199 protein-coding genes and 1 tRNA gene (1 of these 200 running past the window's edge) are annotated in these 230686 nt (G+C 65.8%); 80 read left to right on the forward strand and 120 right to left on the reverse strand.

All coding sequences use genetic code 11. The features are described 5' to 3' along the window. The 6 genes from hisS to ndk form a co-directional block, all read right to left on the reverse strand. Window positions 1-897, reverse strand: partial view of a histidine--tRNA ligase gene (gene hisS / locus ACEN9Q_RS17150; protein WP_495625408.1) — the 5' portion only. Its footprint begins 450 nt before the window's first position; the window shows 897 of its 1347 coding nt (coding positions 1-897); it begins with the start codon at window positions 895-897; its stop codon lies beyond the left edge, outside the window. A 120-nt stretch (window positions 898-1017) separates the two neighbouring features. Beyond that, on the reverse strand, window positions 1018-2298 hold the full coding sequence (ispG, locus tag ACEN9Q_RS17155) for a flavodoxin-dependent (E)-4-hydroxy-3-methylbut-2-enyl-diphosphate synthase (RefSeq protein WP_056441769.1): 1281 nt from the start codon (window positions 2296-2298) through the stop codon (window positions 1018-1020). 28 nt (window positions 2299-2326) lie between these two features. Then, on the reverse strand, window positions 2327-3349 hold the full coding sequence (locus ACEN9Q_RS17160; protein ID WP_495625409.1) for a RodZ domain-containing protein: 1023 nt from the start codon (window positions 3347-3349) through the stop codon (window positions 2327-2329). A 10-nt stretch (window positions 3350-3359) separates the two neighbouring features. Continuing rightward, complete coding sequence (gene pilW, locus ACEN9Q_RS17165; protein ID WP_056441763.1) at window positions 3360-4172, reverse strand: type IV pilus biogenesis/stability protein PilW; 813 nt, start codon at window positions 4170-4172, stop codon at window positions 3360-3362. Further along, entirely contained in the window at window positions 4172-5344 is a 1173-nt protein-coding gene (rlmN, locus tag ACEN9Q_RS17170; RefSeq protein WP_495628964.1) for a dual-specificity RNA methyltransferase RlmN, read from the reverse strand. Before rlmN ends, pilW begins: the two co-directional genes overlap by 1 nt. A 117-nt stretch (window positions 5345-5461) precedes the next feature. Continuing rightward, window positions 5462-5887: a nucleoside-diphosphate kinase gene (gene ndk / locus ACEN9Q_RS17175; protein WP_047824070.1), complete on the reverse strand. Its 426-nt coding sequence runs from the start codon at window positions 5885-5887 to the stop codon at window positions 5462-5464. A 257-nt stretch (window positions 5888-6144) separates the two neighbouring features. Here ndk and ACEN9Q_RS17180 point away from each other — a divergent pair, with 257 nt between their 5' ends. The 4 genes from ACEN9Q_RS17180 (at window position 6145) to ACEN9Q_RS17195 (ending at window position 12335) form a co-directional block, all read left to right on the forward strand. Next, complete coding sequence (locus tag ACEN9Q_RS17180; protein WP_495625410.1) at window positions 6145-6828, forward strand: Bax inhibitor-1/YccA family protein; 684 nt, start codon at window positions 6145-6147, stop codon at window positions 6826-6828. Between the two features lie 59 nt (window positions 6829-6887). After that, entirely contained in the window at window positions 6888-7226 is a 339-nt protein-coding gene (locus ACEN9Q_RS17185) for a hypothetical protein (RefSeq protein WP_056441754.1), read from the forward strand. 89 nt (window positions 7227-7315) lie between these two features. Then, a complete protein-coding gene (locus tag ACEN9Q_RS17190) occupies window positions 7316-9319 on the forward strand; it encodes a TonB-dependent receptor (protein WP_056441751.1) in 2004 nt (667 codons plus the stop codon). 367 nt (window positions 9320-9686) lie between these two features. Next, the gene (locus ACEN9Q_RS17195) at window positions 9687-12335 is read left to right on the forward strand and encodes a hybrid sensor histidine kinase/response regulator (RefSeq protein ID WP_495625411.1); all 2649 of its coding nucleotides are present in this window, start codon (window positions 9687-9689) and stop codon (window positions 12333-12335) included. Window positions 12336-12464: 129 nt separating this feature from the next. Here the strand turns inward: ACEN9Q_RS17195 and rlmD are convergent, their stop codons facing one another. The 9 genes from rlmD to ACEN9Q_RS17240 form a co-directional block, all read right to left on the reverse strand. Beyond that, on the reverse strand, window positions 12465-13865 hold the full coding sequence (rlmD, locus tag ACEN9Q_RS17200; protein ID WP_495625412.1) for a 23S rRNA (uracil(1939)-C(5))-methyltransferase RlmD: 1401 nt from the start codon (window positions 13863-13865) through the stop codon (window positions 12465-12467). Window positions 13866-14058: 193 nt separating this feature from the next. After that, complete coding sequence (rpoS, locus tag ACEN9Q_RS17205) at window positions 14059-15069, reverse strand: RNA polymerase sigma factor RpoS (protein ID WP_056441739.1); 1011 nt, start codon at window positions 15067-15069, stop codon at window positions 14059-14061. A 9-nt stretch (window positions 15070-15078) separates the two neighbouring features. Next, complete coding sequence (locus tag ACEN9Q_RS17210; RefSeq protein ID WP_495625413.1) at window positions 15079-15975, reverse strand: peptidoglycan DD-metalloendopeptidase family protein; 897 nt, start codon at window positions 15973-15975, stop codon at window positions 15079-15081. A gap of 33 nt (window positions 15976-16008) precedes the next feature. Continuing rightward, window positions 16009-16860, reverse strand: a complete 852-nt coding sequence (locus tag ACEN9Q_RS17215) for a protein-L-isoaspartate(D-aspartate) O-methyltransferase (protein ID WP_056441733.1) — start codon at window positions 16858-16860, stop codon at window positions 16009-16011. Further along, window positions 16857-17594, reverse strand: a complete 738-nt coding sequence (gene surE, locus ACEN9Q_RS17220; protein ID WP_495625414.1) for a 5'/3'-nucleotidase SurE — start codon at window positions 17592-17594, stop codon at window positions 16857-16859. The genes ACEN9Q_RS17215 and surE overlap by 4 nt, the downstream gene beginning before the upstream one ends. Before the next feature lie 83 nt (window positions 17595-17677). After that, complete coding sequence (locus ACEN9Q_RS17225) at window positions 17678-19189, reverse strand: hypothetical protein (RefSeq protein ID WP_495625415.1); 1512 nt, start codon at window positions 19187-19189, stop codon at window positions 17678-17680. An 8-nt stretch (window positions 19190-19197) separates the two neighbouring features. Beyond that, window positions 19198-19806, reverse strand: a complete 609-nt coding sequence (locus ACEN9Q_RS17230; protein ID WP_056441720.1) for a toll/interleukin-1 receptor domain-containing protein — start codon at window positions 19804-19806, stop codon at window positions 19198-19200. A 376-nt stretch (window positions 19807-20182) separates the two neighbouring features. Continuing rightward, the gene (gene yoaA / locus ACEN9Q_RS17235; RefSeq protein ID WP_082547959.1) at window positions 20183-22231 is read right to left on the reverse strand and encodes a DNA repair helicase YoaA; all 2049 of its coding nucleotides are present in this window, start codon (window positions 22229-22231) and stop codon (window positions 20183-20185) included. A gap of 35 nt (window positions 22232-22266) precedes the next feature. After that, entirely contained in the window at window positions 22267-22467 is a 201-nt protein-coding gene (locus tag ACEN9Q_RS17240; RefSeq protein ID WP_056442276.1) for a YdcH family protein, read from the reverse strand. Between the two features lie 176 nt (window positions 22468-22643). On the opposite strand from ACEN9Q_RS17240, the gene ACEN9Q_RS17245 reads away from it, so the two are divergent. Then, the gene (locus ACEN9Q_RS17245; protein ID WP_495625416.1) at window positions 22644-23414 is read left to right on the forward strand and encodes a PP2C family protein-serine/threonine phosphatase; all 771 of its coding nucleotides are present in this window, start codon (window positions 22644-22646) and stop codon (window positions 23412-23414) included. An 85-nt stretch (window positions 23415-23499) separates the two neighbouring features. On the opposite strand, the gene ACEN9Q_RS17250 is transcribed toward ACEN9Q_RS17245, so the two are convergent. From ACEN9Q_RS17250 to ACEN9Q_RS17280, 7 genes are all read right to left on the reverse strand, one after another. Then, the gene (locus tag ACEN9Q_RS17250) at window positions 23500-24471 is read right to left on the reverse strand and encodes an IS110 family RNA-guided transposase (protein ID WP_495625417.1); all 972 of its coding nucleotides are present in this window, start codon (window positions 24469-24471) and stop codon (window positions 23500-23502) included. Window positions 24472-24816: 345 nt separating this feature from the next. Then, a complete protein-coding gene (locus ACEN9Q_RS17255) occupies window positions 24817-25494 on the reverse strand; it encodes a hypothetical protein (RefSeq protein ID WP_495625418.1) in 678 nt (225 codons plus the stop codon). Window positions 25495-25512: 18 nt separating this feature from the next. After that, the gene (gene zapE, locus ACEN9Q_RS17260) at window positions 25513-26610 is read right to left on the reverse strand and encodes a cell division protein ZapE (RefSeq protein ID WP_056441709.1); all 1098 of its coding nucleotides are present in this window, start codon (window positions 26608-26610) and stop codon (window positions 25513-25515) included. Window positions 26611-26732: 122 nt separating this feature from the next. Beyond that, entirely contained in the window at window positions 26733-28166 is a 1434-nt protein-coding gene (gene lpdA, locus ACEN9Q_RS17265; RefSeq protein WP_056441707.1) for a dihydrolipoyl dehydrogenase, read from the reverse strand. Between the two features lie 202 nt (window positions 28167-28368). Continuing rightward, window positions 28369-28707 (reverse strand): PspC domain-containing protein, encoded by a 339-nt coding sequence (locus ACEN9Q_RS17270; protein ID WP_056441704.1) that lies wholly within the window; start codon window positions 28705-28707, stop codon window positions 28369-28371. Between the two features lie 69 nt (window positions 28708-28776). Next, window positions 28777-30033: a 2-oxoglutarate dehydrogenase complex dihydrolipoyllysine-residue succinyltransferase gene (odhB, locus tag ACEN9Q_RS17275; protein ID WP_495625419.1), complete on the reverse strand. Its 1257-nt coding sequence runs from the start codon at window positions 30031-30033 to the stop codon at window positions 28777-28779. A gap of 84 nt (window positions 30034-30117) precedes the next feature. Beyond that, entirely contained in the window at window positions 30118-32973 is a 2856-nt protein-coding gene (locus ACEN9Q_RS17280; protein WP_495625420.1) for a 2-oxoglutarate dehydrogenase E1 component, read from the reverse strand. Between the two features lie 300 nt (window positions 32974-33273). On the opposite strand from ACEN9Q_RS17280, the gene ACEN9Q_RS17285 reads away from it, so the two are divergent. The 5 genes from ACEN9Q_RS17285 to ACEN9Q_RS17305 are packed head-to-tail and all read left to right on the forward strand — an operon-like array spanning window position 33274 to window position 37634. Continuing rightward, complete coding sequence (locus tag ACEN9Q_RS17285; protein ID WP_495625421.1) at window positions 33274-33924, forward strand: PepSY-associated TM helix domain-containing protein; 651 nt, start codon at window positions 33274-33276, stop codon at window positions 33922-33924. Between the two features lie 20 nt (window positions 33925-33944). Next, window positions 33945-34457, forward strand: a complete 513-nt coding sequence (locus tag ACEN9Q_RS17290) for a DUF2271 domain-containing protein (protein ID WP_056441691.1) — start codon at window positions 33945-33947, stop codon at window positions 34455-34457. A gap of 10 nt (window positions 34458-34467) precedes the next feature. Beyond that, window positions 34468-35280, forward strand: coding sequence for a DUF4198 domain-containing protein (locus tag ACEN9Q_RS17295; RefSeq protein ID WP_495625422.1), 813 nt, complete (start codon window positions 34468-34470; stop codon window positions 35278-35280). Window positions 35281-35286: 6 nt separating this feature from the next. Continuing rightward, window positions 35287-36288: an FAD:protein FMN transferase gene (locus ACEN9Q_RS17300; protein ID WP_495625423.1), complete on the forward strand. Its 1002-nt coding sequence runs from the start codon at window positions 35287-35289 to the stop codon at window positions 36286-36288. Next, a complete protein-coding gene (locus tag ACEN9Q_RS17305; RefSeq protein ID WP_495625424.1) occupies window positions 36285-37634 on the forward strand; it encodes a sulfite reductase subunit alpha in 1350 nt (449 codons plus the stop codon). Before ACEN9Q_RS17300 ends, ACEN9Q_RS17305 begins: the two co-directional genes overlap by 4 nt. A 190-nt stretch (window positions 37635-37824) precedes the next feature. On the opposite strand, the gene ACEN9Q_RS17310 is transcribed toward ACEN9Q_RS17305, so the two are convergent. Continuing rightward, window positions 37825-39210 (reverse strand): carboxylesterase/lipase family protein, encoded by a 1386-nt coding sequence (locus ACEN9Q_RS17310; RefSeq protein ID WP_495625425.1) that lies wholly within the window; start codon window positions 39208-39210, stop codon window positions 37825-37827. Window positions 39211-39650: 440 nt separating this feature from the next. Between ACEN9Q_RS17310 and ACEN9Q_RS17315 the strand changes: the two genes are divergently transcribed. Then, window positions 39651-41063, forward strand: a complete 1413-nt coding sequence (locus ACEN9Q_RS17315; protein ID WP_495625426.1) for an OmpP1/FadL family transporter — start codon at window positions 39651-39653, stop codon at window positions 41061-41063. 108 nt (window positions 41064-41171) lie between these two features. Here ACEN9Q_RS17315 and ACEN9Q_RS17320 read toward each other — a convergent pair whose 3' ends face one another. Beyond that, on the reverse strand, window positions 41172-42611 hold the full coding sequence (locus tag ACEN9Q_RS17320; protein WP_157201875.1) for a methyl-accepting chemotaxis protein: 1440 nt from the start codon (window positions 42609-42611) through the stop codon (window positions 41172-41174). 200 nt (window positions 42612-42811) lie between these two features. Here ACEN9Q_RS17320 and ACEN9Q_RS17325 point away from each other — a divergent pair, with 200 nt between their 5' ends. From ACEN9Q_RS17325 to ACEN9Q_RS17340, 4 genes are all read left to right on the forward strand, one after another. Continuing rightward, window positions 42812-44368 (forward strand): ATP-binding protein, encoded by a 1557-nt coding sequence (locus tag ACEN9Q_RS17325; protein ID WP_495625427.1) that lies wholly within the window; start codon window positions 42812-42814, stop codon window positions 44366-44368. Beyond that, complete coding sequence (locus ACEN9Q_RS17330; RefSeq protein WP_495625428.1) at window positions 44365-45042, forward strand: response regulator; 678 nt, start codon at window positions 44365-44367, stop codon at window positions 45040-45042. Before ACEN9Q_RS17325 ends, ACEN9Q_RS17330 begins: the two co-directional genes overlap by 4 nt. A gap of 86 nt (window positions 45043-45128) precedes the next feature. Continuing rightward, complete coding sequence (locus ACEN9Q_RS17335; RefSeq protein WP_495625429.1) at window positions 45129-45599, forward strand: hypothetical protein; 471 nt, start codon at window positions 45129-45131, stop codon at window positions 45597-45599. Window positions 45600-45727: 128 nt separating this feature from the next. Then, the gene (locus tag ACEN9Q_RS17340; RefSeq protein ID WP_056441664.1) at window positions 45728-45916 is read left to right on the forward strand and encodes an oxidoreductase-like domain-containing protein; all 189 of its coding nucleotides are present in this window, start codon (window positions 45728-45730) and stop codon (window positions 45914-45916) included. 233 nt (window positions 45917-46149) lie between these two features. On the opposite strand, the gene ACEN9Q_RS17345 is transcribed toward ACEN9Q_RS17340, so the two are convergent. Then, on the reverse strand, window positions 46150-47082 hold the full coding sequence (locus ACEN9Q_RS17345; protein WP_056441661.1) for a LysR family transcriptional regulator: 933 nt from the start codon (window positions 47080-47082) through the stop codon (window positions 46150-46152). Between the two features lie 82 nt (window positions 47083-47164). Between ACEN9Q_RS17345 and ACEN9Q_RS17350 the strand changes: the two genes are divergently transcribed. The 4 genes from ACEN9Q_RS17350 (at window position 47165) to ACEN9Q_RS17365 (ending at window position 49881) form a co-directional block, all read left to right on the forward strand. Continuing rightward, complete coding sequence (locus ACEN9Q_RS17350) at window positions 47165-48175, forward strand: zinc-binding alcohol dehydrogenase family protein (RefSeq protein ID WP_495625430.1); 1011 nt, start codon at window positions 47165-47167, stop codon at window positions 48173-48175. Window positions 48176-48234: 59 nt separating this feature from the next. Beyond that, window positions 48235-48678 (forward strand): GlcG/HbpS family heme-binding protein, encoded by a 444-nt coding sequence (locus ACEN9Q_RS17355; RefSeq protein ID WP_495625431.1) that lies wholly within the window; start codon window positions 48235-48237, stop codon window positions 48676-48678. Beyond that, complete coding sequence (locus ACEN9Q_RS17360) at window positions 48675-49124, forward strand: nuclear transport factor 2 family protein (RefSeq protein WP_056441653.1); 450 nt, start codon at window positions 48675-48677, stop codon at window positions 49122-49124. Before ACEN9Q_RS17355 ends, ACEN9Q_RS17360 begins: the two co-directional genes overlap by 4 nt. A gap of 256 nt (window positions 49125-49380) precedes the next feature. After that, window positions 49381-49881, forward strand: a complete 501-nt coding sequence (locus ACEN9Q_RS17365; RefSeq protein ID WP_495628965.1) for an arsinothricin resistance N-acetyltransferase ArsN1 family B — start codon at window positions 49381-49383, stop codon at window positions 49879-49881. A 732-nt stretch (window positions 49882-50613) separates the two neighbouring features. Here the strand turns inward: ACEN9Q_RS17365 and ACEN9Q_RS17370 are convergent. The 4 genes from ACEN9Q_RS17370 to ACEN9Q_RS17385 all read right to left on the reverse strand — a co-directional run bounded on the left by ACEN9Q_RS17370 (window position 50614) and on the right by ACEN9Q_RS17385 (window position 54280). After that, complete coding sequence (locus ACEN9Q_RS17370) at window positions 50614-50973, reverse strand: hypothetical protein (protein ID WP_495625432.1); 360 nt, start codon at window positions 50971-50973, stop codon at window positions 50614-50616. 237 nt (window positions 50974-51210) lie between these two features. Continuing rightward, on the reverse strand, window positions 51211-53223 hold the full coding sequence (locus tag ACEN9Q_RS17375; protein WP_495625433.1) for an AIPR family protein: 2013 nt from the start codon (window positions 53221-53223) through the stop codon (window positions 51211-51213). Between the two features lie 153 nt (window positions 53224-53376). Beyond that, window positions 53377-53835 (reverse strand): hypothetical protein, encoded by a 459-nt coding sequence (locus tag ACEN9Q_RS17380; RefSeq protein WP_495625434.1) that lies wholly within the window; start codon window positions 53833-53835, stop codon window positions 53377-53379. 193 nt (window positions 53836-54028) lie between these two features. Continuing rightward, window positions 54029-54280, reverse strand: coding sequence for a hypothetical protein (locus ACEN9Q_RS17385; protein ID WP_495625435.1), 252 nt, complete (start codon window positions 54278-54280; stop codon window positions 54029-54031). Window positions 54281-54519: 239 nt separating this feature from the next. On the opposite strand from ACEN9Q_RS17385, the gene ACEN9Q_RS17390 reads away from it, so the two are divergent. Genes ACEN9Q_RS17390 through arsH form a run of 4 tightly spaced genes read left to right on the forward strand, consistent with a single transcriptional unit; the run spans window position 54520 to window position 57346 of the window. Further along, window positions 54520-54831 carry an ArsR/SmtB family transcription factor gene (locus ACEN9Q_RS17390; protein ID WP_495625436.1) on the forward strand — a complete coding sequence of 104 codons (312 nt, stop codon included), beginning with the start codon at window positions 54520-54522 and terminating at the stop codon, window positions 54829-54831. Window positions 54832-54850: 19 nt separating this feature from the next. Beyond that, window positions 54851-55330 carry an arsenate reductase ArsC gene (locus tag ACEN9Q_RS17395; RefSeq protein ID WP_495625437.1) on the forward strand — a complete coding sequence of 160 codons (480 nt, stop codon included), beginning with the start codon at window positions 54851-54853 and terminating at the stop codon, window positions 55328-55330. Beyond that, complete coding sequence (locus ACEN9Q_RS17400; protein WP_495625438.1) at window positions 55330-56610, forward strand: arsenic transporter; 1281 nt, start codon at window positions 55330-55332, stop codon at window positions 56608-56610. The genes ACEN9Q_RS17395 and ACEN9Q_RS17400 overlap by 1 nt, the downstream gene beginning before the upstream one ends. A gap of 19 nt (window positions 56611-56629) precedes the next feature. Beyond that, window positions 56630-57346, forward strand: a complete 717-nt coding sequence (gene arsH / locus ACEN9Q_RS17405; RefSeq protein WP_495625439.1) for an arsenical resistance protein ArsH — start codon at window positions 56630-56632, stop codon at window positions 57344-57346. 10 nt (window positions 57347-57356) lie between these two features. On the opposite strand, the gene ACEN9Q_RS17410 is transcribed toward arsH, so the two are convergent. Further along, entirely contained in the window at window positions 57357-58328 is a 972-nt protein-coding gene (locus ACEN9Q_RS17410; protein WP_157201873.1) for a hypothetical protein, read from the reverse strand. A gap of 172 nt (window positions 58329-58500) precedes the next feature. Here ACEN9Q_RS17410 and ACEN9Q_RS17415 point away from each other — a divergent pair, with 172 nt between their 5' ends. Continuing rightward, window positions 58501-59094, forward strand: coding sequence for a CHRD domain-containing protein (locus ACEN9Q_RS17415; RefSeq protein WP_495625440.1), 594 nt, complete (start codon window positions 58501-58503; stop codon window positions 59092-59094). A gap of 146 nt (window positions 59095-59240) precedes the next feature. Here the strand turns inward: ACEN9Q_RS17415 and gluQRS are convergent, their stop codons facing one another. From gluQRS to ACEN9Q_RS17430, 3 genes are read right to left on the reverse strand one after another with little or no spacing between them, the layout of a single operon-like run. Then, window positions 59241-60134, reverse strand: a complete 894-nt coding sequence (gene gluQRS / locus ACEN9Q_RS17420; protein ID WP_495625441.1) for a tRNA glutamyl-Q(34) synthetase GluQRS — start codon at window positions 60132-60134, stop codon at window positions 59241-59243. Window positions 60135-60146: 12 nt separating this feature from the next. Continuing rightward, window positions 60147-62165 carry a putative bifunctional diguanylate cyclase/phosphodiesterase gene (locus tag ACEN9Q_RS17425; RefSeq protein ID WP_495625442.1) on the reverse strand — a complete coding sequence of 673 codons (2019 nt, stop codon included), beginning with the start codon at window positions 62163-62165 and terminating at the stop codon, window positions 60147-60149. Further along, the gene (locus ACEN9Q_RS17430; protein ID WP_229412693.1) at window positions 62162-62713 is read right to left on the reverse strand and encodes a heme NO-binding domain-containing protein; all 552 of its coding nucleotides are present in this window, start codon (window positions 62711-62713) and stop codon (window positions 62162-62164) included. The genes ACEN9Q_RS17425 and ACEN9Q_RS17430 overlap by 4 nt, the downstream gene beginning before the upstream one ends. 231 nt (window positions 62714-62944) lie before the next feature. Between ACEN9Q_RS17430 and ACEN9Q_RS17435 the strand changes: the two genes are divergently transcribed. From ACEN9Q_RS17435 to ACEN9Q_RS17455, 5 genes are read left to right on the forward strand one after another with little or no spacing between them, the layout of a single operon-like run. After that, complete coding sequence (locus ACEN9Q_RS17435) at window positions 62945-64795, forward strand: IucA/IucC family protein (RefSeq protein ID WP_495625443.1); 1851 nt, start codon at window positions 62945-62947, stop codon at window positions 64793-64795. Then, on the forward strand, window positions 64792-65991 hold the full coding sequence (locus tag ACEN9Q_RS17440; RefSeq protein ID WP_495625444.1) for an MFS transporter: 1200 nt from the start codon (window positions 64792-64794) through the stop codon (window positions 65989-65991). The genes ACEN9Q_RS17435 and ACEN9Q_RS17440 overlap by 4 nt, the downstream gene beginning before the upstream one ends. After that, window positions 65988-68096: a TonB-dependent receptor gene (locus ACEN9Q_RS17445; RefSeq protein WP_495625445.1), complete on the forward strand. Its 2109-nt coding sequence runs from the start codon at window positions 65988-65990 to the stop codon at window positions 68094-68096. The genes ACEN9Q_RS17440 and ACEN9Q_RS17445 overlap by 4 nt, the downstream gene beginning before the upstream one ends. A gap of 25 nt (window positions 68097-68121) precedes the next feature. Beyond that, window positions 68122-69276, forward strand: a complete 1155-nt coding sequence (locus ACEN9Q_RS17450) for a PepSY-associated TM helix domain-containing protein (protein ID WP_495625446.1) — start codon at window positions 68122-68124, stop codon at window positions 69274-69276. Window positions 69277-69306: 30 nt separating this feature from the next. Then, window positions 69307-70008: an SOS response-associated peptidase gene (locus ACEN9Q_RS17455; RefSeq protein ID WP_495625447.1), complete on the forward strand. Its 702-nt coding sequence runs from the start codon at window positions 69307-69309 to the stop codon at window positions 70006-70008. Here ACEN9Q_RS17455 and ACEN9Q_RS17460 read toward each other — a convergent pair. Then, window positions 70000-70494, reverse strand: coding sequence for a nuclear transport factor 2 family protein (locus tag ACEN9Q_RS17460; protein WP_495625448.1), 495 nt, complete (start codon window positions 70492-70494; stop codon window positions 70000-70002). The genes ACEN9Q_RS17455 and ACEN9Q_RS17460 overlap by 9 nt on opposite strands. A gap of 90 nt (window positions 70495-70584) precedes the next feature. Between ACEN9Q_RS17460 and ACEN9Q_RS17465 the strand changes: the two genes are divergently transcribed. Further along, entirely contained in the window at window positions 70585-70941 is a 357-nt protein-coding gene (locus ACEN9Q_RS17465; protein WP_495625449.1) for a hypothetical protein, read from the forward strand. 11 nt (window positions 70942-70952) lie between these two features. Here ACEN9Q_RS17465 and ACEN9Q_RS17470 read toward each other — a convergent pair whose 3' ends face one another. Next, window positions 70953-71516, reverse strand: a complete 564-nt coding sequence (locus ACEN9Q_RS17470; RefSeq protein ID WP_495625450.1) for an isochorismatase family protein — start codon at window positions 71514-71516, stop codon at window positions 70953-70955. A gap of 128 nt (window positions 71517-71644) precedes the next feature. Here ACEN9Q_RS17470 and ACEN9Q_RS17475 point away from each other — a divergent pair, with 128 nt between their 5' ends. Further along, window positions 71645-72244 (forward strand): TetR/AcrR family transcriptional regulator, encoded by a 600-nt coding sequence (locus ACEN9Q_RS17475; RefSeq protein WP_495625451.1) that lies wholly within the window; start codon window positions 71645-71647, stop codon window positions 72242-72244. Here ACEN9Q_RS17475 and ACEN9Q_RS17480 read toward each other — a convergent pair whose 3' ends face one another. After that, entirely contained in the window at window positions 72245-73222 is a 978-nt protein-coding gene (locus tag ACEN9Q_RS17480) for a hypothetical protein (RefSeq protein WP_495625452.1), read from the reverse strand. Between the two features lie 137 nt (window positions 73223-73359). Here ACEN9Q_RS17480 and ACEN9Q_RS17485 point away from each other — a divergent pair, with 137 nt between their 5' ends. Then, complete coding sequence (locus ACEN9Q_RS17485) at window positions 73360-73611, forward strand: DUF3297 family protein (RefSeq protein ID WP_056442269.1); 252 nt, start codon at window positions 73360-73362, stop codon at window positions 73609-73611. Window positions 73612-73881: 270 nt separating this feature from the next. Here the strand turns inward: ACEN9Q_RS17485 and ACEN9Q_RS17490 are convergent, their stop codons facing one another. Continuing rightward, on the reverse strand, window positions 73882-74067 hold the full coding sequence (locus tag ACEN9Q_RS17490) for a hypothetical protein (RefSeq protein WP_495625453.1): 186 nt from the start codon (window positions 74065-74067) through the stop codon (window positions 73882-73884). 288 nt (window positions 74068-74355) lie between these two features. Here ACEN9Q_RS17490 and ACEN9Q_RS17495 point away from each other — a divergent pair, with 288 nt between their 5' ends. The 9 genes from ACEN9Q_RS17495 to ACEN9Q_RS17535 all read left to right on the forward strand — a co-directional run bounded on the left by ACEN9Q_RS17495 (window position 74356) and on the right by ACEN9Q_RS17535 (window position 85364). After that, complete coding sequence (locus ACEN9Q_RS17495) at window positions 74356-75390, forward strand: IS630 family transposase (protein WP_495625454.1); 1035 nt, start codon at window positions 74356-74358, stop codon at window positions 75388-75390. 148 nt (window positions 75391-75538) lie between these two features. Then, window positions 75539-76522, forward strand: a complete 984-nt coding sequence (locus ACEN9Q_RS17500; RefSeq protein ID WP_495625455.1) for a glycosyltransferase family protein — start codon at window positions 75539-75541, stop codon at window positions 76520-76522. A gap of 221 nt (window positions 76523-76743) precedes the next feature. Further along, window positions 76744-78948: a peptidase domain-containing ABC transporter gene (locus ACEN9Q_RS17505; protein ID WP_495625456.1), complete on the forward strand. Its 2205-nt coding sequence runs from the start codon at window positions 76744-76746 to the stop codon at window positions 78946-78948. Beyond that, window positions 78948-80303 carry an HlyD family type I secretion periplasmic adaptor subunit gene (locus ACEN9Q_RS17510; protein ID WP_495625457.1) on the forward strand — a complete coding sequence of 452 codons (1356 nt, stop codon included), beginning with the start codon at window positions 78948-78950 and terminating at the stop codon, window positions 80301-80303. Before ACEN9Q_RS17505 ends, ACEN9Q_RS17510 begins: the two co-directional genes overlap by 1 nt. 64 nt (window positions 80304-80367) lie before the next feature. Next, complete coding sequence (locus tag ACEN9Q_RS17515) at window positions 80368-80787, forward strand: PM0630 family protein (protein ID WP_495625458.1); 420 nt, start codon at window positions 80368-80370, stop codon at window positions 80785-80787. Between the two features lie 25 nt (window positions 80788-80812). After that, on the forward strand, window positions 80813-81241 hold the full coding sequence (locus ACEN9Q_RS17520) for a hypothetical protein (RefSeq protein WP_495625459.1): 429 nt from the start codon (window positions 80813-80815) through the stop codon (window positions 81239-81241). Window positions 81242-81337: 96 nt separating this feature from the next. After that, complete coding sequence (locus ACEN9Q_RS17525) at window positions 81338-81919, forward strand: hypothetical protein (RefSeq protein WP_495625460.1); 582 nt, start codon at window positions 81338-81340, stop codon at window positions 81917-81919. Between the two features lie 193 nt (window positions 81920-82112). Continuing rightward, window positions 82113-83390 (forward strand): TolC family protein, encoded by a 1278-nt coding sequence (locus ACEN9Q_RS17530; protein WP_495625461.1) that lies wholly within the window; start codon window positions 82113-82115, stop codon window positions 83388-83390. Between the two features lie 132 nt (window positions 83391-83522). Next, window positions 83523-85364: a hypothetical protein gene (locus ACEN9Q_RS17535; RefSeq protein ID WP_495625462.1), complete on the forward strand. Its 1842-nt coding sequence runs from the start codon at window positions 83523-83525 to the stop codon at window positions 85362-85364. A gap of 901 nt (window positions 85365-86265) precedes the next feature. On the opposite strand, the gene gltA is transcribed toward ACEN9Q_RS17535, so the two are convergent. The 7 genes from gltA to ACEN9Q_RS17570 all read right to left on the reverse strand — a co-directional run bounded on the left by gltA (window position 86266) and on the right by ACEN9Q_RS17570 (window position 92505). Then, window positions 86266-87567, reverse strand: a complete 1302-nt coding sequence (gltA, locus tag ACEN9Q_RS17540; protein ID WP_495625463.1) for a citrate synthase — start codon at window positions 87565-87567, stop codon at window positions 86266-86268. An 85-nt stretch (window positions 87568-87652) separates the two neighbouring features. Next, a complete protein-coding gene (locus ACEN9Q_RS17545; RefSeq protein WP_047823985.1) occupies window positions 87653-87919 on the reverse strand; it encodes an FAD assembly factor SdhE in 267 nt (88 codons plus the stop codon). A gap of 284 nt (window positions 87920-88203) precedes the next feature. Further along, window positions 88204-88914, reverse strand: coding sequence for a succinate dehydrogenase iron-sulfur subunit (locus ACEN9Q_RS17550; protein ID WP_495625464.1), 711 nt, complete (start codon window positions 88912-88914; stop codon window positions 88204-88206). Between the two features lie 12 nt (window positions 88915-88926). Then, complete coding sequence (gene sdhA / locus ACEN9Q_RS17555) at window positions 88927-90705, reverse strand: succinate dehydrogenase flavoprotein subunit (protein WP_495625465.1); 1779 nt, start codon at window positions 90703-90705, stop codon at window positions 88927-88929. Window positions 90706-90707: 2 nt separating this feature from the next. Next, window positions 90708-91076 (reverse strand): succinate dehydrogenase, hydrophobic membrane anchor protein, encoded by a 369-nt coding sequence (gene sdhD / locus ACEN9Q_RS17560; RefSeq protein WP_322404968.1) that lies wholly within the window; start codon window positions 91074-91076, stop codon window positions 90708-90710. 5 nt (window positions 91077-91081) lie between these two features. Beyond that, window positions 91082-91504, reverse strand: coding sequence for a succinate dehydrogenase, cytochrome b556 subunit (gene sdhC, locus ACEN9Q_RS17565; protein WP_495625466.1), 423 nt, complete (start codon window positions 91502-91504; stop codon window positions 91082-91084). Window positions 91505-91707: 203 nt separating this feature from the next. Further along, window positions 91708-92505 (reverse strand): GntR family transcriptional regulator, encoded by a 798-nt coding sequence (locus tag ACEN9Q_RS17570; protein ID WP_495625467.1) that lies wholly within the window; start codon window positions 92503-92505, stop codon window positions 91708-91710. A gap of 262 nt (window positions 92506-92767) precedes the next feature. Between ACEN9Q_RS17570 and ACEN9Q_RS17575 the strand changes: the two genes are divergently transcribed. From ACEN9Q_RS17575 to acnA, 4 genes are all read left to right on the forward strand, one after another. Further along, window positions 92768-93754 (forward strand): malate dehydrogenase, encoded by a 987-nt coding sequence (locus ACEN9Q_RS17575; protein WP_495625468.1) that lies wholly within the window; start codon window positions 92768-92770, stop codon window positions 93752-93754. A gap of 139 nt (window positions 93755-93893) precedes the next feature. Then, on the forward strand, window positions 93894-94883 hold the full coding sequence (locus tag ACEN9Q_RS17580; RefSeq protein WP_495625469.1) for an HpcH/HpaI aldolase/citrate lyase family protein: 990 nt from the start codon (window positions 93894-93896) through the stop codon (window positions 94881-94883). Continuing rightward, complete coding sequence (locus tag ACEN9Q_RS17585) at window positions 94883-95398, forward strand: hypothetical protein (protein WP_495625470.1); 516 nt, start codon at window positions 94883-94885, stop codon at window positions 95396-95398. The genes ACEN9Q_RS17580 and ACEN9Q_RS17585 overlap by 1 nt, the downstream gene beginning before the upstream one ends. A gap of 111 nt (window positions 95399-95509) precedes the next feature. Further along, complete coding sequence (acnA, locus tag ACEN9Q_RS17590) at window positions 95510-98218, forward strand: aconitate hydratase AcnA (protein ID WP_495625471.1); 2709 nt, start codon at window positions 95510-95512, stop codon at window positions 98216-98218. Window positions 98219-98374: 156 nt separating this feature from the next. Here acnA and ACEN9Q_RS17595 read toward each other — a convergent pair whose 3' ends face one another. After that, on the reverse strand, window positions 98375-99052 hold the full coding sequence (locus tag ACEN9Q_RS17595) for a Fe2+-dependent dioxygenase (RefSeq protein WP_495625472.1): 678 nt from the start codon (window positions 99050-99052) through the stop codon (window positions 98375-98377). A gap of 14 nt (window positions 99053-99066) precedes the next feature. Beyond that, window positions 99067-101367, reverse strand: a complete 2301-nt coding sequence (locus tag ACEN9Q_RS17600; protein WP_495625473.1) for a TonB-dependent receptor — start codon at window positions 101365-101367, stop codon at window positions 99067-99069. Window positions 101368-101645: 278 nt separating this feature from the next. Between ACEN9Q_RS17600 and ACEN9Q_RS17605 the strand changes: the two genes are divergently transcribed. From ACEN9Q_RS17605 to ACEN9Q_RS17615, 3 genes are all read left to right on the forward strand, one after another. Further along, complete coding sequence (locus ACEN9Q_RS17605) at window positions 101646-102899, forward strand: DUF2863 family protein (RefSeq protein WP_056440288.1); 1254 nt, start codon at window positions 101646-101648, stop codon at window positions 102897-102899. A gap of 205 nt (window positions 102900-103104) precedes the next feature. Beyond that, entirely contained in the window at window positions 103105-103977 is an 873-nt protein-coding gene (locus ACEN9Q_RS17610) for an alpha/beta hydrolase family protein (protein WP_495625474.1), read from the forward strand. Then, entirely contained in the window at window positions 103974-104423 is a 450-nt protein-coding gene (locus ACEN9Q_RS17615) for a MarR family winged helix-turn-helix transcriptional regulator (protein ID WP_495625475.1), read from the forward strand. Before ACEN9Q_RS17610 ends, ACEN9Q_RS17615 begins: the two co-directional genes overlap by 4 nt. Window positions 104424-104437: 14 nt before the next feature. On the opposite strand, the gene ACEN9Q_RS17620 is transcribed toward ACEN9Q_RS17615, so the two are convergent. From ACEN9Q_RS17620 to ACEN9Q_RS17645, 6 genes are all read right to left on the reverse strand, one after another. Then, window positions 104438-106489 (reverse strand): GGDEF domain-containing protein, encoded by a 2052-nt coding sequence (locus tag ACEN9Q_RS17620; protein ID WP_495625476.1) that lies wholly within the window; start codon window positions 106487-106489, stop codon window positions 104438-104440. Between the two features lie 109 nt (window positions 106490-106598). Then, window positions 106599-108308, reverse strand: coding sequence for an FAD-dependent oxidoreductase (locus ACEN9Q_RS17625; protein WP_056440295.1), 1710 nt, complete (start codon window positions 108306-108308; stop codon window positions 106599-106601). A gap of 95 nt (window positions 108309-108403) precedes the next feature. Then, complete coding sequence (locus ACEN9Q_RS17630; RefSeq protein WP_495625477.1) at window positions 108404-108880, reverse strand: CYTH domain-containing protein; 477 nt, start codon at window positions 108878-108880, stop codon at window positions 108404-108406. Window positions 108881-108891: 11 nt separating this feature from the next. Beyond that, complete coding sequence (locus ACEN9Q_RS17635; RefSeq protein ID WP_056440299.1) at window positions 108892-110016, reverse strand: M14 family metallopeptidase; 1125 nt, start codon at window positions 110014-110016, stop codon at window positions 108892-108894. 89 nt (window positions 110017-110105) lie between these two features. Then, window positions 110106-110507 carry a hypothetical protein gene (locus tag ACEN9Q_RS17640; RefSeq protein ID WP_229412657.1) on the reverse strand — a complete coding sequence of 134 codons (402 nt, stop codon included), beginning with the start codon at window positions 110505-110507 and terminating at the stop codon, window positions 110106-110108. A 170-nt stretch (window positions 110508-110677) separates the two neighbouring features. Next, window positions 110678-110917: a KGG domain-containing protein gene (locus ACEN9Q_RS17645; protein ID WP_056440301.1), complete on the reverse strand. Its 240-nt coding sequence runs from the start codon at window positions 110915-110917 to the stop codon at window positions 110678-110680. Between the two features lie 292 nt (window positions 110918-111209). Here ACEN9Q_RS17645 and ACEN9Q_RS17650 point away from each other — a divergent pair, with 292 nt between their 5' ends. From ACEN9Q_RS17650 to ACEN9Q_RS17660, 3 genes are all read left to right on the forward strand, one after another. Further along, window positions 111210-112055: a hypothetical protein gene (locus tag ACEN9Q_RS17650; RefSeq protein WP_495625478.1), complete on the forward strand. Its 846-nt coding sequence runs from the start codon at window positions 111210-111212 to the stop codon at window positions 112053-112055. Window positions 112056-112265: 210 nt separating this feature from the next. Next, a complete protein-coding gene (locus ACEN9Q_RS17655; RefSeq protein ID WP_495625479.1) occupies window positions 112266-112829 on the forward strand; it encodes a D-glycero-alpha-D-manno-heptose-1,7-bisphosphate 7-phosphatase in 564 nt (187 codons plus the stop codon). Beyond that, on the forward strand, window positions 112826-113959 hold the full coding sequence (locus ACEN9Q_RS17660; RefSeq protein ID WP_495625480.1) for a glycosyltransferase family 9 protein: 1134 nt from the start codon (window positions 112826-112828) through the stop codon (window positions 113957-113959). Before ACEN9Q_RS17655 ends, ACEN9Q_RS17660 begins: the two co-directional genes overlap by 4 nt. A gap of 40 nt (window positions 113960-113999) precedes the next feature. On the opposite strand, the gene ftsH is transcribed toward ACEN9Q_RS17660, so the two are convergent. The 15 genes from ftsH to ACEN9Q_RS17735 all read right to left on the reverse strand — a co-directional run bounded on the left by ftsH (window position 114000) and on the right by ACEN9Q_RS17735 (window position 130849). Beyond that, complete coding sequence (ftsH, locus tag ACEN9Q_RS17665) at window positions 114000-115910, reverse strand: ATP-dependent zinc metalloprotease FtsH (protein ID WP_495628966.1); 1911 nt, start codon at window positions 115908-115910, stop codon at window positions 114000-114002. 108 nt (window positions 115911-116018) lie between these two features. Further along, the gene (locus ACEN9Q_RS17670) at window positions 116019-116573 is read right to left on the reverse strand and encodes a lysis system i-spanin subunit Rz (protein ID WP_495625481.1); all 555 of its coding nucleotides are present in this window, start codon (window positions 116571-116573) and stop codon (window positions 116019-116021) included. After that, a complete protein-coding gene (locus tag ACEN9Q_RS17675) occupies window positions 116570-117049 on the reverse strand; it encodes a lysozyme (RefSeq protein WP_495625482.1) in 480 nt (159 codons plus the stop codon). Before ACEN9Q_RS17675 ends, ACEN9Q_RS17670 begins: the two co-directional genes overlap by 4 nt. Beyond that, on the reverse strand, window positions 117046-117273 hold the full coding sequence (locus tag ACEN9Q_RS17680; protein WP_495625483.1) for a phage holin family protein: 228 nt from the start codon (window positions 117271-117273) through the stop codon (window positions 117046-117048). The genes ACEN9Q_RS17675 and ACEN9Q_RS17680 overlap by 4 nt, the downstream gene beginning before the upstream one ends. 67 nt (window positions 117274-117340) lie before the next feature. Continuing rightward, entirely contained in the window at window positions 117341-120199 is a 2859-nt protein-coding gene (locus ACEN9Q_RS17685; protein ID WP_495625484.1) for a LamG-like jellyroll fold domain-containing protein, read from the reverse strand. Beyond that, on the reverse strand, window positions 120199-121032 hold the full coding sequence (locus ACEN9Q_RS17690; protein WP_495625485.1) for a hypothetical protein: 834 nt from the start codon (window positions 121030-121032) through the stop codon (window positions 120199-120201). Before ACEN9Q_RS17690 ends, ACEN9Q_RS17685 begins: the two co-directional genes overlap by 1 nt. 6 nt (window positions 121033-121038) lie before the next feature. Next, the gene (locus ACEN9Q_RS17695; RefSeq protein WP_495625486.1) at window positions 121039-122814 is read right to left on the reverse strand and encodes a hypothetical protein; all 1776 of its coding nucleotides are present in this window, start codon (window positions 122812-122814) and stop codon (window positions 121039-121041) included. 8 nt (window positions 122815-122822) lie between these two features. Further along, complete coding sequence (locus tag ACEN9Q_RS17700) at window positions 122823-124292, reverse strand: hypothetical protein (RefSeq protein ID WP_495625487.1); 1470 nt, start codon at window positions 124290-124292, stop codon at window positions 122823-122825. Then, window positions 124289-127024, reverse strand: a complete 2736-nt coding sequence (locus ACEN9Q_RS17705) for a DUF4214 domain-containing protein (RefSeq protein WP_495625488.1) — start codon at window positions 127022-127024, stop codon at window positions 124289-124291. Before ACEN9Q_RS17705 ends, ACEN9Q_RS17700 begins: the two co-directional genes overlap by 4 nt. Window positions 127025-127075: 51 nt before the next feature. Continuing rightward, the gene (locus ACEN9Q_RS17710; protein WP_495625489.1) at window positions 127076-127480 is read right to left on the reverse strand and encodes a phage tail assembly chaperone; all 405 of its coding nucleotides are present in this window, start codon (window positions 127478-127480) and stop codon (window positions 127076-127078) included. After that, window positions 127408-127851, reverse strand: coding sequence for a hypothetical protein (locus ACEN9Q_RS17715; RefSeq protein ID WP_157201818.1), 444 nt, complete (start codon window positions 127849-127851; stop codon window positions 127408-127410). The genes ACEN9Q_RS17710 and ACEN9Q_RS17715 overlap by 73 nt, the downstream gene beginning before the upstream one ends. 90 nt (window positions 127852-127941) lie before the next feature. Further along, entirely contained in the window at window positions 127942-129153 is a 1212-nt protein-coding gene (locus ACEN9Q_RS17720) for a phage tail tube protein (protein WP_056440330.1), read from the reverse strand. Between the two features lie 70 nt (window positions 129154-129223). Further along, window positions 129224-129622: a hypothetical protein gene (locus tag ACEN9Q_RS17725; protein ID WP_495625490.1), complete on the reverse strand. Its 399-nt coding sequence runs from the start codon at window positions 129620-129622 to the stop codon at window positions 129224-129226. 230 nt (window positions 129623-129852) lie between these two features. After that, the gene (locus ACEN9Q_RS17730; RefSeq protein ID WP_495625491.1) at window positions 129853-130395 is read right to left on the reverse strand and encodes a DnaJ-like cysteine-rich domain-containing protein; all 543 of its coding nucleotides are present in this window, start codon (window positions 130393-130395) and stop codon (window positions 129853-129855) included. Window positions 130396-130465: 70 nt separating this feature from the next. After that, window positions 130466-130849, reverse strand: coding sequence for a DprA-like winged helix domain-containing protein (locus ACEN9Q_RS17735; protein ID WP_495625492.1), 384 nt, complete (start codon window positions 130847-130849; stop codon window positions 130466-130468). Window positions 130850-130947: 98 nt separating this feature from the next. Here ACEN9Q_RS17735 and ACEN9Q_RS17740 point away from each other — a divergent pair, with 98 nt between their 5' ends. The 4 genes from ACEN9Q_RS17740 (at window position 130948) to ACEN9Q_RS17755 (ending at window position 135944) form a co-directional block, all read left to right on the forward strand. Beyond that, window positions 130948-131658, forward strand: a complete 711-nt coding sequence (locus ACEN9Q_RS17740; RefSeq protein WP_056440337.1) for a S24 family peptidase — start codon at window positions 130948-130950, stop codon at window positions 131656-131658. After that, a complete protein-coding gene (locus ACEN9Q_RS17745) occupies window positions 131655-131945 on the forward strand; it encodes a hypothetical protein (protein WP_056440339.1) in 291 nt (96 codons plus the stop codon). The genes ACEN9Q_RS17740 and ACEN9Q_RS17745 overlap by 4 nt, the downstream gene beginning before the upstream one ends. A gap of 205 nt (window positions 131946-132150) precedes the next feature. Continuing rightward, entirely contained in the window at window positions 132151-133410 is a 1260-nt protein-coding gene (locus ACEN9Q_RS17750; protein WP_495625493.1) for a glycoside hydrolase family 88 protein, read from the forward strand. A gap of 17 nt (window positions 133411-133427) precedes the next feature. Continuing rightward, on the forward strand, window positions 133428-135944 hold the full coding sequence (locus tag ACEN9Q_RS17755; RefSeq protein ID WP_495625494.1) for a TonB-dependent receptor: 2517 nt from the start codon (window positions 133428-133430) through the stop codon (window positions 135942-135944). 70 nt (window positions 135945-136014) lie between these two features. Here the strand turns inward: ACEN9Q_RS17755 and ACEN9Q_RS17760 are convergent, their stop codons facing one another. Further along, entirely contained in the window at window positions 136015-136839 is an 825-nt protein-coding gene (locus ACEN9Q_RS17760; RefSeq protein ID WP_495625495.1) for an NAD-dependent epimerase/dehydratase family protein, read from the reverse strand. Between the two features lie 199 nt (window positions 136840-137038). On the opposite strand from ACEN9Q_RS17760, the gene ACEN9Q_RS17765 reads away from it, so the two are divergent. Both ACEN9Q_RS17765 and ACEN9Q_RS17770 read left to right on the forward strand, forming a co-directional pair. Beyond that, entirely contained in the window at window positions 137039-138034 is a 996-nt protein-coding gene (locus ACEN9Q_RS17765) for a LacI family DNA-binding transcriptional regulator (protein ID WP_056440345.1), read from the forward strand. Window positions 138035-138107: 73 nt separating this feature from the next. Continuing rightward, window positions 138108-139955, forward strand: coding sequence for a hypothetical protein (locus ACEN9Q_RS17770; RefSeq protein WP_495625496.1), 1848 nt, complete (start codon window positions 138108-138110; stop codon window positions 139953-139955). A 9-nt stretch (window positions 139956-139964) separates the two neighbouring features. Here ACEN9Q_RS17770 and ppc read toward each other — a convergent pair whose 3' ends face one another. Then, the gene (ppc, locus tag ACEN9Q_RS17775) at window positions 139965-142712 is read right to left on the reverse strand and encodes a phosphoenolpyruvate carboxylase (RefSeq protein ID WP_495625497.1); all 2748 of its coding nucleotides are present in this window, start codon (window positions 142710-142712) and stop codon (window positions 139965-139967) included. A gap of 229 nt (window positions 142713-142941) precedes the next feature. Beyond that, window positions 142942-143793: a LysR family transcriptional regulator gene (locus ACEN9Q_RS17780; RefSeq protein WP_495625498.1), complete on the reverse strand. Its 852-nt coding sequence runs from the start codon at window positions 143791-143793 to the stop codon at window positions 142942-142944. Window positions 143794-143887: 94 nt separating this feature from the next. Here ACEN9Q_RS17780 and ACEN9Q_RS17785 point away from each other — a divergent pair, with 94 nt between their 5' ends. Then, window positions 143888-144361 carry a lipocalin-like domain-containing protein gene (locus ACEN9Q_RS17785; RefSeq protein ID WP_495625499.1) on the forward strand — a complete coding sequence of 158 codons (474 nt, stop codon included), beginning with the start codon at window positions 143888-143890 and terminating at the stop codon, window positions 144359-144361. Between the two features lie 8 nt (window positions 144362-144369). On the opposite strand, the gene ACEN9Q_RS17790 is transcribed toward ACEN9Q_RS17785, so the two are convergent. The 9 genes from ACEN9Q_RS17790 to ACEN9Q_RS17830 all read right to left on the reverse strand — a co-directional run bounded on the left by ACEN9Q_RS17790 (window position 144370) and on the right by ACEN9Q_RS17830 (window position 155255). Next, window positions 144370-145650 carry a GGDEF domain-containing protein gene (locus ACEN9Q_RS17790; RefSeq protein WP_495625500.1) on the reverse strand — a complete coding sequence of 427 codons (1281 nt, stop codon included), beginning with the start codon at window positions 145648-145650 and terminating at the stop codon, window positions 144370-144372. Window positions 145651-145795: 145 nt separating this feature from the next. Further along, a tRNA-Pro gene (locus ACEN9Q_RS17795) sits at window positions 145796-145872 on the reverse strand. Window positions 145873-145944: 72 nt separating this feature from the next. Beyond that, window positions 145945-147840, reverse strand: coding sequence for an MFS transporter (locus ACEN9Q_RS17800; RefSeq protein ID WP_495625501.1), 1896 nt, complete (start codon window positions 147838-147840; stop codon window positions 145945-145947). Between the two features lie 166 nt (window positions 147841-148006). Further along, a complete protein-coding gene (locus ACEN9Q_RS17805; RefSeq protein WP_495625502.1) occupies window positions 148007-149059 on the reverse strand; it encodes an AbrB family transcriptional regulator in 1053 nt (350 codons plus the stop codon). A gap of 17 nt (window positions 149060-149076) precedes the next feature. Continuing rightward, the gene (locus ACEN9Q_RS17810; protein ID WP_495625503.1) at window positions 149077-150150 is read right to left on the reverse strand and encodes an ABC transporter ATP-binding protein; all 1074 of its coding nucleotides are present in this window, start codon (window positions 150148-150150) and stop codon (window positions 149077-149079) included. 33 nt (window positions 150151-150183) lie between these two features. Beyond that, a complete protein-coding gene (locus tag ACEN9Q_RS17815) occupies window positions 150184-151983 on the reverse strand; it encodes an ABC transporter permease (protein ID WP_157201831.1) in 1800 nt (599 codons plus the stop codon). A gap of 92 nt (window positions 151984-152075) precedes the next feature. Further along, complete coding sequence (locus ACEN9Q_RS17820) at window positions 152076-153176, reverse strand: ABC transporter substrate-binding protein (protein ID WP_495625504.1); 1101 nt, start codon at window positions 153174-153176, stop codon at window positions 152076-152078. A gap of 51 nt (window positions 153177-153227) precedes the next feature. Next, window positions 153228-154175 carry a tripartite tricarboxylate transporter substrate binding protein gene (locus ACEN9Q_RS17825; RefSeq protein ID WP_056440365.1) on the reverse strand — a complete coding sequence of 316 codons (948 nt, stop codon included), beginning with the start codon at window positions 154173-154175 and terminating at the stop codon, window positions 153228-153230. Between the two features lie 24 nt (window positions 154176-154199). After that, the gene (locus ACEN9Q_RS17830; RefSeq protein ID WP_056440368.1) at window positions 154200-155255 is read right to left on the reverse strand and encodes a porin; all 1056 of its coding nucleotides are present in this window, start codon (window positions 155253-155255) and stop codon (window positions 154200-154202) included. A gap of 187 nt (window positions 155256-155442) precedes the next feature. Between ACEN9Q_RS17830 and ACEN9Q_RS17835 the strand changes: the two genes are divergently transcribed. The 3 genes from ACEN9Q_RS17835 (at window position 155443) to ACEN9Q_RS17845 (ending at window position 158110) form a co-directional block, all read left to right on the forward strand. Beyond that, window positions 155443-156141: a response regulator gene (locus ACEN9Q_RS17835; protein ID WP_056440369.1), complete on the forward strand. Its 699-nt coding sequence runs from the start codon at window positions 155443-155445 to the stop codon at window positions 156139-156141. Window positions 156142-156149: 8 nt separating this feature from the next. Beyond that, window positions 156150-157649 (forward strand): sensor histidine kinase, encoded by a 1500-nt coding sequence (locus ACEN9Q_RS17840; RefSeq protein WP_056440373.1) that lies wholly within the window; start codon window positions 156150-156152, stop codon window positions 157647-157649. Between the two features lie 227 nt (window positions 157650-157876). Further along, window positions 157877-158110 (forward strand): hypothetical protein, encoded by a 234-nt coding sequence (locus tag ACEN9Q_RS17845; protein WP_157201819.1) that lies wholly within the window; start codon window positions 157877-157879, stop codon window positions 158108-158110. Between the two features lie 4 nt (window positions 158111-158114). Here ACEN9Q_RS17845 and ACEN9Q_RS17850 read toward each other — a convergent pair whose 3' ends face one another. The 4 genes from ACEN9Q_RS17850 to ACEN9Q_RS17865 are packed head-to-tail and all read right to left on the reverse strand — an operon-like array spanning window position 158115 to window position 163697. Further along, on the reverse strand, window positions 158115-159467 hold the full coding sequence (locus tag ACEN9Q_RS17850; RefSeq protein WP_495625505.1) for a sigma-54-dependent transcriptional regulator: 1353 nt from the start codon (window positions 159465-159467) through the stop codon (window positions 158115-158117). Between the two features lie 11 nt (window positions 159468-159478). Then, a complete protein-coding gene (locus ACEN9Q_RS17855) occupies window positions 159479-161347 on the reverse strand; it encodes a sensor histidine kinase (protein WP_495625506.1) in 1869 nt (622 codons plus the stop codon). A 29-nt stretch (window positions 161348-161376) separates the two neighbouring features. After that, window positions 161377-162372, reverse strand: coding sequence for a porin (locus ACEN9Q_RS17860; protein ID WP_495625507.1), 996 nt, complete (start codon window positions 162370-162372; stop codon window positions 161377-161379). 38 nt (window positions 162373-162410) lie between these two features. After that, window positions 162411-163697, reverse strand: a complete 1287-nt coding sequence (locus ACEN9Q_RS17865; protein ID WP_495625508.1) for a dicarboxylate/amino acid:cation symporter — start codon at window positions 163695-163697, stop codon at window positions 162411-162413. 308 nt (window positions 163698-164005) lie between these two features. On the opposite strand from ACEN9Q_RS17865, the gene ACEN9Q_RS17870 reads away from it, so the two are divergent. From ACEN9Q_RS17870 to ACEN9Q_RS17880, 3 genes are all read left to right on the forward strand, one after another. Beyond that, window positions 164006-164932 (forward strand): LysR substrate-binding domain-containing protein, encoded by a 927-nt coding sequence (locus ACEN9Q_RS17870; protein WP_495625509.1) that lies wholly within the window; start codon window positions 164006-164008, stop codon window positions 164930-164932. Between the two features lie 164 nt (window positions 164933-165096). Next, window positions 165097-166380: a Glu/Leu/Phe/Val family dehydrogenase gene (locus ACEN9Q_RS17875; RefSeq protein ID WP_056440383.1), complete on the forward strand. Its 1284-nt coding sequence runs from the start codon at window positions 165097-165099 to the stop codon at window positions 166378-166380. 154 nt (window positions 166381-166534) lie between these two features. Next, window positions 166535-166747: a hypothetical protein gene (locus ACEN9Q_RS17880; RefSeq protein WP_495625510.1), complete on the forward strand. Its 213-nt coding sequence runs from the start codon at window positions 166535-166537 to the stop codon at window positions 166745-166747. A gap of 105 nt (window positions 166748-166852) precedes the next feature. Here ACEN9Q_RS17880 and ACEN9Q_RS17885 read toward each other — a convergent pair whose 3' ends face one another. Next, entirely contained in the window at window positions 166853-167143 is a 291-nt protein-coding gene (locus ACEN9Q_RS17885; RefSeq protein WP_495628967.1) for an antibiotic biosynthesis monooxygenase family protein, read from the reverse strand. Window positions 167144-167259: 116 nt separating this feature from the next. Then, window positions 167260-167649, reverse strand: coding sequence for a hypothetical protein (locus ACEN9Q_RS17890; protein ID WP_495625511.1), 390 nt, complete (start codon window positions 167647-167649; stop codon window positions 167260-167262). Between the two features lie 219 nt (window positions 167650-167868). Here ACEN9Q_RS17890 and ACEN9Q_RS17895 point away from each other — a divergent pair, with 219 nt between their 5' ends. Beyond that, complete coding sequence (locus tag ACEN9Q_RS17895) at window positions 167869-168753, forward strand: TraB/GumN family protein (protein ID WP_495625512.1); 885 nt, start codon at window positions 167869-167871, stop codon at window positions 168751-168753. Window positions 168754-168840: 87 nt separating this feature from the next. On the opposite strand, the gene ACEN9Q_RS17900 is transcribed toward ACEN9Q_RS17895, so the two are convergent. Both ACEN9Q_RS17900 and ACEN9Q_RS17905 read right to left on the reverse strand, forming a co-directional pair. Next, on the reverse strand, window positions 168841-170160 hold the full coding sequence (locus tag ACEN9Q_RS17900) for a homoserine dehydrogenase (protein WP_495625513.1): 1320 nt from the start codon (window positions 170158-170160) through the stop codon (window positions 168841-168843). Between the two features lie 29 nt (window positions 170161-170189). Then, a complete protein-coding gene (locus ACEN9Q_RS17905; protein WP_495625514.1) occupies window positions 170190-171416 on the reverse strand; it encodes a pyridoxal phosphate-dependent aminotransferase in 1227 nt (408 codons plus the stop codon). A 190-nt stretch (window positions 171417-171606) separates the two neighbouring features. Here ACEN9Q_RS17905 and ACEN9Q_RS17910 point away from each other — a divergent pair, with 190 nt between their 5' ends. From ACEN9Q_RS17910 to ACEN9Q_RS17955, 10 genes are all read left to right on the forward strand, one after another. Continuing rightward, on the forward strand, window positions 171607-172002 hold the full coding sequence (locus ACEN9Q_RS17910) for an Mth938-like domain-containing protein (protein WP_495625515.1): 396 nt from the start codon (window positions 171607-171609) through the stop codon (window positions 172000-172002). After that, window positions 171999-173666, forward strand: a complete 1668-nt coding sequence (locus ACEN9Q_RS17915) for a glycosyltransferase family 39 protein (protein ID WP_495625516.1) — start codon at window positions 171999-172001, stop codon at window positions 173664-173666. The genes ACEN9Q_RS17910 and ACEN9Q_RS17915 overlap by 4 nt, the downstream gene beginning before the upstream one ends. A 9-nt stretch (window positions 173667-173675) precedes the next feature. After that, on the forward strand, window positions 173676-174050 hold the full coding sequence (locus tag ACEN9Q_RS17920) for an EamA family transporter (RefSeq protein WP_322405087.1): 375 nt from the start codon (window positions 173676-173678) through the stop codon (window positions 174048-174050). A gap of 122 nt (window positions 174051-174172) precedes the next feature. Then, complete coding sequence (locus ACEN9Q_RS17925; protein ID WP_056440411.1) at window positions 174173-175312, forward strand: DegT/DnrJ/EryC1/StrS family aminotransferase; 1140 nt, start codon at window positions 174173-174175, stop codon at window positions 175310-175312. Between the two features lie 11 nt (window positions 175313-175323). Next, window positions 175324-176307 carry a glycosyltransferase gene (locus tag ACEN9Q_RS17930; protein ID WP_056440413.1) on the forward strand — a complete coding sequence of 328 codons (984 nt, stop codon included), beginning with the start codon at window positions 175324-175326 and terminating at the stop codon, window positions 176305-176307. 140 nt (window positions 176308-176447) lie between these two features. Next, complete coding sequence (locus ACEN9Q_RS17935; protein ID WP_495625517.1) at window positions 176448-177365, forward strand: formyltransferase; 918 nt, start codon at window positions 176448-176450, stop codon at window positions 177363-177365. Further along, on the forward strand, window positions 177362-178402 hold the full coding sequence (locus tag ACEN9Q_RS17940) for a bifunctional UDP-4-keto-pentose/UDP-xylose synthase (protein WP_495625518.1): 1041 nt from the start codon (window positions 177362-177364) through the stop codon (window positions 178400-178402). The genes ACEN9Q_RS17935 and ACEN9Q_RS17940 overlap by 4 nt, the downstream gene beginning before the upstream one ends. 12 nt (window positions 178403-178414) lie before the next feature. Next, complete coding sequence (locus ACEN9Q_RS17945) at window positions 178415-179362, forward strand: polysaccharide deacetylase family protein (protein WP_495625519.1); 948 nt, start codon at window positions 178415-178417, stop codon at window positions 179360-179362. A 106-nt stretch (window positions 179363-179468) separates the two neighbouring features. Continuing rightward, a complete protein-coding gene (locus ACEN9Q_RS17950; protein ID WP_495628968.1) occupies window positions 179469-179915 on the forward strand; it encodes a peroxiredoxin in 447 nt (148 codons plus the stop codon). Between the two features lie 221 nt (window positions 179916-180136). Then, a complete protein-coding gene (locus tag ACEN9Q_RS17955; RefSeq protein ID WP_056440423.1) occupies window positions 180137-181969 on the forward strand; it encodes a PhoH family protein in 1833 nt (610 codons plus the stop codon). A gap of 280 nt (window positions 181970-182249) precedes the next feature. On the opposite strand, the gene ACEN9Q_RS17960 is transcribed toward ACEN9Q_RS17955, so the two are convergent. The 5 genes from ACEN9Q_RS17960 to ACEN9Q_RS17980 form a co-directional block, all read right to left on the reverse strand. Beyond that, on the reverse strand, window positions 182250-183050 hold the full coding sequence (locus tag ACEN9Q_RS17960; protein WP_495625520.1) for a FecR family protein: 801 nt from the start codon (window positions 183048-183050) through the stop codon (window positions 182250-182252). After that, entirely contained in the window at window positions 183016-187269 is a 4254-nt protein-coding gene (locus tag ACEN9Q_RS17965) for a two-partner secretion domain-containing protein (RefSeq protein WP_495625521.1), read from the reverse strand. The genes ACEN9Q_RS17960 and ACEN9Q_RS17965 overlap by 35 nt, the downstream gene beginning before the upstream one ends. 10 nt (window positions 187270-187279) lie before the next feature. Then, window positions 187280-188854: a ShlB/FhaC/HecB family hemolysin secretion/activation protein gene (locus ACEN9Q_RS17970; protein ID WP_495625522.1), complete on the reverse strand. Its 1575-nt coding sequence runs from the start codon at window positions 188852-188854 to the stop codon at window positions 187280-187282. 208 nt (window positions 188855-189062) lie between these two features. Beyond that, entirely contained in the window at window positions 189063-191285 is a 2223-nt protein-coding gene (locus ACEN9Q_RS17975) for a CHASE2 domain-containing protein (RefSeq protein ID WP_495628969.1), read from the reverse strand. Window positions 191286-191287: 2 nt separating this feature from the next. Continuing rightward, window positions 191288-192919, reverse strand: coding sequence for an HD domain-containing phosphohydrolase (locus ACEN9Q_RS17980; protein ID WP_495625523.1), 1632 nt, complete (start codon window positions 192917-192919; stop codon window positions 191288-191290). A gap of 237 nt (window positions 192920-193156) precedes the next feature. On the opposite strand from ACEN9Q_RS17980, the gene ACEN9Q_RS17985 reads away from it, so the two are divergent. Genes ACEN9Q_RS17985 through ACEN9Q_RS17995 form a run of 3 tightly spaced genes read left to right on the forward strand, consistent with a single transcriptional unit; the run spans window position 193157 to window position 196718 of the window. Next, complete coding sequence (locus tag ACEN9Q_RS17985) at window positions 193157-194062, forward strand: MBL fold metallo-hydrolase (protein ID WP_495625524.1); 906 nt, start codon at window positions 193157-193159, stop codon at window positions 194060-194062. Continuing rightward, complete coding sequence (locus ACEN9Q_RS17990; RefSeq protein ID WP_056440431.1) at window positions 194059-196440, forward strand: GspE/PulE family protein; 2382 nt, start codon at window positions 194059-194061, stop codon at window positions 196438-196440. Before ACEN9Q_RS17985 ends, ACEN9Q_RS17990 begins: the two co-directional genes overlap by 4 nt. A gap of 35 nt (window positions 196441-196475) precedes the next feature. Continuing rightward, window positions 196476-196718, forward strand: a complete 243-nt coding sequence (locus ACEN9Q_RS17995) for a hypothetical protein (RefSeq protein WP_495625525.1) — start codon at window positions 196476-196478, stop codon at window positions 196716-196718. Between the two features lie 165 nt (window positions 196719-196883). Here ACEN9Q_RS17995 and pulA read toward each other — a convergent pair whose 3' ends face one another. The 8 genes from pulA to rpsF form a co-directional block, all read right to left on the reverse strand. Further along, window positions 196884-199994 (reverse strand): pullulanase-type alpha-1,6-glucosidase, encoded by a 3111-nt coding sequence (pulA, locus tag ACEN9Q_RS18000; protein WP_495625526.1) that lies wholly within the window; start codon window positions 199992-199994, stop codon window positions 196884-196886. A 269-nt stretch (window positions 199995-200263) separates the two neighbouring features. Next, window positions 200264-201274, reverse strand: coding sequence for an inorganic phosphate transporter (locus ACEN9Q_RS18005; protein WP_056440439.1), 1011 nt, complete (start codon window positions 201272-201274; stop codon window positions 200264-200266). A 22-nt stretch (window positions 201275-201296) separates the two neighbouring features. Beyond that, a complete protein-coding gene (locus ACEN9Q_RS18010; protein WP_056440441.1) occupies window positions 201297-201923 on the reverse strand; it encodes a DUF47 domain-containing protein in 627 nt (208 codons plus the stop codon). A gap of 211 nt (window positions 201924-202134) precedes the next feature. Then, entirely contained in the window at window positions 202135-203520 is a 1386-nt protein-coding gene (locus ACEN9Q_RS18015; RefSeq protein ID WP_056440572.1) for a replicative DNA helicase, read from the reverse strand. Window positions 203521-203628: 108 nt separating this feature from the next. Beyond that, window positions 203629-204081 carry a 50S ribosomal protein L9 gene (gene rplI / locus ACEN9Q_RS18020; RefSeq protein WP_056136742.1) on the reverse strand — a complete coding sequence of 151 codons (453 nt, stop codon included), beginning with the start codon at window positions 204079-204081 and terminating at the stop codon, window positions 203629-203631. A 46-nt stretch (window positions 204082-204127) separates the two neighbouring features. Beyond that, window positions 204128-204418 carry a 30S ribosomal protein S18 gene (gene rpsR / locus ACEN9Q_RS18025; RefSeq protein WP_020656854.1) on the reverse strand — a complete coding sequence of 97 codons (291 nt, stop codon included), beginning with the start codon at window positions 204416-204418 and terminating at the stop codon, window positions 204128-204130. A gap of 44 nt (window positions 204419-204462) precedes the next feature. After that, window positions 204463-204756, reverse strand: a complete 294-nt coding sequence (priB, locus tag ACEN9Q_RS18030) for a primosomal replication protein N (RefSeq protein WP_056440443.1) — start codon at window positions 204754-204756, stop codon at window positions 204463-204465. A 26-nt stretch (window positions 204757-204782) separates the two neighbouring features. Continuing rightward, complete coding sequence (gene rpsF, locus ACEN9Q_RS18035) at window positions 204783-205169, reverse strand: 30S ribosomal protein S6 (protein ID WP_056440445.1); 387 nt, start codon at window positions 205167-205169, stop codon at window positions 204783-204785. 312 nt (window positions 205170-205481) lie between these two features. Here rpsF and lexA point away from each other — a divergent pair, with 312 nt between their 5' ends. Both lexA and ACEN9Q_RS18045 read left to right on the forward strand, forming a co-directional pair. After that, window positions 205482-206138, forward strand: a complete 657-nt coding sequence (gene lexA, locus ACEN9Q_RS18040; RefSeq protein WP_495625527.1) for a transcriptional repressor LexA — start codon at window positions 205482-205484, stop codon at window positions 206136-206138. A gap of 145 nt (window positions 206139-206283) precedes the next feature. Next, complete coding sequence (locus ACEN9Q_RS18045; protein ID WP_495625528.1) at window positions 206284-208347, forward strand: M13 family metallopeptidase; 2064 nt, start codon at window positions 206284-206286, stop codon at window positions 208345-208347. A gap of 42 nt (window positions 208348-208389) precedes the next feature. On the opposite strand, the gene ACEN9Q_RS18050 is transcribed toward ACEN9Q_RS18045, so the two are convergent. The 20 genes from ACEN9Q_RS18050 to ACEN9Q_RS18145 form a co-directional block, all read right to left on the reverse strand. Beyond that, complete coding sequence (locus ACEN9Q_RS18050; protein WP_495625529.1) at window positions 208390-209199, reverse strand: tetratricopeptide repeat protein; 810 nt, start codon at window positions 209197-209199, stop codon at window positions 208390-208392. A 118-nt stretch (window positions 209200-209317) separates the two neighbouring features. Then, entirely contained in the window at window positions 209318-210559 is a 1242-nt protein-coding gene (locus tag ACEN9Q_RS18055) for a cystathionine gamma-synthase family protein (protein WP_495625530.1), read from the reverse strand. A gap of 53 nt (window positions 210560-210612) precedes the next feature. Further along, a complete protein-coding gene (purF, locus tag ACEN9Q_RS18060; protein WP_056440453.1) occupies window positions 210613-212136 on the reverse strand; it encodes an amidophosphoribosyltransferase in 1524 nt (507 codons plus the stop codon). Between the two features lie 29 nt (window positions 212137-212165). Continuing rightward, a complete protein-coding gene (locus ACEN9Q_RS18065) occupies window positions 212166-212654 on the reverse strand; it encodes a CvpA family protein (RefSeq protein WP_056440455.1) in 489 nt (162 codons plus the stop codon). 44 nt (window positions 212655-212698) lie between these two features. Then, a complete protein-coding gene (locus ACEN9Q_RS18070; protein WP_495625531.1) occupies window positions 212699-213691 on the reverse strand; it encodes an SPOR domain-containing protein in 993 nt (330 codons plus the stop codon). 11 nt (window positions 213692-213702) lie between these two features. Then, entirely contained in the window at window positions 213703-215001 is a 1299-nt protein-coding gene (gene folC, locus ACEN9Q_RS18075) for a bifunctional tetrahydrofolate synthase/dihydrofolate synthase (protein WP_495625532.1), read from the reverse strand. A gap of 192 nt (window positions 215002-215193) precedes the next feature. After that, the gene (locus ACEN9Q_RS18080; protein WP_056440461.1) at window positions 215194-215475 is read right to left on the reverse strand and encodes a hypothetical protein; all 282 of its coding nucleotides are present in this window, start codon (window positions 215473-215475) and stop codon (window positions 215194-215196) included. Window positions 215476-215657: 182 nt separating this feature from the next. Next, window positions 215658-216458, reverse strand: a complete 801-nt coding sequence (trpA, locus tag ACEN9Q_RS18085; RefSeq protein ID WP_495625533.1) for a tryptophan synthase subunit alpha — start codon at window positions 216456-216458, stop codon at window positions 215658-215660. Between the two features lie 41 nt (window positions 216459-216499). After that, entirely contained in the window at window positions 216500-217756 is a 1257-nt protein-coding gene (gene trpB, locus ACEN9Q_RS18090) for a tryptophan synthase subunit beta (protein WP_056440469.1), read from the reverse strand. After that, entirely contained in the window at window positions 217737-218432 is a 696-nt protein-coding gene (locus ACEN9Q_RS18095) for a phosphoribosylanthranilate isomerase (RefSeq protein WP_495625534.1), read from the reverse strand. Before ACEN9Q_RS18095 ends, trpB begins: the two co-directional genes overlap by 20 nt. Window positions 218433-218589: 157 nt before the next feature. Beyond that, window positions 218590-219390 (reverse strand): tRNA pseudouridine(38-40) synthase TruA, encoded by an 801-nt coding sequence (gene truA / locus ACEN9Q_RS18100; RefSeq protein WP_495625535.1) that lies wholly within the window; start codon window positions 219388-219390, stop codon window positions 218590-218592. Window positions 219391-219401: 11 nt separating this feature from the next. Beyond that, window positions 219402-221771, reverse strand: coding sequence for a motility hub landmark protein FimV (locus ACEN9Q_RS18105; protein ID WP_495625536.1), 2370 nt, complete (start codon window positions 221769-221771; stop codon window positions 219402-219404). Beyond that, window positions 221756-222460, reverse strand: a complete 705-nt coding sequence (locus ACEN9Q_RS18110; protein ID WP_495625537.1) for a type IV pilus assembly protein FimV — start codon at window positions 222458-222460, stop codon at window positions 221756-221758. The genes ACEN9Q_RS18105 and ACEN9Q_RS18110 overlap by 16 nt, the downstream gene beginning before the upstream one ends. A gap of 347 nt (window positions 222461-222807) precedes the next feature. After that, window positions 222808-223932 (reverse strand): aspartate-semialdehyde dehydrogenase, encoded by a 1125-nt coding sequence (asd, locus tag ACEN9Q_RS18115; protein WP_056440475.1) that lies wholly within the window; start codon window positions 223930-223932, stop codon window positions 222808-222810. 47 nt (window positions 223933-223979) lie between these two features. Then, window positions 223980-225050: a 3-isopropylmalate dehydrogenase gene (gene leuB / locus ACEN9Q_RS18120; RefSeq protein ID WP_056440477.1), complete on the reverse strand. Its 1071-nt coding sequence runs from the start codon at window positions 225048-225050 to the stop codon at window positions 223980-223982. Window positions 225051-225065: 15 nt separating this feature from the next. Then, window positions 225066-225713: a 3-isopropylmalate dehydratase small subunit gene (leuD, locus tag ACEN9Q_RS18125; RefSeq protein WP_056440480.1), complete on the reverse strand. Its 648-nt coding sequence runs from the start codon at window positions 225711-225713 to the stop codon at window positions 225066-225068. 11 nt (window positions 225714-225724) lie between these two features. Then, window positions 225725-225847 carry a lipoprotein gene (locus tag ACEN9Q_RS18130; protein WP_082547895.1) on the reverse strand — a complete coding sequence of 41 codons (123 nt, stop codon included), beginning with the start codon at window positions 225845-225847 and terminating at the stop codon, window positions 225725-225727. Between the two features lie 90 nt (window positions 225848-225937). Continuing rightward, window positions 225938-227338, reverse strand: coding sequence for a 3-isopropylmalate dehydratase large subunit (gene leuC, locus ACEN9Q_RS18135; RefSeq protein ID WP_495625538.1), 1401 nt, complete (start codon window positions 227336-227338; stop codon window positions 225938-225940). A 238-nt stretch (window positions 227339-227576) separates the two neighbouring features. Next, window positions 227577-229478 (reverse strand): chemotaxis protein CheA, encoded by a 1902-nt coding sequence (locus ACEN9Q_RS18140; RefSeq protein ID WP_495625539.1) that lies wholly within the window; start codon window positions 229476-229478, stop codon window positions 227577-227579. Continuing rightward, window positions 229478-230350 carry a protein phosphatase CheZ gene (locus tag ACEN9Q_RS18145; protein WP_495625540.1) on the reverse strand — a complete coding sequence of 291 codons (873 nt, stop codon included), beginning with the start codon at window positions 230348-230350 and terminating at the stop codon, window positions 229478-229480. Before ACEN9Q_RS18145 ends, ACEN9Q_RS18140 begins: the two co-directional genes overlap by 1 nt. Window positions 230351-230686: the final 336 nt, after the last annotated feature.

A 230686-nucleotide genomic window follows, 5' to 3' on the forward strand; every position in this document is an offset into this window, starting at 1 on the left:
GCCGAACGTCTCGATCAGCGGATCGTAGCGGCCGCCGGCGCAGACGGTGCCCTGCGCGCCCAGCAGGTCGGTGACCCACTCGAACACGGTGCGGTTGTAATAATCGAGGCCGCGCACGAGGCGCGGATTGACCGTGTACTGGACGTTGTTGGCGTCCAGGATCTGCTTCAGGCCCTCGAAGTGCGCGAGCGATTCGCCGCCCAGGTAGTCGAGCAGCTTGGGCGCGGCGTTGACCAGGTCCTGCATGGCCGGGTTCTTCGTGTCCAGGATGCGCAGCGGGTTCGCGTGCAGGCGGCGCTGCGCTTCGGCGTCGAGCACGTCGATGTTCGCTTCGAAGTAGGCGATCAGGTCGGCGCGGTGGCGCTGGCGCTCCTCGGCGTTGCCGATCGAGTTCAGTTCCAGGCGGATGTCATCCAGGCCCAGGTCGTCCCACAAACGGCGGCACAGCATGATCAGCTCGGCGTCGATGTCCGGACCGGAAAAGCCGATGGCTTCCGCGCCGAACTGGAAGAACTGGCGGTAGCGGCCGCGCTGCGGACGCTCGTGGCGGAACATCGGGCCCTTGTACCACAGGCGCTTGGGGCCGTCGTAGGCAAGGTTGTGCTCGATGACGGCGCGCACGACGCCGGCCGTGCCTTCCGGACGCAAGGTCAGCAGGTCGCCGTTCATCGAATCGGTGAAGGAATACATTTCCTTTTCGACGATGTCGGTGACGGCGCCGATGGCGCGCGCGAACAGGCCCGTTTCCTCGACGATGGGCGTGACGATCTTCTGGTAGCCGTAGCTCTTGAGCACGGATTCCGCGGTGTTTTCGAACAATTCCCACAGCGGCGCGTCGGCCGGGAGGATGTCGTTCATGCCTTTGATGGCGACAATCTTTTCTTTTTTATCGGACATTTCTATTTCTTCCTTCGCACCGCTCAAAAACCGTCGTTCCCGCGCAGGCGGGAACCCAAGTTCTGCGTGCGTCACGATAGCGCGTGCAAACTTGGGTCCCTGCCTGCGCAGGGACGACGATTATGCAGTCTCAGCCTGCTTCGAATAATTCTTCTGTACGTAATCGAGCACGATCGTCTTGAATTCATCCACGATCCGCTCGCCCCGCAGTGTAGCGACCTTTTGCCCATCCACAAAGACCGGCGCCGCCGGCGATTCGCCGGTGCCCGGCAGCGAGATGCCGATGTTCGCGTGCTTCGATTCGCCCGGACCGTTCACGATGCAGCCCATCACGGCCACGTTCATCGCTTCCACGCCCGGATAGGTCTTCTTCCATTCCGGCATCTGCTCGCGCAGGAAGGTCTGGATGTTGTCGGCCAGTTCCTGGAACACGGTCGACGTCGTGCGGCCGCAGCCCGGGCAGGCGATCACCATCGGGGTAAATTTACGCAAGCCCATCGTCTGCAGGATTTCCTGGCCGACGACGACTTCCTTCGTGCGGTCCCCGCCCGGTTCCGGCGTCAGCGAGATGCGGATCGTGTCGCCGATGCCTTCCTGCAGCAGCACGGACAAGGCCGCGGTCGACGCGACGATGCCCTTGCTGCCCATGCCCGCTTCCGTCAGGCCCAGGTGCAGCGCGTAGTCGCAGCGGCGGCCCAGTTCGCGGTAGACGGCGATCAGGTCCTGCACGCCGGACACCTTGCACGACAGGACGATCTGCTCGCGCCGCATACCAAGCTCCTCGGCGCGCTGCGCGTTCTCGATCGCCGACGTGATCAGGGCTTCGTACATGACGGACTGCGCGCTCCACGGCTGCGCGCGCGCGGCGTTCTCGTCCATGATGCGCGCCAGCAGCGCCTGGTCCAGGCTGCCCCAGTTGACGCCGATGCGCACCGGCTTGTCGTACCGGATCGCGGTTTCGATCATCTGGGCGAACTGGGTGTCGCGCTTGGCGCCCTGCCCCACGTTGCCCGGGTTGATGCGGTATTTCGACAGCGCCTGCGCGCACTCCGGATAATCGCGCAGCAGCAGGTGGCCGTTGTAGTGGAAGTCGCCGACGAGGGGGACGTCGACGTCCATCCGGTCGAGCTGTTCGCGGATCGCCGGCACGGCGGCCGCGGCTTCCGGCGTGTTCACGGTGATGCGCACGATCTCGGAACCGGCGCGCGCCAGTTCCTTGACCTGGATGGCGGTGCCGATCGCGTCGGCCGTATCCGTGTTCGTCATCGACTGCACGACGACGGGGGCGTCCCCGCCGACCATCACCTTGCGTGCGCCGTGCTGCACGAGCACGCCGCGGCTGGCGCGGCGCGGCAGCGGGCCGGAACCGATCGGCGCGTTGGCGTTGTTCGAAAAAGTCATCTCTATGTGTTCCGTTTATTGCACGCTTTTACTGGAGATTCACGCGCGACAGCGTCTTGCCCGGCACCGGCGGCAGCGCGACGGCGCCGCCGCGCAGCGTGGCCGTGACACCGGCCGGATTGCCGACCGTCATGCGCACCGGCTGCTCGACGTTGACGGTCTCGGTGCTGCCGGCCTTGACGAGGCGCGACAGCAGCGGCGCGCCGCCCTTGGCCGGCCGTACTTCGATCCACGAGTCCTGGCTGACGTTCAGTACGAGCGCGTTGGCGCCCGCCGGGGCGGCGGCCGGCGCGGCCTGTGCGGTCGTCGCGGCCGGCGCTGCCGGTGCGGCGGCCGGCGTGGCAGGTGCCGCGGGGACGGTCGCCGGCGGCGCGCCCGTCGCGGTCGTGCCCGGCACGTTGACGACGGCGCCCGGCGCGGCATTGTTTGCGGCCGTGGCAGGCGGCGCGGATGCGGCGGCGCCCGGCACGGAAATCAGCGGTACGGCCGGATTCTGCAGGGGCTCGACGGCGTTGCCGTTGGCGGTCTCGGCGACACCGTGCGCCGCCGGCGCCGTCACGCTCGTCGCGGCCATTTCGCCACGCGGGGCGCCCGGGATGAGGCCGAAGTGCCACGCGGCGGCGGCCGCCACGACGACCACGACCGCGCCCGCGATCCAGCCCAGCGGCAGGTTCGAACGTTTGCCGTGGCTCGGGAACTTGGACTCGGAGAACGAGGCCGGGGTCGGACGCCGGTTCGCCGTGACGGCGCTCGTGTCGGGCGCGGGCTCGGTCTCCATCGCGATCTGTGCCACGAGCGGCGCCGGATCGACCTTCACCAGCTTGGCATAGGCCCGCACGAAGCCGCGGGTCACGGCGGGGCTGGGCAGCGCGGCGTAATCGCCCGCTTCCAGTGCGATGACCTGGCGCACGGCCAGTTTCAACTGGTCGGCCACCTGTTCGACGGACCACCCCAGCGCCTCGCGCTGCGCGGCCAGGGCCTGGCCCGGGACGCCGCGCACGGGCGGTTGGTTGTCGGGCGTCGCCGGCTGATCTGCACGCTCGGAACTCATTGTCGTTGTCTCACTCACTAAATGCACCGCGCTCGAACGCCGCATACTCGGGCGAACCGGGGAAGCGCTTGCGCAGCTGCGCCGCCAGCGACGCTTCCGTGTCCCGGTCGCCGAGCATGTGCTTGACCCGGATGGCCAGCCACAGCACGTCGGCCGGCAGCACGTCGAGCTTCGCTGTCTCCGTCAGGCGGTTAATGAAAAACCCGGCGCGGGAATAATCGCGCCGCTCGAAATACACCCGTGCCAGTCCGGCGCTCGTGGCCGGCAGGTCGGGATCGTAACGCAAGGCGTCGAGCAGATAGCGCTCGGCCGCGTCGACATTCTTCATCTTCAGGCTGCAATTGCCCGCGTTGACCATGGCTTTGACCGGCGACACGTAGTTCGGATTCTTCAGCGCCGTTTCGAAATAGCCCATCGCCTCGCGCGGCTTGCCGCCGGCTTCGCACAGGAACAGCCCGTAATTGTTGGACAGGTCCGGATTGCCGGGCGCCAGGCGCAGCGCATGCCGGTAATTCTCGTCGGCGAGGACGTTCTCGCCCATCGCCGTGTAGATCAGGGCGCGCACGCCGTATGCATCGGCGGCGTCCGGATTGGCGGCGATGGCCCGCTTCACCTCGTCCAGCGCGACGTCGTACTTGCGTTCCTGGTAATAGCCCACCGCCAGTTGCAGGCGGATCTGGGCGCGTTTTTCCGCGGCCGTCTGGTCGGACAGCGTCTTGAGCTCGTGCGTATCGCCCGCCAGGCCGTCGTTATTGCCGGCGCAGGCCGACAACAGCAGCGGGAAGGCGAGCGCGCAGGCCAGGCGTCCGGACAGCCGCGGCATCAGGACGCGATCTCCACGATCTTGCCGAAGTCCGGGCCGAATTTTTGCTGGTATTCGGCCATCTTGCTCATGCGCTCGTTCACGCGGGTACGGTCCTTGACCTCGCCCGCCAGCTGGCCGCAGGCGGCGTCGATGTCGTCGCCGCGCGTCTTGCGGATCGTGGTGACGAGGCCGGCATCCATCAGCACCTGGGCGAACGCCTTGATGCGCGGGTTCTTCGAGCGCACGAGGCCGGATTCCGGGAAAGGATTGAACGGAATCAGGTTGAACTTGCACGACACGCCCACCACCGGGTCGTTGACGAGGGCGACGAGTTCGCGCGCATGCTCGTCGGTATCGTTGACGCCGTCCAGCATGCAGTATTCGAACGTGATGAAGTCGCGCGGGGCGAATTCGAGGTAGCGCCGGCACGCGGCCATCAGCTCGCGCAGCGGGTATTTCTTGTTCAGCGGGACGAGCATGTCGCGCAGCGGATCGTTCGAGCCGTGCAGCGACACGGCCAGCGCCACCGCGCATTCCTGGCTCAGCTTGTCCATGTTCGGCACCACGCCCGACGTCGACACGGTCACGCGGCGGCGCGACAGGCCGTAGGCGTTATCGTCCAGCATCAGCTTCAGCGCGGTGACGGTCGGGTCGAAGTTCAGCAGCGGCTCGCCCATGCCCATCATGACGACGTTCGTGATCTGGCGCTCGCCCTTCGGACCCGGCTCGATGCCTTTCGTGCGGCGCAGTTCGAACTCGGCCATCCACAACTGGCCGATGATCTCGGCGACCGAGAGATTCCGGTTGAAGCCCTGCTTGCCCGTCGAGCAGAAGCGGCAGTTGACGGCACAGCCGGCCTGCGTGGAAATGCACAGCGTGCCGCGTGTCTCTTCCGGGATGAACACGGTTTCGACGGCGTTGCCGTTGCCCACGTCGACCAGCCATTTGCGCGTGCCGTCGCTCGACGTGTGGTCGCTGATGATGGCGGGCGAGCGCACTTCGGCGCGCGTCTTGAGCTTTTCGCGCAGCGATTTCGCCAGGTCCGTCATGTCGTCGAAGTCGGCGACGCCGAACTGGTGGATCCAGCGCTGCAGCTGTTTGGCGCGGAAGGGCTTCTCCCCCAACTCGGCGCAGTAGGCGACGAGCTGCGCGGGATCGAAGTCCAGCAAGTTGGTGAGAGTTGCCATGATTGAATCCTGTGCCTTCAAAATAAGTTCCGCCCGCCGGGCTCCGGGAGCGTGGGCGAGCGGGATACTGCGATGTTAAGCCAGCTTGCGCCGCTCAACGAAAAAAATTTGCTACGAAGATTAACGCGAGTAGACGTTCAGTGCCGGGAAGTAGTAAGCGATCTCGACAGCTGCGGTCTCGGCAGCGTCCGAACCGTGCACGGCGTTGGCGTCGATCGAGTCGGCGAAGTCGGCGCGGATGGTGCCCTTGTCGGCCTTCTTCGGATCGGTTGCGCCCATCAGTTCGCGGTTCTTGGCAATCGCGCCTTCGCCTTCCAGCACCTGGATCATGACCGGGCCCGAGATCATGAAGTCGACCAGATCCTTGAAGAACGGACGCTCTTTGTGGACAGCGTAGAAACCTTCGGCTTCGGCGCGCGACAGCTGGGCCATACGGGCAGCGACGATCTTCAGGCCTGCGCCTTCGAAACGGCTGTAGATTTGGCCGATCACGTTTTTAGCGACTGCGTCAGGTTTGATGATCGACAGGGTGCGTTCGATTGCCATTTAAAAACTCCAATAAAAAGAAAGGTTTAAATCGAGATTTGGGAACTCAATCAACCTTCTATTTTACCATACATCCTTCATGCTACCGATATTGCGCCGCGCCGACGCCGGATGTTAGAGTGTCATCGATAGACCTCGTCCATTCGGGCGCCGCTTATGCAAGGCTTAAATCTTGCGTTTCCGGCACACCCACCCCTGTTGACGGCGGGACCAGACCCCATATGGGGAGCAAAGCGATTTCTTCCAACGGAGGCATTATGATTCCCAGCCTGCAAAAAACCTACGACGTCCCGGCCACCCGCGCCACGCGTCACCGCGTCCTGCGCAATACTTATTGGCTGCTGGCCCTGTCCATGGTCCCGACCGTGTTCGGCGCTTACATCGGCCTGCAGATGGCCCTGCCGATCTTTGCCGGCGGCATGGGCGTGCTGCTGTTCCTCGCCATCGCGTTCGGCTTCATCTTCGCGATCGAGAAGACCAAGAACTCGGCGGCCGGCGTACCGATCCTGCTCGCCTTCACGTTCTTCATGGGCCTGTGGCTGACCCCGCTGCTGCGCTACACGCTGCACTTTTCCAACGGCGGCACCCTGATCATGACCGCGTTCGCCGGCACCGCGGTCGTGTTCGCGACGATGGCGACCATCGCCACCGTCTCGAAGCGCGATTTCTCGGGCATGGGCAGCTGGCTGTTCGCGGGCGCCGTCGTCGTGATCCTGGCGGGCCTGGCCAACATCTTCCTGCAACTGCCGGCGCTGATGCTGGTCGTGGCGGCGATGGCGATGGTGATCTTCTCGGCCCTCATCCTGTTCGACGTGAACCGCATCGTCAACGGCGGCGAAACCAACTACATCAGCGCGACGCTGCGCATCTACCTGGACATCTACAACGTGTTCACCAGCATGCTGCAACTGCTGGGCATCGGCTTCGGCAACCGCGACTGATCTTTACGCATCGATAACGAGCCGGCCCGCGGGCCGGCTTTTTTTCGTACAATACCCGCATGTCCCGTAGCCTGGTCCACGTACTGCTGTCGCTGTTGCTGCTCGTTTCGCAGCAGCTGTCGCTCGGCCACGGCTATACGCACTGGGCCGAGATCGACGAGACGCTCGTCCGGCAGGCCGCGGCCGGCGACGGCGGCGGCAAGCTGCCCAAGCCGGGCTTGCACGACCTGTGCGGCCAGTGCGCGGCCAGTGCCCAGATCGCCTTTGCGCTGCCCACCACGCTGCGCCGGTTCGTTCCGGCCAGACTCGCCTACGCCGCCCCGGTCGTACCGGCCACCCCGGGCATCTGCCTGCTCACGGCCTGCCCGTTCCAGTCGCGCGCCCCGCCTCAAGCCTGATAACGCATCCATTGTTTGTTGTTCCGCACCGCCCGGCACGTCCCGGCGGTGCGGGCCGTTATCCATCCGCTTGAGGTTTTAAAAAGATCATGAAAATCGAACGTACGCTGCTCGCCAGCGCGCTGCTGCTCGCCTTCCACCCGGCCGTCCGCGCGGCCGACGACCAACAGACCATCAACGAAGGCAAGATCCAGCAGGTCGTCGTCACGGCCAGCCCGCTGCGCAACGGCGAAGGCGACCAGATCCTGACGCCGGCCAAGGTGCTCGCCGGCGACGAACTGCGCGACAAGGTCGGCAGCTCGCTGGGCGAAACGCTGCAGAACGAACTGGGCGTATCGGCCTCCGCGTTCGGGGCCGGCGCGTCGCGCCCCATCATCCGCGGCATGGAAGGGTCGCGCGTGAAGATGCTGGAAAACGGCATGGCGACGTCGGACGTGTCCGGCCTGTCGAACGACCACGCCGTCGCGTCCGAAGGCGCCGTGGCGCGCCAGATCGAGATCCTGCGCGGCCCCGCCGCCCTGCTGTACGGCTCGGGCGCCATCGGCGGCCTCGTCAACGTCGTCAACGAACGCATCCCGACGGCGCTGGAACCCAGGCTCACGGGCCAGGTCGAGACGCGGCTCAGCACCGTCGACGACGGCAAGGACATGTCCGGCACGCTGGACGGCGCCGTCGGCAAGCTCGGCCTTCACCTCGACGGCAATATGCGCAACACGGACGATTACCAGATCCCCGACCTGCGCGTCGTGAACGACCCGGCCTCGCGCATGAACCGCCTGCCGAATTCCGACACGAAGGAACGCAACATCGGCGTCGGCGGTTCGTACATCGACGACTGGGGCTATGCGGGCCTGTCGGCGTCGCACCTGACGAATTTCTACGGCATCCCGACGAACGAAGGCTCGCACATCAGCCAGCGCCAGAACCGCTACGACTTCGACAGCATCGTCAAGAACCCGCTCGACGGCCTCGAAAGCGCACGCGTCAAGGCAGGCTATACCGATTACCACCACACCGAACTGGACGACGGCGTCCCGGCCACGCTGTTCTCGAACAAATCGTTCGAGTCGCGCATCGAGCTCACGCACAAGCCGCTGACGAGCCTCGGCCTGCACGGCACGTTCGGCATGCAGACCGAAAACACGCACTTCTCGGCGCTGAGCGCGCAGGGCGGCCCGGACACCGTGCCCGTCACGCACTCGACGACGCAGGCCGCCTTCGTCGTCGAGGAATGGAAGCAGGGCCCGCTGCGCTGGAACGCCGGCCTGCGCTACGAAAACGTCGACCGCAAGCCGGTCTCCAACCGCGAGCGCAGCTTCGACCTGCAATCCGGGTCGATCGGCGCGCAGTGGCCGTTCACGAAGAACTATGCGTTCGGCACGACCCTGTCGTACGCCCAGCGCGCGCCCGCGACGGAAGAACTGTATTCGGGCGGTCCGCACGACGCCACGCTCACGTTCGACGTCGGCAATCCGGACCTGCACAAGGAAATCTCGCGCAACCTCGAACTGTCGCTGGCGAGGACGAGCGGCCTCCTGCGCTGGCGTGTGAACGCCTATCGCAACAACGTCAACAACTTCATCTACGGCCACATGACGGATGCGATGTTCGACGAGGACGGCAACCCGGGCGGCGGCTTCCGCCAGCGCCTGTTCCAGCAGGCCAAGGCCCACGTCCAGGGTGCGGAAGCGGAGATGACGTGGAACCAGATCGGCATGGGCTGGAACGGCCGCGTGTTCACGGACACCTCGCGCGGCTACCTCGACGATGCCGGCAACCTGCCGCTGCAGCCGGCCGACCGCGTCGGCGCCGCCGTCGGCTACCGCCAGCCGAACTGGCGTGCCGGCCTCGACTGGACGCACGCCCGCGGCCAGGAACGCCTCGCCGCGTTCGAATCGACGCCGACGTCGTCATATAACCAGGTCGACGCCAATCTGTCGTACACGCAAAAGCTCCAGAACATGGACCTGACGTACTTCCTCACGGCGAAGAACCTGCTGAACGAAGACATCCGCCTGTCGACGTCGCTGCTCAAGGACATCGCGCCGCTGCCGGGGCGGAACATCACGTTCGGCGTGCGCGCCAAGTTTTAATGGACGCGATCGGTTGAGACACGTCGGGCGGGCACCCCGTGCCCGCCCGACGATTCTGCCCTACGATTCTAATCTTGCTCCGCCTCGAGCCCACCAATCCGCGTGGGCACTGGGTGCCCACCCGCCCATCAGAATACGTATGGACGTCCCGTGCGCCACGCGTGCGGGACCTTCGCTATATTCTTGCCAGTGAACTCAATCCAATTGGCATAAGTACGAATTTGCCGCCCAAATGGTCCCGTGGAGACATTTTGTTCTCCAGATGCCAATGGACCTTCTCGCGCGGAAAATGTATTTTTTTTCACGGCCGTTACAGCTTATGCATTTGCGCATAGAATGACCGCTTTCGGACTCGGAAGCGATCGGCATGGAAGCAGCAACGCGCGACTTTCATCTCCTCGGCAGTACCGGTGCGGTCCGCGCCGGTTACCACGTCCATGACTGGTCAGGCTCGCCGCTCGGCCCGCCGGACGGATGGAGTCCCGCATTGCGCAATGCGGCCAGCCTGATCCTCGAATCCGAATTCCCCATGTACCTCGCCTGGGGCCCGCACCTGGCGCTGCTGTACAACGCCGCCTTCATTCCCCTCCTCGACAGCACCCACCCGGCCGTGCTCGGCCGCCCGCTGGCACAGGTCTGGCCCGACCGCTGGCCCGGCCTGAAACCGCTCGTCGAACGGGCGCTCGCCGGCCATGCCACGTACGGCGAGGACGTGCCCAGCCCCATTGACCGCAACGGCAAGCCGTACAACGCGTGGTTCACGCTGGCGTATTCGCCGCTGCGCGACGACAGCGGCACCGTGCGCGGCGTGCTGTGCGTGACGAGCGAAACGACCCAGCGCGTGCAACTCGAACGGCGCCACGCCGTGCAGCTGCAGGTGGTGGACAGCCTGCGCCGCATGCACCACCCGTCCGACATCATCGAGTGCTCGTGCACCCTGCTCGGCAATCACCTGGAACTGGAGCGCGCCTGCTACGTCGAAACGGACGAAGCCGACGGCAGCTTCGAGGTGATGCACGACTGGGCCCGCGACACGCGCGCCCCGCTCATCGGACGGCGCGCCCGCCTCGACGATTTCGGCCCACAGGCGCTGGCCCTGCTGCGCACGGGCTCGCCGCTGGCCGTGCGCGACGCCACCGCCGACCCGCGCCTGCCGGCGCGCGGCGAGCACTATGCGGCGGCCGGCGCGCGCGCGATCCTCGTCGTGCCCAAGGTCAGGCGCGACCAGCTCGTGGCGGCCCTGGTCGGCTATTCGGCCCTGCCGCGCGACTGGGACGAGGAAACGCAGCGGCTCGCCGCCGACATCGCCGAACGCAGCTGGGAAGCGCTGGACCGCGTGCGCGCCGAGCAGGCCCTGCGCGATGCCGTGGCGCGCCAGACGACGCTGCTCGACATGAACGAGTTCCGGCTCGAAGTGTCCGACCTGCTGCGCCGCCTGAACGACCCGTCCCAGATCTTCGTGCAGACGGGTGCCATGCTGGGCCGCTTCCTGCAGGCCAGCCGCGTGCTGTACGCCGACTACGACGCCGACAAGCAGCTCGTGACCTTCCATTCGAACTACACGGACGGCATCGTCGCCGAACTGAACGGCACGTTTCCCGCCGCCCTGTTCGGCGCGTCGAACTTCGGCTCGCTGGCCCAGGGCACGTGGGTGTCCAGCGACCTGCAGCGCGATCCGCGCACGAGCGGCCCCGACGTCTGGCCGAACTACGCCGCGCTGCAGATCCGCTCGAGCGTCATCGTGCCGCTGAACCGCAACGGCGCGCTGACGTCCTGCCTGTTCATCAACGACAACCTGCCGCGCGTGTGGAGCGCCGACATCGTGCGCCTGATCGAGGACGTCGCCGAGCGCGCCTGGAGCGCCGTCGAACGCGTGCGCGCCGAAGATGCCCTGCGCCTGGCCGACCGCCGCAAGGACGAATTCCTCGCGATGCTGGCGCACGAGCTGCGCAATCCGCTGGCCCCGATCTCGGCCGCCGCCCAGCTGCTGAACATGGGCCCGCCGGACGCCGCGCGCGTGGAGCGCACGAGCGCCATCATCGCGCGCCAGGTGGCGCACATGACGGGCCTGATCGACGACCTGCTGGACGTCTCGCGCGTCACGCGCGGCCTCGTCGTGCTCGGCCGCGACGAGGTCGACCTGCGACGCGTGATCGGCGACGCCGTCGAACAGGTGCGCCCGCTGATCGAGGCGCGCCGCCACCAGCTGGCGCTGCACCTGGCGCCGGAGGCGGCCATCGTCGAGGGCGACCCCAAGCGCCTCGTGCAAGTGGTCGCCAATCTGCTGAACAACGCCGCCAAGTACACGCACGAGGGCGGCGAGCTGTCGGTCTGGATGGGCATCACGCCCGAGCAGGTGCTCGTGAGCGTGTCCGACAACGGCATCGGCATCTCGGCCGAGCTGCTGCCGACCGTGTTCGACCTGTTCTCGCAGGCCGAGCGCACGCCGGACCGCTCGCAGGGCGGCCTGGGCCTCGGTCTCGCCCTCGTGAAAAGTCTCGTGGAGCTGCACGGCGGGATGGTGACGGCCGCGAGCAAGGGCCGCAACCTGGGCAGCGAATTCACGATCCGGCTGCCGCGCCTGCGCGACGCGGCGACGCCGTCCGGCGACGCGTCCACGTCCGGCGCGCACGCCCCCGGCACGGCCAGGGGCCTGTCGCTGATGCTGGTGGACGACAACGTCGACGCCGCCATGACCCTGGGCCTGCTGCTGGAATCCGGCGGCCACCGCGTGACGGTAATGCACCACCCGGCCGAGGCGCTGGAGCAGGCCGCGCAGGCGCGCTACGACGCCTTCCTGCTCGACATCGGCCTGCCCGGCATGAACGGCTACGAACTGGCCCGCCGCCTGCGCAAGCTGCCCGCCTGCGCGGAAGCGACGCTCGTCGCGATCACCGGGTACGGCCAGCAGTCGGACCAGGCGAGCGCGGCATATGCCGGGTTCGACAGTTACTTCGTCAAGCCGGTGGACCCCGAAGGATTGTTCGCGCTGCTCGACCGGGTGACTGCGCGGTAGGGTGGGCACCCAGTGCCCACGCGCGGCGTTCGCGTCTGCGCGGCGTGTGCGTCTGCGCGGCGTTACGCGTGGGCGGGGGCCGCCCACCCTACCTCGACCGGTCGTGGCACGCCGTGCCCACGCCACGCATCACGCGTCGTTCGACGTTTGCGTCTCCGCCGGCGCCGCGAATTCGCGCGGCTGGAAATCGTCGAGGCGCTCGAACACGGCGATCGATTCCACGTGCGACGTGTGCGGGAACATGTTCGCCACGCCTGCCTTCTTGAGCACGTAACCGGCGCGGTGCGTGAGGATGCCGGCATCGCGCGCCAGCGTAGACGGGCTGCACGACACGTACACGATCCGCTGGGGCATGAGATCCGGGTTCGTCAGGCGCAGCTCCGCCAGCGCGATGGTCAACGCGACGGCGCCGTCGCGCGGCGGATCGACCAGCATGCGGTCGAATTTTCCGAGCGCGACCAGGTCGTCCTTCGTCACCTCGAACAGGTTGCGCGTGTAGAACGTCGTCTTGTCGGCCAGGCCGTTGGCGCGGGCGTTTTCCAGCGCGCGCGTCGTCAGCGCCGTGCTGCCTTCGATGCCGACGACCTCGCGCGCCTGCGTGGCGAGCGGCAGGGTGAAGTTGCCGAGGCCGCAGAACAGGTCGGCCACGCGGTCGGTCTTCTGCACGTCCAGCAAGGTCAATGCCTTGTGCACGAGCAGGCGGTTGATCTGGTGGTTGACCTGGGTGAAGTCGGTCGGCTTGAACGGCATCCTGATGCCGAATTCCGGCAGCGTGTAGTACAGCTCCTTGCCGAGGGGGTAGTACGGCGCCGCGGTGTCCGGGCCTTTCGGCTGCAGCCACCACTGGATGTTCCACTGGTCCGCGAACGCTTTCACGAGCGTCTCGTCGGCGGGCGAGAGCGGCGCCATGATGCGCAGCACGAGCACGGTGGTCTCTTCGCCGACGGCGACCTCGATCTGCGGCATCTGCTGGTAGATCGACAGCGCGCCGACCAGCTCGCGCAGCGGCACGAGCATCGCGGACAGGTGGTCCGGCAGGATCTCGCAGCTCGTCATGTCGGCCACGTACGACGAATGGCGCTCGTGGAAACCGACCAGCACCGTGTTCTTCTTGGCCACGTGGCGGACCGACAGGCGGGCGCGGTAGCGGTAGTCCCACGTGGGGCCGTACATCGGCCGCATGATGTTCTCGGCCTTCGTCTTCCCGATGTGCCACAGGTTGTCTTCGAGGACGCGCTGCTTCATCGCGACCTGGGCCGACGGCTCCAGGTGCTGCATCGAGCAGCCGCCGCAATGCCAGAAGTGCGGGCACTTGGGCTCCACGCGCATCGACGACGCTTTCTGCAGCGTGACCATGCGGCCCGATTCCCAGTTCTTCTTCTTGCGCAGGGTCTCGAAGCTGACGCGCTCGCCCGGCAGCGCGCCTTCGACGAAGATCACCTTGCCCGGCGAGCCGTCCTCGTTCTCCAGGTGGCCGACGCCGCGCGCGTCCATGTCGAGGGATTTGATGTTGATGAAGGTTTCTTGCATGGTTGAAGACGATGAGAACTAGGACAGGTAGCAAGCACGTCGTCCCCGCGGAGGCGGGGACCCAGGTTCGGTGCGTAGCCGAAACATGCGTCAGTATTGGTCAACGAAATTAGGTTCCCGCCTGCGCGGAAACGACGGTGTGCATGCGTCACGTACACCAAGGAAAAACTGGCCCATTCCGGCCAGCCGGGCATCATAGCAAGGAATCGCGGACGACGCCACGGGCGGCCATCGCCCGTTTCAGTTTGACGAGGGCTTCCTGCTGGATCTGGCGCACGCGCTCGCGCGTCACGCCCATCTCCTCGGCCAGCGTTTCCAGCGTGGCCGGGTCGTCGTTGTCGAGGCCGAAGCGGCGCATCACGACGAGACGCTGCTTGTCCGGCAGCTTCTGCAGCCAGTCGCGCACGAGCACCGTCATCTCGTGCTGTTCCGCGTGGGCGTCCGGGCTGACGTCGCCTTCGTCCGGCAGCATGTCCATCAGGCTGCTTTGCGGATCGTTGTCGAGCGGCGCGTCGAGCGACGTGGCGTGTTCGGACAGCGCGAGGATGTCCTGCACTTCCTCCACGGGCCGGCCGACGAGGCTGGCGATGTCTTCCGCGCTGGCTTCCTTACCGTCGTGGTGCTGGGCTTCCAGGTGATACTTCGCGCGCAGCACCTGGTTCAGCTCGCGCACCATGTGCACGGGCAGGCGCACGGTGCGGGCCTGGTTCATGATCGCGCGCTCGATGCTCTGGCGGATCCACCACGTCGCGTACGTCGAAAAGCGGAAGCCGCGCTCCGGCTCGAACTTGTCGATCGCGCGCATCAGGCCGATATTGCCTTCCTCGATGAGGTCGAGCAGCACGACGCCGCGGTTGATGTAGTGCTTGGCGATGGAGACGACGAGCCGCAGGTTATGCTCGATCATCTTCTGACGCGCATTGAAGTCGCCGGCCTTGGCCAGCGTGGCGTACTGCACTTCCTGCTCGGCGCTGAGCAACGGCTTGGCGCCGATCCGGTTCAGGTAGTGCTGGGTGGTGTCGGTCGAGAGCTCGGCCTGCAGCACGCTCTTGAGCTCATCGACGGTATCGACCGCCGCCACGGCCGCCTCCGGCAGCAGCTCGGCACGGTCGGCGCCGTCCGCCCCGAACTCGCCGTCGTCCAGCGGCTCATCCGGATTATCGTCCGGTGCGTCGTGGTCCAGCGGATCGGTCGGCAGCGTCATCGGCTCTCTCTAGCGACTGGGCAGGAACTTGGCCGGGTCGACCGGCTTGCCCTGCTGGCGTATCTCGAAATGCAGTTTGACCGCGTCGGAATCGGAATCGCCCATTTCCGCGATCGGCTGGCCCTTGGTCACGTTCTGACCTTCCTTGACCAGGATGGTGCGGTTATGCGCGTAGGCCGACAGCAGGCTGTTGCTGTGCTTAACAATCACGAGATTACCATATCCGCGAATGCCGCTGCCCGCATACATCACCTTCCCGGAACCGGCCGCCATCACCTGCTGGCCCATCTTGCCGGCGATGTCGATGCCCTTGTTCTTGCCTTCGTCGAACGTGGCGATGATCTTGCCGTCGGACGGCCACATCCAGCTCAGTTTCTCGTCGTCGCTGGCGGTGACGGTGCTGCCCGCCGTGACGCCGGACGAGATCACCTTTTCCGCCTTTGGATTCTCTTCCTTGGCCAGGTTCGATTCGCTGTACGGCTTCTTGGCGCCGTTCGGCTCCGTCTTCCTGGGCACCGGGGCCGGCTTTTCCGCGCCCGGCATGGCGATGGGCGACGTCACGACGGCACCGGCGCTGCGTTCGGGCTGCGCCACCTTCAGTACCTGTCCGACCTTGATGTCGTCCGGATCGGCGAGGTTGTTCCAGGCGACGAGGTCACGGTAATTCTGGCCGTGGTCGAGGGCGATGCGCAGCAGGGTGTCGCCGCGGCGCACGGTATAGGTGCCGCGCGCGTCCGGTTTATTGTCCTCGGCGGCCGGCGTCGGCGCCGGTTGCGGGCGCGGACGGAAGCTGGAAGCGGTCGGGGCCGGACGGTCGATCACGGGGGCTACGCGGGTCTCGGTGCTGCAGGCGGACAGGATGCCGAGACTGAGGGTCAACAGGGCTAAGCGGGGTGTGGGTTTCATTCTCTCTTTAATTCTTTTACAACATTCTGGCATTCAAGCGATGCCTGGCCTCAGCGGCACGAAATGGCAGGCTTCCAGCGTTTCGCTGGTCCATTCCGCCTTGCCGGTACGAGTAATGCGCTGCAGGTGCTGGACCTGAGCACCGACGGGCGCCACCAGTCGGGCGCCGATGGCCAGCTGTTCGAGCAGTGCGCGCGGCACCTCGAGACCGGCCGCCGCCAGGATGATGCCGTCGAACGGGGCCACCTGCGGGAGCCCTAGCATACCATCTCCGTACTGCAAGCGCAGATTGGCGATGCGCAACGGGCGCAGGTTGGCCTTCGCCAGCTCGTGCAACGGCTTGATGCGCTCGATCGAATACACCTCCTGCGCCACGAACGACAGCACGGCGGCCTGGTAGCCGCAGCCCGTGCCGATCTCGAGCACGCGGCGCAGCGGGCCGCTTCCCTTGAGCAGCTCGATCATACGCGCCACGATATAGGGTTGCGAAATCGTCTGGTTATGGCCGATCGGCAGCGAGATGTCGACGTACGCCTGCGCCAGCATGCCCGGTTCGACGAACATATGGCGCGGCACGATTTCCAGCGCCGCCAGCACCTGCGCATCCTTGACGCCCTGGCGCGCGGTCCTGGCCGCCATCGCGCGGCGCGGCGCTTCCGTGGCGGCCAGGTCCGACCGCACCACCGTCTGCTGCGGCTGCACCGAGGCCGGCTTGGCCGTGCCCGGGACGCCGGGCGCGGCGCCGGCGCGGTGCTGGTTGTTTTCGCGCGCGTTCTGGGTCGCCGTCTGCGGCGTGGCGACCGGCGCCGGCGCAGCGGGCTTTCGCGTGCTCCCGCCCGTCACGGACGAGAGCGGCAGAGGAAACTGGCTGCGCTTTTCGCTCATCCGAGCCCTCGCCGCAGCAAATCGAGCTGGTCGCGGTGCGTGAGGTCGACCTGGAGCGGGGTCACCGACACGCAACCCTGGCTCGTCGCATGAAAATCCGTGCCCTCGCCCGCGTCGCGGCAGGCGCCGGGCGCCCCGATCCAGAAGATCTCGCGCCCGCGCGGGTCCTGGCCGCGGATGACGGGCTCGGACTGGTGACGCCGGCCGAGGCGGGTCGGCGTGAGCGGCCCCATCTGGTCGTACGGCACGTTCGGGATATTCACGTTCAGCAGGAACGGCGACTCGAGCAGCTCGAAACGGCGCAGCACGATGTCGCGCGCCACCCGCGCGGCCGATTCGACCTCGGCCCAGCCCCCGTGCACCTGGGAAAAGGCGATGGCCGGGATGCCAAACAGATACGCTTCCGTCGCCGCCGCCACCGTACCCGAGTACAAGGTGTCGTCGCCCATGTTCTGGCCATTGTTGATGCCGGAAACCACCAGGTCGGGGCGTGTGTCCAACAGCCCCGTCAATGCGATGTGCACGCAGTCGGTCGGGGTGCCGTTGACAAAATAGAAACCATTGGCAGCCTTAGCCACCGACAGCGGGCGGTCCAGCGACAACGAGTTGGACGCGCCCGAGCGATTGCTGTCGGGCGCGACCACCACGATGTCGGCGACCTGTGCCAACGCATCGGCCAGGGCGTTGATGCCGGGAGCGAGATAACCGTCGTCGTTACTGATAAGGATACGCATGCACCGATTTTACCTGAAGCAACGGCAAGATCGACCTATCGGGTGGCACATTTATTGGCCTCCCGAGCGACGCCGGCGCCGCCTCAGCCCGCCACGAGCGGACGCCCTGCCGCCGCCTGGATCAGGGCGCCTTCGAGCGACGACACCTCGTCCAGCGTGAAGGCCAGCAGCGCGTCCTTGTCGCCTTCCTGCAGGTAGACCTGCTTGATCATCGCGGCCCCGCGCCGTCGTAGCGGATGCGCCACACTCGGCCGCAGGATCGTCGAGCGCAGGCTGTCCGCCAGCGCGCGCGCCTCGTGCGGGCTGCGGGCGTCGATCAATTCCTGCAGGCGCGACAGCTTGTCGTCCAGCGCATCGGGCGGCGGTTCGCCGGGGCGGCGCGACGCCGCGTGGCCGCGCTTGCCCTCCTCCATCGCGTGCAGGCCCTGCTCCAGCGCGACCACGTGCTGCTCGATGCGGCGCGCCGCTTCCAGTTCGCTCTGTTGCCCCAAATACAATTGGGCCAGGCGGGCCAGTTCACGCACGAGCGCGGGCGCCTGCGGATCGGCCGCGCGTTCGCCCAGCGCCTCCACGGCCTGCACGAGCCGCACCTCGGGCAGCGGACGCCACGGGAAATGGCCGGGTGCCAGCCATTCGAGCAGGGTGTCGACGGCGCGTTGCGGCCCGCACCGGTCGCGCTCGCCGGCAGGCATCCGGCCGCCCGCCGGCGGCATGCCGACGATGGCGGCCTGCGGCAGTTGCACTTCGTCGAGGTAGCTGTCGAGCGCGACGCTGGACAGGCCATAGCACTCGGCCAGCATCCGCTCCAGCCTGGCCTGGTAACCCGGCTGGCCGCGCTGGGCGTCGCCGAAGCGCCAGCGCAGCCGCGCATCCGCCGCGCCGTCGACGGGGCAAGGCAGCGGATAGACGAGCAGCGGACGCTGCTCGTCCTCGTGGCTGCAGCGGTAGTCGAGGGCGCGCGCGACGACGCCCTGCAGGCCGTCCAGGCTGCGCGCGTCGGGCGTGAACAGGCCGACGATCTTGTCCGGCAACAGCGCCGTGCAGACGCTGGCCGCCGCCGAGCGGCCGCTGCGGCAATCGATCAGGACGTGGGCGAAGCGCCGCGCCACATGGGCCGCGAACGTGCGGAACAGGGCCGGACAGGCGCAGAACAGCGCGTCCCAGTCGAGGCGGTCGACGCGCTCGCCGTAACTGTCGTCGAAGCGGCCGGCGCGCATCAGGTACAGCGGGCGGCTGTCGTCGACGCGCACGATGTAGTCGTCCCAGTCGAGCGTGTCGAGCACGCGCCCGGCCAGGGCGTCGGCGTCGTCGCTCGATGTGTTGCCGTGCAATTGTTCGCCGCAAGCTTCAAACAGTTCGAGCAGACCGCCGCCGCCCTGGCCCTCGTCCGCGCAGGGAAAATAGTGGTGGAGGCCTGGCGCTTCCAGGTCCCAGTCGATCATCAGCACCGGTGTCTTCGCATGCGCGCGCCCGGCGAGCAGCCAGGCGGCATGGGCCAGCGCGAGGCTGCGCACGGGTGCGCTGTCGTAGGAGTAGAACGTCGTCACCTCGCCGGCCTGCCCGGCCGGTACTGCGGTGATGCGGTTGGTTTCCATAAGGCTCCTCATTTTTTGGGGAAGGTTGGATCCGGTAACTCACGCCATGCGGGTGGGACAGCGGGAAGTACGAATTGGTTGCAGTCATGCGCCGGCGGCGTGGTCTTTTTCTGGTACTGGTAATGGGTAACGATGCGCCGGACCATCTTGTCGATGTCCGGCAGGAAATCTGGATTCGATTTGAGATCGGCCGTGGCCATCGTGAAGCGCGAGAAATCGACGTAGAACGTGGATTCGCTGATCTGCGGCGGCAGCCGGTCGGGGTGCTGGGTCATGATGACGGGAATGATCAGCTGGCTCGGCAGCGTGTACCACGTGCTGCGCTCGGCCTCGATCAGGCGCATCGCGGCGTACTCGCGGCGCGTGTAGGCGTGGGCTTCGTATTTGGGCGTGTAGATCAGCACCATGCACGCGCTTTCGCACAGCGCGCGGGCGATCTTGCGATCGAGGTCGTCGCCACCGCCCAGTTGTTCGGTGTCGACGAACAGTTCGTCTTCGTTGTCGAAATACGGTTCGAGGTAACAGCGCAGTGCATCGGCCAGCGTGGCCTTGAAGCGCTGCATCAGCTCATGCCGCCCATGGGCATAGCTGAAAAAGCAGCCGTAACGAATCGCCATTGCTCCCCCTTGTAGGTCTGCCACCGGCCGGGCCTACGAGACTCTAAACAAGTCACCCATCCTGCATGTTGTGGGAGCACAAGCGGAGGGCGCGGAGACGCGCAGCGTCTCGCGGGGCGAGCCAAAAGGTAGCGTGTGACGGCGCGGAGAAGCGGCGGGTCGGAGCCCGGTGTTGCTTTTAAAAGGGCTCTGACCCCGGTTCTCAGAGGCAGCGTCCGCGTGGGCTCGGGGAGCCCACCCTACGGCCCGGTTCTCGGAGGTAGGGTGGGCACCCGGTGCCCACGCGCATCAAACGAATTGGTAGGAAGTAGGGTGGGCACCCCGTGCCCACGCGCATCAACCGGATTGGCAGCGTGAGCACCCGTGCCCACGCGCATCATTCCGGTTCCGGTTTCGGCTGCTTGAAGAAGTCGATGACGTCCGCCTGCACCCGCGTGCGGCGGAATGGCGGCAGGCTCTGCCAGATGCGGCGGCCGTAGGGCTTGCTGATCACGCGCGGGTCGCACAGCATCAGCACGCCGCGGTCATCGACGTCGCGGATCAGGCGGCCGGCGCCCTGCTTGAGGTTGATGATGGCTTCCGGCAGGGTGTGGTGCACGAAGCCGTTCATGCCCTTCTTTTCCATCACTTCGATGCGGGCGGCCAGCACCGGATCGTCGGGCGGGGCGAACGGCAGCTTGTCGATGATGACGAGCGACAGCGCCTCGCCGCGCACGTCGACGCCTTCCCAGAAACTCTGGCTGCCCACGAGCACGGCATTGCCGGCGTTGCGGAACGAGTCCAGCAGTTCCGTGCGGCCCCGTTCGCCCTGCACGAACAGGGGGAAGTCGAGGCCGCGCGCGGCAAAATCGGCGCGCAGGCGCTCGGCGACGCGGTTGACGGCGCGCAGCGTCGTGCACAGGAAGAAGCAGCGGCCGCCGGCGGCCTCGATCACGGGCAGCGCCATGTCGACGACGGCGTCCGTGTAGCCGAAGGTGTTCGGTTCCGGCAGCCCGGTCGGCACGTACAGGATGCCCTGTTCCTGGTAGTTGAACGGGCTGGGCCAGCTCTGCGCCGGCTCGCCCGTCATGCCGAGCTGTGCCGAGAAATGCTTGAAGTCGTTTTTTACCGCCAGGGTCGCGGAGGTGAAAATCCAGCTGCGCGGCGTGCTGGCGCGCTGGCCGGCGAAGATCGGCGCGATCGACAGCGGCGTCTTGTGCAGTTGCAGCGCCGACGAGAACGCCTCGACCCACAGCACGGCCTCGTCGCCCTCGACTTCCTTGCCCTTCTTCGGATCGGACTTCCACGCCTTGTACTGCTCGAGGATCTCGACCGCGCGCACGCGGCATTGTTCGATCGTCTCGGCGCGCTCGGCCTGGGCTTCGAGCACGTCGATCATGCCTTCCAGTTCTTCCTTCAGTTTTTCGAGTGCCGGGAAGAATTCCGAGCTGGGCGGAATCTGCGGCAGCGACAGGCGCGTGCTGCCCTCCGGGAACGTGAGGCGCAGGTCGCGCGCGGCCTTTTCGACGACGGTCACGACCTTGGCCCAGTCGACCCCGCCGCGCGCATGCGCGAGGCCTTCGGCCAGCACGTCGCGGCACAGTTCGAGCACCTGGCCCGTGGAGATGGTCGTGCCGAAGAAGAGGGTCGCGACTTCCGGCAGCTGATGCGCCTCGTCGAAGATGATCGTATTGGCCGACGGCAGCAGCTCGGCCATGCCGCCTTCCTTCAGCGCCACGTCGGCGAAGAACAGGTGGTGGTTGACGACGACGACGTCGGCCTGCTGCGCTTCGCGGCGCGCCTTCATCACGAAGCAGTCCTGGTAATACTGGCACTCCTGGCCCACGCAGTTCTCGCGCGTGGACGTGACGAGGTTCCACACGGACGCCGTTTCCGGGACCTTGGTCAACTCGGCCTTGTCGCCCGACTGGCTCATCTTGATGAAGCGCGAGATTTCGCGCAGGTGGCCGACGTCGTCGCGCGACGTCAGGCGCCCGTTCGAGAGCGTGCGTTCCAGGTGGTAATGGCAGATGTAGTTCGAGCGGCCTTTCAGCAGCGCCACCGAGACCGGGGCGCGCAGCGCGGCGCGCACGGTCGGGATATCGCGCGAAAACAACTGGTCCTGCAGGTTCTTGGTGCCGGTCGAGACGATCGTCTTGCCGCCCCACAGCAGCGCGGGGACGAGGTAGGCGAACGTCTTGCCCGTGCCCGTGCCGGCCTCGGCGATGAGCGTGCCTTGCGCACTGATCGCGTGCGCGATCGCCTTCGCCATCTCGGTCTGCGACTGGCGCGGCTTGAACGTGCCGACGGCGGGCGCGAGCGGGCCGCCCGCACCGAAGATACGGTCGACTTCGGCGTCGTACTTACCGGTGGGTTCGGGGGTCGCCGGCGCAGCGTCGGGGTCGGGGCCGGCGTCGGCGCCAGGCAGGGGAAGATGATCGGTCAAGGTGGACGGCTTCAAACGGAATACTTACGCCGGAGTCAGGCAGGAACATCGGGCACCAACTGCATTTTCAGCAGTGTGATGTGATCCTTCAACTGCAGCTTGCGCTTCTTCAGACGACGCAGCTGCAACTGATCGGAGTGGCCGTCGCGGGTCAGCATTTCTATGACGGCGTCGAGGTCGCGATGTTCCACGTCGAGTTCGATGATACGGCGGTGGATCTCCTGGACGTCGATCATGTTAGGCATTTCCGAACTTTAAGCGTAAAGGGGTGGGAAGGCGCATGCCCGCTGGCTCGGGGCGGCGCTATTCGTCGTTACGGCTTGCAACTCCAGTGCAAACCGGTGCATAGTTTAAACTACACCGCCGTTGCCGCCAACAAAGTCCGGCATCACGGCATCGGAAAGCCACGTTTATGACCTCATACAAGTTAGAAGCGGGAACCGCGCAGCACATCGGTAACCGCCCGCAGCAGAACGACCGGGTCGCGCTCATGACCGGCGCCCGCGCGCCCGGCTACGTGCTGGCGGTGCTGTCCGACGGCGTCGCCGGCGCGGCCGGCGCGGACCAGGTCATGCACACCGCCAGGCAGGTATTCGACGAATTCAAGCCGGGCGACCGGCCCACCGTGGAGCGCCTGCAGCAACTGCTGCGCGACATCGTGCAGGAAACCCACCTCGTCATCAACATGAACGCGGTCACGACCCAGGTCCAGGCCCCCGCCAGCTTCGTCGGCCTCGTGCTCACGCCGCACGGGGATGCCGTCTGGACGCATGTGGGCGATTCGCGCCTGTATTACTTTCACGAAGGCAAGTGCTTGGCGCGAACGAACGATGCGGCGTACATCGAGCACCTCGTGTCGACCGACCGCGTCCCGCCCGAGGCGGCGAAGAACCACCGCAAGTCCAAGCTGCTGCTGAATTTGCTGGGCAATAATCGCAAGGAGCCGTTCATGGCGTTCGGCGAACGCAGCGGCCTGGCGGCAGGCGATACCTTCCTGCTCTGCTCGGATGGCCTGTGGCATTTCTTCACGGACGCCGAACTGGGCGGCGCGCTGGCCAAGGCCAGTCCGCGCCAGGCGTCCGAGATGCTGATCAGCAAGGCGGGCGAGCGTTCCCACGGCAAGGGCGGGAACTGCAGCATGGCGATCGTCAAGCTCGTCAAACCGGTGCTGGAGCGGCCCTGATCGACGGATCGATCGGCACGTATCGCCGCGTGGGCGGCGCCTGCGGTATCGGATCGGCCGTAGATACCGTCTTGTGCGTCAAGCTTCACATGGCGTAATTCGGGTCATATGGCCTGCCTGAGTGCACAACACCAAAGCACAGGTGGGCCAGCTTGCGCATGCAGGCACCGATGACGGCCATCTTGGTCTTGCCTTTGGCGAGCAAACGGTCGCTGAAGGATTTGATGTGAGGGTTCCAGCGGCGGGCCACCACGGCTGGCATGTAAAGCAGCTTGCGCAGGTGCGATGGGCCAGCCTTGGATAGGCGAGGACGTTTATGCACCGACGAACCTGAGTCCCACTGTACCGGCACCAGGCCAAGATAAGCGGCCAGTTGCTCGGCAGTGTCGAAGGTTTTAGCGGCAAACAGCGCGGTCAGGTTACTCGAGACACGCTCGCCCACGCCAGGAATCGTCTCCAGCAGATCCTGCTTGTTGCGCAAATCAGGATCGTTGTCGATATGCTCTTCGATCATCTGTTCCAGACGCTTGAGCTCAGCCTGCAAAAACCTGAGCGACTGCATGATCGACTGCTTGACCTCGTCCGGTGATACACCGAAATCGATGGCCTCCTGACGGTTTTGTTCGCGCTGCAAATCATCGGCAATAGCGTCACGGCGCGTCAGCAGGGCTTTCAGGTGACGCGCAGATTTCGACGGCGGTTGCCAAGCTACGGGTTTCAATGTCTCGCCGTAGCGCGCCAGTACGGTACTGTCGGCTTTATCGGTCTTGTTCTTGACGCCCAGTCCTTGGGCAAACTGCCGCAGCTGGGCCGGATTAGCCAGTGACAGTTTCAAGCCCGCATCGGTCAGCGCCAGCGCGGCCGGTTCGTGATACACACCGGTCGGCTCCATGATCACATGCGCATCAGGCGCTTTGTTTGTGGCCAGCCATTCAATCAGTTCTTCGAATCCAGCCTTTGTGTTGGATAACGATTTGGACTTCAACTTGCCGTTCTTAGTATCGAGCAGCATGCAGTCCAGTTTTTTCTTCGAAACGTCTACGCCAAGATAAAACATTTGATCTTCCTTGTGTTCTTGATTTTCCCTATCCACTCCACACTCGCCTTGTACATGCAGGGTCAGAGCCCTCGGATACCGTCCAGTGTTCAGTCATGGGGTGGGGAGAGGTGAAGGGCCTAATCTACTCCACAAGGTCAACGCCTTCAGGGTGGGCACAAGCTGGTCTTCACCTCAGTTAGTGGTAGCTAATCACCAACACGCTCAAGATACAAGGGTGGGCGGCCTCCGCCCACGCGTGACGCCAACGAACCGCATACGTCACGCGTGACGCCAACCAGCCGCATACGTCACACGTGGCGCCAACGACCCGCATACGTCACGCGTGGGCACGGGGTGCCCACCCTACTTCGCCTCCTTGGCTTCCTTGGCGGCCTTCGCGGCCCGCTCCGCCTTGCGCTCGGCGACCTTGCGCTGGCGTTCCGCCGATTCGGCCTTGCGCGCTTCGAATTCGCGCACGTTCTGCGCGCGCTTGCCGGCATCGGCCGCTTCGGCCTGGCGCGCGGCGCGCAGGTGGGCGTCGCGCTCGGCCACGCGGCCCGGCACCGTAGGTTTACGCGGCGGCGGCACCGGCGCCGCTGCCGGCGTGGGCGCCGCGGGTTCGGCGGCCAGGCGCGCTTCCTGTTCCTGGAAGCGGCGCTCCGCTTCGGCCAGGTTGCGGTCGCGCTCGACGACGACGGCCTCGCGCTTGAAGCGGTCGGCCTGCACTTCGATCGCGCGCTGCGCCGCGAGGGCGCTGCGGCGGCGTTCCTTGGCCTCGTCGAGGCAGCTGTTCACGAAAAACTTGTCGTAGCAGACGCGTTCGCGCTCGGCGAAACGGGCCTCGATCGCGGCACGCTCGCGCGCCACCGCGGCCAGTTGCTGGTCGGCCTGGGCAACGGAGGTCACGGGCGGCGGCGGCACCTCGCGCGGCACCACGTCCGGGCTCGCGCACGCCGCCAGCAATACGGCGGACAGCGCGGCGGACAGCGCGGCGGCGAGCGCGCGCTGGCTGCGGGTGTCTGTTACGAAATCAGCTTTCATTCGGTTCCTTTGATCGTGTCAGGCCAGCGCATCCGCCGCGCCACGGCGCTCGGCCAGCATGTATTCGCGCGACTGCATCTCAATGATACGCGACACGGTGCGGTGGAACTCGTTCGACATCGCGCCCTCCGTGTACAGCTGCTCGGGCTCGACCTCGGCCGACATGATCAGCTTGATCTTGTGGTCGTAGAACACGTCGATCAGCCACGTGAAGCGGCGCGCCTCGGACGACATCGCGGCCGACATGCGCGGCACGCCGGACAGGATCACGGTGTGGAACTGGCTCGATAATTCGAGGTAGTCGTTCTGCGAGCGCGGGCCGCCGCACAAGGTCGCGAAGTCGAACCAGATCACGCCGCCCGCGCGCCGCAGCGCCCGTATTTCGCGCTGCTCGATGTGCACGCGCGGGTCTTCGTCGGCGGTGTCGGCGACCTTCGCATAGGTCTCGCGCAACGCGTGGTCGGCGCTCGCGCCCAGCGGCGTGTAATAGGCCTGCACCTGTTCCAGCGCGCGGTGGCGGTAGTCGATGCCGGCGTCGACGTTCATCACGTCCAGCTTGTCCTTGAGGAGCGCGATCGTCGGCAGCATGCGGTCGCGGTGCAGGCCGTCCGGGTACAGCCTGTCCGGATCGTAGTTCGACGTCATCACGAACGACACGCCGTGGGAGAACAGCGCGGACAGCAGGTTGTACATGATCATCGCGTCGGCGACGTCGCTGACGTGGAATTCGTCGAAGCAGATCAGGCGGTATTTCTTGGCGATGCGGCGCGCGACCTCGAGCAGCGGGTCCTCCATGCCCCTGAGCTCATCGAGCTGGCGGTGCACGGCGCGCATGAATTCGTGGAAGTGCAGGCGCGTCTTGCGTACGACCGGCACGACCGAGTAGAAGCTGTCCATGAGGAAGGACTTGCCGCGCCCCACGCCGCCCCACATGTAGACGCCTTGCGGGACGTCGGGACGGTTGATCAGGCGCTTGAACGCGGACGAGCGCTGCGACTTGTATCCGACCCAGTCGTCGTAGGCCGCCTGCAGGCGGTCGACGGCGCGCTGCTGCGCGGGATCGGACTTGAATCCGCGCTCGGTCAGCGCGTGCTGGTAGTACTCTTGGACGTTCATGGAAAGCTTGCCGTGAAAACGTAGGGTGGGCACACCGTGCCCACGCGGATGCCGGCATGACGCGCACGTCCGCGTGGGCACAGGGTGCCCACCCTACCGGGCCGCAGCCCGTCATACAGGTTTTAGAAGTTCAGCGAACGCTTGTCGACGGCGAGCGCGGCTTCCTTGGTCGCTTCGGACAGCGACGGGTGGGCGTGGCAGATGCGGGCGATGTCTTCCGACGAGGCGCGGAATTCCATCGCGACGACGGCTTCCGAGATCAGCTCCGACGCGACCGGGCCCACGATGTGGACGCCCAGGATTTCGTCGGTCGTCGCGTCGGCCAGGAATTTCACCATGCCCGACGTGTCGCCCAGCGCGCGCGCACGGCCGTTGGCCATGAACGGGAACGTGCCGGCTTTATAGGCGACGCCTTCCTTCTTGAGCTGCTGCTCGGTCTTGCCGACCCACGCGATTTCCGGCGAGGTGTAGATGACCCACGGGATCGTGTTGAAGTTGACATGGCCATGCTGGCCGGCGATGCGCTCGGCGACCGCGACGCCCTCTTCTTCCGCCTTGTGCGCCAGCATCGGGCCGCGCACGACGTCGCCCACCGCCCAGATGCCCGGGACATTGGTGCGGCATTCGTCGTCGACGGCGACGAAGCCGCGCTCGTCCAGCTGCACGCCGACGGTCTCGATGCCGAGGCCGTTGGTGTTCGGCACGCGGCCGATCGAGACGATCAGGCGGTCGAACGTTTCGCTCTTCGCGGCGCCCGACGCATCGGCGTATTCCACGGTGACGTTGTTGGCGCCCTTGGTGACGCTGTTGATCTTCACGCCCAGCTGGATGTCCAGGCCCTGCTTGGTGAACAGCTTGTGCGCTTCCTTGGCGATCTGCTCGTCGACCGCGCCCAGGAACGTCGGCAGGCCTTCCAGCACGGTGACCTTGGCGCCCAGGCGGCGCCACACGGAGCCCATCTCAAGGCCGATCACGCCGGCGCCGATCACGCCCAGCTTGGCCGGGACGGCATCGACGGTCAGCGCGCCGGTGTTCGACAGGACGATTTTCTCGTCGAAGGCGGCGCCCGGCAGTTCGCGGGCGTTGGAGCCGGTGGCGATGATGACGTTCTTCGCGCTGAGCGAATCGGTGGTGGTGCCCGACACGTTGACCGTGTAGCCGTCGCCGGCCTTGCCGGCGAGCGTGCCGCGGCCGTGGAAGAAGGTGACCTTGTTTTTCTTGAACAGGTACACGATGCCGTCGTTGTTGGCCTTGACGACGCCATCCTTACGCTTGAGCATCTGGCCCAGGTTCAGCGAGAGGCCGGCGACGTCGATGCCGTGCTCGGCGAACGCGTGGCCGGCGTGCTCGAAGTGTTCCGACGATTGCAGCAGCGCCTTCGACGGGATGCAGCCGACGTTGGTGCAGGTGCCGCCCAGTGCCGGGCCGCCCTTGGCGTTCTGCCATTCGTCGATGCAGGCGGTCTTGAAGCCAAGCTGCGCAGCGCGGATCGCGGCCACATAGCCGCCAGGGCCGCCGCCGATCACGACGACGTCGAATTGTTTTTCAGTGCTCATCTAACGTTTTCCTTTTTGTTCCCGAGGTGCCGGACAACACCGGTTGCCAGGCACTCGACCTCCGTCGTCCCCGCGCAGGCGGGGACCCAATGTATGCCGAACGAAGCCGCAACTGTTTGCGGTTCCGATCACTGAACCTGGGTTCCCGCCTGCGCGGGAACGACGTTGATCCGGGTTTCGTATTCGTTCTTCGCCCGAAGACTCACTCTTCGGGTACGAAAATCCACAACAACAGGTAAATCACGAACCCGAACCCGAACGTGATGGTGAACAGCGTGAACACGAGCCGCCACACCCACGCGTCGACGCCCGACACGCGGGCGAGGCCGCCGCACACACCGCCCAGCCAGCGGTCGGTGCGCGAGCGGCGCAAGGTGTTCAGCTCGGCCGCGAAGGTGCCGTCGGCACTCGTGGTCTTGTTCAGGTTCACCGTCGACGAAGACGACAACACCTTCGCCTTCGCCTGTTCGAATTCGGCGTCGCTGAGGGCGCCGGCCTGGTGCAACTCGTGCAGACGCTTGATTTCATCGGAGATCATGATCGTTCCCTTCCATCAGACTACGCACGAGCGCGCCGGGCGGCGCGCCCATCCCTCGGCAAATTCGCGTGATTACAGGTCGAGCAGCAGGCGGGCCGGATCTTCCAGCGCATCCTTCATCGCGACCAGGCCCAGGACGGCTTCGCGGCCGTCGATGATGCGGTGGTCGTACGACATGGCCAGGTAGTTCATCGGACGGATGACGATCTGGCCGTTCTCGACGACGGCGCGGTCCTTGGTCGCGTGCACGCCCAGGATCGCCGACTGCGGCGGGTTGATGATCGGGGTCGACAGCATCGAGCCGAACGTGCCGCCGTTCGAGATCGAGAACGTACCGCCGGTCAGGTCTTCCAGTGTCAGCTTGCCGTCCTTGGCTTTCTGGCCGAATTCGCCGATCTTCTTCTCGATGTCGGCGATCGACATCTGGTCGGCGTTGCGCAGGATCGGCACCACCAGGCCGCGCGGCGAACCGACGGCGATGCCGATGTCGAAGTAGCCGTGATAGATGATGTCGTTGCCGTCGACCGATGCGTTCAGGATCGGGTACCTCTTCAGCGCGGCGACGGCGGCCTTGACGAAGAACGACATGAAGCCCAGCTTGACGCCGTGTTCCTTCTCGAACTTGTCCTTGTACTTGGCGCGCATTTCCATGACCGGCGCCATGTTGACTTCGTTGAACGTCGTCAGGATGGCGTTGGTCGACTGCGATTGCAGCAGGCGCTCGGCGATACGGGCGCGCAGGCGGCTCATCGGCACGCGCTCTTCCGGACGGTCGCCCAGGTTGACGCTCGGCGCCGCCACTTGCGGCAGGGCTGCCTTCGGTGCTTGCGCTGCCAGCGGTGCCGGCGCAGCGACTGCCGGTTTGTTGGCGACGGCGGCCAGGGCGTCTCCCTTGGTCACGCGGCCGTCACGGCCGGTGCCCGTCGCGTCGGCGGCGGTCAGGTTGTTGTCGGCCAGGATCTTGGCGGCGGCCGGCATGGCGACGTCGCCTTTCGAGCCGGATGCGGCGGCGGCCGGTGCGGCAGGGGCGGCTTCCGCGGCCGCTGCCGGAGCGGTGGTCACCTGCAGCGGGCTGACGCCTGCCGAGGCTTCGGTATCGATGACGGCGATGACTTCACCGGCAACGACGGTGCTGCCGTCGTTCTTGATGATTTGCACGATCACGCCGGCAGCCGGTGCCGGCAGTTCCAGGACCACCTTGTCGGTCTCGATGTCGATCATGTTTTCGTCGCGCGAGACGGCTTCGCCGACTTTCTTGTGCCACGACAGCAGGGTCGCCTCGGCGACCGATTCCGACAATTGGGGGACCTTGACTTCGATTTGTGCCATTTAAAAAACTCCGTTTTTGTATTCTGTGCAAAGACCCCGCGCCGCGGGCGCGGGGTCGTCTGAGCGCTGTCGTCTGAGCGCTGCTTACTTGGTGAGGACGAACCCTTTCAACTTCGAGAACGCGGTGTCCAGCAGTTCCTTCTGCTGCGCCACGTGCTTGTCGGTGTAGCCGACGGCCGGGGACGCGGAAGCCGGACGGCCGGCGTACGCCAGGCGCTGGCCGGTTTCCATGCTTTCGAACACGTTGTGCTGGATCTGGAACCAAGGGCCCTGGTTCTGCGGTTCGTCCTGTGCCCACACCACTTCGGTCGCGTTCGGGAATTTCTTCAGCTCGGCGCTGAACGCCTTGTGCGGGAACGGGTACAGCTGCTCGATGCGGATGATGGCGGTGTCCGTCGTGCCGCGGGTCTTGCGTGCATTGACCAGGTCATAGTACACCTTGCCCGAGCACGCGATCACGCGCTTGACCTTGTTGGCATCGATCTTGTCGTCCAGTTCGCCGATGACAGTCTGGAAGCCGCCCTTGGCCAGGTCGGTCAGCGGCGAGCCGGCGTCCTTGTTACGCAGCAGCGACTTCGGCGTGAAGATGACGAGCGGCTTGCGGAACTGGCGCACCATCTGGCGGCGCAGCAGGTGGAAGATCTGCGCGGCCGTGGTCGGCTGCACGACTTGCATGTTGTGGTCGGCGGACAGCTGCAGGAAGCGCTCGATGCGGGCCGACGAGTGCTCCGGACCCTGGCCTTCGTAGCCGTGCGGCAGCATCATGACGAGACCCGAGGCGCGGCCCCACTTCACTTCGCCCGAGGCGATGAACTGGTCGATGACGACCTGCGCACCGTTCACGAAGTCGCCGAACTGGCCTTCCCAGATCGTCAGCGTGTTCGGCTCGGCGGTCGAATAGCCGTATTCGAAGCCCAGCACCGCTTCTTCCGACAGCACGGAGTCGATGACGGTGAAGTTGGCCTGGTTTTCCGACACGTTCGCCAGCGGCAGGTAGATGCCCTGGTCCCAGCGCTCGCGGTTCTGGTCGTGCAGCACGGCGTGGCGGTGCACGAAGGTGCCGCGGCCGGCATCCTGGCCCGACAGGCGCACGGCGTAGCCCGAGGCCAGCAGCGACGCGTAGGCCAGGTGTTCGCCCATGCCCCAGTCCAGGTTCACTTCGCCCTTGCCCATGTTGGCGCGGTCGCCCAGGACTTTCTCGACGAGCGAGTGCAGCTTGAAGTTTTCCGGCACGGTCGTGATGCGCTGGGCCAGGCGTTTCAGCTCGGTCAGCGGCACGGCGGTGTCGGCGGCGTCCGTCCACTTCTTGTTCAGGAACGGTGCCCAGTCGACGGCGTACTTGTTCTTGAAGTCGGTCAGGACCGGATCGACGGTGTGCTTGCCGGCGTCCATCGCGTTGCGATAGTCGGCGACCAGCTGGTCGCCACCCTCGGCGGCGATGGTGCCCTGCGCGGAAAGCTTGTCCGCGTACATCTTGCGGGTGCCCGGGTGCTTGGCGATCTTCTTGTACATCAGCGGCTGGGTCAGGGCCGGGGTGTCCTGCTCGTTGTGGCCCAGCTTGCGGTAGCAGATGATGTCGACGACGACGTCCTTGTGGAACTCGGTGCGGTAGTCCATCGCGATCTGCGAGGCCAGCACGACGGCTTCCGGATCGTCCGCGTTCACGTGCAGGACCGGCGCCTCGATCATCTTGACGACGTCGGTGCAGTACAGCGTCGAGCGCGCGTCGCGCGGGTCGGACGTGGTGAAGCCGATCTGGTTGTTGATGACGAGGTGGACCGTGCCGCCCGTGCCGTAGCCGCGGGTCTGCGCCAGGTTCAGCGTCTCCATGACGACGCCCTGGCCGGCGAAGGCCGCGTCGCCGTGCACGAGGATCGGCAGGACTTCCTTGCCGAGGCGGTCGCCGCGGCGCTCCATGCGCGCCTTGACCGAACCCTCGACGACCGGGTTGACGATTTCCAGGTGCGACGGGTTGAACGCCAGCGACAGGTGGACCGGGCCGCCCGGGGTCGAGATGTCGCTCGAGAAGCCCTGGTGGTATTTCACGTCGCCCGACGGCAGGTCGTCGGCGTGCTTGCCTTCGAACTCCTCGAACAGCTCGGACGGTGCCTTGCCCAGCGTGTTGACCAGGACGTTCAGGCGGCCGCGGTGGGCCATGCCGATGACGATTTCCTGCACGCCGTGCTCGCCGGCGCGGCGGATCACTTCGTCCATCGAGGCGATGAACGATTCGCCGCCTTCCAGCGAGAAGCGCTTGGCGCCGACGTACTTGGTGTGGAGGTAGCGCTCCAGGCCTTCGGCCGCGGTCAGGCGCTCGAGGATGTGCTTTTTCTTTTCAGCGGTGAAGGTCGGGGTCGAACGGATCGACTCGAGCTTCTCCTGCAGCCAGCGCTTCTCGGTCGGATCGCTGACGTACATGAATTCCGCGCCGATGGAACGGCAGTAGGTGTCGCGCAACATGTTCAGCAGGTCGCGCAGCGAGGCGGTTTCCTGGCCGAAGTAGGTGTTGCTGATGTTGAACTTGGTGTCCAGGTCGGCTTCGGTGAAACCGTAGAACGACGGTTCCAGTTCCGGGATCGGCGGACGTTCCTGGCGCTGCAGCGGGTCCAGGTTGGCCCAGCGCGAGCCGAGGTAGCGGTAGGCGGCGATCAGCTGGGTCACGGCGACGCGCTTGCGGCCGAGCTCCGCGTCCGGCGAGGCGGTCACGGTGCGGATCGGGCCCTGCTTGGCGCGTTCGGCGAACGAAGCGATCACGGACGAGTGATCCACGTCCGGCTTGGCGGTACCGTCGACGGCGGGCATGTGCTGCATCGCGTCGAAATAAGCGCGCCAGTTGTCGGGCACGGAGCCCGGATTGTTCAGGTACGCTTCGTACAACTCTTCCACGTACGGCGCATTACCGCCGAACAGGTACGAGTTGGCGTTATATTGTTGCATCATTCTTGCTCACCTTTCTTCGCGCTTCGCGATTTTAGGGCGGGTTAATCTAACCTTCCGCGACACGGCCTGACCGGTTAGCGGATCGCACTTACTACATCAAGTTGTGGGGGAAGGACTCTTCAGGCAAATCAAAAACTGGCCGACCTGCCCATTTTGCGCACAGTATTGTAACGCAAGGACAGGCGTGCCGCCGACCTCGCAACGACATTTTATTCATTTCAAAATACTTTTTTTCAGCTTGTCAACAAGTTCATGAACTGCCGGGTTGACCATCTAAATGATAATCGTTATCATTTATGGATGCACCCGACCGGCTCCACCTCCCCACCGCAGACGACCGCCCGCCGCGCCCTCTTCCTGCGCCAGTTGCATCAATGGCACTGGATCAGTTCCGCGCTGTGCCTGATGGCCATGCTGCTGTTCGCCGTCACTGGCTTCACGCTGAACCACGCGTCGCAGATCGAAGCGAAACCCGTCGTCACGCGCCAGAAAGCGGTCCTGCCGCCGCCGCTGCGCGCGCAGATCGGCGAATTCGCCGCCGGCCACGCGGACGCCAACGTGCCGCTGCCGGCGCCGCTGGCCGACTGGGCCGAGCAGACCTTCCCCGTGCAGGTCCGCGGCGTGCGCGCCGAATGGAGCGAGGAAGACGCCTACGTCGCCCTGCCCCGCCCCGGCGGCGATGCCTGGCTGCGCATCGGCGTCGACGGCAATGCCGAATACGAAAAGACGGACCGCGGCTGGATCTCGTGGCTGAACGACATGCACAAGGGCCGCAACGCCGGCGCCGCGTGGGGCTGGTTCATCGACATCTTCGCGCTCGCCTGCGTCGTCTTCTGCGTCACCGGTTTCCTGATCCTGAAATACCACGCGGCCAACCGGCCGTCGACGTGGCCCGTGATCGGCCTCGGCATCGTGCTGCCGATCGTCCTGGCCCTGCTGTTCGTCCATTAATCCATACACCGAAAACCGCCATGAAACTGTCCCACTCCCTCGCCCTGACCCTGCCGCTCGCATCCAGCTGGGCGATGGGCGCCGACCTCACCGTCAAGTTCGAACTGCCGCAACTGAACGTGGCCGAATACCACAAGCCGTATGTCGCGGTCTGGATCGAGCGCCCGGACCAGAGCGTCGCCACCACGCTGGCCGTGCTGTACGACGTCAGGAAGCGCGACAACGGCGGCACCAAGTGGGTCAAGGACCTGCGCACGTGGTGGAGAAAGGCCGGCCGCGACGTCACGCTGCCGCTGGACGGCGTGAGCGGCGCGACCCGCGCGGCCGGCGTCCAGACGCTGACCTTCCCGGCCGCGCGCGCGGGCCTGGACAAGCTCCCCGCCGGCGACTACAAGCTCGTGATCGAAGCGGCGCGCGAAGCGGGCGGCCGCGAACTCGTGCGCGTGCCGTTCCACTGGGCGCCGAAATCGAACGTGGCCGCCGCCTTCGCGGGCAAGGAAGAACTGGGCGCCGTGTCGCTCGCCATCCAGTAAGGAGACCCGCATGCACATCAAGCAAATCGCCATCGCCCTGGCCCTCGCCGGCGCCGCCTGCGCCGCGCAGGCCCACCGTCCGTGGCTGATCCCGAATACGGGTCTCATCGAATCCGACCGCGGCGAAGCGTGGGCGACCATCGACGCCGCCATCTCGGAAGGCCTGTTCGAGACCGACTTCATGCCGCAGAAGCTGGACGGCCTCACCGTCACCGACCCGGACGGCGCCACCGCCCCCGCCCCGGCGGCCACCGTCGGCAAGCACCGCGCCACGGTCGACATCCGCCTGCCGAAGGACGGCACCTACCGCATGACGCTGGCCGCCGTAAACGTGATGGGATCGTACAAGCTGAATGGCGAAATGAAGCGCTTCCGCGCCGCCGAGCAGGCCGTCGGCAACGAGATCCCGGCCGGCGCCACCGACGTGCGCCGCATGACGATGGTGCAGCGCCAGGACACGTTCGTCACGCTGAACAAGCCGACGCCGGGCGCGCTCAAGGCCACGGGAGCGGGCCTGGAAATGGTCGCGCTGACGAATCCGACGGAATTGCGCGCCGGCGAAAAGGCGACGTTCCGCTTCCAGCTGGACGGCAAGCCGCTCGCCAACTTCCCGTTCAGCCTGATCCCGGGCGGCGTGAAATACCGCGGCACCCTGAATGAGGTGCGCTTGAGCACCGGCGCCAACGGCGAAGCGAGCTTCACGCTGCCGGCGCCGAACATGTACTGGCTCAGCGCATCCTATCCCGCCAACGCGCCGCGCGGCATGGATGGCCCGGCGAAGCGCTACAGCTACTCGGCCACGTTCGAGATCCTGCCGGAGTAAGCACGCTTGCCTGACCGCGCCGTCCTCATCCCCCTCGACCCGGACCCGGCCGCGCCGCCGCCGGGCTGCGCCGTGCACACCTTCGGCGGCGCGACCATGGGCACGACCTGGTCGGCGCGCGTCGCTGCGGACGGCATCGAAGATCTGCAGCCCGCGCTGCAGGCCGAACTGGATGCGATCGTCGCGCAGATGAGCCACTGGGACCACGACTCGCTGCTGTCCCGCTACAACCGCGCGCCGGCCGGGACGTGGGTCGACCTGCCCGCGCAGTTCTTCGACGTGATGGATTACGCGCTGTGGGCGATGGCGGCGAGCGGCGGCGCCTGCGATCCGGCCCTGGGCGCCCTCGTCGGCCTGTGGGGCTTCGGCCCCGCGCGGCGCTACGACCACGCCGGCTTCTACGCGCCGGATGCGCAGGCCATCGCGCGCGCGCAGGCGCAGCGCGCGGCCGCGCGCGTGGAACTCGACCGCACGCGCCGGCGCCTGTTGCAGCCGGGCGGCGCGGTGCTCGACCTGTCGTGCGTCGCCAAGGGATACGCCGTCGATCGTCTCGCGCGGTGCCTGGAAAGCCGCGGCCTGCATCACTACGTCGTCGAGGTGGGCGGCGAATTGCGCGGCGCGGGCGTCAAGCCGGACGGGCAGCCGTGGTGGGTGGAGATCGAGGCGGTTCCGGACGGCGCCGCGCCGCAGGCCGTCGTCGCGCTGCACGGATTATCGGTCGCCACGTCGGGCGACTACCGCCAGTATTTCACGCAGGGCCCGCGGCGCGTCTCGCACACGCTGGACCCGCGCACGGGCTGGCCCATCGCCAACGGCGTCGCGGCGGTGACGGTGCTGGCGCCCACCTGCATGGCGGCCGATGCGCTGTCGACGGTCCTCACCGTGCTCGGCCCCGTGGACGGCCTCGCGTTCGCCGCACGGCACGCGCTGGCCGCGCGCTTCCTCGTCCGGCGCGACGGCGCGCTGGACGAGATCCATACGCCGGCCTGGAAGGCGCTGCTGCAATGACGGCGCTGCTGACGACGGAACCGCTGCGCCTGGGCGGCGCGCTGCTGCTGTCCGGCGGCTGGCTCGCGCTGACCTTCAACATGTGGCGCGCGCACCGCAACGGCGCTGCCGTCGATACGCGGGACGCCGACTGGCTCGTCGTCCACGCCAGCCAGACCGGCAGTGCCGAGCATCTCGCGCGGCGCAGCGCCGAGCTGCTGGCGACGGGCGGACTCGCGGCGCGCGCCGTCTGCATCTCCGCGCTCGACCGCGCGCGGCTGGCCTCGGCCACCCGCATCCTGTTCGTCGCCAGCACCTACGGCGAAGGCGACGCGCCCGACACGGCCGCACGCTTCGCCGGCCTGCTGGCGACGTCCGGCGTCGACCTCGCCCACCTGCACTACGCCGTGCTCGCGCTGGGCGACAAGAACTACGCCAATTACTGCGGCTTCGGCCGCGCACTGGACGCGTGGCTCGCGCAGCAGGGCGCGACGCGGCTGTTCGGGCGCATCGACGTCGACCGCGGCGACGCGCACGCGCTGGCCGAATGGCAGCACCACGTGGGGCGCCTGGCCGGCACGATCGACGCGCCCGACTGGGACGCGCCGGCCTATGGCGACTGGCGCATCGTGGCGCGCACGCTGGAGAATCCCGGCAGCGCCGGCGCGCCGTTGTACCGGATCGCGCTGCGTCCTGCCGAGGGCCCGCTGCCCGCCTGGGAAGCGGGCGATCTCGCCCAGGTCGGCCCGCCGGACGATCCCGATCACCCGCGCGAATACTCGATCGCGTCCGTGCCGGACGAAGGCCGGCTGGAACTGCTCGTGCGCCTGCAGCGGCGCGAGGACGGCAGCCTGGGGTCGGCGTCCGGCTGGCTGTGCGCACGGGCCGGCGACACGGACCTCGTGCACCTGCGCCTGCGCGCGCACGAGCGCTTCCGCCTCGGCGCCAATGCCGGACGGCCCTTGATCGCCATCGGCAACGGCAGCGGCCTCGCCGGCCTGCGCGGCCTGCTCAAGGCGCGCATTTGCGCGGGCCGGCACGACAACTGGCTGCTGTTCGGCGAGCGCAACCAGATCCACGATTTCCTGCTGCGCGACGAATTGCAGGACTGGCGCGACAGCGGCCGGCTGGCGCACCTGGACCTCGCCTTCTCGCGCGACCAGGCCGCGCGCCGCTACGTGCAGGACGTGCTGCGCGACGAAGCGGCGCGCCTGCGCGAGTGGGTGGAGCGCGGCGCCGCCATCTACGTGTGCGGCAGCCTGCAGGGCATGGCCGGCGGTGTGCACGAGGCGCTGCAGGCGATCCTCGGCGCGCCGCTGCTCGACGCATTGGCGAGCGAAGGCCGCTACCGGCGCGACGTCTACTAGGCCCGCCGCGTGGGCACAGGGGTGCCCACCCTACGTATCCGGCCAACGAAAGGCCAGCGGCATCAATTCTTACGTCGTTCCCGCGGAGGCGGGAACCCAAGTTTGAGAGGCCGCCCGCGCAAGTTGGGGCCCCGCCAGCAGGTAGGGTGGGCACCCCGTGCCCACGCGCGACGTGCGCGATGCGCGGGCCTCAGTGCCCGGCCGCCACCGTCGTGGCGTCGATCTCCGGCCCCCACGGATCGCGCAGCGCGACCGGCTTGCCGTCCGTCGCGAACTCCATGATGACGTCCTTGTCGCCCGCATAGCGCGGCCACGCCGGCAGCCTGCGGCCGTTCGGATCGCCCTTCTTCGCGAAGTTCACGAGGTAGGCGCTCATCGCGCGGCCCATCGCGACGTCCTTCTTCGTCGCCTGGTCGCCGTACTTGACGTCCACCGTCGCGAAGAAATACGGGATGTCGCTCGCGTGCTGCGCGCCGGGCTTGCCGATGCTGTCGGCCACGTACGAAAAGCGGTAGGCGTAGACGGGCACGCCCTGCGCGGCGAGACGCCCCGCCAGGCTGCGCGCGCCGGCCACCATGAAGCCGGTCCTGCCGCCGATGTCGGCACTGGTCGCGCCGATCATCACCGGCACCTTCGCGAAGCGGCCGGACGCGAACGCGGCGAGCGCATCGACGGCCACCTTGCCGTCCACGAACGGACCGACGTACGTGGACGGATTCTGCGGCGCGCGGTTGGCCAGGTTCATGCCGTCGACGACCTGCCCGGCCGGCAGCGCGCGCAGTTTGTCGAGCGCGTGCGGATCGTCGGCCGCGATGCCCTTCGCCGCCGCGAAGTTCACGCCCGCCTGTTCGACGGCCGCGAGCCCCGGATCGGCCGACTTGCCGTCGCCGCCGGACAGCACCACGGCCTTCGCGAACAGGCCCTGCGCCAGCGGCGACGTCAGCAGCGCATTGACGGACATGCCGCCGGCCGATTCGCCGATGATCGTCACGTTGGCCGCATCGCCGCCGAACGCCGCCACGTTGCGCTTGACCCACTGCAGCGCCGCCAGCTGGTCCATGTAGCCGTAATTGCCGAGCGGTTCGCCATGGTCCTGCTGCGTCAGCTGCGGATGGGCGAAGAAGCCGAAGCGGCCCAGCCGGTAATTGAAGCTGACCAGCACCACGCCCTGCTTCGCCAGCGCCGCGCCGGCATACGTCGGCGGCGACGAACCGCCGTTGACGAAGCCGCCGCCGTAGATCCACACGATCACGGGCAGTTTCTTGGCCGCCCGCGCCGCCGCGGGACGCCACACGTTCACGTACAGGCAGTCCTCGGCGGGCGGCGTGCCGAGCGGCGCGGCGTCGCTGGGGAAAGGCAGTTGCATGCAGTCGTTGCCGTATTCGGTGGCCGCGCGCACCCCGGACCACGCGGCGGCCGGCTGCGGCGCGCGCCAGCGCAGGCCGCCGACGGGCGGTGCGGCGAACGGGATGCCCTTCCAGCTGGCCACGCCGTTTGCGACGGCCCCTTGCACCTTGCCCGTGTCGGTGGCAACGACCGGACCGCCGTGCGCGCCGGCCGGCGCCATGGCGCACATCGAAGTTACCGCTAACATCAAAAGGGAAAGCGCGCTTGGACGGTGCATGGAACTGTCTCCTTGGTCTGGGTATGGAATGCGCTCCGGGGCGGGCGCGCTCCGATCCTAATGAGGGGATGACGGTTCGTCAATGAGCACATGTAATAGTTATCGTGAAGGAAACAGGATGCGCGCATGCGTGTCCATCGTTCCGCCCACCCGACCATGCTCAACCGCGTATTGACTGTCCTGCTGCTCGCTGCGACGCTCACCGCGGCCGCGCCCGATTCGGACGGGCCCGCCCTAGATTTGCGCCTGCTGAATCGTTAAAAAACGACGACGTGTCTTTCACACAACACAAATAGAACGGTCGTGCGAAATAGTGTATGCTTCGGCACCCGCCGACCTCGGCCTTTCCGGTCCGAGGGGCGGGCTACGAATCAATACTTGGAGTGAGACCGATGAACCAGAAACACCTGACCCTGCTCGTCGCCCTGGCCCTGGGCACGTCGCTCGACGCGACCGCTTCCGGCTACCGCTTCGGCTCGCAGAGCGTGTCCGCCCAGGGCACGGCGGACGCCAACGGCGCCGAAGCGGCCGACGCTTCGACCATCTTCGCCAACCCGGCCGGCCTGTCGCGCCTGGAAGGCCGCCAGATCGTGGGCGGCATCACGGCCGTCGTGCCGCATTCGACCTTCCAGGACGCCGGTTCGACCCGCTTCACGCACACGCCCACGGGCGGCCCGACGTCGCAGGACGATTACGCGCCGAGCGTCGTCGCCGGCCCGTCGCTGTACTACAGCCAGAAGATCGACGGCCAGTGGACGGCCGGCCTGGGCGTGTTCGTCCCGTACGGCACCAAGCTGGATTACGACAACAACTGGTCGGGGCGCTACTCGCTCACCAACATCAAGCTGGAATCCGTGAACATCAACCCGTCGGTGGCGTTCAAGCTGTCGGAGCAGCACAGCTTCGGATTCGGCATCGACATCGAATACATGAAGGCGCGCCTGGGCCAGGCCGTCGACGTGCCGGGTTCCATCGCCGCCGCGCAGGCCGCGGGCAGCGGCGCCGCGCTGGTGCGCCAGATCGTCACCCTGGGCGGCAACCCGGCCGCGCTGGCAACCGCGGGCGACGCGCACGCGGGCGTGGAGGGCAAGGACTGGGGCTATGGCTTCAACCTGGGCTACCTGTACTCGCCGACGCCGGACACGCGCTTCGGCATCGCCTACCGCTCGTCGATCAAGCATGAACTGAAGGGCGGCGCGGTGTGGGACTTCTCGACCGTCACGAGCGACGCCGTCGTCAACAAGGTACTGCAGGGCGCGTCGCACCACGTCAATTCGGCGTCGCGCGTGGACGTGACCACGCCGGAGACGCTGTCGCTGAACGCCTTCCACCAGTTCGATCCGAAATGGGCCGGCATGGCCGACGTGACCTGGACGCGCCACTCGCGCATGGACGACATCAACATCCAGTTCGTCGGCGCCGGCGTGGGCGACCTGGTGATCCGCCAGCAGTGGAAGAACACCGTGCGCGTGGCCTTCGGCGCGAATTACCAGCTCAACGACGCGACGGTCCTGCGCGCGGGCATCGCGCACGACGACTCGCCGGTGCAAGGCGACACGCTGCGCCACGCCGCCCTGCCCGACGCCGACCGCCTGCAACTGTCGTTCGGTGCGAACTGGAAGCTGACCCCGGCCTCGTCGCTGGACCTGGCCTACAGCTGGCTGCATTTCAGCGACGCGAGCGGCAACTACACGAACAACTGCAACCCGGTGATGGCGACCTGCACCGGCAACGGCGAGACGACCCGCGGGACGTGGAAGACCCGCATGCAGTTGATTGGCCTGGCGTACAACTACAAGTTCTGATGTGCATGGTGGGCTCGGGGAGCCCACCCTACGGCAACCGGATCCTTCCGCTGGCCCGCGCATCAACCGAATCGGTAGGGTGGGCACCCCGTGCCCACGCGCGCAACGTCACAACTTCGCGGAATCGAACCCCACCCGCACCGCGCCCCAGTGCCGGCCGCCGATGTCGAGCGGCATCGACAGGTCGTTGATCACCTCCCCCGTATCGCGCAGATAGGTCTGGAACAGGAACGGCTTGCGATTGGCCGCCAGCTTCGCCCCGACCGGGTCGTCGAAGATGCGCTTGTTGCGGCAGTAGACGAGATCGTGCTCGCGGCGCCCCGTCGGCGCCTGCGAGAACTTGCCGTTGTGGGCCGGCGCATAGCCGCGCGTGTCGACCGCCAGCGCGTACGCGCAGCCCGGCAGGCCGGCCAGCACGCGGTCGTACAGCGCCTGCAGGTCGGCTTCCACGGTACGGTCGTACCCTGTCGTGAAGCGCGGCGGGTCGGAACCTTCGATCGGCCGGTACGCCTGGTCGAAGATGTCGACGCCGCGCGCCAGATGGCCCGCGAGGCAGCGGCCGACGGCGTCGCGCAGCTGCGTCGTGGCCTCGACGAGGCCGTCGAACGGCGTGCCGCCCGTGCGGAACTCGGCCAGCGCGCCCTGCATCTCCTCGGTGGTCGCGCGCACCTCGTCGACGCGGCGCGACGCGTCGGCCATCGCCTTGCCCGTCTCGGACGCATTCGTCGCCATGTCACCCACCTGGCGGCCGATCGACTGGCTCACGCTGTCCAGCGACTGCATCGCCACGGCCATCTCGTTGACGGTACCCGTCATGCGCTCGAAGTCGGCGACGAAGGTCTTGAAGTGGCCGGCCGCCAGCCCGACCTCGCGTGCGGACACGTTCACGCCGTCCAGGATGTCCTGCGTGGCGCCGGTGGTCGATTCGACCAGCGTGCGCATCTCGCTGTTGACGCCCGCGATCTTGGACGTCTCCTCGTTGACCAGCTGCGACAGGCGCCGCACCTCGGCCGCCACGACGGCGAAGCCGCGGCCGGCCTCGCCCGCGCGCGCCGCCTCGATCGCCGCGTTGATGGCCAGCAGGTTGGTCTGGTTGGCGATGCGCTGGATGATGCCGCCGAATTCGCTGATCGAGCGCGCGTGGCGATCGAGCTCGCCGACCGTGCGCGCGAAGCCGTCCACCTTGTCCTCGATGGCGCGCATGCGCGCTTCCAGGTGCATCAGTTCATCCATCGACGCGCGCGCCACGGCCAGGTTGCGGTCCGCGGTGCCGGCGATGTCGTCGGTGCCGGCCTTGACGCTGGCCGACAGCGCCGTCACGTCGCGCGCCGACGCCGCCAGCGCGCGCGCGGCCGCGTACTGCTGGCGCGCCTTGTCGAGCGACTGGTCGACCTCCTTGCGCAGGCGTGCCGCGTTGATCGCGGTGCGGATGCTGCCGTCGCGCGCATTCAGCACGAGGCTGCGCACGCGCGCCGTCATGCCGGACCGTCCGGCCGGCGCGAACGCCGACGCGGACGGCACCAGCGTCGTCTTCAACCAATTCAACATACCTGTCTCCCGGTGGTCGGCTCATTAGTTCGGCGGCCGATTTTATTTGAGGAAAATATAACTGCATTCTGGATACATGTCATCATTCGGCAAAAATCAATACCCTGTCTAGCCAAATCGGGTAGGCGCCGGCAACACGTCGTATTTACCACACGAATTATCCTAGAATGGCCCGTCGCCACTTTCCACGTGCTCCCGCCTTGAAGTTCTCGATCGGCCACCGCCTGTTCGCATCCGTCCTGCTGGCGATCCTCGCCGTGGCGGCTGCCGCCGTGTTCCTGTTGCGCCAGAACGTACTGGCCGGCTTCGGCGACTACGCCGTCGGCATCGAACTGGACCGCCTGGAAGAACTGTCGACCGCGCTCACGCGCCAGTACCGGGCCGGCGGCGGCTGGGATTTCATTCCCGCCGAGGCCCGCCAGGACTGGATCGCGCAGGAGCTCGCGCGCCTGCAGCGCGCGCGCGAGGTTGGCGCGCCGGCCATGCCGGCGGCGCCCGCGGCACCCGTTGCGGCGGAGGCGCCCGTACCGCCCGTGCCGCCCGTGCCGCCTATGCCGCCGGCACCGCCGCTGCCGCCGCTGCCCGGCCCGGATGTGCCGGACGCTCCCGCCGCGCCGGCACCGCCGGCCGGGCCAGTGCACGACCCCGACCCCGGCCCGCTGCCGCTGGCACGCCGCATCACCCTGCTCGACGCGCACGGCGCCTGGCTCGCGGGCCGCCGCCCGGGTGCCGCGGCCACGCTGGCCCGGCGCGCGCTCGACGTCGACGGCCGCACGGTCGGCTACCTGGCCGTCGCCCGCGGCGCCCGGCCCAGCGACGCGCTGGCCTACGCCTTCCTGCAGCAGCTCACCAGCAGCCTGTGGCAGATCGTGGCGCTCGCCGTCCTGCTGAGCGCCGTCGCCGCCGTGCTGCTGGCGCGCCACTTCCGCCGCCCGATCCGGCAACTGGCCGCGGGCAGCCGGGCGCTGTCCGACGGCCATTTCGACCTGCGCCTGGACGCGCGCCGCAGCGACGAACTGGGCGACCTGGCGCGCCATTTCAACGCGCTCGCGGCCCGGCTGGCCGGCGCGGAAGCCGCGCGCCGCCAATGGGTCGCGGACACGTCGCACGAACTGCGCACGCCGCTGGCCGTGCTGCGCGCCCAGCTGGAAGCGCTGCAGGACGGCGTGCGCGGCGCCACGCCGGACACGTGGGACGCCATGCTGCGCCAGGTGCTCGCGCTGAATAAACTGATCGACGAGTTGTACGCGTTGGCGCGCGCCGACGTCTGCGCGCTCGATTGCAAGCCGGTAGCGCTCGACCTGTGGGCGCTCGCCCGCGACCAGGCGCACGGGTTCGAGACGCGGCTCGCGCTGGCCGGTCTCGCGCTGGAACTGGGCCCCGAGCCGGCGACGGCAACCGTGTACGCGGACCCCGACCGCATGCGCCAGGTGCTCGACAACCTGTTCGAGAACAGCCTGCGCTACACGGCGCCGGGCGGCCGCGTCCATCTGCACGCGCACGCGGACGGCGGCCGCATCCGCCTGCACCTGGACGACAGCGCGCCGGGCGTGCCGGACGACGCGCTCGCGCGCCTGTCCGAACGTTTTTATCGTGTCGACGCGTCGCGCAGCCGCGCCCACGGCGGCGCCGGCATCGGGCTCGCGCTGTGCCGGCGCCTGCTCGACGCCCAGGACGGCACGCTCGCCTTCGCGCATGCGCCGCTCGGCGGCCTGCGCGCCACCATCACCTTGCCGCTCGCGGGAGACGCCGCATGACCGCACGCATCGCCATCGTCGAGGACGAGCCGGAACTGGCGGCACTGGTCGCCGACTACGCGCGCGCGGCCGGCTACACGGCCGCCGTATTCGCCGACGGGGCCGTCGCGCTGGACGCCATCCGGCGCGATCCGCCCGCACTGCTCGTGCTCGACCTGATGCTGCCCGGCCTCGACGGCCTGTCCCTGTGCCGCGCACTGCGCGCGGAGGCGGACCCGGTGCTGGCCGCGCTGCCCGTCGTGATGGTGACGGCGCGCGTGGAAGAAATCGACCGCCTGCTGGGCCTCGACGCCGGCGCCGACGACTACCTGTGCAAGCCCTTCAGCCCGCGCGAACTCGTCGCGCGCATCAAGGCGATCCTGCGCCGCGCGGGACAACCGATCCCGGTCATCGCGATCGACACGGCCGCGCGCCGCATCGCCGTCCACGGCAAGACGCTCGACCTGACGCCGACCGAATACGGCATCCTGGCCGCGCTGGCGCGCCGTCCCGGCCACGTGTTCTCGCGCGCCCAGCTGCTCGACGTGGCGCGCGAAGGCAACGCGAGCCTCGACGTGACGGACCGCGCCATCGACAGCCACGTCAAGAACCTCAGGAAAAAACTGGACGCAGCGCTGCCCGGCGTGGACGCCATCCATTCGATCTACGGGCTCGGTTACCGTTTCGATCCCTGATCCGCGCATCTTCATTTTTTCTCCACAATCCGGATGCACGATGCACGCATGGCCCGCCGCGCCGCGCGGGCCGCGACAAGGAGAACATGATGAAAGCTGCCACCCTCGCCCTCCCCGTCCTGCTGGGCGCCGCCACGCTGCCCGCGCTGGCGCAGACGACGACGGACGAGCATGACCAGGATGCCCATGTGTACGTGAACATCCACTGCAAGACCGACACCGGCAAGTGCAAGGCGCCGCCCGCCCCCCCTGCTCCGCCGGTCCCGCCCGCGCCGCCGGCGCCTCCCGTGCCGCCTTCGCCCGACGCGCCCGCGGCCGGTGCCCCGCCCGCCCTGCCCGCCATTCCGGCCGTGCCCGCGGTGCCGCCCGTCCCGGCGCCGCCGCCGCCGCCCAGGCTGCCGCCGGTCCCGGCCGGGGCCCACGCGGCCTGCGCGGCCAGGCCCACCGGCAGCACGCTCACGTGGGACCTGGGCGGCGGCGAAATCATGCAGGGCGTCTGCGCCAGGCGGCACGGCAAGATGGTGTTCGTGCTGCGCAGTTACGAGCTGAACGGCTGACGCCGGGGCGGCCGCGCCTCGACTTTCGCGGCACGATTGGGTATGCTGCGCCGCATGTCCCTCTCGTGCCACCCAGGCCCACTGCCGCGCGAGAAAATCCTGGCCATCATCGACACCGACAACACACCGTGAGCATCCCCGATCCCGACCCGCGCCCGCAGCCGCCCATCGAACCCGCGCTGGAGGATTGCTGCGGCTCGGGCTGTCCGAACTGTATCTTCGACGTGTACCAGATGCTGCTCGCGAACTACAAGGAGGCGCTGGCGGCATGGGAGGTGCGGCATCCGGAGGCGGTGGAGAAGCCGGGACAGGAATGACGGGCGCCTCGTTGGCGCCCGTTCGACCGTTGACTCCTGCCAAATCGCCATAAACCGGGCTCTGTCAACATGCCTCGTTAGTCAACGACGGCGGCATCATGGCAATCGACGCATACCTGCAAATCGACGGCGTCAAGGGCGAGTCCACTGACGACAAACACAAGGGCTCGCCTGCCAGTTCTTTGTCGATGTCCACACTTCAATAAGCGCTGGCGCGGTGCCGGGCGCCTTCTTCAGCGCTCCGTGTTTGACAGCCGGCGTTCAGCAAAGCGGCCAGCGATGAAGTCCACCAGCGCGCGAACGCGATTGGGGACGAAGCGTCCGCTAGGCAGGATTGCGTGCAAGGGATACGGATCTGTCCCCCATTCGGCCAGCAGCCGCACCAGGGCGCCGCTTTGCAGATCACGCCGCTGCTCGATCTCGGTCATGAAGATGATTCCGGCTCCCGCAACGGCCCATTGGCGTGCCATCGAGGCGTCATCCACGACCCGGTCGCCGCTGACCCTGACCGTGGTCCACTGGTCGTTCTGACCGAAGCGCCATGAGTTGAACGTGCGCCCGGCGCGCATGAATGCGATGCAGTTGTGGTCCACCAGGTCTGTAGGTGTAAGTGGCGTGCCGTGACGACGCAAGTAGTCGGGGGAAGCGCTGAGAACGGGGTGCGCCAGCGACAATTGACGGGCCACGAGGCGAGAGTCGCTCAACTCCCCGTACCGAATCGCGAAGTCTATCTCGTCTCGCAGCACGTCGAGCAAGCGGTCGCCAACATTGAGCGTCAGCTTCACCCCGGGGTGAAGGTGCAGGAATTCATCAAACATCGGCATCAGTACGGTCCGGGCGAGGTCCGACGGTGCCGAAACACGTACCGTGCCCACCAGCGCGCCGCGTTCGGCATCGAGCTGGGACTCCCCCTCCGCCAACAGCTCGAACGCGCGCTGGGCATACTCCAGCAGGATTTGACCTGGCGGCGTGAGCCGCATTGCACGCGTCGAGCGCTCGAAGAGCCGCGTCCCCAACTGAGTCTCAAGTCGCTTCAGCGTTGCGCTGGCCGCCGCCGGCGTGATGCCGAGTGCCCGCGCAGCCGCGGTCAACGACCCGCCGCTGACCGTGTACAGCAACACCTGGAGGTCGCCTATATTTTCAATCCTGGTTTGAAAGTGATGCATTAGAAGGGCCTCTTATCAAGCGCAGCTATTTTACCTATATTACCTTCCATCGACATCACTTAAGCCAAGAAAGGAAAGTGCCATGAAAGCTGTTGCTTATCAAAAGAACTTGCCCATCAATGCGCCAAAGGCGCTCGAGGACGTGGAACTGCCCGCTCCGGTGCCCGGTGCGCGTGACCTGCTGGTGCGCGTGCACGCGGTCTCGGTCAATCCGGTCGACACCAAGGTGCGCGCCGCCAGCGCGCCGGCCGCCGGCGAACGCAAGGTGCTCGGCTGGGACGCCGTCGGCGTCGTCGAGGCCATCGGCGCGCAGGCCACCGGCTTCGCGGTCGGTGACCGCGTCTGGTACGCCGGTTCGATCAGGCGCCCGGGCGCCAACAGCGAGCTGCATGCGGTGGACGCGCGCATCGTCTCCAGGGCGCCCAAGTCGCTTTCGGATGCGCAAGCCGCGGCGTTGCCGCTGACGGCCATCACCGCGTGGGAGCTGCTGTTCGACCGGCTGCGCATTGCCCAGGGCGGTGGCGAAGGCCAGACGCTGCTGGTCGTGGGCGGCGCCGGCGGCGTGGGCTCGATCCTGATCCAGCTGGCCCGGCAGCTGACCAAGCTGCGCGTGATTGCCACGGCGTCGCGTCCGGAGTCGCGTGAATGGTGCCTGGAGCTGGGTGCGCACGCGGTCATCGATCACGCCACGCCGCTGTCGCAGGCGCTGCGCTCGGCCGGCATCGAGCAAGTGGACTACGTGGCCTCGCTCACGCAGACCGGCACGCACTACCAGGAGATCATCCAGAGCCTGAAGCCACAAGGCGCGCTGGCCGTCATCGATGACATGGAAGGGTTGGACCCGATCGCGCTCAAGAACAAGTCGTTGTCGCTGCACTGGGAGCTGATGTTCACGCGCTCGATGTTCGAGACGCCTGACATGCACGAGCAAGGCATTCTGCTGGGGCGCGTGGCTGAGCTCGTCGACGCCGGCCGCGTCAGGACGACCGCCAACGCCGTCTTCGGCCGCATCAACGCCGAAAACCTGACCCGTGCCCATGCGCTGATCGAAAGCGGCAAGGCCGTGGGCAAGATCGTGCTTGAAGGCTTTTGATTTCGGACGCACCGCATACCAGCACTCAAACGCATAACTTCATTTCAAAGGAACTCATCATGTCTCAACACCACGCTACCCAAGTCCAGACCAAGGCTTCCATCACGCGCGACAGCGCGCTGGCGCTGGCCGTCGCCGCGCGCGACGCGGCCACCAAGACCGGCCTGAATCTGGCCATTGCGATCACCGACGAAGGCGGCCACCTGATCGCCTTCGAGCGTGCCGACGCGACGCCGTTCCTGGCCGCCGAAGTGGCCGTCAACAAGGCTTGGACTGCCGCCTCCTTCGGTCTGGACACAATGATCTGGAACCAGGTCGTCGCTCAGCCGGCCACGGCGCCGCTGGCCAACCATCCGCGTGTCATGCCGGTGGGTGGCGGCGTTCCCATCGTGGTGGGCGGTCGTGTGGTCGGTGGCATCGGCATCTCTGGCGGCAATGCCCAGCAAGACCACGACGTGGCTGTCGCTGCGCTCACGGCCGCTGGCTTCGAGGTGGCCAAATGAGCGCAACCATCGCGCGGCGCGCCGCCGGCGTCGTGCTGACCGCGGCGGCACTGGCGGCCTCGACGGCGGGCAGGGCGGCCACTCATCTCGACGTTGCTTCCGCCACCGTCGACTTATATGCGCGCATGACTGCGCGGGACCTGGCTGGCGTCCTGCGCTACATCCCTGCGGCCGGATTCACCGAGATCGACCCGTCGGCACCTTCGGTTCACGTCCTGAAGCCCGCGGCGTTCGAGGCGCTGTTCAATTCGGATGCGGTCATCAAGCTACGCGCCGAAGACGTGAACGTGCAACGCTTCGGAAGCACTGCGGTCGTAACGGGCGTACGTCTTGGCTCGGTCGGCCCGAAGGACAAGCCGTCCAATGAGCTGCGGGCGCCGTTCACGATGGTTTGGACCAGCGACAACGGTAGCTGGCACCTGCGACACATCCAGCTGTCTTACTGAGACCGTGGGCGAGGTGGCAACACAGTGCCAAGCAGTCGCCCGATTTTTGCCGTCAAAGGTGAATTGACCATATGGCAGGGGTTGGGCGACGAAGCGCCTGGAACGGCAGATGAGGTCGAGGTGCATTTGAACGATGTCGCGCAGTGGAGGCAACGCTGGAACAGGCCTGGCCTGGCCGGAATCAAGACACACCGCGATCTTGACAACCGCCCGCCCGCGCCCCACCATCGTCGACGCCACCTCTTCGCCGCTTCCCATGCCGACCACCCACATCCGCCCCGCCACGCCCCTTGATGCCGCACGCATCTGCGCCATCTACAACCACTACGTCACGACGACGACCATCAGCTTCGAGGAAGAGCCGGTCGCCGAACCGGACATGGCGCAGCGCATCGCCGACGTCGGCGCGGCCGGCCTGCCGTGGCTCGTGCTGGAAGTCGACGGCGCGCTGGCCGGCTATGCCTATGCCACCAAATGGCGCGTGCGGCCCGCGTACCGGCACGCCGTCGAGAGCACGGTCTATCTCGACGGCGCCTGGGCCGGGCGCGGTTTCGGGCGCATGCTGTACGGCGCCCTGCTCGATGCCTTGCGCGCGCGCGAGCTGCACGTCGTCATCGGCGGCATCGCGCTGCCGAACGATGCCAGCGCCGGGCTGCACGAGGCGCTTGGCTTCCGCAAGGTCGCGCACTTCTCGGAAGTCGGCAAGAAGTTCGGGAGATGGGTCGACGTGGGCTACTGGGAACGCAAGCTCGCCTGACAATCCTTCGAACCAGAACTGTCGGATGACGCAGTAAGTGAAAAGGCGGGTACTAATTGCAAAGGCCTTTTTCACTATCTCTGTCATCTCGGGCATAGCGAGGTGACCAACAAATTGAAAATTTCCGGCTGATGCGCCTTAAATACTGAAAAATTCCGATGGCTTGGCGGGACGTATCGACAGGCTTCTAACGACCGGACGTAGCCGTTGTCGTCAAACGGTTTTGACTTCAAAAACCCGCACACGCAATCGGCGGCGTATCAACGCGATCAAGCGTCATCGGCGCTTGTGATGGAGTCAGATTTACTCGTTCAATGCATGTGTACGGCAACAAGTTTTGCCGTGTTTTTACGCATGTGATGGCCGGAGCTGAGCTGTGTGGATCACATGCGAAGCCATTGCTTTCAAGTTTTCCGGTCGCTAACGACATCTCCATGCCAGGTTGTACGAGGGCGCGCACATCGTTTGCAAATCGCTCGTTGTTCACGGTATAGCAGCCGGAGAGAAACAGTAAGGATCCACCTATTAAAGCTAGTCTCTTCATATTTTCCCAGTCATAGATCGCTCAGGCCAAAGGCCGGTTGTGACCGAACTCGGCCGTTCAGCTCAGCATAGCAGGTTGCTGAAGCGAAAAAGTCACGAACGGTCACGACCGGCCGGAACCGACCCGGAGCGGCCCTTGACTCCGCTTCAAGCTGGCCGAGTTTACAGCTTTGACTACTGCCAGAACTTTCATGTACGTTTAACCTTCGGGGTTGCGACAGACGTTTCACTCGCCGTGGAGTCAGGCACATACTCGAAATTGACGTTGAACTTCCAGTCGTTGCTTTCCTGAAAAAACGACAAGGTCGCCTGAGCCCACTTATCACCCTGATTGGCCATCCGGACATACAACTCGTCGATGAGGTCTCTCAAACTTTCACTAATCGAGGCTAGACCAGGCTGCTCACCATTCTTCAATTTATAGTTGATCTTCACGCCGTCGCAGTCGATTGTTAGCGTACCTTTCGTCCATTCCTGCGGAGTGCATGCGATCGCTTCTCGCAGCAGTCGCAATAAAACGTCACTGTACTGATCAAGCTTATTGGTCATGTTGATTCTAGGTGTAATGAAAATATGGAAGAACCGCTATTGGCCGAACCCGGCCGTTCGCGATGCTCAGTGTACGGTCCGTATTACTCTGCTGGAAAATTGCAGTTTTGATGGCGGCACTCAAACTAGTCATCTTGTCAAGGCGAGCCGGACGGCCAAAAACACTTACCTAATGTACGTACACGGTCGACGGATAAATCAGTTTTGAAGCATGATGTTGCGGACACCGAGATTCCGCTACCGAAGCTCTAAGGTATCGGGATCCACTCGTTCCGGATCAAAACAGATCACATTTCCATCTGCGTCATAAACTACGCCATCTTTCTGCCTGTGGACGTCCCCGTCCTCGATCAACTGGGCCACCGCCGCGAAGTATGTCGGTAAATCGCATCCGACTTCGGAAGCTATCCTCCGATGGAGTCCTGGCTTCCACGGTTGCGGCGGCAGGGCGGCTTTGATTCGTGCGATCAGCTCGCCTGAGGGCGGGGAAGTTGGGGAAGGCGAAGGTCTTCGACTCTCTCCGGTAGGCAACGGCTCAAAGGTTGTCTTGTGCAAACACATCAAGTTTGCTACGCCATGAGTTCTCGCACTAACTTCACAAGCTCGGAGAACTGCCCTCAGAGAAGTCCAGGCTCCGCGCGTGTCTGAGGGAACAATTGCACACAACTGCGTCCAGACACGCTCGATCTCAGCCGGCGTGACGATACTAAGATCGAGCTTTGCTAAATCATTGGCACTAAAGTTAAATCTGCGGAAATGCTGAGATAGAAGAATGAACGCCGTGATATAGCGCCACCCCTTTAGGAACCGATCAGCGCCCTTTCCGAGCGGCCTTAAATGCTCTAGCTGATCGTCCACGCGCTTTAATACCTGAACGATCTTTGGCCACACTTCAAGCGTGACGTTTTCGTTAAACACCCTCTCGTAGGTGGTAGCCGCACGCATAAACTTTGATCGAAGCGAAGCAGCCTGATGAGGCTCTTTCAAGATCAACGCCATGTAGCCGGCCGCCGCGTAAAGAGGAGTTACCAGCTCAGCGGTTGCGTGGCCTTGATTCGCATAGAAGTTCTTTCGCCTCTCATAATAGAGCCCATGCCGCAGCATCGTGTCCTCGATATCACGCTGAATCTTGTCAGTAGCGTGCAACGATGCGAGCTCGACGTCGGTTTGATTGTTCGTAGCCCGTATAATCGCGTCGCGAATATTCTCGTCTTTAGTCACAATGACTTTTACGAGAACACAACGATCGTCTGATGCCTCAGTACGTGATTCGAAGTGACGAAAAATTGATTCAGTCGTTTGTAGGCCGTTTACGATTTGAACATCGCTGGCCTGGATAGACTTGCCAGTTATAGCCGCGGAGGTAGCTAATATCGTCACGCCGTTGTTTAGCCACCAAAAGTCAGGGGAATCCTCTGCTCTAAGGGTCGATCGGATATCTTCGTTAACACGATTCATACCCATAAAATCGCGCACGTTCGATTCGAACAGATAGCGTCGAAGCTTCCCGTCGTTACTGATGAATTTGTAGTAATCTGAGAGGCGAACTAACACAACATACCGTTCCCCCTTCGCGAGCGCTTCGACAAACGGTAGCTCCAACGTATAGTTGGGCATGATCCGATGCAGCTCAACAAGTTCGGTGCTGCCGATAAATTTGAATTTCGCACTACAGGAACCAAAGCTGTTCTTAACAATTGCTTCCACCTGCCGTCCACGGGCTTCGACCTCGTCTCCGATCTCGCTAGTATCTCCTCGCGACGCGTAGAAAATTTCAACTTTAAAGTGTGACAACCGCGGCGACATTTTACGGTATGCGTACTTTAAATTGTTGCGCATCTTCAACAACAACGGAGAGTATGCTCCGGTCAACTGCGTATCGTCGAGCGAAAAATCGAGTATCTCTGTCAGCGTAGCGATCAGAGCATCTAAGGTCGCTTGTTTGAATGTATCGTGATGCTTGCAAGTTACGAAAACAACCTTCAGTTCTGAGCTCGTTCTAGGCCAGGTGAAAGACTCTGGATCCTGAAGCATGTGTCCATTAACTAGAACAAAGAAGCCGTCAATGCCTCCGTCCTGTCTCCCATCGATCCAGCCGTACAGTATTTCATCGGTTGAAAAATCGTCGTCCTTGGTGATCTGTTCTAGAGCTAGATACTCGAATGCTTCGTCACGTTTCTCAGACGGCAGCTTTAAATGCACCCTGTCATCAATAATACCACCCAACAGCAAACGATCATTTTTTGCCATCTCGACCTCACGTATTTATTTCCGTATAGCATAACATCGTTACTGGCAAGTGATTAGCCATCAGTCCGAGGTGATGTCTTGTCAACGCGCGGGAACGATTCCTGGCCGATTGCGGTTCTTCTAGCGTGTCTGCTTCCGCCCCGGAGCGGACGGTCACGCAGGCCCATTGGACTCTTGGGTCATCTCATCAGTGCTACTGCGAATACCTACTTTCTGGCATATCCACCAGTAAGCAAGCCCACCGGCGAGTCCAGACCCAAGATAGTTCAACGAATCATACAGACCGGATTGCGCCCAACGGACGGATGTGAATGGCTTGGCAAGCTCGATCCAGAGAGGTATGGCGCAGATAAAGCCGGTTATTCCAAACTGCCACCAACGCGTTAGACGCAACTTCCAGAACAAAAACGCAAGCGGCAAGCCAAAGATGAGCGCGGCCATTATCGCAAGTGGGAAACCGATAAACCAAACCAGCGGTAACGCGCACCAAGTTCCTGTTCCATGCGCAAGCCCGACGCCGCAAGTGGTAGAGGTGGCTACAGCCACGCCGCCAATGGCGGCGACTCCAAGCATCGACATAGTACGGAGCACTGACTTGACGGTTGGATGCACTGTTTCTCCATTATGCAGTGGCGCTCTCCGAACAGAGATAACGCGAACGGCTGCTTCTGGCCGATCTCGGCCGTTCAGGTGAGCATAGCAGGTTGCCTGAGCGAAAAAGTCACGCACGGTCACGACCGGCAAGAAGCGACCCATTGCAGACGTTGCCACCTGATCTGCAGCTTTCGTTTAGCCAAGGTGGCGACTACTGACCGGTCAACAATTCTTTGACACGCTCAAGCTCATAACGAAGGGCCGCTAGGTCAGCCGCGTCAGAATTTTCCTCACCAGTTCGGTCAGCGATGTATTCCGCGCGCTTGATAGCAAAGCGAATTCGTTCGAAGACTTCGTCCAGCCGTTCGGGTAGCGGATTGAGCCATCCCAGCTGCTTTTCGAACAAGGCAGCTCCGTCATCGCTGAGAGCTCGAATAGCCGCAATAGTCGAGATGGATTTCATGGATTTTGAAGCCTTTTCGTGCGTTGGTCACTAAGGAGATGAACGTCCGCTTTTGGCCGCAAGCGGCCTTTCGTCGAGTGTACGCAGGCATTGCACTTGTCGCAACAAAACCTCTCACCAAGCCGATTGTTCATTAACTCCGTCAACAGTTTTTCACTAACTTGGCACATTTTTCATTTTTCGTGTCACCCGACAGAACATGCTTGTTTGCGCACCAACATTTCGACTATACTGGAAATATGGAAAACAAAGATGCCATCACGGCGCTCGCCGCGCTCGCCCAGGAATCGCGGCTGGCCACCTACCGCCTGCTCGTGCAGGCCGGCCCGGACGGACTCGCCGCAAGCAGGATCGCGGAAACGCTCGGCCTGCCCGCCTCCTCGCTGTCGTTCCACCTCAAGGAGCTGACGCACGCGAACCTCGTCGTGCCGCGCCAGGAAGGCCGCTTCGTCATCTACGCCGCGCGCTTCGACACGATGAACGACCTGGTCGGATTCCTCACCGAAAACTGCTGCGGCGGCCGACCCTGCGGCCCCGCGTGCGGCGCCTGAACCCGCCATTCACCCATTCATGAACGTACTCTTTCTCTGCACCGGCAACTCCTGCCGCTCCCTGATCAGCGAAGCCGTCTTCAACCACCTGGCGCCCGCCGGCTGGCATGCCATCAGCGCCGGCAGCCGGCCCACCGGCAAGCTGAACGAACGCGCGCTCGCGCTGCTGGCCGCCAAGGGCGTGCCGACCGGCGGCTATTTCAGCAAGTCGTGGGACGGCCTGCCCGTGACGCCGGACATCGTCGTCACCGTGTGCGCCAGCGCCGCCGGCGAGACGTGCCCGGCCTACCTCGGCCCCGTGCTGCGCACGCACTGGGGCGTCGACGATCCGAGCCACGTGACCGGCACCGAACAAGAGATCGACGCCGCGTTCGAGCTGGCCTACGCGATCCTGCGCGCGCGCATCGAAGCGTTCCTGGCATTGCCGCTCGACCGCCTCGCAGCGGACCGCGCCGCGTTCAAGGCGGCGCTCGACCGCATCGGCGGCATCGACGCGTGATGCTGCCGGCCTTCCTCATCTTCCTCGGCACGCTGGTCCTCGTGATCTGGCAGCCGCGCGGCCTCGGCATCGGCTGGAGCGCCGCCGCCGGCGCCGCCGTCGCCCTGCTCGCGGGCGTGATCCATGCCGCCGACATTCCCGTCGTCTGGCACATCGTCTGGAACGCCACCGACGCGTTCGTCGCCATCATCGTCATCAGCCTGCTGCTCGACCGCGCCGGCTTCTTCGAGTGGGCCGCGCTGCACGTCGCGCGCTGGGGCGGCGGCAACGGCCGCCGCCTGTTCGTGCTGCTGGTGCTGCTCGGCGCGGCCGTCGCGGCGCTGTTCGCGAACGACGGCGCGGCCCTGATCCTCACGCCGATCGTGATCGCGATGCTGGCCGCGCTGCGCTTCCCGCCGCGCGCCACGCTCGCCTGCGTGATGGCGGCCGGCTTCATCGCCGACACGTCCAGCCTGCCGCTGGTGGTGTCGAACCTCGTCAACATCGTGTCCGCCGATTATTTCGGCATCGGCTTCGCGCGCTATGCGGCCGTGATGGTGCCGGTGGACCTCGTCGCGGTGGCGGCGACGCTCGCCGCGCTCGTCGCGTTCTACGGCCGCGACCTGCCGGCGACCTACGATCTCGCCCAGCTCAAACGCCCGCGGGACGCCATCCGCGACCGCGCGACGTTCATCGCCGGCTGGTACGTGCTGGCGCTGCTGCTGGCCGGTTTCTTCTGGCTCGAACGCGCGGGCGTGCCGATCAGCGCGGTCGCCGCGATGGGCGCCGTCGTGCTGCTGGCCGTCGCGGCGCGCGGCCACGTCATTTCCACGCGCGCCGTGCTGAAGGGCGCGCCGTGGCAGGTCGTCGTGTTCTCGCTCGGGATGTACCTCGTGGTCTACGGCTTGCGCAACGCCGGCCTCACCGACTACCTGACGGCGCTGCTGGCGCGCAGCGCGGCGCACGGCACCTGGGGCGCGGCGCTGGGCACGGGGTTCACGACCGCGCTGCTGTCGTCGGTCATGAACAACATGCCGACGGTGCTGGTCGGCGCGCTCGCGATCGACGCCGTCCCGGCCAGCGGCGCCGTGCACGAGGCGATGGTGTACGCCAACGTGATCGGCTGCGACCTCGGCCCCAAGATCACGCCGATCGGCAGCCTGGCCACCCTGCTCTGGCTGCACGTGCTGGCGGACAAGGGCATCCGCATCTCCTGGGGCCAGTACTTCCGCACCGGCGTCGTGCTGACCCTGCCGATCCTGCTCCTGACCCTGGCCGCGCTGGCGCTGCGGCTGTCCTGACGCATGCAACGAGACGACCATGAACAAACTTCCCGACCTGCCCAACATCGATCCGGAACGCCTCGACCTGCCCACCGCCGCGAAGCTGGAACCGGCCGGCGGCCTCGATCATCCGCCGCGCATCCTGATGCTGTACGGCTCGCTGCGCGAACGCTCGTTCAGCCGCTTCCTGACCTTCGAGGCGGCGCGCATCCTCGAACACTTCGGCGCCGAGGTGAAGATCTTCGATCCGGCCGAACTGCCGATGGCCGGCAGCGTGCCCGAGACGCATCCGAAAGTGGTCGAGCTGCGCGCGCTGTCCCTGTGGTCCGAGGGCCAGGTGTGGTGCAGTCCGGAGCGCCACGGCGCGGTCACGGCCGTCATGAAGAACCAGATCGACTGGATCCCGCTGGACCAGGGCGGCGTGCGCCCCAGCCAGGGACGGACGCTCGCGGTGATGCAGGTCTGCGGCGGCTCGCAGTCGTTCAACGTGGTCAACACGCTGCGCCTGCTGGGGCGCTGGATGCGCATGTTCACGATCCCGAACCAGTCGTCGGTGCCGATGGCGTACAAGGAATTCGACGACGCCGGCCGCATGCGCCCGTCCGCGTACTACGACCGCGTCGTCGACGTGATGGAAGAATTATTCAAGTTCACGCTGCTCACGCGCGGCCGCACGGATTACCTGATCGACCGTTACAGCGAACGCAGCGAACGCGCGCGCAAGGCGATCGACCGGCAGATCGTCAAGCTGTAGCGCGCGCCGCTCAGAACACGACGCCGGCGCCGAGCAGGAACACGTCCGAGTCGCGGTGGTAGTCGGTGATCACCCGGTTCCACGTCAGTTGCGCGCGCCAGGTGTCGCTGATGCGGTAGCGCATGCCGATCGACGCCAGCCCGGTCAGGCGCGTGACGCGCTCGGCTTCGGCGTCGGTGCGGTCGAGCTGGTCGCGCACGCCGTAGGCGCCGAAGCCCATCTCCAGCACGGTGCGTTCCGTGAACGGGCGCAGCAGCCAGATCTGGCTCGAGACCCCGATGCGCTCGGCCACGCCCACCTTGCCCTCGTCCATCAGGATGACGCTCCATTCGACGTTCGGGTTGACCGTGCGGCGGTACTCGACGGCGGCCGCCGTCGCCTTTTCCGATTTAAAGCTGTTCACGATGGAGCGGCCGCCCAGCAGCATGATCGTCTCGTCGCCCTTGTCGGCGTTTTCCTTGCGCTCCCAGTTCGGCACGGTGCCCAGCTCGTAGCCCATGCCGACCATCAGCTGGGTGGTGTCGCGGTCGGGGATGCCGTGCGTATGCGACAGCCGGGCCTCCACGTACGCATGCGAATGCAGGTGGTAGATCGCATCCACGCTCATCAGCTCACCCCAGCCGTGCTCGTTGCGGTAATCGCTCAGCGAGCCGTTGCCCGTCGTCGTGTCGAAATAATAGTAGGGGCCGAAGCCGGCGCCGAACGACCAGCCGCGCTGCGGCACGCGGGTATGCAGCCACGCCTGGGCGCCGAGGCCGTCGCGGTGGTGCAGCCTGGGGTGGCCTTCGTTCAGGTAGTCGGCGCTCAGCGCAAAGTATGGCGTCAGGCGCTGGGTGTAGCCGACGTTGACGGCGAACGAGGCGTCGCCGTGGTCCTTGTCGACACGCATCGCGCCGGCCAGCAGGGAGGCGTCCTGCGCCTGGGACGCGCCGGCGGCGGCCAGCAGCAAGGCGGAACAGAGGAGTCGCTTGGGGAGTCGCATGGTCGTGTCGGGTTGTTTTTTTGCGATTGTGCCAAGGTTTCCGATTTTCAGTCGCTCGAAAGCACTATCTCAGCCGTACCGTGTGCGAAGACGCAAGCCAGCGGTGCTAGGTTTTGGACAGCACCCCAGGACGGGGTGCGCCGCAGGACCCTTGTTCAACAGGAGGTAATCCATGAAACGTGTTCTGTCCGTCCTCGCAATGGCGGCGGCATCGGCCGCCATCGCCCTGCCCGCCGGCGCCGCGCCGAACGACCCGACCTACCGGGCCGTCGCCAGCGGGGCGCTGGAAAGTCCGCCCAACGCCTCGCCCGGCTCCAGCCTCGTGACGATCGACCTGAACGGCAAGCAAATGCTCGTCGACATGCCGTTCCGCGACCTGGACGGCACCACCACCGCGGCGCACGTCCATTGCTGCACCAGCTCGGCCTTCACGGGCACGGCGCCGGTGGCGGTGCCGTTCCAGGACTTTCCCCTGGACGTCCACGCAGGCACCTACAGCAATGCCATCGCGCTCGGTGACGAAGCGTCCTACGATCCCGCCTTCGTGAAGGCGCACGGCGGCACGGTCCAGGGCGCCGCATCGGCCCTCGTCGACGGCATCGACGCCAACGAAGCCTACGTCAACATCCACACGACCGCGTATCCGAACGGGGAGATCCGCGGCTGGCTGGTGGCCGCGCCCGTGCCGGAGACGGCCGAGTGGGCGATGCTGGCGGTGGGCCTGGCCGGGTTGATGTGGATGAGCCGGAGGCGGCCGGCGGTGTGACCGGCCGCCCGCGTTTTCGTAGGGTGGGCGGTCCTCCGCCCACGCGGCGATACCTGACGGTTTCGTGTTCGTGCACGAACCGGCTGGCGCCAGCTATCGTCGCGTGGGCACGTTTCATTTGAGGCCCCCGGCCTCAAATGCCCACCCTACAAATTCAATGCGGCCCAGGCCGGAACGGCGATTCGCCAGAATGCCGCCAACGATTCCACGTTCCCCACATCCAGCCCGAGAAACCCCGCCGCCTGCCGCAGCGCCGCCACCGCGGCACCTTCATCGCCCGGCCGCACGGCCAGCGCGCCCGTCTGCTTGGACAGCTTGTCGCCATCGGCATTGCGCACGACCGGCACGTGCAGATAGCGCGGCGTGGGCACGTCCAACAGCCGCTGCAGGAAGATCTGGCGCGGCGTGGAATCGAGCAGGTCGGCGCCGCGCACGACGTCCGTCACGCCCTGCTCGGCATCGTCGACGACGACGGCCAGCTGGTACGCCCAGTAACCGTCGGCCCGCTTCAGCACGAAGTCGCCCGACTCGCTGGCCAGATGCTGGCTGACGACGCCCGCGAGGCGGTCCTGGAAGGTGATGACGTCCGCGCCCGCCTCCGGCACGCGCAGGCGCAGGCTGCGCGGGCTGCGTCCCGGCGCGAGGCCATGGCGGCACGTGCCCGGGTAGAGGGCGGCGCCGTCGGGCGCGAAGCCGAGGCGCGAATCGGCGATCTCGCGCCGGTTGCAGCCGCACGGGTAGACGTGGCCGGCGAGGCGGTCGTAGGCGGCCTGGTACAGGTGCTTGCGGCGGCTCTGCCACACGACCTCGCGGTCGGATTCCATGCCCAGGCGCCGCAGCAGGCCGAGGATCTCCTCGGCGGCGCCGGGCACGCTGCGGCCTTCGTCGATGTCTTCGATGCGGATGAGCCACGTGCCGCGGTGGGCGCGCGCGTCGAGATAACTGGCCAGCGCGGCGACCAGCGAGCCCGCGTGCAGCGGCCCCGTGGGCGATGGGGCGAAGCGGCCGACGTAGGCGTCGGTGGGTGTCGTTGCGTTCATGGAGGCGCAACCTTAGCACATCGCGGCGGCCCCCTGTGCGGCCAATACCCGCGCGGCATCGTCCGGCGTGAGCGGACGGTGGTAGTAATAGCCCTGCACGAGATCGCTCCCCATCTCGCGCAGCAGCGTCAGCTCGGCCTCGGTCTCGACGCCTTCCGCCACCACGTCCAGGCCCAGAGCGCGCGCCAGCATCAGCACCACCTCGACGATCTGGCGCTTGTCGTCAAAACAGTCGAGCTTGCTGACGAAGGAGCGGTCGATCTTCAACGTGTCGATCGGCAGCCGGCGCAGATAGCTGAGCGAGGAATAGCCGGTGCCGAAATCGTCCAGGCTCACGAGCACGCCCAACGCCTTCAACCGGGCGAACACGGCGATCGCATGCTCGGCGTCGGCCATGACGGCGCTTTCGGTCAGCTCGAGCTTCAGGCTGGCGGGCGCGATCCCGGTCTCGGCCAGCGCGCACGCCACGACCTCGACCAGGTCGCCGCCCGTGAACTGCACGGCCGACACGTTCACGCTCATCGAGAGCCGGGGGTCATGGTCGCGCTGCCAGTCGCGCAACTGGCGGCAGGCTTCGCCCAGGACCCAGGCGCCGATCGGCTCGATCAGGCCGATTTCCTCGAGGACGGAGATGAATTCGCCCGGCGGCACGAGGCCGCGTACCGGGTGGCGCCAGCGCAGCAGGGCCTCGAAGCCACGCACGCGGCCGCCGCGCGGGTCGACGATCGGCTGGAAGTGCAGGAAGAACTGCTGCTGTGCCATCGCGTCGCGCAGGTCCGCTTCCAGCTGCAGGCGGCGCACGGCGGCCAGCTGCATGGTCTGGTCGAACATCACCCAGCGCGCCCGCCCGCCCTGCTTGGCGTGGTACATCGCGATGTCGGCGTCGCGCAGGATGTCTTCCACGTCGGCGTAGCCGCTGGCGCTGAGGGCGATGCCCACGCTGGCCGTCACGAACACGCGCTGGCCGGCCACCTCGAACGGCTCGGCCAGCACGCCCATGATGCGTTCGGCGACCACGATCGCGCTTTCGGCACTGGCCACCTGGTCGAGCAGGATCACGAATTCGTCGCCGCCGAAGCGCGCGAGGAGGGGCTCGTGCGCGAACGCGCGGTCGCGCGCCACCAGGTCGGTCTGGCGCAGGCAGAGCGACAGGCGCTTGGCCGTCGCGACGATCAACTGGTCGCCGGACTGGTGCCCGAGCCCGTCGTTGACGGATTTGAAACGGTCCAGGTCCACGAACAGCACCGCGAAATGATTGTCCGGCTTGCGCTGCGCGCGCTGCAGCAGATGTTCGAGCCGGTCCGCGAACAGCTTGCGGTTGCCTAACCGGGTCAGCGGATCGTGCAGGGCGTCGTGTATCAATTTGTCGTGGGCGCGGCGGCGCTCGAACACGCGGCCGAGCTGGGTGCCGATCTGGGCCAGCAGCCGCAGCAGCGATTCCTCCGGCGCCTGGCGTACGCGGCTGAAAAACTCCAGCACCGCGACCACCTCGCTGGCGATCATCACCGGGAAGGCAAACATCGAGGCGAAGCCGGCGTCCACGATCAGCGACAGGCGGGGGGTTTCCGCGCTGCCGGCCGCATCGGTATCGATCCACGCGGGCTGTCCGCTGCGCGCGACCTGGCCCGGCAGGCCGACGCCGGCCGCGAACACGCTGGCTTCGGTGTAGGCGCGCAGTGCCCGGACCGGACCGCCGCCGTCGCGCGCGGCCTCGTCGTACCAGATGCTGGTCGGGTCGAGCCGTTCCCCGCCCGCATGTCCGGACACCAGCCACAGGTGGCCGAGGGGCCAGCTCCCATAACGGCACATGGCGTGCAGTGCGCGTTCCATCGCGTCGTTGACGCCCTCCGCCTCGTTGGCGGCCACCGCCATGCTCTCGAGCAGGGCGATTTCCTGCTGGCGCTGGAACAAGGCACGCAGGCCCCGCTCGGCAATCGCTTCGGCTTCCAGACGAGCCGCCACTTCGCGCCGCACGCGCCGCTCGAGACGGGCGATCTCGGCTTCCGGAGCCACGTTGTCGCCCCCGTTCATTGCTGGTCGAAACGGACGTGGAAGACACACCTGGCATCGCCGCGGTGCATGCACTCGTCCTGCTCGAACTCGATCCGCTCGCCGAAATGCGTGGCGGCACCGTGCATGAACCCATCGGCCAGCGCACACAGGCGGCGTGGCGAGTTGTAACCGATCTTGAGCACGCCGGCGACGCTCGTGTCGAAATCGAAGACGGGCGGGTGCGCGCCCGGATACAACTTGCGCACTTCGGGGTGGATGATGCTGTTCAGGCTCAGCAGGAAGCTGCGCACGTTCGCATGGCTGTCGAAGAACGCCGGATAGCGCCGCGCCAGCAGCGGCATGGCCCGGCGGCCGAACCAGCGCAGCACGGTGTCTTCCGGTATCTCCAGAGCCTGCGACGCCGTGCGCACCAGGGTGGCGATCTCGGCGTCGTCATAACTTCCCAGCGATGTATAGGCACCTTGCAGTCCAGCCACATCGAGTAATCGGTCCCAGGCGGCCTCGCCGTACGCGTTGCTGACGGCTTCTTCCAACAAATTAAAAACAATACCTTTCACTGCGGACACCCTTCACGTTTCATCAAATCGGCATCCGCGCGACCCGTCGATACGGGCATCACGCTGGATGGGTTATGAGTATTGCATTAAGACAATAATTTAATCAAATTAATTTGAACTCAGGTCCGCACGTTTGAGACAGCACAAGGGAAAAAACCGCCGTATTTTATTATTGAGAATGGTATTGAGAATGATTCGCGTTTACGATATCCTGCGCTTCCGTTATTGAGAAGGCAAGCCATGAACGCGATACCGACCCCGCTCAAACCCACCGATCCCCTGCTCGACGCCGTCGCCACGGAACTGGCCTGGTCCGAGGCGCGCAAGCGCAGCCTGCAGCGGACGTTGCAGGCGCTGTTCCGCGAACACCTCCTGAACCGGGACCAACTGATCACGGAAGGTGCCGGGTCCTGGCTCCCCCTCTGGTCGCAGCAAGGCGTCTTGCGATTCGAGGGCCTGAGCCTCGGCCGCATCGGCGACTGCCGGCTGACGGGAAGCGTGTCGTACTACCCCACGGGCGAGCGGCCGCAGCCGGTGACGCATGCGGCCGCCTTGCTGGCCTGCGTGGCACCGTCGCTGCCGGGCCGGGGCGAGGACCTGCAGCGGCTCGTCCACGAACTCGACAACAGCCTCGCCAACGACGTACTGTGCCTCAGTTACCGCCGGACGTGGGGCCGGTCGCTGCGCGCCGAACTGGGTGGCGCGGACGCGTACTTCATCGCCGCGCTGCGGCGCGCCGGGCACGCCAATCCCGCGCTGCTGCTGGAACAATGGGGCACGCTGGGCCACCCGTGGCATCCGACGTTCAAGACCAAGCTCGGCCTGTCCGCGGACGAGGTGCTCGCCCTGTCGCCGGAATTCCAGCCGACCTTGCGGGTGCCGCTGGCCGCGATTCGCGCGGACAAGGCCCGGACCACGTGCGCGGCCGGCGACGGCGACTACGCCGCCTGGTTCGCGCATCACTTCCCGGCGAGCGCGCAACGCTGGGAAGCCGCTTTGACAAAGCTGGGCGAGCGCGCCGCCGACTGGCTGCCCCTGCCCCTCCATCCATTCCAGGCCCGCAAGGTGATCCCGCGGAAGTTCGCGGCCGAGATCGCGCAGGGCGACCTGCTGCTGCTCGCCGGCGTCACTCTCGACGCGACGCCGACCATGTCGTTCCGCACCGTCGTCCCGGCCGGCTCGCCGGCGCTGCCGCACCTGAAGCTGCCCGTGTCGCTGCGCCTGACCAGCGTCCAGCGCACGGTCTCGCCCAAGTCCACCGTGATGGGACCGCGCATCACGCGCCTGCTCGCGGCGATCCTCGAACGCGAACACGGTTTTGGCGGCACGCTCGACATCGTGCGCGAAGACGTGGGCCTGCACTACATCGACCCGCAGGACGACGATGACCGCGCGCGCCACCTGGCGATCCTGTACCGCGCCAATCCGATGGCCAAGGGCGCCGGCGGGCGCTTCCCGGTCCCGGTCGGCGCCCTGTTCGCGGAGTCGCCGTTCAGCGGCCGTCCGCTCGCGACGGAGCTCGTGGCGCTGGCCCACGGCGACCATGCCGCGGGCGCCGTCGCCTACTTCGGGCGCCACGCGCGCACCGTGCTGACGGCGCTGCTGTCCGCTTACCTCGTGTACGGCATCGCGTTCGAAGCGCACCAGCAGAACAGCTTCATCATGCTCGACGACGGCTACGAGCCGGTCCAGCTGCTCGCGCGCGACTTCGGCGACCTGCGCATCCACGGCCCCACGCTGCGCCGTGCCGGGCTGGCGCTCGACGCCTACCGGGCCGGCTTCACGGTGTACGACGACGACGAACCGGTGCGCGACAAGCTGCTGCACGCCGTCCTGCTGTGCCACCTGTCCGAACTGGCGCTGCTGCTGGCGCACGCCTACGGCCATCCCGAGCACCACTTCTGGGACGCCCTGCGGCGCACGATGGACGACGTGTTCGCGGGCCTGCGCGCGCGCGTCCACGAGCGCCGCTGGCAGGCCGAACGCGAGGCGCTGCTGGCCCATGACTGGCCGGCCAAATCGTTCCTGCGCATGCGCCTGCTCGACACGTCGGACGACGTGCACGGCACGATGCCCAATCCGCTCGCATGACCACCGCGCGCTGGCTGTTCGCGCTGCAGCTCGTGGCGATGGGCGCCATGGAGATGAGCGGCCCGTTCTGGCCCCTGCACCTGCGCCGCCTGGGCGGCCTGGCGCCCGCGGCGCTGGCCTGGGTCAGCGCGGCCGCCTACGCCGGCCCGATGGCCATGGCGATGTGCACGACGCCGTGGTGGGGGCGCCTCGGCGACCGGGTCGGCCACAAGCCGATGCTGCTGCGCGCGCTGCTCGCGCTGGCGGCCACGCAGTGGTGGATCGCCGCGACCGACAGCGTGGCCGTCATCCTCGCCGTGCGGCTGCTGCAGGGCGCCCTCGCCGGCACCATCGCGGCGGCGCAGGCCTACGGTGCGCGGCTCGTGACGCGCGACGCGCGCGGCGCGCTGATGGCGCAGCTGCAGGCGGCGACGGCGATCGGCTCCGTGGCCGGTCCCGTTCTCGGCGGCTGGCTGTTCGATGCGTGGGGCTTCCGCACGGTGAACCTGTGGGCCGGCGCCGCGTGCCTGCTGTGCGCGGCGGTGGCGGCCGCCGTCCTGCCGCCCACGGCCCCGCTGCCGGCCGCGCCAGCGCCCGGCGCGCGCCCACCGCCGGCCGGCCTGCGGCAAACGATGTACGGCCTGCTGCTCGGCATCGTGCTGGTGCAGGCCGGGAAGATGATGCCGCAGACTTTCTTCGGCCTGTACGCAAGCGAGGTGCTGCACGTGTCCAGCCGCGTGACGGGACTGTGCTACGCGGGCACCGCCCTCGGCCTGTGCGTGGCCGCGCCGTTCTGGGCGCGGCGCTTCGCGCGCATGGCGCACGCGCAGGTGCTCGCCCAGGTCGAATGGATTCTGTGGGCCTGCGTGGCCATCGTCGCGGTGCAGGCGGCGGCGTCGGACATCGGCCTGTTCCTGCTGGCGCGCGTGCTGTGGGGCGCGTGTCTCGCCGCCCTGCTGCCCGTGTTCTACGGCCTGCTCGCGCGCGCCGCCGCGGACGACGAACAGGGCCGCGTGCTCGGCGCCGGCAACGGTGCCGCCAAGGCCGGCGCCCTGCTGGGTGCCGGCGCGGGCGGCCTGGCGCTGGCCTGGGTGCCGCTGTCCGCCATGTTCTGGACCGTCGCGCTGCTGTATGCCGTCGCCGCCGCCGGCATGCGCGCCATCCGGCTCCAATCCAACCATTTCCAACACATTCACACACCAACAGGGATTTCATGAATCACGCACTTCGTCCTTTACCTTACCTCGTCGCCATCGCGTGCAGCCTGTGCGCGCAAGCCCATGCCGAAGAACCCGCGATGCCGGAGGTGATCGTCAAGGACAGGAAAATCGATGCCGGCTCGTACGACACCCCCGACGCGACGACGGCGACCAAGATCAGCGTGCCGCTGCGCGACGTTCCGCAGACCGTCAACGTGGTGCCGGCCGTCGTGCTGCACGACCAGAACGCGTTGTCGCTGCAGGACGCGCTGCAGAACGTGCCGGGCCTCTCCTTTTCCGTCGGCGACGGGCAGCGCGACCAGGTGACGATCCGCGGCTTCTCCGCCATCAGCGACCAGTTCGTGGACGGCGTGCGCGACGATGCGCTGTACTTCCGCGACCTGTCGAACATCGAGCGCGTGGAGGTGCTCAAGGGACCGGCCTCCGTGCTGTACGGGCGCGGGTCGGCCGGTGGCCTCGTCAACCGCGTGACGAAGAAGCCGCTCGCCGATCCGCAGGCCGAGGCGGGCGTCATGCTCGGTTCGCGCGGGCAGCGCCGCGGCGAGTTCGACGTCGGCGCGGCCGGCGCCGGCAAGGACGCCCTGTTCCGCCTGACGGGCGCCGTCGAGGATTCGACCGGCTTCCGCGACCGCTACTTCCTGCGCCGCCAGGCGCTCGCGCCGTCGGCCACGTTCAAGCTCAAGCCAGGGACCACGCTGACCCTGCAGGCCGACTACCTGCACGACAAGCGCCTGGCCGACCAGGGCGTGCCGAGCTACCACGGCCGCCCCGTCGACGTGCCGGTCGAGACCTATTTCGGCGCCGCCAACGGCACCGCGCGCGCCTTCGTGCAGAGCGACGTCAAGAGCGCGACCGCGACGCTCGACCACGTGTTCGCGCCCGGTCTCGAGCTGCACACGGTGCTGCGCGCCTACGACTACGCCCTCGACCGCAATTACACGTCGATCGGCGCCATCAAGGACGGCGCCGCACCGACCGTCGCCATCGGCCAGAGCCACCGCCTGCGCGACGAGGACGGGCGCTACCTGCAGAACGAACTGTCGCAGCAGCTGGACTGGGGCGCGACGAACCACCAGCTGCTGTACGGCGTGGAGGTCGGCCGCCAGAACAAGGCCGAGGTGCTGCGCTCGCGCGGCAACGTCGCGACCTACAGCCTGTTCCACCCCGTGCTCGTGGACCTGCCGGTGCTGCCGGACACCGTCGCAGCCAGCGCCGACAACCGCAGCCGCGTCGACATCGCCGGCCTGTACGTGCAGGACCTGGTGGCGCTGTCGTCGGCGTGGAAAATCCTGGCGGGCGTCCGCTACGATCGTCTGAAGCAGGACCGCGACGACCGCACGGTCAAAAACCTCGACCTGCACCGCGTCGACGACACGTTCTCGCCGCGCCTCGGCGCCGTCTACCAGCCCACCAGCCGGGTCGCGCTGTACGCGTCGTGGAACCGCTCGTTCCAGCCGATCTCCGATTCGTTCTCGTTCCGCGCCAACAGCGATACGCTGAAGCCAACCCGGACCGTCAACAAGGAAGCGGGCGTGAAGCTCGACGTGTCGGCGCGTTCGAGCCTGACGGCGGCGCTGTTCGACATGACGCAGACGAATATCCAGGTGGCCGATCCGGCCAACACGAATTTTTCGCTGCCCGTGGGCCGCCAGCGCACGCGCGGACTCGAACTGAGTTTCAGCGGCGAGCTGGCGCCCGGCTGGGATGCGATCGCCGGCTATGCGACCATGCGCGGCACGATCGAGGACTCGACGGAGTTCACGACGGCAGGCACGCCATTCGAAGGCAACACGGCGGCACTCACGCCGCGCCACACGTTCAATGCCTGGATCAAGCACCGCCTGGACGACCGGTTCTGGGTCGCCGCCGGCGGCCGCGCCGAATCCGCGCGCTACGCCTCGCCCGACGACCTGACGACCCTGCCCGGCTACGGCGTCCTGCAGCTCGGCGCCGGCTACGACGGCAGGAAGGTCGACGTGACGGTCACCGTGAAGAACCTCGCGAACCGGCGCTATTTCGTGTCGGCGCACAGCGGCGCGAACGACTACAACATGCCGGGCGAGCCGCGCTCGGTGCTGGTCAGCGCGCGCTACCGCTTCTGACATGACGACATGACGACATGACGACATGATGCACGGCACACTCCGTACCTGGTTCCGGCGCCTGCACCTGGCCGTGGCGCTCGTCTTCGGCTGCGTGTTCGGGCTGTCCGGGCTCACCGGCTGCGCCCTCGCGTGGATGCATGAACTCGACGCCATGCTCAATCCGGCGCTGTTCCATGCGGCGCCGGCGTCCGGCCCGCTCGCACCCGCGGCCGTCAAGCGCATCGTCGACCGGCTGGCGGCCGACCCGGCGTACGGCCGCCCCAGCCAGCTGATGCTGCCGGCGCGCGGCGGCGAGGTGGCGGTCGCGTGGTATCGCCTGCCGCCGGCCGCTGGGCGCGGGCCGTTCACGCTGGACCGGTCGCGCCAGGTCATGGTCGACCCGGCCAGCCTGGCCGTCACGGGCGAGCGCGTGTGGGGCGAGCCGGGCCTGTCGCGGCCTTTGCTGATGCCGACCTTGTTCCACCTGCACCGCTACCTGCTGGCCGGCGCCGCCGGCAAGACGGCCATCGCCGTGTCCGGCCTCGCGCTGCTGTTCATGTCCGTGGCGGGCCTCGTGCTGTGGTGGCCCAGGGCGCGCGTCGCGGCGTGGCGCAAGGCGTTCAGCGTCGCGTACCGGGGCTCATGGCCGCGCTTCAATTACAGCTTCCACCGCGCGGCCGGCGCGGTCGTCGCGCCGGTGCTGGCGGTGCTCGGCTTTTCCGGCTGCCTGTTCAACCAGCCGCAGTGGATCACGCCCGTCGTGGCCAGCGTGGTGGCCGTATCGGTACAGGACAAGCCGAAGCACGGCGCGGCGGGCGACGTCGGCGTGGCGCGCGCGGCGCAAGCGGCCGGCGCTCTGTTCCCGGCCGCGCGCGTGTCGCGCATCGGACTGCCCGCGACGCCGGGCCTGCCGTACGAGATCCGCCTGCGCCAGCCCGGCGAAGTGCGTCAGGGCGACGGCAACACCCGCGTCACGGTCGATGCGGCGACGGGCCGCGTGCTGCGCGTGCGCGATCCGCTGCACGCGCCGGCCGGCGACGCCTTCATCGACTGGCAGTTCCCGCTGCATACGGGCGAAGCGTTCGGCACATTCGGACGGATCGTCATCAGCGTCGTCGGCCTGGCGCCGCTCGCGTTCCTGGTGACGGGCCTGGCGGTCTGGCGGCAGCGCCGCAAGGCACGCGCGGCGCCGTGGTGACGGGCGCGTTTTTGTGTCAAACTGGGCGCCATGTGCGTCAACTACCGCCCTCCGCTGCCCGAACAACTCGACATGGTGCTCGGCACCCTCGTCGACCTGTACCGCGACTGGGACTGGCCCAGCGAGACCTGGAAAGACTACACCGCGCCGATCATGCGCGCCGGCGCCGGCGGCGAACGCAAGCTGCAGCTGGCGAGCTACGGCATGGTGCCGCGCCGGCACATCCCGCCGGGCGTCAAACCGTTCGACACGATGAACGCGCGCGCCGAATCGCTGGGCGAAAAACGCTCGTTCGCCCCGGCCTGGCGCCGCGCCCAGCTGTGCGCCGTGCCGATGACCTGCTTCTATGAACCCTGCTACGAAAGCGGCCGCGCCGAACGCTTCGGCATCGGCATGGCCGACGACAGCGTGTTCTTCGTCGCGGGCCTGTGGCGCGAGTGGTCCGAGGCCGACGGGTCGATCGCGGCGGCGTTCACGCAGATCACGATCAACGCCGACGACCACCCGCTGATGCGGCGCTTCCACAAGCCGGACGACGAAAAGCGCGCGCTCGTCGTGCTGCCGCCGAACGACGTCGACGCCTGGCTGCATTGCCGCGATCCGGAGCTGGCGCGCAGCTTCCTGCGGGCGTACCCGGCGCAGGCGATGAAGGCATGGGCCGCGCCCAAGGCGCCCGCCGCGAAGGCGGCCGCGCAGACCCCGCCGGGGCAGCAGAACCTCGAATTATTTTGACGCGGGCGCCGCCTCGGCCGCCTTCACGACCTCGATCGCCTGCTTCGCCACCCCGTTCGGCACCGCCAGCGACAGCTGGTAATGCACGATCTCGAATCCCGCTTGCGTCCGGCGAATGACGCCGCTGGCCATGCAATGCCCCATGTTTTCCGTGTCGAGCAACTCGTCGAACCAGATCAGCGCGCCGTCCGGCGTCGCATACACATTGCGCCGCGTGGGGTGGAACACCCAGGCGGCCTGCTTGCCCTCGAAATACTTGCGGCCCCATTCGCGGAAGGCGTCGCGCTGCCACAACTCGCCGCGGTCGGTGCCGATGTAGACGCCGTCCGGCGCCATCTTGTCGAAGTAGCGCATGCGCGCGTGGGCGGCGTCGTCGTGCCAGCCGTCGACGAAGGCATTTACTTGCTGCGCGAGGGCCGGGTCAATGCCAGCCGCATGGGCGAGCGACGCGACGAACAGGCAGCACGCGAGGATCAGCGATTTCATGTTGGGGGTCCTTTCCGGGGCGAGAAAGGTATTGTGTAACGAAACGTGCCGGTTCAACAACTCCGGCCGGACGGGTGTACATTTATCGACATGAGAACCTTCGTCCTCGCCGCCCTGCTGACGGCCATCTCCTCCGCTGCCTGCGCCTCGAACCAGGCGCCGCCGACGCCATCCATCCGCCAGCGGCTGGACGAGGATGCCATCCGCAAGGCCGTGCGCGAGACGCTCGCGGAGATGCCGGCGCCGGCGCGGGACCGCGGCCCCGTGCTGAGCGGCGATCCGGCCCACGAGAAGTTCAAGCGCCAGTTCGACGACGCCCGCGTGCCGGGATGCTGGGGCCCCGACGCGCTGAAGCACCAGCCGGCGCAGATCGGGCCGATCGGCCTGGGCGGCATCCTGGCGCTGCCGTTCTGGGGCGCGGCCATCGCCGCCGGCAAGTGCCGGTAGGCGCAGCGGCGTCAGGCCGGCAGCGCGGCCAGCAACTGGTCCGTGCTGCGCACCCGGCCCATCGTCGGGAACATCTGCTCGAACGCGAAACGGTGCATGTCGGCGGTGAGCGTCGACGTGGCGTCTTCGGCGAACACGATGTCGTAGCCGAGGTCGTGCGCCGCGCGCGCCGTCGTTTCGACGCCGATATTGGTCGCCACGCCGCCCAGGATGATCGTGCGGATGCCGCGCCGGCGCAGGATCTGGTCCAGTTCCGTCGCATGGAACGCCCCCCACTGGCGCTTGGTGACGAGGAAATCGCCCTCGCGCATGCCGGCCTCGGGCAGGATGTCGCAGGCGTTCGGCGGGAAGCTGTCGGGACGGGCGCGCGGCCGGTCGACCACGTGCGTATGGATGTCGCCCAGCGCGACGCGCACGTACACGATGGTGGCGCCGGCCGCGCGCCAGGCGGCGGTCAGGCGGGCGGCGTTGCTCACGACATGCGCGGCCGGATGGGGCGCCAGTTCACGCGCCAGGATGCCGTGCTGGAGGTCGATGAGGACGACGGCTGTGGATCGGGGTTGGAGATCGGTCATGGGAATCCAAAAGAGAGTTATGCGAGGACATCCTCGCAAAAGATAGTAGAGGATACCCTCGCATAAGTCAAACGTGAGGCCGTGTCATGACGTCGCTATAATGCAAGCCTCATCCAGGACACCTATCCATGACAGCATCGCCACCCGAGGCGGCCCGCGGCGCCGCGCCCAAGCGCCAGCGCGGCCACGAGCGCGTCGCCGCCATCCTCGAGGCCGCCGCCAGCCTCTTCCTCGACAAGGGCTACGACGCGGTCACGATGACCGAGATCGCCGCCAGTTCCGGCACCGCGATCGGTTCGCTGTACCGCTTCTTCCCGTCCAAGGACACCGTGGCCGACGCGCTGCTGGGCACCTATGTCGAACAGCTCGGCGCGGGCCTGGCCGCGCTGCGCGCGCGCGCGAGCGCGCTGGCGCCCGCCGACCTGGCGGATGCCCTCGTGGATGTCATGCAGGAGTTGCGCGCCCGGCGCGGCGTGGCGCTGGCGCTGGTCGACGCGCGCGGCCTGGAAGCGAGCCGGCATCAGGTGCGCGAGACGATGCTGGCCAGTCTGCGCGGCCTGCTGGACGCGGTGCTGCCCGCCCTGCCGCCCGGGCGTGCCGACCCGATGGCGCTGGCGCTGCTGCACGTCCTGAAGGGCGTGGGCCAGGTGCCGCAAGGCGACCCGCACGAACGGGCGCTGCTCGACGAATACCGGCGCCTGTTGCGTGCGTATCTGCTGATGGGCTGATCAGGCGCGCCGCGACGTGGGCCGCGGACGCACGTCTGGCACCGCCGCGTCCCGGCGCGGCAGGCCCAGCGACACGGCGAACGGGATCAGGAAGGGATACAGGGCCCATACGATGCGCCCTTCGACGCGCACGCTCAGCGCCGCGTACAGCGGCGGCAAGGCCATCAGCACGAGCAGGCCGCGCAAGGGCGCGATGCGCGGCGGCGCGCGCCAGATGCCGACGATGGCGAGCGGCAGGACGAGGCCCGCGCAACCGGCGAGCGACAACAGGCCGCGCGTATCGTCCAGCAGCGCGCGCACGGTGCCGAGGTTGGGCACCCAGGCGTAATGCGGCAGGCCCGGAATCAACCACCAGCGCACCGCGACGAGCCACCCGGCCGCGGCGGCCAGCGCCGCGAGCCCTTGCGGCACGGCCACCTGGCGCATCACGAGCAGCCAGCCCAGCAGGAGAATGTTTTCTTCGCGGATCGCGGTCGCGGCCAGGCCGGCCGCCAGCGCGAGGCGCGGCTGCGCCGTCAGCACGGCGAACACGAACAGCATGCGCATGCACACGGCACCCGGATCGACGAGCAGGTACGGCGCATACCAGAACGTGGGCAGCGACAGCACGACGAGCAGCCCCGCCGCCAGCGCCCGCAGGGTGCCGAAGCCCATGCGCCGCACGGTCGCCGTCGCGAGGCAGGCCGTCGCGGTGACGAAGATCCAGTTCAGCGCGGCGAACGTGTTGTGCAGGTCGCCGGGCAGGAAGGCCGCGAGGGCCGGGACGGCCAGGCGGTACGGAAACGGCGCGCGCAACGCCTGCAGCGGAATTTCGCCGCGTACCCAGCGGGCCGTGTCGAAATAGGCGAGCGAATCCTCGACCGTGCCGCCCCAGCGCCACAACATGATCGCGAGAGAAAGAAAAGCGAAACCGCCGATCACGAACGGCCAATTGAAACGTCGGGGGATCCGGGAAACGTTGCCGGGATTGTGTGCCATGGTGCTGACTGTCGGGTTAACAATCTTGCGAGCATAGCGAAATGTTGCCGGCCCGTCCATACGGAGTGTGCAATAAGGCAATGATCGCGATCATGCGGCGCTCGCGCGCGCGCCGGGAATCGTGGATAATTCCGGCCATGAACGACACTACCCAACTCCCACCCCTGCCCGACCGCCTGTCCATCGACCCGAAGAGCCCGCACCACAACGCGGAAGTCTTCAAGCACCCGGTCGGCATCCGTTTCAACGGCAAGGAACGCACCGACGTCGAGGAATACTGCCTGAGCGAAGGCTGGATCAAGGTTGCCGCCGGCAAGACCCTGGACCGCAAGGGCCGTCCGATGCTGATCAAGCTGAAAGGCGAGGTCGAGGCGTATTACGCTGTCTGACCTTGAATCGATAACGCGTTGATGCGACGGCCGCCGGAGTGATCCGGCGGCCGTTTTCGTATTCTGATCTGCGTAGCTGTCGGTTAGTTGCAGAAGCGGTGAGCAGCAGTGAGTCGACGGCTGCCAGGCAGCGTCATTTGCTCAGGTATCGAGCCCGCCCCCGGATGATTTTGCTTTCGGACCGCTTTAATAGCGCTAGCAAAACTCACACATACTATCAGAGCAACATAGGCGTGCACTGAGTTTTAAGGACCTTCGGAAACCGGTGGCTCACCATATCTTTCTCCACATCGAACCTTGCTCGCCGGACGCCTTGGCGCCGGACATCGTCGTCGGCACTGCGGCAACGATTCCGGCTTCACGACAGGCCGCGATTTCTTCACCCTTGACGTAGTCGCAATCGGCTATTGCGGCAAGTAAGGCGGTGCCGATTGCCGTACACGCTTTCACCGCCATGCCAGACGGCCGCGCTCTTGCTGGCGTACCCAGCGACACGGCGTTTCAGGTATGCAGCCGATCCTGGCTGCGATCCATTCGATGACCTCCCTACTGCGAACTGCACTCGCTGACCGCGCGCACGGTCCGCCCGATGCACTCGGGGGCTACCTGGGTTGCTTCTTCATGGCTTCTTAAACAACGAGGCTCTAAAAAATTCGGGACGGTTCAGTACGTATATTCAACGCCAAACAATTAACACATTACCAACATTTTAGAAAGTAACTTCAAATCTGAAATAATGTCGAGATGAAATGCAAGCGCTCATCCGACGGTCGTAAGCTCGACCACCATACTTTGCAAACGATGCGTCAACAGGCGGTCAAGGCGGTCCGCGAAGGGGCGACGCCAGCCAGCCTGGCGACAGCCTACGGCGTGAGCGAGCGGACGATTTACGCGTGGCTGGCCGCGTTCGCCTCCGGTGGGCAAAACGCGCTGTTGGCCAAGCCGATCTCCGGCCGCCCGCCCAAGCTTGGTCCCGACGAGATGCGTTGGGTCGCACGAGCCGTCTGCGACAATTCGCCGCAACAGTTCAAGTTCGAATTCGGCCTGTGGACCCTGTCGCTGATCGGCGAGCTGATCAAGCGGGAGTTTGGCAAATCCCTATCCCTGGCGTCGGTCAGCCGGGTCATGAAACTGCTTGGCTACTCGGCGCAAAAGCCTTTGTATCAGGCCTGGCAACAAGACGCCGCCTTGGTGCGGCAGTGGGAGGCCGAAACCTATCCTGCGATCAAAGCCCAGGCGCGCGCCGAAGGGGCGATGATCTACTTCGCCGATGAGGCGGGTATCCGTTCCGATTACCACACGGGCACCACTTGGGTGCCAGTCGGGCAGACCCCGGTCGTCACCGTCACCGGGCGCCGCTTCTCGTTCAACATGATTTCCGCCGTCAGCCCGCGCGGCGATTTTCGCTTCATGATCCATGAGGGAACCGCCACGGCCAAGACGTTCAAGGAATTCCTGACACGTCTGATGATCGGTGCAACCCAGCCAGTTTTCGTCATCGTCGATGGACATCCCATCCACAAGTCGAAGCTCGTGCGCGACCACGTCGCCACGTTCGCGGGGCGGCTCAAGCTCTTCTACCTGCCTCCCTATTCGCCGCATCTGAACCCAGACGAGCAGGTGTGGGCGCACGTCAAACGTCAGGTCAGCCGCAAGCTCGTCCAAAACGGTGACGACATGAAAAAACTCGCGCTTGGCGCGCTGCGCCGCATTCAGAAACTTCCCGGACTCGTCAAATCGTTCTTCCGTCAACCCGAGTGCCAATACGCCGCGAACTGAATTTACTTTCTAAAAAGTTAGTAACACAAGAGTTAATAATATCGCATTTCGCCGAAATCTCCTGATCCGGTTATATTTTGAAAGAATTGCGAGATAAGGCGATTATTTCCCACTAGGAATTATCGCCAAATATTCCCCAAGATTCTTGTTGCAGACCAAATTTACATCGTGTATTGTAATTGTGAAATCGGTTTCAACTTTAAGGCTATTGATTGGCAATTTGCAGGGGATGAAATGGGTGACTCAATTGTCGCGAGGCGTGTATTTCTTGGCCAATAACAGGGTATTCGAACTTGCATTGGCGTTCCTGAGGAGTTTTCGTGCCCATAATCCAAGTGTGCCGCTATGCCTTATCCCCTTCGATAACGACTGCTCCAAGATAGAGGCATTACAGGATACGTATTCGTTTTCAATATTCGAAGACCAAGGCTTGCTCTCGAGTTGCGACGCAATCAGTCAGGCTTTTCATGGCCGTATTGTCGGCTCTTATCGAAAGTTGGCAGCGTGGGAAGGAATGTTCGATTCTTTTATCTACATCGACATCGATACCGTGTTGACGGCCTCGATCGATTTCGCGTTCAATCATTTGAAGTACGGCGACTATATCGCCTCGCATTCCGATTTGCCCAAGATCCGGCAGTGGGTCTGGAAAGACAGCATATATGAAACCAATCTCCTTAGCCCGCCACAAATTTCCTTCGCGGCCAATACGGGTTTCTTCGTCAGTGCCCGCGGCGTCCTGCCGATCAAGTACTGCGTGGCGAAGGCAAATCATGCCTTGGAGCTCAGGGAGAACATGGAACTCCTGTGCATGGAACAACCATTTCTCAATTATCTTGTAGTGACGTCCGGGTTTCGTTATGGCAGTTTCTCGGTGCTTCGCAAGCTCGGGAGCGCACCAACCGCCAAGCTGGAATGGTGGGCAGGCCTCCCGAATGCCAGTGTAGAGCGAGGGAAATTATATTCGCCATCCGGGGATCCGATTTTCCTCGTGCATTGGGCCCGGATAATGCAAAGCTGCGATACCCGAAGTGAGGTTTTTCCTTACAAGGAATTATGGCACTTCTATCGCCGGGCGGACATTCCGCCGGATGAATTTGAAGAAATGTCAGCGGAATTTGTGATTTCTTGAGCAATTGCGGCTGACCTTTTTGCCTTGGTTCGACCAGCGCTGGATATGTTATGCCGATGTCCTTGCGACTGCGCCCTGAGGCGCCGAGTTCGGGACGCAGCGCACTGCCAAATGAATGGATGAAGGATAGACATGGAAATTAGACGCACATCGGTAATAGCAGTTTCTCCCCTAATGACGCGGAAAGGCGACTGCAGGTTCGCTCCACTGGGCAGAGCGTCATGAGTATCAACGCGACTTTTCCCGGCACGCATGAAGAAGCGATGCCGTTACCGACACTTCCCAGTGGCCTGATCTGCCTGTGCGCGGCGGCGGCAGCCCATAGGCTTCCGGCGGACCCGTATCAGATCGCGCGCAAGCTGGGGCCTATCGCCCGATTCGATCAAACACACATGGCACTTGCGGCCCGTGAATTGAAACTGAGAATAAAGAACACGCGAACGACGCCCAAGCGCCTACAAAAGTTGGCGTTGCCCGTAATCGCCGAGCTCAACTCGGGCGAATACGTGCTGATCGCGCGCAGCGTCGAAAATAGTTTCGTTATCGTCGACCCGGAAACGCCCGGAACGCCCAAACTGTTGAGCACCCTTGAAATGGACAAAATCTGGTCGGGCCGGGTAGTTCTGGTTGCCAGGGGTGACAATGCTCGCTCTTTTGAGAAATTCGGATTTCGATGGTTTCTTCCGTCCATTTTGCGGCAAAAGGCGGCATTAACCGAGGTACTGTTGGCGGCATTTGTCGTGCAATTGTTTGCGATTGGCGCCCCTGTATTCAGTCAGGTCATTATCGACAAAGTGCTGAGTCACAGAAACATATCGACGCTGAACGTTCTTGGCCTTGGAATGATCATCGTATTCACGTTCGAGCTCATCCTTAACATGCTGCAAAATCGCACGCTGACACACGCGACCAGCAAGATTGACGCGACATTGGGGGCGAAAGTTCTGGCGCACCTGATCAGTTTGCCCATGCGGTATTTTGAGGTGCGGCGGGTCGGCGACACGGTCGCGCGGGTAAGAGAAGTCGAAAATATCCGTCAATTCCTGACAGGCGCCTCGATCGGCACGATCCTCGACGGGTTCTTTATTTTCATCTTCCTGGTCGTGATGTTCGTATATAGCTCATCGCTGACGTTCATTGTGCTGTTCGGTATCTTGCCCCTTGCGATACTCGCCGTGATTTCGCGCGCCGTGCTGCAAAACCGTCTCGCGGTGAAATTCGATCGCGGCGCGGAAAGTCACAGCTATCTGATTGAAGTGGTCTCGGGAATCCAGACGGTAAAGTCGTTGGCCATCGAAAGTGAAATCCAGCGACGGTGGGACCGGTTGCTCGCGAAATACGTCAGGTCGACGTTCAGCGTGTCCAACTTTTCCGGCGGCGCAAGCGCAACCAGTCAGACAATCGAGAAATTGACTTCGCTGGCCGTGCTGTGGGTAGGGGCGACGATTGTGCTCGACGGCCAAATTACGCTTGGACAGCTATTCGCTTTCCAGATGCTTGCCGGCCGAGTCACGGGGCCGATGGTCCGTATCGTTCAATTGTGGCAGGGCTTGCAGCAGGTCGGTCTGTCCATACAAAGGATCGCGGACCTGATGGATACGCAGCCGGAAGCGGTCATCCGCACCGAGCGTTCGGGAAATATTCGCCTCGTCGGACGAGTAGCGCTCAAAAACGTAAGTTTTGCGTACACAAAGGATCAGCCTAATGTCCTGAATATGCTAAGTCTGGATGTTCGTCCAGGAAAAGTGATCGGCGTCGTTGGCCGGAGTGGTTCAGGCAAGAGTACGTTGGCCAAGCTACTGCTTGGACTCTATGTTCCTCAGTCTGGAACGATTCAGTTGGACGGCGTCGACTTCCAGCAACTCGACCCGACTTTAATACGGCAACAAATCGGCGTCGTGCTCCAGGAAAACTTTTTGTTCGACGGTTCTGTCGCGGAAAATATCGCAATACAAAATCCTGCTGCCTCCCTCGACTCGATTGTCGCGGCTGCAAAATTAGTGGGCGCACACGAATTCATTTCGGAACTTTCTGAAGGATACGACACGAGGGTCGGTGAGCGCGGAGCGAGCCTGTCGGGTGGGCAGCGTCAGCGGATCGCCATTGCCCGAGCTCTACTTGGCGAACCTCGGATATTGATATTCGACGAGGCGACAAGCGCGCTTGACTCGGCGTCGGAAGGGATTATCCAGGAGAATCTTGCGCGAATTTGCCAAGGGCGCACCGTCTTCATCATCGCGCATCGGCTTTCGACGGTACGCCATGCAGATGAAATACTGGTTTTGGAAAAAGGGGAGCTCAGGGAAAGTGGTACTCACGAGCAGCTAATTGAACAGGGCGGCATCTATTACGACCTCTTCGCACGTCAGTCCGGCGCGCAGCACAACTGGCATCTGCCTGCACTTCAGCAGGAGGTAACCGCATAATGAATCCGAGTCAGCTGACAAAAGAAGAAATTTCGTTTCTTCCTCCGCTCCAGGAGTTGATGAGTGAGCGCCAGTCGTTGTTTAGCCGTTCGGTTCTCTGGACTACGATCGCCTTTTGTCTGATCGCCTGTATTTGGGCATGCATTGGCGAGGTCGATGTCGACGTTACTGGCAGAGCTACATTCATCCCGGACGGCCATACCAAGACGATCCAGACGGAAGAGGTCTCGATCGTCAGAAATATTCTTGTCCACAATGGCGAGCACGTACAAAAGGGCCAGCTTTTAGTGGAACTGGATCCTTCAACCGAAATTGCGGACGCGAGCGCACTCGACGCAAAGCTGAGGTCCGCGGAACTGGAACAAGCGAACCTGACTGCCCTGTTGTCTGGCCGTTCTCCGGTTTATCCGCGCGTGGATGGAGTTGATCCGGCGGACATCGACTCGTTCGAAAAGGCATGGCACGCCAGATCCGCCGCTTTCAGATCCCGGCTGGCCGAGGCAGTGAGCGACAAGGATGCGAAGGCTAGAGTCCTCGCTTCGGAGCGTGACGCGCTCGCGCGTCTCGACGTGGCGTTGGCGAGCGCCATCGAGCGCGAGGCGAGCGCGCGCGGACATGTTGGCGATGTCATAAGTCGTTTCGAGTATCTGCGCCTGGTCGAAGCCGTAGCCAGCTGTAAGAGCGACCTTGCCGCGCAGGTGAACAAGGTTGCTGGTGCCGAGCATGCCCTCCGCGGGGCTGAAGAGCGAATCAATAACATCAATGAAGAGCAGCGTCGACAATTGGAAGTCGAACTTCAGGAAAAAACGCTGACCGCTGTCGGCTTACGGACAGATCTCGAGAAGGTCCGTCACCGTGGCGCGCGAAAGGAGTTGCGCTCACCGGTCTCCGGGATCATCCATTCTCTGGATATCGCGACCATAGGCGGCGTTGTTACGCCGGCGCAAGCCCTACTCAAAGTCGTCCCGGACGATGCGCCGTTGACGGTTGAAGCGTTGGTAAAGAACGAGGATATCGCCGATGTACACCGGGGTCAAAGCGTCGAAATCAGCGTCGATGCCTATCCCAGTGCCCGATATGGCGTAATCGCGGGCGTCGTACGATCGGTCAGTCCCGACACCATCACGCCGGATCACCCCACGAGTGCGGGCTTACAGGATCAGGCGGCCCCCAACACATTTTTTCGAGTCGAGATTCAACCGGAAACGAGCTCGCTTGCCGGCCGCGATGGGCGTGGGCCGATACGCATCGGCATGGAGGCTCAGACCGATATCAAGACGTCTCGTAGAAAGATTATCGAGTATTTACTAGGTCCAGTTTTGACAAACATCCGGAGGGCATTTCATGAAAAATAATCGGAACAGGTATGTTTTTTTTGCTGCACTCGTATCCTGTATGTCTTTGGCGTACGGAGCAGAAATGGCATCCTTTGATAGTTCAACAACAGCAATGTCAGCGAGAAAAACGATGAGTATTAAATTCGGTGCTGTCAGCCAGCGCGACAACTACACGCAAATACAAGAAACTTTGGTCGTGAAACGCAGTGCGGCAGATGGGTTCGCTTGGGCGATGTTATTTCCCGAGGGTCTCAATCCAAAAGTTTGCAAGGAAGTCCTGGAGTTGCCAGTCGCGCCGAAGGCACAATCCATTCAAACCGCTGATATCGTGTATCGAGAAGGCGGGCGTATCGCCATACGGGAAAGTGCAGTCGCCAACGGTGATGTCGGCCTGTTGAAAATGTGGGGTCTGGATCCCGCCGATCCTGTGGGAAAGTACAAGTTGAGTATTTATATCGACGCAAAATTGATAAAAGAAATAAACTTCTCTGTTACCGATTGAGATTCGATAGCTATAAGGACGCGACATGAAAATTTTCCACCCGATATCGAGTCGACACCGGATTGCGCAGGTTTGTTTGCCGTTATGTTTTTTGGCCTCCTGCGGATTTCCAGGCGTCAAGGTCGATATCCGAGGACTCGGCACTTCGCAAATGTCAAGTCTCTTGGGCCAGATCTGGATGAACACACCGGCATCGATTTCGAAGGAGGTTTCCCAGCGGCTTGCGACTAAAAATGGACCAGGAGCAGTGACTGTTGCGGATGCGCAGTCGATGGGATTTGATTGTGGCTCGACGCTCGATAGCTGCCATTTTAGCGGATATGTGAAGTATCACTTTTTGAATGTACCTGCAGAGAATGACGTACCAAAGGTTGGAACCAAACATATTCGCATCAAAATCGTACAGGAGAATCCGTTGCTCGTCCAGACCGATGTCGATGACATTCCGGAATAATTTTCTCTTGCATCATCAACTTACCAAAAGGAGGCTCAAGAATCCAGATAATATAAGCCAGCGCAGTCTTTTCTTTTTACCTCAATGGAGAAATTAATGCCGTATACGATTACTCAATCGCAGAAGCCACTCATTGGTGGCATTGCAGGCCATAACCTTATTGTATTCAAAGATGATCAGGGCAGGGTCTTCAAGGAGTTCGATGGCCTCGCCACCGATTCTTCCGGGAATATCAAGCCGATCGGTTATCTCCCCAGCGACCAATTGAAGGTGTACGAGTCCCCCGGAATACGGTATTACAACGACACCCAGGCCCAGGCCGTGGTTTTCTCCGGTTCGCAGGCGGATGTGATGAATCGCCTGGCCGCTGCTGAGAGCTGTGCAGACCAGATGAATTCTCAGAATATGAGCTATCCGTTCCTGGGCCTCGGGAAGAACAGCAACTCAGTGGATTCGACGCTGATGCAATGCATGGGCTTGACCGAAAACAGGTTACCGAACAGTGCGCCCATCATGCCTGGCGTCGGCGATATCCTTTTGCCGCAGAGCTTTATCGACTCGGTGAAGTCGATGAACGATATCTTCAGTCCTTCGTCCAGTAACTGGGATACCGGCAGCTCGTACGATAACTATTACTCGACGCCATCCTATTTTGAACTGAGCTCGAATTTCGCTTAAACACATAAGCTTGACGAACGCCATCGCAGGCCGGAATGTTCGTCAGGCTTTTCAGATTCAAAAAATACTGATGACTGCTCAACACGCGGCGCGTGCGCGCTGACCGCGTGCGTCTGGTTGGAGACTGATTTTGCGAGTGCCTCAAATTTTTTCCTTACTGCTTGGCGCCACGATGGCGATTTGTGCAAGTAACGTGCAATCCATCACGTTGCACGAAGCTTATCTCGCGGCGCGAGCGCGCGATCCGGAGCTTGCCGGCGGAAAATCCCGCGTCGAAGCCGCTCGTGCAAAGGTGTCGCAGTCAAAAGGCTCGCTTTATCCGGTCATTTCTGCAAACTATCAAAAAGACAGGACCTACGGTTCCGTAGCATTCGAAGAAGAAGATTGGACGCGTCGAGGATATGGGACTAAAGGATGGGAACTGCGGCTGACTCAACCGCTTTTCAATGCGGGAGTCTGGCTCGATTATTCGCAGTCGGAACGCCAGTTTGCACTCGCAAAGCTCGAGTATGCCGATACTGAACAGAATCTCATCTTGCGGGTGTGCCAGGCTTACATTGATGTGCTGACGGCTAACCAGACTGTAGAAAATTCCGAGAAGGCCCTCGCCAACCTGGTCAGGCATTACGAAATCACCGAAAAAGCGTTGCGCTTGGGCACTGGCGTTGGCGTTGACGTTTCAGACGCGGCCGTTGCTCGATACCGCGCGCAAGCTTCCTTGGCGTTCGAGAAGTCACAGCGTGACCTGAAGTTGGACGCATTGAGGCGCCTGACCGGAACGGCCGATCTCGGTCAGCTTCACTATACGTCCGATATCCCGGTCATAGAAACGAAGGGCTCATCGACGGATTGGGCCGGCAGGGCAAGAAATGGGGCACTGAGCGTTCTTGAAAAACAGCTTGCTCGTGTTATCGCTTTGAATGATGTCCGGCGCAGCCAGGCCGATCATCTGCCGACGTTGAACCTGACCGCAACGCGGGGAGGGAATCGTGATAACGGCAACCTGACGCTCCCGTTAAACGTGAGCACGAACCGGATTGTCTCAACCATAGGCGTCAGGCTTGACATACCGATCTTCTCTGGCGGCCAAATGTTTGCAAAGACACGAGAGTCAAAGGCGATGCTTCAGCAGGCCGATGCAAACGTGGACCAGGCCATGGATAGTGCGGAGGGATTGGCACGCGACGCCTACGAGAATCTGAAGGCAACGTCACAGCAATATGTCGTGTTGCTCCAGGCTGTCGAGTTCGCAAACAAGAGCGTCGCCTCGACGCGAAATGGCATTCAAGTTGGCCTCAGGACGACGGTCGATTTTCTCAACGCGGTCGAACGGGAGCAACAGGTGAGCAACGAACTCGTCAAGACCCGATATCAGTTTCTTGTGAGCGGTGCGAAATTGAAATACGCCACGGGCAGCCTGTCGGAGAGCGATCTTGTTGAGATCGATCATCAGCTCAATGCCCTTCATTGAAGTCTGGCCGGATCGGAACGGGTTGACGCTCAGGCTCGCAGTCCACCGAATTAAGCCTCCGGCCAGCCTTCGTAAAGGCGTCCACGAAACGGATTCGTAATTCGCGGTGATGTGGAATTCACAAGAAAAAATATGCTGAACATTGACGATTTCAGAGAAAATTTGGTTGAGTATAAATGTTACGGTATTGCGCAGGCTGAAACCGTTTGGATCAATAATGACGAGGCCCGTGCCCTGACGGGAGTGATGGGCAGCCCTCCAGATAGCGAAGCTTTTGCTCGTTTATTCTCGTATGTGCCGGAAGGTAACGAATGTTTCGGTGCTGCCGAACTGGATTTTTCGAACATGCGGCTCTACCAAGCAGAGCGTTATGGCGGCGATGGCGTCGGAGATAACGGCGGCGGCGGCCGGGCCGGGAATTATGCCGGTTTGCAGATAAAAGGGGCCGGTCCCAACCCGATGGCAAAGTCGAGTTCCGAGTCAAAATGGCATTCCTACGGGTCGTTGCATCTGGCCGATGCGGCCTACGAAGCGATTTTTTCAACGGTACTGAATAATCTGTTGCCGTCGGGGTGCGTGAAGGTATATGGCGTCATCCACACCTCCAGGACAGGCGCATTACAATCGATCGGCATTCAAGACGGCGCTTTCCGGCTTTTGCCGGCTCCTGGAGCGCTGCTCGTTCGGGAACGCTCGCTCAGGCCTGCCCACTTCATGCGGGCGGCGCGTTTTGTACCGTCCAGATCCGCCGGTATTATGGCAGACAGGATGCGTGTACGCGCGGTTAACCGTCAACTCAGGAAGATACTTCGTAGCGACGATAATTTTATCCAGTATCTTGGGACCTTTATTTTTTCTTCCGCGAAGCAGTTTGCGTTTGCCTTGGCCGCGCGGATAACCCACGGTTCACTGACGGCTTCGAACATGTCGATGGATGGTCGCTGGCTCGATCTCACCGAAGCCCGATTTCTAAGTGGCGGCAGGAATTTTTCTGGAAACACGGCATTCTACGACGACGCCACAATCGTAAACCACGTCATAGGCGAGTTGATACATGTTTACGGCAAAAGCAATCTGGTAAATTTTCGGATCGAACCTTTGATGCAATTTTATCAACAGGCATTCGACAGTTGCTTTACCTATTATGCTTTGGTTGTCCTCGGGATACCGCTGCTTGATGCGGCCGATTTTACTGCAGGCGATCACGCCGAGCGCCTCGCCAAGGCATTTCTTTTCGTTATAAAAAAATCGAAACAGGTACTTCGCGAACTGGACGATCTGCCGGATCCGAGCGACCCGGTCATCGAGTTCATTCAATCGTTATATTTATCGCTCGCGGATGCGAAAGAAGGCGCGATGAAAATTGACCGTCTTCTTTCCGGTTCGGATTTGCACGGCGCGGCGGTTATTGACGCGTTCAAGAGCGTATTTTTCCGGTCGGTCGAACTGAGTCCGGCGGGGACACCGACTTTCAGGAATAGCCGAGTGGCGTGTGCCATCAAAGCATTACGTTGGGCCTGTCTATCGGCTTATTTCTACAGAGACAACATCATGTCGGATCTGTATCGGCTTGTGAAAGCGGACCGCCCCGGCGACGTCGGCGAATACATAGACGAGTGCATCGCATACGCCAAGTGGATATTTTCGGACGCAACGACTGGATGTATCGTCATTCTGGAGGCCGGACGTGTGCGGATAACGTTCGATGAAACGAGCGGAACATATGTCGTCAGTGATGGCGCACATCATGAATTCGTACGTTATGCGGATTGTCTGGACTTCGTTTCCCGGCGCCATGCGTGTCTCGTATTGGGAAACGACTTCGATCCATCGTTCTACTTGATTCGAATTGCGAAGATCTTGCAACATCTTGACGTGCAACAGCCCGTCGCTCATCAGCATGCGATTTTGGCGCCTGCCGCAAACAATTGCAATGGCAATGGACTTCATCGCTCCATTCAGCCTGCTACTTAAGGAAGGTGTTTGACGTGACAAACGGTGTTTCGAACGACTTTGGCATCGCGTTGGACTTGGTAAGCCGCCGGCATTTGGGTGTCAGCGCCGCCTCCTTGGCAAACTTGAGATGCGCTGCGGAGGCTGGCACCTTGACTATTCTCCGCAACCCGGTTGGCGCCCCGATCGGCTTTGTATCGTGGGCAGGCGTGAACAAGGACAGCATCCATATGGCGATGACTTATGGGAAGTTCCCGACGAGGCTATGGGAATATCAAGAGGGAAATATTGTATTCATAATGCACGTGCTTTTCTCTCGCCCCTTCGATGTGGAAGCAATAGCGGAACTGAGGCGATTTATCAGGGAGCGACGCGCGATCGCCTATGTCAAGGGGAATCGAAAACGTGTGTTCATTCGGCAGTCGACTGGGTTCAGGCGCTTGAAGTTTTAATGGAGCAATGGCGCGGCATCCGACGCCTGATGAGATGCGCGGTTTGACTAGCGTCCACCGTTGCCGTCGTTAGTGTGTCGTTTAGCCCGTGCGTGACGCGATTGGCCCCATGTCGATAGTTGCTGTGTAATCCATACCATGTAGCGACCTGGCTGATTCCGGCGAATGATGGAAGCCGGCCTGATGCGCTTTATTCTCTGTCAGATATGCAGCGCCAGGCCAACTCGGACCGGAAGCCGCTTGGCTGAACGATAGCAACCGCCTCTGAAGCCGATACATCGGGCGTGAATTTCAGGGCTGGAGATGATCAGTCAAGTCTAAACAACTTGTGGAGCATGCTGATCTTTGCGACGCCTTGTTCGTGTGACGCGAATTCCAGTATGGTTCGCCGACATACTGACGCTCGACCAGACACAAAAAAGCGAGCCCGCAGGCTCGCTTTCCGATGACGACAGGCGCGGATTAGCGGATTAACGCTTGTCCATCGCCGGCACGTCGCGGCGCTGCGAACCGACGAACAGCTGGCGCGGACGGCCGATCTTCTGTTCCGGGTCGGCGATCATCTCGTTCCACTGGGCGATCCAGCCGATGGTACGGGCCATCGCGAAGATACCGGTGAACAGCGAGACCGGGATGCCCAGGGCCGACTGCACGATGCCCGAGTAGAAGTCGACGTTCGGGTACAGCTTGCGCGACACGAAGTAGTCGTCGTTCAGGGCGATCTTTTCCAGTTCCATCGCCAGCTTGAACAGCGGGTCGTCCTGCAGGCCCAGTTCGTTCAGCACCTCGTAGCAGGTTTCGCGCATCAGCTTGGCGCGCGGGTCGAAGTTCTTGTACACGCGGTGACCGAAGCCCATCAGCTTCACACCCGAGTTCTTGTCCTTGACCTTCTCGATGAAGGCCGGGATGTTCTCGACGCTGCCGATTTCCTTCAGCATGTTCAGTGCGGCTTCGTTCGCGCCGCCGTGGGCCGGGCCCCACAGGCAGGCGATACCGGCTGCGATACAGGCGAACGGGTTGGCGCCCGACGAACCGGCCAGACGGACGGTCGAGGTCGATGCGTTCTGCTCGTGGTCGGCGTGCAGGATCAGGATGCGGTCCAGGGCGCGGACGAGGACGTCGTTGACCTTGTACTCTTCGCACGGGTTGCCGAACATCATGCGCATGAAGTTCGCGCTGTACGACAGGTCGTTGCGCGGGTACACGAACGGCTGGCCGACCGAGTATTTATAAGCCATCGCGACCAGGGTCGGCAGCTTGGCGATCAGGCGGATGGCCGAGATTTCGCGCTGGTTCGCGTCGTTGATGTCCAGCGAGTCGTGGTAGAACGACGCCAGCGCGCCGACCGTACCCACCAGCACCGACATCGGATGCGCGTCGCGGCGGAAGCCGCGGAAGAAGAATTGCATCTGCTCGTGGACCATCGTGTGCTTGGTCACGGTGGTGACGAACTTTTCCTTCTGCGCGGCGTTCGGCAGTTCGCCGTTCAGCAGCAGGTAGCAGCTCTCCAGGAAGTCGCAATTGACGGCCAGCTGTTCGATCGGGTAGCCGCGGTACAGCAGCTCGCCCTTGTCGCCATCGATGTACGTGATGGCCGACTGGCAGGCGGCCGTCGACATGAAGCCAGGGTCATAGGTGAACTTGCCGGTCTGGCCGTACAGCTTGCGGATGTCGATGACGTCCGGGCCGATCGTGCCCTTGTAGATCGGCATGTCTACCGATGGGCTGCCGTCCGAGAACGACAGAGTGGCTTTGGTATCAGAGATGTTCATGGCACTTCCTTCTTTGGGAGGTGGGTACAAGATAAAAACGAAATCTTCCGGTTTCGTTACCGGCGTCCGTGACAGCGTGGACGCCTCAGGCTTGCCGCAGGCGCGCCACCAGGGCACGCACGTGCGGCAGGTCGACCTCGCCTTCGGGCTCGGCGCGGCCCAGCAGCAGGTCCATCAGCGGGTTGTCCGCCAGGTCCAGCAAACGGGTCAGCGCATCGACTTCCTCGTCCGTCAGTTCTTCTTCATGCGCGTCGAGGAAGCGCGTGAGGATCAGGTCGTTCTCGAGCAGGCCGCGACGGGCACGCCAGCGCAGGCGGGCACGGTTGGCGGGATCGGATTGATGCGTTTTCACACTAGAGTCCGTTGTTGGGTCAACACTATACTCCGGCTGCAGGCAGTCGACAGTACGGTAGTTTTACTATATTTAAGCAATATTAATTGCGTTACGCCGGCATTTGGTGGGCACGGGGTGCCCACCCTACGTTTGGTACGCATGCATCACCAAACCGTAGGGTGGGCGGCCCCCGCCCACCAAACGCATGCATCGCCGAACGCATGCATCACCAAACGCATGCATCGCCGATTCGTAGGGTGGGCACACCGTGCCCACGCGGACGTCATGCATGGACGACCGGCTCAGATCGCCCGGCGCACCAGCAATTCCTTGATCTTGCCGATGGCCTTGTTCGGATTCAGACCCTTCGGGCACACGTCCGTGCAATTCATGATCGAGTGGCAGCGGAACAGGCGGTACGGGTCTTCCAGGTTGTCCAGGCGCTCGGCCGTCGCTTCGTCGCGCGAGTCGGCGATGAAGCGGTAGGCCTGCAGCAGGCCGGCCGGGCCCACGAACTTGTCCGGATTCCACCAGAACGACGGGCACGACGTCGAGCAGCACGCGCACAGGATGCACTCGTACACGCCGTCCAGCTCCTCGCGTTCTTCCGGCGATTGCAGGCGCTCCTTCTCCGGCGGGATCGAGTCGTTGATCAGGTACGGCTTGATCGAGTGGTACTGCTTGAAGAAGTTGGTCATGTCCACGATCAGGTCGCGGATGACCGGCAGGCCCGGCAGCGGACGCAGCACGATCGGCTGCGTCAGCTCGTTCAGGTTCGTCGTGCAAGCGAGGCCGTTCTTGCCGTTGATGTTCATCGCGTCCGAACCGCACACGCCTTCGCGGCAGGAGCGGCGCAGCGCCAGCGAGTCGTCGACGTCGGCCTTGATGCGCTGCAGCGCATCGAGCAGCATCTTGTCGGTGTCTTTCAGCTCGACGGTGACGTCTTGCATATAGGGCTTCGCATCCTTGTCAGGATCGTAGCGGTAGATTTTCAGGTGGACTGTGCGTGCCATGATTTGCCTAAATTAGAACGTGCGGGGCTTCGGTTTGAACGTGTCGACGGTGAGCGGCTTGGTCACGACCGGCTTGTAGTCGAGGCGATTGTTCTCCGAGTAGAACAGGGTGTGCTTCATCCAGTTCTCGTCGTCGCGGTGCTCGAAATCGCTGTGGGCGTGGGCGCCGCGCGATTCCTTGCGCGCCGCCGCCGACACCACGGTCGCCTTGGCCACTTCGATCAGGTTGTCCAGCTCGATCGCTTCGATGCGCGCCGTGTTGAACACCTTCGACTTGTCCTTGAACGAGACGTGCTTGCGGCGCTCGTCCAGCGCCATGATCTCGCGCACGCCCTCGTCCATCAGCGCCTGCGTGCGGAACACGCCGCAGTGCTTCTGCATCGTGGCGCGGATCGCGTTGGCCACGTCCTGCACCTTCTCGCCGCCGCTCGAATTCTCCAGGCGATTCAGGCGGCCCAGCGCGTAGTCGGCGAAGTCCGCCGGCAGCGCGCGGTTGCCCTGCTCCTTCAGGTTCTGCGCGACGATGTGGTTGCCGGCCGCGCGGCCGAACACCACCAGGTCCAGGAGCGAGTTCGTGCCGAGACGGTTCGCGCCGTGCACCGACACGCACGAGCATTCGCCGATCGCGTACAGGCCATTGACGACCTTCTGCGAACCGGTGCCGTCCGGGGTGACGACCTGGCCGTGGATGTTGGTCGGGATACCGCCCATCTGATAGTGGATGGTCGGGACGACGGGAATCGGTTCCTTGGTCGCGTCGACGTTGGCGAACTTGTGGCCGATTTCCAGGATCGACGGCAGGCGCTTGCGGATGGTATCGGCACCGATGTGGCGCAGGTCGAGCAGCACGTGGTCCTTGTTCGGGCCGACGCCGCGGCCTTCCTTGATTTCCTGGTCCATCGAACGCGACACGAAGTCGCGCGGCGCCAGGTCTTTCAGCGTGGGCGCGTAGCGCTCCATGAAGCGTTCGCCGTTCGAGTTGATCAGGATGCCGCCCTCGCCGCGCACGCCTTCCGTGATCAGGACGCCCGCGCCGGCCACGCCGGTCGGGTGGAACTGCCAGAACTCCATGTCCTGCAGCGGGATGCCGGCACGCGCCGCCATGCCCAGGCCGTCGCCGGTGTTGATGAAGGCGTTGGTCGACGCGGCGAAGATGCGGCCCGCGCCGCCCGTGGCGAACACGGTCGTTTTCGCCTGCAGCATCATGACGTCGCCCGTTTCCATTTCCAGCGCGACGACGCCGAGGACGTCGCCGTCGGCATTGCGCACGAGGTCCAGCGCCTGCCACTCGACGAAGAAGTGGGTGCGCGAACGGACGTTGCGTTGATACAGCGTGTGCAGTAGCGCGTGGCCGGTGCGGTCGGCAGCGGCGCAGGCGCGCTGCACCGGCTTCTCGCCGAAGTTGGCGGTGTGGCCGCCGAACGGACGCTGGTAGATCGTGCCGTCCGGGTTGCGGTCGAACGGCATGCCGAAGTGTTCGAGCTCGTACACGACCTTCGGCGCTTCGCGGCACATGAATTCGATGGCGTCCTGGTCGCCCAGGTAGTCCGACCCTTTCACGGTATCGAACATGTGCCAGTACCAGTCGTCCTCGCTCATGTTGCCGAGCGAGGCGCCGATGCCGCCCTGCGCCGCGACGGTGTGCGAACGGGTCGGGAAGACTTTCGACAGCACGGCCACATTCAGGCCGGCTTCGGATAACTGCAGTGCGGCGCGCAGGCCGGATCCGCCGGCGCCGACGATGACCACGTCGAAATGACGGACGGGGATTGCGGGTTTGATTGCTGCCACGATTACACGCTCCAGAGAATTTGCACAGTCCAGGCGGCGCAGGCGAGCAGCCAGAGCACCGTGGCGATCTGCAGGGTCAGGCGGATGCCGACCGGTTTGACGTAGTCCATCCAGATGTCACGGATGCCGACCCACACGTGGTAGAACAGGCCGAAGAACGTGACCATCGTGAAAAGCTTGAACCACTGGCGGGCGAACAGACCGGCCCAGCCTTCGTAGGTGAAGTTTTGCCCGGTCAGGAACGAGACCAGCAGGATGACCGTAAACACGACCATCACGATGGCGGTGACGCGCTGCGCCAGCCAGTCGCGCATGCCGTAGTGCGCGCCGACGACGAGGCGGCGCTGTCCGATGTTGTTGGGGGTAGCCATGATTATTAAAACACTCCGAACAGTTTGAGGGCGACCAGCAGGGTCAGGACCAGGCTCACGATCAGCACGTAGCGCGCGGTGCGCTGCGCGGCGTCCTTGTCGAGGGCCATGTGGTTGTCCATGAACAGGTGGCGGATGCCGGCGCAGAAGTGGTGCAGGTAACCCCAGGACAGGCCGAGGATGACGATCTTCGTGAACGGATGGCTGACGATCCCGGCGAAGTGCGCGAACGAGATCTCGGAACGCACGCTCTGCTCGAACAGGTAGAGCAGGAACGGCAGGAAGAGGAACAGCACGAAGCCGCTGATACGGTGCAGGATCGACACGATGGCCGACGGCGGCTGCTTGTAATTCATCGTGATGTCCGTAATGCTCACATTACGGATCGGCTGCCCTCTTTTTTGCGCGTTTTTCACGGCTTCGGACATTGGAACACCTCCCTTAAAACTGACTTATTTATATTGGAACCCGGACTACGCCGATTTTGCGACCTGCACGGATTCCGGCTTTTTCGCTGCCAGATCCAGGCTGAAACGCGCCGATCGGGCCTCTTCGACGCTTTCCCAAAATCAAAACATTGTAATCGCTGCCAGCGATTACTGCACCAGCATAGAGCCAGCGCAAAAACTATTCAGGACAATTCGTTTTGGTAATGATGCTTGGCGGTCAGATACAAACCGCGCCGCAGTTCCACCGCCTTGTCCCCATACGTGAACGACACCCGGTCCGCGCACAGCAACGGCGTTCCTTCCGCCACTTTCAGCGCCAGCGCCGTCGGTGCATCGGCCGCCACGGCCCGGATTTTTTCCGTCGCGCGGATCATGCGCGTGCCGAATTCGGATTCGAACAGGCCGTACATCGGCCCCTTGTATTCCGCCAGGCGCTCGCCCGTCAGTCCCTTGAACAAAACCCCGGGCAGCCACAATTCCTCGAGGATCGTGGGCGCGCCGCTGTCGCTCATCAGGCGCTTGATGTAGACCACGGCATCGCCCGATTTCAGGTCGAGCAGGCGCGCCACCTCGGCCGGCGCGCGGATGCGCTTGACCTCGAGGTATTCGTGCTCGAAATGCTGGGGGACGCCTTCGTCGGGCATCAGCTTGAGGAAACGGAAGTGGGCGCGCGCCTCGTTGTGGGTCGCGACGAACGTGCCCTTGCCCTGGCGGCGCACGACGAGGTGCTCGGCGGCAAGCTCGTCGATGGCCTTGCGCACCGTGCCCTGGCTGACCTTGTAGCGGCCGGCCAGCTCGACTTCACTGGGGATCAGTTCGCCCGGTTTCCATTCGCCGGACTGCAGGCTCTGGGTGATGAGCGCCTTGATCTGCTGGTACAGTGGCGAAAATGTGGGGGACGGCGCCGCGCCGCCGACAGCGCTGCCGGCGCCCGTAGTCGTGGCGCCACTGCTGTTCGGATTGGACGAGGCTTGGTTCATAGACTGCGATTTTTTCATAAATCCCCTGGTCCGTCCAGTGAAGAAACCCTCGGATTATGTGTCTTATATAAGACATATGATATGAATTGACAGATGGAATGGCGCAGGACTACACTCGCGGTCGATCGAGCGTGGGCGCCCGCCTGTCAGCAATGCGCCGCACGCCCGCTTCTGGATGGCGCTTTTGGTATCATTGCGGTTTTCCCAAACAGGCGTATCCTTCTGCGTCGCCCCGTTTTCTTTCCCACTTTGGAGATTCATCATGGCTAAAACCCCTAAGCGCGTTGCCGTAACCGGCGCGGCCGGCCAGATCGGCTATTCCCTGCTGTTCCGCATCGCCAACGGCGACATGCTGGGCAAGGACCAGCCGGTCATTCTGCAGCTGCTCGAAATCGACAACGAAAAAGCACAGAAGGCGCTCAAGGGCGTCATGATGGAACTGGAAGACTGCGCATTCCCGCTGCTGGCCGGCATGACCGCCCACAGCGATCCGATGACCGCGTTCAAGGACGCGGACGTCGCCCTGCTGGTCGGCGCCCGTCCGCGCGGCCCGGGCATGGAGCGTAAAGACCTGCTGGAAGCCAACGCCCAGATCTTCACGGTCCAGGGCAAGGCGCTGGATGCCGTCGCGTCGCGTGACGTGAAAGTCCTGGTGGTCGGCAACCCGGCCAACACCAACGCCCACATCGCGATGAAATCGGCCCCGAACCTGCCGGCCAAGAACTTCACCGCCATGCTGCGCCTGGACCACAACCGCGCCCTGTCGCAAGTCGCTGCCAAGACCGGCACGGCCGTCGGCGACATCGAGAAGATGATCGTCTGGGGCAACCACTCGCCGACCATGTACGCCGACTACCGTTTCGCCACGGTCGACGGCAAATCGGTCAAGGACCTGATCAACGACCAGGAATGGAACGCCAACACGTTCCTGCCGACCGTCGGCAAGCGCGGCGCCGCCATCATCGACGCCCGCGGCGCATCGTCGGCCGCATCGGCCGCCAACGCCGCCATCGACCACGTGCGTGACTGGGTGCTCGGCACCAACGGCAAGTGGACCACGATGGGCGTCCCGTCGGACGGTTCGTACGGCATCCCGGAAGGCATCGTCTTCGGCTTCCCGGTGACCACCGAAAACGGCGAATACAAGATCGTGCAAGGCCTGGAAATCGATCCGTTCTCGCAAGAGCGCATCAACCTGACGCTGAAAGAACTGAACGAAGAGCGCGCAGGCGTCGCTCACCTGCTGTAAATCATAGGGCGGGCACTTTTGCCCGCCGTATGCCGGCGTAACACACACGCTTGGTGGGCACGGGGTGCCCACCCTACGACGCTGGACGGTTCGTAGGGTGGGCTCCCCGAGCCCACGTAATGCATACCCAGGACTCGACATGCATCCTTCCGAGGTTTTATTCCAGGGCCAACGCCAGCCGCCGCTGCTCCCCGCCTGCGACCACTACGCCGGCAGCGAGAAGCTGATGCGCAAGTCGATGGCGCTGCAACAAGAGCTTGGGCCGATTTTCGACATCACCTTCGACTGCGAGGACGGCGCCAGCGCCGGCGCCGAGCGCGCCCACGCCGAACTGGTGGCGGCGCTCGTGGGCGGCGACGACAACCGGTTCAACCGCATCGGCGCGCGCCTGCACGACGTCACGAGCAGCCACTTCGAGCAGGACGTCGAGATCATCGTGGGCGCCGCCGCGCAAAAGCTCGCGTACGTCATGCTGCCCAAGCCGAACGGCCTCGACGACGTCCTGCGCGCGCAGGAGTCCGTCAACCGCGCGGCCGCGAAAGCCGGGCGCGCCGCCCTGCCGCTGCACGTGCTGATCGAGACGCACGGCGCCCTGCACGACGCGTACGCCATCGCCGCCCTCCCCCAGGTCGAATCGCTGTCGTTCGGCATCATGGACTTCGTCTCGGCGCACTACGGCGCGGTGCCGGCCGCCGCGATGCGTACACCAGGTCAATTTACCCACCCACTCGTCGTGCGGGCGAAGCTGGAGATGGTTGCTGCATGTCATGCGCACGACAAAGTCCCTTCGCATAATGTGACGACCGAGATCAAGGACAGCGCGGTGGTCGCCAACGATGCCCAGCGCGCCGCCGCCGAGTTCGGATTCACCCGCATGTGGAGCATCCACCCCGACCAGATCAAGCCGATCGTCAAGGCGTTCACGCCGCGCCTGGCGGAAGTGAACGAAGCGACCACGATCCTGGCCGCGGCGATGGCGAAGGACTGGGGCCCGATTGCCCACGCCGGCCGCTTGCACGACCGCGCCAGCTACCGATATTATTGGACGGTGTTGCAGCGCGCGAAGCTGGCCGGCCTTGCGCTGCCGGATGCCGCCGCGGCACTCGTCAATCAACCGGAATCCATCTGATGTCCATCACTCTGAAACAAATCGCCGCCGCCTGTGCCTTTGCGCTCGCGGCCGCCGGTGTTTGCGCGCCGGCATCCGCCACCACCCACGACACGCATCCGAAGGCCACCAAGGTCCTGAAGGAAAAAGCCAGGTCTTCCAAGCACAAGAAGGCGAAAAAAGAAGCCCCGAAGCCGGCGGTCGCCGACACCGAGCCGGAACCGGACGTCACGGACACGACGATGGCCGAGTACTCGTGCGAACTGAACAACAAGGTCGCCATCTACCGCAACCCGATGGACGACAGCCACATCGCCCTGCGCTGGCAAAACCACCTGCGCCGCATGGACAAGGTGGGCACGACCACGGGCGCGCAGCGCTACGAAAACACGAACGTCGGGCTGGTCTGGATCGGCATCCCGTCGAAAGGCATCCTGCTCGACTCGAAGCAGAACCGCCAGCTGGCCAACGAATGCAAGGATGCCGAGCAGGCCAAGCCGGTGGTGGCCGCGGCGCCGGCCGAAAAGAAAAGCTGATGCCTGGGCGCGGAATGCAATCGGACGTCGTCCCCGCCTCCGCGGGGGCGACGGCGTAGCGAACCGGGTTTGTCGCAGCAACAACAAAATCCTCTACTGAAGGGAGCTTTTATGTCTCACAACACGCTGAACACGCTGAAGGAATTCCCCATCGCGGCGGGCCAGACCGGCCAGTTCCATTCCCTCCCGGCCCTCGCCGAATCCCTGGGCGTGAACCTGTCGCGCCTGCCGGTGTCGATCCGCATCGTCCTCGAATCCGTGCTGCGCAACTGCGACGGCAAGAAGGTCACCGAAGAGCACGTCCGCCAGTTGGCGAACTGGGGCCCGACCGCTGCCCGCACCGAAGAAATCCCGTTCGTCGTCGCCCGCGTCGTCCTGCAGGACTTCACCGGCGTGCCGCTGCTGGCCGACCTGGCCGCGATGCGCAACGTCGCCGCCAAGACCGGCGCCGATCCGAAGAAGATCGAGCCGCTGGTGCCGGTGGACCTGGTCGTCGACCACTCGGTCACCATCGACCACTTCCGCACCCCGGACGCGCTCGACCTGAACATGAAGATCGAGTTCCAGCGCAATAACGAGCGCTACCAGTTCATGAAGTGGGGCATGCAGGCATTCGACACGTTCGGCGTCGTGCCGCCGGGCTTCGGCATCGTGCACCAGGTGAACCTCGAGTACCTGGCGCGCGGCGTGATGAAGAACGACGGCGTGTACTACCCGGACACCCTGGTCGGCACCGACTCGCACACCACCATGATCAACGGTGTCGGCGTCGTCGGCTGGGGCGTGGGCGGCATCGAGGCGGAAGCCGGCATGCTGGGCCAGCCGGTCTACTTCCTGACCCCGGACGTCATCGGCGTCAACCTGACCGGCACGCTGCGCGAAGGCTGCACCGCGACCGACCTGGTGCTGACCATCACCGAGATGCTGCGCAAGGAGAAGGTCGTCGGCAAGTTCGTGGAATTCTTCGGCGAAGGCACCGCCTCGCTGTCGACCACCGACCGCGCCACCATCGGCAACATGGCACCGGAATACGGCGCGACGATGGGCTTCTTCCCGGTCGACGACAAGACCGTCGACTACTTCCGCGGCACCGGCCGCACCGAAGAAGAACTGGCCGCCTTCGAAAACTACTTCAAGGCCCAGCAACTGTTCGGCATCCCGCACGCCGGCGAGATCGACTACACCCGCGTCGTGTCGCTCGACCTGGCGACCGTCACCCCGTCGCTGGCCGGTCCGAAGCGTCCGCAGGACCGCATAGAACTGGGCAACGTGAAGGCCAACTTCGCCGACCTGTTCTCCAAGCCGACCAGCGAAAACGGCTTCAACAAATCGCCGGAAGACCTGTCGAAGGTCTACGAAACGACCAACGGCGTGCGCGTGAAGAACGGCGACGTGCTGATCGCCGCGATCACGTCGTGCACCAACACGTCGAACCCGAGCGTGATGCTGGCCGCGGGCCTCTTGGCCAAGAAGGCCGTCGAAAAAGGCTTGAGCGTCGCACCGCACATCAAATCGTCGCTGGCGCCGGGATCGCGCGTCGTCACCAACTACCTGGAAGCGGCCGGCCTGCTGCCGTACCTGACGCAACTGGGCTTCGGCGTGACCGCCTACGGCTGCACGACCTGCATCGGCAACGCCGGCGACCTGACCCCGGAACTGAACGCCGCGATCACGTCGAACGACATCATCGCCGCCGCCGTCCTGTCGGGCAACCGCAACTTCGAGGCGCGCATCCACCCGAACATCCGCTCCAACTTCCTGGCCTCGCCGCCGCTGGTCGTCGCCTACGCGATCGCCGGCAACGTCACGCGCGACCTGATGACGGAACCGGTCGGCAAGGGTGCGGACGGCGTCGACGTCTACCTTGGCGACATCTGGCCGACCTCGCAGGAAATCCACGACCTGATGAAGCTCGCGATGAACTCGGACGTCTTCAAGGCCAACTACGCGGACGTCAAGGGCAACCCGGGCGCGCTGTGGGAAGCCGTGTCGTCGGTGTCGGGCCAGGTCTACGACTGGCCGGAGTCGACCTACATCGCCGAGCCGCCGTTCTTCGGCGACTTCGAGATGACCCCGAAGGCCGCCGCCGCCGGCGTCCAGGGCGCGCGCGCGCTGGGCGTGTTCGGCGACTCGATCACCACCGACCACATCTCGCCGGCCGGTTCGATCAAGGAAGACGGTCCGGCCGGTAAATGGCTGAAGGACCACGGCGTCATCAAGGCCGACTTCAACTCGTACGGCTCGCGCCGCGGCAATCACGAGATCATGATGCGCGGTACGTTCGCGAACGTCCGCATCAAGAACAGGATGATCCCGCCGAAGGCCGACGGTTCCGCGGTCGAAGGCGGCATCACGCTGCACCAGCCGAGCGGCGAACAGCTGTCGATCTACGACGCGGCCATGAAGTACATCGCGGAAGGCACCCCGACGATGATCTTCGCGGGCGAAGAATACGGCACCGGCTCCTCGCGCGACTGGGCCGCGAAAGGCACCCAGCTGCTGGGCGTGAAGGCCGTGATCGCCCGTTCGTTCGAGCGCATCCACCGTTCGAACCTGGTCGGCATGGGCGTGCTGCCGCTGCAGTTCCTGGGCGACGACAGCGTCGATTCGCTCGGCATCACCGGCACCGAGACGTATGACCTGAAGGGCCTGGAAGGCGAGATCCGTCCGCAGATGCAGGCGACCCTCGTCATCCACCGCGCCGACGGTTCGACGAAGGAAACGTCGGTCCTGCTGCGCATCGATACGCCGATCGAAGTGGATTACTACAAGCATGGCGGCATCCTGCCGTTCGTGCTGCGCCAGCTGCTGGCGGCGTAATCTGCTGAAGAGAAGGTAAAAGGGCCGGAACCTGTACGGGTTCCGGCCCTTTTTTTGTTGCCCTGAGAACGTCGTTCCCGCGCAGGCGGGAACCCAAGTTTGCCGGCTGCGCAACGAACTTGGATCCCCGCCTTCGCGGGGACGACGGCATTGAGGTCAGGTGTCGGCCCACATCCTCAACAGGTTGTGGTAATGCCCCGTGAGCGCCACCAGCTCCGGCCCGTCCCCATGCTGCGCGCGCAAGGCCTGGATATTGGTGTCGAGGTCGAACAGCATCGCCCGTTTGCCGTCGTCGCGCACCATGCTCTGCACCCACAGGAACGACGCCACGCGCTCGCCGCGCGTGACCGGCTGCACCTCGTGCACGCTCGACGACGGGTAGACGATCGCGTCGCCCGCCGGCAGCTTCACGTCATGCGTGCCGTACGTATCGATCACGGTCAGCTCGCCGCCGTCGTATTCATCGGGATCGCTCAGGAACACGGTGCACGACACGTCCGCGCGCACCGCCGCCCCGCTGCGCTGCGCGCGGATGGCGCCGTCGACGTGCGGGCCGTAATGCTCGCCGCCCGCATAGCCGTTGAAGAACGGCGGCAGGATGCGCTGCGGCAGCACGCTCGAAAAGAACAGCGGGTGCGCCATCAGCGCGCCGCTCACGATCTGCCCCAGCTCCACGGCCAGCGGCGACCCTTCCGCTAACTGGCGGTTGCGCTTGACCTGCGCGCCCTGGCTGCCGACGCTGGCGCGGCCGTCGATCCAGTCGGTGGCGGCCAGGCGCGCGCGCATGGACTTCACCTGGTCCGGGCTCAGCACGCCCGGGATATGCAGCATCATGGCGGCCTTCCCGCTCAGAACCTGACGTTGGCCGACAGCGTCGCCGACCGCCCCGGCGCCACGCCGGCATAGTGCGGCGAAGAGACCTTGTCGAAGTACAGCTTGTCCGTCAGGTTCTGCACGTTCAGCTGCAGGCTGACGTCCTGGTTCAGCGCATAGCTGGCCATCGCGTCGAAGCGGGTATAGCCGGGCGCCCACTTGTTGTTGTTCACGTTCGCGTAAATCATCGACATCGAGTTCAGGCCCAGGCCGAACGTGAGGTCCTTCGCGACGGCGTACGTCGTCCACAGCGAGGCCGAGTGCTTCGGCGTCGCCGGGAAGCGGTTGCCGTTGTAGGGCGACGCCACGTACACCGGCTTCGCCGTCGTGCCGGCGTTCAGGTAGCCATTGTCCGCGATTTCCGCGTCCAGGTACGTGTAGCCGCCGAACACGCTCCACTGCGAGGTGATCTTGCCCGAGAAGCCCAGCTCGACGCCCCTGACTTCCTTGCGGCCGACGTTCTGCGCCGTGCCGTCCGGCGCCGTCACGCGGGCATTGTTCATCGTGCTCTTGAACACGGCCGCCGTCAACGACAGCCGGCCGCCCGGCATCACGTCCCACTTGGTGCCCAGTTCGATGTTCTTGCTGCGCTGGGGCTGCAGGTTCTGCACGGCCACCGTCAGCGCATCCAGGCCGTCGCCGCCGTCGTTGCCCGGCGGGGTCGCCGACGTCGCATACGCCAGGTAGATGCTGCCGTTGGCCGCCGGCTTGTACACGAGGCCCGCCTGCCAGCTCCAGAAATTGCTGTCGGCGTCCGCCTGCACGGCCGCCGTCGTCGCCGTCGGCAGCGTGTTCAACACGCTCTGGAAGTCGTCGTAGCGGCCGCCCACGTTGACCTGCCACTGCTTGTTGAATTCGATGGTGTCGAACGCGTACGCCGACTTCGTCTTCGTGTTCACGTGCGTCAGCGCGCCCGAGACGGCGCGGGTATAGGCCCACGGATCGTACGGATTCGGATCGGCCAGGGTCGTGCAGTTGTACAGCGTTTCCGCGCCCGACGTCGGGCAGGTGAACGTGCCCGTCAGCGGATTGTTCGTGCCCGGCGTGAAGACGTAGGCGGCGCGGTCCGTCGTCTCGCGGTCGAACTCGATGCCAGCGTTGTACGTGTGCTTGACGCCGGCCGTGACCAGGTCGCCCGACAGGCTCGTCACGTTCGTCGCGGTGCGGGTTTCCGTCACGCGCGTGTTGGCGCGGCGCCAGACGGTGCCGTACAGGACCGTGTTGCCCTTCGAGTCGTCGGGCTGGGTCCAGACGTAGTCGTTGTTCGACTTGCCGTAGCGCGTGACGTTGCGCAGGGTGATGCCGTTGCCCAGCTGGTGGCGCAGGTCGATGGTGGCGATGTCGCTCCTAGTGTCGCGGAAGTCGCGGTTGGCGAGGCCGTAGAACGTCGCGCGGTCGACGTTGAACGGTTCGCCGTTGCCGTTCTTCGCGACGTTGGCGCCGGTCGTGACCGGGTTGTTGAACGGGATGCCGGTGTCCGGGATCTCGTGCGACGTCATGTGGTAGACGCTGACGATGGCGCGCGTCGGGCCGGTCAGGCCGAAGGTCACGGTCGGTGCGATGCCCCAGCGCTTGCCGCCGACGACGGCGCGGCCCGGCACGTCGGCTTCGTGCGCCATCACGTTCAGGCGGAAGGCGCTGTCGCTGCCGATGTTGCGGTTGATGTCGCCCGTGAGGCGGCGGTATTTGTCGCTGCCGATGCCGATGCCGGCGTGGTTGAAGTCATAGGCCTGCGCCGTCTTGGTGACGAGGTTGACGCCGCCGCCGGCCGAGGAACGGCCGCCGTAGGCCGAGTTCGGGCCCTTCACGACTTCGACCTGCTCCACGTCGAAGATCTCGCGCGACTGCGAACCGGAATCGCGGATGCCGTCGATGTACGTGTCCGTCTGCGCGTTGTAGCCGCGGATGAACAGATTGTCGCCGACCGGGTTGCCGCCCTCCGCCGCGCCGATGGTGATGCCGGGCACGGTGCGCAGCGCGTCCGTCAGCGACGTGGCGCCCGTCTGCGCGATGACGTCGGCCGGCACGACCGTGACGGATTTCGGCGTGTCGAGCAGCGGCGCGGTGAACTTGTCGTTGGCCGACGCCTGCTGCTGGTTGGCGCCCGTCACCTGCACGCTCGGGATCGCCGGATCGGGCGCGACGTCGGGACCGGCATGGGCGACCGCCGGCAGCGCCAGCGATGCCAGCACGGCCAACGCGGTGCCGGGCAGCGTGCGCGCATGCTTGCGGCTCGTGATGAAGGAAGTCGGGGTGTTATTTTTCTTGATCGTCATGATGTGGGGGCAGGTCCTGGAGGGCGTCTGGCTGCGCCGTCGTTGACATGAATATGAATGAGAACGATTCGCATTATGATTCCGATTATTGCTTTTGACAAGCGCTGGTGAACAATCGATGCCTGGGCGACGCGCGGACACGACGGCGCCGATATTGCCGCAGTGTTACTGGGGTGTGGCCGAATCAACTACAATACCGGGGATAAGGGTTTATCATGACCCTCGGATCTCGATCCAAAGAATACGACCCACCCTTACCGAAGAGACTCCCCAAGCGTATGCGTCGCCCTTCCAAAGACTCACCCAAACTTTCGGCAGAAAGCCAGCGTCTCATCAGCCTCAGCAACGCCATCGTGCAGGCCGCCAGCCGCGTTGAAGAACGGGCCTGGGAACGCAACCTCGACGCCCAGCTGCAGAAGCTGCTCAAGACGAACCACCAGGACACCGTCGACGCCGCCCTCAACGTCCTGTTCAAGGGCGACCTCGCGGTCTACGACGTGCTGATGGACGGCGTCGAGGCGGTCAGCGAGTCCTCGACGATGACGGAGCAGGCCAACGACGGTGCCGAGACCACGTGGCAGGCCTTGCTCGTGGCCGCCCCGATCCTGGCCTGGACCCGCTTCTCGATCGCGTCCGGGACGATCCCCGGCGACATCCTGAGCACGCTGACGGCGCACTTCGGTGCCCACCTGCTGGCCGACAACACCAAGGTGGCCATCGCGCCGACGCTGTACTCGATCGACCAGCTGCCGCGCACCCACGCCGAGACCTATGCCCTGACGCACAAGCTCGCCGCCGCCGCCCACAAGGGCTCGACGGTGAAGCCGGCCGCGCCCGGCCCGGACACGTCGCAATTCCTGGCCGACACACGCTACCTGCTCGTGGCCGTCATCGCCCCGCAAGGCGCCCCGCTGTTCCGCTGGCAGGAACCGCAGCACCACATCAATTTCGAAGCGGAGCGCGACAACGCCCTCGAGCAATGGCGCGCCCAGGCCGGCCCGAACATCGCCCGCCTGCTGCCGGGCTGCGGCGTCGAACTGCTGCTGCCGGAAGCGTATTACGTGGCCTGCCGCGAGGCGGATAAACTGATCCGCCCGGTGTCGATCCGCGCCGCCGTCCACTACCTGACGAACACGCTGGGCGTGGAACCGAACGACCTGCGCGCCGTCATCGCCGGCTTCGGCGACGAAGTCAACGACAGCCAGGTCGACGAATACCGCGTCGGCTTCACCTTGCGCCAGTCGTCGGACGTCGTGTACGGCATCGTCTGGCCCCTGTACGGCCAGGAAGACGAGGAAGGCACGCCGATGGAAGGCCCGGCCGGCGGCGGCGACCGCCCGCTGGCGCCGCTGGACGAGATCGTCAAGCACCTGAACGACGTCGGCATCACCCACGTCAAGCGCATCGGCGAACGCTATGTCGCCGAGTACTGCGACGACTGCGGCGCCCCGCTGTTCGCCGACCCGAGCGGCGAGCTCGTGCATGCCGAGATGCCGGAAGACACGCCGGCGGGGAACGAACACTTCCACTGACGCACAGCGTCTCCTTGGGGTCGGAGCACACTTCGCTTTCCAAAAAGATCGTGCCCAAAACCGGGCTCTGACCCCGAATTGTCGGTTATGGATGCCCGGCCCCGTGCCGGGCATTTTTCTTTTTCGCCTGATTCCTCTAATTCGACCCATTGACGCCGGCCACGCCCGCCGCTAAATTAGTTAACACGTTAACTAAATCGCCGCCATGGAACCCGTCACCATTCCCGTTTCCGGCACCGACGCGATCGGTGCGACCCTTTGGCACGCCGACGGCGCCCGCGCCGCCGTCCTGCTGCATCCCGCCACCGCCGTCACGCAGCGCTATTACGAAGCGTTCGCGCGCTATCTGCACGGCCTGGGCTTCCACGTGCTCACCTACGACTACCGCGGCACCGGCCGCTCGCGCCCGGCCGATCTGCGGCAGTGCGCCGTGACGATGTCCGACTGGATCGAGGACGACAACGCGGCCGTGACCCGCTGGGCCGCCGCGCGCTTCCCGGGCCTGCCGCTGCTGGCCGTCGGGCACAGCGTCGGTGGCCATGCAATCGCGCTGTCGTCGGCCAGCGATCTGCTGTCCGCCGCCGTGCTGGTGGCCTCGCACGCCGGCGTCACGCGCACGATCCGCGGCGCCTTTGAACGGATGCGTGTGTGGACGGTGATGCGCGTGCTCGCGCCCATCCTGTGCACCGTGCTGGGTTATATGCCGGGACGCCGCATCGGCCTCGGCGAAGACCTGCCGCGCACCGTGATGCTGCAATGGAGCCGCTGGACTACGCTGCCCGGCTACTTCCTCGACGACCCCGCGATGGATGCGCGCCGGCGCATGGCGCGGGTGCGGCTGCCGCTGCTCGTGCTCGGCTTCGACGACGATCCGTGGGCCAATGCGCGCGCCATCGACATCCTCGTGAAGCCGCTCGTCAATGCGCGCCTGGAGCGGCGCCCGATCGCGCCGCGCGACGCCGGCCTGCCCGCCATCGGCCACATGGGGTTCTTCCGCAAGCAGTGCGCGGACCGCATCTGGCCGCAGGTGGGGGAGTGGCTGCTGGCGCACTGCGCGGTGAACGAGGACGCCCGATGACGGCGGCGAACAGCCCGCCGCGCTTCGCCTTCCTGCTGAACCGCGCGCAGAAAGTGCTGCAGCGCTGGATCGAGACGCGTCCCGAGGCGTGGGACGGCATCAGCTCGGCGCAGGTCGGGCTGCTGTTCTTCCTCGCGTCGCGCCAGGAACCCGCGACGGTCGGCGCCATCGCCAAAGGCCTGCAGGTGGCGCCGGCCGCCGTCACGAATCTGTCGAAGCGGATGCAGGCGGCCGGCCTGATCGCGCGGGTGGACGACGCCGCCGACGGCCGCGTCACGTGCGTGCGCCTGACCGCAAGCGGGCAAGACGCCAGCCGCCAGGCCCATGCCGTGCTGCAGGCGCTGAACGCGCGCCTGACGGCCGGATTCACGCCGGACGAGCTGGCCGTCGTCGCGCGCTGGCTGGCGCAGGTCGCGGCGCTCGAACGCGACCTGCCCAAGGAGTGACCCGCGCACGGCGCTCAGCCGCGCGCGCGGACCGCCGTCGCGGCCCCGCCCCGCACCAACGACAGGTCGACCCAGCCCGCGCGCCACGCCTGCTCCAGGTCGCGCTCGATCGCATCCAGCGACGCGTGAACGGCGCCGGGGAAGCCGCGCACGCCGTAAGCGCGGTTGCGGCCATGCGACTTGGCCAGCAACATGGCCATGTCCGCGAGGTTGACGACCTGTTCCCACGTCAGCGCGGTGCCGCCGAGCGCCAGCGGGAACGGCGCGTAGCCCACCGACACGCTGACCCGGATGCTGCCGTTGCGGTATTCGACGGCCTGCGCGGAGATGCCGTGCAGGATGCGCAGCGCCACCTCGTCCAGTTCGTCCTGCGCGACCGCCGGCACGAACGCGAGGAATTCCTCGCCGCCCCAGCGCACGATCATGTCGGTGTCGCGCAATGCCGCGCGCAGGTCGTGCGCGACCGTCTTCAGTACGGCATCGCCGGCCGCATGACCCAGCGTGTCGTTGACGTCCTTGAAATGGTCCACGTCCAGCAGGAACAGCGCCCCCGCGGTCGCATCAAAGGCCGTGCGCCGCTCATTGCCCGCGCGGGACATGAATTCCTGGAAGTGGCGGCGGTTGTACAGCAGCGTGAGCGGATCGAGCGCGCCCTGCCGCTTCAACAGCAGGTTTTTTTCTTCCAGCGCGCTGTTGGCGCGCCGTACTTTCCGGTAGAGCAGTCCGACGACCACCGAGGCCAGCGCGCACGTCACGGCCAGCAGCCACCAGACACGCTGCTGCCAGCGACGATTGTCCAGCTCCGCCCTGGCGGCCCGGTTTTCCTGGCGCAGGGCGTCGATCCGGCGCTGCTTTTTCTCGGCGTCGTATTTCTGCTGCAACTCCATCACCGCCTTCTGGCGTTCCCCGGCAAAGATCTCGCCCGACAGGCCGCGCTCGCGGTCGTAGGCGTCGACGGCGCCCTTGTAGTCGCCGGCGTGTTCGAGCGCGCGTCCGTACTCGCGCAGCACGGCCAGGAGTTCCGGCTTGTCGCCCTGTTTTTCGTAGGTGGCCAGGCCCGCCTCGAACTGCCGCTTGCCCTCGGCCAGCCGCCCCTGTCCGAGCAGCGCCTGGCCCAGGTTGACGCGGGCGGTGGCGACGTCGTTGTTGCTCCTGACGTCGACGGCGGCGTCCAGCGCCTGCGCGGCATAGGCCTCGGCCTCGCGGAAGCGGCCCTCCTTCAGGTAGCAATCCGACAGGTTGACGAGCGTCGTGGCGCCCATCTGGCGTGCGCCCATGCTGCGTTCCAGGCCGAGTTCCTCGAACAGGGCGTGGCGCGCCCGCTCGAAGGCGTTCTGCTCGACGGCCAGCGCGTACTCGTCGCCCAGCGCCGTCGCGACGTATCCCGGCGACGCCATCTTCCTGGCCACGGCCAGCGATTCCTGCTGCACCTCCCAGCCTTTGTCGAGCTCCCCCAAATTCAGGTACAGCTGCACCAGCGCGTGCAGCGCACTGGCCAACGGCGCGGCGTCGGTCCGGGCCTGGCGCGCCATGTCGACGGCGGCGTGCAGTTTCGCCAGCGCAGCCGGATAATTGCCCTCCTCCTGGAACGACTGTCCGGCCGCGATGGTCGCCAGCACCTTCGTCGGGATGTCGCCGGTGGCCGAGGCGACACGTTCCGCCTCGAACGCCGTGGCGTGGGACGCGGCCAGGTCTTCGCGCAAGTAGAGCGTGTTGGCGCGCCCGATCAGGCCTTTGGCCAACGCCAGGTTGTCATTGTTGCGCTTGCCGTAATTGATCAGCTGGTCCGCCAGTGCGAGCGCGTGCGTCAGGTCGCCGGTGCCGCGCTCGGCGGTGCTGTAAAAATACAGGAAGTCCGTCCGCAACGGCGCCGGCGCGGTAGCCATTTCCCACTCCATGTCGCGCAGCCGGCTCGACGCCTGGTCCGGCACGAAGCGGGCCATGGCGCCGGCCGCGCGCAAGCGTTGGGCCAGCGGCTGGTCGGCGCGGGCCACGAACGGACACAGCAGGATCGCGACGGCGCAGAATGCGCGCACGCTGGTTTGTGACAGGACGGGAAATACCATTGCGCTCCTCGGGCTGCGGCGCACACAGTACGGCCGCGTGCCGAGGATTATGCCTGCAGTCATCTAGAAGGTTCAACCGAACGGTGTCCCCTTCCGCCTGCGCCGCCCGTCAGCGCCCGGCGAGCGACGCCAGGTAGCCGTGGATCTGCGCCACCGCCGCCGCACCCTCGCCCGCCGCGGCCGCCACGCGCTTGGTCGACCCGGCCCGCAGGTCGCCCACCGCAAAGATGCCGTCGACGCTCGTCTCGAGCGTGCGGGCGCCGCGTTCCGGACGCGTGTCGGCGCCGGTCAGCACGAAGCCCTTGTCGTCCAGTTCGACGCCGCATTCGTGCAGCCAGTCGCTGTTCGGATCGGCCCCGATGAACAGGAACATCCGCCGCACCGCGAACTCGCGCGTGTCGCCGCCGTCGCGGCCGCGGCAGCGCACGCCCGCCAGGCCGTTCTCGTCGCCGACCAGCCCGACGATTTCGCGCCGCGCGTGCAGGTGGATATTCGGGGTCGCGGCGATGCGTTCGATCAGGTAGCTGGACATCGTCGCTTCCAGCCCCGGTCCGCGCACCAGCAAGTGCACTTCCGACGCGTGCGCCGCGAGGAACACGGCCGCCTGCCCCGCCGAATTGCCGCCGCCCACGAGCACGACCGGTTCGTTGCGGCACAGCCTGGCTTCCACGGGCGAGGCCCAGTAGTACACGCCGCGGCCTTCGTAATCGGCGATGTCGGGCAGGTCGGGCTTGCGGTAGCGCGCGCCCGCCGCCAGCACGACGGCGCGCGCCTGCAGGCAGGTGCCGTCGTCCAGTTCGACCTTGAGCGGGCGCTCGTGGCACAGCAGGCGCGTGGCGCGCGCGGGGATCGCGATCTCGGCGCCGAATTTCAATGCCTGCACATACGAACGGCCGGCCAGCGCGCGGCCGGAGATCCCCGTCGGGAAGCCGAGAAAATTCTCGATGCGCGCGCTCGCGCCTGCCTGGCCGCCATACGCGCGCTGGTCCAGCACCATCACGCGCAGGCCTTCCGATGCGGCATACACGGCCGTCGCCAGGCCGGACGGGCCGGCGCCGACGACGAGCACGTCGAACACGGCCCCGCGCTCGATGCGCGGCAAGGTGCCGAGGCAGCGGCCCACTTCGGCCAGGGTCGGGTTCTTCAGCACGAAGCCGTCCGGCAGCGCCACGAGCGGCCAGTCGGACGGCTGTTTCCAGTGCTCGCGCACGAGCTCGGCCGCTTCCGGATCGGTCTCGGGATCGCGCCGCGTGTACGGGTAGGCATTCCGCGACAGGAAATTCTCCAGCTCGAACAGGCCCGCATGCGCGGCCGGTCCGATCAGGATGGGCCCGCCCGGCTTATTGGTGATCAATTGCACGCGACGGAGGATGAAGGCGCGCATGAGGCGCTCGCCCAGTTCGGCCTCGGCCACGATCACGGCGCGCAGGCATTCCGCGTCGAGCACGAGGGTCTCCAGCTCGCCCACGGCGACGCCGTCGGCCAGCGGCGGCCGGCCGGACAATGTCGCCACTTCGCCGGCGAACTGGCCGGGGCCGTATTCGACCACCTCGACGCGCTTGCCGAGCGCATCGGTCCGGCTGCACGACAAGCGCCCCGCCAGCACGACGACCATGCCGGGCGAATCCACGCAGGCGCGGAACACGGTGGCCCCGTCCGGCCAGCTGCGGCAGGTGCCGAAGCGGCGCAGGCGGGCGATGTCGTCCGCGCTCAAGGTGGGAAAGATCTGGTGGCCGCGCGTGGCCAGGTCGACGCCGGCGCGCGCGTCGGGATCGGCGACGAGGCCTTCGGGAATCAGTTCGGGAACGTGTTCGGACATGGTCGGCCGCCTCGTGGTTGGGTATCGCATGCTAACCCAAGCCGCGGCGCCGCGCACCCCTCAAAAGACGGGGCCGTCGGCACGGCGGCGGCGCATCACGGCCTGTCCGGCCACTGCGAATAGGGAGCGCGGATCAGGCTGGCGTTGTAGTAGCGCTTCTCGCCCGTGACTTCCGGCCCGATCCAGTCCGGCTTCTGGAACGCCTCGTCTTCCGCGTCGAGTTCGATCTCCGCCACGACGAGCCCGGCATTCAGGCCGAGGAATTCGTCGACTTCCCACGTGTGGCCGGCATAGTCGATGCGGTGGCGGATCTTTTCCACCTGCGGCTGCTCGCACAGGCCGTCCAGCAGCTCGATCGCGTCCGCGATGGGAATTTCGTACTCCCACTCGCCGCGGCTTGCCCCAGTGCTCTTGCCTTTGATGGTGATGACGGCGCGCTCGCCCTCGATGCGCACGCGCACGGTGCGCACGGCATCCGCCACCAGGTAGCCCTGGCGCATGCGCGTCGGGATGCCCTGCCCGCGCCAGCCCTCGTTGGCCAGCAAGAACTTGCGTTCGATCTCGACGCCCATGGGTGCTCCGTTCAGTCGTCCAGCGATTGCAGGATCGGCTGCAGCATGGCCGCGCCGAGCGCGCTGCTGCGGGCGCCGTTCCAGCCGACGTACGGGTCGGGCAGGTTGGCGTTGTCCTTGAACGGCATTTCCAGCGTCAGCGACAGGCATTTGAACGTGTGGCCGATGTACTTCGAGGCCAGGGTCAGCAATTCCTCGTTGTACTTGCTCGCGGCATAGCCGTAGACGTTCTGGAAGTCGGGGCTGGCCGCCATGTAGCGTTCGATGAATGCGTTCTGGGCGGCCAGGCGCTCGGGCGTGAAATCGGTCAGCATCTCGCTGCCGGCCACGAAGTTGTACGGCAGCGCCTCGTCGCCGTGGATGTCGAAGAACATGTCGACGCCCGTCTCGTGGATCTTGTTCTTCACGCACAGCACTTCCGGGCTGCGTTCGGCCGACGGCGTCATCCACTCGCGGTTCAGGTTGGCGCCGGCGGCGTTCGTGCGCAGGTTGCCGCGGAACGATCCGTCCGGGTTCATGTTCGGCACGATGTAGAACACGGCGCGCTGCAGCAGCTTGCGCGAGACCGGATCGGAATTGTCGAGCAGCGCATCCATCATGCCTTCGACGAACCACTCGGCCATCGTCTCGCCCGGATGCTGGCGCGCGATCACCCAGATCTTCTTCTCGGCCTGCGGGTTGCCGATCACGACGAGGTTCATGTCGCGGCCGTCGACGGTCGTGCCGATGTCGTGCACGCGCGCGATCGGGTTCTCGGCCACTTCGCCGAGCAGGCGCAGGTGGCGCTCCCAGGTGTAGGGCTCGAAATAGGCGTAATAAATGCTGTCCAGCTCGGGCGTGTGGTTGACGGTCATGACCTGGCCGTCGAACGAGGTGGGAACGCGGAACCAGTTCTCGGTGTCGTAGCTGGCCGCCACCTGGTAGCCCTCGAAGCCCTTGGGATAGGTCGCCTGCCCCGCGTTCAGGAAGCGGATCGTGCACGCCTTGCCGCGCGCGCCCTGCAGGCGGAAGTGGAACCACTGGTGGATGTCGGCTGCGGAATCCTTGCGCAGCTCGAGGTCGATCTGGCGCGGGTCGGTGGCCTGGACGACGTCGATCGCACCGGAATCGAACAGCTGGCTGATCTTGATGGGCATGGGACTGGTTCCTCGAAAAGCGTTCAAAGAAGGCATGATAGCCGAGCCCACGCCCGCCGGCCATGGGCTGGCCGGGCAGGTGTCCGCGCTTACGCGTCGAGGTCGATCAGGTCCTTGCTGTAGGCCAGCATGATCTGGCGCATCAGCTCGACGTTGCTGCGGTCGAGGACGACGGTGAGGTCGGGTTTGCGGTCGAGGTTGTAGGTCATGCTGATCTTGCCCGGCAAGACCTTGCACTGCACGGTGAACGCGCGCGGGATGTTCGGATGGTCCCAGTCCCACTGCGTGATCTGCGGCCCGGCCGGCGGCGGCTGCAGGGCCGGATCCTGGTTGACCGGCAGATGCTTGATGAGCCAGAACACGATCGACGCCGGCACGAAGATGGCGACGTCGCTCGCCCCGTGTGCGGAGAACTTGGTCAGCAGCAGATTGCCGACCCGGTCGCACGACATGGACATGCTCTTGACTTGACGGATGACCGCTGATTTCACGACGAATTCCTATGGGCAGGTGATTGAAAACTAAGTGATCGAAAGCCCGGCGATTCTACCGCATCCAATTTCGGAATTGTGTTAAAGAAATGCAAAACGGGAAGCCTGCGCTCCCCGTGTGGATTCGTGGGCAGAGGGGACGGCACCGCCGCCGTCCCGCCCGCACGGGATTACTGCTTGTTGCCCTTGGACGAGCTGCGCGACGAGCCGGACGCCGACTGGCGGTTGCCGTGGCTCATGCTGCCGGCGCGGCGTGCCTCTTCCGAGGTGAACTCGTGCGCGGTGCCTTTCTGGTGGGCGGCCTTGCCGCCCTCGCTGGCGATCTGGCGCTGACGCTCCGGATCCATCGATGCGAAACCGCGGTTCTTCGTACCGCCACTCTGTTTGTTGCCCTGATTGCTGGATGCCATGGTGTTCTCTCCTCGTTGCAGTTGAAACCGCCGCGTCCTGCGGCAGGCCTGCCGATGCCATCGGATGAGCGCTCGGTCGGAAAACATCTTAGGCATGCCGATTGGATGAGACTATAGGAGCAATTCAGATGACTTTGTAGGACAATGTGAGACAGAAAATGCACCATCGAAACTCTACTTCCGGTTGTAAATAACTCGTCGGTAATCGTCCTACATATACCCGCTGCGTCTTCCTATACTGATGTCGCCCCCGGACGCGCATCATCTTGGTTCAGATCGAAAGGAGACGACCATGGACGCGAACCAACGCAGCGAAGCGAACAACCAGACGAACAACGGCGCCAACGAAAAATGGACGCCCGGGTCCGAGGGCGCCAGCGCCGACCGCGGCCAGCCGCTCGACCACACCTACGCGCACGGCGCCGGCATGCAGCAGGGCAACCAGCAGCGCGACGTCATGGGCAGCCAGCAGGGCGGCGCCGGCGGCCGCGAATACGGCGAGGATGCCGGCATCCCGGGCGGCTCGATGGAAAACCAGATCAACGGCGGCTCCGGCGCCGTGCAGGGCGTCACCGACAGCCACCAGCGCCAGATGGAACAGAAGTCCGGCGCCTATGGCCTGCTGGAACAGGCCATAGGACACCGACCCAAAGACTCGGGCGTGAATCTGAACCAGCAACGGGCCACGCAGGGCGGCGGCATGCACGGCCCGCGCAGCGAGCTCCCGGCGCAGCCGCCGGGCGGCCCGGCGGGCAACCGCCAGTCCGGCGCATCGTCCTCGACCCAGGGCGGCGGCATGCCGGGGCCCGGCTGCGCCGGCGGCCATGAGGCCCAGCGCGGCAACACGCAGCTGGAGGTAACCGGTTCGCGCTCGCCGGTCAACCAGAATTCCGACTACGGCGGCGTGCACGAATCGAACGACGTGGCCGGCGGCCTGCCGCGCTCGCCGGGCAACACGGGTGCGGACAGCACCGACCGCCAGGGCTCGCAGACGGGGTCCACCGCGTCGGCGGGCGGCCCGCCGGTGCACAAGTCGAACGACGCCGCCGGCGGCTATCCGCGCAGCCCGGGCTTCGCCAACAAGCTGCACGGCGACGAGAACATGGACGACGACACGGGCTTCAAGAGCAAGCCCTGAATCCCTGTTGCGCCGGCCCGTCGCGCGGGCCGGCGCTTCCCCTCCTCCGTTCTTGATCCAGATTCAAGCGCCGGACGAGTTCCGGAACCCAGCCATTTCCCTCGCGGTCGAACCTGACACATTGCCAGACTGCGAGCGAAGCATGCCGAACGAGAACGGGATTGCACGAGGGAGCCGCGCCGCCGCGCGCGCCGGGGAGGCGCCCCGGCCATGAAAGCCGTATTCCTCGACAAGGACGGCACGCTGGTGGACGACCTGCCCCACAACGTCGAGCCCGCGCACATCGTGCTGTGCCGCGGCGCCGGCCCGGCACTGCGCCTGATGGCGCGGCTCGGCTACCGCCTGTTCGTCGTCACCAACCAGCCCGGCATCGCGTTCGGACGCTTCGCCGCGGCCGCGATGGACGGGGTCCGGGCCCGCCTGCGCGAACTGCTGCTGGACGAAGAGCTGGCGCTCGACGGCTTTTATTATTGCCCGCATCACCCGGAAGGGACGGTCGCGCCGTGGGCCGCCGAATGCCACTGCCGCAAGCCGCTGCCGGGCCTGCTGTTGAAGGCGGCGCACGAGCACGGCATCGACCTGCGCGCGTCGTGGATGGTGGGCGACATCCTGCACGACGTCGAGGCCGGCAACCGGGCCGGCTGCCGCACCATCCTCATCGACAACGGCAACGAAATGGAATGGCGGCTGGGCCCGCGCCGCGTACCGACGCGCATGGCGCCCGACCTCTACACGGCCGCCGTGCTGATCGCCAGCCATGGAGACGCGGCATGACGGCGCCCTGGCAACGGGCCCGGCGCATCCTCTGCGTGCGCCTCGACTCGCTCGGCGAGGTGCTGATGTGCACCCCGGCCATGCGCGCGCTGCACCGCGCCGTGCCGGGACGCACGCTGACCCTGCTGGGTTCCCCATCCGGCGCGGCCGCGCAGCCGTACGTCCCGGAACTGGACGACGCCATCGCCTGGATCGCCCCGTGGGCGCACGCCGACACCCGGCACGCCGATCCGCAATCGCACATGGCCGGCCTGGCGCTGGTCGGCGCCCTCGCCGCACGCGCCTTCGACGCCGCCGTCATCTTCACGACCTACACGCAGAGCGCGCTGCCGGCGGCACTGCTGTGCCAGCTGGCCGGCATCCCGCTACGGCTGGCCCATTGCCGCGAGAATCCCTACGGCCTGCTGACCGACTGGATTCCCGATCCCGAGCCGACGCCCCTCCTGCGGCACGAAGTCCAGCGCCAGCTGGCCCTCGTGCAGCGGGTCGGGTGCCGCAGCGCGGAACCCGGGTTGTCGTTCGTGCCCGCGCCGGCCGACGCCGCCGCGGCGCGGATGCGCCTGTCGGCGGCCGGCGTCGATCCGGACCGGCCGTGGATCCTGCTGCACCCGGGCGCCGGCGCCGCCTCGCGCCGCTATCCGGCCGCGCACTGGGCGCAGGTGCTGCGCCTGCTGGCGCACGATCCGCGACTGCCCCTCGTGCTCACGGGGAGCGCAGCGGAAGCGGAACTGGTCGACGGCATCCAGTTCGCCGCCGCCGTGCCGGCCGTCTCGCTCGCGGGACGGCTGTCGCTGGGCGAACTGGGCGCCGCGCTGCGCCTGGCCGCCGTCGCCGTGACCAACAACACCGGGCAGGCCCACATGGCCGCCGCCGTGGGCACGCCCGTGGTCGACCTGTACGCGCTGACCAATCCGCAGCACACGCCGTGGCACGTGCGCAACCGCGTCCTGTTCCACGACGTCCCCTGCCGCTTCTGCTTCAAGAGCACCTGTCCGCACGGCCACCACGCGTGTCTTGCCGGCGTCGCCCCGCAGCGCGTCGCCGACGCCGTGCACGAACTGCTGGGGACGGCGCGGCCGACCGCGCCGGCAGTGCCGGCAGCAAAGCCGGACACCACCGTGCCCGGCTGACCGGGATGCGACGATGCTGCCCCGCGAATCGCCATCCCGGCTACCTGCCCGCCACGCTGCGCACCGCGTGCGCCGCCGATGTGCCGGCCGCCGGTACGTCGGCCGCCGGTACGTCGGCCGCCGAGACGTCGACCGCATGGGCGCGCACGAGCGCCTGCAGCGCGTCGCGCTCGACGGTTTCGTGATCGAGCAGCTGCCGCGCCAGCGCGTCCAGCAATGCCCGCTGCTCGCGCAGCGTGGCGCGGACGCGCTGATGGGCCTCGTCGAGCAGCCGCGCGATCTCCGCGTCGATCAGGCGCGCCGTGCGTTCGCTGTACGCCGTATGCTGCGTCGCCGGGGCGTAGGGCGCGCCGGCAGGCTGCTCGAAGGTCGCCAGGCCGACGCGGTCGCTCATGCCGTATTGCGCGACCATGTGGCGCGCGAGGTCGGTCGCCATCTGCAGATCGTTCTGCGCCCCCGTGGACGCGTCGCCGAACACGAGCTCTTCCGCGACGCGCCCACCCAGGAACACATCCATCCGGTCCAGCAGTTCGCTCTGCTTGAGCAGGTAGCGGTCCTCGGTCGGCAACTGCTGCGTGTAGCCGAGCGCGGCGATGCCACGGGGGATGATCGACACCTTGGCCACCCGGTCGGCGTGGGCACGGCATTCCGCCGTCACGGCGTGCCCCGCCTCGTGGAAGGCCACCGTTTCCTTTTCCATCGGATTGATCAGGCGCGAGCGTTTTTCCATGCCCGCGACGACGCGGTCGACGGCCTCGTCGAGGTCGCTGCGCTCGACCCGGTCCTCGCCGCGCCGCGCGGCCAGCAGGGCCGCTTCGTTGATCAGGTTGGCGAGGTCGGCGCCGGCCAGCCCCGGCGTCTTGGCGGCCACGGCCGCCAGGTCCACGTCCGGCCCCAGCGTGACCTGGCGGGCGTGCACCTGCAGGATCTGCTGGCGGCCCTTGAGGTCCGGCCGGTCGAGCGCGACGTGGCGGTCGAAGCGGCCGGGCCGCAGCAGCGCCGGATCGAGGATCTCGGGACGGTTGGTGGCGCCGAGGATGATCACGCCCTTGTTGGTGTCGAAGCCGTCCATCTCGACGAGCAGCTGGTTGAGCGTCTGCTCCTGCTCGTTGTAGCCGCCGACGAGGCCCGCCACGCCGCGCGCACGGCCCAGCGCGTCGAGCTCGTCAATGAAGATGATGCACGGCGCCACCTTCTGCGCCTGGACGAACAGGTCGCGCACGCGGGCGGCGCCCACGCCGACGAACATCTCGACGAATTCCGAGCCGCTGATCGAAAAGAACGGCACCCCGGCCTCGCCGGCCACCGCCCTGGCGAGCAAGGTCTTGCCGGTGCCGGGCGGCCCGACGATCAGCACGCCTTTCGGGATACGCCCGCCGAGCCGCCGGTAGCGTTGCGGGTTCTTGAGGAATTCGACAATTTCCATCAGCTCGTCGCGCGCCTCGTCGATCCCGGCCACGTCGTTGAAACTGACGCCGGTCTTGCTCTGCATATAGACGCGAGCCCGGCTCTTGCCCACATCAAACAGCCCGGCCGCCACGCCGCCCCGCTTCGCCAGCCCGCCCCACATCCAGAACAACAGGAGCAGCGGCAACGCCCACGACACCAGCGTACTCATCCATTCGCTGCGCTGCTGGCCAACGTAGCGGACGTGCGCCGCGTCGAGGTCCTTGACGAGATCCGGATCGGTCACGCGCACGGCGTTGAACGGACACAGCCCGTCCGCATTGCACTTGATCGACTGTGCGCGGTCGCGCGGCAGGATGGCGTCGAGGCCGCCGGACTTGAGGGTGCCGGACACGTTCGTCTCGGTCAGCGTGACGTCGCTGACCTTGCCGCCGTGCAGGAGCTGCTTGAATTCGCTGTAAGCCAGCGGCGGCGGCGTCGCGAAGTCCGTCACCGATTGAAACAGCATGAACAGGACGATGGCGAACAGCCAGTACCACAGCATGGGACGGAACGCATTGCTCCCGTTGCCCGCCGTGCCCGACTTGTCGTCCACTGTTTCCGGTTTATCGTCCACGTCGCCTCCCGCAAACCATGTTTGATCGCCGCACACCTACTCCGTTTCATTGTAGGCGCGAATCACGGCGTCATAGGCGGCAATGCAGGCGTTGAGGCGGACGATGGCCGCGTCGCCTTCGCCGGTGAGCCGAGCAAGACCTGCGGCAACCGCCGGGTCAAGTTCGGCTGGAACGGCGGTTCCCGTATCCAGGCCGGCAGCACCGGCGGCGTCAGGCGGTCGGGCTGGATCGGCCGCACGGGCGCGGACAAGGACTGGCAGCCGGCGACGGCCAGCAGCAAGATCGGACTGCAGCGCAGCCCCCTGGGTCTGGACATGAGTAAGTTCCTTTTGAAGTTTGCCGATGTCGGCGATGGCGGCGTCGAGCCGGTCCTGCGCGGCCTTGACGCGCGCGTTCGCCAGCCGCAGCGCGTCCTGCGCCTGGCGTGTGCGCTCGGCCTCGACGAGGTCGCGGCGCGTGCTCTCGCGGCTGACGCCGATCCCGATGAGATGGTCGCGATACCCGACCAGGGCGGCCGCGCCCAGCAGGCACAACGCCGCTGCCGCGACCCATGCCGGGATGCCCAGGCGGGCGAGGATCGCGGCGATCATCGCGCTTCCCCGCGGCACAGCGCGCGCTCGGCCTGGCGCCGCCGCGTCAGGCCAGCCACTTCGCGGCCATCGACCTTGTTCCACAACAGCAGCGCGTCGCAGGCGCCGGCCATGTCGCCGGCATTCGCCCGTCGCGCCATGCTGGAGCGGCAGAATGCGGCGACACCGATGTTGTAGGCGGCATCGACGAACGCCGTCTTCTGGCCGTCCGTCAAGGGAACGTGGACGCACGCCAGGACGCCGGCCGCGTGACGCTCGAGGTCGCGCGCCAGCTGGGCATCGCACTCGGCCGGCGTGTACGTCCGCCCCCACGTCGCGTGCCCGGTCGCGCCGTCGCAATAGGTCAGCACGCCGCCGAGATCGCGGTACGTGGTCAGGACGCGCCCCTCCTGCGTCGGCGTGAACGCGACCAGCGCGGCGGCGGCCGTCGCCCCCACGAGAGCGGCCAGGCCGGGGCCGGCAATACGGCGCGTCATGAGTAATCCTCCCACGGAGAATTGCCCAAATGCGCCAGCGCGGCATCGCTCTCGCGCTGCTCGCGGCGGTCGCGCCGGTACACGTAGATGGCGTTGATGACGAAGGTCAGCAAGGCCGTCACGATGCCGACCAGGACACCCAGTTCGGTCAGCGTGAGCGAGGCGCCGATCGACGTCATGCCGCCGGCGTAGCTCATCACCTCCAAAGTGCTCGGTTTGCTCATAGAGTACCTCTCGGATCGACGAAAAAAAGCCCGCCGAAGCGGGCTGCGGTTGATGCACTCGATCAGATCAGCCTGGATCGCTCCGGCTGGCCATGACCTGGACCCAGGCCGCGCCGGGCGAGGCGGCGAACCTGACGGTGTCGCGATACCCGTCGAAACTCACGACGTAATCCTTCGTGGCGCCCACGCGTTTCACGACGCCGGCGACGAGCACGTCCTTGACGCTCCAGCCGGGTGGCAGCGTGAAGTCGGTCATGCCGGCAGTGGAGTCGAAGTCGAACGGAACGACGTCGCGCGCGCCCAGGCCGCGCACGTCGTTGCGGCGCAGTTCGTCGCGCAGCACGAGCGCCGGCTGCTGGTAGCGCGCCCCGCCGATGCCGCCTGTGATGTGTGCGCCCGAGGCAGCCGACAAGGCGGTCACGGCACCGACCGGTGTCGCGGCGCTGTCCACACGTTGCAGGCCATGGAATGACGAACGGCCCCAGCTCGTGCCGACGTGCAGGATCTCGGTCATGTCGTCGTAGGCCATGGAAGTCACCGTGGTGCTGGCGCCATCGAACGTGCACTGCGCCCCCGGCCGGAACAATTGCAGCTCATCCCGGTAGATTTGCGCGATCTGGTCAGCACTTGGCGCCGTAGCGCTGACGCGCAGCAGAGCCACCGATCCAGGCGCCGTGTATCCGTCCTGACGCGTGCCTACGCGTGTCGTGGCTGTTGTCCCGGTAACATTATGTGAAGATGCGATCGGGCCAGCTGCAAGCAGACCGTTTACATACAAGTACAATTGTCCGCCAGTACGCTGGCCGACAACATGCGCCCACATGCCGTCGGGCACTGCCCCAGTTGCCGACGCTGCCTGCGTCAGGGAAGCACCTCCCGATAGCCCCGTTGCGATATTGGCCACGCCAGCAGAGGTAACAAGCAGTTGAATAAAGGCGCCAGACATGCCGGGATCGGTTCGTGTAAACGGCAAGGTATCCATCGCCCCGCTACGCTTGACCCAGGTCATCACGCAAAAGTCGCCGGTACCGAAGTTCAGGTTTGCGTTGTACGGCTGTTCCAGGTAGCTAGCCGCCGAGAACCCTGAATAGCTGACCAGTTGCGCACCGGTAGCGACAGCCGACTTTGTCAGAGAACCGTTGATGAGCAGTCCCATCGTCTTCATGCTGCGGTCAGGCTCGGCAAGCTTGACGCTCACGTTGTCGAAGTCGGCATACTGTCCCGCAGATTGACCAGAGCCCGATCCGACCGTAAGGTATGACGTTGTGGTGCTTGCGGTGAAACTGAAAGCGATGGTTCCGGGACCTGACAGGCTAGCGGGAGATGCAAGGCCGCCATCCAAGCCACCTGAGGTGGTACCGACGAACGCAAGCGCGGAGGACGTCGTCATTCCAACCACGGTGACGGAAACCACATACGTGCGTCCAGGAACAGTGCTGACTACGTAGGTGGAGCGCACATAGCCACCAGACGCATTTGTCAAGCGCATGGCGCCGTTTACGACGCTCGGCGTCGCGCTTGCTGTTGGCGTCCAGCCGCTTGTGTTCGTGTTGAAGGTCCCATTCGATACCAGTTCTCCGCTGGCGCCGATGCTCTCGACAACCGTATCCGCAAGCCAGGCGCCACGCGAGTCGCCCACCTGCCAGCCGCTGTTGTAGGTGTTCGCGATGTACGCCACCATGCCTTTCGCAGGCGAATAAGGATTGTCCCGATACAAAGTAACGCCGTCGCCAGAACCTGACGCGCGAGAGGGAACCAGCGCGTTAAGCAAATATCCGAGTGTTGCGGGCGTCGCCGTTGGGTAATATTGCTTTGTCCGCCAGCTATTGAGCGACGTGCTGGTCGGCGGGATCGAACCTACCGAAACACTGCCCCATGTCGCATTGTTGCTCTGCCCGACCCACATTGTATCGTCTGAACCGAACCCGATCTTGTCGACAGAATCGTTCGATCCGTTCGTGATGTTGGCTACGGTGCCGTCCTGCCGAATAACGCTGACGCCGCCCTGCGTTGCGATCGCGACAGTCGCAGTCGGCATGCCGGTCGAAGGATCAATCGACGCATCGGCCAGCACGGTGATCGCGACGTCGTTGACCTTGTGGTTGACCAGGGCCGGGCCGTTCAGGCCATACAGGAAGTCGGCCGAATTATTACGCTGGGCGATCGTGCCCTTGAACTGGTTGCGTCCATTTGCACGGAAGACGTTGCAGCCTTCGCTGACGAAGTTGACGGCGACCAGGCCGGCAAACGTGTCGTTGGCATTCCCGACCAGCAGCAGGCCGTCGCGCATCGCCGCACTGGTCAGCGTGGTCGGGCCATACAACAGGGCAGCCCCCACGTCACCGCTAAACGCCATCCACATGGGTAGTTCCGGATGAGTGGCGTCGTAAATGACCAGGCGCTGCGCCTCCACCACGATGAGTCCCACCGCTGGAAATTCACGCGTGTTACCGCGGGAGACCCGTTGTCCGGCCGTATCCGACTGGATCTGGTAGAACAGACCGTCTGTCGTGTTCTGGAAGTAGTCGAACGTCCGGCCACCGAAAGCAACAGCAGCCGGCACGCTTGCAAATTGACCGAGCCACTTGCCGGACTGAAGCGCCTCGTTCTCCCAGCTCGTATGCGTGCAACGCTTGCGCCAGCCCCCCCCGTCGCTGTCCTCGCGGGTGTCATACAAGAGCACATCGACGACAGTGCCCGAATGAAATTGCTTGCTCAGCGCCGCCAGCTGCTCGTTCGGCGCCGTCGACGCCAGCCAGGCTGCGAGCGCCGCGTCGCGTGCGCTGCCCGCCTGTGCCGCGCTGCTTGCGGCGGCCTGGGCCGCGGTCGTCGCCGCGGCGCTCTTGACCTGGACGTCGTCGTCCAGCGCATTCATGGCCTGGAATGCCTGGGTACCCGGCATCCCGTAATAAAAACGATTGCTCATCAAATCTCCTCGATATCAAGTGAAGTTGCGTATTGCTGGAACAGCGGCGTGGTCATCACCGCCGTGTTCGACAGCTTTCCGTACAGCTGGTGTGTCTGCTCAAGGCGCGCGTCGTCGCTGTCCGGGTACAGGCTGAAGAAGAGCGGGCGGCACATCCCGTTGCCCCACACGATGCTCCACAGCGTGGCGCGGTCGACCGGGCTCAGGGATGCCAGGCTGACCGACTGCGTCTTGTGCCGCGTGCCGACGTCGGTGACGAGGTCGCCGGCGTCCGTGCGGACGTGCTTGCTGGTGTCCACGGCCTGCACGGGCGCGCCGAATTCGGCGTTGATGCTCGGCTCCCAGTAGACCCCGCACACGAGGCGCGCGGCCTCGATGCAGCCGGCCGGGTTCGTGTCGTCGGCGATGTCGAGTACGAGTATTTCGACCATGCCTGGGGTCGGCACCCACGCGCGGGCATAGGTGCCGCCGCCGTTGGTATAGGCGTTGCTGCCGAGCGGAACGGAGCCCCAGTCCCACAGGCCCAGCACCGGCGCGGGACAGGCTTCGACGGCACCGGTGTCGAACAGCGGCACGGCGTCGCCGGCCCTGGCATAGCCGCGCACGCGCAAGGTCGCCCTTGGGGTCAGGTTACAGAACGGCAGCACGACGCCGCCGATGGCCTCGGCCACCGGCCACGTGGCCGTGATCGTGGCCGTCGTGCCGGTGCTGCGCCAGACGTCGGACTTGATGTCGGCAAGCAGGCGATCCGGCGTCATGGCGCCGGCCGAGGACGACGCCGCGATCGACGCGCGGTCGGCGGCGTTGTCGTAGATGATGCGAAGATTTGGCATGATTGTTCATCCTGATATGTAGATGCAGGCGATCTGCCTGATGTCGCTCGCGGACGCGAACGTCGCGTGTTCGCGCGCCTTGGCGACGGTGCAGGAGCGGATCACGTCGTCGTCCTGCCGCATGCCCTTGCCGGGCATCGAGCTCGTGACGACGAGGTCACCGGGCGCGATGTCGCCGCCCTCGCCGCAGACGTTGATCTGGCCTTCGCCGAGCGCATTCACGGCGACCAGACGATGACTGTCGCCGTACTGGGCGTATTCCGGCACGTAGTCGTTCTGATCGACATAGACGATGTCGCCCAGGTCATCCTGCACTTCCTTGGGCTGGCGATAGCTGGTCACCATGGCAGTCGGCGCGTTCTTGCTCAACGGTCCGCCGTCCGCGGCGAGTACCCCGACGACCCCTTTCTGCAAGGGCTGCGTCGACGGGGACACCTCGAAGATCGCGTTGCTGATGTCCTTCCGTGCCACCAGCTGGAGATCGACGACGATATCGCCAGTACAGTAAGCGGCACTGTTCGGAAGCAACGCGTCATGGCTGCCCGTAAAAGGCCCCACGGTGCCGCCGACGGAGTAGAACGCATAGCTGCCTATGCCGACTTGCCCGTGACCGATGCCGGGCACTGCACGGGCGTCGATGGCGGCCGTTCCGGCTGCTGCCAAGGCCGAGCAAACAATGTTGTAACCGTCCAGCGTGTGATAATTCACCGTGTTTTCGCCGTAATTCACGGTCAATGCCGAGCCGGATGCCGACGGAATATCGATGCTGGCCGTCTTCAGCGTGCCCGAGGTGATCTTCGCCGCCGACAACTCGCCGATATACGCCCCCCCGATCGCCGCCGCGGCGATATACGTCCCGACATTGCTGGCATCGATCCTGCCGCCGATGTTGTAGCCGAAGGTTGCGCCTTTCGTCGCTCCGGTTTCGATCCCCGACAGCTTGCTGCCTTCCGTGGCATTGAGGCCGGCCAGCGACGTCGGCTTGTTGGCGATCCAGTTCCGCCAATCGAGCGAAGTGCCCGCCCCCAGGATCACGTTGCCGTTCTGGTCCCTGATCTGCAGACCGTTCGAATCGATCGCGGCCGCCTTCACCGAGCCGGTGACGAGCAGGCTGCCATCGAGTACGGTGCCGCGCGGGCCCCATGCCGTGCCCGACCAGCGCTTTTCCATCACGAAGCTGCCGCCGTCGGAAATCGTCACGACGTCGTCGACGATGTTGTCGCCCGGCGCAGCCGCATCCGCAACGGCATCGCTCCAGGAAGAACCGGCCGCATAGAAGTGGCCGGCGCCGCGCGTGCCTTGCGGTCCCGTCGCCCCGGTGCCGCCGGAGGGGCCGGCGGGACCGGCCGGGCCTTCCGGCCCCGCCTGCCCCGTCTGCCCCGTCTGCCCCGTCTGCCCCGTCTGCCCCGTCTGCCCCGTCTGCCCCGTCTGCCCCGTCGGCCCCGTCGCGCCATCCTTCAGTCGTTGGACCGTGTACGAACTGGCATAGGCGACGCCGTTATACGTGACCTTCGCCGTGACGACGACCGAATCGGACGTCACGCTTCCCGTGTCCAGGGTGCGGCTGTTGTTGTCGGTGCCGGCCAGGGTGCCGTTCGACACCGACCACGCGACCGGGCCCGGCGCCCCGAGCTGCAGCGCCGTGAAGGAAATCGACGCCGGCGTGACGCTGCCGTCCGTCGCAATCCGGATCGTCGGGCTGCTCGCGCCGAGCAGCACGCCGATGCCAGTCGACTCATAACGTGCGGGCGCGCCATGCAGCAGCACATCCCGATCATTCACGATCGCACTCATACCAGCACCCCCACCTTGACGCGCCCCGTACCCCAGTCCGGCGCCAGCGACATCACCATGCCGCCGACGCCCTCCCGCATCCCGTAACGCGGATGCTGCAGCGTCACCGCCTGCCCCAGCTCGAGCTGCAGCAGTTCCGGCATCCCTTCGAACTCGTAGACCATGCGCGGCATCTTCCACAGGCCGAGACGGCGCCCGCCCTCGGCATCGGCATCGACTCGGCGCAGCAGCATCGTGTCCTGCTGCACCGGCTCGGCGTCGAGGCGATAGGTGGCCAGCACGCCCGCATCGCTCCGCGTGCTGGTCAGCCACTCCGTCGCGAACAGCGTCTTGTGCTCTTCCGGGATACTGGTCACGAGGCCTTCCTGCACGGTCCAGTTCTTGTCGAAGCCGAGCTTCACGGCGCCCGCCACGTCGGTGCGCGCCGTCGGCGCCAGCATGCCCTCGACCATGTGCTGCGGTCCGATCGCGAAGGCCGGACCGGGCGCAGGGAGCGCCACCTGGATCAGGCGCAGCTGCCCCAGGCGCGACATCACCAGCTGGGCGCCGACGCTGCCCGCCAGGTCCTGGCACGCGGTCAGGATGTTGACCCGGTCCGGCGCGTACAGCCCCACCGGTTGCGGATGGGCGGCGTCGAATGCGGCCAGGTTCGCCGCGTCGAGATCGGCCGCGGTGAAGCGGTCGTCCGCCTTGCCGTAGCCGGTCGCGAGGCGCTGCACGAGCTGCGCCACCGTATTCGCGTAGACGCCCGGCTTGTCGCCCTGCACGGATGCCGTGATCGCGCCGACGGACGCCTGGTTCAGCGTGAACCTGCCGGCCGCGTTGTCGACGCTGACCGACACCGGCACGCCGTTGTCGCGCACTTCGAAGATGCTTTCCACCGGTCCCGCGTGCACCTGGTAGGTCAGCGTGCCGGGGTCGGCGAGCAGCGGCGTCACGTTGTGCACCTCGCCGAATGCCACCGGCAGCAAGGCGTCGGCGTTCTGCGTGGCGCCGCCCAGCTTCGCTTCCGTGATCGGCGTGTTCAGGCGCTGCAGCTTGTCGCGCAGGCGCAGCGCCAGCTTGTCGGCGCCGCGCGGCGCGATGTCCGCGACGATGCCGTTGAAGATCATGCGGAAGTCGGCGCGGGCCCAGCGTGCGTCGCCGATCCAGGCCTGGAGCGGGCGGTTGGTCCAGACGTACGAGGTCCAGTCGTCGCGCTCGCCGGCGACGTTGCCGATCTCGATGTCGCCGGCCGACAGCGCGCCGTCGCCTTCGAGCGACAGCTGCTCGGTGAACAGCACGCCGACCTGCGCGATCGGCCGGTAGTGGATATTCGCCGGGACGTCGTCCGGCGCCGTGTTGTATGGCTTCGTTGCCATGTAAAGCGTGGTCTCGACGCCGGCGACTTGCGCCACCGCCTCGATCAGCACCACGCGGCGCGCGGCCGGATGCTTCAGCCACGCCACGAATTGGTCATCGGTCATGTTGGCATTACCCTCGTTTCACGTGTTTGTGCGGCGACGAGCGCCGCCCTGGCGGTCGCCTCGACGATCTTGCCGGCCGAGTTGTCCGAGACGGCCGCATTGGCCGCCATCAGGTCCCCGGTCTGGCGCTCGGCATCGCCGCGCAGGCCGCGCACTTCGTCGCGCAGCGACTGGTTGTCGGTGCGCAGCGCCTTGATCTCGCCGACCAGCGCGTTCATGTTCGACGTGCCCAGCGCGCCGTAGTCGAGCGGCGCGGCCGGCGCCAGATAGGCCGCCGTGTCCCGCACCTGGACGTCGGCGCGGTTCCCGGACATCGTCCCGTGCCCCGCGCTCGCGTCCTGGTATTCGGCACTGCGGCCGATCGCCTGCGCGATGTCCGCGATCGAACTGCCGGCCGCCATCGCCTGCTCCCAGAACTTCAGGCCCGCCGCGTCGGGGGCACGATGCAGCATCGACTGGTACAGCGCCGTGATCGCGCTGTCCTGCGACGCCGCCACCGTGCCCGTACCCGCCGGGCCCATGACGCTGGCCAGGTCCCTGATCGCCTGCCCGACCGACGTGACTTCCTTCTTGACGTCGACCAGGCCGGCGACCTGCCGGTTCAGCGCGTCCAGGCTCGCCTTGCCGACGTCGACCTGCTGTTCGGCCCATTTGATCGCGTCCTCCGTCGCGGCCTGCGCATAGGCGAAGTCGCGCTGGTACTGCGCACCCGACGCGTTGACCGCTTGCGACGCGCTCAGGAACGCGTTGTACGCATCCTGGTACTGGCCCTGGGCGTCGGCGTCGCCGGCCCGCGCCCCGCTCAGCGTCTTCTCGTACTGGGCTTTCGCCTCCAGGTACTTCTGCTGCGGCGTGAGCGTGGACAGGTTGCCCAGCAGCGCGCCGTCGTGCAGCTTGCGCAGGCTTGCCGCGAAGTTCGACATGCGGTCGGTCGTCGCCTTGATCGCGTCGGACTCGGTCTGGTAGGCCGTCGTCAGCGCGGCGCGTGCGGAGGCGATGCTGTCCGTGGCGGATTCGGTGGCGGGATGGATCTGGGCGAAGGCTTCCGCCAGCTTCATCATCGCGGCGAACTGCGTGGCGCCGGCCGCGGTGGTCAGGTCGAGCGAATCGATAACCGCCTTGAACTGCGACCGCGTCTGCACCGACGACAGGCCGAGGTCGCCCATCGCGGCGGTCAGCGCTTCCTGAACCGGCTCCAGGCGCTGCGCCTCCGTCATGAAGTTCTGCGCGTAGAAACTGGTCTGCTGGCCGAGTGCGTCCGTGCCGCCGGTCAGGCCGATCAGGCGTTCGCGCGCCGCAGCCGATGCGATGCCGACGGCGCCGAACGCTTCCTGGGCGGTCTTGCCGATCAGTTGCGCGGCCTGGTTCGTGGCTTGGAAGTCGCCGGCCAGGCGTTCGAGCGCCGCGGATGCGGTTTCACCGGATTTGGTGAACTTGCTCAGGTTCGGCACGAGACGTTGCGCCATCTCGTTGCCGATCGACGTGAACAGGCCGGTGATGAGTTTGTCGTTTGCCGCTGCATCCTTGCCAAGCTTGATGTCAAAGCTCTTCGAATACGATGCGATCGCGTTGCCGGAAAGGCCGAGCTCCTGTGCGAAGCCGACCGTCGCGGACTTGATGGCGGCGAAGCCATCGTTGAACTTCTTCATCGTGGCAGCGTTCAGCGGCGTCACGTCGGTGCCGTCCTTGTCGCCGCGGAACCAGCCGCCGTCCTGGTGCCAGGTCTGGTAATTGGTGGCGTCGACGCCGCTGGCGCCAACGGTGCCGCGGATGCCGGTCGCCGTGACTTCCTTGTCGCCCATGCCGAAGGCGTGATTGATCAAGCCGCTCACGGCGCCAACGACGACGCCCGCGACGGGATTGATCGCTGCCGCTACTGCCGTGGCAATCTGCTCGGCCGTCTCGACGCCGCTGCCGGTCTGGTACTTTCCGGAGAGCGTCGTGTTGAGGGCGGAACCTGCCATGAACGACGATGCGGCGGATGCGGCCCATCCCGCGCCACTCGCCAACGACGTCAAGGACTGGCCAGACGAAGTGGCCAGGCCGTCCAGCGCATGCGGATAGAATCCGAACTGGTTCATAACATCCTGTACGGTTCCGGAGACCGTGTCAGACAATTCGCCGAAGCCATTTGTGACACTCTTGTATAGCTTCGATGCGCTCTCGACCAGACCGGTCATGCCGCCGCCCGGTGCCGCCGCGCCTCCGCCCGCGCCGGCAGCCTGCGCCGATCCGGATGTGCCGCCCAATCCCAGGAACCCGCCAATCGACACGATCCACTGCTTGGCCGTCGCCTCGTACAGGACATCCAGTACACCGGTCTTCAATGCGTCCCCGACGCCTTTGAACGTGGTTTTGCCTTTCTCGAACATACTGTTGAAGGCCTTGTGCGCCGCCTGGTCGGCGTTCTCCCAGGCCTTGTCCCAAGCCTTTTGCAGAGAGCTCACTTGTTCTTTCGCCGCGCCTGCTGCGGCCTTGGCGTCGTTCGCGGTCTTCTTCTTGGCCTCGTCCACGTTCGGCGATACCGGCTGCCCGCCCTGCGCATCCGTGCGGTCCTTCGCCATTTGCGCCAATCCTGCGCTGTTCGGGGCACTCACCAGAGCCCTTTGCGCTTCCAGAAGCCTGACGGTCGTTTCGAACGCCTCCTTGCCGAATTTCTCGATGGCGTCCTTCGCATCCGCGACCGGCTTCACCAGCCCGAGCAAACCCTTTTCCATGTCCTCGTTAGTCATGCGTTCTCCCATAAAAAAACAAATTGCCGCTTCAGGCGGCACGACCTCGCGTCAGGCATGTCGCGCCGCCGCGTGCATCGCCTCCAGCGCAATCGCATCGAACACCTCGATCACGTCCAGCTCCCACGCGCTGAACTCGACGCGATGCAGGGCCTGATACGCAAGGATGTCCTGCGGCGTGACCGGCCCGGGACCGTTGACCGTCATCGACCGGCCCATGCGCCGGAACGCGTCCCAGACGGGGCGTCCCAGGCGCGGCCAGGCCACGTGCAGGCGCGGGTCGACGTCGCCCGTGTTCTGCGCGACGCGCTGCAGGTGCGCGCGCAGCGGCGCGCCGTCACCCTGCCGCGCGGCGAGCTCGTACTCGGCGCGGCAGCACTCCGCTAGGCTTTCGCGGAGTCGGCGATAAAAAGCTCGGTCTTGTTGATGCCGGTGCGGACCTGCTGGCGGATCCACTGCTTCTTCGGATCGGTCAGCAGCGCGCGCACGTTGGCCGGCGTGCAGTCGAGGGGCTGGCCGGCGCGGGCGACGTTCCAGCCCAGGCAGGCGGCCACCAGGTATTCGGTTTCGTCCTCGTGGTCCTCGAGCGGGTCGGAGGCGGGCATCTTGCCGGTCGCCGCGAACTCGGCGCGCAGCTTGCGCGTGCGCGCCAGGTCGATGCGCTTGCGCGATTCGTGTTCCGGGCTGGCCAGCTCGATCCAGGTCGTGGTCGGCTCCTTGGTCTTCGGGTTCTGCAGCACCAGCTTGCCGCTCGGGACGTCGTCGAAGGCGTCGATGTCGAGGTTGGCGACGAGCTTGTTCAGCAGCGGGGACGGTTGTGCGTTCATGGTTTCTCTTTCACGGAAAAATAAAAATAAGGATGGCCGGGCCGGCCGCCGCGCGCGGGCGACGGCGGCCGGTACCGGCCGGGGCGCGGATTACAGTGCGCTGTCCTGCACGGCGATGGTCGTGAGGTCGGTCGGCGCGTTCGCACCGCCGTTCACGTTCAGGAGGGCCTGGAACGGGATGGTCTGGATCAGGATCTTCTCGCCGTCGTCCTTGGCCGCGTCGCTCAGCTTGAGGCGGCCGATGCTGAAGGCGACGAAGTCCGCGCCGGCCGAGTTATCGGCCGTGAACACGGCATAGGCCGAGATCTCGGACTCGTTGTAGAAGGCGTCGCGCAGGACGGTCGAATCGAACTTGGCCGTCAGCTGGCCGGTCACGACGACGCGGCCCGACGCGACCTGGTCGGCGACGTTCGCGCCGATGCCCGGCTCGCCGGACTGGCCGCAGGCGATGTCGATGCTCATGCTCGTGATCGTGCCGCCGGACACGCCGCCCACCGACACCACACCGTTCACCGCCGCCATCGTGCCGGTCACCGTGACCGGCGTCGGGCTCGTGAAGTACTGCGCGGCACCCGCGGTCGCATCCTTGCCGGCGAATTCCAGCGAGATCGTCGACATGCCGGTGGCCGGCATCGACAGCGACACCTTCGACACCTTGCAGCCGCTGAACACTTCGCCGGCCGGGACGTCCGGGAACCAGTGCTCGATCGAGAACGACTTGTCGGTGTGGCCGGACTGCGGCACCATCGTCTTCTTGCCGATCGCGGTGACGGTCGCGCTGGCGATCGGCCCTTCGGCGACGAGCGCGCTGCCGTTCAGCGTGCGGCCGGTCAGCACGGTCGCGGTGACGCCGGTGACGAGGATGTTCTTGCCGAGGTTCGCGGCATTGAACGCCCCCGCGGTCAGGCGCACGACGTCGCCGATCTTCACGCCGTCGGCCAGGAACGAGCCGGCCGCACGGGTAAGGGTCCAGGCCCCGGCCGTGCCGCCGACGGTGATCGAGGCGCCGGCGATCGCCGCGCCGGCCGCGAAATCCTTCTTCAGCGCGGCGGCGATGAAGTCGGCGTAGGTCTTGGCCGACAGTTCGCCGGCGATCGTGCCGCCGACCTTGCGCAGGCCGTGACGGAAATCCGCGACCTGGAAATCGGTGCGGATCTCGTTGCTCTGGTACGTGTCCTTGGACAGGTTCAGCGACGAGGTCACGCGGCGCAGCGCCTGGGCGGCGGATTGCGCCGGCAGTACGCCATAGGTGGTCTCGGGCTTGTAAATGACCTGCTTGAATACTCCGCTTGCGGTTCCCATGTTTCTCCTTTAGGACATAAAAAAAGCCCGCAAGCGCATGCTGTGCGGGCTGGTTGACGAACTTGATGAATCAATCTGCTTCGTAGTACGTGACGCCGAAATCGAGCGCCTGGCGGAACGCGCCGGCATCGTCGGTGACGTCCGGGCCGGCCTGCTCGCGTACCACGCTCACGACGTCCAGGCCGGCGATCCGGCCGCTCTGCAGATTGCAGGCGCGGCGCACCGACGCGAGCAGCGTCTTGGTCTGGTCGTAGCCGGTGCTGACGGCCGTCACCTGCACGCGCGCCGTAACGAGCGCAGCGTCGCCGCGTGTACCGGCGCCCGGCTCGGGCGCGCAGTCCAGTTCTGCGACATACAGCGCGGGCAATGCCGCCGGCGTCGCCTGCGGTGCGCCGGACAGGATCTGGCTGTCCGGCACACCCAGGTCGGCCGCACCGGCCAGCAGCGCGCGGATGATGAGGGTGGACATGGCTTCCTTTCGTTCGAGGTAAAAAAAAGCCCGGAACGGGTCCGGGCTGTCGATGGATGGACAGCGTCGCAGCTGTCGTGGTCTGTCGCGTGTTTCGGCTATCGGTGGCGGGGGTGCCGCGCATTACGGGTGCCGAAAGAATGTAGGTAGAAGTATAAACAGAACTACTGTGTTTTTATACAGTATCAGCCTAAAACACGAAATATTTTCCAGGCCGGATACCGCGGCGCCTAGCGGCTGCGCAGGCGGCGGTTGGCCAGGCGTGCCTTGGTGGCCGCGATGTCATGCAGTTCGCTCACCATGTCCTTGACGCGCTCGCGCACGAAGCCGCCGGGGCAGGCGATCGGCGCCTCGCCCTTACCGCCGCATTCCGCGCAGGCCCCGGCGTGCGCCTGGCCGGTACCGGCGCAGGCCTTGCAGGTGCTGTCGAGCCAGTAGGCGAGCGAATGTTCGGCGACGGTGCGATACAGCTTGTGCGCGGCCTGCGCATCCCACGCGGTGTTTTCCGGCACCCAGCGGCGCGCGCGGCCACGCCTGGTGACCTGCGCCGTCCACAGGCGCAGCAACTGCGCCAGATTGCCGGTATTGCCTTCGAATGCCTGCGCGCTCAGGCGATCCGCATACTTCACGCGGTACAGCAGCAAGCCGATGTCGCCCGTCGATTCGGCAGCCGCGAATGCCGCCGCCATCAATGGATCGGCATGATGGTGCCGGTCGTCGTTCGTCAGATTCGGCGCGCCCAGCGCCCGGATATAGCGGTCTGCAAACCCCATCACTTCCTCCTTGATATCCCGGCCATGCCGGCCCTCCGCCAGCACGACGCCGGGACGTTGCGTCTTGTCGTTATCGTTTGTCCGTCGCCCCGAACAGGGCGGCCACCAGCGGATCGCGCCGGCCGACGCGCGGGTAGCTGCGCACCGTCGTCTGCACGGGGGCGAGCAGGTCGTCCCCGGTGTCCGCATCCGCCGCTTGCGGCGACACCGCTTCGGGTGCCGGTCCGGCATGCCACAGGTACTGCCAGCGCGGCTGGCCCAGGTTGACCTTGGCGCGATGGACGCAGCCCCGTTCCAGCAGCCGCTCCAGGCGCAGGCGCGTCGCCGCCAGCGAATAGCCGGTGTCGTGCGCAAGCTGGTCGGCCTGGCGCGGTCCTGCCCCGAGCAGCGTCACGATCGCCGCTTCCAGCGGGTCCGTGGCATGGCGCGTACGCCGGTCGTGCGTATCTCCCATAAAACCCTTCCAAAGGTTTAGCATTTGACGTAGAGTATAGAACTCTAAACTGATCAACGTCAAGAACACTAAACCATAAAAAGTTTAGAATACTTAACATGAACCTCTTATCCGACCGCCTCGACTACATCTACAACACCACGCCGCAACTGGAAGGCGAGCGCGGCCAGACCGGTCTCGTGAAGGCCTCGGGCGCCTCGAAAAGCGTGGTGAACCAGTGGCTGACGGGGAAGATCAAGTCGATGGATATCCGCTATGCGCTGAACGTCGAGCGCGAGCTCGGCTTTTCGCACATCTGGCTGATGACCGGCGAGGGCGACCCGCGCCAGGCGCCCTTCCACCGCCTCAAGGGCGGCATGCCGATACGCTCGCTCGACAACGACGACGCGGAATTCGTCCAGATCCGCATGGTCAAGCTGCGGCTGTCGGCCGGGATCACGGGCTTCCAGACGGAGCCGGAACGCCGCGACGGCGGCACGCTCGGCATGCGCCGCACGTGGATCGAACGGCACAACTACCATCCCGACCACCTGATCGCCATCCTCGTCAAGGGCGAGAGCATGGAGCCGTCGCTGTACGCGGGCGACATCGTCATCATCAACACGCTCGATACCAAACTCGTGGACGGCGCGGTGTACGCCTTCAACTACGAGGGCGAAGCCGTCGTGAAGCGCCTGGCGCGCGACGCCGGCAAATGGTGGCTGACGTCGGACAATCCGGACCAGCGCAAATACCACCGCAAACGCTGCGAGGGCAATACCTGTCTGGTGCTCGGCCGCGTCGTGCGCAAGGAAAGCGACCGCATATGAAACTCGAGGTCGCCCTCGCCGAGCTGAAAGGCGTGCGCGTGGCGCTGGCCTTTCCGCCGCCGGCCTGGGTCGCGCCCGGCGTCGGCGACGTCCTGCTGGAGCGCCTGCGCCCGCACTTCCCCACGCTGCCCGTGATGCTCGTGTCCGTGCAGCGGCACGGCGTGCGGGCGCATGCCGCGTTCCAGGCGCAGGCGCTCGTCGACGGCGCCGACCTCGCGCACCTGCCACGCACGCTGATCGACCTCGACGTGCCGCCGGCGCCCGCGGACGCGCCGCCGCCGTTCTGACGGTTGCCAGAGCAGGCAAAACGTTTTCTCATTTACTCCTCTCGTGCGCGTATCTCGCGCAAGAATATTTCGCAGCGCAGCAGTATAAATACCCCATGTTCGCCCGTAAAAATATCTAGTTAAGCGTTTTCCTATTTTTGTTGACATCGCCACGTCTTCTGATTACGATTTGCTCAACAAAGAGAAAAGCGAGGAGACGGAATCCATGTTCGAGCGCGATATCCGGCCTGCGAGGCGGGCTGCGAAAACGATTATCTGCAGCTTCCTCCTGGCCGTCTGCGGCGCCTCCACCGCGCACGCCGCTGCCGACGTCGAACCGATCGCCGCGGTCGTCGACCGGGATGTCCAGGTGGCCGCCGCGCAGTACCGCGTCCTGCTGGCCAAGGTCGCCGGCAAGTCCGGTTTTCCGCGCAGCGTGGCGCACGGCGACGTCAGGATGGTCGGACCGGGCGACTGGACCGCCGGCTTCTTTCCCGGCTCGCTGTGGTATCTGTTCGAGGCGACGGGCGACGCGACGTGGAAAACGGCCGCCATGCGCTACACGGCGCTGACGGCGCCCGCCAAGTTCGACAAGACCCAGCACGACCTCGGCTTCATGCTGGGCACCGGCTACGGCAACGGCCTGCGCCTCGTCGACGATCCGGCGACCCGCACGGCCTACCGCGACGCCCTGCTGGCCGGCGCGACGACGCTGATGACGCGCTTCAACCCGAAGGTCGGCAGCATCCAGTCGTGGGACCTGTGGCCGAATACGACGTGGGCCTTCCCCGTCATCATCGACAACATGATGAACCTGGAGCTCCTGATGTGGGCCGCGCGCGCCGCCGACGAGCCGCGCTACCGCGAGGTCGCCATCGCCCATGCCGACACCGCGCTGAAGAATCACTTCCGTCCCGACGGCTCGAGCTTCCACCTCGTCGACTACGATCCGAAAACGGGCGCCGTGCGCGCGCGCATGACCGTGCAGGGCTACGCGAACGGCTCCGCGTGGGCGCGCGGCCAGGCATGGGGCCTGTACGGCTACACGATGATGTACCGCGAAACGCACAAGGACGACTATCTCCAGCAGGCGCACAGGATCGCCCGCTTCTACATGAACCATCCGCGCCTCCCCGCCGACAGGATCCCGTTCTGGGATTTCGACGATCCCGCCATTCCCGCCGCCCCGCGCGACAGTTCCGCCGCCGCCATCGCCGCGTCCGCGCTGCTGGAACTGGCGTCCTTCTCCGACCGCGACACGGCCGCGCGCTACCGCGACTTCGCCGAACAAACCTTGCGCAGCCTGTCGTCGGGCGCCTATCTGGCGCAACCCGGCGACAACGGCGGCTTCCTCCTCAAGCATGCGACCGGCCACAAGCCGGCCGGCACGGAGATCGACGGTCCGCTGAACTATGCGGACTACTACTTTCTGGAAGCACTGCTGCGCATGAAGGCGGCGCGCACCGGGATCGGCAGTTTTCATTAGAAAAACAAGGAGACGTTGTGAGCAAGCAGAGAACATCGGGCGCGCGGATCGCGGTCAAGCCCGTGGCGGCCGTCGTCGCGGTCGCCGTCGCCCACTGGGCGGCGCCCGCACGGGCGCAAGAAGCCGAGGCAAATCCGAACCAGCTGCAGACCGTGCTGGTGACGGCCAACAAGCGCGTGGAGCGGCTGGACAACGTGCCGGAGTCGATCTCCGTGCTGTCCGAAGCCGAGATCCAGCGTAACAACGTGCGCGAGGTCGAGGACGTCATCAACCTGACCCCGTCGCTGACGCTGTCCTCGGGCACGACGGCCGCCAACAACGCCATCTTCATGCGCGGCATCGGCACCGTTTCGGTCGGCATCGGCGTGGAGTCCGACGTCTCCGTCATCATCGACGATATCCCGATCGCGAGCCAGTTCCAGGCGTTCCGCGACCTCGCCGACGTGTCCCGCGTTGAGGTTTTGAAAGGACCGCAATCGACCTTGTTCGGCAAATCGGCGGTGGCCGGTGCCATCAACATCGTGACGAAGCCGATCAGCGGCCCGATCGTCTACCGCGCCAACGCGTATTACACCAACGACCACGAGTGGCGCGCAGGCGCGTCAGTCGGCGGCAAGCTGCGCGACGATTTCGGCATGCGCATCGCCGTCAACAAGAGCGACATGCCGGGCAACTTCACGAACCTCACCAACGGCCAGAAGGTCAACGGCTCGGGCGGCAGAACGATCATGGCGAAGTTCCAGTGGACGCCCATCAGGGACCTGGAAATCGACTTCACCCCGCACTACAACACGCAGGAAAACAGCCGCGGCGTGACGGCCGTGAACGGCTTCTACCGCACCACCGGTTCAAGCGCCGCGGGCAATCTCGTGACGACGCCGGCCGACCTGTCGACCGCGTACATGAACGGCAATCCGCAACTGCCGGCGTCGATCACGCTGGCGGGCATCAACCCGTTCGACCGGAACAACCGCAACGTGCGGCGCGACTTCCCGACCGGGATCAACTCGTCCACATTCGGGTCCGGCCTGAAGCTCTCGTACGCGCTGCCGAACGACGCCACCCTGATGTCGATTTCCTCGTACGAGCATTACAAGGCACACGATTACCGCGACCAGGACTTCGTCGACGTGCCGACCATCGCGAAGCCGGGCGAGACCAGGTTCTCGGTCGGGAACGCGCAATTCGGCACGTACGACATCCGCTCCAAGACGCAGGAAATCCGTTACGTGTCGCCGGACGCCGGCAAGCTGCGCTACTTGGCCGGCCTGTGGTGGGCGCAGAACGGGATCGACCGCCACTTCATCCGCGGCTTCTGCGTGCAGCCGAGCGTGTGCACGGCGAGCTCGCCGTCGAGCCCGACCAACTACTACACCGACATCTACAACGTGAACCGCGCCGTGTTCGGCCAAGCCACGTGGGACCTGTATCCGACGTACACGCTGGTGGCGGGCATCCGCCGCAACGAGGAGACGTCGGGCTTCAACTACCTCCGCAACTTCTACACCGACCAGCTGGACCGCTCGACCTTCGTGCCGGGCCCCGCCGGCCGCGACCAGTTTTCCAGCAGCGGCAACCGCGACTGGGCGACGACGGGCAAGCTGTCGCTCCAGAAGCAGATCAACAGCGACTGGATGGTGTACGCGATGACGGCGACCGGCTACAAGGGCCTCGCGTACGACGTGACGAGCGGCCTGAAGGCGGCGGCCGCGTTCCCGGTGTCGCCGGAAACGAGTCGCAGCTACGAGCTCGGAACCAAGGCGAACCTGTTCCACAACCGCATGTCGCTCGCGGCCACGCTCTACCGGACGGACTTCAAGAACTACCAGCAGAACACGTCGTTCGTGCTGCCGAACGATCCGACCATCTACACCCAGCTGAACTCGATCCCGAAGATCCGCACGCGCGGCCTCGAACTCGATTCGCACTTCCTGCTGACGACGAACTGGTCGATGAACGTGTCGTACGCGTACACCCGTCCGGAGATCGTCGACTGGAAGAATGGCCCCTGCTACCAGGACAACACCAACCCCGCCATCGGCACGACGGGGCTGGGCGAAGGCGGTTCGCTGGGCGGCTGGAATCGCGCCTGCTTCCCGATCCGCACCGGCTCGACGACGGGCGTGCAGAATCTCTCGGGCGGCATCTTCCCGGGTACGCCGAAGAACAAGGTCAACATCGGCACCAACTACGATTACCACGTCGCCGACCGTCCGTACTGGGCGTTCGTGAACGCCAACGTGCGTTACCAGAGCGCGTACCAGACCAACATCAACAACGACCCGCGCTCGGTCAACAACGCGTACCCGATCTCGGACCTCGGTTTCGGCGTGCGCCAGAACAACGATATGTGGCGCCTGTCCTTCCGCATCAACAACCTGTTCGACCGCTTCTACATCGGCAACGCCAACGCCAGCGGCCCGTCGTACCGCACCGGTCCGACGTCGTCCTCGCCGCCCATCACGGTCAACAGCTGGGTACCGCCGCGCGACGTGTTCCGCTTCTACAGCGTGCGCCTGGACCTGAAGTTCTGAGTTTCCTCCGCGGGCCGCGGCCCGCGTTTCCTCGATGCCGCCGGGGCGACCCGGCGGCTTTTTTTTCGGTTCAGTCTTCGTAGATCGGCCCCGCCGTCAGGAACGGCCCGCCCTGGTACACGCTGGCGATGTCGCCCGCGTCGGCCCATGCGCCGCCGGCCGGGAAACGGTCCGCGAACGCGCGCGAGCTGTGGCGCGGTTCGAAGCCCAGGTGGGCGGCCGCGCCGTTGTCCCACCAGCGCACCGGGTTGTCCGAGACGCCGTACGTGATCGTGTGGCCCACGCGCGGCGTGAACAGGGCGCAGCGCACCAGTTCGACGAGGTCGTCGTGCGCGAGGAACGTCACCATCATGCGCGCGTTACGCGGCTCGTCGAACGAGGAACCGATGCGCAGGCAGACCGTCTCGATGCCGAAGCGGTCGAAGTAATAGCGCGACAAGGCCTCGCCGAAGCATTTCGACACGCCGTAGATCCCGTCCGGCCGCAGCGGCGCGGCCGTGTCGACGACCTGCGTGGTCGGATAGTAGCCGACGACGTGGCTGGAGCTCGCGTAGATCACGCGCCTGATGCCGCGCTTGTGCACGGCCTCGTACAGATGGTGCAGGCCGAGGATATTGGCGTGCATGATCGCCTCGAACTTGTCCTCGACCGAGACGCCGCCGAAGTGCAGCACGGCGTCGACGCCTTCCGTCAGCGCCATCACGGCGGCGCGGTCGCCCAGGTCGCAGCGGACGACTTCCTCGCCCGGGCCCGCGGGCGCGATGTCGCGGATGTCGCTGAGCCGGACCACGTCGGCCCACGGCTTGATGCGCTCGCGCAGCAGGGTGCCGAGGCCGCCGCCGGCGCCGGTCAGGAGCAGACGGTGGAAGGGCTTGGACTCGGGCGCTTGGATCATGAACGGGCTCGCATTTGTGTTAAACGTTTAACCGAGTATATCCAAAACGCTTTCCTTGTCAATTTTTTGGCGCCCTTTTTCGCCCGGACGCCCCGATGGAACAGGGGGAAACGATTCCATCGCCGTTTCCTTGCCCTGGCTCGGGTCCGGCTGCCGGGACGCATGCTAAGATGTGCCGCCGAGTAACGATTACCCTCCCATGAAAAAGACCGCTTCGACCATCCGCGACGTCGCCGCAGCCGCCCAGGTGTCCACCGCCACGGTATCGAAATTCATCAACGGCGCGCAGCGCTTTTCGCCCAAGGTCGAGGCGGCGATCGAGGCCGCGATCGCGACCCTGGGCTACCGGTCGAACCCGCTGGCCAAGTCGATGATCACGGGGCGTACCAATACCATCGGCCTCTCGGTGCTGGACATCACCAACCCGCACTTTTCCAGCATCCTCAAGGGCGCGAACCGCGTGGCGCACGACCAGGGGTTTTCCGTGCTGCTCGTCGACACCGAGGAAACGCCCAGCCGCGAGCGGCGTACGCTGGAAGAACTGAGCCGGCGCGTGGACGGCATGATCGTGTTCTCGCGCCTGCGCGAAAAAGAGATGGCGTGGATGGCCGAGATCGACAAGCCGCTCGTGTTCTTCGGCAGCCTGGCCGAATTGCCGCTGCCGACGGTCGCCAGCGACGACCACGCCGGGGCCTACATGCTGACCCAGCACCTGCGCATGCTGGGCCACCGCCGCATCGCCTACCTGGGCTTTTCCAAGTCGCGCCGCGACGAGGAGCGCCTGGGCGGCATCCGCGAATCGCTGAACGCGGCCGGCCTCGAACTGGCGATCTTCGATGCCGAGGCCCCGTCGCTGGCCGAGGGCGAGCGGCTGTGCTCCGCCATCGTCCTGGGCAGCCAGCGCCCGGACGCGCTGATCTGCTACAACGACCTGATGGCGCTCGGCTTCATGAAGGAAGCGTCCAACCTGGGCATGTCCATCCCGCAGGACATCTCGGTCGTCGGCTTCGACAATATCCCCTACGGCAAATACACGACGCCGGCCCTGACCACCGTCGACCTGCAGAGCGAACGCATGGGCGCGACGGCCATGGAAAAGCTGCTGGCCGTGATCCGCGGCGAGCACGTCGAGAAGCTGACCAAGGTCGCCCCCCAGCTGATCCTGCGCGCGTCGACCGTCGCCCGCCGGCCCTGATACGCCCCCGTTTACTTTCCGGAAGAGTTGGCCTATCCTTTTAGGAAAACGTTTAACTACACCGGAGACACGCATGCGCCCTGCCCTGCCCGCCCTGATGTTGGCCCCTCTGCTGGCCGGCCTGACTTTCCTGCCCGCCGCGCCGGCGCGCGCCACGCCGCCGCTGCACCGGACGGTCGAACAGGCCTACCCGCAACTGGATTACTTTTTCCAGAAGCTCGTGCGGGAACGGGACGGCATCACCATCGATGGGCGTGCGCCGTTCCAGAGCCACGACAAATTCCTGCCCGGGAAAATCGCGACGGGCCTGGCGGACGTGCTGCTGCACACACCGAAGGACGACCCGCGCCTGCCCGGCATGCTGCGCGATTACGCCGCCATCGCCGATCTGACGGTCGGCATGGAAAACGATACCTGGGGCATCTACTACTACATGGGCGCCTTGTACAAGCTGAAGCAGGCCGGCCTGCTGGCGCGCGCCGTGCGGCCCGCCACGCTCGACCTGCTGCGCCGGAAGCTCGACTGGCGGACGTTCGTGCGCCAGCCCGCGTTCGAGCTGATCGACCTGCCGACCAATTACTACGGGGTCGCCTTCAGCATCGCGCGCCTGCGCCTGCTGATGGGTTGGGAGGATGCGCACGCCAGCGAGGTGCTGCTCGATAAAATGCTCAAGCATTACGCCGATTATTCCGGCACCTACGGCTTCTCCGACGAGACGGATGGCCAGGGCCGATTCGACCGCTACAGCATCCTGCTGGCGGCCGAGATCTGCGAGCGCTTCATCGAGACCGGCTTGACCGTGACGCCGGAACTCAAGGCCTTGCTGCGCAAGTCGGCCGACGTCGCGCTGAACGCGGCCAATGCCGACGGCACGGGCTTCACGATGGGCCGCAGCCTCGGGCCGTACGGCGAGACGGCGATGCTGGAGATCCTGTCGACGGCCGCCTACCTCGGCGTCCTGAGTCCGGAGGAAAAGGAGTACGCGTATGCCTACTCGGCGCGCATCGGCGAACGCTATATGGATTTCTGGTACGACCCCGCACTGCATTCCGTCGACATGTGGGGCAAGGGCCGCCGCACGGACACGTACCGCGGCAAGCACCGCATCCTCGGCGAGAACTTCTCGCTGCTGCACCAGTTGATCAGCACGGACGCCATGTGGAACCGGGCCGGCATGAAGGACGCCGCGCCGCGCGCCGACCTGGCGGCCTGGCTCGTGCGCGCTCGCCCCGCGTTCAGCCTCACGCGCTTCGCCGGCGGCGAGTACGACCGCGCACTCGCCATCTGGCGCGACGGGCCGCACGTGTTCAGCCTGTCGATGATCAACGGCGGCCCGAGCCAGCATGCGAACAGCCCGTATTATCCGCTGCCGTTTTCGTACGGGATCGTCTCGGGCATCGCCGACAGCGGCGCCGCGCATCCGCAGCTGCTGCCGAAATTCCGCCTGGCCGACGGCAGCGAATTGATCGCGACTGCGTTCATGAAGGACATCCAGGCGCACGACGTCGACGGCGGCTACCGCGTCACGTATCGCCAGGATGCGCTCACGAAGCTGGGCAAGAACGTCCCCGTCAAGGACACGCGCATCGCCGTCGAGACGGAATACGTCTTGCGCCACGGCGTCGTCACGCGCACCGACACCTACACGCCGGCGGCGCCGCTGGACGTGGCCGGCGTGAGCCTCGACTTCGCGTCGTTTTCGCGCGGCGCCAGCGTGGACGGCACCGACATCGCTTTCCACGACGGCGCTGTCCGCGGGTTCGCCGTGCAAGGCCTGGCGAACTGCCGCGCCGACGACGTCGCGGGCAGCGAGGCATATCGCGCGCCGTACGGGCCAATGGCCACGCTGGCCAGCTGCGGCACGGGCGCGTTCACCTTCGACAAGCCACTCAGGATCAGCTGGACGATCCGTTACGAGTGACCGCGTCGATCAGCCGCTGTTCCTCAGGCCGGCCGAAATGCCGTTGATCGACATGTGCAAGCCGCTGCGCGTCGCGTCGTCGTCCGTCCCGGCCCGGTAGCGGCGCAGCAGTTCGACCTGCAGGTGGTTCAGCGGATCGATATACGGCAGGCGATTGCGCAACGAGCGCTGCATCTGCGGATTCCCGTCCAGCAGTTCGTCCTGCTCCATGATCCGGCTGAGGATGTCCACCGTGCGCGCATGCTCGGCGCTGATGCAGCCGAAGATCCGGTCGCGCAGCGCGCTATCGCCCACCAGCTCTGCGTATCGGCTGGCGATCGCGATGTCGCTCTTGGCCAGCACCATGTCCATGTTCGACAGCAGGGTCGTGAAGAACGGCCACTCCTTGTACATCTTGCGCAGCAGCGCGAGGCGCTCGGCCGGCGCGTCGGCGATGAAGCGTTCCACCGCGCTGCCGAAGCCGTACCAGCCCGGCAGCATCAGGCGGCACTGGGCCCAGCTGAACACCCAGGGAATCGCGCGCAGGTCTTCGATCGAGCGCGACTTCTTGCGCGAGGCCGGACGGCTGCCGATGTTCAGGGCGGCGATTTCCGAAATGACGGTCGACTCCCAGAAGTACGTCTCGAAGCCGTCCGTTTCATACACGAGCGACCGGTAGGCGGACAGCGCTTCGGTGGACAGGCGGTCCATCGCCGCGACCTGCTCCGCGTCCGGCTGCGGCTGGGCATGCGACAGCAGCGTCGCTTCCATCGTCGCGGCGACCAGCACCTCGAGGTTGCGCCGGCCGACGTCGGCGTTGGCGTACTTCGCGGTGATGACTTCGCCCTGCTCCGTCAGGCGGATGCGTCCCTGCACGGCGCCCGGCGGCTGCGCCAGGATCGCTTCGTAGCTCGGACCGCCGCCGCGCCCCACCGAACCGCCGCGGCCGTGGAACAGCTGCAGCTTGATGCCGTGCGCGCGGAAGACGGCGATCAGTTCCAGCTCCGCCTTGTGCAGTTCCCAGCCGGAGGTGACGTAGCCGCCGTCCTTGTTGCTGTCCGAGTAGCCCAGCATGACTTCCTGCAGGCGGTCGCGCGACTGCAGCAGGCGCATGTACAGCGGCAGGCCGAACGCCGCGGCCATGATCGCGGGGCCGGCACGCAGGTCGTCGATGGTTTCGAACAGCGGAATGATGTTGACGTCGAGCGTGCCGAGCGTCGGATGCAGCAGCCCGGCTTCCTTCAGCAGCACGGCCACTTCCAGCAGGTCGGAGACGGAGGCCGCCTTCGAGATGATGTAGTTCGTGACGGCGTCGCGGCCGTACGTCAGGTGCGCGCGTTTCGTCTCGCGCAGGATCGCCAGTTCGGACGCGGTGTCTTCCGAATACGCTTCGAACGGCGAGACGAGCAGCCGCGGCGACTGCAGTTCCTCCAGCAGGACCTGGCAGCGCGCGCCTTCGTCCAGCGCGAGGTAATCGACGCCGGGACGCGCCTGCGCCAGCAGTTCGGCGATCACGCGTTCGTGCACGTCGGAGTTCTGGCGCAGGTCGACGGGCGCGAGGTGGAAACCGAATACCTTCACGGCGCGGCGCAGCAGGCGCAGGCGGCCGCGCGCCAGTTGACGGGCGCCGTTGGCGACGAGCGATTCGTGGATCGCATCCAGGTCGGCCAGCAGCTCGGCCGCGCTGGCGTACGCCGATGCGTCCGGGGCCGCCGCGCCGGCGGCGAGCCAGTCGCGCGTCGCCACGAGGCGGGCATGCATGCCGTGCAGCGCCTGGCGGTACGGCTCGTCCTGGTGGTGCGGCGAGTTGTCCGGCGCGCGTTCGGCGATGCGGCGCAGCGCCTCGGTGCTGCCGCACAGCGACTGCGCCTGCGACAGCTGCGACGCCAGCGTGTGCAGCTCGGGCAGGTAGAAGTCGAGCGCACGGGTCGACTGCGCCTTGAGCGTGGCGCGCAGGATGTCCGCGGTGACGAACGGGTTGCCGTCACGGTCGCCGCCGATCCAGCTGCCCACTTTCATGAACGACGGCAGTTCGGTGCCGGCCCAGGCGGCATCCTTCTGCGCCAGCGTGTCCTCGAGGGCGCAGTACAGGCGCGGCAGGCTCCGGAACATCGTGTAGTCGAAGAAGGACAGGCCGTTTTCCACTTCGTCCAGCACCGACAGCTTGGCGGGACGGAGCAGGCGCGTCTGCCACAGGGTCAGGATGGCGCGCGCCAGCGCTTCGTCGTTGTCCTGTTCCTCGTCGGGCGTGAGCTGCGTGCGGTCACGTTCGCCGATCAGGCGCGCGATCGCCATCTGGCAGTTGAGGACACTCTTGCGCTGGACTTCGGTCGGGTGCGCCGTGAACACGGGGCTGATGTGCGCATTGTCGAAGAACGCAGGCAGGTCGTCCATGCGGCCGGCGTCGAACACGCCGTCGACGGCATGTGCGATGCTGCCCTTCTTGGGCGCCGATCCGGCGGACAAGTGCGCGCGGCTGCGGCGGATGTGGTGCTGGTCTTCGGCGATGTTGGACAGCAGCGAGAAATAGGTGAACGCGCGGATCAGCTGGGTGCGCTCGTCGGACGAGATGCCGGCGAGGATCGCCGCCAGTTCCTCGTGCGCGCTGCCGTCCTGGTCGCGCCGGAAACCGATGGCGCTTTTACGGATCGACTCGATGCGGTCGAATACCCCGTCGCCCTCCTGGGCCCGGATCGTTTCCCCCAGCATGCGGCCGAGCTGGCGGATGTCCCGCCCCAGCAACTCTTCCTTGAAGTTCCGTGCCTCTTCAACGCTCATTCCAAGCTCTCCAGATCGATGCGCCGTGGGACGACGCAAAATGTAAATAATTTACAAATGAAGCACCCCCTGAACTATCCCGTTGTCGATATACCTTGTATATACGGGCCAGTTCGGGCTGCGCGGTGCCGCATGAGATGCAATGTTATGAAATTTTACTACAAACATTGGGCAGTTCGGTGTTCAAGGTTGAAAAAATGCTACACATGGGGAAACGACGCCGCCTTGCCTACTCGTTTTCGAACATCGCAATGATCTCGTCCGCCACCGCGCGCACGTGCGGGGAGCGGCGCACGTCGGCGTGCATGACCAGCCAGAGTTTGCGGCGTACGGGGCAAGGCGGCGCCAAGGCGCTCAGCCCTGGCGCACCCGCCGTCGCGTAGCGCGGAAAGACCCCGACGCCACAGCCGGCGACAGCCGCCTGCAGCAGCGTCAGCAAATCGTTCGAGCGCAGGCAGTAGCGGCGGCTGCCGCGCAGCTTGTCCAACCATTCCTGTTGCGGCGCATCCTGCTGGAGTTCGTCGTAGCCGAGAAATTCCCAGTGCGCGGGCAACCGGTTCGCGACGTAGTCCTCATGCGCATAGAGGGCGTAGTCGACGTGCGCCAACAACTTGGTGACGAGGCCCGGCGCCGTCGGGCGCGCGAAACGCAGCGCGATATCGGCCTGGCGCCGCATCAGGTCCGTCGTGCGCGCCTCGGCGCGCAGGTCGATTTCGACGCCGGGCAGGCGCGCCAGCGGCGACCGCAGGCGCGGCGCCAGCAGGAAGGCCGCCAATGCCGGCGGCGCCGAGACGCGCACGACACCGGCCACCTCGCTCGCGCCGCGCGCCACGTTGAGCAAGGCATGCATGTCGTCTTCCAGCTTGCGCGCGTGCGGCACCAGCGCGGTGCCGGCCGCCGTCAGCGACCAGCCCTTGGGAAACCGGTCGAACAGGCGGGCGCCGAGCGCGGTTTCGAGCGCGTCGATGCGGCGGGCAACCGTGGTGTGCTCCACGCCCGTCGCGCGCGCCGCGCCCGACAACGTACCCGCCTCGCACAGCGCGAGGAAAAAGCGGAGGTCGTCCCAGTCCGGTGTCTTCATTGTGCAATTATGCACGGAACGGGTGCGGCTTTCGGGAATTCCGTTCAGGCGCTCGCGCCGCTACGCTGACGTTTTCAACTGGAAGGAGAATGTCATGAACAAGCATATCGCCGGCATGGTGCTCGCAGGCGTCGTCCCCGCCGCACACGCCGCCCTGCCCGACCTTGCGGGAAGCTGGAGCCTGGTCGCGGCCGACGTCCAGCGTCCCGACGGCAGCATCGAACGTGACTATGGCGCCGCGCCCAAGGGCCGCCTCTTCATCGACGCGCACGGGCGCTACGCGCTGCAGATCTTCAAGGCGGAGCGTCCGCGCTTCGCGTCCGCGGACAAGGCCGCGGGCACGGGCGACGAATTCCGCGCCGCCGTGCTCGGGTCCAGCACGCACTACGGCACCATCGCGCTGGAGGACGGCATGCTGGTGTTCCGCATCGAGGCCGCGTCGTTCCCCAACTGGGAAGGCACGACGCAGCGCCGCAGTTTCGAGCTGCACGGCGACGAACTGCGCTACCGCGTGCCGGCGCGGCCGGATGGCGGGATTCCGGTTTCGGTGTGGCGGCGCATGCGTTGACCGTGCCGTCAGCCGACCTCCACGCGGTTGCGGCCATTCGATTTTGCGACGTACAACGCGCCGTCCGCCCGTTTGATCGCCTCCCCGAAGTCTTCGTCCGGCTTGAGCGACGTCACGCCGAAGGATGACGTGACGTGCAACCCATGCGGCCACTCCCGCATCGAGAGCGCCGCGCGCAGCTTTTGCACCATCGTCACGGCATGCTCGACGTCGGTCTCCGGACACAGGAGCAGGAACTCCTCGCCGCCCCAGCGCACCAGCCTGTCGCTGGCGCGGACCTCGCCGCGGATGACCGTGACGAAGCGCTTCAGGACCTCGTCGCCGGTGTCGTGACCGTGCTGGTCGTTGATGCGCTTGAAGTGGTCGATATCCATGACCACGACCGCCATCTCCTCGTCGACGCGACCGGCCGCGTGCAGGCGCCGCATCAGCACCTCCCTCAGGCCCTGGCGGTTCAATGCGCCGGTCAGCGGATCGGTGTGGGCCTGGTTGGCCAGGTCGCGCGCTTCCAGTTGCAGCGCCTTGTTGATGACGGCCAGCAGTTCGAGGCGCGCATTGGTGGCGGACAGACTGGAGCGGACGTGGGCCAGGCTCAGCGACAGTCCCAGCAGGCCGCATCCGATCCACGCGCCCACCAGATAGGTCAGCAGCCGCGTATTCGATATCCATTTCCCGCGAAACTCGATCGACCGCAACTCGATCGTGATCGACTGACCGGGCGGCACCGATCCGGTCGATATCTCCACCGCCGTGACGTTATCGAGCCGCGAATAAGTCTTGTCCAGCGGGACGTTGTGCGCCGCGATCCACCAGTCCGCGGTGCGCAGGACGTTGACCGGGATCGTGAAGGTCGCCTGTGCCGGAACATCGAATTCGACCGAGTCGTACCTCTGCGAATTCCAGTCGCCGATGGTGGAGAATTCCGGTTCAAAATTCGTCAGGTGAAGTCCGATTTTCCTCGGGGACGCCCCCGAATAACGCATATTGAACGTCACCGAATCGAACTGGCTGAAGTCCACCCCTTTGCCGTCCTGCCCAAGGTGGAATTGCATCTTGCAGAATGGCCAGGCGAAGACCGCCCCCAGGTCGCAGCGCATGATGAAAGCGTCCCCGGTCCGCACGAGCGACGAGACGGAATTGCCGTGCTCGTGGCGGTCGTCGGTGACGGTGACGCCGTACGGATGCCGGGGCGAAATCTCGAAGACCCGTGTCATGCCGAGATGCTGCCAGACCAATAAGGTGGGCGTCAGAACCAACAATAATCCAACCAGGGACTGGACTATCGTCATTGCGCGCGCGGGTCGACGATTCATTGATGATCGCTGATATATTTATTGGCGATCAATATACTGAAATCGCCGGGCGCGTGCGATAAGTTTCCGTGCCGCAAAACGAAAAAGGCCAGCTCGAAAGCTGGCCCATCTCTGAATTCATTGGTCGGGGCGAGAGGATTCGAACCTCCGACCACGTGCACCCCATGCACGTACGCTACCAGGCTGCGCTACGCCCCGACTTGGTCCGGAATTATAACAGAGGCACGCTGGATGACTAGTCTTTTTGTCACCAGGCACCATGGCAGAAACTTACTTCCAATCGCCCCGCAGCGCCAGCACCTCCTCGTACAGCCCCTCCGGCGTCACCTCCTGCGGCGGCACCGGCTGCCCGACGGCAAGCGCCAGGCGCGAGCGCAGCCCGCGCGCGAACGAGCGTTCGAACACGTTCGTCGAATCGCGCGAGAACACGCTGCCCCACAGTCCGCGCAGCGCCATCGGGATCACCGGCACCTTGCTGCGCGCGACGATCCTGGCGATGCCGCCGCGGAACTCGTTCATCTCGCCCGTGCGCGTCAGCTTACCTTCCGGGAAGATGCACACCAGTTCCCCTTCGTGCAGCGCCTGCGCGACGTCGACGAACGCCTTTTCCATCAGCCACGGGTCGTCGTGGGCCGGCGCGATCGGGATCGCCTTACCCGTGCGGAAGATGAAGCCCAGCAGCGGCGTCTTGAAAATGCGGTGGTCCATCACGAAGCGGATCGGGCGCGGGCTGGCGGCCATGATGACGATGGCGTCGACATAGCTCACGTGGTTGCAGACGAGGACCGCGGCGCCCTCTTCCGGGATGCGTTCGACGTCCACCGTCGACACGCGGTGGATCGTGTGGATCAGCAGCCAGGCCAGGAAGCGCATCAGGAATTCCGGCACGAGCGAGAAGATGTAGACGGCGACGACCGCGTTCAGCAGCGCCGTCGTCAGGAACATCTCGGGGATGCTGAACCCGCGCTTGATGAGGAACACGGCCACGCCGGCCGATGCCACCATGAACAGCGCATTCAGGATGTTCATGCCGGCGATGGTGCGCGACACGTGGGCCGGGTCGCAGCGCGTCTGGATCAGCGCGAACAGCGGCACGATGAAGAAGCCGCCGAACACGCCCAGCAGCAGGATGTCGGCCAGGATGCGGATCGTGCCGTGCTGCGCCAGCACGCCGAGCGCATCCACCGGCGCCGTGTTCGCGTAGCCGAGGCTCGCGAAATACAGGTCGATGCCGAACAGCGACAGGCCGATGGCGCCGAACGGCACGAGGCCGATCTCCACCTTGCGGCCCGAGAGCTTTTCGCACAGCAGCGAGCCGGCCCCGATCCCCAGCGAGAAGACGGTCAGCAGCAGGACGAACACGCTGTGGTCGCCGTGCAGGTAATCCTTGGCGTACAGCGGGAATTGCGACAGCACGAGGGCGCCGTAGAACCAGAACCAGGAATTGCCCAGCATGGACAGGAACACCGTGCGGTTCTTGCGCGAGAACCCGATGTTGCGCACGGATTCGGCGACGAAGTTCGCACTGATCTTCAGCGTGGGCGCGGGCGCGGGCGATTGCGGGATGCGCCAGCTGGTGACGAGTCCCAACACGGCGACGGCCAGCGTCCCGAACGCGACCAGGTGCACGCCGGCGGCGCCGTGGCCGGCCAGGATCGCGCCCATCACTTCGCCCAGCAGGATGCCGACGAAGGTGCCCATCTCGATGACGCCGTTGCCGCCCACGAGTTCTTCCGGTTTCAGGTGCTGCGGCAGGTAGGCGTATTTGACGGGGCCGAACAACGTGGAATGGACGCCCATGCCGACGACGGCCGCGACGAGCAGCCACAGGGTATGCGTCAGCCAGCCGGCGGCGGCGATGGCCATGATGACGAGTTCGAGCAGCTTGACGAAGCGCGCCAGCCGGCCCTTCTCGACCTTGTCCGCGATCTGCCCCGCGGTGGCCGAGAACACGACGTACGGCAGGATGAACAGGCCGGGGATCAGGTTGTTCAGCAGCGCCGCGGGCACCGTCGTCCACGCCAGCGCGTCATAGGTCAGCACGACCAGCAGCGCGGTCTTGAACAGGTTGTCGTTGAAGGCGCCCAGGAACTGCGTCCAGAAGAACGGACCGAAGCGGCGCTGGGTCAGCAGGGAGAACTGGCTGGGATGGTTCGGGTGGCTCATGGTGAATGATGCGGATGTCGGGGATGCGACAATCTACAACACAACCGGCACGTTGAACACACAATGTTGCTGTGTGTGAATCAATGGTCGCGCATTCCGCTACCCGAATGGGTTGATGGCGCGACTCGACGCACGTCGAGTCGCGCACAGCGTCACCCGAACCGGGTCAGGCGATACGCGCCCACGCCCGGTACAAGGGCCCGATCCCGAGCACCACGACGACCATGCGCGCGACGTGGAACGCCGTCACGACGGGCACGCCCAGGTGCAGCACGCGGGCCGTCAGCGCCATCTCGGCGATGCCGCCCGGCGACGTGGCCAGCACCATCGTCCCCGGATGCAGGCCCGTGATGGCCGCGACGCAGAACGCGAACAGGCCGGCGAGCAGCAGCGTCACGCAGGTGCACGCGGCCACGCTGGCCAGGTAGCGCGGCGCGGTGTGCACGAAGCGCGGCGTAAAACGCGTGCCGAGCGAGACGCCGATGAACAGCTGGCCCGTGCGGATCATCCATTCCGGCAGGCGCGAGAGCTGCACGCCGGCCGCCGTCAGCATGATCGCCACGATCAGCGGACCGATCACCCAGGCGTTCGGCAGGCGCAGGCGTTTCAGGGCCAGCGCCGCGCACGACGTGAGGACGATGAGGACGCCCAGGCCGGCCACGTCGACCCGGCCGGCCAGCGGCACGTACGGGTCCAGTCCCTCGCCCCAGCCGTGGGCGGCGATCCAGCGCACGGCGAACGGGATGCTGCCCACGACCATCATGATGCGCAGGCTGTGCGCGGCCGCCACGCGTTCGACGACGGCGCCGTGGCGCTCGGCCTGCACCGCCATTTCGGACGCGCCGCCGACGGCCATCGCGAAGAAGGCCGTCGCGTCGTCGCTGCCGGACAGCCGGCGCAGCAGCGCGCCGGCCAGCATGCCGAGGCAGACGGCGAAGGACACCGCCAACGCGATCCAGCCGAGGTTGCGCGCCAGCGCCGCCAGCACGGGGGCGCTGAAGTACAGGCCCAGCGCGGTGCCGATGGCCCACTGCCCCGCCTCGCGCGCCTGCACCGGTGCCGCCAGGCGCGCGCCCAGCATGCAGGCGATCGCGGTCGAGAACAGGGGCCCGATCATCCACGGCAGCGGCGTGTCGAGGAAGATGCAGAGCTGCGCGGCGCAAAAGGCCAGTGCCAGCGCGGGCACGAACGTGCGCACGAGCGCGCGCGGGAACGGCAATGGCGTCGGCAGGCGGATCAGAACACCCAGAGCTTATCGGCCGGCATCTCGAGCCAGTACTGCCCCGGGTCGACGCGATGCTTGGAATACGCGCGCACGCTCGAATTGCCGTGCTTGAACAGGCATTCCCAGCGGTCGCCCAGGTACATGCACGTGGACAGCGGCAGCTGGATGCCGTTGTCCACGGGGTTGCGGCCGATCCGCACTTCTTCCACGCGGATCAGCGCGGCCGCATCGACGTCCGGATCGGACGCGCCGCTGCCGCGGGCCGTCGCGTTCAGCGCCATGCCCTCCACCTGCACGCGGGCCGCGTCGCCGTTGCGCGCCACGACGCGTGCCGGCAGGCGGTTGTTACTGCCCATGAACTCGGCGGTGAACAGCGTGTCCGGCGATTCGTACATCGATTGCGGGCTGCCCTGCTGCTCGATCTTGCCGTTGTTGAGCAGGAGGATGCGGTCCGAGATCGCCATCGCCTCGGCCTGGTCGTGCGTGACCATCAGTGCGGACAGGCCCAGGCGCACGATCAGCTCGCGCAGGAAGGCGCGCGCTTCTTCGCGCAATTTGGCGTCCAGGTTCGACAGCGGTTCGTCGAGCAGGATCACGGGCGGGTTGTAGACCAGCGCGCGGGCGATCGCCACGCGCTGCTGCTGGCCGCCGGACAGCTGGTGCGGGAAGCGCTCGCCCAGGTGGCCGAGGCCCAGCTGGGCCAGCACCTCGCGCACTTTCGGCTCGATGTCGCGCGCCGCCAGCTTGCGCAGCTTGAGGCCGTAGGCGACGTTGTCGAACACGGTCTTGTGCGGCCACAGCGCGTACGACTGGAACACGAGTCCCAGGTTGCGCGCCTCGGCCGGCAGCTCCAGCTTCCTGCTGCCGTCGAACACGCGGCGCTCGCCGATGTCGATCGTGCCGGATTTCGGGCTTTCCAGGCCGGCCACGGCGCGCAGCAGCGTGGTCTTGCCGCTGCCCGAGGGGCCCAGCAGCGCCACGACTTCGCCGCGCTGCAGGTGCATCGACACGCCCTTCAGGATCGGGTTGGCGGTGGCGCCATGGCCGTAGTCGAGGTGCAGGTCGTTGACGGTCAAAACGTTCATGATATGTCTCGCGATTCGAATTGGTTGTGGAGCTCAGTTGTGTAACTTGACGCCGAAGCGCAGGGCGATGCCCAGGCCGATGGCCACGAGCGTGATGTTGATGAACGAGAGCGCGGCCACGAGGTCCGTCGAGCCGCCGGCCCACAGCGACACGAGCATCGCGCCAATCACTTCGGTGCCGGGCGACAGCAGGTACACGCCCGTCGAGTACTCGCGTTCGAAAATCAGGAACACCATCAGCCAGGCGCCCAGCATGCCGAACTTGATCAGCGGGAGCGTCACGTCGCGGGTGACGCGGCCGCGGCTCGCGCCGACGGCACGTGCCGCCTCTTCCAGCTCCGGCCCCACCTGCAGCAGCGACGTCGAGACGAGGCGCATGCCGTAGGCGAGCCACACGACGGAGTACGCGAGCCACAGCGCGAAGATCGTCGAGCGCACCTGGCGCAATGCGGGGATGAAGTGCGCCGACAGCCAGGCGGCCACGCCGTTGTCCATGCCGCGCAGGAAGCTGTCCAGCCAGCTCGGCACGAACAGGAACACCCACAGGAACGACAGGCCGGCCAGCAGGCCCGGCACGGCGCGCGGCACGAGCACGCTGTAATCCAGCAGGCGCGTGATGCCGTCGGCCTTGCGGTGCATGGCCAGCGCGATCGCGGTGTAGCAGGCCACCGCCAGCGCGCCGCCGATCACGCCGATCAGGATCGTGTTGATGATGCCGCGCACGAGCGACGGCTCGTCGAAGATGTCGCGGAAGTGCTGCAGGGTCAGCACGTCGGCCAGCTTGACGCCCTCGCCCCAGTACTGGACGAAGGAACGCAGCACGATGCCGGACAGTGGCAGCACGACGGTGACGAGAATCCATGCGCCCAGCACGGCGAGCGCCACCCACTTCCATTTGCCCAGCGGGAGCGGCTTCTGGCGCGCGCCCTTGCCCTTGATGGACACGTACTTGTTGGCCGACTTGAGCAGCCAGCGCTGCAGCATCACGAGCGGCATCGTCACGGCGACGAGGCACACGGCGACGGCGGCCATCAGGTGGTACGACGGCGTGCCCAGTTTATTGGTCAGCTTGTACAGGTACGTGGCCAGCACGAGGTGGCCTTCCGGGTCGCCCAGCACGAGCACGAGGCCGAACACTTCGAAGCCGAGGAAGAACACCAGCACGCCCGCATACGCGAGGGCCGGCATGATCATCGGCAGCGACACGTTGAACATCACCTGCCACGGCGACGCGCCGGAGACGCGTGCCGCTTCCTCCACGTCGGAGCCGAGGCTCTTCAGCGCGGACGAGGCGTACAGGTACACGTGCGGCACGTGCGTGAGGCCGGCGATGACGACGATGCTCGTGAACGAATACACGTTCCACGGGACGAAGCCGATCAGCTCGTGCACCCAGGTCGAGTAGAAGCCCACGGGGCCCATCGACACGACGTAGCCGAAGCCCATCACCATGGGCGACACGAAGATCGGCACGAGCAGCAGCGGCGCGATCCAGCCGCGGCCCGGCAGGTCGGTACGCACCATCAGGAACGCGAGCATGCCGCCCAGCGGCACGGCGATGACGGCCAGGCCCGAGGCCAGCAGCATGCCGTTCTTGAAGGCGAGCCAGAAGTCGGGGTCGTCGAAAATGAAACGGAAGGCATCCAGCCCGAGCACCTTGTCGGGCATGAAGAACGGCGCACTCAGGACGCTCTGGTAGAACACCAGGAACAGCGGCAGGAAAATGGCCAGGCAGGTCAGCAGCACGACGAGGCCGCGCGTCCAGTTGAAGCGCGGCGCGCGCACGGCCGGCAGGCTGCCGGTGCCGTCGGCGCCCTTGGTGTCGAGTGGCATGGTTGAAGTTGGCATGGTGTGTTCGATCGATGTGAATCCGGTGGTCACTTACGACCGTCGTCCCCGCGCAGGGGGAACGACGGCTTGACGCCTTACTTCTTGCCGGCGTTGGCCTTCCACTCTTTCAGGAACGCGAGACGGAGGGCCGGGTCGAGGTACTCGGCCACGGCCGGGCTGACCGGCAGCGGCTTGACGTTCTTTTCGCCGATCAGCTTGATCAACTCGGTCGACGTCGTTTCGCCCGTCACGTCGGCGCGGATCGCAAACAGCTTGGAGGCGTTGGCGATGATCGTCTGGCCGCGCTGCGACAGCATGTAGTCGATCCACAGCTTGGAGGCGTTCGGGTGCTTGGACATCTTGTTGATGAACTGGACGCGCGAGATGACCAGCGTGTAGTCCTTCGGCAGCACGACGCCCAGCGACGGGTCGGTCTTGGCGCGCACCAGCGCGTAGGAGCCCAGCACGTTATAGCCGATCAGGTTTTCGCCCGACGAGATCCGCTCCAGCATCGTGCCGGTCGAGGACTGCACGCGCACCCTGGCCGCGCCGAACGCCTGCTCGAGCTGCTTGTATTGCGCGAAGTCGCGCGCGTCCTGGGTCATGAACATGAAGCCGACGCCGGATTTCTCGATGTCGTACGTGGTGACCTTGTCCTGGAACTTCGGCTGCTGGATGATGCGCACGAAGTCGGCGTGCGTCTGCGGGACTTCCTCGGGCTTCAGCAGGCGCTTGTTGTAGACGAAGGCGGCCGGTTCGAACGTGGTGCCGTAGGCGGTATCCTTCCACACGGCCCAGGCGGGGAGCTTGGACGCTTCGACCGACCTGTACTGCATCGCGTAGCCGCCAGCGGCCAGTTTCATCTGCAGGTCCATCGCCGAGGACCACAGCACGTCGGCCGTGTCGCCGCCGGCCGCGTTCTCGGAAAAGAAGCGGTTGTACACCTCGGTCGAATTCATGTCGTTGTACTCGACCGTGATGTTCGGGTACAGCGCGTTGAAATCCTTGATCAGCGGCTGGGCGGCCTTGCTGTCGGTGGCGCCGTAGATCACCAGCTTGCCTTCCTTCTTCGCGCCGTCGACCAGTTGCTGGTAGGCGGCCGGATAGCCCGCCGGGACCTGGGCCAGCACAGGGGCGGCGAATGCGAATGCTGCAGAAGCAAAGATGGTGGCAACTGCGGTCTTCTTGAAATTCATGCTTGTCTCCTTGGTAGGTATTGTTGTCGGCCGATGGTGCCGGCCTCGGTGCTAGCGAACCAGGTTGAATTCCCTGGCCTGCCGGTTGTAATCCGTGATGGCCTGCTTCACCCAGCGCGTGAGCGCGTCGCCGGTGAGCGAGAACGGGTGCAGGCCGGCGCTCTGGCGCAGCTGCGCGAATTCGGGCGTCGCCTGCATGCGGGCGAAGGCGTCGACCCAGCGGCGGTAGTCGGCCTCCGGCACGTCGGGCCCCATCCACACGCCGCGGATCACGGGCCACACGATGTCGTAGCCCTGCTCGCGCGCCGTCGGCACGGCCGCCAGCACGCCGGCCAGGCGGTGTTCGGACAGCACGGCCAGCACGCGCACGTTGCCGGGGCCGGAGTACAGCACCGCTTCCGACGCGTCGCCCGAAATCACCTGTACAAAGTTGGCGCTCATCGCCGTGAACGTCTCGCCGCCGCCTTCCAGCGCGACGAAGCGCAGCCGGCGCGGCTCGACGCCGGCGCGGCGCGCCAGCATGGCGATCTTCATCCAGTCCTGGCTGCCGATGGTGCCGGACACGCCGATCAGGACTTGCTGCGGATCGCGCCGGATGGCGTCCATCAACTGGCCGAGGCTGTGCCAGGGCGAGTCGGCGCGCACCGCGATCATGCCGTAGTCGACGCCGAGCGCCGCGACCCAGCGCACGTCATCAAAGGTCGCCTTGCCGAACTTGCCCTCGGCGAGATTGAGCAGCGAACCGCCCGAGAACGCGACGAGGGTGTCCGGCTCGGCGCGCCGCTGCGAGATCAGCGTGTGCCACGCGACGGCGCCGATCCCGCCCGGCAGGTAGGCCAGCTTGAGCTTCGTGTCAGGCAAGGCCTTCTGGGCCAGCTTGCACGTCAGGTCCATGGCCCCGCCCGGTTTGGACGGGATCACGCATTCCGCGCCGGCGCTGGCCGCGGCCGCAACCGCGAACGACGCCGCGGCGGTCAGGATGTGGATGGCGCGCTTCATGATGTTGCGGCCGCGGGTCGTGGATCAGAACCGGTACTGGATGCCGGTCGTGATGCCGGTCTGCGTCGACGCGAAGCCCGGATCGTCGCGCGACAGGCCCACCAGCTGGCCGTGGTCGGCCTTGGCATGCGCCACCGACGCGTACAGCCAGACGCGCTTGGACAGCGAGTACATGGCGCGCGCCACGAGCATCGTCGGATCCGCATCCTTCGCGGCCGACAGGTTCTTGGTGTTGATGTGGTAGACGGCGCCGGTCAGGGTCCACGGGTAGACCGCGTAGGTCACGCCGCCCCAGTAGGTATCGCCTTCCACGTCCGGCGTGGCGGCCTTGCCCGACTGGAGCTTGTAGCCGCGCATGGCGGCGGTGTACTGCAGCGGGCCTTGCTTGTAGGTCGCGCCCAGGTGGAACGCCGTGGTCTTGTCGCGGTTGCCGGTGGCGACGACCGTGTTGCCGTTGATCTGCTCGTACGACGCCATCAGGCCGACGCCGCTGCCGAACCAGGAACCGCCGACGGCGTACTTGCGGCCATCCGACGAGTTGCCGGCCTGCTCGCCCATGCCGACGGTGGCGCCGTAGGTGAAGCCGCCGGTCGTGCCGGTGTACTTGATCAGGTTGTCGAACGCGGTGGTCATGCCGTACTTCGACGGGCCGGTGGCATTGCCCGACGTCGCCCACGAATAGTTGGGCGCGAAGCCCATCGGGTCGAACTTGATGACCAGGTCATAGGTCGTCGTGAACGAGCGGCCGATGATGACGCGGCCGAAGTTGCCTTCGAGGCCGACGTTGGCCTGGCGCTTGAACAGGTTGCCGTCCTGGGCGCCGGTGTCGAGCAGGACACCGCCTTCCAGGTTGAACACGGCTTTCAGGCCGCCGCCCAGGTCTTCGGTGCCGCGGAAGCCCCAGCGCGACGTGTTCTTGCCACCCGAAACGACGCGCACCACGCTGCCGTCGTTGGCGGCGGCGTGATTCACGTACTCGACGCCGGCGTCCACCAGGCCGTAGACCTGGACGTTGGTCTGTGCGGATGCGTTCAGGGAAAGCGCTGCCAGGACGGCGAGCGCGAGGGCCGATTTCTTCATAGTGTCTCCGTTGTTGTGATCAATGCGGTCGTTTGCCGCCTCGTGAAACCAAGGATAGGCGTGCAAAGCTTTCAATCAGCTTTCAAGGAGAGCTCAACTGAGCCTTTCAATCACGGCATTGTGGAAATCACGTAGCAACCGGGCCACGGTGCTTTCGGCATGCCCGCTTTGCGCTTACACTGACGCGATGCGAATCCTGTTAGTCGAAGACCATGTCGAGCTGTCCCACTGGGTATCGAAAGCCCTGCGCGACGCCAATCTCACCGTCGAATGCGCGTCCACGGGCGCCGACGCCGATGCGCTGCTGCACACCCAGGACTACGCGCTCGTGATCCTGGACCTGACGCTGCCGCGCATGGACGGCCTGGACGTGCTGCGCCGCCTGCGCGCGCGCGGCGGCGCGCGCGGGCGCACGCCGGTGATGATCCTGACGGCGCGCGGCGGGCTGGAAGAACGCGTGCAGGGCCTGAACCTGGGCGCCGACGACTACCTCGCCAAGCCGTTCGAACTGGCGGAACTGGAAGCGCGCGTGAAAGCCCTGTTGCGGCGCAGCGTCGGCAACGAGGCGGTCGTGCACCGCTGCGGGCAGCTCAGCTTCGACACCGTCGCGCGCATGTTCACCTACTGCGGCGAACCGCTGGCGCTGACGCCGCGCGAGCACGCCGTGCTGGAAGCGCTGATCTCGCGCCCGGGCCGCGCGCTGTCGAAAGAAAAACTGTTCGACGAAGTGTTCGCGCTGGACGACGACGCCAACCTCGACGCCATCGAGCTGTACATCCACCGCGTGCGCAAGAAACTGGACAAGCGTCCGGACGGCGGCGCCGCCATCGCCACGTTGCGCGGCATCGGCTACCTGCTGCAGGAACGGCCTCCCGCCGCGTCCTGATTCCCGCGATGGCGTCCGTCTCCGCATCGATCCCGCTGCTGGCGCGCCTGTGGCCGCGCCGGCGCGCCGGCGGCGAGGACGCGCCCGCACCGCTGGGCAGCCTGCGCGGCCAGCTGCTGCGCTGGCTGATCGTGCCGCTCGTGATCCTCGTGGCGGCCAACGCCGTGTCGCTGTACCGCGACGCCCTCGACGCCGCCGACATCGCCTACGACCGTTCGCTGCTCGCGTCCACGCGCGCGCTCGCGGAGCGGGTGTCGGTCCGCGACGGCAAGGTCGTGGCGGACGTGCCCTACGTGGCGCTGGACAGCTTCGAGACCGACACGCTGGGCCGCATCTATTACCGCGTGGGCGGCCTGCACGGCGAGACGGTGTCCGGCTACGACGACCTGCCGCCCGTGCCGAAGAACACGCCCCGCTCCGAACTGTATCCGGCCCTCGTGCGGTTTTATCACGCCGACTACAACGGCGAGCCGGTGCGCATCGCCGCCCTGCTGCAGCCCGTGTACGACGATTCCATGCGCGGCATCGCGCTGATCCAGGTGGGCGAGACGCTGGATGCGCGCCGCGCGCTGTCGCGCCGCATCCTCGTCAACACGCTGTGGCGCCAGGCGCTGCTCGTGCTGGCCGTGGCCACGCTCGTGTGGTTCGCCGTGCGCCTCGTGCTGCAGCCGCTGATGCGTTTGAAGCAGGTCGTCGAGACGCGCGCGCTGTCCGACCTGTCCGACGTCGACGAAGCCCTCGTGCACCGCGAAGTGCGGCCGCTGGTCGCGGCGATGAACGGCACGATGGCGCGGATGCAGAACCTCATTGCGAGCCAGCGCCGCTTCATCGCCGATGCGTCGCACCAGCTGCGCACGCCGCTGACGGTGCTCAAGACGCAGGCCGAGCTGGCCCTGCGCGCCAACGATCCGGCCGCGATGGAAGCCATCGTGCGCTCGATCGCGGCGACGACGGATTCGACGGTGCATCTGGCCAACCGCCTGCTGACCCTCGCGCGCATCGAGCACGGCGGCGCGAACGCCGCGCTCGCGCCCGTGCTGCTGGCCGACGTGGCGCGCCAGGTCGGCCTGGAGCTGGCCCTGCCGGCCGTCCAGAAAGGCATCGACCTGGCGCTGGAAGCGGAAGACGACGGCGCGACGACGGTCGATGGCCAGGCCCTGCTGCTGCACGAACTGGTGAGCAACCTCGTCGACAACGCGATCCGCTACACGCCGCCGGGCGGCACCGTGCTGCTGCGCGTGCGCCGGCTGATCGGCGTCGTCGTGCTCGACGTGCAGGACAGCGGGCCGGGCCTCGATCCGGCCGAATACGACAAGGTGTTCATGCCGTTCTACCGGGCGGCGGCGACGCTGGAGAGCAATCCGGGCGGCACCGGGCTGGGACTGGCCATCGTGCGCGACATCGCGACCGTGCACGGGGCGACGCTCGCGCTGGACCGCGCCGAGGGCGGGCCCGGGTTGAAGGTCAGCGTGACGTTCCCGGCGCGGGAGTTGCCGGCGGGGGTGTAGGGCGCCGCCTTGTCGTCTTGCAGGCGATCAAAGCGCACGCCATCCGGCCCGCAAGCACCGCAAAATGCCCCGGCCGGCACCATCCCGCGCCACCTCCCAAACCCGTTTTTCACGACATATTGCGCACAGATAAGCATGCGTTACAGCAAATTCCGCCCTCGTTGAGCGACCACAAACCTGCATCCGGACACGATTCTTGTGCGCCGCAGCACAGGTAGAATGCGCGGATGAAAACGACCGACACCCCTCCCCCGATGCCCGGCGCGGACGACGCGCTGTTCGACGACATCGAGCGCCGCCTGCGTGCGCTCACCACCGCGCCCCTGCACGCGCCCGCCGCCATGCCGCGCCGTTGCGTGGACGAATTTGCGGACGGTTTCCTGGGCCATGCCGGCCATTCCGGATTGACGGCGCGGCAACTGGCGCGGCGCTGGGAAGACCCGTCGCGCGGCTATTTCTGATCGCCTATTTGTAATCGTCCGGGCTCAGGCCGTACTTTTGCATCTTGTAATACAGCGTCTGCTTGGGCACGCCAAGCGCGACGCTGACTTCGCTGATGCTGCCGGCTGCCTTGCGCAATTCCTGTTCGATGACGGCGCGCTCGAACGCGCCGACCTGGTCGCCCAGCGGCACCGGCGCCGCGCTGCGTGCGGCCAGCAGGCCGTCCGCGCCGCTGGCCAGGCCCAGCACGAAGCGCTCGGCGATATTGCGCAGCTCGCGCACGTTGCCGGGCCAGTCGTGCGCCATCAGCGATTGCATCAGCGGGCCCGGCACCGTGGGCACGCCGCGCTTGTAGCGCGCCGCCGCGCCCAGCATGAAATGCTCGAACAGCAGGGGAATGTCCTCGCGCCGCTCGCGCAGCGGCGGCAGGTTCAGCACGATCAGGTTCAGGCGGTAGTACAGGTCGCTGCGGAATTTCTGCTGGTCCGACCATTCCTTCAGGTCGACCTTGGCGGCGGCGATCACGCGCACGTCCACCGGCACGGGCGTGTTCGAGCCGAGCCGCTCGACATAGCGCTCCTGCAGCACGCGCAACATCTTGACCTGCAGCGACAGCGGGAGGCTTTCGACCTCGTCGAGGAACAGCGACCCCTTGTGGGCGTGCTCGATCTTGCCGACCTGCCGCTTGGCCGCGCCGGTGAACGCGCCCATCTCGTGGCCGAACACTTCGCTTTCGAAGATGTTTTCCGGGATCGCGCCGCAATTGAGCGCGACGAAATGGTGCTCGCGGCGGCTGCTGAACTGGTGCAGGCAGCGCGCCACCATCTCCTTGCCGGTGCCGGTCTCGCCGTAGATCAGCACGTCGGCCGACTCGTCGGCCAGGTCGAGGATCAGGCGGCGCAGGTCGCGCATCGCGGCGGATTCGCCCAGCAGCATCGCGTCGATGCCCGCGCCGTTCGCGATGCGGTCGCGCAGCGCGGCGACCTCCAGTATCAGGCGCCGCGTCTCCAGCGCACGCTGCACGGCCTCGACCAGTTGTTCCGACGAATACGGCTTGGGAATGAAATCGTAGGCGCCGCCGCGCATCGCGCCCACCGCCATCGAGATGTCGCCGTGGCCGGTCACGAGTACCACCGGCACCTGCGCATCGATGGCCTTGACGGCGTCCATCAGCGCGAGGCCGCTCATGCCGGGCAGGCGCACGTCGCTGACGATCACGCCGGCGAAACCGGGCCGCATCTGCGCCAGCGCCGGCTCGGCGGCGTCGAATGCGTCGACCTGGAAGCCGGCCAGGTCGAGCGCCTGGACGCTGCCTGCGCGGACGATGGCGTCGTCTTCGACGAGCAGGACTTTCATGGATTCGTACAGTTCGTGCATATTGCTGTCTCCTACTCCGCGCGGGGCAGATCGATGATGAACCGGGCGCCGCCCCCGGGCGGCGACTCGGCGCGAAGGTGGCCGCCGAATTCGCGCACGATCTGCTCGGAGATGGCCAGGCCCAGGCCCAGCCCTTTTCCTTGCGGCTTGGTGGTAAAGAAGGGTTCGAATAAATGTGTGCGTATCGCTTCGGGCACGCCGGGACCGCTGTCGGTCACGGTAATGCGTACCCGCGCGCCGTCGCGCCCGGCGTCGACCACGAGCTCGCGCGGCGTGCTGCCGGCCATCTCCATCGCGTCGAGCGCGTTGCTGAACAGGTTCACGAGCACCTGCTGCAGCCGGTTGCTGTCGCACAGCGCATACAGGTCGCGGGGATGCGTCGACATGCGGAAACCGACCCGCTCCTGCGCGATCCGGCGCTCGACGAGGAACAGGGCCGCCGTGACGGCCTCCCCCACCGCGACGGCGCTGAGCATCGCGTCGGCCTTGCGCGCGAACTGGCGCAGCTGCCCGGTCAGGAGGCCCATGCGCTCGACCAGTTGCGAGATGGTCGCCAGGTTGGCGCGCGCGTCGTCGAGCCGGCCGCGCTCGATCAGCACGCGGGCATTGTCCGACATCGTGCGCAACGCCGTGAGCGGCTGGTTCAGTTCGTGCGTGATGCCGGCCGACAGTTGCCCCAGCACCGCCATCTTGCCCGCCTGGACCAGCTCGCTCTGCGCCTTGCGCAGCTGCTGTTCGGCTTGCTGGCGCACCATGTTCTCGTCGCGGAGCTCGCGGGTCATCGTCTGCAGGCTGGCGGTGCGCTCGGCCACCAGGCTTTCCAGCCGATCGTAGGCGCGCTGCAAATCCTCGCGGGCACGCAGCCGCTGGCGGCCGAGGCGGTGGCGCTGGCGCGCATACAGCACCAGCATGATCGCGAGCGCTTCCGACAGCAGCGTCAGCAGCGCCGCCGCGCGGGCGCCCGCGCGCGCGGGCGCGAGGTCGGACAGGTAGACCAGCTGCCAGTTGCGCGTCGCCAGCGTACGCGACTGGCTCAGCATGGGGCCGCCGGCGACGGGCGGCGGCGCGACGACGATGCTTGCGCCGCGGTCGAGTGCGCGCACCACGCGCAGGCCCAGCGGCGTGAGCGCATGCGAAACATATTGGCGCGACTGTTCCAGTTCCCGCCGCACGGCCGGCGTCAGCGGCGCCAGCGTACGATATTTCCATTCAGGCACCGAGCTCAAAAACACGACGCCATGCGCATCGGCGAGCAGCGCCTTGCCGCCGGCGTCGGCCCAGGTGCCCTCCAGGCTTTCGATATTGACCTTGACGGTCGCCACGCCCAGCATGCGGCCGTCCTGATAAATGCCGCGCGCAAAATAATAACCGGGCTCGCCCCGCGTGGTACCGACCCCGTAGAAGCCGCCCGGCGCGCCGCGCAGCGCATCCCGGACGTAAGGCCGGAAGGCGACGTTGTCGCCGACGAAGCTGTCGGGCTCGCGCCAGTTGCTGGCGGCCTGCGTCACGCCCTGCAGGTTGACGATGTAGATCGAGGTCGACCTGGCCAGGCGGTTGACACGCTCCAGGTAGACGTTGACTTCCGTGCGCAGGGCGGTGTCGCCGGGCCGTTGCAGCAGGGCGATGACGTCCTTGTTCAGTTCGAACGTGCCGGGCAGGAAATCGTATTTGGACAGCAGGTGCTCCAGGCTGGCCGCATAGCTGTCCAGCCGCTGCGCGCCGGACAGCCGCAGGCGGCCGATCGCGGCGTCCTCGGCATAGCGATAGGCCACGCCGGCCAGCGCCACGCAAGCGAGCAGCAGCACGCCCCACAACGCCAGCCGCCGGCGCGGCCAGCGGCCGGCCTGGCGCGGGTTGACGGTGGGTGCGGCTGCGGGCATGGCGGTCCTGAAGTGTTTACGTCATGCGATTAAAACACATGACGCACCCCAAGGTTGATGCCGGTGGTGCCGGCGCCGGCATCGGTGGCATTGCCGACCGTGTAAGCGGCGCCGTCGCGGTTGACGATGTGGCCGTACGCCGCGTACAGGTCGGTGTGCCGGGACAGGCTGTACTCGTAGCCGATCGCGGCCTGGCGCGCGTGCGCCTCGCGGCCGAAGTCGTCGCGGTGGACCACCAGCGAGGCCAGCACCCTGCCCGCGCCGGCCTTCACGGCGAGGCCCAGCAACGCATCCCGGCTGGCATTGCCGAGCACATCGCGATTGCGTGCGTAGGCCGCGTGCGCCGTCACCACGCCGAAGCGGTAGCGGCCGGCCAGCATGGTGTTGCGGTTGTGCGCGGTACCGGTCGCGTTGCCTTGCTGGTGGTGCACCAGCACGAGGGTCAGCGGGCCGGCATCGTAGCCGACGGACGCGCCGATCGTCCGGTTTTTCGTGGTGTCGGCGGCCGCCTCGCCGACGCCGTACAGGACGTCGGCCGACACGCCGTGCCACTTCGGTGTCTGGTACTCGACCGAATTATCGACCCGGGTGAAGGTCGGGAACAGGTTCTGCGCATTGCCCGCGAGGCCGGTACAGAACGGATCGACGACGTCGCGCACGACCTTGTAGTACGGCGCGTACTGGCGGCCCAGGCTGACCGAACCGGCCGCGCCGGCGAGCCCGACGAGGGCCTGGCGGCCGAACAGCCGCCCGCCCTGGCCCGCCGTGCCGGTATCCATGTTGATGCCGTTTTCCAGCACGAAGAAGGCGCTCGTGCCGTCGCCGAGGTCTTCCTTGCCCTTGAAGCCGAGCCGCGAGCCGGACGCCACGCCGCTGCTGACGTTCTCCGTCGAACCGGCCGGGCCGCCGCGTTCCAGCACGATGCCGGCGTCGGCCACGCCGTAGATCTTCACAAAGGACTGCGCCTGTGCGAACGTGGCGCTCAGGCCGAGCGCGCACGCGCCGACGATATAGCGATGTTTCAATCGAGTCTCCGTTGATTGTTGGTATGTGTCGGATGCGGTCAGCCGGCGTGCACGCCGATAACCGGGACGGGCTGCGGCGCGGCCTGCTCGGGCGAATCGTCGAGCGCGCCCTCCCAGTTGGCGACGACGGCCGTGGCGATGGCGTTGCCGACCGCGTTGGTGGCCGAGCGCCCCATGTCGAGGAATTGGTCGATGCCCATCAACAGCAGCAGGCCGGCTTCGGGGATGTGGAACTGGTTGAGGGTGGCGGCGATCACCACCAGCGAGGCGCGCGGCACGCCGGCCATGCCCTTCGACGTCAGCATCAGCAACAGCAGCATGGTGATCTGCGTGCCCAGCGACAGGTCGATGCCGTAGGCCTGGGTGATGAACAGCACGGCGAAGGTGCAGTACATCATCGAGCCGTCGAGGTTGAAGGAATACCCCATCGGCAGCACGAAGCTGGAAATCTTGCGCTGCACGCCGAACTGGTCCAGCGCCAGCAGCAGCTTGGGATAGGCCGCTTCCGAACTGGCGGTCGAGAAGGCCAGCAGGAACGGTTCGCGGATCAGCGCCAGCAGGCGCAGCACGCGCTTGCCGATGAACACGTAACCGCCCAGGACCAGCAGCAGCCACAGGCAGATGAGGCCGAGGTAGAAGGCGCCCATGAACTTCGCGAACGTGAGCAGGATGCCCAGGCCGCTGGTGGTGATGATCGACGCCATCGCCGCGAACACCGCGAGCGGTGCCAGGTTCATGATGACGCCGGTGATGCGCAACATGACTTGCGCCAGCTGGTCGATGACAAGAGTGAGGCCGGCGGCGGCCTCGCCCAGCGCCCCCAGCGCGCCGCCGAAGAACAGGGCAAACACCAGCACCTGCAGGATCTCGTTGTTGGCCATGGCCTCGATCGGCGACTTCGGCACCAGGTGGGCGACGAAGTCCTTGAGCGTGAAGGCGGTGGTCTTCAGGCCGGTGGCGGCATCGACCGGCGGCAGCGGCAGGTTGAGGTGGGCGCCCAGCTGCATCAGGTTGGACAACAGCATGCCCAGGCTCAACGAGGTCAGCGAGGCGATCACGAACCAGGCCATGGCCTTCATGCCGATGCGGCCGGCGGCGCGGCCGTCGCCCATGTGGGCGATGCCGACCGTCAAGGTCGAGAATACGAGCAGCGAGATGATCATCTTGATCAGCCGCAGGAACACATCGGTGACGATGGAAATATGTGCCGCGATGTCGGCACTGAGCTGCTTGTCGGCGACGGTTTCGTGGCAACCGTAGCCGACCGCAGCGCCCAGTACCATCGCGATCAGGATGTACAGGGTCAAGGGACGCGTCTTTTTCACTTTGATCTCCAAGATCGCGGCGCTGAATGACGCCGCGTGTTGTCGTGACCCGGCGGAAACCGGGTGTACGCACATCAGCAATACGCATGCCAGAGAGATCGCCGAAAAATTTATCAGCCAAGCAGTTGATTCGAAAGGAGTTTCTTTATGGAAATGCAAGAACGACGCCATCCGCCGTCCAGGAATCCAGACCGTGCGGCCTGGCATCGTATGGAAAATTGGAAGGGCGCCGGGCGCCGAGATTCAGCGGGGATGCCGGCAAGGAATGCGCGTTACAATGCCGCGACGATTCAACCGCGAGATTCGGCATGGAAACAAAATGGCTGGAAGACTTCATTTCACTGGTCGAGACCAAGAACTTCAGCCGCTCGGCCCAGCTGCGGCACGTGACGCAGCCGGCCTTTTCGCGCCGCATCCGCTCGCTGGAAAACTGGCTCGGCACGGACCTGATCGACCGGACCACGTTTCCCACCCGCGTCACCCCGGCCGGCATGGTGTTCTACGAACAGGCGCTCGAGATGCTGGGCCAGATCAACGGGGTCCGCGACCTGCTGCGCCACAACCGCGCCGCCGCGGAAAAGACGATCGACCTGGCCGTGCCGCACACGCTGTCGCTCACGTTCGTCCCGAAGTGGCTGGCCGCGCTGGAACGCGACTTCGCATCGATCACCAGCCGCCTCATCGCCCTCAACGTGCATGACGCCGTGCTGCAGCTGGTGGAAGGCGGCTGCGACCTGCTGCTGTGCTACCACCATCCGCGCCAGCCGGTGCAGCTCGACCCCGGCCGCTACGACATGTTGATGATGGGGCGCGAAGCCCTGTGCGCGTATGCCCGCTGCGCCCAGGACGGCGAACCGGAATACCGCCTGCCCGGCCGCAAGGGCGCGCCGTTGCCGTTCCTCTCGTACACCGCGAACGCCTATCTCGGGCGGATGGTGGACCTGATCCTCGCCGACGCGGCCTCCGAGCCCTGCTTCGAAAAGCGCTACGAGACCGACATGGCGGAAGGCTTGAAGATGATGGCGCTGGACGGCCACGGCGTCGCGTTCCTGCCCGAATCGGCGGTCGTCCGCGAGGTCGAACAAAGGCAGCTGGCGCGTGCCAGCGACGCCGGCGCGTGGGAGATCGAGATGGAGATCCGGCTGTATCGCGAACGTCCGTCCGCCGCGCGCCCAGGCAAGCCGATCGTCGCGGCGTTGTGGGACTTCCTGGCCGCGCACCGGCCCGCGTCATGATGCCATGATGCCGTGATGTCGTGATGTCGTGATGCATTTTGCGCATGACCGCATGCGCAAGCAGCATTGGCAATGATCCGGCTGCGGATTCTATGATTCGTTGGCCGCGCAGCTCAGCATGCGCACAGCCTCGAACCCAGACACTCGCCAACCGGAGCCATTGCATGACCAACGATTCCCTCCCCTCCTACCTGAACCCCAACGACCTGGGCCCATGGGGCCAGTACCTGCAACAGGTCGAGCGCGTCACGCCGCACCTGGGCAGCCTGTCGCGCTGGGTCGAGACGCTGAAGCGTCCGAAGCGGATCCTCACCGTGGACGTCCCGATCGAACGCGACGACGGCACCATCTCCCACTACGAGGGCTACCGGGTCCAGCACAACCTGTCGCGCGGCCCGGGCAAGGGCGGCGTGCGTTTTCACCAGGACGTGACGCTGTCGGAAGTCATGGCGCTGTCCGCGTGGATGTCGGTCAAGAACGCGGCCGTCAACGTGCCGTACGGCGGGGCCAAGGGCGGCATCCGCGTCGATCCCGCCACGCTGTCGAAAGGCGAGCTGCAGCGCCTCACGCGCCGCTACACGAGCGAAATCAGCATGCTGATCGGTCCGACGAAAGACATCCCGGCGCCGGACGTGAACACGAACGAGCAGGTCATGGCCTGGATGATGGATTCGTACGCGATGATCGAAGGGAATCTGTCGACCGGTGTCGTGACGGGCAAGCCGATCTCGCTCGGCGGCTCGCTGGGACGGCGCGAAGCGACGGGCCGCGGCGTGTTCGTGGTCGGCTGCGAAGCCGCGCAGCGGCGCGGCGTCGCCATCGCCGGGGCGCGCGTCGCGATCCAGGGCTTCGGCAACGTCGGCGGCACCGCGGCCGCGATTTTCGCCGACGCCGGCGCGAAGGTCGTCGCCGTGCAGGATCACACCGGCACGGTCGTGTGCGAGGGCGGCCTCGACGTCGCCCGGCTGCACCAGCACGTGGCCGAAGCGGGCGGCGTGACAGGCTTCCCGGGCGCCGACGCGACGCTGGACCGCGACGCGTTCTGGGACATCGAATCGGACATCCTGATCCCGGCCGCACTGGAACGGCAGATCACGGCGGACGTCGCGCAGCGCCTCCGCACGAAAATCATCCTGGAAGGCGCGAACGGCCCGACGACGCCGGAAGCCGACGACCTCCTGGCGGACAAGGACGTCCTGGTCGTGCCGGACGTACTGGCCAACGCGGGCGGCGTCACGGTGTCGTACTTCGAATGGGTGCAGGACTTCTCGAGCTTCTTCTGGACCGAGGACGAGATCAACGCACGCCTGACCCGCATCATGCAAAGCGCCTTCGGCGCCGTGTGGGCCGTCGCGCAGGAAAAGAACGTCTCGCTGCGCACCGCGACGTTCATCGTTGCGTGCACGCGCATCCTGCAGGCGCGCGAAGTGCGTGGCCTGTATCCGTAAAACCTCGTGGGGGTCGCGTGGCGCGCCCGACGGTACGACGCCACGCGGCTTCGAAAAAAGGTATTTTTTGCTGCACATTGCGCGCAGATATACATGCGTTGCAGAAAAATCCGTCGTCGTTGAGCGACCACAAGTCCGCATCCGGGCACCATTCTTGTGCGTCGCAGCACAGATAGAATGCCCGGATGAAAACGAGCGACAGCCCTGCCCCGACGCGCTGTTCGACCAGATCGAGCGCCGCAACCTGGCGCTCACCACCGTTCCCCTGCAAGCGTCCGGCACGGTGCCCGTCCGCTACGTGGATGAATTCGCCGACGGCTTCCTCGGCGTGGCCTATCTGCCGCCGCTGCCGCTGGCCAGGCGGTGACCCAACGCACCATGACGCGCTTGTAAAAGACGTCGGCGGACCGTGGGATCAGCCCTGTCTTTCCAACGATTTACCGTACCTCGTCAGTGGGCGGCGGTGCCGGACTCATTCCACATGGACGTAGTGTGAGACCACGGGCAAGGGGTCGTAAAAATGATGCAGCAGTTTTTTCCACTCTTGATACCCGGCGGACTGGCGAAACCCCACCTCATGCGCCTCCAGCGACTCCCATCGAACAAGCAAAATGTATTCACTTGATCGCTCGACGCAACGCTGCAGTTCATGCGAGACATAGCCCGGCATTGAAGAAATGATGGCCTGCGCCAGTTTGAATGCGGCTTCGAAGCCGGCTTCCTGGCCAGCACGCACTTGCAGTGGGGCGACTTCCAGGATCATCAGTGATGCTTTCAAAAGTAAAGGCTTGTGATGCCGAAAGGCCAGGTGCCCTGAGCGGCCGTGCGTGGCGGCTCGGTGTACGGCCGCTTCCGACCCTAAGCGGACGGTCAGCGTGGTCATTTGGTTCTACAGAGGAGGCCTCGAAGAAACTGGAGCGTATGCGGTTCAAGCTGCTTGCCAATAAAGCCCCAGTCCTCAGCGAACTGGGACTTGCGTCCATACCCGCCGATTACGAATTCCCGTTGTGTCTCGGCTGCCGTCCGGGACAAAAATGATATCAACTGATCGAACTCGGTCGGTGAGAGTTGATCTGCTTCGAAGTTCAAGCCAAGGTTCCACCCTGGTAGGTCGTCATCACGCAGCTCGGCAGAACGAGGGAGCTTATCGTTCACCAGTCGGGCAGACGATACGCCCCAAGTGTTCAAAAATTTGGTAAAGGCTTCGACCAGCTGGCAACTGACCTCATCAAGATCACTGCCATCAACATATGCGAACACTTTAAGCATGGGCTTGCACTTTGGCTCATCAGATTACAAAACTTGCAGTACTCGGAACGACCGCTCCTGGCCGAACCCAGCCACTCCCAAGCGTAGCACGTTGCCCAAGCCAAAAAATCACGCTCTGTCACGACAAGGTGTCGCCCGAAAAGATGTCAAAATTAAATAGCTGCAGGGGAGATGAATGGATAAAATTCCGCCGGCTTACTCTTAGTCAAGGAAACGCTGATGGCTCGCCGGATCATTCTCACTCTTCTTGCTGCGTTCAGTCTGCTGGCCGACCCGGCCTGGGCGGTCGAGCGCGGCGCGCTGTTCAAGGTTAGCGGCCACGGGCATACGATGGTTCTGTTCGGCACCATCCACATGGGATTGCCCGAATTTTTTCCGCTCGACGACAGCGTGACCAAGGCCCTGGCCGCTTCCTCCACGCTGGCCCTGGAGTTCGATCCGACCGTACAGACTGCGGAGTTGGCCGCGATGATGCGGCGCGCCGCAGCCACCACGCCCGCCATTGTCGCCGCCATGCCGCCCGCGCTCGGACCGCGCCTGACACGCCGGCTGGAGGCGCTCGGCGCGCCAGCGACGCTGGCCACCCAGTTCAAGCCGTGGATGCTGATCATCACACTGGCAACGGTCGAATACGCCAAGCTCGGTTATCGGCCCGACCTGGCCGTCGACGCGTACCTGGCCAAACTGGCACACAGCGAGAACATCAAGGTCATCGGCCTGGAGACGGCCGAGAGCCAACTCGACCTGCTCGACCACCTGCCCGTTGCCGACCAGTGGACGATACTGGATGAAACCCTTGCTTCGCTCGATTCGGGCGAAGCGCAGCAGGACGCGCGGTCCATCACCGACGGCTGGGCCAAGGCCGATCACGCTACGCTCGACGCGCTGGCGCTCAAATATGAGACGGACCAGCGGCTGTCGTCGCAGATCATGCAGCGCCGCTTCCTGACCGAACGCAACGGGCCGATGGCCGACAAACTCGACGGCTTGCTGACGCGTGAAAACCATACGATGGCGGCAGTTGGACTCATGCATTTGATCGGCAAGGACAGCTTGCCGGCCTTGTTGCGAGCAAAGGGACTGAAGGTCGAGCAGCTGTATTGAAAATTGAAAGCGGCGAAGCCGCCCACCGTTCGCACGATGGGCGGCTTCGTCACGTATCCGGCCGGACGCAGGCGCCCGGCATGACCATCAGCCCAGGCTTTCCAGGCGAATGCGCACCACCTTGGCCACGGTCGTCGCCAGGTGCTCGATCTTGGCAATCGCGGCGTTGACGTATTTTTCGCGGGTCTGGTGGGTGATGATGACGATGTCCGTGCGCGCCTTCTCGCCCGGCTCCTTCTGCAGCACGGCGTCGATCGAGATGCCGGCGTCGGCCAGGATGCGGGTCAGGTCGGCCATCACGCCCAGCTGGTCCTGCACGGTCACGCGCAGATAGTAGCTGGTGCGGATGTCTTCCATCGGCAGGATCGGCACGTCGGCCAGTTCGGTCGGCTGGAACGCCAGGTGCGGCACACGCGAGTACGGGTCGGCCGTCGCCAGGCGGGTCACGTCGATCATGTCGGCGATCACGGCGGATGCGGTCGGCTCGGCACCGGCGCCCTTGCCGTAGTACAGCGTAGCGCCGACGGCGTCGGCCTGCACCAGCACGGCGTTCATCGCGCCTTCGACGTTCGCGATCAGGCGCGCGCCCGGCACGAGGGTCGGGTGCACGCGCAGTTCGATGCCTTCCTTGCCGTCCACCGTCGTGCGGCGGGTGATGCCCAGCAGCTTGATGCGGTAGCCCAGTTGTTCGGCGTAGCGCAGGTCGACGGCCTGCAGCTGGCTGATGCCCTCGATGTGGGCGCTGCCGAACTGCACCGGGATGCCGAACGCGATGGCGGACATGATGGTGAGCTTGTGCGCCGCGTCCACGCCTTCGATGTCGAAGGTCGGGTCGGCTTCCGCATAGCCCAGTTCCTGCGCCTGCTTGAGCACGGTGGCGAAGTCCAGGCCCTTGTCGCGCATCTCGGACAGGATGAAGTTCGTCGTGCCGTTGATGATGCCGGCCACGGATTCGATGCGGTTGGCCGACAGGCCTTCGCGCAGCGCCTTGATGATCGGGATGCCGCCGGCGACGGCCGCTTCGAACGCCACCATCACGCCCTTGGCCTGGGCCGCTTCGAAGATCTCGTTGCCGTGCAGCGCCAGCAGCGCCTTGTTGGCGGTGACGACGTGCTTGCCGTTGGCGATCGCCTGCAGCACCAGTTCGCGCGTCAGATCGTAGCCGCCGATCAGTTCGACGACGATGTCGATGTCCGGATTGTTCACGACGGCGAACGGGTCGGCCACGACCTCCACGTCGCTGCCGACGATACGCTTGGCGCGCTCGAGGTTGCGGACGGCGACCATGGCCACTTCGATGCCGCGGCCGGCGCGGCGGCGGATTTCTTCCTGGTTGCGTTGGAGGACGTGGTAGGTGCCTGCACCGACGGTGCCGAGGCCGAGCAAGCCTGCTTTGATGGGTTTCATATGAATGTACTGTCTGCTGTCTGTCGTTCTCAGCGCGCGTGGCGGCGCCGGTAGCCGTCGAGGAAGCGGGCGATACGGCCGCACGCATCCGTCAGGTCGTCGGAATTGGGGAGGAAGACAAGACGGAAATGGTCCGGCGTCTTCCAGTTGAAGCCGGTGCCTTGCACCAGCAGGACTTTTTCCTCGGACAACAGCTCACAGATAAATTGCTGGTCATCGGCGATCGGGTAGATCTTCGGGTCGAGGCGCGGGAACATGTACAGCGCCGCTTTTGGCTTGACGCAGGTAACGCCCGGGATATCGGTCAGGAGTTGGTGGGCCAGGTCGCGCTGGCGCGTGAGGCGGCCGCCCGGCGCGACGAGGTCGGCGATGCTCTGGTAGCCGCCGAGGGCCGTCTGGATCGCGTACTGGCCCGGCGCGTTGGCGCACAGGCGCATCGAGGCCAGCATGTTCAGGCCCTCGATATAGTCCTTCGCATGGCGCTTTTCGCCGGACAGGACCATCCAGCCGGCGCGGTAGCCGCACGAGCGGTAGTTCTTCGACAGGCCGTTCAGCGTGACGAACAGGACGTCGTCGGCGAGCGAGGCGATCGACGTGTGCGTTTCGCCGTCGTACAAGGTCTTGTCGTAGATTTCGTCGGCGTAGACGATCAGCTGGTGCTGGCGCGCCAGTTCGACGATTTCCAGCAGCACGTCGCGCGAATACAGCGCACCGGTCGGGTTGTTCGGGTTGATGACGACGATCGCGCGCGTGTTCGGCGTGATCTTCTTGCGCATGTCGTCGATGTCCGGCAGCCAGCCGGCCTGCTCGTCGCATACATAATGCACCGGGTTGCCGCCCGCGAGGCTGACGGCCGCCGTCCACAGCGGATAGTCCGGCATCGGCACGAGCACTTCGTCGCCGCTGTTCAGCAAGCCCTGCATGCCCATCACGATCAGTTCCGAGGCGCCGTTGCCCAGGTAGATGTCGTCGATGCCGACGCCACGGATATTCTTTTCCTGGGTGTAGTGCATCACCGCCTTGCGCGGTGCAAACATGCCCTTCGAATCCGTGTAGCCGGCCGAGCTCTGCATGTTGCGGATCATGTCTTGCACGATCTCGTCCGGCGGATCGAAGCCGAACACGGCCAGGTTGCCGATGTTCAGCTTGATGATCTTGTGGCCGTCTTCCTCCATCTGGCGCGCGATCTGCAGCGCCGGGCCCCGGATCTCGTAGCAGACGTCGTCGAGCTTGTTGGATTTCAGAATCGGTCGCAAAATATCACCCTGGAAATTAATGGCTGCGGAAAAGTGCCTGTTAAGCAGCCTGATCGGTAGCGCGTTGTTGCAATGCGAAAAACTTCATTCTGCCGAAAGCGCAAGGATTAAGCAACCCACCATTGCTGGGGCGTAGTGGAAACCAGTTACAATACGCGCCCTGTGCCTGTCATCTCCCGGCTTTTCCATCATGAAGCTACATTCCAGCAGCACCGAAAAATACCAGACGGTCACCGGCTACGACCGGTCCGGCGTCGAGATCAACGCCCAGCGCTTCGACTACAGCGTGCTGGTGATGCCCGAGGTGGCGCCGCGCCCGTGGCCCGTGGCGCGCTTCGAGGACCTCAAGGCCGAGCATTTCGAAGCCATCGCCGCGGACAAGCCCGACGTCGTCATCCTCGGCACGGGCGAGCGCCAGCGGTTCGTGCATCCGCGCCTCGTGGCCAGCCTGTCCGACCTGCGCATCGGCGTCGAGAGCATGGACAGCCACGCCGCCTGCCGCACCTACAACATCCTGATGGGCGAAGGCCGCAAAGTGACGCTGGCGCTGATCATCGACACTCACGAGGGCACGAAGGCCGAATGAACGACCTGCACCGCAACAAGACCCTCACCTGGACCCTGCTGATCGCCTTTGCCGTCGTCCTGCTGTACGTGCTGGGCGCGCGCACGCTGGTGCCGCCGGACGAAGGCCGCTACGCCGAGATGGCGCGCGAGATGTTCGCCAGCGGCGACTGGATCACGACCCGCCTGAACGGCATCAAGTATTTCGAAAAACCCCCGCTACAGACGTGGATGAACGCCCTGTCGTTCACCCTGTTCGGCCTGGGCGACTGGCAGGCGCGCCTGTGGACGGGGCTGTGCGGCCTGTTCGGCGTCGTGCTGACGGGCGTCGCGGGCACCCGCGTGTTCGGCGCGCGCGTCGGCTTCTATGCCGCGCTGGTGCTGGGCTCCTCGTTCTACTGGGTCGCGTGCAGCCAGATCGATTCGGTCGACATGGGACTGTCCGGCATGATGACCCTGGCCCTGTGCGCCCTGCTCATCGCCCAGCGCGACGATGCGAACGAGCGCGAACGGCGCAACTGGATGCTCGCGTGCTGGGCCGGGATGGCGCTGTCCGTGCTGTCCAAGGGCCTGATCGGCATCGTGCTGCCGGGCGGCGTGCTGGTGCTCTACACGATCTTCGCGCGCGACTGGGCGATCTGGAAGCGCCTGCACCTCGTCAAAGGGCTGATCCTGTTCTTCGCGATCGCCGCGCCGTGGTTCGTGCTGGTCGGGATGCGCAATCCGGAGCAGCCGCACTTCTTCTTCATCCACGAGCATTTCGAACGCTTCCTGCTCAAGGAACACCACCGCGAAGCGGCATGGTGGGTGTTCTTCGCCCTGCTGGCGGCCGGCAGCGTGCCGTGGCTGGGCGTACTGGTGCAAAGCCTCGTCGCCGGCGCGCGCGGCAACGGCGAGACGACGCGCTTCCGTCCGCGCCTGATGCTGCTGGTGTGGGTCGCGTTCATCGTCCTGTTCTTCACCAAGTCGAATTCCAAGCTGCCCGGCTACATCCTGCCAGTGTTCCCCGGCGTCGCGCTGCTGGTGGCGCACTACCTGGACGTCGGCACGCGCCGCGGCCGCATGGTGACGGCCGGCCTCACGGCGCTGCTGGGCGTGGCCCTGCTCGCCACCGTCCCGTTCATGCTGAAGCTGGCCAAGCATCCGGGCGAGGACGTGCTGTACGCGGCGTACCAGCCGTGGGTGCTGGCGGCCGGCCTCGTGCTGCTGATCGGCGGCTGCCTCGCCATGCTGTATGCGCGCCAGATGCTGCGCGACCTGTTCGTCGTCGTGCTGGCCGTCGCCGGTTTCGCCGGCACGGAGCTGATGCTGGTCGGCTTCGAACCGATCGGCAAGGTGCGCGCCGGCGTCGACCTGCTGCCCGCACTCAAGGCGGCCGGCGCCGCGGATCCGGCCGTGAAAGTCTATTCGGTCGGCATCTATGAACAGTCGCTGACCTTTTATCTCGGCCGTCCCGTGACCCTCGTCGACTACCGCGACGAATTCGACTTCGGCCTGCAACAGCAACCGGAACTCGCGATCCCGACGATTCCCGCGTTCGTCGCCCAATGGCGCGCCGCCGCGGCCGCCGGCAGGCACGACGTGGCGATCACCCGTCCGGAAATCGCCGCCGACCTGCAGCGCCAGGGCGTCCCCTTGCGCATCGTGGCGGCGGATGCGCGCCGCACCGTCATCGCGAACTTTTGATCGTCTTCCATGAATCTGACTACTTTTGCTTTCATCATTTCCGGCGTGCTCCTGAACGCCTGTGCCCAGTTGCTGCTGAAAGCGGGCACGAACGCCCTCGGCGGCGCCATCCACCTCACCATGGCCAACTGGTTCCAGACCTTCATCAAGGTCGTGACCCAGGCGCCGATCCTGGGAGGCCTGGCCTGCTACGGCATCTCGCTCGTCGTGTGGATCATCGGCCTGTCGCGCACGGACGTGACGATCGCGTACCCGATGCTGTCGCTGGGCTATGTCGTGTCGGCCATCGGCGCGTGGATGTTCCTGGGCGAAGTGGTGTCGCCGCAGCGCCTGGTGGCGATCGGGGTGATCGTGATCGGCGTGGTATTGCTGGCGAGAACGTAATACGGCGCCGGACGGCGCGCTGCTACAATGCCGGCTTTGTCTGCATTAACAACATTCAGCCTGGCAAGCCGCACGATGGCTTGCCACGGATGACATCTTTACCGAGAGAATACGAGCTTCCCATGACTGCCGAGCTGCCCTTCCTGCCCTTTTCCCGGCCCACCATCGACGAAGACACCATCGCCGCCGTCGGCGAAGTGCTGCGCTCCGGCTGGATCACGACCGGCCCGAAAAACCAGGCATTCGAGGCCCTGCTTTCCGAGTATTTCGGCGGCCGTCCGGTACGCACCTTCAATTCCGGCACGTGCACGATGGAGATCGCGCTGCGCATCGCCGGCGTGGGGCCGGGCGACGAAGTGATCACGACGCCGATCTCGTGGCCGGCGACGGCCAACGTGGTCATCGAAGTGGGCGCCACGCCGGTCTTCGCCGACATCGATCCGGTCACGCGCAACATGGACCTGGACAAGCTGGAAGCGGCGATCACCCCGCGTACGAAAGCCATCATCCCGGTCTACCTGTCCGGCCTGCCGATGGACATGGACCGCCTGTACGCCATCGCGGACAAGCACAGGCTGCGCGTCGTCGAGGATGCGGCGCAGGCCATCGGCTCGCTGTGGAACGGCAAGCGCATCGGCTCGTTCGGCGACTTTTGCTCGTTCAGCTTCCAGGCGAACAAGAACATCACGACGGGCGAAGGCGGCTGCCTCGTGCTGAACAATATGGAAGAAGCGCGCCTGGCCGAGAAATACCGGCTGCAGGGCGTGACGCGCAGCGGCGTGGACGGCATCGACGTCGACGTCCTGGGCGGCAAGTACAATATGAGCGACATCATGGCCACGATCGGCCTGGGCCAGATGAAGAACCTGGACAAGCTGACGGCGCACCGCGCCGCGCTGGCGCGCCATTACTTCGACTGCTTCGGCCCGGATTTCGAGGCGCAGACCGGCGCCCAGCTCCCGATCCAGGCCTTCGGCACGAGCAACTGGCACCTGTTCCAGATCATCCTGCCGGACAACGGCCCGGGCACGCGCGCCGACTTCATGACGCGCATGCAGAAGGAACACAATATCGGCACCGGCTACCACTACGCGCCGATCCACCTGTTCACCCTGTACCGCGAGCGCGGCTTCAAGGAAGGGATGTTCCCGGTCGCCGAGAAGATCGGCCGCCTGACCGTGACGCTGCCGATGTTCAACGCGATGACCAGCGCCGACGTCGAGCGCGCCGTGGCCGCGGTCAAGCAGGTGCTGGCAAAATGACGGGGGTGGCGATGAAGCCGGAAGTCTCCGTCGTCATTCCGGTCTATAACGAAGAAGCGGGCCTCGCGAACCTGTTCGCGCGCCTGTATCCGGCGATGGACGCGCTGGGCCTGCCGTACGAAGTCGTGTTCGTCAACGACGGCAGCCGCGACAACTCGGTGGCGATCCTGGCGGAGCAGTACCGCAAGCGCCCGGACGTGACGCGCGTCGTCCTCTTCAACGGCAACTACGGCCAGCACATGGCGATCCTGGCGGGCTTCGAACAGACGCACGGCCAGATCGTCATCACGCTCGACGCCGACCTGCAGAACCCGCCGGAAGAAATCCACAAGCTGATCGCCAAGATGCGCGAAGGCTACGACTACGTGGGCTCGATCCGCCGCAAGCGCCAGGATTCCGCGTGGCGCACGGTGGCGTCGAAGGCCATGAACCGGGTGCGCGAGCGCATCACGAACATCCACATCACGGACCAGGGCAACATGCTGCGCGCCTACGGCCGCAACGTGATCGACCTCGTCAACCAGTGCGGCGAAGTGAACACCTTCGTGCCGGCGCTCGCGTACAAGTTCTCGCGCAGGCCGACCGAGATCGTCGTCGAGCACGAGGAACGCGCGGCGGGCGAATCGAAGTACTCGCTGTACAGCCTCATTCGCCTGAACTTCGACCTGATGACGGGCTTCTCGCTCGTGCCGCTGCAGATGTTCTCGCTGCTGGGCATGACCTTGTCGCTGCTGTCCGCGCTGCTCGTGCTGATCCTCGTCGTGCGCCGCTTCCTGCTGGGCGCCGAGGCCGAGGGCGTGTTCACGCTGTTCGCGATCGCGTTCTTCTTCATGGGCGTGATCCTGTTCGGCATCGGCCTCGTGGGCGAATACGTGGGCCGCATCTACCAGCAGGTGCGCGCGCGGCCGCGCTACGTCGTCGCCACGATCCTGCAGGGCGTGCCGGCGGACCTGGCGGAGACGGACGGGATCGAGAAGCGCCAGGTCGTGCGCTGACTGTCTGACCGTCGGCCTACAATACGTCGCCCCCGCGCAGGCGGGGGCCCAAGTGCTGCCGGCTACTCGCGCAAAACTTGGGTTCCCGCCTGCGCGGGAACGACGAGTTAACTATTCATCGCCATCACGGCGCAAAGAACATGACCCAACCCCGCAAACGCGCAGTCGTCTTCGCCTACCACAACGTGGGCGTACGCTGCCTCAAGGTGCTGCTGGCCGGCGGCGTCGACGTCGCCCTCGTCGTCACGCACCAGGACAGCGCCACCGAAAACATCTGGTTCGAATCCGTCCTCTCGCTGTGCGAAACGGAGAACATCCCCTGCCTGACGCCGGACGATGCGAAAGGCGCCGATCTCGTGGACGCCATCCGGGCCGCGCAACCGGACCTGATGTTCAGCTTTTATTTCCGCCACATGCTGCCCCAGGCGATCCTCGACATCGCGCCGGCGTACAACATGCACGGCTCGCTACTGCCGGCCTACCGCGGCCGCGCGCCCACCAACTGGGCCGTGCTGCACGGCGCGACCGAGACGGGCGCCACGCTGCACGAGATGACGGTCAAGCCGGACGCCGGCGCCATCGTCGCGCAGCAGGCCGTGCCCATCCTGCCCGACGACACGGCGTTCGAAGTGTTCGGCAAGGTGACGGTGGCGGCGGAGCTGGCGCTGTACGACGTGCTGCCCGCGCTGCTGGCCGGCACGGCGCCGCGCATCCCGAACGACTTGACCCAGGGCGGCTACTTCGGCGGACGCAAGCCGGAAGACGGCCGCATCGACTGGAGCCGGAACGCGCAGGACGTCTACAACCTGCACCGCGCCGTCGCGCCGCCCTACCCCGGCGCCTTCACCGACGCCGGCCCGCGCCGCTACGTGATCGAGCGCGCGCGCCTCTTCAACGGTAATGTGGCCGGCCTGCCGCCAGGCCTCGCGGTCGTGGATAATGCCATTCTCGGCGTCTGCGGCGACGGCCGCGCGCTGGTCATTCACAGCCTGCTGGCCGACGGCCTCCGAATCACCCCTGCCGAACTGCGGGCACAACTCCAGGAAAACCCAACATGAAAAAAGTCCTCATCCTCGGCGTCAACGGTTTCATCGGCCACCACCTGTCCAAGCGCATCCTCGAGACGACCGACTGGGAAGTCTACGGCATGGATATGAATTCGGAGCGGATCACCGATTTGCTCGGCAATCCGCGCATGCACTTCTTCGAAGGTGACATCACGATCAACACGGAGTGGGTCGAGTACCACGTCAAGAAGTGCGACGTGATCCTGCCGCTGGTGGCGATCGCGACGCCGTCGACCTATGTGAAGGAGCCGCTGCGCGTCTTCGAACTGGACTTCGAGGCGAACCTGCCGATCGTCCGCTCGGCCGCGAAATACAAGAAGCACCTGATCTTCCCGTCGACGTCGGAAGTCTACGGCATGAGCCGCGACGCCGAATTCGATCCGGAGAACTCGGAGCTGGTCTACGGCCCGATCAACAAGCCGCGCTGGATCTACGCCTGCGCCAAGCAGCTGATGGACCGCGTGATCTGGGGCTACGGCATGGAAGGCCTGAACTTCACGCTGTTCCGTCCGTTCAACTGGATCGGTTCCGGCCTGGATTCGATCCACACGCCGAAGGAAGGATCGTCGCGCGTGCTGACGCAGTTCTTCGGCCACATCGTGCGCGGCGAACCGATCCAGCTCGTCGACGGCGGCCACCAGAAGCGCGCCTTCACGTACGTCGACGACGGCATCTCGGCCCTGATGAAGATCATCGAGAACAAGGACGGCCGTGCGACGGGCCAGATCTACAACGTCGGCAACCCGACCAATAACTACTCGATCCGCGAACTGGCCGACATGATGCTCAAGCTCGCCGCGGAATACCCGGAATACGCGGCCGGCGCCGAGAAAGTCAAGATCGTCGAGACCAGCTCGGGCGCCTACTACGGCACCGGCTACCAGGACGTGCAGAACCGCGTGCCGAAGATCGAGAACACGAAGAACGACCTGGGCTGGGCGCCAACCGTGACGATGGCGGACGCGCTGCGCGGCATCTTCGACGCCTACCGCGGCCAGGTCGCGGCGGCCCAGGCCCTCGTCGATTAAGAAGGACAGGCCTTGGCACCGCTGCTCGTCCTCAAGATCGACGTCGACACCTACCGCGGCACGCGCGAAGGCGTGCCCAATCTCGTGCGCATGCTGACGAAGCACGCGGCCGGTGCGACGTTCCTGTTTTCGCTGGGCCCCGACCACACCGGTTGGGCGATGCGGCGCGCGCTGCGTCCCGGCTTCTTCCAGAAAGTGTCGCGCACGTCCGTCGTGGAGCACTACGGCTTCAAGACGCTGATGTACGGCGTGCTGCTGCCAGGCCCGGACATCGGCGCGAAGACGGCCGCCGAGATGCGCGCGGTGCGCGACGCCGGCTTCGAATGCGGCATCCACACGTGGGACCACGTCTGGTGGCAGGACAACGTCCGCGGCCGCGACGCCGCCTGGACCGACCGCGTGATGAAGAAGAGCGAGCAGCGCTTTGCGCAGGTGTTCGGCGAGCCGCCGCACACGTTCGGCGCGGCCGGCTGGCAGATGAACCAGCACGCGTTCGCGCGCCACGACGTCGTGGGCTACCGCTACGCGTCGGACGGCCGCGCCCAACTGCGCGACGACGGCTCGCTGGCCGATCCGCAGGCGGGTCCGTACCGCTACCGCGGCCTGTCGCACATCCAGATGCCGACCACGCTGCCGACGCTGGACGAGCTGCTGGGCCGCGAGATCGACGGCGCCGTCATCGACGAGCACAACATCGCGGCGCACCTGCTCAGGCTGACGGCGAACCCGAAACGCGACCATGTGTATACCTTGCACGCGGAGCTTGAAGGACAGAAACTCGCCCCCATATTCGAGCAGCTGTTGTCAGGTTGGAAAGCCCAAGGCTACCAACTTGCGTCGATGGCGGACTATTATGAGAAGATAAAACAGGAAGCGCCGCAGTTGCCCGAGTATCCGGTGCAATGGGGCGAATTACCGGGACGGTCAGGGGAACTGATCATCCTCGATACCGTGGCATGAGCGCGGCTTACCGGCCGCGCATCCCAGACAGGAGAAAACCGTGGCCGAAAGCCCAACCACAGCCCCCGCATCCGCCCTTGGCGCCGCCGCGCCTTCGGTCAACGAGGTGTTAGCCAACTTCAGCGCGCCGATGACCGGCGACCAGACCTTCGAACTGGACGGTCGTCCCGCGCGCTACACGGTGCTGTACTTCTATCCCAAAGACAATACCCCCGGTTGCACGACGGAAGCGATGAACTTCCGCGACCACCACGACGAGTTCACGGACCTGGGCGCCGCCGTCTACGGCATCAGCCGCGATTCCCTGCGTTCGCACGAAAGCTTCAAGGCGAAACTGGGGCTGCCGTTCGACCTGATCTCCGACCCGGACGAAGCCGTGTGCACCCGGTTCGACGTCATGAAGATGAAGAATATGTACGGCAAAAAAGTGCGGGGGGTCGAGCGCAGTACGTTTGTCATTGACGCTGACGGCAAGTTGGTGAAAGAATGGCGTGGCGTGAAAGTCAATGATCACGTGAATGAAGTGCTGGATTTTTTGAAGAGCCAGCCTTGAAGAGCGGGCTGGCGATGGTTTCGACAAACCTTTAGCCGAGCGTTCGCCTATTTTGAGTCACTGTTTTACCTCACCGCATCATTCCAATCTGGCTGCCGGCCAGGGGCCCTCGTCCGGGCCCGCCGGCGCCTCGCAGCTCTCCCCAGTTGCATCTGTCTGCCCGGCGGCGCGCATGCGCCGCGTGGTGCGTTTTTCCGACTTTTTTCTAGATTGAGACCCTGATGCCACTGCCTAAATTACCCACCAAGCCGGCAACCATCCTGCTGGCCAAGGATTATCCCAGGGCCGAGCCGGGCAAATCGCCTGTCCGCGCAGCCGCGAAGGCGGAAAACGACCCGGTCGAAGACCTGATCAGTGGCGCGGCCGTACCGGCCCCCAAGACCACGAAGCCCCGCAAGTCGAAGGCCGCGCTGCTGGCCGAAGCGCCCGCGCGCGAAGACACGCCGGCAGGCGCGCCCGCGGTGGCAGCACCGGTAACGCCGCCTGCCCCCGTCCGCGCCGAAAAGCCCGCGAAACCGGGCAAGGCCGCGAAAGGCGGCGCCAGCGCCAAGCTGCGCGAAACGGACATGAACGAACCGCATCCGGCCAAGCACAAGCCGGTCGAGGTCAACGTCAAGTCGCAGGCGAGCCGCAAGGCCGACACGTCGGGCACCACGAAGGTGTTCGTGCTCGACACCAACGTCCTGATGCACGACCCGACCTCGCTGTTCCGCTTCGAGGAACACGACGTCTACCTGCCGATGATGACGCTGGAAGAACTCGACAACCACAAGAAGGGCATGTCGGAAGTCGCGCGCAACGCTCGCCAGGTCTCGCGCACGCTGGACGCGCTGATCGCCAACGTCGACGACGAGGCCATCGAGACCGGCATCCCGCTGGCCAAGCTGGGCAACAAGGATGCGAAGGGCCGCCTGCACTTCCAGACGCGCCTGAACGGCGCCGCCCTGCCCGAGGGTCTCCCGTCCGGCAAGGCCGACAACCAGATCCTCGGCGTCGTGCGCGCGCTGGAAACGGAGCAGCCGGGCCGCGCGATCGTGCTGGTGTCGAAGGACATCAACATGCGGATCAAGGCGCGTGCCCTGGGCCTGGCCGCGGAAGACTATTTCAACGACCACGTGCTGGAAGACACCGACCTGCTGTACTCGGGCATCGTCCAGCTGCCGGACGACTTCTGGACGAAGCACGGCAAGGGCGTGGAATCGTGGCAGGAGATCAAGGGCGGCTACTCGTCCACGTTCTACCGCGTGACCGGTCCGCTGATCCCGAGCCTGCTCGTGAACCAGTTCGTGTACCTGGAACCGAAGAGCGGCGAGGCGCCGCTGTACGCCCAGGTCAAGCAGATCAACGGCAAGACGGCCGTGCTGCAGACCTTGCGCGACTATTCCAGCAACAAGAACAACGTGTGGGGCATCACGGCGCGCAACCGCGAACAGAACTTCGCGCTGAACCTGCTGATGAATCCCGAGGTCGACTTCATCACGCTGCTCGGCCAGGCCGGCACGGGCAAGACGCTGCTGGCGCTGGCGGCCGGGTTGGCACAGGTGCTGGAGACGAAGGTCTACAACGAGATCATCGTCACCCGCGTGACGGTGCCGGTCGGCGAAGACATCGGCTTCCTGCCCGGTACGGAGGAAGAAAAGATGTCGCCGTGGATGGGCGCCTTCGACGACAACCTGGAAGTGCTGATGAAGTCCGACGGCGACGCCGGCGACTGGGGCCGCGCGGCGACGCAGGACCTGATCCGCTCGCGCATCAAGATCAAGTCGCTGAACTTCATGCGCGGCCGCACGTTCGTCAACAAGTTCCTCATCATCGACGAGGCGCAGAACCTGACGCCCAAGCAGATGAAGACGCTCGTCACGCGCGCGGGTCCGGGCACGAAGATCCTCTGCCTCGGCAACATCGCGCAGATCGACACGCCGTATCTCACCGAAGGCTCGAGCGGCCTGACGTACGTCGTCGACCGCTTCAAGGGCTGGGGCCACAGCGGCCACGTGACCCTGGCGCGCGGCGAGCGTTCGCGCCTGGCGGATCACGCGAGCGACGTGCTGTAACGAGTCGACCTCCCAGACAAAAAGCCTGTGCGCCGGAAGGTGCACAGGCTTTTTTATTGTCCCGTCAATCGACCGCCCCGACGTTACCTCACCAACGTCGTCCCCGCGCCCGACATTACTTCACCAACGTCGTCCCCGCGCCCGACATTACTTCACCAACGTCGTCCCCGCGCAGGCGGGGACCCAAGCTCCGTCGCCGAAGCCGCGACATCCGCCGCAAACGCAGCGCACACAACCCGGATTCCCGCCTGCGCGGGAACGACGATATTTGCCGTTGCGGTTACCTGACGATGCAATCCACGCCACCCTTCTGCGCCACCTCGCTGCGCGACGCAAGCGGCCCGCTGGCGGCGCCGTTGAACACCGGCGGCGGTTCGAACTTCAGGCCCGGATTCTGCGGGATGACGACGGGCGGCATGGTGAAGCTGGGCGTGTAGCCGAACTGGCCGGCCGGGAAGTTCTGCACGCCGCCGGCGTTGGTCAGCACGATCATCCCTTCCAGCACCGCCACGTGCAGGCCGGGCGCCAGGTTCGGCGTCAGGCCGGGCGCCCCGTTGGGGACGGGCGTGGCCGCGCCAGGCACCGGCGGCATCGGTACGGACGCGTCGACCCATTGCGCGATGAACGTCGTGCCGCGGATGCCGATGGTGGCGGCCGGCGTCTTGAGCGAGAACTTCTCCTTGTTGCGCTTGCCCAGCAGGCCAGTGATCGAGCGCAGGCCGCCTTTCAACAGGCTGAACGCGGCGCTGTCGCCTTCCGGCTTGTCGGCCTCGTAGGCGAAGTTCTCGATCTTGAAGGTGGTGCCGGGACGCAGCGTGATCTCGCCGTTGTCGATGAAGCGGATCTGCGCGTACGTATTCTTTTCCGACACGAGCGTGTCGCCGCTCTCGACCTCCGACTTGGCGGCCAGCACCTTGACGGTGCCGTCGGCCTTGCGGTCCAGCAGCGGGCCGCTCAGGTGCGCCACGACGCCCACGACCTGGCCCGCCCACGCCGCGCCGCCGGCCAGCAGCAGCGCGGCACCCAGCACGGCCCGGGCCAATGCCTCAATTGCAGTACATTTTGGTCGCAGGTTTTTCATTCTTCACTCCAGATAGTTCCGCTTGCGCCGGGCCGGACGCGCGTTCGCCCGGCTTGGCGGCCGAGGCAGCGCGGTCGTCCTTGGCGGCGCCGCCGCCGGCGGCGACGAGCACCGCGACCGCGGGGATGGTCGTATTGATGACCTGGACGGCCGTCTGCACCGCCTGGGCCACCGGCGTGCCCTGCGCATTCTGGCCGGCGCCGCCGCTGCCGCTGAACGTCACGCAGCTGGCGTCGCCCGGATGGGTGCTGCAGAACGATGCCGTCGGCAGCACCGCCTCGCAGCCCGCCGTGGCCGGCGCCGCCGCGCACATCGCGAGCGTCGGCAGGCGCACGTCGCAGCCCTGCAGGCTCGGACTGCCGATGCATTGCGCCAGCGTCGGCAGCACGGCATCGCAGCCGGGCAGCTTGCTGTTGCCCTGGCATTGCGTCAGCGAGGGCAGGATGCCCGCACAACCCGGATCATGCGGGTTCGCGAGGCAGGCCTGGAAGCCCAGCGCCAGCACCTGCGTGCAGCCCTCGAGCGACGGCGTCAGCTTGCACACGTCCAGCTTGGGCAGGATGTCGCCGCAGCCGGCGCCGGACGGATTGGCCAGGCAGGCGTCGAAGCGGGCGCGCGCCAGCACGGGCGCGCAGCCGTAGGTGCTGCCGTCCGCGCGGCACTTGTCCAGCGACGGCAAGGTCGCCGCGCAGCCCGGCGCCGCCGGATTGGCGATGCAGGCCGTGAGGGCGTCGTGCAGCTTGATGACGGCCGAACAGCCATATGTCGCCGGATCGGTCTTGCAGACGTCGTAGACCGGCAGCGTCGCCGCGCAGCCCGGCGCTTTCGGGTCGAGGATACAGGCCGCGACCGCGTCGTGCGCCTTGATGACGACCGAGCAGCCGTACGTCGACGGATCGGTCTTGCAGACGTCGTAGACGGGCAGGGTCGCCGCGCAGCCCGGCGCGGCCGGGTCGAGCATGCAGGCGGTGATGGCGTCGTGTTCCTTGACCACGGGGGCGCAGCCGTCCGTGGTCGGATGGGCCGCGCAGGTGTCGTACGTCGGCAGCACTTCGCCGCAGCGCGGGCCGGACGGATCGGCCACGCAGGCCTGCAGCGCGGCCGCCAGCACCGGGCCGCAGCCGGCCGCGCTGCGGTTGGCGAGGCAGGGGTCCAGGGTCGGGGTCGGCGGTGGCGGCGGCGGCGGGGTCGCGGTGTCCGTGGTCTTGATGTCCACGTGCTTGCCGGTCACGGTGCCGGTCGCGATCTGGGTGGAGCCGGCCGTGATGCTGACGTTGCCGCTGACCGACATCACGTTGGCCTTCGCGTCGATGGTGAGGACGCCGCCGTTGTCGGCCAGCAGGCGCACGTTGCCGCTCGTCGTCGCCACGCGGCCCAGGATGGTCAGCGGGCTGTGCGTCGTGAGACCGATGTCGCCGCCGTTGGTGCGCACTTCGCCCGCGCCGTTGGTCACATCGAAGGCCGGCACGGTCATGCCGCCCACGCTGTCGACCGCGATCGCGCCGTCGTTGCCGTCGCCGTCCTGCACGGCCCGCGTGAGCTCGAGCTTTCCGGTGTTGGCGATGTTGATGGGCAGGGTGCCGGCCCCCTTGTTGGTCGCCGTCAGCGCGGCGGTGCGGGTGGCGAGCGGATTCGCCGCGGTGCCGATGCCGGCGCTGGAGGTCAGCACCAGCCTGGCGGCCTGCACGACGCCGGTGCCCGCGATGCCCGCCGCGTCCAGCATGGCGCTGGCACCGGACACGCCGGCGTCGAGCGTCAGCGCACCGCCGCTGGCGATTTGCACGTCGGCGCTCGCGGCGCCGATGCCGGCGAGTCCGTCGACGGCACCGATGTGCAGCCCGCCCGCCGTATTCACCTGGAACAGATTGCCCGTGCCGGTGCCGGCCAGCGTGCCGATCGCATTGGCACCCGTCAGCACGACCGCGCCGCCGCGCAGCGCCACGGCGCCCGCGCTGACCGTACCGCCCTTCTCGTAGATGCCGGCGTTCGACGTCAGCGCCAGCGTGCCGGCGACGCTCAGCGGCGCATCGATCGACAGGTAGCCGGCGCCGGCGTCGAGCGTGAGCTTCGCGGGCATGCCGCCGTCGGTGAGCGCGGTGGCGCCGACGACGTCGATGCCGCCCGCGCTGCCGGCGAGGCCGCCGATCGTGAGTTCGTTCGCCTTCACGTTGGCGAGCGCCGCCTGGCCGAGCACGAAGCCGTTGGCCGGGCCGTCGCCGCCGATGATCATGGGCATGTCCACGCTGTTGGGTTGCAGCGTGACGCTGGCGGCGGCCACGGGCGCGCCGATGGTCAGGCGGTCGGCCTGCAGCAGCACGGACTTCGATGCCGTCACGGCGCCCGCGACGTCGACCAGGCCGCCGCTCGCGTACTGGCTGGCGATGAAGCGGCTGGCGGCGTTCGCGGACAGGTCGACGGGCGCGCCGATGCGGATGTCGCCGGCGTTTTCCAGCACGACGTTCGTCGCGGCGCTCAAGCCGCCGTCGACCGTCACGGTGCCCGTGTGGGCGCTGTTGCCCACGTTGAGCTCATACAGGTTGGCGCTCAGGCGCTGCAGGGACGCGGCGTCCAGCACCAGCGCGTCCGTGGCGCCGGTCCCGGTGCCGATGCTGATGGCGCGGCCCGGATCGGTCGACGTCAACGTCAGCACCGGCAACTGGCCGTTGCCGGCGATCGTGCCGGCAAGCGTGACCTGGTTGGCGCTGACGTCGATGTAGTTGCCGGTCTTGAGGCTGCCGTTGGCGCCCAGCGTGAACGCGTTCCCGGCGCGGAAATCGAGGTCGCCGCCGGCGCTCACCGGCGCGTTGACCACGATGTCGTTGCCGGCCTGCGCGTGCACGCTGCCGGCCGTGTCCAGGGCGTCCGTGACCGTGAGGTCGTGCTGCGCCTGCAGGACGACGTCGGTGCCGGCCTCCGTCAGCGTGGCGGGCGCCACGCGCGTGACGCCCGTCGCCGCGCCGGCGGATGCCGCCTTGACGTCGCCCGCCGCGGCCGTGCCGCCGGCCACCACCTCGATGTCGTACGGGTCCAGCAGCCAGGTGCCGTTCGTGCCGTTCGCGCCGGATGCATTCACCGCGATGCCGTCGACGTCCAGCAGGTGGCCCGACGTTTCGACCGCGCCGCCGGCCGCGCTGCCCCGTGCGGAGACGGTGCCGTGCGCGTTCGTCGCGCCGTCGGACCACAGCACGACCTTGCCGCCGTTGCCGGCACTGCCGTCGGCGCGGACGACGGCGCCCGCCGCGACGCTGGTCCGCTGCGCGCGCATGACGGCGCCGCCGCCCTGCCAGTCGCCGCCGACGAGCACCGTGCCGCCATTGCGGCCGCCGGTGTCGACGGTGGCGCCGGACGCGATGTCCACCTGTTCGCCCAGCACCTGGACGGTGCCGCCGTCCACGTTCGCGCTGCCGGCGGCGCGCGTGACGCTGCCCGCCTCCAGCGCGACGGCGCGGCTGGCCTTCAGCACGACGCGGCCGTTCGCGCCCATCACGGCGCTGTCCGCGTTGACGACGCCGCGCTGGTTGACGAGGGCGCCGTAGATGCCGATGCGGCCGCCCCGGGCGATCACCTGGCCCAGGTTGACGGCCTGGCCGCCGGGTGCGGAGAGCTCGACGCGCAGGTCCGGATCGCTCGAATCCACCAGTTGCACGCTGTGGCCGGCCGCGAGGATCACGTCGCCGTTGGGCGCGCTGACGATGCCCGTGTTCTCGACGTCCGGCGCGATCAGGAACACCTGGCCGCCGGACGGCGTCGCGATGGTGCCCTCGTTGCGCACCACGCCCGCCGCCGGTCCGGCCGCAAAGCGCTTGCGCCCGGCCAGGAAGTCGGCGTCGCTGATGTTCAGCGTGGACGCCACGAGGCCGTTCACGTCCACGCGCGCACCCTGCCCGAACAGGATGCCGTTCGGGTTGATCAGGAAGACCTTGCCGTTGGATTGCAGCGCGCCGAGGATCTTTGTCGGGTCCTGGCCCAGCACGCGGTTCAGCACCGCGCTGTCGCCGTTCTGCTGGATGAAACGCGTGATCTCGCCCGCCTGAACGTTGAAACTCTGCCAGTTGATGATGGTGCCGGGCGTGTTCGTGATCGAGAACACGTTGCCCTGCTGGTTGAAGCTGGCCTGGCCCGCCGCCACTTGCGGCAGCGCGGGCGCGGCGGACGCGCCCCCGCAGTAGGCCGCCGCCAGCAGCAGCGCGCCGAACCGTCGTTTGAACGATGAAGTCATAAGGAAGTCCTCAATACGCCAGCGCCACGCGGACGTGGAGCTTGTTCCTGCTGGTCGCGGCCACCTGGCCGACGTGCATGCCGTGGCCATAGTCGAGCTGCACGCTGGCCGCGTTCCCCGCCGAGAAGCGCAGGCCGATGCCCGTGCTGGAAATCGCGGCGCGGTGCAGTTCGCCCGCCAGCGCGTGGTTGCGCTCGCCCCAGGCCGTGTCGTAGAAGCCCAGCACGCGGCACTGCCACCCCGCGCGGCCGCACAGGTCCGGCGTGTACAGTTCGACGTTGGAGACGATGCCCGTGTCCGTGGCGAGGTCGCGTTCGCCGAAGCCGCGCACGGTCGTCGCGCCGCCGGCGCCGAACTGCTCGCCCGGCACGAGCGCGTCGTTCGTCCACTGGCCGTTCAGCAGCACGCGCGTCTGCCAGTCACCCTGGATGATGTTGGTGAACGCGGCCGCGAAGCGCACCATGCGGTAGCCGGCCTTGGCGCCGCTGCGCACGGCCGCGAAGTCGGCGGCGCTCCCGCGCGGGCCGCCCGCCACGTTCTGCAGCAGCGCCACCGAAAAGTCGGTCTGGCCGGCCGGCGCCGCGCGGCTGCCGGCATAGGCGATGCTGAGCGGGCGCACGGTGACGTCGTTGCCGAAGTCCTGGGTGCCGAATACGACGTTGTTCCGGTAGGCCTTGACGTCGATGCCGTACACGATCCGGCTTTCCAGCTCGCCGCGCTTGGCCAGCACGTGGTTGTAGCGGGCGCCGTAGATCGAGCCCTTGCCGCTCACCGCGAGGTCGAACAGGCCGGCGTTGACGGCGCCCGAGTCGACGTTCGAATAGCTCGCGTACAGGTCGACGGCATCGCCCAGCGCGTACAGCGGCACGTGGTAGCCGGCGGCCCACACGGCCACGCGGTCCGGGCGCTCGGCCGTCGTCGTGTACTGCAGGGTGCCCACGTGGTCGCGCCCCCACAGGTCGGCATGCTGCAGCAGCACGCCCGCATGGGTCTTGCCGGTGGATGCCGTGCCCGTGTTGTCGGCGTTGAACACGACCTTCCACGGGCGCTCGTCCGCGACGTCGACCCTGGCGTCGACCGCATCCTCGGCGCCCGCGGCTGCGTCGGCGAGGGTCAGCTTGACCTTCTTGGCCGGGTTCTCGTTGATGAGCCGGAGGTTGCGCGACACGTCCGTGAGGTTGGGCGTCGCGCCCGGCACCAGGGTGGGCAGGCTCGCGCGCACGTTCGCTTCCGAAAACCAGCGGTTGCCCGTCACCTCGACCTGGCGCACCGTCGTCTGGATAACGTTCAGGCGCACGACGCCGCCATTCAGTTCCTGTTCCGGCAGCTGGACGGTGACGACGTTGTAGCCGTGCGCGTGGTACACGGCCTCCAGCGCTTCCAGCGCGCGCTGGACGTCGCCGAAATCGCGTCCCCTGCCCGTGTACGGCGCCACCGCGGCCTGCACGTCGGCGGCCGGCAGCAGCGTGTTGCCGCTTACCTCGAAGCGGCTGATCTCGAACCGGATCGGGTCAATCGCCCAGGCCGCGCCGACGGCGGCGGCCAGCAGCGAGCCCGCGACCAGGCGTGCCAAGCGTAGTTTCATGTTCTGGATGACCATATCGTTGTTGTTCTGGCCCATGCATCCCCGGGCCTGCGCCTGCGCGCGAATGAAGGGAACCCGATGGTGCTCCCCGGTTCCTTGGGAGTGTAATCAGGTTTCCCTTGCTTGAGAGAAAAATTGTTAAGGATTCGGGATCTTCCCCTCGGCATGGGGGGAATCGCGGACGCGGCGTTGTGCCGCCGATACACCGTCACTTCGTATCGAATGTCGTCACCCCGTCCCACCCGTCGCCCGGCGGCGCCGCGCGCCAGCGCGCGATGCGCTCGAGGTACAGGGCATACAGCGCCCGTCCGGGATGCGCCGCATGCAGCGCCGCGATGGCCGCTTCGGCCGCATCCCAGTCCTGCGCACGCACGCGGGCCAGCGCCGCGTCCCATGCGGCCAGCTCGTCCAGCACGGCGGGACCGACGTCGGCCGGCTTGCCGAGCGGTTCGAAGATCGCCACCGGCTCGTTCTTGCCCTTCACGCGCACGAGGTCCAGTTCGCGGTAGACGAATTCCGGCGCGCCCAGGCGCGTCGCCGCACCCACCGCGATGCCGACGCCGTAGACCTTCGTGATGCCTTCCAGGCGCGAGCCGAGATTCACGGCATCGCCCATCACCGTGTAGGCGCGGCGGATCGCGGACCCCATGTCGCCCACGTGCATCAGGCCGGAATTGATGCCGATGCCGATTGCAAGCCGCGGCCAGCCGCGCCGCTGGAACTCGTCGTTCAGGCGCGCCGCGCTGGCCTGCATCAGCAGCGAGGTGGCGACGGCGCGGCTGGCGTGGTCGGCGAAGGCGACGGGCGCGCCCCAGAAGGCCATCACGGCGTCGCCGATGTATTTGTCGAGCGTGCCCTGGTGGCTGCCGCGGATGTCCTCGGACATCGCCGTCAGGTAGAGATTGATGTATTCGCGCAGCGCCTTGGGCGACAGGCCTTCCGAGATCGTCGTGAAGCCGCGCACGTCGACGAACATGACGGACAGCTCGCGGCTCTCGCCTTCCATCGTATAGGCTTCCGGGTTCTCCGCCATCTGCGCGACGAGTTCCGGCGCCACGTATTCGCCGAAGCGCGAGACGAGCGCGCGGCCCTTGCGGAACTCGAAGAACCAGCCCCAGGCCAGGTTCAGCACGAACAGCAGCGCGATCAGGAGCAGGCAGATGAACATGTCCGTCGTCCAGTCGAGCGCACGGTAGGCATACCAGTTGAGGCCCACGACGGCCGCGAAGGCGCTGCCCGACGCCAGCACGGCGGCCAGCGGCGCGAGGGCCGGCAGCAGCAGCGACAAGACCAGGCCGGCGACGATCACCTGCGCCAGCTCGATGCCCGTCGCGTAATCGGGATGCGTCTTGTACTGCTGGTCGAGGATCGACTTGATGACGTTGGCGTGCACTTCGACGCCCGGGAATTCCTTGTTGACGGGCGTGGCGCGCAAGTCCTGCAGGCCGGGCGCCGTCGTCCCGACCAGCACGATCGCGCCCTTCAATACGCCCGGGGCCACGCGTCCCGCCAGTACGTCGGCCGCCGACACGTAGCGGTACGCCCCGCCCTGCGGGCCGCCCGGGCCGCGGAACTGCACGGCCGTGAGCAGACCTTCGCCGACGGGGATGCGGCGTTCGCCGTCCGGCACGGCCAGGCGGATCGCGTCGGCGCCGCCGCTGTCCGCGTCATACGCGCCGAAATCCGGCGCGATCGCACCGGCATGCAGGTACACGGCGGCCGTGGCCAGCGCCAGCGACGGGTAGTAGCCGTCGCCGATGCGCTGCAACAGCGAACTGGAACGCACCATGCCGTCGTCGTCCGGGATCACCGTGAAGCTGCCGGCGCCGCGCGCCGCCGCCTGCAGGCGCGCCAGGTTGGCCTCGTAGCCGTCGGCGCTGTAGGCGACCAGTTCGCGTCCGTTCAGCCCCGCCACCGTGAACGCGGGCGGCGGGAGCGTACCGCGCTTCACGGCCGCCAGGTTATAACCGAGCACCACGGGCCGCCCGCGCAGCGCCTGGGCGAACAGGCCGTCGTAATCGAGCGCCGGCTGCAACTGCGCCAGTTGCGCGCGCAGGGCGGAATCGTCCTTCAGCTCATGCGCGGCCAGCCGTTCCAGCACGCCGTAGCCGGAACTGGTGTCCGGCTCGGGAAAGGACACGTCGAAGCCGATCGCGGCGGCGCCGTAGTGCCCGGCCAGCTGGTCGACCAGTTTCGCCAGCACGTTGCGGCTCCAGGGAAAACGCCCGACTTCGCCCAGGCTCCTGGTGTCGATGTCGACGATCACGATGCGCGGATCGAGCACGGGCGCCTCCAGGCGCATGCGCAGGTCGCTGACGATGGTGTCCTGGCGCGCGATCGCATGGCTGCTCCACACGCCCATCACATAGGCCAGCGCGGCCAGCGTCAGCGCCAGCCCCAGTGCCCAGCGCGCGCCGTACCTGCGCAGCAGCTTCACGGCGTGTAGCCCGGGATCGCCGCCTCGTCGACCGCGTCGAGCTGCGACGGGTCGAGGTTCTTGCGGCCGAACTTGAGGTAGACCTTCTCGCGCACGAAGATGTCGAACAGGTCCGGGTCGATGTGGCCGTTGAGGGCGAACTTGCCGAGGATGTGGAGCGACTCGGACAGCGTCTTGCCTTTCTTGTACGGGCGGTCGCGCGCCGTCAGGGCCTCGAAGATGTCGGCGATGGCCATCACGCGCGCCTGCACCGACATCTGCTCGCGCATGAGGCCGCGCGGATAGCCCTTGCCGTCCATGCGCTCGTGGTGGCCGCCGGCGTATTCCGGCACGTTCTTGAGGTGCTTGGGCCACGGCAGCGATTCGAGCATGCGGATCGTGACGACGATGTGGTTGTTGATGATCTTGCGCTCGTCGTCGTTGAGCGTGCCGAAGCGCACGGTCAGGTTGCGCACCTCGTCCTCGTCGAGGAAGTCGCGGAGGGTGCCGTCCGGCCCCGTCCAGCGGTACGCGGCGATGCGGCGCACGCGCTCCTGGTCGTCCGGCGACATGCCTTCGCTGCCGACGTTGGCGACGCGCAGGAAATCGCGGTCCGCGCGCAGGCGCGCCTGCTCCGCGTGCATGGCGGCGGCGATCGCCGCGCGGTCCGCGCCCGCATCACCGCTCGCCTCGCACTGCGCGCGCAGCGCGCGGATCTCGGCGTCGCGCAGCAGCACCTCGAAGCGCGTGTCGATCATGTGGATGCGGTCGAAGATCGTTTCCAGCTTGGTCGCCTTGTCGACGACGTGCACCGGCGTCGTGATCTTGCCGCAGTCGTGCAGCAGGCCGGCCAGCCACAGTTCGCGGCGGTCGGCGTCGCTCATGCGGAACGACGCCATCGGGCCGAGGTTCGTGTCGTGCACGGCCTCGGCCAGCATCATCGTCAGCTCCGGCACGAACTGGCAGTGGCGGCCCGTGTACGGCGATTTTTCGTCGATGCCGATGTTGATCAGGTTGACGAGGGACTCCAGCAGCTGCTCCATCTGCACGACGAGCTGCTGGTTCGTGAGCGCCACGGCCGCCTGCGCCGCCAGCGCCTCGATGAAGCGCTGGTCGGTGTCGGAAAATGAACGGATCTCGCCCGTCTCGCGGTCGATCGCGTTGATCAGCTGGAGCACGCCGACCAGTTCGCCCTCGTGGTCGGTCATCGGCACCGTCAGGATCGATTTCGACCGGTAGCCGAACGCCTGGTCGAACGAGCGCATGCCGGAGAAGCTGAAGACGTCGGCCCGGTACACGTCGGCGATGTTCACGGACTGGTGGAAGTTGGCCGCATAGGCCGCCACCGACGCGAGGTTCTTGTTGCCGTTTTGATCATACAGCGGGATCGGCGTCAGGTCGATGGACTTGCCGCTGGTCCCGCCCTGGTACAGCTCCAGCGAGTCGTTCAGCGAAATGTGGAAGCACAGGCTGCGCTCGTCCGGGCTGGGGCGGTACAGCGTGCCGCCGTCGGCGTTCGTCATGCTCTTCGCGACCTTGAGGATGCGGTCGAGGAACGTGTCGATGTCATGGCCGTCGCCGAGGGCGACGCTGACCTCCGTGAGCAGGTCGAGGCGCTCTACGATATTGATCGGGGTGAGGTCTTGCATGTTCGTGTCTGTCTCGCTGAAATCCGACGTGCAATGATCGCCATAAAAATTGCCGTACCGAAATTAACACACAGTGTAACTTTGTTGGTCGCCTCTGTACACACATCGGTGCGAAATTGCAAATTTCAGATAATCGCTTTCAGAATCCCGCTATCATCTCCCATAAATTGCAACGGCGCTGGCCCGCCGCGATGAAAAACACAAGCAGGCGACGAGACTGCACAGCAAGGGACTTCTATGAAATTCAGATTCTGGGGCGTGCGCGGTTCCATCCCGTCCCCCGGGCCGCGTACCGTGCGCTACGGCGGCAACACCACCTGCATCGAAGTGCGCGGCGACGACGGCACGCTGGTCGTGCTCGACGCCGGCACGGGGATCCACGTGCTCGCCCAGGACCTGATGCGCCGGCGCGCGGAGGATGGCGCCCCCGTGCGCGCCAACATCTTCATCACGCACAGCCACTGGGACCACATCCACGGCCTGCCCTTCTTCACGCCGCTGTTCGTGAAGGGCACGCGCGTGTGCCTGCACGGCGCCCACGACCACGTCACGGGCCGCGGCATCGAACACGTGATGGGCGTGCAGCTGCAGAACAGCTACTTCCCCGTCAGCGAAGAGCGCATGGACGCCGTCATCGATTACCGGACGCTGGACGTCGGCGTGCCGCACGCGGTGGGCGACATGGTCGTGCACAACGTCGTGATGAACCACCCCGTCATCAACCTCGGCTACCGCGTCGAATGCAACGGCCGCGCCGTGTTCTTCACGGGCGACCATGAACCGTTCTTCAACCCGCACGCCCCCGGCAGCACCGAGTACGACGCGGCGCAACGCGACATCGAACGGCGCGAACGGGAGATCGAGCACGCGATGGAGGGCATCGACGCGCTCATCGCCGACTGCTCGTACACGCTGGAGGAATACCCGGCCAAGCAGGGCTGGGGCCACGGCACGTTCGACGCCGCCATCGCGCTGGCGCTCCGGGTCGGCGCGCGCAGCCTGTACTGCACCCACCACGAGCCGACCCGCTCCGACGACGAGCTGGAAGCCGTGTTCGGGGAAGCGCTGGCGCGCTGGGCGGGCCGCCTGGACGGCCTTGCCGTGAAACTGGCCTACGAAGGGCTGGAGGTCGACCTCCGATGAGCGCGGACTTCGTGGAACAGCGCAAGGGCGACCGGCGCGCGCACAGCGACACCGAGCGCCGCCTCGATTTCCAGCGCCGCCTGCAGGCCATCTCCACGCGCATCCACGCCACCGCCAACCTGGACCAGATCATGCTCGACCTGGGCCTGGATTTCTGCGACCTGTTCGACAGCGACCGCTTCACCCTGTACGCCGTGACGCCGGAGCAGGATGCCCTCCTCGCCAAGGTCAAGACCGGGCTGTCGTCGTTCCGCGACCTGAAGCTGCCGATCGGGCCGGGGTCCGTCGCCGGCTTCGTCGCCCGCACGCGCCAGACCGTCAACATCGCCGACGTCTACGACGAGGCCGAGCTGCAGCGCCTGTCGCCCAACCTGCGCTTCCAGCGCGGCGTCGACCAGAAAACCGGCTACCGCACGCGCGAGATGCTGGTCGCGCCGCTCGTCGACGCCGGCGGTACGCTGCTGGGCGTCGTCCAGTTCATCAACCATCGCGCCGGCGGCCCATTCCCGCAACTGTGCCTGGACGGCGTGAAGCAGTTGTGCGAAACGCTGGCCGTCGCGCTCAGCCAGCGCCTGCGCACGTCGCTGCCGCGCGGCCGCTACGACGGCCTCGTCACGCGCTCGCTCGTGAGCCCGCAGGAACTGGAGCAGGCCACGCGCCTCGCGCGCGAGCGCGACGCCGACATCGAGGACGTCCTGCTGGCCGACTTCCATCTCAAGCCCGCCCACCTCGGCCAGGCGCTGGCCGATTATGCCGGCGTGCCCTACGAACCGTTCCGCGCCGACCGCGTGAAACCCGTCGAACTGCTGCGCAACCTGAAGCAGCAGTACGCGCTCGAACACGGCTGGCTGCCGCTGGAGGACGGCCCCGACGGGCTGGTGCTGATGGCGCTCGACCCGGAACGCGTGGCCGCCAGCCACATCGCCGCCCAGGTGTTCGGCCGCGCGCGCATCGCCTGGCGCGTGACGACCCGCCACGACCTGCGTTTGACCATCGCCCAGTTCTTCGGCGGCCCCGTCGCCGACGACACCAGCGTGGGCGAACTGCTGTCGCACCTGGACGAGGACGTCGATGCGGACGAGGACGCGGACGGCGGCGGCGCCGAAGTCTCGGCCGCGGTCGAGAACGAACTGGTCAAGCTGCTCAACCGGATCATCGTCGACGCCTACCGCCAGGGCGCGTCCGACATCCACATCGAACCGCAGCCGGGGCGCGGCAAGACCGGCGTCCGGTTCCGCAAGGACGGCGTGCTGGTGCCGTACATCGAGATCCCGGCCAGCTACCGCAGCGCCCTCATCGCGCGTGTAAAAATCATGTGCGACCTCGACATCTCGGAACGGCGCAAGCCGCAGGACGGCAAGATCCGCTTCCGCAAGTACGGCCCGCTCGACATCGAGCTGCGCGTGGCGACGATTCCGTCCAGCGGCGGCGTCGAGGACATCGTGATGCGCATCCTGCAGGCCGGCGAACCGATCCCGCTCGACAAGCTGGGCGTCCTGCCGCACAACCTGGACCGCCTGAAAGCCGCCGTCGGTAAACCCTATGGCCTGTTCTTCGTGTGCGGGCCGACCGGCTCCGGCAAGACCACGACCCTGCACTCGATCCTGGCGTACCTGAACACGCCGGAGACGAAGATCTGGACGGCCGAGGACCCGGTCGAGATCACCCAGAAGGGCCTGCGCCAGGTGCAGGTCAACCGCAAGGCCGGCCTCGACTTCGCGACCGTCATGCGCGCCTTCCTGCGCGCCGACCCGGACGTGATCATGGTCGGCGAGATGCGCGACCGCGAGACCGTCAGCACCGGCATCGAAGCGTCGCTGACCGGCCACCTCGTGTTCTCCACGCTGCACACGAACAGCGCGCCGGAATCGGTCGTGCGCCTGCTCGACATGGGCATGGACCCGTTCAATTTTGCCGACGCCCTGCTCGGCATCCTGGCGCAGCGCCTGGCGCGCCGCCTGTGCGCCACGTGCCGCCAGGCCTACCACCCCGACGACGCCGAGGTGGACGCGCTGCTCGACGAATATTGCGAGGAATTGCGCGGCCAGGCTGCCTACCAGGCGGATGCGCAGGCCGCGCGCGCGGCCGTGCTGGCCGGCTGGCGCGAGCGCCACGGCGACGGCGACGGCCGCTTCACGCTGTACCGGGCCGTCGGCTGCGCCGAGTGCACCAAGGGTTACCGCGGGCGTGTCGGCCTGCACGAACTGATGCTGGGCAGCGACCGCATCAAGCGCCTGCTGACCGAGCACGCGCGCGTGACCGACCTGCTCGCGGCCGCGCTGGAGGACGGCATGCTGACCCTGAAAATGGACGGCATCGAGAAGATCCTGGACGGTGTCACCGACATCAAGATGGTGCGCGCCGTCTGCATCAAATGACCCGACAACCCTTCACACGCTGAGGAGAGAATCGTATGCGCCGTTTCAATTCGTCCGCCCTGGCGGCGGCCGTCGTCCTGCTGTCCGGCTGCGCTGCCCAGCAAGCGCTGCAACCGGGCGACAAATACCTCGATGCGAGCTATACGCCGACCGGCACGCTCATCCCGCGCAAGGCGCCGAGCCGTACCGACAACGTCATGATCATCGACAAACGGGCGCTCGAGAACGACCGCACGAATATGAACGGCACCAACAACTGGGCGGCGGCCAAGAACTGACGCACGTCCGTGCCAAGCGTAGGGTGGGCGGCCCTCCGCCCACGCGGACGCGGGCATCATGCAAACGTCACGCGTGGACGCCGGCGGTTTGCAAACGTCACGCGTGGACGCCGGCGGTTTGCGAAGGTCACGCGTGGGCACGGGGTGCCCACCCTACCCGCGGGGTCAGTCGTTCGCGTTCTGCACGAACACGGCCGCCGTGCGCGCCGGGATCGCGAACGTGCCGCTGCCCGCGTCGAAGCTGGACGCCTTCACGACGTCGTCGCTGCCGTTGCGCTGGATGCGGTGCAGCTGCAGCTTGCGGCCCTTGAGTTCCGGGATCGCGATCGACTTCGCCACCTTGTCCACGTTGAACACGACGACGACCGCCTTGTATCTGGCGCCCGGATAGGGCGCGCCCGGCTGCGTGCCGGCGATGCTCATCGCGACGATGCCCGGCACCTGGTCCGGCCCGACGTTGTAGAACTTCAGGCGGTCGATCACGTCCTGCGCCGTGCGCAGGCGGAACAGGGTGCTGTCCGACCGGATCGCGAGGAAGTCTTCGAACGCATTCTTCGCCGCCACGATCGCGCGGGTGTCCGGCTTGATCAGCGGGTTGGCGAGGATCGGCGACATCAGCGGCCAGTTGTCCTGGTTCGAGCCCGCCATCGGCAGGCCGACGCCGAAGTTGTTGGACGCGTAGCTGTAATCGAGCCTGTTGAACCAGTCGCCCGCGTTGTAGCTGTCGCGGTCGAGCGATTTCGACCGCAGGATTTCCTGGCCGGCGTGGAAGAACGGGATGCCCTGCGCCAGCAGGTTGACCGCGGCACCCAGCGTTTGCACGCGCACGCGGTCGGACAGCGGCGTCGATTGCGGCAGCTTGTACGCGTCGATGTCGAACAGGGTTTGATTGTCGTGCGCCTCGACGTAGTTGATCGTCTCGGCCGGATTCGCCGCGAAGCCGGCCGGCTGGCCGAAGTAATCGATCTGGGCGTTCGTGCGCACGCTGCCGAAGCGGTCCGTGAAGCGATAGTCGCGCAGCGTGCCGGACAGCGCGACGCGCGCGAGGTCGGCGAGGCGCAGCGCGTCGTCGCGGGTCTGCGTCGACAACGCGTTCGGGTCCGTGTAGACGCCGTTGATGAAGCCCTGCTGGCTGATCAGGGACTGGCCGCTGTCGCAGCAGCCGCCGCCGCGCACGGTATCGCGCATGCGGTCGTTGAACGAGCCGATGCCGGTGCCCGCCATGTTCGCCTGGCGCGCCTGCACGAAGCGCGCGTCGTTGGCGACGCTGCCGAAGTTCCACGCTTCGCCGTACAGGTAGATGGCGCGGCCCGCGGCCTGGTCGACGCTCGCCTGCAGGCGTTTCAGCAGGTCGAGCGGCGTGAAGCCCATGATGTCGAAGCGGAAGCTGTCGACCTTGTACTGGCGCGCCCACAGCGACACGGAGTCGATCATCAGCTTGCCCATCATGGCGTTTTCCTGCGCGGTGTCGGCGCAGCAGCTGTCGTTCAGGATGTGGCCGTCGTTGCCGAGGCGGTAGTAATACGTCGGCACGATGCGGTCGAGGACCGACAGCGGGCCTTGCTGCGACTGGCTCGTGTGGTTGTAGACGACGTCCATCGTCACGCGCAGGCCGGTGTCATGCAGCGCCTGCACCATCGCGCGGAACTCGCGCACGCGCACGGCGCCATCGTCGGCATCGGTCGCATAACTGCCTTCCGGCGCGTCGTAATGGACCGGGTCGTAGCCCCAGTTGAAGCAATCGGTGTCCGCCACGGCCGCCACGGCCGCCTGCTGCGCCGTCGAATCCGCGCCCGCGTTCGGGATGGCCGGCGTCACGCAGCCCTTCTCGTTGACGCTGGCGAAGTCGAAGCTGGGCAGCAGGTGCACGTGCGTCATGCCCGCCTTCTGCAGCGATTTCAGGTGGCGCATGCCGTCCGAGTTCGCGTCCGTGAAGGCCAGGTATTTGCCGCGGTGGGCGGCGGGCACGGTGGCGTCGGACGCGGAGAAGTCGCGGATGTGCAGCTCATACAGCGCGATGTCGGTCGGCGCGTCGAGCTTCGGAATGCGCTGGTCGTCCCAGCCGGCCGGTTTCAGTTGCGGGCTGTCGAGGTTCGCGGCGAAGCTGCGCGCGCTGTTGGCCGAGAGGCTCAGCGAATACGGGTCGGTCACGGTATTCGTCACGATCTTGTTGTCGGCCCAGCGCGACAGCACCTGCACGGTGTACGTGTAGTAGGCGCGGTTCGCCAGTTGCGGATCGGTGGACGCGTAGCTCCACACGCCGCTGGCCGCGTCGCGCGTCATCGGGACCGTCGCCGGCGTCGCCGCGTTGGCGCCCGCGTACAGGTTCAGCGCGACGGATTTCGCCGTCGGCGCCCACACGCGGAACGTCGCCAGGCCGCGCCGGTCGAACGACACGCCCAACTGCGCCTGCGCCGCCCTGGCCGCATACAGGTCGTCCAGCAGGCCGGCCGTCTGCAGCGACGTCACCTGCACGAGGTTGCCGCCGCCGTCGTACTGGGCGAGCGCGAACTGGCCGCTGACCAGCGCCGCGACCTTGGCCGCGTCGGCGTCGGCCAGGCGCAGGCCGGTGGCGCCGGCGAGGTGCGGGTACTTCTGGCGCAGGGCGTCCGGCAGCGCGGCCGCGGTCAGGTCGAAGACGCCGTCCGCGCCCGTGAGCCCGACGGTGCCGCCGGCGCTGGGCGCCAGGCCGCCGTTCGCGGCGTAGAACAGTTTATAGGTGCCGCTCGTCGGGGCGCCCGGCCACGCCAGCGTGGTCGCCGACAGCCAGTGCGCGTTGGCCAGTGCCAGGTTGCCGTAGCTGAGCGCGGGCTGGCTCGTGTAAACGGTGCAGTCGCCCTCGAGCATCCAGATTTCCTGGCCGTTCGTCGCGACGTCGGCGTTCAGGTCGGCGTGCTGGTCGGCGCCGCAATTCTTGGTGCCGTTGCCGTCGGTGACGAGATACCAGATCGCGCTCTTGCCGGCCGCCAGCGGAATGTCGACGTAGCCGCCGAAGCCGTCGCTGTTCGTCATCATGAAGCGGTCGGTGATCCAGGCCGAGCTGGGATGCAGCGGACCGTCCCAGGAATACACGCCCCACTGGGCCGCATCGTTCTGGACGCGGTGGAAGTGCATGCGGATGCTGCCCGGCGCGACGGGCGTGGCGGCGGCGGCGACGCTGGCCGCCAGTAGCCGGGTGCCGGATTGGGTGGCCTGCCGGGCCGTATCGCCGGCGCCGCAACCAGCCAGCAGCAAGCTGGCGCTGACGGCCACGGCGAGTCCGAACCGTGAAGTCAAACTACTTCCGAATAACATAATGTCCCCTCTTCATTCTTATTCTGACCGACGGGCGTGGCCCGGACGACAACGCTGGCCGACGATCTTCTGTAATATTACTACGTCGTTAGTAAAAATGAAAAAGGAACACGCAACTGTGGCAAAAAACAAACCAGGGTCAGAGCCCGATTTCGGGCAATTTCCCAAAATCGGGCTCTGACCCCGGTTTCAGGAAATAAAAAAGCAGCCCGAAGGCTGCTTTCGCTGGTTGCGCTGGTTGTGCGCCGCGCTTACAGGATGTGCGTCCCGACCCACCACGCAATCGCGGCCATGAACGCCGATGCGGGGATCGTGAAGATCCAGGCCCAGACGATGTTGCCGGCCACGCCCCAGCGCACGGCCGAGGCCTTTTGCGCCGAGCCGACGCCGACGATGGCGCCCGTGATGGTGTGCGTCGTCGACACCGGTACGCCGATCGCGCTGGCGAGGAACAGCGTGATGGCGCCGCCCGATTCCGCGCAGAAGCCGCCGACCGGCTTGAGCTTGGTGATCTTCTGGCCCATCGTGCGCACGATGCGCCAGCCGCCGAACAGCGTGCCCATCGAGATGGCCGTGTAGCAGGCGATGATCACCCACAGCGGCGGCGCCGAAGCGCTGGCGTTGGAGACGCCGGCCACGATCAGCAGCATCCAGATGATGCCGATGGTTTTCTGCGCGTCGTTGCCGCCGTGGCCCAGGCTGTAGGCCGCGGCCGAGAACAGCTGCAGGCGGCGGAACCAGGTGTCGACCTTGCGCGGCGGCGTGCGCACGAAGATCCACGACACGGCCAGCATCACGAGCGAACCGAGGATGAAGCCCAGCAGCGGCGACAGGATGATCCATTCGACGGTCTTGAGCAGGCCGCCGCCGACCAGCGCGCCGGTGCCGCTCTTGGCCACCGCGGCGCCCACCAGGCCGCCGATCAGCGCATGCGACGACGACGACGGGATGCCGTAATACCAGGTGATCACGTTCCAGATGATGGCGCCGACGAGCGCGCCGAACACGACGTACTGGTCGACGATGTGCGGGTCGACGGTCCCCTTGCCCACCGTCGACGCCACGTGCAGGCCGACGGTGAAGATGGCGACGAAGTTGAACATCGCGGACATCGCAACGGCGGTCTGCGGACGCAGCACCCCGGTCGACACCACCGTCGCGATCGCGTTGGCGGCATCGTGGAAGCCGTTCATGAAGTCGAAGACGAGCGCCAGCAGGACGAGCAGGACCAGCACATACATGCTGATATGAAGAGTGTTCATATTGTTTTTGTTGTTCCGGTCGTTACGCGTTTTCGACGATGATGCCTTCGATGATGTTGGCAACGTCTTCGCAGCGGTCCGTCACGGTCTCGAGGATTTCGTAGATGGCCTTCATCTTGATCAGGTTGCGCACGTCCGGCTCGTCGCGGAACAGCTTGGACATGGCGGCGCGCATCACGTGGTCGGCGTCCGATTCCAGGCGGTCGATCTCTTCGCAGATGGCGACCATCTTCTGGGCATTGTCCATGTTGTGCAGCATGCCGACGGCCTGCTGGACCTTTTCACAGCAGGCCAGGCACAGTTCGGCCAGGCGCTTGGCTTCCGGCGTCACGGCGTGCAGGTCGTACAGCGAGATGGTCTGGGCGGCGTCTTCCATCATGTCGAGGATGTCGTCCATGCGGGTGATCAGCTTGTGGATGTCGTCGCGGTCGAGCGGCGTGATGAACGTCTTGTGCAGCAGGTCGACGCACGCGTAGGTGACCTTGTCCGCCTGTTTTTCGATGCTCTCCACGGCGTGCGTACGGTTTTCCAGGTCGTCGAAGTTGGTCATCAGGCCGACCATCTCTTGTGCACCCTTCACGCACAAGGCCGCGTGCTGGTTGAACAGGTCAAAAAATTTGCCCTCCGTGGGCATCAGGCGTCCAAACATAGGTTCTCCGTTGGGTAATTCTCTTGGGACTTCTTAAAGATTGCGGCACCGGGCCGCAACATCATCTTGTTATTCACTACTGAGCAACAGGGGCCTCGAAAACCGTCGCGAGCGGCGGCAGTTTCGTTCGAGAAGCGCAACCGTACTTAAGGTACGGTGAGCATCACAGAACGATAATGCAACGCGCAGCAGGTTTGCGAGACCCCCACTACTAGTCGCCCTGGTAGATACCGAGGCTGCCGCTGTAATTGCCGAACTTGGTATACATGCCCATCCAGGTCAGGCGAATGGCGCCGATCGGGCCGTTACGCTGCTTGCCGATAATGATCTCGGCGGTACCTTTGTCGGGCGAATCCGGGTTGTAAACTTCGTCACGATACAGGAAGATGATGACGTCCGCATCCTGTTCGATAGCGCCCGATTCGCGCAGGTCGGACATCACGGGGCGCTTGTTCGGGCGTTGTTCCAGCGAGCGGTTCAACTGGGACAGCGCGATCACGGGGCACCCCAGTTCCTTCGCCAGGCCCTTCAGGCTGCGCGAGATTTCCGAGATCTCGGAGGCGCGGTTGTCGCCCGGCTTGGAACCCTGCATCAGCTGCAGGTAGTCGACGATGATCAGACCCAGCTTGCCGCACTGGCGCGCCAGGCGGCGCGCGCGCGCGCGCATCTCGATCGGGTTCAGCGCCGGCGTCTCGTCGATGAAGATCTGGGCGTCGTTCATCTTCTGGATCGCATGCGTCAGGCGCGGCCAGTCCTCGTCCAGCAGCTTGCCGGTACGCAGGCGGTGCTGGTCGAGCTGGCCGATGGAGCCGAGCATACGCATCGCCAGCTGCACGCCGCCCATCTCCATCGAGAAGATCGCGACCGGCAGGCCGGCGTCGACGGCGACGCTCTCGCCGATGTTGACGGAAAACGCGGTCTTGCCCATCGACGGACGGCCCGCGACGATGACGAGGTCGCCTGGCTGCAGGCCGGACGTCATCTTGTCGAGGTCGGCAAAGCCCGTCGGCACGCCGGTGATCTCGCCCTGGTTTTCGCGGCTGTACAACTCGTCGACCCGCTCGACCACCTGGGTCAGCAGCGGCTGCACGGGCAGCCAGCCCTGCGCGCCGCGGGCGCCCTGCTCGGCGATCGCGAAGATGCGCGATTCGGCCTCGTCGAGGATCTGCTTGACCTCGGCGCCTTGCGGATTGAAGGCCTTGCCCGACACTTCGTCGGCGACGGTGATGAGCTGGCGCAGCACGCCGCGATCGCGGACGATCTCGGCATAACGGCGAATGTTGGCGGCGGATGGCGTATTCTGCGCCATCGCGTTGAGGTACTGCAGGCCCCCGACGTCCTCGGCCTTGCCGAGCTGGACGAGCGCCTCGTACACGGTGATCACGTCGGCAGGCTTGCCAGCATTGATCAGGCGAACCATCTGTTCGAAGATGATCCGGTGGTCGTAGCGGTAAAAATCCTCCGCATGCATGAAGTCGGCAATGCGGTCCCATGCCGCGTTATCGCGCAGCAGGCCGCCGATGACGGACTGTTCTGCTTCGATGGAATGCGGGGGGATGCGGAGCGACTCGATCTGCGGGTCTGCTGGGGTGTTCATGGCCGGCATTATACCCGTTCCCGATCAGGCGCTGAAATCATTGGTGAGTTTCCAAAAACAAAAAAGCCGGGGGATCCCCGGCTTTTCTCATTCTGACAACAGAATGGCTTAGGCAGCTTCGCCCACGACAGCGATGGTGATTTCCACCACGACGTCGGTGTGCAGAGCGACCGACACCGGGTGCTCGCCGGTGGTCTTCAGCGGACCGGTCGGCATGCGCACTTGTGCCTTTTCGACGGCGAAACCTTGCTTCGTCAGGGCTTCAGCGATGTCGAAGTTGGTCACGGAACCGAACAGACGGCCGTCGACGCCGGCTTTCTGTGCGATGGTGACGGTCATGCCGTTCAGCTTGTCGCCCTGGCCTTGAGCGGCGGCCAGTTTCTCGGCAGCTGCTTTTTCCAGTTCGGCGCGCTTGACTTCGAACTCGGCCACGGCAGCCTGCGTTGCACGGCGGGCCATTTTTTGCGGGATCAGGAAGTTACGAGCGTAACCATCCTTGACCTTGACGACGTCGCCCAGGTTGCCGACGTTGACGACTTTTTCCAGCAGGATAACTTGCATTTTATTCTCCAGTAATCTGACTATGCTTTGATGTCGCGACCGACGATTAAGCGTTGTGCAGGTCGGTGTACGGCAGCAGAGCCAGGTAACGGGCGCGCTTGATGGCGGTGTCAACTTGACGCTGGTAGTGCGCCTTGGTGCCGGTCAGGCGTGCCGGCATGATCTTGCCGTTTTCCTGGACGAAATCCTTCAGGGTGTCGACGTCTTTGTAGTCAACCTGTTCCACGCCTGCAGCGGTGAAGCGGCAGAATTTCTTGCGCTTGAACAGCGGGTTCTGCTGTTTACGCTTCTCTTTGAGCTTAGCTTTGTTTTTGTCGAACTTTTTACCGAATGCCATTTTGAGGCTCCTGTATCTATCTAAAAACGTGCCCGCACAATTCTTTATGCGGCGGCACTGAAATCAATGATGTGAAACACCAAGGCTTTGCTGTGACGACTTTTCCTGGCCAAAAATCCCGTGAAGCGGTACATGGCGCCCAACTCGGCATTGGCAAATCGCCCCGAAATCTCGCCCGCGGCAACCGCGGGAATCTCGAATTCGACCTGCCTGTCCATCCTTGCCTCCGTCTGCGTCGACCCGTGTTGCAGGACGCCGCCCACGATGGGGATGCCGGCCGGGGTGTAGCGCAGGGTGTCGCGTTCCAGAATGCTCGCGACCAGGGACAGCTCGTTCACTTACAACCTTGATGCTCCCGCGCGATTTAGGCGGCAGCGGCGGCCGGAGCGGCGGCCTGCTCGGCGCGGTGGCTCTTGGCTGCGTCTTCGCGCTGGACCGATTTCATCATCGGCGACGGCGCGGTTTCAGCCTTCTTCATCTTCACGGTCAGATGACGCAGCACGGCATCATTGAATTTGAATGCGGTTTCCAGCTCGACCAGGGTCTCGTTGTCGCACTCGATGTTCAAGCAGATGTAGTGTGCCTTCGGCAGCTTCTGGATCTGGTAAGCCATTTGACGACGGCCCCAATCTTCGACGCGGTGGATATTGCCGCCGCGCGAGGTGACCGTGGTCTTGTAGCGTTCGATCATCGCCGGGACTTGCTCGCTCTGGTCCGGGTGGACGATAAACACGATTTCATAATGACGCATGAAACACTCCTTAAGGACGTTTAAACAAATGCCCACCTCGGCGTCAAGACGAGTGTGGGAAGGGGAAGCCCAACATTATAACAGCAAAAACGTCAAGCGCACCATCCATGACGCAGTGCGATCGATCGGGCACGCACGCCGCGCGCTGCGTGCCGCACCGCGACAGGTTCGGGACGCGCGTTGCGTGCCGCACCGCGACAGGTTCGGGACGCGCGCTGCGTGCCGCACCGCGAAAAAAAATGTTGAATCCCCTTGCGCGCGGCGCAATACTGTACAAAAATACAGTCTCATTCCGCACCAACCAAAACGAACATGCTAAAGCTCACCGCACGGCAAGAACAGATCCTCAACCTGATCAAGGAAGCCATCGAGAACACGGGCTTCCCGCCGACCCGCGCCGAAATCGCCCAGGAGCTTGGCTTCCGCTCGGCCAACGCGGCCGAGGAACACCTGCAGGCCCTGGCCCGCAAAGGCGCGATCGAAATCTCGCCGGGCACCTCGCGCGGTATCCGCCTCGTCGGCCAGGCCGCAACCGAATCCAAGGCCGCCCTGCCCTCGTTCGTGCCGCCGATCCCGCCGAACCTGATGGCGCTGCCGCTCGTCGGCCGCGTCGCCGCCGGCTCGCCCATCCTGGCCCAGGAACACGTCGAAGCGACCTATTCCGTCGATCCGGCGATGTTCTCCAGCAAGCCGGACTTCCTGCTGAAGGTCCGCGGCTGGTCGATGCGCGACGCGGGCATCTGCGACGGCGATTTCCTCGCCGTCAAGAAAGTCGACAGCGCCAAGAACGGCCAGATCGTCGTCGCCCGCATCGGCGACGAAGTGACGGTCAAGCGCTACCGCAAGACGGGCGCCACGATCGAGCTGCTGCCGGAGAATCCGGACTTTTCCGTGATCACCGTCGATCCGAGCTCGGACGAGTTCGCGCTGGAAGGGCTGGCCGTCGGCCTGCTGCGGTCCTGGCACTGAGCACGACATCGTAGTTACGTCCCGCAACATCGAAAGGCCGCATCTTGCGGCCTTTTTTTGCATATAAAATATACAGAAAGAAATATATTCCGGACACAAAATGAATAGAATATAAACTTTTGATCGAGCGGACAGAAGGAGTTTCATGCAACGTCATGTATTGAGCATCGCAAGCCTGGCATTGTTCGCCGGCCTGGGGCACGCGGCTGAGGGCAACGTCACATCCGCACCGGCTTCCATCCGTTCGGCACTCGCCAGCGGCGTCGACACCCGGTACATCGAACGCTCGATACGGCCGCAGGACGATTTTTTCGAATATCTGAACGGCAAGTGGCTCAAGACGGTCGACATCCCGTCGGACAAGCCATACCTCGATCCATTCGTCGACCGGTACGAGGATTCACTGCGCCAACTGCGCGAGATCATTGAAAAAGCCGGTGCCGGCACGGATGCAACCCATGAACGCGATGCCCGCCGCATCGGCGACTTCTACGCCAGCTTCATGGACGAGGCGAAGCTGGAGCAACTGGGCATCACACCGTTGCGGCGCGAACTGGATCGGATCGCCGCGATCCAGGACAAGGCTGAATTGTCCGGTGTACTGGCCCATCTGGGCAGGCTCGGCATGGGTGTGCCGCTCGACTTCACCATTCACCTGGACAACAAGGATTCAACCCGCTATGTCGCCGACATCAGCCAGGGCGGACTGGGCCTGCCTGACCCCGACTATTTTCTGAAGGCGGACGACCGGAAGCTGGCCGACATGAAGACCCGATATCTGGCCCACTGCCAAAAGGTCCTGTCCATGGCGGGCGACGGGCATGCCGCCGCCCACGCGCAGGCCATCGTCGCTTTCGAGACCGAACTGGCCAAGGCGCAATGGACCAAGGTCGAACTGCGCGATCCGAACAAGGCATACAACAAGTTCGACCTGAGCGATCTTCCACGGTTCGCACCGGGTTTCGACTGGAACAGCTGGCTGGACGGCATCGGCCTGTCCGGCAAGAGTACATACGTGATTGTTGGCCAGCCAAGTTATCTGAAGGCGTTTGCCGGGATCGCGAATGTCACGCCGCTCGATACCTGGAAAGCTTACCTGACACTACACCTGGTCAAATCCTATAGCCGTTTCCTGTCGAAGTCCTTTGTCGACGCCGATTTCGAATTTTTCGACAAGACGCTGTTCGGCATCGAAGCGAACGAGCCGCGCTGGAAACGCGGCGTCGGCGTGATCGAAAGCACGCAGGGTGATGCGCTGGGCAGGTTGTATGTGGCTCGGTATTTCCCACAAGAACGCAAGGTACGTATCGAACGTCTGATGCGGAACCTGCTGGCCACCTACAAGCTGAGCATCGACAAGCTCGACTGGATGAGCCCGGCCACCAAGAGGGAAGCCCAGGCCAAGCTGGCCAAGATGAAGACGAAAATCGGGTATCCGGACAAGTGGAAGGATTATTCGGCCCTCGTCGTCAAACGCGACGACCTGGTCGGCAACGTGATGCGGTCGCGCGAACTCGAGTTCGACCGCGACCTCGCGAAACTGGGCAAGCCCATCGATCGCGACGAGTGGACCATGACGCCGCAGACGGTCAATGCCTACTACAACCCGGAAAAGAATGAAATCGTGGTGCCGGCCGCCGTGCTGCAACCGCCGTTCTTCGATGGCGATGCGGACGATGCCGTCAATTACGGCGGCATCGGCACCATACTCGGCCACGAGATCAGTCACGGCTTCGACGACCAGGGTTCCCAGTACGACGGCGACGGCAACCTGCGCGACTGGTGGACCGCGGCCGACCATAAACGGTTCAAGGACAAGAGCAGGATGCTGGTCAGCCAGTACAACGCCTTCGAACCGGTCCCTGGCTACCATGTGAACGGCGAACTGACTCTGGGCGAGAATATCGCCGACATTTCGGGTCTGGCGATCGCATACAAGGCCTACCACATGTCGTTGAAGGGAACGACACCCCCCGTGATCGGCGGCCTGACCGGCGACCAGCGTCTATACATGGGTTTCGGCCATATCTGGCGTCAGAAGATGCGCGACAACATGCTGATCATGGTGCTCAAGACCGACCCGCACTCGCCGGGCCGATTCCGCACCAACGGCCCCCTGCGCAACAACCCGGGCTTCTACGATACGTTCGGCGTCAAGCCGGGCGACAAGATGTACCTGGCACCCAGGGATCGGGTAAGTATCTGGTGACCGCTCGCGCCGGCGGCCGCCCGTGGCGGCGGCCGGCATCGGTCACTTGCCGTCATCCGGCGGCGGCGCGTTCTTGACCATCTCGTTGTGTTCCTTGACGTACGCCTCGGTGCCCGCGCGCCAGGCGTCGAAGTCGGCGATGACCATCCGGCCGGCCACTTTCGTATCTTCCGCCAGGCGGTCGCTCACCTCCTTCAGGTGCGCCGTCGCCTTGTCCGTCTCGTCCTTCGTCATGATCTTGGCGAGGTCGTCCGGGATGCGCTTGGTCAGCGGCAGCGCGGCATTCAGGTGTTTTACCCAGTTGTTGTGGCAAGCCTCCCAGTCCTTCATCTTGCCGCCGTAATAGTCGATTTCCTCGTTGACCTTGGACATGGTCGGAAAACGGGGCGCCGGGCAGCGGTATTCGCTCGTGCGCAGGTCGGAACCGTCGTATTTGGCGATCCAGTAATCGAGGTCGGCGCGGCGCGCCTCGCGCTGCTTCATCAGCGCGAGCGAGGCGATGGCGACGGCATTGCCCTTGGCGGCGGCTTTCTGGAACCATTGCGCGGCCTGGTCCATGTCGATGGCGCCCGCCTCGCCATAGAAATACATTTCGCCCACGTGTTGCTGGGCCATGACGTTGCCGGCGTTCGCCAGCTTCGTGTATTTCTGCAGGGCTTCCGGATAGGCTTTCTTGGCGAACAGCGCATCCGCTTCCGCGAGCTCGGCGGCGGAGTTGGCGGACGATGCGGCGGCGGCCGGCTTCGCAGCGCCGCCCTTGGCGGACGATTTGGCGACGGATTTGGCGACGGGCTCCGCGCCGAACGCGACACCGCCACACAGCAGTGCGGCGCAAAACAGGACAGTCTTCATGGGGTGTGCAATTCTACGAGTAGAGGGATGGCAACACGACGATCATAACCGCAGCGTCGTCCACGCTCAACCGGGAAGGCAATCCGCCCGCCCGGCTTTACGCAGCTTTACGACACGCTCAGCCGTTCAGCGCGCCACCGAAATCGGCCAGCAGGTCGTCCGTGTCCTCGATGCCCACCGATACGCGGATCAGCGATTCCGCGATGCCCATGCTGGCGCGCCGCGCCGCGCCCATCTCGAAGAAGATCGTGTGCGCGACGGGAATGACGAGCGTGCGCGTGTCACCCAGGTTGCTCGCCGGGATGCCGACCTTGAGGCGGTTCAGGTAGTCGAAGCAATCGATGCCCTCCTTCAGCTCGAAGCTGAACAGCGAGCCGTAGGCGCGGAACTGTTCGGACGCCAGCTTGTGCTGCGGATGCGATGCCAGGCCCGGATAGTGGACGGCCGCCACGCGTTCGTCCGCTTCCAGCATCGTCGCCAATGCCAGCGCGTTCGCGCAGGTGCGGTCCATGCGCAGGGCGAGCGTCTCGGCGCCGACCGCGATGTGGTGCGCCGCTTCCGGTGCGAGCGAGGCGCCGAAGTCGCGCAGCGCCTTCGCGCGCAGCTGGGCCATGCCCTGCGCGGCCGGCGGCTGGCGGCGGAAGTTGTCGGCGATGTTCGGATAGGCGCTCCAGTCGAACACGCCGGTGTCCGTCAGCGCGCCGCCCAGCGCCATGCCGTGGCCGCCGATCGACTTGGTCAGCGCGTTCACGACGAGGCCCGCGCCGACGGCTTTCGGACGGAACAGGTAGGGCGTCGTCATCGTGTTGTCGACGACGTACAGGATGCCGCGCGCGCGGCACAGTTCACCGATGCGGGCGAGATCCGCGATCTGCGTGCGCGGATTGGCGATGGTCTCGACGAACACGATGCGCGTATTCGGCTTCAGTGCCGCTTCGACGTTCGCGACGTCGGTCGCATCGACGAACGACACTTCCGTCCCCTGCGCCGCCACCGTGTTCCACAGGCTGTTGGTATTCCCGAACAGGAACGACGACGACACGACGTGGTCGCCCGCGCGCAGCAGCGCCTGCGCGAGCGCGCCGATGGCGGCCATGCCGGTGGCGAAGCACAGGGTGGCGGTGCCGCCTTCCATCTTGCTGATCTTGTCTTCCAGCGCGGCGACGGTCGGGTTGCCCTGGCGGCCGTAGCGGAAGCCCGGTTCCTTGCCCTGGAAGACCGAGGCCAGCTGGCGCGCGTCGGTGTAGCCGAAGGCGACCGACGTGTGGATCGGCTTATGGAGGGAGTTGTGTTCGATCGGCTTGCTGCGATCGTTGTGCAGGATGGTGGTGGTGAAGCCGTAGTTTGGTTTGTCGCTCATGGTCTTGTTCTGCGCGGTGGTAAATGATGAGGCCCATCAACAACAAACCCGGATTATTCGGCTGCGACGGGCGGATTCAGGTTCAGCTGCGTGCGCACCATGTCGTCCGACGATTTGCCGGACGACTTGTGGCGCACGCTCTCGAGCTGGTCGAGATAGGCCGGCGTCACGTCGCCCGTCACGTACACGCCGTCGAAGCACGACGCTTCCACGTTCGTCAGGGCCGGGTTGACGTCCGAGATCGACTTGCGCAGCGCGTCCAGGTCCTGGTACACGAGGCGGTCGGCCGTGATCTCGCGGCACACTTCCTCGACGGTGCGGCCGTGGGCGATCAGCTCGTCGCGCGTCGGCATGTCGATGCCGTACACGTTCGGGTACAGCACCGGCGGCGCGGCCGACGCGAAGAAGACCTTGCGGGCGCCCGACTCGCGCGCCATCTGCACGATCTCGCGGCTGGTCGTGCCGCGCACGATGGAGTCGTCGACGAGCAGCACGTTCTTGTCCTTGAACTCGGACGCGATCGCGTTCAGCTTCTGGCGCACGGACTTCCGGCGCATCGTCTGGCCCGGCATGATGAACGTGCGGCCGATGTAGCGGTTCTTGATGAAGCCTTCGCGGTATTCGACGCCCAGCTTCAGCGCGAGCTGGATGGCGGCCGGGCGCGACGAATCCGGGATCGGCATCACGACGTCGATCTCTTCGACCGGGATCTCCTTGCGGATCTTCTCGGCCAGGTATTCGCCCATGCGCAGGCGGGTCGCGTACACGGACGCGCCGTCGATCACGGAGTCGGGACGGGCCAGGTACACGTATTCGAACGCGCACGGATTCAGCGAGGGATTCTCGGCGCACTGGCGCGTGTGCAGCTGGCTGTCGGCGTCGACCCAGACGGCTTCGCCCGGCGCGATGTCGCGCACGAAGCGGAAGCCCAGGCCTTCGAGGGCGACGGATTCGCTGGCGAGCAGGTATTCGGGACCGTTCTCGGTCTCGTTGATGCCGAGGCACAGCGGACGGATGCCGAACGGATCGCGGAACGCGAGCAGCCCGTGGCCGGCGATCTGCGCGATGACGGCATACGCGCCGCGCACGCGGCGGTGCACGTGCGCGACGGCCTTGAACACGGCGTCCGGCGCGAGCGTGAAGCCGTCGGCGGCCTGGGCGATTTCGTGGGCGAGCACGTTCAGCAGGACTTCCGAATCGGAGTTCGTGTTGACGTGGCGGCGATCGTTGCGGAACAGCTCTTCCTTCAGCTGTTCCTGGTTGGTCAGGTTACCGTTGTGCGCCAGGGTGATGCCGAACGGGGCATTCACGTAGAACGGCTGCGCTTCCTCTTCGCTGGACGAGCCGGCCGTCGGATAGCGGCAGTGGCCGATGCCGGAATTGCCTTGCAGCGAACGCATGTTGCGTGTGCGGAAAACGTCACGCACGAGGCCGTTGGCCTTGTACATCGAGAACATGCTGCTGTGATTGGTTGCAATCCCCGCCGCATCCTGACCGCGATGCTGCAGCAGCAGCAATGCGTCATACAACAGCTGGTTGACGGGGGCTTGCGAGACGACGCCGACGATGCCACACATGGTGTGCTCCTAATACCGTGAAGAAGTGTTCAAAACTGTACGTGCTGCGCGAAGGCAGCGGGCAAGAAAGGCTTGACCGTGCGCGCTCCGGTTTCCGCCATGGGCGAGAGCAGCGCGTCTTTCCAGAAAGCCTGTTGGGGAATGGAAGTCATCCCGCACAATATGACGCCGGCCAGCACGATTACAATGCCCCGGCCCAACCCGAACAGGCCGCCGAGGCCGCGGTCGGCCAGGCTCAGGCCGGAGGCCTCGATCAATGCGCCGATCGCGAGGGCCAACAGGCCCATCAGCACGCGCACGCCGAGGAACAATGCAATGAAGGCGACGATCAGTCGCAAGGCTTCGCCCGGAATCACGGATGGTAGCATGGGCGCCAGCTTCGCGCCGAAGGCGTTGGCGACGATGAAGGCCGCCACCCAGCCGAGCAGCGACAGGATTTCCTTGACCAGGCCGCGCATGGTGCTGATGACGACCGACGACGCCAGGATGAACAAGACCACGTAGTCGAAGATCGTCACGGCGCGGCTTTTGCAGTCATCATCGGTTTCGGACAAGTTCGGCGTCAGACCGGGCTCATGGTGCCGGACATGCCCAGGCGGCCCAGCTTGGCGCGGACTTTCTCGGCGTCGTCCTTGTTCAGGGGGCCGACCCGTACGCGGATCAGTTCGCCGGCCGGCGTGTTCGTCTTTTGCGTGTACGACGAAATGCCCGCATCGCGCAGCCGGGCCTGCACCTCGGCCGCCTTTTCCTGGCTCGACAGTGCCGCGACCTGCAGCACGAATTTCTGCGATCCGGACTCGGCCGGCTTGTCCTTCACGGCGGCCTTCTCGGCCTGCTTGCCTTCCAGGATCGCCATCGCGCGGGCCGCGTCGTCATGCGGCTTGGCCGGCTTTTCCTTGTCGGCGCGGGCTTCGCGCGCGAGGCGCTCGGCCCTGTCACGTTCCGCCTTGTCGTGCTCGGCCTTGTCGTGCTCCGCCTTGTCCTTCTCGGCGAGGCGCGCCTCGGCTTTCGCGTCCTTGTGGTCGGGCTTCGCGGGCTCGGGCTTGGATTCCGGCTTGTGCTCGACCTTGGGCTCCGGCTTCGGTGCGGTCACGGCGGCGACGCTCTCCGGCCTGGCGGCGGCGACGGTGGCCGGTGCCTTCGGTGCCGGCGCGGGCGGCGGTGCATCGACGATCTCCTCGCCCTTGTCGACGCTGTCCGCGGCGGACACGGCCTTGTCGGCGGCAGGCACGGGCAGCGGCGCCGCCTTGTCCTTCGCGGGGATCTCGATCGCGATGTCGCCGGCGAGCGGCTTCGGTTCGGAATCGAGCAGCATCGGCAGGCCGACGGCGGCGGCCAGCGCCAGCGCGATGGCGCCCACGAGGCGGCGCCGGGCGCGCTTCTTTTCGGGCAGCATGGGGTCGTTGCCGGGACGGCGCGACGCGCCGCCGCCGGCATTGCTCGCACGCTTGGCGCGGGCGCGCTCGCCGATCGCGGCGTCGTCATCCTTGCTGTAGAAGCGGCCACTGTCCTCGGCGAGGCGGTCCTGCTTGCTTTTAGGGGAGAACAAGCCCATGCGGTGTCACGTCAATGAAGAGAGGATTTACGGGCCGCCATCACGCCAGCCACGGTGTAGAACGAACCAAAGACCACTATTCTATCATCCTGTCCGGCCCGGCTCGTTGCATCTGCGAATGCCTCGGCCGGATTCGCGAACGTTTTGACGGAGAATTCGCCGTCCCTGGCATCGGCCGGCCGCAACGCTTCGAGCTTCGCGGCCAGCACGGCCGGGTCGGCCGAACGGGGCGACGGCAGCGCCGCCACGCACCAGTGGTCGACGTACGGCGCCATGTGGGCGACGACGGCGTCGATGTCCTTGTCCTGCATGATGCCGAGCACGCCGTAGGTAAACCGGTGGAACCCCATGTTGCTCAGGTTCTGCGCCAGCGTCGCCGCCGCGTGCGGGTTGTGGGCGACGTCGAGGATCGTCGTCGGACGGCCCGCCAGCACCTGGAAGCGGCCCGGCAGCTCGACCAGCGCGAGGCCCGTGCGCACCTCTTGCGCGCCCACCGGCAGCACGTTGCGCAGCGCCTCCAGCGCCGCCAGCGCGGCCGCCGCGTTCAGCAGCTGGTTGGCCCCGCGCAGCGCCGGATACGCGAGCGAATTGCGGCGCTGGTTGCGGCCGCCGTAGGCCCACTGCTGCTTGTCGCCCTGGTAGTTGAAGTCGCGGCCCAGCAGCCACAGATCGGCGCCGATGGCTTCCGCATGGTCGATCAGCGATTGCGGCGGCAGCGGATCGCTGCAGATCGCCGGCCTGCCGGGGCGGAAGATGCCGGCCTTCTCGAAGCCAATCTCCTCGCGCGTGTCGCCGAGATAATCCTTGTGGTCGATGTCGATGCTCGTGACGATGGACACGTCCGCGTCGATCACGTTCACGGCATCCAGACGCCCGCCCAGGCCCACCTCGAGGATCGCCACGTCGACGCCGGACGTCGCCAGCAGATGCATGATCGCGAGTGTCGTGAATTCGAAATACGTGAGGTCGATGTCGCCGCGGCGCGCTTCCACTTCAGCGAACGCCGCGACGAGAACGGCGTCGCTGGCCATCTCGCCGTTGATGCGGGCGCGCTCGTTGAAATCGAGGAAGTGCGGCTTGATGTACAGGCCGACCTTGTAGCCGCTCTGCAGCAGCATCGCTTCCAGCATGGCGCAGGTCGAACCCTTGCCGTTGGTGCCGGCGACCATGATCACGGGGCAGGAAAAGGCCAGTCCCATGCGCTCCTTGACGGTGCGCACGCGGTCCAGCCCCATGTCGATGTGGGTCTCGGCATGGCGTGACTCGAGCAGTGCCAGCCAGTCGGGCAAGGTGGTCGGGAGGTTGTGCATGGGATGTCGTCCGGATGAAGCCTGGAAGGAAAATACGCGCGCGGCCGGTTGCTTGTCGGGAGCAGCCGGCCGCGCATTTGGGCGTAGTGTAGCCGTTCGTATCAGGCTTGTCGAATTCTTGCCGTCAATTACTTATCTTCTCGACAAGCTCCAGAGTCCGCGTGCCCGAACGAATCCATACCCCGACGCGAATCAATGCGTGACGGCGCCGACTTCGGCCGTGGTGAATTCGAAACCGCCGATGCGGGCCGCCACCTGGTTGTAGATCCAGGCACCGATCGCGGCGCCGATGAACGCGCCGACCGCATACGCCACCGGCATGACGACCAACATGGCGATGCCGACGCCCGCCGGCATCACCGCCGACATGAACAATGCCGCCAGTACGACGACCGGAATGGCGGTGACGAGATACACAGCGGCCATGACCTTGGCCGACTGCACGACGGATACCTGCACGATTTGTTTTTTCATGATGGATGCCGGGTGGAGTGGAAGAAAACAGCCCGTCCACTCTATCCCGACATTTCCACCAAGAAAATCGAACGCGTCAAGGAACGGGCATCCGGCCTTGGCCAATTCGGGGCCAGAGCACTGGCCGACGATCAATTGCCCAAAACCGGGCTCTGACCCCGAATTGTCGATTTGAACGACGCTTATTTGGCGTCCAGCGCTTCCCTGATGCCCGCGACAAACGCCCGCACGGCCGCCGGCCCCTGCTCCTTCGGCGTATTTTCCAGCTCCTGGATGATGCGGCTGCCGATCACGACGGCGTCGGCCACCGCCGCCACCGACCTGGCCGTCTGCGCGTCGCGGATGCCGAAGCCGACGCCGATCGGCAGCTTGACGTGCTCGCGGATCGCGGCCACGCGCTGCGCCACGTCGGCCGTGTCGATGCCGCCCGCGCCCGTCACGCCTTTCAGCGAGACGTAGTAGGAAAAGCCGCTGCCGTGGCGCGCCACCTGCTTCACGCGCTCGACGGTGGACGTCGGCGCCAGCAGGAAGATCAGGTCGAGGCCGTTGGCCTTCATCTCGTCCGCGAACGCTTCGCATTCCTCCGGCGGATAGTCGACGACGATGGCGCCGTCGGCACCGGCGGCCTTGGCGCGGCGGACGAATTCGCTCTGGCCCATGCGCTCGATCGGGTTCGCGTAACCCATCAGCACGATGGGCGTGTGCTGGTTGGTCTTGCGGAACTCGGCGACCTGGGCGAACACGTCGGTCATGCTGATGCCGAACGTGAGCGCGCGTTCGCAGGCGCGCTGGATGACGGGGCCTTCCGCCATCGGGTCGGAGAACGGGACGCCGAGTTCGAGGACGTCGGCGCCACCCTCGACGAGGGCGTGCAGCAGCGGGACGGTCAGTTCCGGAGCCGGGTCGCCGGCGGTGATGAAGGTGACGAGACCGGTCTTGCCCTGCTCTTTGAGGGCGTCGAAAGTTTGTGCGATACGGGACATGCTGTTTTCCTTGAATGTGGTTGGCAATGGGAGGATGGAGCTCAGCCGAAGTTGAGTCCCGCCCGTTGCGCCACGGTGTGCATGTCCTTGTCGCCGCGGCCCGACAGGTTCACCAGGATGATCTGGTCGGCCGGGAGCGTCGGCGCCAGCTTGGCCGCGTAGGCGATCGCGTGCGACGATTCCAGCGCCGGGATGATGCCCTCGATGCGGCAGCAGTCGTGGAACGCGGCCAGCGCTTCGTCGTCCGTGATCGACACGTACTGGGCCCGCTGGCTGTCCTTCAGCCACGCGTGTTCCGGACCGACGCCCGGATAATCCAGGCCCGCGGACACGGAATGCGTCTCGATGATCTGGCCGTGCTCGTCCTGCAGCAGGTAGGTGCGGTTGCCGTGCAGGACGCCCGGGAAGCCGGCCGTGAGCGACGCCGCGTGCTTGCCGGAGTCCAGGCCCTCGCCCGCCGCCTCGACGCCCACCAGCTTCACGCCCGGCTCGTCGATGTACGGATAAAAGATGCCCATCGCGTTCGAGCCGCCGCCGATGCAGGCGACGACGTAGTCCGGCTGGCGGCCCGTCATCTGCGGCATCTGCACGCGGCATTCCTCGCCGATCACGGACTGGAAATCGCGCACCATCATCGGATACGGGTGCGGACCGGCGACCGTGCCGATGATGTAGAACGTGTTCTCGATGTTGGTGACCCAGTCGCGCATCGCTTCGTTCAGCGCGTCCTTCAGCGTCTTCGATCCCGATTCGACCGGGACGACGGTCGCGCCCAGCAGCTTCATGCGGTAGACGTTCTGCGCCTGGCGCTTGACGTCCTCGCTCCCCATGTAGATCACGCATTCGAGGCCGAAGCGCGCGCAGATGGTGGCCGTCGCGACGCCGTGCTGGCCGGCGCCCGTCTCGGCGATGATGCGCGGCTTGCCCATGCGGCGGGCCAGCAGCGCTTGCCCGATCACGTTGTTGATCTTGTGGGCGCCGGTGTGGTTCAGGTCCTCGCGCTTGAAGAAGATCTGCGCACCCAGGCCGTGATGCGCCCCCTGCTGCGACCAGCGCTTGGCGTGGTACACGGGCGACGGGCGGCCGACGAAGTGCGCCAGCTCGTAGCGGAATTCTTCGAGGAATTCGGGGTCCTGGCTGTAGCGCGCGTAGGCGTCGTTCAGTTCGGCCAGCGCGTGGCTGAGCGTCTCGGCGACGAACGAGCCGCCGTACGGGCCGAAGTGGCCGGTGGTGTCCGGCAGCTGGTAGTCGGGGGTCTTGAACAGCGCTTGTGCGCCATTAACTTGGTTGGCTTTCATGGTGTGTCAGGCTTTCAGTGGTGGCATCGCCGGCCCGCACCGCGTCGATGAACGCGGCGATCTTGCGGGCATCCTTGATCCCCTTGCTCGCCTCGACACCGCTACTGATGTCGACCGCGAAGGGGCGTACTTGCGCCACCGCGCCAGTCACGTTGTGTACGCTCAAGCCACCACTCAAAACGACCCGAGGCGCGAGCTCTTTTGGAATAAGAGACCAATCGAAAACCTTTCCTGCACCGCCATAGGCATCCACGTAGGTGTCGAGCAGAAGACCCGAGAACCACGTACTGGCGGCGCGGTATTGAGCTTCCGATTCTAGCAAATCGGCGGACGTCGTGTCGGGTTTTACGCGATACGCCCGCACGAACGGCCGTTGCACGGCGCTGGCCAGCCGAGCGCACTGCCCGACCGTTTCGTCGCCGTGGAATTGCAGCAGCGCGACCGGGCCGGCCGCGACGACCGCGCGGACCTCGTCCTCCGTCGCGTTGACGAACAGCGCGACGGTGTTCAGGAATGGCGGCAGTGCGCGTGCCAGTTCGGCGTAGCGCGCGGGCGTGACGTAGCGCGGGCTCTTCGGGTAAAACACGAAGCCGAGGGCGTCGGCGCCGGCATCGACGGCGGCATGCAGGTCTTCAGTGCGGGTGATGCCGCAGATCTTGATACGGGTGCGGGGCATGATGGCTCGACGATGAAACGTGCAATATCGGCCGCAGTAGGGTGGGCTCCCCTGAGCCCACGCGGAAGCCGGCACAACGCAAACTTAGGCGTGGGTACGTGTGTGATGCCACCGGCATCACACCCCCCACCCTACGGCAGGTGGTCAATTCAACATTCTACAACCACGGCAGGGCCGCCGCCGGCTCCTGCGGCAAGCCCCACTTGGGATCGTAATCGATTGTAGCAAGGTACAGCCCATCCGGCATGAAGGTCGGCGCCGCGGCGTCGCGCGAGCGCGCGTCGAGCACCTCGGCCATCCAGGCCGGCTCGTTGCGTCCGGTCCCCACATAGATCAGCGAACCGACGATGTTGCGCACCATGTGATGCAGGAACGCGGAGGCGCGCACCGTGAACACGACGATGTCGCCGCTGCGCTCGATGCGGACCTCGTGCATCTGCTTGACGGGCGAATTCGCCTGGCAACCGGACGCGCGGAAACTGGAAAAATCGTGCGTGCCGATCAGGTGCGCGGCCGCCGCGCGCATGCGCTCGACGTCGAGCGGCCGGAACACCCAGCCGGCGCGTCCGGCCAGCAGCGCGGACGGGTTGGCGTGGTTGTACAGCACGTAGTGATAGGTGCGCGAGCGGGCCGAGAAGCGCGCGTGGAAATCCTGCCCTCCGATGTCCGGCGCGACCACGTGGGCCCAGCGCACGACGATCGACTCGGGCAGGAAGGCGTTCGTGCCGCGCACCCACGATTGCGGCGCGCGGTCGAGGTCCGTGTCGAAATGGACGACCTGCTCGATCGCGTGCACGCCGGCGTCCGTGCGGCCGGCGCACGTCGTCGCGAGCCGCGTGCAGGCGAATTTCTCGAGCGCGATCTCCAGCTGGTCCTGCACCGTGTCGCGCGATGGCTGTTTCTGATACCCGTTCCAGGCGGTGCCCACGTACTGGACACCCAAAGCGATTCGTGTCAAAGCGCGTTACCTTACTCCAGGGATGCGCGCATCGAGGTGGCACGCGCCGCCTGCTCGGTACTGCCGCCGCGAATGACTTCATCGAGCAGCTCGCGCGCCCCTTCCTTGTCGCCGATTTCCTGGTAGGCGATGGCGAGATCCAGCTTCGTCTCCATCTCCATGTGGGCGGCAGACAGCGCGGCCGAATCGGCCGGCGCGGCCGGCATGTCGAACGCCGGCTCGGACAACGTCTGCACTTCCGGCAGCGGCAGGGCACCGTCGGCCGGCAGGTCGAGGTCGAAGCCGCCCATGTCGAATTGCGCTTCCGCGCGCTCCGGCACGACGCGATCCGGTTCGGCGAACAGCGCGTCGGCCGGTGCCGGCGTGGCCGGGATGTCGAACATGTGCTCGTCCAGCGCGGCTGCCGGAATCGAGGCCGGGCTTTCCGCGCGCGGCGTCTCGGCGATGTCGAAATCCATGGCGTCGAGGTCGAACAGCGGATCGCGCTCCGCGGTTGCGGCGTGCGACTCCGGCTCGGGCGGCAGGCTGGCCTGCAGTTCCGTCGGCAGGTCGGGCAGGTCGAATTCGCGCGCCAGGTTGGCCATCTCGATCTCGGCGGCGGCAGCGGTCGCGGCGGCCGGCGCGAGCAGATCGTGTTCCGTGTGCGCTTCCAGTTGCGGCACCGGATTCGCGGCCGGGGCGGCGAAGTCCATGTCGAACGAGAAGTCGAGCGGGTCGTGTTCCGCCTTGTCCAGGGCAACCGCCGGTTCGGCCGGCAGCGCCGGTGCGGCCGGCGCGGCGGTCGGCTGGTCGAATGCGCTCATGTCGAATTCGAGGTCGGGCACGTCGCCCACGTCGGCCAGCGGCTGCGCGGCCTGCGGCGCGCTCGCCGTCTCGACCGGCTCGAACGCGAGGCCGCCCAGGTCGAAGTCGAGCGTGTGGTCGTCTTCCACCGGCGCCGGTTCGGTCGACGGCGCGTTGGTCACGGGGGCCGGTGCCGGCTGGGCCGTCGCCATCGCGTCGGCGAAGTGCTGGCTGAAATCCATCGGCTCGTCGAGCGGCGCGGCGAACGGATCGTCCACGTGCGCGTCGGCGACATGCGCGTCCGCGACATGCGCGTCGGTCGCCGGCACCGCGGCGGGTGCGCCGAAGACGTCGTCCAGCTCCTTCGACAGCAATGCCTGCTGGCCCAGTTCCTCGGTGCTGGGCGCCGGGGCCGCAGGCGTGGCGCTGTGGGCATACAGCGGGTTGAGCGGGTCGATGGACAGGCCCAGCGCGGCGGCCTGCGCCCATTCGTCGCCCTGGCCGCGCGTCATGCCGTACAACTCGGCGGCCTGCGTCTCGAACGCGCGCTGGTCCTTGCGGGCGGCGTAGATCTCGAGCAGCTTGAGGCGCACCGGATAGCGCTCCGGATGCGTGCGCAGGGCTTCCTTGAGGATCTCCTCGGCCTGGGCGTCGCGGCCGTAGGCGATGTAGACGTCGGCTTCCGCGACCGGATCGACTTCGTTCGTGTCGAGTTGGCTGGCGGACGGCGCGAAGCTCGAGTTGAAGACGCTGTTGTTCGTGTCGACGCTCTGGCCGCCCGTCTCGGCGAACATCGAGTGCGCCGGCTCGGCCGGCACGCCGAGGATCGACGGCTCGGCCACCGGCTTGGCGACCTTCTGCTTGCGGCGCTGGGAGACGAGCAGGCCGCCCAGCAGCAGCGCGACCGCGCCGCCGCCGACCAGCGGCAGGTTGTTCATGATGAAGTCCATCAGGCCCGGTTCCGGCGGGGCGGCGGGCCTGGCCGGCTTGATGGCCGGCAGCTTCTTCGGCACGGTCGCAGGCGCAGCCGGCGCCGGCGTCTTCGCCAGCGTCGCGGATGGCTGCGCGGGCGCGGCCGGGGTCGACGCGTTCTTCTCGGCTTCGGCGCCCGTCTTGCTCTTGACCGTCGCCAGCTTCTCGAGGTCGTTCACATTGCGTTCGAGCTCGCGCACGCGCTGCTGCGCATCGGCCAGGGCCTTTTCCTTGGCGATGCGGTCCTCGGCGCTCATCGTCGCGCCCTTGCCGGCAGGCGTGTCCGGCGCGGCCTTGGACAGGCGCAGCTTGTCCTGGGATGCGTTGGCGGCCGTCGGGCGTTCCTCGACCTTGGCCGTGATCTTGCCGGCCGCGCTCTGGCCCGCCTCCGGGGTCCTGGCGGGCTCGGACGCGCCGACCTGGCCCGCCAGCTTGTTGCGGTAGGCGTTGAAGTCGGCCGCATGGGCGACGACGACGCCATGCGCCTCGGTGTCGTCCGTGGCGCGCACGGCGTCGGCCGACGGCACGGCCAGGATGCGGCCCGACTTGAGGCGGTTCATGTTGTTGCCGATGAAGGCATCGGGATTGGCGCGGTACAGCGCGACGAGCATCATGTCGAGCGACACGTCGACCGGCTTGAGCTGGCTGGCGATGCGGCCCAGGCTGTCGCCCGGCCTGACGCGGTACTTCGACGGCGCGGCCGCGGCCTGGGCGCCCTCGCCTTCCGTGGCCGGGCGCGCGCGGTTGCGCTGGGCGGCGGCGCTTGCGCCGCGGTCCGTCTCGACGGGGCGTGCCTGCGCGGGCGCGGGCGCGGGTGCCGCCGCCTGCGGGCGCGGGCCGGCGCGGCGCGCGTCTCGCTCGGTGCCACCTGGGCCGACTGCGTCGCGCGCAGCTCGGCCGGGTCGAGCAGGAACGTGTATTCGCGCACCAGGCGGCCGTTATTCCACGACAGTTCCAGCAGCATGTCGACGAACGGCTCGTTCAGCGGCTGCGTGGAGCTGACGCGGATGAACTGGCGGCCGCCACGCTGCTCGACGTTGAAGCGCAGCGACAGCAGGGCCGGATTGAAATCGATGTTGGCCGCCTTGAACGCGTCCGGCGACGCCAGCTTGGCCGCGAGGCCCGACGCCTCATCCCCGGACACTGCCGTCAATTCGATTTCGGCGCGCAGCGGCTGGCCGAGCGCGGACAACACCGTGAGCTTGCCGAGACCGGCAGCATGCGCCGCGGACGTCAGGACCAGCGCACTTGCGACCGCCGCGGTGAGCTTCTTCAGCGCGGACGACTTCAGCGGGAGGCGGTGAGTGACATGCATAGATTCGAAAGCGGAGTGGGTTGACGGGGGCGCGCGACCTTGCCCGGAGGTCTCAGCAACATATCATCATGCACTGTGGCATGCAAGTTCTGCGGGGAGAAACATTCAGCAAGTCTGCGTTATGTAGACGGTATATTCAAAGTCATGATGTTTTTTGGATGATTCGGTGTCAATTCATCACGAAACCCGCCCTCGTCGTTCCCGCGCAGGCGGGAGCCCGGGTTGCGCATGTCGGCCGCTCGACATTGGGCCCCGCCTGCGCGGGGGCGACGCGATCGAAATAAAAAGCAAATAAAAAAGGCGGCCCTGCGGCCGCCCTCTCTCGCGCCCGCAGGCGACAGATTACATCACTTGTCCAGGACGATGCGCAGCATGCGGCGCAGCGGCTCGGCGGCGCCCCACAGCAGCTGGTCGCCGACGGTGAAGGCCGAGATGTATTCCGGGCCCATCGACATCTTGCGCACGCGGCCGACCGGGATCGTCAGGCTGCCCGTGACGGCGGCCGGGGTCAGGTCGCGCACCGACGCTTCGCGCGTGTTCGGCACGAACTTCACCCACTGGTTGTCGTTCGCGATGATGTCGTTGATCTCGTCCAGCGGCACGTCCTTGTTGAGCTTGATGGTCAGCGCCTGCGAGTGGCAGCGCATCGCGCCGATGCGGACGCACAGGCCGTCGACCGGAATGACGTTGCCGCCGGCGCCGTTGCGGCCCAGGATCTTGTTGGTCTCGGCGCCGCCCTTCCATTCTTCCTTCGACTGGCCGTTGCCCAGGTCCTTGTCGATCCACGGGATCAGGTTGCCGGCCAGCGGCACGCCGAACTGCTTGGTTTCCTCGGCCGACAGGCCGTGCTGGGTGGCCAGCACGCCGCGGTCGATTTCGAGGATGGCCGACGCCGGATTGTCCAGCAGCGGCTTGACGGCCGCGTTGATGGTGCCGAATTGCGTGAGCAGTTCGCGCATGTGCTGGGCGCCGCCGCCCGATGCGGCCTGGTAGGTCATCGACGTCATCCAGTCCACCAGGTCGTGCTTGAACAGGCCGCCCAGGCCCATCAGCATGCACGACACGGTGCAGTTACCGCCGATGAAGTTCTTGACGCCGCGCGTCATGGCGTCCTTGATGACGTTCAGGTTCACGGGGTCGAGCACGATCACGGCGTCGTCGCTCATGCGCAGGGTCGACGCGGCGTCGATCCAGTAGCCGTTCCAGCCGGCCGCGCGCAGTTTCGGGAACACTTCGGTCGTGTAGTCGCCGCCCTGGCACGAGATGATGATCTCGCATTTGGACAGTTCGGCGATGTCGGTCGCGCTTTTCAGCCTGGTCTCGTTTTTCGCCATCTTCGGGGCGTCGCCGCCCGGATTCGACGTCGTGAAGAACACCGGCTCGATATGGGCGAAATCGCCCTCGTCCTGCATGCGCTGCATGAGGACCGAACCGACCATGCCGCGCCAACCAACCAGACCTACTAATTTCATGATATCCCTCGTTTAAAAATGTTCCGCCCGAGCGGGCGTATTCCTTGTCAACCCAATGCTTTGACGACCGCGTCGCCCATCTGTTCCGTGCCGACGCGCGTCGTGCCTTCTTCGTGGATGTCCGCCGTGCGCAGGCCCTGGGACAGCACCTTCTTGACGGCGTTGTCGATGCGGTCGGCCTGCTCGGGCTTGCCCAGCGTGAAACGCAGCATCATCGCGGCGGACAGGATCGTCGCCAGCGGATTGGCGATGCCCTTGCCCGCGATGTCCGGCGCCGAACCGTGCGACGGCTCGTACAGGCCCTTGTTGTTGACGTCCAGCGACGCCGACGGCAGCATGCCGATCGAACCGGTCAGCATCGCCGCTTCGTCCGACAGGATGTCGCCGAACATGTTGCCGGTGACGAGCACGTCGAACTTCTTCGGCGCGCGCACGAGCTGCATCGCGGCGTTGTCGATGTACATGTGTTCGAGCTCGACGTCCTGGTATTCCTTGTGCACGTCGGTGACGATGTCGCGCCAGAACTGGAACGTCTCCAGCACGTTGGCCTTGTCGATGCTCGTCAGGCGGCGGTTGCGCTTGCGCGCGGCCTGGAACGCGACGTGGGCGATGCGGCGGATCTCGCCTTCCGCGTAGCGCATCGTGTCGAAGCCTTCGCGCTGGCCGGCGAACGGACCGTCCGGGCATTCGCGCACGCCGCGCGGCTTGCCGAAATAGACGTCGCCCGTCAGCTCGCGGATGATCAGGATGTCGAGGCCCGACACCACTTCCGGTTTGAGCGTGGAGGCGCCGGCCAGTTCCGGATACAGGATCGCGGGACGCAGGTTGGCGAACAGGCCCAGTTCCTTGCGCAGGCCGAGGATGGCCTGTTCCGGACGCAGCGCGCGCTCCAGCGAGTCGTACTTGAAGTCGCCGACGGCGCCCAGCAGCACGGCATCGGCGGCTTTCGCCAGCGCCAGCGTACCCTGCGGCAGCGGATGGCCGTGCGCCGCATAGCCGGCGCCGCCGACTTCCGCGCTTTCCAGTTCGAACGATTCGCCCAGCGCGTTCAGCACCTTGACGGCTTGCGCGGTGATTTCGGGACCGATGCCGTCGCCCGGCAGGATTGCAATCTTCATGTTCTTGTTCTCAGTTCAGATGGTGTTGGCGAGCCACGGCTGCGCTGCTAGACGCCGTTCCTCGTAGGCGCGGATGTCGTCGGCGTGGCGCAGCGTGAGGCCGATGTCGTCCAGGCCGTTCAGCAGGCAGTACTTGCGGAAGTCGTCGACGGCGAATTCGAACGCGAGGCGGCCGTCCGGCGTGCCCACGGTCTGCTTCTCGAGGTCGACGACCAGCTTGTAGCCGGGGAAGGCCTTGACTTCATTCATCAGCTGGTCGACCTGGGCTTCGCCGAGGACGATCGGCAGCAGGCCGCCCTTGAAGCAGTTGTTGAAGAAGATGTCGGCGAAGCTCGGCGCGATGACGGCGCGGAAGCCGTACTGCTGCAGGGCCCACGGCGCGTGCTCGCGCGACGAGCCGCAGCCGAAGTTCTTGCGAGTCAGCAGGATCGACGCGCCGGCGTAGCGCGGCTGGTTCAGCACGAAGTCCGGATTGACCGGACGCGTGCTGTTGTCCATGCCCGGCTCGCCGTGGTCGAGATAACGCCACTCGTCGAACAGGTTGGGGCCGAAGCCGGTGCGGCGGATCGACTTGAGGAACTGCTTCGGAATGATGGCGTCGGTGTCGACGTTGGCCCGGTCCAGCGGGACCACCAGTCCTTCGTGTACGTTGAATTTATCCATGATCGACCCGATTATTTCCCGCCGGCGCCCGTGATGACCTGGCCGACCTTCTGCACGTCCTTGCCGACGCCGGAGATGGTGTTGCAGCCGGTGACGGCGAGTGCGATGAGTGCGAGAGCAAAAATTTTCTTCATTGATTTCTCGTAGGGTGGGCACCCCGTGCCCACCGATATATGCGATTACGGAAACGCATGGTGGGCACGGGGTGCCCACCCTACTGCTTCTCAGATTTTACGAACGTCGACGAAATGGCCCGCGATACCGGCCGCCGCGGCCATCGCCGGCGACACCAGGTGCGTGCGTCCGCCCTGGCCCTGGCGGCCTTCGAAGTTGCGGTTCGACGTCGACGCGCAGCGCTCGCCCGGTTCCAGGCGGTCGGCGTTCATCGCCAGGCACATCGAGCAGCCCGGCTCGCGCCATTCGAAGCCGGCGGCCTTGAAGATCGCGTCCAGGCCTTCGCGTTCCGCCTGTTCCTTCACGAGGCCGGAGCCCGGCACCACCATCGCCAGCTTCACGTTCGAGGCGCGCTGGCGGCCGCGCACGACGGCGGCGGCGGCGCGCAGGTCTTCGATGCGCGAGTTGGTGCAGGAGCCGATGAACACCTTGTCGATGCGGATGTCTTCCATCGCGGTGTTCGGCTTCAGGTCCATGTAGACCAGCGCCTTTTCCATCGCGTCGCGCTTGACCGGGTCTTTTTCCTTGTCGGGATCGGGCACGCGGCCGTCGATCGTCGTGACCTGCTCGGGCGACGTGCCCCAGGTCACCTGCGGGCGGATCTCCGCGGCGTTCAACTGCACGACCAGGTCGAACTTCGCGCCCGGGTCCGTGTGCAGCGTGCGCCAGTACGCGACGGCCTGGTCCCACTGCGGGCCGGCGGGCGCGAACGGGCGGCCCTTGACGTAGTCGATGGTCGTGTCGTCGACGGCCACCATGCCGGCGCGCGCGCCCGCTTCGATCGCCATGTTACAGACGGTCATGCGGCCTTCCATCGACAGCGCGCGGATGGTCGAGCCGCCGAATTCGATGGCGTAGCCGGTGCCGCCGGCCGTGCCGATCTTGCCGATCACGGCCAGCACGATGTCCTTGGCGGTCACGCCGGCCGGCAGTTCGCCGTCGACCTGCACGAGCATCGCTTTCGATTTTTTCGCCAGCAGCGTCTGCGTGGCCAGCACGTGCTCGACTTCCGAGGTGCCGATGCCGTGCGCCAGCGCGCCGAACGCGCCGTGGGTCGACGTGTGCGAATCGCCGCAGACGACGGTCATGCCCGGCAGCGTGGCGCCCTGCTCCGGGCCGATCACGTGCACGATGCCCTGGCGCTTGTCGTTCATGTTGAAGTACGTGAGGCCGAAGGACTTGGCGTTGCTGTCGAGCGTTTCGACCTGCAGGCGCGACGTCGGGTCAGCGATGCCGTGCGAGCGGTCGGTGGTCGGCACGTTGTGGTCGGCTACGGCAAGATTGGCCGAAGTGCGCCATAGCGGGCGGCCGGCTTCGCGCAGGCCTTCGAACGCCTGCGGGCTGGTGACTTCGTGGACCAGGTGACGGTCGATATACAGCACGGTGGTGCCATCCGCATCGGCACGCACGACATGCGAATCCCAAAGTTTGTCGTAGAGCGTTTTTAACATAATGAGTTGCGAAGTCCAGAGAAACGACCGCTTCATGCGGGCATGGTCTTTGATTATGCCATATTTGTGCAATGCGGAAGCAAGGGCCTTCAAGCACGATTATTCCAATGAACTCATCCATATAAAAATTTTGTTCGGATGTGTTTTCAGAAACACAAATAAAAAAAGCCTGCGCATTTCCTGCGCAGGCTTTTCGTAGCTTTGTAGCAAAAATGTTGTAAGCAGCCCGCGGCGTGGTTTATGCGGCCAGCCTCACCGTCGACCGGCAACCGTCCATGAGGAACGACAGGCCGACGACCAGCACCAGCGATCCTTCGGCCGAACGCGCCGTGCCGGTGATGCCTTCGACGGTCAGCGCCGTCATCGGCTTGATCACCAGGTCGGCCGTACCGTCGACGGCTTCCACCGCGATGATGTACGGCTGCGGGGCGTTGATGACGATGCCCACGCGTTCCACGCACGCTTCGTAGCCGAGCGACAGCGCCAGCGAACGCACCGGCAGCGGACGGCCCTGGTCCTTCAGCACCGGGGCGCCGCCGACCTGCATGAAGGTCTCCGGCAGCTCGACGACGCGCTCGACGACGGCCATCGGCAGGGCCAGCTGCGCGCCCGACGTCGACACCAGCATCGTCGGCACGATCGACAATTCGATCGGCAGGCGGATCGAGAACTTCGTGCCCGTGCCCAGGTTCGAGTCGATGCGGATCGCGCCGCGGTTCTTCTCGACGGCCGTCTTGACCACGTCCATGCCCACGCCGCGGCCCGAGACCGACGACGCCACTTCCTTGGTCGAGAAGCCCGGCAGGAACACGAGCTGGTACGCTTCGTCGTCGCTGGTGGCCTGGTTCTCGCTGATCAGGCCCTTTTCCATCGCCTTCTTGCGCAGCTTGGCCGGGTCCATGCCGCGCCCGTCGTCCTGCAGCACGATCATGACGCTGTTCGCTTCCTGCCAGGCTTTCAGCAGGATGAACGCCTTGGCCGGCTTGCCGTTGGCGACGCGGTCGTCCGGACCCTCGACGCCGTGGTCGAGCGCGTTGCGCAGCATGTGCACGAGCGGGTCGTACAGGCTGTCCACGACGACGCGGTCGACTTCCGTCTCGGCGCCTTCGATGGTCAGCTCGACGTCCTTGCCCAGGTCCTTCGCGAGCTCGCGCACGAGGCGCGGGAATTTCTGGAACAGGCGGCCGACCGGCTGCATGCGGGTCGCCAGCGTGGCGCGCTGCAGCTCGGCCGAGTAGCGCGAGGCGCGTTCCAGCGTCTCGGTCAGGGTCGCCATCAGCGTGGCGGCCTGGCCCTCGAACTTGAACTGCGACAGGCGCTCGAGCAGCACGGCGGCCTGGTTCGCGGCCTGCACGGATTCGCCGGCCACTTCCAGCAGCGCGTCCAGCTTGACCGCGTCGATACGGATGCTCTCGTCCTTGGCGGGACCGGTGCTGGCCGGCTTGGCCTCGTTGCGGCGCTCGACGCCGTCCCAGCCCGGCTTGCCCGGTGCGGCGGCGTCGGGCGCGGCGTGCACCGGCGCGACGGCCGGCGCGGCTGCCTCGGATGCTGCGGGCGCCGCGGCTGCCGTGGCTGCGTTCGGCGTATAGGTGCCCGCCGGGACGACCGCCATGAACATCGCTTCCCAGTCGAGACCGTCGGCGCCCGGCACGGCCGCAGCAGCAGGTGCCGCGGCAGGCGCCGCTGCCGGCGCTGCGACAGGTGCCGGCGCAGCCGCTGCCGGCGTAGGCGCGGCCTTGGGCGCGGGCGCGGCGTCGTTGCCGGCGATGGCCTCCTTGAGCATGCGCTCGAGGTCCGGCGGCATCGACGGCAGCTGGTCCGGCGTGGCGCCGTTGTTCAGGTCACCCAGCTGGTCGGCCACGAAACCGGACGCCTGCAGCGACGCTTCGATCGCGGCCGGCGTGACGGGAGCGGCGCCGGTACGCAGCGCGTCGAACAGGTTTTCCGTCAGGTGGCACGCGGCGACGAGCGCCGGCAGCCCCATGAAACCCGCGCCACCCTTGATGGTGTGGAACGAGCGGAACACCGCGTTCAGCGTTTCCTTGTTATTGGGATCGCGTTCGAGGTGCAGCAGATGCTCTTCGACATTCGCTGCAAGATCCATCGCCTCGACGACGAAATCCTTGAGCATTTCATCCATTAGAATCCCAGATCGGCAAGAAGGTCATCGACACTGTCCTGGTCGAGCGCCGCGGACGGCACCGACGGACCCTGCATCAGCGTTACGGGCTGTTCCTGCTCCTGCGCGGCCTGCTTCTGCGCCAGCTTTTCCTTGACGTCCGGCGGCGCGCTGTCCTTGAGCAGCTGGGTCAGCTCGTTCTCGACCGTCTTGGTGATGACCACGACTTTCTTGATCAGCTGGCCGGTGATGTCCTGGAAGTCCTGGGCCATCATGATCTCGAGCAGGCGCGCCTTCTCGGCTTCCGTCGCTTCCGACACCAGCTGGGCGAACTGCTTCGAATCGCCGGCCAGGGCCTTGAACTGCTCGATCGAGAGCTTGCCCGCGAACAGGTCGTCCCAGCGGTTTTCCATGTCCTTGGCCTGCTTGGACAGCAGGTCCTGGGCCGGCATGCCGTCGTCCAGGGTGTTCAGCACCTTGTTGGCGGCCTGTTCGGTCAGGGTGGCGACGTATTCCAGGCGGTCCTGCGCGTCCATGATCTGGGACGACGCCTCGGTCAGCGCCTTGTCGTAGCCCAGCTCGCGCAGCGAGTCGTGCAGCAGGCGCACGATGCCGCCCAGGCGCTCGTACATGCCTTTTTCGTGGTCGTCCTCGCCCGTCTCGGCCGGTGCGGCGGCGGCGGCGGCGACCGGCGCGGCCGGAGCCGGCACCACGGCCGGCGCCGGGGCGCTGGTGGCCGCGACCTGGTCGAACAGGGCCTCCAGGTCGTCGCTGTCGTCGCTGGCGGCGGGTGCGGGTGCCGGCACGGGCGCCGGAGCGGCTGCGGGCGCGCTGGCACGCTGCGCTGCCACTTCCTCGAATAGTGCGTCGAAATCGTCAGCGGCGTCGGTCATAGTCCCTGCTTCTCCATAAATTAAATGTCGCAATCATCTTTGCTGTGTGCGGTACGGCTGCCGTCATTACGCTGACGGTACGAATTTCCGACGAGTGTATCAGTGTGGTTGCCGTAGGTAAATCTTCGAAAATGCCCGCGCAGCCGAATCCGGGGTAATCTTGGCCTGCCGACAATCTTTTACAGGCGTTTCTGAATAATTTCGCAAAGTATCTGTTGTATTTTTTTATCGCTGGGTAATTTGTGACATCCGGTATTTGCCTGCGGACAGCCGAGCACATCACTGAGCAAGATCAAGCATTTACGTTCTGCCAAGAGGTCGAACGCGAACTACAAT

Source organism: Massilia sp. Masssp93 (genome assembly GCF_059491295.1).

What these genes read in the sequence shown, in the direction of transcription:
- ACEN9Q_RS17600 (WP_495625473.1), bottom strand. Translation starts at nt 101,367, where the DNA reads ATGACGATCAAGAAAAATAACACCCCGACTTCCTTCATCACGAGCCGC.
- ftsH (WP_495628966.1), bottom strand. Translation starts at nt 115,910, where the DNA reads ATGCTGTGGTACTGGCTGTTCGCCATCGTCCTGTTCATGCTGTTTCAA.
- trpB (WP_056440469.1), bottom strand. Translation starts at nt 217,756, where the DNA reads ATGAAAGCCAACCAAGTTAATGGCGCACAAGCGCTGTTCAAGACCCCC.
- ACEN9Q_RS17920 (WP_322405087.1), top strand. Translation starts at nt 173,676, where the DNA reads ATGAATCTGACTACTTTTGCTTTCATCATTTCCGGCGTGCTCCTGAAC.
- ACEN9Q_RS17980 (WP_495625523.1), bottom strand. Translation starts at nt 192,919, where the DNA reads ATGCAAGACCTCACCCCGATCAATATCGTAGAGCGCCTCGACCTGCTC.
- ACEN9Q_RS18010 (WP_056440441.1), bottom strand. Translation starts at nt 201,923, where the DNA reads ATGTTTGGACGCCTGATGCCCACGGAGGGCAAATTTTTTGACCTGTTC.
- ACEN9Q_RS17885 (WP_495628967.1), bottom strand. Translation starts at nt 167,143, where the DNA reads ATGATCCTGGAAGTCGCCCCACTGCAAGTGCGTGCTGGCCAGGAAGCC.
- ACEN9Q_RS17660 (WP_495625480.1), top strand. Translation starts at nt 112,826, where the DNA reads ATGACGGCGCCCTGGCAACGGGCCCGGCGCATCCTCTGCGTGCGCCTC.
- ACEN9Q_RS17985 (WP_495625524.1), top strand. Translation starts at nt 193,157, where the DNA reads ATGAAATTCAGATTCTGGGGCGTGCGCGGTTCCATCCCGTCCCCCGGG.
- ACEN9Q_RS17285 (WP_495625421.1), top strand. Translation starts at nt 33,274, where the DNA reads ATGCACCCGACCGGCTCCACCTCCCCACCGCAGACGACCGCCCGCCGC.
- ACEN9Q_RS17480 (WP_495625452.1), bottom strand. Translation starts at nt 73,222, where the DNA reads ATGGCACACAATCCCGGCAACGTTTCCCGGATCCCCCGACGTTTCAAT.
- ACEN9Q_RS17445 (WP_495625445.1), top strand. Translation starts at nt 65,988, where the DNA reads ATGAATCACGCACTTCGTCCTTTACCTTACCTCGTCGCCATCGCGTGC.
- odhB (WP_495625419.1), bottom strand. Translation starts at nt 30,033, where the DNA reads ATGGCACAAATCGAAGTCAAGGTCCCCCAATTGTCGGAATCGGTCGCC.
- ACEN9Q_RS17855 (WP_495625506.1), bottom strand. Translation starts at nt 161,347, where the DNA reads ATGCCCGCAGCCGCACCCACCGTCAACCCGCGCCAGGCCGGCCGCTGG.
- ACEN9Q_RS17700 (WP_495625487.1), bottom strand. Translation starts at nt 124,292, where the DNA reads ATGACCGATGACCAATTCGTGGCGTGGCTGAAGCATCCGGCCGCGCGC.
- ACEN9Q_RS17680 (WP_495625483.1), bottom strand. Translation starts at nt 117,273, where the DNA reads ATGAGCAAACCGAGCACTTTGGAGGTGATGAGCTACGCCGGCGGCATG.
- ACEN9Q_RS17240 (WP_056442276.1), bottom strand. Translation starts at nt 22,467, where the DNA reads ATGATCGACGTCCAGGAGATCCACCGCCGTATCATCGAACTCGACGTG.
- ACEN9Q_RS17535 (WP_495625462.1), top strand. Translation starts at nt 83,523, where the DNA reads ATGCTGAACATTGACGATTTCAGAGAAAATTTGGTTGAGTATAAATGT.
- ACEN9Q_RS17890 (WP_495625511.1), bottom strand. Translation starts at nt 167,649, where the DNA reads ATGCTTAAAGTGTTCGCATATGTTGATGGCAGTGATCTTGATGAGGTC.
- ACEN9Q_RS17335 (WP_495625429.1), top strand. Translation starts at nt 45,129, where the DNA reads ATGATGAAAGCTGCCACCCTCGCCCTCCCCGTCCTGCTGGGCGCCGCC.
- ACEN9Q_RS17705 (WP_495625488.1), bottom strand. Translation starts at nt 127,024, where the DNA reads ATGACTAACGAGGACATGGAAAAGGGTTTGCTCGGGCTGGTGAAGCCG.
- ACEN9Q_RS17320 (WP_157201875.1), bottom strand. Translation starts at nt 42,611, where the DNA reads ATGTTGAATTGGTTGAAGACGACGCTGGTGCCGTCCGCGTCGGCGTTC.
- ACEN9Q_RS17350 (WP_495625430.1), top strand. Translation starts at nt 47,165, where the DNA reads ATGAAAGCTGTTGCTTATCAAAAGAACTTGCCCATCAATGCGCCAAAG.
- ACEN9Q_RS18095 (WP_495625534.1), bottom strand. Translation starts at nt 218,432, where the DNA reads ATGCCCCGCACCCGTATCAAGATCTGCGGCATCACCCGCACTGAAGAC.
- ACEN9Q_RS17280 (WP_495625420.1), bottom strand. Translation starts at nt 32,973, where the DNA reads ATGATGCAACAATATAACGCCAACTCGTACCTGTTCGGCGGTAATGCG.
- ACEN9Q_RS17720 (WP_056440330.1), bottom strand. Translation starts at nt 129,153, where the DNA reads ATGGGAACCGCAAGCGGAGTATTCAAGCAGGTCATTTACAAGCCCGAG.
- ACEN9Q_RS17970 (WP_495625522.1), bottom strand. Translation starts at nt 188,854, where the DNA reads ATGAAACTACGCTTGGCACGCCTGGTCGCGGGCTCGCTGCTGGCCGCC.
- ACEN9Q_RS17840 (WP_056440373.1), top strand. Translation starts at nt 156,150, where the DNA reads ATGGCGTCCGTCTCCGCATCGATCCCGCTGCTGGCGCGCCTGTGGCCG.
- ACEN9Q_RS17825 (WP_056440365.1), bottom strand. Translation starts at nt 154,175, where the DNA reads ATGAAGCGCGCCATCCACATCCTGACCGCCGCGGCGTCGTTCGCGGTT.
- ACEN9Q_RS17370 (WP_495625432.1), bottom strand. Translation starts at nt 50,973, where the DNA reads ATGACCAATAAGCTTGATCAGTACAGTGACGTTTTATTGCGACTGCTG.
- ACEN9Q_RS18055 (WP_495625530.1), bottom strand. Translation starts at nt 210,559, where the DNA reads ATGAGCGACAAACCAAACTACGGCTTCACCACCACCATCCTGCACAAC.
- acnA (WP_495625471.1), top strand. Translation starts at nt 95,510, where the DNA reads ATGTCTCACAACACGCTGAACACGCTGAAGGAATTCCCCATCGCGGCG.
- ACEN9Q_RS17455 (WP_495625447.1), top strand. Translation starts at nt 69,307, where the DNA reads ATGTGCGTCAACTACCGCCCTCCGCTGCCCGAACAACTCGACATGGTG.
- asd (WP_056440475.1), bottom strand. Translation starts at nt 223,932, where the DNA reads ATGAAATTAGTAGGTCTGGTTGGTTGGCGCGGCATGGTCGGTTCGGTC.
- ndk (WP_047824070.1), bottom strand. Translation starts at nt 5,887, where the DNA reads ATGGCAATCGAACGCACCCTGTCGATCATCAAACCTGACGCAGTCGCT.
- rpsR (WP_020656854.1), bottom strand. Translation starts at nt 204,418, where the DNA reads ATGGCATTCGGTAAAAAGTTCGACAAAAACAAAGCTAAGCTCAAAGAG.
- ACEN9Q_RS17875 (WP_056440383.1), top strand. Translation starts at nt 165,097, where the DNA reads ATGACCAACGATTCCCTCCCCTCCTACCTGAACCCCAACGACCTGGGC.
- ACEN9Q_RS17955 (WP_056440423.1), top strand. Translation starts at nt 180,137, where the DNA reads ATGCCACTGCCTAAATTACCCACCAAGCCGGCAACCATCCTGCTGGCC.
- ACEN9Q_RS17195 (WP_495625411.1), top strand. Translation starts at nt 9,687, where the DNA reads ATGGAAGCAGCAACGCGCGACTTTCATCTCCTCGGCAGTACCGGTGCG.
- ACEN9Q_RS18145 (WP_495625540.1), bottom strand. Translation starts at nt 230,350, where the DNA reads ATGACCGACGCCGCTGACGATTTCGACGCACTATTCGAGGAAGTGGCA.
- ispG (WP_056441769.1), bottom strand. Translation starts at nt 2,298, where the DNA reads ATGACTTTTTCGAACAACGCCAACGCGCCGATCGGTTCCGGCCCGCTG.
- ACEN9Q_RS17360 (WP_056441653.1), top strand. Translation starts at nt 48,675, where the DNA reads ATGAGCGCAACCATCGCGCGGCGCGCCGCCGGCGTCGTGCTGACCGCG.
- ACEN9Q_RS17780 (WP_495625498.1), bottom strand. Translation starts at nt 143,793, where the DNA reads ATGAAGACACCGGACTGGGACGACCTCCGCTTTTTCCTCGCGCTGTGC.
- ACEN9Q_RS17940 (WP_495625518.1), top strand. Translation starts at nt 177,362, where the DNA reads ATGAAAAAAGTCCTCATCCTCGGCGTCAACGGTTTCATCGGCCACCAC.
- sdhD (WP_322404968.1), bottom strand. Translation starts at nt 91,076, where the DNA reads ATGGCTACCCCCAACAACATCGGACAGCGCCGCCTCGTCGTCGGCGCG.
- ACEN9Q_RS17725 (WP_495625490.1), bottom strand. Translation starts at nt 129,622, where the DNA reads ATGTCCACCCTCATCATCCGCGCGCTGCTGGCCGGTGCGGCCGACCTG.
- ACEN9Q_RS17425 (WP_495625442.1), bottom strand. Translation starts at nt 62,165, where the DNA reads ATGAACGGGGGCGACAACGTGGCTCCGGAAGCCGAGATCGCCCGTCTC.
- ACEN9Q_RS17650 (WP_495625478.1), top strand. Translation starts at nt 111,210, where the DNA reads ATGGACGCGAACCAACGCAGCGAAGCGAACAACCAGACGAACAACGGC.
- ACEN9Q_RS17160 (WP_495625409.1), bottom strand. Translation starts at nt 3,349, where the DNA reads ATGAGTTCCGAGCGTGCAGATCAGCCGGCGACGCCCGACAACCAACCG.
- ACEN9Q_RS17330 (WP_495625428.1), top strand. Translation starts at nt 44,365, where the DNA reads ATGACCGCACGCATCGCCATCGTCGAGGACGAGCCGGAACTGGCGGCA.
- ACEN9Q_RS17645 (WP_056440301.1), bottom strand. Translation starts at nt 110,917, where the DNA reads ATGGCATCCAGCAATCAGGGCAACAAACAGAGTGGCGGTACGAAGAAC.
- gltA (WP_495625463.1), bottom strand. Translation starts at nt 87,567, where the DNA reads ATGAACATCTCTGATACCAAAGCCACTCTGTCGTTCTCGGACGGCAGC.
- ACEN9Q_RS18110 (WP_495625537.1), bottom strand. Translation starts at nt 222,460, where the DNA reads ATGCATGTCACTCACCGCCTCCCGCTGAAGTCGTCCGCGCTGAAGAAG.
- ACEN9Q_RS17760 (WP_495625495.1), bottom strand. Translation starts at nt 136,839, where the DNA reads ATGATCCAAGCGCCCGAGTCCAAGCCCTTCCACCGTCTGCTCCTGACC.
- ACEN9Q_RS17190 (WP_056441751.1), top strand. Translation starts at nt 7,316, where the DNA reads ATGAAAATCGAACGTACGCTGCTCGCCAGCGCGCTGCTGCTCGCCTTC.
- ACEN9Q_RS18005 (WP_056440439.1), bottom strand. Translation starts at nt 201,274, where the DNA reads ATGAACACTCTTCATATCAGCATGTATGTGCTGGTCCTGCTCGTCCTG.
- ACEN9Q_RS17910 (WP_495625515.1), top strand. Translation starts at nt 171,607, where the DNA reads ATGAAGCTACATTCCAGCAGCACCGAAAAATACCAGACGGTCACCGGC.
- ACEN9Q_RS17845 (WP_157201819.1), top strand. Translation starts at nt 157,877, where the DNA reads ATGAAAACGACCGACACCCCTCCCCCGATGCCCGGCGCGGACGACGCG.
- zapE (WP_056441709.1), bottom strand. Translation starts at nt 26,610, where the DNA reads ATGAACGTCCAAGAGTACTACCAGCACGCGCTGACCGAGCGCGGATTC.
- ACEN9Q_RS17895 (WP_495625512.1), top strand. Translation starts at nt 167,869, where the DNA reads ATGGCTCGCCGGATCATTCTCACTCTTCTTGCTGCGTTCAGTCTGCTG.
- ACEN9Q_RS17520 (WP_495625459.1), top strand. Translation starts at nt 80,813, where the DNA reads ATGAAAATTTTCCACCCGATATCGAGTCGACACCGGATTGCGCAGGTT.
- ACEN9Q_RS17550 (WP_495625464.1), bottom strand. Translation starts at nt 88,914, where the DNA reads ATGGCACGCACAGTCCACCTGAAAATCTACCGCTACGATCCTGACAAG.
- ACEN9Q_RS17580 (WP_495625469.1), top strand. Translation starts at nt 93,894, where the DNA reads ATGCATCCTTCCGAGGTTTTATTCCAGGGCCAACGCCAGCCGCCGCTG.
- trpA (WP_495625533.1), bottom strand. Translation starts at nt 216,458, where the DNA reads ATGTCCCGTATCGCACAAACTTTCGACGCCCTCAAAGAGCAGGGCAAG.
- ACEN9Q_RS17820 (WP_495625504.1), bottom strand. Translation starts at nt 153,176, where the DNA reads ATGAATTTCAAGAAGACCGCAGTTGCCACCATCTTTGCTTCTGCAGCA.
- rpoS (WP_056441739.1), bottom strand. Translation starts at nt 15,069, where the DNA reads ATGACGCTGCCGACCGATCCGCTGGACCACGACGCACCGGACGATAAT.
- ACEN9Q_RS17690 (WP_495625485.1), bottom strand. Translation starts at nt 121,032, where the DNA reads ATGCCAAATCTTCGCATCATCTACGACAACGCCGCCGACCGCGCGTCG.
- leuB (WP_056440477.1), bottom strand. Translation starts at nt 225,050, where the DNA reads ATGAAGATTGCAATCCTGCCGGGCGACGGCATCGGTCCCGAAATCACC.
- ACEN9Q_RS17510 (WP_495625457.1), top strand. Translation starts at nt 78,948, where the DNA reads ATGAATCCGAGTCAGCTGACAAAAGAAGAAATTTCGTTTCTTCCTCCG.
- ACEN9Q_RS18045 (WP_495625528.1), top strand. Translation starts at nt 206,284, where the DNA reads ATGCAACGTCATGTATTGAGCATCGCAAGCCTGGCATTGTTCGCCGGC.
- ACEN9Q_RS17460 (WP_495625448.1), bottom strand. Translation starts at nt 70,494, where the DNA reads ATGAAATCGCTGATCCTCGCGTGCTGCCTGTTCGTCGCGTCGCTCGCC.
- ACEN9Q_RS17185 (WP_056441754.1), top strand. Translation starts at nt 6,888, where the DNA reads ATGTCCCGTAGCCTGGTCCACGTACTGCTGTCGCTGTTGCTGCTCGTT.
- ACEN9Q_RS17715 (WP_157201818.1), bottom strand. Translation starts at nt 127,851, where the DNA reads ATGAACGCACAACCGTCCCCGCTGCTGAACAAGCTCGTCGCCAACCTC.
- rpsF (WP_056440445.1), bottom strand. Translation starts at nt 205,169, where the DNA reads ATGCGTCATTATGAAATCGTGTTTATCGTCCACCCGGACCAGAGCGAG.
- ACEN9Q_RS17490 (WP_495625453.1), bottom strand. Translation starts at nt 74,067, where the DNA reads ATGGCGGTGAAAGCGTGTACGGCAATCGGCACCGCCTTACTTGCCGCA.
- ACEN9Q_RS17635 (WP_056440299.1), bottom strand. Translation starts at nt 110,016, where the DNA reads ATGCCCATCAAGATCAGCCAGCTGTTCGATTCCGGTGCGATCGACGTC.
- ACEN9Q_RS17615 (WP_495625475.1), top strand. Translation starts at nt 103,974, where the DNA reads ATGACGGCGGCGAACAGCCCGCCGCGCTTCGCCTTCCTGCTGAACCGC.
- ACEN9Q_RS17925 (WP_056440411.1), top strand. Translation starts at nt 174,173, where the DNA reads ATGACTGCCGAGCTGCCCTTCCTGCCCTTTTCCCGGCCCACCATCGAC.
- ACEN9Q_RS17295 (WP_495625422.1), top strand. Translation starts at nt 34,468, where the DNA reads ATGCACATCAAGCAAATCGCCATCGCCCTGGCCCTCGCCGGCGCCGCC.
- surE (WP_495625414.1), bottom strand. Translation starts at nt 17,594, where the DNA reads ATGCGTATCCTTATCAGTAACGACGACGGTTATCTCGCTCCCGGCATC.
- ACEN9Q_RS17475 (WP_495625451.1), top strand. Translation starts at nt 71,645, where the DNA reads ATGACAGCATCGCCACCCGAGGCGGCCCGCGGCGCCGCGCCCAAGCGC.
- ACEN9Q_RS17995 (WP_495625525.1), top strand. Translation starts at nt 196,476, where the DNA reads ATGCGCCGTTTCAATTCGTCCGCCCTGGCGGCGGCCGTCGTCCTGCTG.
- ACEN9Q_RS18130 (WP_082547895.1), bottom strand. Translation starts at nt 225,847, where the DNA reads ATGAAGAAAATTTTTGCTCTCGCACTCATCGCACTCGCCGTCACCGGC.
- ACEN9Q_RS17935 (WP_495625517.1), top strand. Translation starts at nt 176,448, where the DNA reads ATGACCCAACCCCGCAAACGCGCAGTCGTCTTCGCCTACCACAACGTG.
- ACEN9Q_RS17630 (WP_495625477.1), bottom strand. Translation starts at nt 108,880, where the DNA reads ATGGGCGTCGAGATCGAACGCAAGTTCTTGCTGGCCAACGAGGGCTGG.
- ACEN9Q_RS17810 (WP_495625503.1), bottom strand. Translation starts at nt 150,150, where the DNA reads ATGAACGTTTTGACCGTCAACGACCTGCACCTCGACTACGGCCATGGC.
- ACEN9Q_RS17570 (WP_495625467.1), bottom strand. Translation starts at nt 92,505, where the DNA reads ATGAACCAAGCCTCGTCCAATCCGAACAGCAGTGGCGCCACGACTACG.
- rplI (WP_056136742.1), bottom strand. Translation starts at nt 204,081, where the DNA reads ATGCAAGTTATCCTGCTGGAAAAAGTCGTCAACGTCGGCAACCTGGGC.
- ACEN9Q_RS17390 (WP_495625436.1), top strand. Translation starts at nt 54,520, where the DNA reads ATGGAAAACAAAGATGCCATCACGGCGCTCGCCGCGCTCGCCCAGGAA.
- ACEN9Q_RS17735 (WP_495625492.1), bottom strand. Translation starts at nt 130,849, where the DNA reads ATGGGAGATACGCACGACCGGCGTACGCGCCATGCCACGGACCCGCTG.
- leuC (WP_495625538.1), bottom strand. Translation starts at nt 227,338, where the DNA reads ATGTTAAAAACGCTCTACGACAAACTTTGGGATTCGCATGTCGTGCGT.
- ACEN9Q_RS17355 (WP_495625431.1), top strand. Translation starts at nt 48,235, where the DNA reads ATGTCTCAACACCACGCTACCCAAGTCCAGACCAAGGCTTCCATCACG.
- ACEN9Q_RS17620 (WP_495625476.1), bottom strand. Translation starts at nt 106,489, where the DNA reads ATGGTATTTCCCGTCCTGTCACAAACCAGCGTGCGCGCATTCTGCGCC.
- ACEN9Q_RS17575 (WP_495625468.1), top strand. Translation starts at nt 92,768, where the DNA reads ATGGCTAAAACCCCTAAGCGCGTTGCCGTAACCGGCGCGGCCGGCCAG.
- ACEN9Q_RS17305 (WP_495625424.1), top strand. Translation starts at nt 36,285, where the DNA reads ATGACGGCGCTGCTGACGACGGAACCGCTGCGCCTGGGCGGCGCGCTG.
- ACEN9Q_RS18080 (WP_056440461.1), bottom strand. Translation starts at nt 215,475, where the DNA reads ATGAAAAAACAAATCGTGCAGGTATCCGTCGTGCAGTCGGCCAAGGTC.
- ACEN9Q_RS17675 (WP_495625482.1), bottom strand. Translation starts at nt 117,049, where the DNA reads ATGACGCGCCGTATTGCCGGCCCCGGCCTGGCCGCTCTCGTGGGGGCG.
- ACEN9Q_RS17900 (WP_495625513.1), bottom strand. Translation starts at nt 170,160, where the DNA reads ATGAAACCCATCAAAGCAGGCTTGCTCGGCCTCGGCACCGTCGGTGCA.
- ACEN9Q_RS18015 (WP_056440572.1), bottom strand. Translation starts at nt 203,520, where the DNA reads ATGAACACCCCAGCAGACCCGCAGATCGAGTCGCTCCGCATCCCCCCG.
- ACEN9Q_RS17930 (WP_056440413.1), top strand. Translation starts at nt 175,324, where the DNA reads ATGAAGCCGGAAGTCTCCGTCGTCATTCCGGTCTATAACGAAGAAGCG.
- ACEN9Q_RS17960 (WP_495625520.1), bottom strand. Translation starts at nt 183,050, where the DNA reads ATGAAAAACCTGCGACCAAAATGTACTGCAATTGAGGCATTGGCCCGG.
- ACEN9Q_RS17750 (WP_495625493.1), top strand. Translation starts at nt 132,151, where the DNA reads ATGTTCGAGCGCGATATCCGGCCTGCGAGGCGGGCTGCGAAAACGATT.
- ACEN9Q_RS18070 (WP_495625531.1), bottom strand. Translation starts at nt 213,691, where the DNA reads ATGGGCTTGTTCTCCCCTAAAAGCAAGCAGGACCGCCTCGCCGAGGAC.
- lpdA (WP_056441707.1), bottom strand. Translation starts at nt 28,166, where the DNA reads ATGAGCACTGAAAAACAATTCGACGTCGTCGTGATCGGCGGCGGCCCT.
- ACEN9Q_RS17225 (WP_495625415.1), bottom strand. Translation starts at nt 19,189, where the DNA reads ATGGAAACCAACCGCATCACCGCAGTACCGGCCGGGCAGGCCGGCGAG.
- ACEN9Q_RS17440 (WP_495625444.1), top strand. Translation starts at nt 64,792, where the DNA reads ATGACCACCGCGCGCTGGCTGTTCGCGCTGCAGCTCGTGGCGATGGGC.
- leuD (WP_056440480.1), bottom strand. Translation starts at nt 225,713, where the DNA reads ATGGATAAATTCAACGTACACGAAGGACTGGTGGTCCCGCTGGACCGG.
- ACEN9Q_RS17385 (WP_495625435.1), bottom strand. Translation starts at nt 54,280, where the DNA reads ATGAAATCCATCTCGACTATTGCGGCTATTCGAGCTCTCAGCGATGAC.
- ACEN9Q_RS17835 (WP_056440369.1), top strand. Translation starts at nt 155,443, where the DNA reads ATGCGAATCCTGTTAGTCGAAGACCATGTCGAGCTGTCCCACTGGGTA.
- ACEN9Q_RS17365 (WP_495628965.1), top strand. Translation starts at nt 49,381, where the DNA reads ATGCCGACCACCCACATCCGCCCCGCCACGCCCCTTGATGCCGCACGC.
- ACEN9Q_RS17965 (WP_495625521.1), bottom strand. Translation starts at nt 187,269, where the DNA reads ATGACTTCATCGTTCAAACGACGGTTCGGCGCGCTGCTGCTGGCGGCG.
- gluQRS (WP_495625441.1), bottom strand. Translation starts at nt 60,134, where the DNA reads ATGAACGCAACGACACCCACCGACGCCTACGTCGGCCGCTTCGCCCCA.
- folC (WP_495625532.1), bottom strand. Translation starts at nt 215,001, where the DNA reads ATGCACAACCTCCCGACCACCTTGCCCGACTGGCTGGCACTGCTCGAG.
- sdhC (WP_495625466.1), bottom strand. Translation starts at nt 91,504, where the DNA reads ATGTCCGAAGCCGTGAAAAACGCGCAAAAAAGAGGGCAGCCGATCCGT.
- ACEN9Q_RS17230 (WP_056441720.1), bottom strand. Translation starts at nt 19,806, where the DNA reads ATGGCGATTCGTTACGGCTGCTTTTTCAGCTATGCCCATGGGCGGCAT.
- ACEN9Q_RS17915 (WP_495625516.1), top strand. Translation starts at nt 171,999, where the DNA reads ATGAACGACCTGCACCGCAACAAGACCCTCACCTGGACCCTGCTGATC.
- ACEN9Q_RS17670 (WP_495625481.1), bottom strand. Translation starts at nt 116,573, where the DNA reads ATGATCGCCGCGATCCTCGCCCGCCTGGGCATCCCGGCATGGGTCGCG.
- ACEN9Q_RS17255 (WP_495625418.1), bottom strand. Translation starts at nt 25,494, where the DNA reads ATGAAAGCTGATTTCGTAACAGACACCCGCAGCCAGCGCGCGCTCGCC.
- ACEN9Q_RS17210 (WP_495625413.1), bottom strand. Translation starts at nt 15,975, where the DNA reads ATGAAACCCACACCCCGCTTAGCCCTGTTGACCCTCAGTCTCGGCATC.
- ACEN9Q_RS17495 (WP_495625454.1), top strand. Translation starts at nt 74,356, where the DNA reads ATGAAATGCAAGCGCTCATCCGACGGTCGTAAGCTCGACCACCATACT.
- ACEN9Q_RS17400 (WP_495625438.1), top strand. Translation starts at nt 55,330, where the DNA reads ATGCTGCCGGCCTTCCTCATCTTCCTCGGCACGCTGGTCCTCGTGATC.
- ACEN9Q_RS17765 (WP_056440345.1), top strand. Translation starts at nt 137,039, where the DNA reads ATGAAAAAGACCGCTTCGACCATCCGCGACGTCGCCGCAGCCGCCCAG.
- ACEN9Q_RS17450 (WP_495625446.1), top strand. Translation starts at nt 68,122, where the DNA reads ATGATGCACGGCACACTCCGTACCTGGTTCCGGCGCCTGCACCTGGCC.
- ACEN9Q_RS17870 (WP_495625509.1), top strand. Translation starts at nt 164,006, where the DNA reads ATGGAAACAAAATGGCTGGAAGACTTCATTTCACTGGTCGAGACCAAG.
- ACEN9Q_RS17745 (WP_056440339.1), top strand. Translation starts at nt 131,655, where the DNA reads ATGAAACTCGAGGTCGCCCTCGCCGAGCTGAAAGGCGTGCGCGTGGCG.
- ACEN9Q_RS18140 (WP_495625539.1), bottom strand. Translation starts at nt 229,478, where the DNA reads ATGGATGAAATGCTCAAGGATTTCGTCGTCGAGGCGATGGATCTTGCA.
- pilW (WP_056441763.1), bottom strand. Translation starts at nt 4,172, where the DNA reads ATGCCGCGGCTGTCCGGACGCCTGGCCTGCGCGCTCGCCTTCCCGCTG.
- ACEN9Q_RS17605 (WP_056440288.1), top strand. Translation starts at nt 101,646, where the DNA reads ATGCGTCGCCCTTCCAAAGACTCACCCAAACTTTCGGCAGAAAGCCAG.
- ACEN9Q_RS18050 (WP_495625529.1), bottom strand. Translation starts at nt 209,199, where the DNA reads ATGAAGACTGTCCTGTTTTGCGCCGCACTGCTGTGTGGCGGTGTCGCG.
- ACEN9Q_RS17610 (WP_495625474.1), top strand. Translation starts at nt 103,105, where the DNA reads ATGGAACCCGTCACCATTCCCGTTTCCGGCACCGACGCGATCGGTGCG.
- rlmD (WP_495625412.1), bottom strand. Translation starts at nt 13,865, where the DNA reads ATGCAAGAAACCTTCATCAACATCAAATCCCTCGACATGGACGCGCGC.
- ACEN9Q_RS17375 (WP_495625433.1), bottom strand. Translation starts at nt 53,223, where the DNA reads ATGGCAAAAAATGATCGTTTGCTGTTGGGTGGTATTATTGATGACAGG.
- ACEN9Q_RS17515 (WP_495625458.1), top strand. Translation starts at nt 80,368, where the DNA reads ATGGCATCCTTTGATAGTTCAACAACAGCAATGTCAGCGAGAAAAACG.
- ACEN9Q_RS17625 (WP_056440295.1), bottom strand. Translation starts at nt 108,308, where the DNA reads ATGTCCGAACACGTTCCCGAACTGATTCCCGAAGGCCTCGTCGCCGAT.
- ACEN9Q_RS17655 (WP_495625479.1), top strand. Translation starts at nt 112,266, where the DNA reads ATGAAAGCCGTATTCCTCGACAAGGACGGCACGCTGGTGGACGACCTG.
- ACEN9Q_RS17830 (WP_056440368.1), bottom strand. Translation starts at nt 155,255, where the DNA reads ATGAAGAAATCGGCCCTCGCGCTCGCCGTCCTGGCAGCGCTTTCCCTG.
- ACEN9Q_RS17485 (WP_056442269.1), top strand. Translation starts at nt 73,360, where the DNA reads ATGAACGACACTACCCAACTCCCACCCCTGCCCGACCGCCTGTCCATC.
- lexA (WP_495625527.1), top strand. Translation starts at nt 205,482, where the DNA reads ATGCTAAAGCTCACCGCACGGCAAGAACAGATCCTCAACCTGATCAAG.
- ACEN9Q_RS17595 (WP_495625472.1), bottom strand. Translation starts at nt 99,052, where the DNA reads ATGATGCTGCATATCCCGGGCGTGCTGAGCCCGGACCAGGTGAAGTCC.
- ACEN9Q_RS17815 (WP_157201831.1), bottom strand. Translation starts at nt 151,983, where the DNA reads ATGCCACTCGACACCAAGGGCGCCGACGGCACCGGCAGCCTGCCGGCC.
- ACEN9Q_RS17245 (WP_495625416.1), top strand. Translation starts at nt 22,644, where the DNA reads ATGACCTCATACAAGTTAGAAGCGGGAACCGCGCAGCACATCGGTAAC.
- ACEN9Q_RS17410 (WP_157201873.1), bottom strand. Translation starts at nt 58,328, where the DNA reads ATGCGACTCCCCAAGCGACTCCTCTGTTCCGCCTTGCTGCTGGCCGCC.
- ACEN9Q_RS17585 (WP_495625470.1), top strand. Translation starts at nt 94,883, where the DNA reads ATGTCCATCACTCTGAAACAAATCGCCGCCGCCTGTGCCTTTGCGCTC.
- ACEN9Q_RS17290 (WP_056441691.1), top strand. Translation starts at nt 33,945, where the DNA reads ATGAAACTGTCCCACTCCCTCGCCCTGACCCTGCCGCTCGCATCCAGC.
- ACEN9Q_RS17435 (WP_495625443.1), top strand. Translation starts at nt 62,945, where the DNA reads ATGAACGCGATACCGACCCCGCTCAAACCCACCGATCCCCTGCTCGAC.
- ACEN9Q_RS17790 (WP_495625500.1), bottom strand. Translation starts at nt 145,650, where the DNA reads ATGACGATAGTCCAGTCCCTGGTTGGATTATTGTTGGTTCTGACGCCC.
- purF (WP_056440453.1), bottom strand. Translation starts at nt 212,136, where the DNA reads ATGTGTGGCATCGTCGGCGTCGTCTCGCAAGCCCCCGTCAACCAGCTG.
- ACEN9Q_RS17465 (WP_495625449.1), top strand. Translation starts at nt 70,585, where the DNA reads ATGAGAACCTTCGTCCTCGCCGCCCTGCTGACGGCCATCTCCTCCGCT.
- ACEN9Q_RS17785 (WP_495625499.1), top strand. Translation starts at nt 143,888, where the DNA reads ATGAACAAGCATATCGCCGGCATGGTGCTCGCAGGCGTCGTCCCCGCC.
- ACEN9Q_RS17740 (WP_056440337.1), top strand. Translation starts at nt 130,948, where the DNA reads ATGAACCTCTTATCCGACCGCCTCGACTACATCTACAACACCACGCCG.
- ACEN9Q_RS17685 (WP_495625484.1), bottom strand. Translation starts at nt 120,199, where the DNA reads ATGAGCAATCGTTTTTATTACGGGATGCCGGGTACCCAGGCATTCCAG.
- ACEN9Q_RS17525 (WP_495625460.1), top strand. Translation starts at nt 81,338, where the DNA reads ATGCCGTATACGATTACTCAATCGCAGAAGCCACTCATTGGTGGCATT.
- ACEN9Q_RS17470 (WP_495625450.1), bottom strand. Translation starts at nt 71,516, where the DNA reads ATGACCGATCTCCAACCCCGATCCACAGCCGTCGTCCTCATCGACCTC.
- ACEN9Q_RS17250 (WP_495625417.1), bottom strand. Translation starts at nt 24,471, where the DNA reads ATGTTTTATCTTGGCGTAGACGTTTCGAAGAAAAAACTGGACTGCATG.
- ACEN9Q_RS17800 (WP_495625501.1), bottom strand. Translation starts at nt 147,840, where the DNA reads ATGAGCCACCCGAACCATCCCAGCCAGTTCTCCCTGCTGACCCAGCGC.
- ACEN9Q_RS17310 (WP_495625425.1), bottom strand. Translation starts at nt 39,210, where the DNA reads ATGTGCGCCATGGCGCCGGCCGGCGCGCACGGCGGTCCGGTCGTTGCC.
- ACEN9Q_RS17505 (WP_495625456.1), top strand. Translation starts at nt 76,744, where the DNA reads ATGAGTATCAACGCGACTTTTCCCGGCACGCATGAAGAAGCGATGCCG.
- ACEN9Q_RS17345 (WP_056441661.1), bottom strand. Translation starts at nt 47,082, where the DNA reads ATGCATCACTTTCAAACCAGGATTGAAAATATAGGCGACCTCCAGGTG.
- ACEN9Q_RS17990 (WP_056440431.1), top strand. Translation starts at nt 194,059, where the DNA reads ATGAGCGCGGACTTCGTGGAACAGCGCAAGGGCGACCGGCGCGCGCAC.
- ACEN9Q_RS17180 (WP_495625410.1), top strand. Translation starts at nt 6,145, where the DNA reads ATGATTCCCAGCCTGCAAAAAACCTACGACGTCCCGGCCACCCGCGCC.
- ACEN9Q_RS17315 (WP_495625426.1), top strand. Translation starts at nt 39,651, where the DNA reads ATGAACCAGAAACACCTGACCCTGCTCGTCGCCCTGGCCCTGGGCACG.
- ACEN9Q_RS17215 (WP_056441733.1), bottom strand. Translation starts at nt 16,860, where the DNA reads ATGAGCGAAAAGCGCAGCCAGTTTCCTCTGCCGCTCTCGTCCGTGACG.
- ppc (WP_495625497.1), bottom strand. Translation starts at nt 142,712, where the DNA reads ATGAGCGTTGAAGAGGCACGGAACTTCAAGGAAGAGTTGCTGGGGCGG.
- ACEN9Q_RS17850 (WP_495625505.1), bottom strand. Translation starts at nt 159,467, where the DNA reads ATGCACGAACTGTACGAATCCATGAAAGTCCTGCTCGTCGAAGACGAC.
- ACEN9Q_RS17395 (WP_495625437.1), top strand. Translation starts at nt 54,851, where the DNA reads ATGAACGTACTCTTTCTCTGCACCGGCAACTCCTGCCGCTCCCTGATC.
- arsH (WP_495625439.1), top strand. Translation starts at nt 56,630, where the DNA reads ATGAACAAACTTCCCGACCTGCCCAACATCGATCCGGAACGCCTCGAC.
- ACEN9Q_RS17415 (WP_495625440.1), top strand. Translation starts at nt 58,501, where the DNA reads ATGAAACGTGTTCTGTCCGTCCTCGCAATGGCGGCGGCATCGGCCGCC.
- ACEN9Q_RS17770 (WP_495625496.1), top strand. Translation starts at nt 138,108, where the DNA reads ATGCGCCCTGCCCTGCCCGCCCTGATGTTGGCCCCTCTGCTGGCCGGC.
- ACEN9Q_RS17730 (WP_495625491.1), bottom strand. Translation starts at nt 130,395, where the DNA reads ATGGGGTTTGCAGACCGCTATATCCGGGCGCTGGGCGCGCCGAATCTG.